The organism is Terrabacter sp. NPDC080008 (genome assembly GCF_040702505.1).
Lineage (GTDB): Bacteria > Actinomycetota > Actinomycetes > Actinomycetales > Dermatophilaceae > Terrabacter.
In genome coordinates, this window is record NZ_JBFBLC010000001.1 from 508410 (window position 1) to 735213 (window position 226804).

At 71.6% G+C, this 226804-nt stretch carries 209 protein-coding genes, 1 tRNA gene and 1 pseudogene (2 of these 211 only partly in view); 118 read left to right on the forward strand and 93 right to left on the reverse strand.

Annotation, left to right across the window (positions count from 1 at the left end):
- Positions 1-1077, forward strand: partial view of an MFS transporter gene (locus tag AB0316_RS02395; RefSeq protein ID WP_366270133.1) — the 3' portion only. It extends 231 nt beyond the left edge of the window; only the last 1077 of its 1308 coding nucleotides appear in the window; its start codon lies beyond the left edge, outside the window; it ends in the stop codon at positions 1075-1077.
- A 117-nt stretch (positions 1078-1194) separates the two neighbouring features.
- Here AB0316_RS02395 and AB0316_RS02400 read toward each other — a convergent pair whose 3' ends face one another.
- Positions 1195-2730 carry a S8 family serine peptidase gene (locus AB0316_RS02400; protein WP_366270134.1) on the reverse strand — a complete coding sequence of 512 codons (1536 nt, stop codon included), beginning with the start codon at positions 2728-2730 and terminating at the stop codon, positions 1195-1197.
- A 99-nt stretch (positions 2731-2829) separates the two neighbouring features.
- Positions 2830-3522 (reverse strand): hypothetical protein, encoded by a 693-nt coding sequence (locus AB0316_RS02405; protein WP_366270136.1) that lies wholly within the window; start codon positions 3520-3522, stop codon positions 2830-2832.
- Positions 3523-3766: 244 nt separating this feature from the next.
- On the opposite strand from AB0316_RS02405, the gene AB0316_RS02410 reads away from it, so the two are divergent.
- Both AB0316_RS02410 and AB0316_RS02415 read left to right on the forward strand, forming a co-directional pair.
- Positions 3767-4057, forward strand: coding sequence for a hypothetical protein (locus tag AB0316_RS02410; protein WP_366270137.1), 291 nt, complete (start codon positions 3767-3769; stop codon positions 4055-4057).
- 1 nt (position 4058) lies between these two features.
- A complete protein-coding gene (locus AB0316_RS02415) occupies positions 4059-5126 on the forward strand; it encodes a hypothetical protein (RefSeq protein ID WP_366270139.1) in 1068 nt (355 codons plus the stop codon).
- A gap of 12 nt (positions 5127-5138) precedes the next feature.
- On the opposite strand, the gene AB0316_RS02420 is transcribed toward AB0316_RS02415, so the two are convergent.
- Both AB0316_RS02420 and AB0316_RS02425 read right to left on the reverse strand, forming a co-directional pair.
- Positions 5139-5528 carry an SRPBCC family protein gene (locus tag AB0316_RS02420; RefSeq protein ID WP_366270140.1) on the reverse strand — a complete coding sequence of 130 codons (390 nt, stop codon included), beginning with the start codon at positions 5526-5528 and terminating at the stop codon, positions 5139-5141.
- Between the two features lie 24 nt (positions 5529-5552).
- Entirely contained in the window at positions 5553-5969 is a 417-nt protein-coding gene (locus AB0316_RS02425; RefSeq protein WP_366270142.1) for a cupin domain-containing protein, read from the reverse strand.
- A gap of 137 nt (positions 5970-6106) precedes the next feature.
- Between AB0316_RS02425 and AB0316_RS02430 the strand changes: the two genes are divergently transcribed.
- Entirely contained in the window at positions 6107-8443 is a 2337-nt protein-coding gene (locus AB0316_RS02430) for a TIM-barrel domain-containing protein (RefSeq protein ID WP_366270144.1), read from the forward strand.
- A 95-nt stretch (positions 8444-8538) separates the two neighbouring features.
- On the opposite strand, the gene AB0316_RS02435 is transcribed toward AB0316_RS02430, so the two are convergent.
- The gene (locus tag AB0316_RS02435; protein WP_366270146.1) at positions 8539-10731 is read right to left on the reverse strand and encodes a fibronectin type III domain-containing protein; all 2193 of its coding nucleotides are present in this window, start codon (positions 10729-10731) and stop codon (positions 8539-8541) included.
- Here AB0316_RS02435 and AB0316_RS02440 point away from each other — a divergent pair.
- From AB0316_RS02440 to AB0316_RS02450, 3 genes are all read left to right on the forward strand, one after another.
- Positions 10730-11047, forward strand: coding sequence for a hypothetical protein (locus AB0316_RS02440; protein ID WP_366270147.1), 318 nt, complete (start codon positions 10730-10732; stop codon positions 11045-11047). The two genes, AB0316_RS02435 and AB0316_RS02440, sit on opposite strands and share 2 nt — an antisense overlap.
- A 256-nt stretch (positions 11048-11303) precedes the next feature.
- Positions 11304-12305 carry a cation diffusion facilitator family transporter gene (locus AB0316_RS02445; protein ID WP_366270149.1) on the forward strand — a complete coding sequence of 334 codons (1002 nt, stop codon included), beginning with the start codon at positions 11304-11306 and terminating at the stop codon, positions 12303-12305.
- 318 nt (positions 12306-12623) lie between these two features.
- Positions 12624-13550, forward strand: a complete 927-nt coding sequence (locus AB0316_RS02450; RefSeq protein WP_366270151.1) for a hypothetical protein — start codon at positions 12624-12626, stop codon at positions 13548-13550.
- A gap of 108 nt (positions 13551-13658) precedes the next feature.
- Here the strand turns inward: AB0316_RS02450 and AB0316_RS02455 are convergent, their stop codons facing one another.
- Entirely contained in the window at positions 13659-14426 is a 768-nt protein-coding gene (locus AB0316_RS02455) for a glucose 1-dehydrogenase (protein WP_366270153.1), read from the reverse strand.
- Positions 14427-14428: 2 nt separating this feature from the next.
- A complete protein-coding gene (locus AB0316_RS02460; protein ID WP_366270155.1) occupies positions 14429-17293 on the reverse strand; it encodes a glucosidase in 2865 nt (954 codons plus the stop codon).
- 325 nt (positions 17294-17618) lie between these two features.
- Here AB0316_RS02460 and AB0316_RS02465 point away from each other — a divergent pair, with 325 nt between their 5' ends.
- On the forward strand, positions 17619-18770 hold the full coding sequence (locus AB0316_RS02465) for a glycosyl hydrolase family 32 (RefSeq protein ID WP_366270156.1): 1152 nt from the start codon (positions 17619-17621) through the stop codon (positions 18768-18770).
- A 59-nt stretch (positions 18771-18829) separates the two neighbouring features.
- On the opposite strand, the gene AB0316_RS02470 is transcribed toward AB0316_RS02465, so the two are convergent.
- Entirely contained in the window at positions 18830-20134 is a 1305-nt protein-coding gene (locus tag AB0316_RS02470; protein WP_366270157.1) for a DUF262 domain-containing protein, read from the reverse strand.
- Positions 20135-20444: 310 nt separating this feature from the next.
- Here AB0316_RS02470 and AB0316_RS02475 point away from each other — a divergent pair, with 310 nt between their 5' ends.
- Together AB0316_RS02475 and vsr are read left to right on the forward strand one after the other, a co-directional pair.
- Positions 20445-21053 carry a hypothetical protein gene (locus tag AB0316_RS02475; protein ID WP_366270159.1) on the forward strand — a complete coding sequence of 203 codons (609 nt, stop codon included), beginning with the start codon at positions 20445-20447 and terminating at the stop codon, positions 21051-21053.
- A 179-nt stretch (positions 21054-21232) separates the two neighbouring features.
- Positions 21233-21670, forward strand: a complete 438-nt coding sequence (vsr, locus tag AB0316_RS02480) for a DNA mismatch endonuclease Vsr (protein ID WP_366270161.1) — start codon at positions 21233-21235, stop codon at positions 21668-21670.
- 24 nt (positions 21671-21694) lie between these two features.
- Here vsr and AB0316_RS02485 read toward each other — a convergent pair whose 3' ends face one another.
- From AB0316_RS02485 to AB0316_RS02495, 3 genes are all read right to left on the reverse strand, one after another.
- Positions 21695-22528 carry a DUF3883 domain-containing protein gene (locus AB0316_RS02485; RefSeq protein ID WP_366270162.1) on the reverse strand — a complete coding sequence of 278 codons (834 nt, stop codon included), beginning with the start codon at positions 22526-22528 and terminating at the stop codon, positions 21695-21697.
- Positions 22512-24191, reverse strand: coding sequence for a DEAD/DEAH box helicase (locus AB0316_RS02490; RefSeq protein WP_366270164.1), 1680 nt, complete (start codon positions 24189-24191; stop codon positions 22512-22514). The genes AB0316_RS02485 and AB0316_RS02490 overlap by 17 nt, the downstream gene beginning before the upstream one ends.
- 149 nt (positions 24192-24340) lie before the next feature.
- Positions 24341-25747, reverse strand: coding sequence for a ParB N-terminal domain-containing protein (locus AB0316_RS02495; protein WP_366270165.1), 1407 nt, complete (start codon positions 25745-25747; stop codon positions 24341-24343).
- Between the two features lie 122 nt (positions 25748-25869).
- Here AB0316_RS02495 and AB0316_RS02500 point away from each other — a divergent pair, with 122 nt between their 5' ends.
- A complete protein-coding gene (locus AB0316_RS02500; protein ID WP_366270167.1) occupies positions 25870-26565 on the forward strand; it encodes a hypothetical protein in 696 nt (231 codons plus the stop codon).
- Positions 26566-26583: 18 nt separating this feature from the next.
- Here AB0316_RS02500 and dcm read toward each other — a convergent pair whose 3' ends face one another.
- Positions 26584-27609 (reverse strand): DNA (cytosine-5-)-methyltransferase, encoded by a 1026-nt coding sequence (gene dcm / locus AB0316_RS02505; protein WP_366270169.1) that lies wholly within the window; start codon positions 27607-27609, stop codon positions 26584-26586.
- A gap of 225 nt (positions 27610-27834) precedes the next feature.
- Here dcm and AB0316_RS02510 point away from each other — a divergent pair, with 225 nt between their 5' ends.
- The 3 genes from AB0316_RS02510 (at position 27835) to AB0316_RS02520 (ending at position 32000) form a co-directional block, all read left to right on the forward strand.
- Positions 27835-28710, forward strand: a complete 876-nt coding sequence (locus AB0316_RS02510) for a NaeI family type II restriction endonuclease (protein ID WP_366270171.1) — start codon at positions 27835-27837, stop codon at positions 28708-28710.
- A 171-nt stretch (positions 28711-28881) separates the two neighbouring features.
- Positions 28882-30804, forward strand: a complete 1923-nt coding sequence (locus AB0316_RS02515) for an ATP-binding protein (RefSeq protein ID WP_366270173.1) — start codon at positions 28882-28884, stop codon at positions 30802-30804.
- Entirely contained in the window at positions 30801-32000 is a 1200-nt protein-coding gene (locus AB0316_RS02520) for a hypothetical protein (protein WP_366270174.1), read from the forward strand. Before AB0316_RS02515 ends, AB0316_RS02520 begins: the two co-directional genes overlap by 4 nt.
- A 278-nt stretch (positions 32001-32278) precedes the next feature.
- On the opposite strand, the gene AB0316_RS02525 is transcribed toward AB0316_RS02520, so the two are convergent.
- The 6 genes from AB0316_RS02525 to AB0316_RS02550 all read right to left on the reverse strand — a co-directional run bounded on the left by AB0316_RS02525 (position 32279) and on the right by AB0316_RS02550 (position 38644).
- The gene (locus AB0316_RS02525) at positions 32279-34177 is read right to left on the reverse strand and encodes a glycoside hydrolase family 15 protein (RefSeq protein WP_366270175.1); all 1899 of its coding nucleotides are present in this window, start codon (positions 34175-34177) and stop codon (positions 32279-32281) included.
- Positions 34178-34490: 313 nt separating this feature from the next.
- Positions 34491-34868, reverse strand: a complete 378-nt coding sequence (locus AB0316_RS02530) for a hypothetical protein (protein ID WP_366270177.1) — start codon at positions 34866-34868, stop codon at positions 34491-34493.
- A gap of 81 nt (positions 34869-34949) precedes the next feature.
- Positions 34950-35468, reverse strand: a complete 519-nt coding sequence (locus AB0316_RS02535; RefSeq protein ID WP_366270178.1) for an ACT domain-containing protein — start codon at positions 35466-35468, stop codon at positions 34950-34952.
- Positions 35469-35576: 108 nt separating this feature from the next.
- A complete protein-coding gene (locus AB0316_RS02540; protein WP_366270179.1) occupies positions 35577-36890 on the reverse strand; it encodes a hypothetical protein in 1314 nt (437 codons plus the stop codon).
- A 270-nt stretch (positions 36891-37160) separates the two neighbouring features.
- Positions 37161-38132 (reverse strand): oxygenase MpaB family protein, encoded by a 972-nt coding sequence (locus AB0316_RS02545; protein WP_366270181.1) that lies wholly within the window; start codon positions 38130-38132, stop codon positions 37161-37163.
- 101 nt (positions 38133-38233) lie between these two features.
- Entirely contained in the window at positions 38234-38644 is a 411-nt protein-coding gene (locus AB0316_RS02550; RefSeq protein ID WP_366270183.1) for a PPOX class F420-dependent oxidoreductase, read from the reverse strand.
- A gap of 50 nt (positions 38645-38694) precedes the next feature.
- On the opposite strand from AB0316_RS02550, the gene AB0316_RS02555 reads away from it, so the two are divergent.
- Both AB0316_RS02555 and AB0316_RS02560 read left to right on the forward strand, forming a co-directional pair.
- Positions 38695-39219, forward strand: a complete 525-nt coding sequence (locus AB0316_RS02555) for a 2'-5' RNA ligase family protein (RefSeq protein ID WP_366270185.1) — start codon at positions 38695-38697, stop codon at positions 39217-39219.
- A gap of 308 nt (positions 39220-39527) precedes the next feature.
- On the forward strand, positions 39528-40202 hold the full coding sequence (locus AB0316_RS02560) for an SRPBCC family protein (protein ID WP_366270186.1): 675 nt from the start codon (positions 39528-39530) through the stop codon (positions 40200-40202).
- On the opposite strand, the gene AB0316_RS02565 is transcribed toward AB0316_RS02560, so the two are convergent.
- Both AB0316_RS02565 and rocD read right to left on the reverse strand, forming a co-directional pair.
- A complete protein-coding gene (locus tag AB0316_RS02565) occupies positions 40188-40472 on the reverse strand; it encodes a PLD nuclease N-terminal domain-containing protein (protein WP_366270188.1) in 285 nt (94 codons plus the stop codon). The two genes, AB0316_RS02560 and AB0316_RS02565, sit on opposite strands and share 15 nt — an antisense overlap.
- Before the next feature lie 391 nt (positions 40473-40863).
- A complete protein-coding gene (rocD, locus tag AB0316_RS02570) occupies positions 40864-42075 on the reverse strand; it encodes an ornithine--oxo-acid transaminase (protein ID WP_366271281.1) in 1212 nt (403 codons plus the stop codon).
- A gap of 234 nt (positions 42076-42309) precedes the next feature.
- Between rocD and AB0316_RS02575 the strand changes: the two genes are divergently transcribed.
- From AB0316_RS02575 to AB0316_RS02585, 3 genes are read left to right on the forward strand one after another with little or no spacing between them, the layout of a single operon-like run.
- Positions 42310-43737, forward strand: a complete 1428-nt coding sequence (locus tag AB0316_RS02575) for a cyclic 2,3-diphosphoglycerate synthase (RefSeq protein ID WP_366270190.1) — start codon at positions 42310-42312, stop codon at positions 43735-43737.
- The gene (locus AB0316_RS02580) at positions 43734-44213 is read left to right on the forward strand and encodes a hypothetical protein (protein WP_366270192.1); all 480 of its coding nucleotides are present in this window, start codon (positions 43734-43736) and stop codon (positions 44211-44213) included. Before AB0316_RS02575 ends, AB0316_RS02580 begins: the two co-directional genes overlap by 4 nt.
- 5 nt (positions 44214-44218) lie before the next feature.
- On the forward strand, positions 44219-45784 hold the full coding sequence (locus AB0316_RS02585; RefSeq protein ID WP_366270193.1) for a DUF4389 domain-containing protein: 1566 nt from the start codon (positions 44219-44221) through the stop codon (positions 45782-45784).
- Positions 45785-45981: 197 nt separating this feature from the next.
- Here the strand turns inward: AB0316_RS02585 and AB0316_RS02590 are convergent, their stop codons facing one another.
- A complete protein-coding gene (locus AB0316_RS02590) occupies positions 45982-46911 on the reverse strand; it encodes an alpha/beta hydrolase (RefSeq protein ID WP_366270195.1) in 930 nt (309 codons plus the stop codon).
- A gap of 197 nt (positions 46912-47108) precedes the next feature.
- Here AB0316_RS02590 and AB0316_RS02595 point away from each other — a divergent pair, with 197 nt between their 5' ends.
- The 7 genes from AB0316_RS02595 (at position 47109) to AB0316_RS02625 (ending at position 54879) form a co-directional block, all read left to right on the forward strand.
- Positions 47109-47870 (forward strand): DeoR/GlpR family DNA-binding transcription regulator, encoded by a 762-nt coding sequence (locus AB0316_RS02595; protein WP_366270197.1) that lies wholly within the window; start codon positions 47109-47111, stop codon positions 47868-47870.
- Positions 47867-48820, forward strand: a complete 954-nt coding sequence (gene pfkB, locus AB0316_RS02600) for a 1-phosphofructokinase (RefSeq protein ID WP_366270199.1) — start codon at positions 47867-47869, stop codon at positions 48818-48820. The genes AB0316_RS02595 and pfkB overlap by 4 nt, the downstream gene beginning before the upstream one ends.
- Positions 48821-48893: 73 nt before the next feature.
- A complete protein-coding gene (locus tag AB0316_RS02605) occupies positions 48894-51005 on the forward strand; it encodes a fructose-specific PTS transporter subunit EIIC (RefSeq protein WP_366270200.1) in 2112 nt (703 codons plus the stop codon).
- Between the two features lie 69 nt (positions 51006-51074).
- On the forward strand, positions 51075-51344 hold the full coding sequence (locus AB0316_RS02610; RefSeq protein WP_142180689.1) for an HPr family phosphocarrier protein: 270 nt from the start codon (positions 51075-51077) through the stop codon (positions 51342-51344).
- Positions 51345-51349: 5 nt separating this feature from the next.
- The gene (gene ptsP, locus AB0316_RS02615; RefSeq protein WP_366270201.1) at positions 51350-53125 is read left to right on the forward strand and encodes a phosphoenolpyruvate--protein phosphotransferase; all 1776 of its coding nucleotides are present in this window, start codon (positions 51350-51352) and stop codon (positions 53123-53125) included.
- Positions 53126-53177: 52 nt separating this feature from the next.
- A complete protein-coding gene (locus AB0316_RS02620) occupies positions 53178-54332 on the forward strand; it encodes a Vms1/Ankzf1 family peptidyl-tRNA hydrolase (protein ID WP_366270203.1) in 1155 nt (384 codons plus the stop codon).
- Between the two features lie 205 nt (positions 54333-54537).
- Positions 54538-54879 carry a hypothetical protein gene (locus AB0316_RS02625; protein WP_366270204.1) on the forward strand — a complete coding sequence of 114 codons (342 nt, stop codon included), beginning with the start codon at positions 54538-54540 and terminating at the stop codon, positions 54877-54879.
- Positions 54880-54909: 30 nt separating this feature from the next.
- Here the strand turns inward: AB0316_RS02625 and AB0316_RS02630 are convergent, their stop codons facing one another.
- Positions 54910-57111, reverse strand: coding sequence for an ATP-dependent DNA ligase (locus AB0316_RS02630; protein WP_366270206.1), 2202 nt, complete (start codon positions 57109-57111; stop codon positions 54910-54912).
- A 120-nt stretch (positions 57112-57231) separates the two neighbouring features.
- Here AB0316_RS02630 and AB0316_RS02635 point away from each other — a divergent pair, with 120 nt between their 5' ends.
- Entirely contained in the window at positions 57232-57633 is a 402-nt protein-coding gene (locus AB0316_RS02635) for a PPOX class F420-dependent oxidoreductase (RefSeq protein ID WP_366270208.1), read from the forward strand.
- 174 nt (positions 57634-57807) lie between these two features.
- On the opposite strand, the gene AB0316_RS02640 is transcribed toward AB0316_RS02635, so the two are convergent.
- Complete coding sequence (locus AB0316_RS02640) at positions 57808-58647, reverse strand: UbiA family prenyltransferase (RefSeq protein WP_366270210.1); 840 nt, start codon at positions 58645-58647, stop codon at positions 57808-57810.
- A gap of 36 nt (positions 58648-58683) precedes the next feature.
- Here AB0316_RS02640 and AB0316_RS02645 point away from each other — a divergent pair, with 36 nt between their 5' ends.
- The 5 genes from AB0316_RS02645 to AB0316_RS02665 all read left to right on the forward strand — a co-directional run bounded on the left by AB0316_RS02645 (position 58684) and on the right by AB0316_RS02665 (position 63006).
- Positions 58684-59754, forward strand: a complete 1071-nt coding sequence (locus tag AB0316_RS02645; protein WP_366270211.1) for a 3-oxoacyl-[acyl-carrier-protein] synthase III C-terminal domain-containing protein — start codon at positions 58684-58686, stop codon at positions 59752-59754.
- A 66-nt stretch (positions 59755-59820) separates the two neighbouring features.
- Positions 59821-60372, forward strand: a complete 552-nt coding sequence (locus AB0316_RS02650) for an isoprenylcysteine carboxyl methyltransferase family protein (RefSeq protein ID WP_366270213.1) — start codon at positions 59821-59823, stop codon at positions 60370-60372.
- Positions 60369-61502: an NAD(P)/FAD-dependent oxidoreductase gene (locus AB0316_RS02655; RefSeq protein WP_366270214.1), complete on the forward strand. Its 1134-nt coding sequence runs from the start codon at positions 60369-60371 to the stop codon at positions 61500-61502. Before AB0316_RS02650 ends, AB0316_RS02655 begins: the two co-directional genes overlap by 4 nt.
- The gene (gene idi, locus AB0316_RS02660) at positions 61499-62134 is read left to right on the forward strand and encodes an isopentenyl-diphosphate Delta-isomerase (RefSeq protein ID WP_366270216.1); all 636 of its coding nucleotides are present in this window, start codon (positions 61499-61501) and stop codon (positions 62132-62134) included. The genes AB0316_RS02655 and idi overlap by 4 nt, the downstream gene beginning before the upstream one ends.
- Positions 62135-62277: 143 nt before the next feature.
- A complete protein-coding gene (locus tag AB0316_RS02665) occupies positions 62278-63006 on the forward strand; it encodes a phosphodiesterase (protein ID WP_366270217.1) in 729 nt (242 codons plus the stop codon).
- 27 nt (positions 63007-63033) lie between these two features.
- Here the strand turns inward: AB0316_RS02665 and AB0316_RS02670 are convergent, their stop codons facing one another.
- From AB0316_RS02670 to AB0316_RS02690, 5 genes are all read right to left on the reverse strand, one after another.
- A complete protein-coding gene (locus AB0316_RS02670) occupies positions 63034-63474 on the reverse strand; it encodes a hypothetical protein (RefSeq protein WP_366270219.1) in 441 nt (146 codons plus the stop codon).
- 137 nt (positions 63475-63611) lie between these two features.
- Entirely contained in the window at positions 63612-64322 is a 711-nt protein-coding gene (locus AB0316_RS02675) for a dienelactone hydrolase family protein (protein ID WP_366270221.1), read from the reverse strand.
- 72 nt (positions 64323-64394) lie between these two features.
- Positions 64395-64853 carry a hypothetical protein gene (locus tag AB0316_RS02680; RefSeq protein ID WP_366270222.1) on the reverse strand — a complete coding sequence of 153 codons (459 nt, stop codon included), beginning with the start codon at positions 64851-64853 and terminating at the stop codon, positions 64395-64397.
- Between the two features lie 106 nt (positions 64854-64959).
- Positions 64960-65511 (reverse strand): DoxX family membrane protein, encoded by a 552-nt coding sequence (locus AB0316_RS02685; protein ID WP_366270224.1) that lies wholly within the window; start codon positions 65509-65511, stop codon positions 64960-64962.
- A gap of 143 nt (positions 65512-65654) precedes the next feature.
- Entirely contained in the window at positions 65655-66128 is a 474-nt protein-coding gene (locus AB0316_RS02690; protein WP_366270226.1) for an NINE protein, read from the reverse strand.
- Positions 66129-66305: 177 nt separating this feature from the next.
- On the opposite strand from AB0316_RS02690, the gene AB0316_RS02695 reads away from it, so the two are divergent.
- Complete coding sequence (locus AB0316_RS02695) at positions 66306-66791, forward strand: GNAT family N-acetyltransferase (RefSeq protein ID WP_366270228.1); 486 nt, start codon at positions 66306-66308, stop codon at positions 66789-66791.
- 74 nt (positions 66792-66865) lie between these two features.
- On the opposite strand, the gene AB0316_RS02700 is transcribed toward AB0316_RS02695, so the two are convergent.
- On the reverse strand, positions 66866-67222 hold the full coding sequence (locus AB0316_RS02700; protein ID WP_366270229.1) for an antitoxin: 357 nt from the start codon (positions 67220-67222) through the stop codon (positions 66866-66868).
- A gap of 245 nt (positions 67223-67467) precedes the next feature.
- On the opposite strand from AB0316_RS02700, the gene AB0316_RS02705 reads away from it, so the two are divergent.
- Entirely contained in the window at positions 67468-68220 is a 753-nt protein-coding gene (locus AB0316_RS02705; RefSeq protein ID WP_366270230.1) for an SDR family oxidoreductase, read from the forward strand.
- Between the two features lie 77 nt (positions 68221-68297).
- Here AB0316_RS02705 and AB0316_RS02710 read toward each other — a convergent pair whose 3' ends face one another.
- The 3 genes from AB0316_RS02710 to AB0316_RS02720 form a co-directional block, all read right to left on the reverse strand.
- Positions 68298-69386 carry an NAD(P)H-binding protein gene (locus tag AB0316_RS02710; RefSeq protein ID WP_366270232.1) on the reverse strand — a complete coding sequence of 363 codons (1089 nt, stop codon included), beginning with the start codon at positions 69384-69386 and terminating at the stop codon, positions 68298-68300.
- Positions 69383-69949 (reverse strand): SRPBCC domain-containing protein, encoded by a 567-nt coding sequence (locus AB0316_RS02715; protein WP_366270233.1) that lies wholly within the window; start codon positions 69947-69949, stop codon positions 69383-69385. The genes AB0316_RS02710 and AB0316_RS02715 overlap by 4 nt, the downstream gene beginning before the upstream one ends.
- 78 nt (positions 69950-70027) lie before the next feature.
- Positions 70028-71179 (reverse strand): GNAT family N-acetyltransferase, encoded by a 1152-nt coding sequence (locus AB0316_RS02720; RefSeq protein ID WP_366270235.1) that lies wholly within the window; start codon positions 71177-71179, stop codon positions 70028-70030.
- 190 nt (positions 71180-71369) lie between these two features.
- Here AB0316_RS02720 and AB0316_RS02725 point away from each other — a divergent pair, with 190 nt between their 5' ends.
- Positions 71370-72170: an inositol monophosphatase gene (locus tag AB0316_RS02725; RefSeq protein ID WP_366270237.1), complete on the forward strand. Its 801-nt coding sequence runs from the start codon at positions 71370-71372 to the stop codon at positions 72168-72170.
- Between the two features lie 150 nt (positions 72171-72320).
- On the opposite strand, the gene AB0316_RS02730 is transcribed toward AB0316_RS02725, so the two are convergent.
- On the reverse strand, positions 72321-72953 hold the full coding sequence (locus AB0316_RS02730; RefSeq protein ID WP_366270239.1) for a hemerythrin domain-containing protein: 633 nt from the start codon (positions 72951-72953) through the stop codon (positions 72321-72323).
- Between the two features lie 226 nt (positions 72954-73179).
- Here AB0316_RS02730 and AB0316_RS02735 point away from each other — a divergent pair, with 226 nt between their 5' ends.
- A complete protein-coding gene (locus AB0316_RS02735; RefSeq protein WP_366270242.1) occupies positions 73180-73590 on the forward strand; it encodes a VOC family protein in 411 nt (136 codons plus the stop codon).
- A gap of 108 nt (positions 73591-73698) precedes the next feature.
- Here AB0316_RS02735 and AB0316_RS02740 read toward each other — a convergent pair whose 3' ends face one another.
- Positions 73699-74700, reverse strand: coding sequence for a patatin-like phospholipase family protein (locus AB0316_RS02740; protein ID WP_366270243.1), 1002 nt, complete (start codon positions 74698-74700; stop codon positions 73699-73701).
- A gap of 20 nt (positions 74701-74720) precedes the next feature.
- Positions 74721-75671 carry a sigma-70 family RNA polymerase sigma factor gene (locus AB0316_RS02745; protein WP_366270245.1) on the reverse strand — a complete coding sequence of 317 codons (951 nt, stop codon included), beginning with the start codon at positions 75669-75671 and terminating at the stop codon, positions 74721-74723.
- Positions 75672-75778: 107 nt separating this feature from the next.
- On the opposite strand from AB0316_RS02745, the gene AB0316_RS02750 reads away from it, so the two are divergent.
- Entirely contained in the window at positions 75779-76117 is a 339-nt protein-coding gene (locus AB0316_RS02750; protein WP_366270247.1) for a VOC family protein, read from the forward strand.
- 119 nt (positions 76118-76236) lie between these two features.
- On the forward strand, positions 76237-77271 hold the full coding sequence (locus AB0316_RS02755; protein WP_366270249.1) for an FUSC family protein: 1035 nt from the start codon (positions 76237-76239) through the stop codon (positions 77269-77271).
- 159 nt (positions 77272-77430) lie between these two features.
- Here AB0316_RS02755 and AB0316_RS02760 read toward each other — a convergent pair whose 3' ends face one another.
- On the reverse strand, positions 77431-77685 hold the full coding sequence (locus AB0316_RS02760) for a hypothetical protein (RefSeq protein ID WP_366270251.1): 255 nt from the start codon (positions 77683-77685) through the stop codon (positions 77431-77433).
- Between the two features lie 397 nt (positions 77686-78082).
- Here AB0316_RS02760 and AB0316_RS02765 point away from each other — a divergent pair, with 397 nt between their 5' ends.
- From AB0316_RS02765 to AB0316_RS02790, 6 genes are all read left to right on the forward strand, one after another.
- Positions 78083-79135 (forward strand): LacI family DNA-binding transcriptional regulator, encoded by a 1053-nt coding sequence (locus AB0316_RS02765; protein WP_366270253.1) that lies wholly within the window; start codon positions 78083-78085, stop codon positions 79133-79135.
- A gap of 139 nt (positions 79136-79274) precedes the next feature.
- Entirely contained in the window at positions 79275-80528 is a 1254-nt protein-coding gene (locus AB0316_RS02770; RefSeq protein WP_366270254.1) for a sugar ABC transporter substrate-binding protein, read from the forward strand.
- A 4-nt stretch (positions 80529-80532) separates the two neighbouring features.
- Positions 80533-81465 (forward strand): sugar ABC transporter permease, encoded by a 933-nt coding sequence (locus tag AB0316_RS02775; protein ID WP_366270256.1) that lies wholly within the window; start codon positions 80533-80535, stop codon positions 81463-81465.
- A 100-nt stretch (positions 81466-81565) separates the two neighbouring features.
- On the forward strand, positions 81566-82393 hold the full coding sequence (locus AB0316_RS02780) for a carbohydrate ABC transporter permease (protein ID WP_366271283.1): 828 nt from the start codon (positions 81566-81568) through the stop codon (positions 82391-82393).
- Positions 82394-82423: 30 nt separating this feature from the next.
- Positions 82424-84055: a glucoamylase family protein gene (locus tag AB0316_RS02785; RefSeq protein WP_366270258.1), complete on the forward strand. Its 1632-nt coding sequence runs from the start codon at positions 82424-82426 to the stop codon at positions 84053-84055.
- 53 nt (positions 84056-84108) lie between these two features.
- A complete protein-coding gene (locus AB0316_RS02790; RefSeq protein ID WP_366270260.1) occupies positions 84109-85944 on the forward strand; it encodes a glycoside hydrolase family 3 N-terminal domain-containing protein in 1836 nt (611 codons plus the stop codon).
- 202 nt (positions 85945-86146) lie between these two features.
- Here AB0316_RS02790 and AB0316_RS02795 read toward each other — a convergent pair whose 3' ends face one another.
- Positions 86147-86665 carry a MarR family transcriptional regulator gene (locus AB0316_RS02795; protein ID WP_366270262.1) on the reverse strand — a complete coding sequence of 173 codons (519 nt, stop codon included), beginning with the start codon at positions 86663-86665 and terminating at the stop codon, positions 86147-86149.
- 161 nt (positions 86666-86826) lie between these two features.
- Here AB0316_RS02795 and AB0316_RS02800 point away from each other — a divergent pair, with 161 nt between their 5' ends.
- From AB0316_RS02800 to AB0316_RS02835, 8 genes are read left to right on the forward strand one after another with little or no spacing between them, the layout of a single operon-like run.
- Positions 86827-88623: a thiamine pyrophosphate-requiring protein gene (locus tag AB0316_RS02800; RefSeq protein ID WP_366270264.1), complete on the forward strand. Its 1797-nt coding sequence runs from the start codon at positions 86827-86829 to the stop codon at positions 88621-88623.
- Complete coding sequence (locus tag AB0316_RS02805; protein ID WP_366270266.1) at positions 88620-89126, forward strand: hypothetical protein; 507 nt, start codon at positions 88620-88622, stop codon at positions 89124-89126. The genes AB0316_RS02800 and AB0316_RS02805 overlap by 4 nt, the downstream gene beginning before the upstream one ends.
- Positions 89126-89851, forward strand: coding sequence for a gluconate 2-dehydrogenase subunit 3 family protein (locus AB0316_RS02810; protein WP_366270268.1), 726 nt, complete (start codon positions 89126-89128; stop codon positions 89849-89851). The genes AB0316_RS02805 and AB0316_RS02810 overlap by 1 nt, the downstream gene beginning before the upstream one ends.
- On the forward strand, positions 89848-91548 hold the full coding sequence (locus AB0316_RS02815) for a GMC family oxidoreductase (protein WP_366270269.1): 1701 nt from the start codon (positions 89848-89850) through the stop codon (positions 91546-91548). Before AB0316_RS02810 ends, AB0316_RS02815 begins: the two co-directional genes overlap by 4 nt.
- Positions 91545-92669, forward strand: a complete 1125-nt coding sequence (locus AB0316_RS02820) for an enolase C-terminal domain-like protein (RefSeq protein ID WP_366270270.1) — start codon at positions 91545-91547, stop codon at positions 92667-92669. The genes AB0316_RS02815 and AB0316_RS02820 overlap by 4 nt, the downstream gene beginning before the upstream one ends.
- On the forward strand, positions 92666-94432 hold the full coding sequence (locus tag AB0316_RS02825; protein WP_366270272.1) for a glycoside hydrolase family 15 protein: 1767 nt from the start codon (positions 92666-92668) through the stop codon (positions 94430-94432). The genes AB0316_RS02820 and AB0316_RS02825 overlap by 4 nt, the downstream gene beginning before the upstream one ends.
- Positions 94433-94460: 28 nt before the next feature.
- Positions 94461-95483 carry an SDR family oxidoreductase gene (locus AB0316_RS02830; RefSeq protein WP_366270273.1) on the forward strand — a complete coding sequence of 341 codons (1023 nt, stop codon included), beginning with the start codon at positions 94461-94463 and terminating at the stop codon, positions 95481-95483.
- Entirely contained in the window at positions 95480-95848 is a 369-nt protein-coding gene (locus AB0316_RS02835) for a hypothetical protein (protein ID WP_366270274.1), read from the forward strand. The genes AB0316_RS02830 and AB0316_RS02835 overlap by 4 nt, the downstream gene beginning before the upstream one ends.
- A gap of 105 nt (positions 95849-95953) precedes the next feature.
- Here AB0316_RS02835 and AB0316_RS02840 read toward each other — a convergent pair whose 3' ends face one another.
- On the reverse strand, positions 95954-96202 hold the full coding sequence (locus tag AB0316_RS02840; RefSeq protein WP_366270276.1) for a DUF2630 family protein: 249 nt from the start codon (positions 96200-96202) through the stop codon (positions 95954-95956).
- Positions 96203-96262: 60 nt separating this feature from the next.
- Entirely contained in the window at positions 96263-96589 is a 327-nt protein-coding gene (locus AB0316_RS02845; protein ID WP_366270277.1) for a hypothetical protein, read from the reverse strand.
- 94 nt (positions 96590-96683) lie between these two features.
- Between AB0316_RS02845 and AB0316_RS02850 the strand changes: the two genes are divergently transcribed.
- Positions 96684-96851: a hypothetical protein gene (locus tag AB0316_RS02850; RefSeq protein ID WP_366270279.1), complete on the forward strand. Its 168-nt coding sequence runs from the start codon at positions 96684-96686 to the stop codon at positions 96849-96851.
- Between the two features lie 28 nt (positions 96852-96879).
- On the opposite strand, the gene AB0316_RS02855 is transcribed toward AB0316_RS02850, so the two are convergent.
- Positions 96880-97884, reverse strand: coding sequence for a LacI family DNA-binding transcriptional regulator (locus AB0316_RS02855; protein ID WP_366270280.1), 1005 nt, complete (start codon positions 97882-97884; stop codon positions 96880-96882).
- A 229-nt stretch (positions 97885-98113) separates the two neighbouring features.
- Between AB0316_RS02855 and AB0316_RS02860 the strand changes: the two genes are divergently transcribed.
- The 6 genes from AB0316_RS02860 to AB0316_RS02885 are packed head-to-tail and all read left to right on the forward strand — an operon-like array spanning position 98114 to position 106172.
- Positions 98114-99640, forward strand: a complete 1527-nt coding sequence (locus AB0316_RS02860; protein WP_366270282.1) for an alpha-N-arabinofuranosidase — start codon at positions 98114-98116, stop codon at positions 99638-99640.
- Positions 99637-101004 carry an ABC transporter substrate-binding protein gene (locus AB0316_RS02865; protein WP_366270284.1) on the forward strand — a complete coding sequence of 456 codons (1368 nt, stop codon included), beginning with the start codon at positions 99637-99639 and terminating at the stop codon, positions 101002-101004. Before AB0316_RS02860 ends, AB0316_RS02865 begins: the two co-directional genes overlap by 4 nt.
- 4 nt (positions 101005-101008) lie before the next feature.
- Entirely contained in the window at positions 101009-101980 is a 972-nt protein-coding gene (locus AB0316_RS02870) for a sugar ABC transporter permease (protein WP_366270286.1), read from the forward strand.
- Complete coding sequence (locus AB0316_RS02875; RefSeq protein WP_366270288.1) at positions 101977-102804, forward strand: carbohydrate ABC transporter permease; 828 nt, start codon at positions 101977-101979, stop codon at positions 102802-102804. The genes AB0316_RS02870 and AB0316_RS02875 overlap by 4 nt, the downstream gene beginning before the upstream one ends.
- A gap of 9 nt (positions 102805-102813) precedes the next feature.
- Positions 102814-105141 carry a family 43 glycosylhydrolase gene (locus AB0316_RS02880; protein ID WP_366270290.1) on the forward strand — a complete coding sequence of 776 codons (2328 nt, stop codon included), beginning with the start codon at positions 102814-102816 and terminating at the stop codon, positions 105139-105141.
- Complete coding sequence (locus AB0316_RS02885) at positions 105138-106172, forward strand: glycoside hydrolase family 43 protein (RefSeq protein WP_366270292.1); 1035 nt, start codon at positions 105138-105140, stop codon at positions 106170-106172. The genes AB0316_RS02880 and AB0316_RS02885 overlap by 4 nt, the downstream gene beginning before the upstream one ends.
- Before the next feature lie 37 nt (positions 106173-106209).
- On the opposite strand, the gene AB0316_RS02890 is transcribed toward AB0316_RS02885, so the two are convergent.
- Positions 106210-107001: a zf-HC2 domain-containing protein gene (locus AB0316_RS02890; RefSeq protein ID WP_366270294.1), complete on the reverse strand. Its 792-nt coding sequence runs from the start codon at positions 106999-107001 to the stop codon at positions 106210-106212.
- Entirely contained in the window at positions 106998-107486 is a 489-nt protein-coding gene (locus tag AB0316_RS02895; protein WP_366270296.1) for a sigma-70 family RNA polymerase sigma factor, read from the reverse strand. Before AB0316_RS02895 ends, AB0316_RS02890 begins: the two co-directional genes overlap by 4 nt.
- Before the next feature lie 170 nt (positions 107487-107656).
- On the opposite strand from AB0316_RS02895, the gene AB0316_RS02900 reads away from it, so the two are divergent.
- The 3 genes from AB0316_RS02900 to AB0316_RS02910 all read left to right on the forward strand — a co-directional run bounded on the left by AB0316_RS02900 (position 107657) and on the right by AB0316_RS02910 (position 109622).
- Positions 107657-108241, forward strand: a complete 585-nt coding sequence (locus tag AB0316_RS02900) for a hypothetical protein (protein ID WP_366270298.1) — start codon at positions 107657-107659, stop codon at positions 108239-108241.
- Between the two features lie 77 nt (positions 108242-108318).
- Positions 108319-109161 carry a uracil-DNA glycosylase gene (locus tag AB0316_RS02905; RefSeq protein WP_366270300.1) on the forward strand — a complete coding sequence of 281 codons (843 nt, stop codon included), beginning with the start codon at positions 108319-108321 and terminating at the stop codon, positions 109159-109161.
- A gap of 26 nt (positions 109162-109187) precedes the next feature.
- On the forward strand, positions 109188-109622 hold the full coding sequence (locus tag AB0316_RS02910; protein WP_366270302.1) for a GNAT family N-acetyltransferase: 435 nt from the start codon (positions 109188-109190) through the stop codon (positions 109620-109622).
- Between the two features lie 21 nt (positions 109623-109643).
- Here AB0316_RS02910 and AB0316_RS02915 read toward each other — a convergent pair whose 3' ends face one another.
- Both AB0316_RS02915 and AB0316_RS02920 read right to left on the reverse strand, forming a co-directional pair.
- Positions 109644-109988 carry a hypothetical protein gene (locus AB0316_RS02915; protein ID WP_366270304.1) on the reverse strand — a complete coding sequence of 115 codons (345 nt, stop codon included), beginning with the start codon at positions 109986-109988 and terminating at the stop codon, positions 109644-109646.
- A gap of 159 nt (positions 109989-110147) precedes the next feature.
- Positions 110148-111689 carry a DUF222 domain-containing protein gene (locus AB0316_RS02920; protein WP_366270305.1) on the reverse strand — a complete coding sequence of 514 codons (1542 nt, stop codon included), beginning with the start codon at positions 111687-111689 and terminating at the stop codon, positions 110148-110150.
- Between the two features lie 166 nt (positions 111690-111855).
- Between AB0316_RS02920 and AB0316_RS02925 the strand changes: the two genes are divergently transcribed.
- Positions 111856-112359, forward strand: coding sequence for a DUF1992 domain-containing protein (locus AB0316_RS02925; RefSeq protein ID WP_366270307.1), 504 nt, complete (start codon positions 111856-111858; stop codon positions 112357-112359).
- 4 nt (positions 112360-112363) lie between these two features.
- Here the strand turns inward: AB0316_RS02925 and AB0316_RS02930 are convergent, their stop codons facing one another.
- Positions 112364-113164, reverse strand: a complete 801-nt coding sequence (locus tag AB0316_RS02930; RefSeq protein WP_366270309.1) for an HAD-IIA family hydrolase — start codon at positions 113162-113164, stop codon at positions 112364-112366.
- Between the two features lie 38 nt (positions 113165-113202).
- On the opposite strand from AB0316_RS02930, the gene AB0316_RS02935 reads away from it, so the two are divergent.
- The 3 genes from AB0316_RS02935 (at position 113203) to AB0316_RS02945 (ending at position 115091) form a co-directional block, all read left to right on the forward strand.
- Positions 113203-113616 (forward strand): VOC family protein, encoded by a 414-nt coding sequence (locus tag AB0316_RS02935; protein ID WP_366270311.1) that lies wholly within the window; start codon positions 113203-113205, stop codon positions 113614-113616.
- 113 nt (positions 113617-113729) lie between these two features.
- Positions 113730-114107: a YciI family protein gene (locus AB0316_RS02940; RefSeq protein WP_366270313.1), complete on the forward strand. Its 378-nt coding sequence runs from the start codon at positions 113730-113732 to the stop codon at positions 114105-114107.
- Between the two features lie 39 nt (positions 114108-114146).
- Positions 114147-115091 carry an alpha/beta hydrolase gene (locus AB0316_RS02945; protein ID WP_366270315.1) on the forward strand — a complete coding sequence of 315 codons (945 nt, stop codon included), beginning with the start codon at positions 114147-114149 and terminating at the stop codon, positions 115089-115091.
- A 16-nt stretch (positions 115092-115107) separates the two neighbouring features.
- Here the strand turns inward: AB0316_RS02945 and AB0316_RS02950 are convergent, their stop codons facing one another.
- The gene (locus tag AB0316_RS02950) at positions 115108-115623 is read right to left on the reverse strand and encodes a flavodoxin/nitric oxide synthase (protein ID WP_366270317.1); all 516 of its coding nucleotides are present in this window, start codon (positions 115621-115623) and stop codon (positions 115108-115110) included.
- A gap of 135 nt (positions 115624-115758) precedes the next feature.
- Between AB0316_RS02950 and AB0316_RS02955 the strand changes: the two genes are divergently transcribed.
- Positions 115759-116379, forward strand: coding sequence for a class I SAM-dependent methyltransferase (locus AB0316_RS02955; protein WP_366270319.1), 621 nt, complete (start codon positions 115759-115761; stop codon positions 116377-116379).
- Positions 116380-116405: 26 nt separating this feature from the next.
- On the opposite strand, the gene AB0316_RS02960 is transcribed toward AB0316_RS02955, so the two are convergent.
- The 4 genes and pseudogenes from AB0316_RS02960 to AB0316_RS02975 form a co-directional block, all read right to left on the reverse strand.
- Positions 116406-116783, reverse strand: a complete 378-nt coding sequence (locus AB0316_RS02960; protein WP_366270320.1) for a YciI family protein — start codon at positions 116781-116783, stop codon at positions 116406-116408.
- A 76-nt stretch (positions 116784-116859) separates the two neighbouring features.
- Positions 116860-117060, reverse strand: a complete 201-nt coding sequence (locus AB0316_RS02965; protein ID WP_366271284.1) for a hypothetical protein — start codon at positions 117058-117060, stop codon at positions 116860-116862.
- 216 nt (positions 117061-117276) lie between these two features.
- A complete protein-coding gene (locus AB0316_RS02970; RefSeq protein WP_366270322.1) occupies positions 117277-117447 on the reverse strand; it encodes a hypothetical protein in 171 nt (56 codons plus the stop codon).
- A gap of 22 nt (positions 117448-117469) precedes the next feature.
- Positions 117470-117781 (reverse strand): annotated as a pseudogene (locus AB0316_RS02975) (isocitrate lyase/phosphoenolpyruvate mutase family protein); the annotation flags it as partial.
- Here AB0316_RS02975 and AB0316_RS02980 point away from each other — a divergent pair.
- From AB0316_RS02980 to AB0316_RS03005, 6 genes are all read left to right on the forward strand, one after another.
- Entirely contained in the window at positions 117780-118178 is a 399-nt protein-coding gene (locus AB0316_RS02980) for a VOC family protein (protein ID WP_366270324.1), read from the forward strand. The pseudogene AB0316_RS02975 and the gene AB0316_RS02980 sit on opposite strands and share 2 nt — an antisense overlap.
- Before the next feature lie 77 nt (positions 118179-118255).
- Positions 118256-118591: a YnfA family protein gene (locus tag AB0316_RS02985; RefSeq protein WP_366270326.1), complete on the forward strand. Its 336-nt coding sequence runs from the start codon at positions 118256-118258 to the stop codon at positions 118589-118591.
- A 310-nt stretch (positions 118592-118901) separates the two neighbouring features.
- A complete protein-coding gene (locus AB0316_RS02990) occupies positions 118902-120212 on the forward strand; it encodes a substrate-binding domain-containing protein (protein WP_366270327.1) in 1311 nt (436 codons plus the stop codon).
- 27 nt (positions 120213-120239) lie between these two features.
- A complete protein-coding gene (locus AB0316_RS02995; protein WP_366270329.1) occupies positions 120240-122453 on the forward strand; it encodes an ATP-binding cassette domain-containing protein in 2214 nt (737 codons plus the stop codon).
- 52 nt (positions 122454-122505) lie between these two features.
- Entirely contained in the window at positions 122506-122766 is a 261-nt protein-coding gene (locus AB0316_RS03000) for a metal-sensitive transcriptional regulator (RefSeq protein WP_366270331.1), read from the forward strand.
- A gap of 71 nt (positions 122767-122837) precedes the next feature.
- Positions 122838-123341, forward strand: coding sequence for a hemerythrin domain-containing protein (locus AB0316_RS03005; protein ID WP_366270333.1), 504 nt, complete (start codon positions 122838-122840; stop codon positions 123339-123341).
- A gap of 36 nt (positions 123342-123377) precedes the next feature.
- Here AB0316_RS03005 and AB0316_RS03010 read toward each other — a convergent pair whose 3' ends face one another.
- From AB0316_RS03010 to AB0316_RS03020, 3 genes are read right to left on the reverse strand one after another with little or no spacing between them, the layout of a single operon-like run.
- On the reverse strand, positions 123378-124661 hold the full coding sequence (locus AB0316_RS03010) for a class I SAM-dependent methyltransferase (protein WP_366270335.1): 1284 nt from the start codon (positions 124659-124661) through the stop codon (positions 123378-123380).
- Positions 124658-126109, reverse strand: coding sequence for an FAD-binding oxidoreductase (locus AB0316_RS03015; protein WP_366270336.1), 1452 nt, complete (start codon positions 126107-126109; stop codon positions 124658-124660). The genes AB0316_RS03010 and AB0316_RS03015 overlap by 4 nt, the downstream gene beginning before the upstream one ends.
- Positions 126110-126153: 44 nt before the next feature.
- Positions 126154-126780, reverse strand: a complete 627-nt coding sequence (locus AB0316_RS03020; RefSeq protein ID WP_366270338.1) for a LysE family translocator — start codon at positions 126778-126780, stop codon at positions 126154-126156.
- Between the two features lie 70 nt (positions 126781-126850).
- Between AB0316_RS03020 and AB0316_RS03025 the strand changes: the two genes are divergently transcribed.
- A complete protein-coding gene (locus tag AB0316_RS03025) occupies positions 126851-127393 on the forward strand; it encodes a DinB family protein (protein WP_366270341.1) in 543 nt (180 codons plus the stop codon).
- On the opposite strand, the gene AB0316_RS03030 is transcribed toward AB0316_RS03025, so the two are convergent.
- From AB0316_RS03030 to AB0316_RS03055, 6 genes are all read right to left on the reverse strand, one after another.
- Complete coding sequence (locus AB0316_RS03030) at positions 127380-128663, reverse strand: DUF6596 domain-containing protein (protein ID WP_366270342.1); 1284 nt, start codon at positions 128661-128663, stop codon at positions 127380-127382. The genes AB0316_RS03025 and AB0316_RS03030 overlap by 14 nt on opposite strands.
- Entirely contained in the window at positions 128664-129092 is a 429-nt protein-coding gene (locus tag AB0316_RS03035) for a YciI family protein (RefSeq protein ID WP_366270344.1), read from the reverse strand.
- A gap of 93 nt (positions 129093-129185) precedes the next feature.
- On the reverse strand, positions 129186-130226 hold the full coding sequence (locus tag AB0316_RS03040) for a GTP pyrophosphokinase (RefSeq protein ID WP_366270346.1): 1041 nt from the start codon (positions 130224-130226) through the stop codon (positions 129186-129188).
- 83 nt (positions 130227-130309) lie between these two features.
- Positions 130310-131479: an MFS transporter gene (locus AB0316_RS03045; RefSeq protein WP_366270348.1), complete on the reverse strand. Its 1170-nt coding sequence runs from the start codon at positions 131477-131479 to the stop codon at positions 130310-130312.
- Positions 131476-132447: a cation diffusion facilitator family transporter gene (locus tag AB0316_RS03050; RefSeq protein WP_366270350.1), complete on the reverse strand. Its 972-nt coding sequence runs from the start codon at positions 132445-132447 to the stop codon at positions 131476-131478. The genes AB0316_RS03045 and AB0316_RS03050 overlap by 4 nt, the downstream gene beginning before the upstream one ends.
- Positions 132444-132827 (reverse strand): metalloregulator ArsR/SmtB family transcription factor, encoded by a 384-nt coding sequence (locus AB0316_RS03055; RefSeq protein ID WP_366270352.1) that lies wholly within the window; start codon positions 132825-132827, stop codon positions 132444-132446. Before AB0316_RS03055 ends, AB0316_RS03050 begins: the two co-directional genes overlap by 4 nt.
- A gap of 86 nt (positions 132828-132913) precedes the next feature.
- Here AB0316_RS03055 and AB0316_RS03060 point away from each other — a divergent pair, with 86 nt between their 5' ends.
- On the forward strand, positions 132914-133894 hold the full coding sequence (locus AB0316_RS03060; protein WP_366270354.1) for a DUF389 domain-containing protein: 981 nt from the start codon (positions 132914-132916) through the stop codon (positions 133892-133894).
- Between the two features lie 31 nt (positions 133895-133925).
- Here the strand turns inward: AB0316_RS03060 and AB0316_RS03065 are convergent, their stop codons facing one another.
- From AB0316_RS03065 to AB0316_RS03075, 3 genes are all read right to left on the reverse strand, one after another.
- Positions 133926-134600, reverse strand: a complete 675-nt coding sequence (locus AB0316_RS03065; protein WP_366270355.1) for a hypothetical protein — start codon at positions 134598-134600, stop codon at positions 133926-133928.
- Between the two features lie 102 nt (positions 134601-134702).
- Positions 134703-135482 carry a pentapeptide repeat-containing protein gene (locus AB0316_RS03070; protein ID WP_366270357.1) on the reverse strand — a complete coding sequence of 260 codons (780 nt, stop codon included), beginning with the start codon at positions 135480-135482 and terminating at the stop codon, positions 134703-134705.
- Positions 135479-135874: a DUF2237 domain-containing protein gene (locus AB0316_RS03075; RefSeq protein WP_366270359.1), complete on the reverse strand. Its 396-nt coding sequence runs from the start codon at positions 135872-135874 to the stop codon at positions 135479-135481. The genes AB0316_RS03070 and AB0316_RS03075 overlap by 4 nt, the downstream gene beginning before the upstream one ends.
- Positions 135875-135914: 40 nt before the next feature.
- Here AB0316_RS03075 and AB0316_RS03080 point away from each other — a divergent pair, with 40 nt between their 5' ends.
- The 5 genes from AB0316_RS03080 (at position 135915) to AB0316_RS03100 (ending at position 140186) form a co-directional block, all read left to right on the forward strand.
- A complete protein-coding gene (locus AB0316_RS03080) occupies positions 135915-136367 on the forward strand; it encodes a hypothetical protein (RefSeq protein ID WP_366270360.1) in 453 nt (150 codons plus the stop codon).
- 221 nt (positions 136368-136588) lie between these two features.
- Positions 136589-137590 (forward strand): hypothetical protein, encoded by a 1002-nt coding sequence (locus AB0316_RS03085; protein WP_366270362.1) that lies wholly within the window; start codon positions 136589-136591, stop codon positions 137588-137590.
- A gap of 78 nt (positions 137591-137668) precedes the next feature.
- Entirely contained in the window at positions 137669-138247 is a 579-nt protein-coding gene (locus tag AB0316_RS03090) for a hypothetical protein (protein WP_366270364.1), read from the forward strand.
- A 2-nt stretch (positions 138248-138249) separates the two neighbouring features.
- A complete protein-coding gene (locus AB0316_RS03095) occupies positions 138250-139344 on the forward strand; it encodes a DNA polymerase IV (protein WP_366270366.1) in 1095 nt (364 codons plus the stop codon).
- A gap of 92 nt (positions 139345-139436) precedes the next feature.
- Positions 139437-140186 carry a phosphatase PAP2 family protein gene (locus AB0316_RS03100; RefSeq protein WP_366270367.1) on the forward strand — a complete coding sequence of 250 codons (750 nt, stop codon included), beginning with the start codon at positions 139437-139439 and terminating at the stop codon, positions 140184-140186.
- Here the strand turns inward: AB0316_RS03100 and AB0316_RS03105 are convergent.
- Entirely contained in the window at positions 140183-140668 is a 486-nt protein-coding gene (locus AB0316_RS03105; protein ID WP_366270369.1) for a MarR family transcriptional regulator, read from the reverse strand. The genes AB0316_RS03100 and AB0316_RS03105 overlap by 4 nt on opposite strands.
- Before the next feature lie 142 nt (positions 140669-140810).
- Here AB0316_RS03105 and AB0316_RS03110 point away from each other — a divergent pair, with 142 nt between their 5' ends.
- Positions 140811-142043: an MFS transporter gene (locus AB0316_RS03110; protein ID WP_366270371.1), complete on the forward strand. Its 1233-nt coding sequence runs from the start codon at positions 140811-140813 to the stop codon at positions 142041-142043.
- Between the two features lie 101 nt (positions 142044-142144).
- On the opposite strand, the gene AB0316_RS03115 is transcribed toward AB0316_RS03110, so the two are convergent.
- From AB0316_RS03115 to AB0316_RS03135, 5 genes are all read right to left on the reverse strand, one after another.
- Entirely contained in the window at positions 142145-143470 is a 1326-nt protein-coding gene (locus AB0316_RS03115) for a sugar ABC transporter permease (protein ID WP_366270372.1), read from the reverse strand.
- The gene (locus tag AB0316_RS03120) at positions 143467-144282 is read right to left on the reverse strand and encodes an ATP-binding cassette domain-containing protein (protein WP_366270374.1); all 816 of its coding nucleotides are present in this window, start codon (positions 144280-144282) and stop codon (positions 143467-143469) included. Before AB0316_RS03120 ends, AB0316_RS03115 begins: the two co-directional genes overlap by 4 nt.
- A 38-nt stretch (positions 144283-144320) precedes the next feature.
- On the reverse strand, positions 144321-145415 hold the full coding sequence (locus tag AB0316_RS03125) for a sugar ABC transporter substrate-binding protein (RefSeq protein WP_366270376.1): 1095 nt from the start codon (positions 145413-145415) through the stop codon (positions 144321-144323).
- 98 nt (positions 145416-145513) lie between these two features.
- Complete coding sequence (locus AB0316_RS03130) at positions 145514-146710, reverse strand: ROK family transcriptional regulator (protein ID WP_366270378.1); 1197 nt, start codon at positions 146708-146710, stop codon at positions 145514-145516.
- Positions 146711-146783: 73 nt separating this feature from the next.
- Positions 146784-148430 carry an FAD-binding dehydrogenase gene (locus AB0316_RS03135; protein ID WP_366270380.1) on the reverse strand — a complete coding sequence of 549 codons (1647 nt, stop codon included), beginning with the start codon at positions 148428-148430 and terminating at the stop codon, positions 146784-146786.
- Positions 148431-148681: 251 nt separating this feature from the next.
- Here AB0316_RS03135 and AB0316_RS03140 point away from each other — a divergent pair, with 251 nt between their 5' ends.
- Positions 148682-150775, forward strand: coding sequence for a hypothetical protein (locus tag AB0316_RS03140; protein WP_366270381.1), 2094 nt, complete (start codon positions 148682-148684; stop codon positions 150773-150775).
- Positions 150776-151112: 337 nt separating this feature from the next.
- Here the strand turns inward: AB0316_RS03140 and AB0316_RS03145 are convergent, their stop codons facing one another.
- The gene (locus tag AB0316_RS03145) at positions 151113-151511 is read right to left on the reverse strand and encodes a helix-turn-helix transcriptional regulator (protein WP_366270383.1); all 399 of its coding nucleotides are present in this window, start codon (positions 151509-151511) and stop codon (positions 151113-151115) included.
- A gap of 243 nt (positions 151512-151754) precedes the next feature.
- Between AB0316_RS03145 and AB0316_RS03150 the strand changes: the two genes are divergently transcribed.
- Both AB0316_RS03150 and AB0316_RS03155 read left to right on the forward strand, forming a co-directional pair.
- On the forward strand, positions 151755-152771 hold the full coding sequence (locus AB0316_RS03150) for an ATP-binding cassette domain-containing protein (RefSeq protein ID WP_366270385.1): 1017 nt from the start codon (positions 151755-151757) through the stop codon (positions 152769-152771).
- Positions 152768-153628: an ABC transporter permease gene (locus AB0316_RS03155; protein ID WP_366270386.1), complete on the forward strand. Its 861-nt coding sequence runs from the start codon at positions 152768-152770 to the stop codon at positions 153626-153628. Before AB0316_RS03150 ends, AB0316_RS03155 begins: the two co-directional genes overlap by 4 nt.
- A gap of 115 nt (positions 153629-153743) precedes the next feature.
- Here AB0316_RS03155 and AB0316_RS03160 read toward each other — a convergent pair whose 3' ends face one another.
- From AB0316_RS03160 to AB0316_RS03180, 5 genes are all read right to left on the reverse strand, one after another.
- Positions 153744-154676: a carbohydrate ABC transporter permease gene (locus tag AB0316_RS03160; protein ID WP_366270387.1), complete on the reverse strand. Its 933-nt coding sequence runs from the start codon at positions 154674-154676 to the stop codon at positions 153744-153746.
- The gene (locus AB0316_RS03165; RefSeq protein ID WP_366270388.1) at positions 154673-155578 is read right to left on the reverse strand and encodes a sugar ABC transporter permease; all 906 of its coding nucleotides are present in this window, start codon (positions 155576-155578) and stop codon (positions 154673-154675) included. Before AB0316_RS03165 ends, AB0316_RS03160 begins: the two co-directional genes overlap by 4 nt.
- Positions 155579-155662: 84 nt before the next feature.
- Complete coding sequence (locus AB0316_RS03170) at positions 155663-156982, reverse strand: extracellular solute-binding protein (RefSeq protein ID WP_366270389.1); 1320 nt, start codon at positions 156980-156982, stop codon at positions 155663-155665.
- A gap of 133 nt (positions 156983-157115) precedes the next feature.
- Positions 157116-158195 carry a class I mannose-6-phosphate isomerase gene (locus AB0316_RS03175; protein WP_366270391.1) on the reverse strand — a complete coding sequence of 360 codons (1080 nt, stop codon included), beginning with the start codon at positions 158193-158195 and terminating at the stop codon, positions 157116-157118.
- Positions 158192-159223, reverse strand: coding sequence for a LacI family DNA-binding transcriptional regulator (locus AB0316_RS03180; protein ID WP_366270393.1), 1032 nt, complete (start codon positions 159221-159223; stop codon positions 158192-158194). Before AB0316_RS03180 ends, AB0316_RS03175 begins: the two co-directional genes overlap by 4 nt.
- A gap of 202 nt (positions 159224-159425) precedes the next feature.
- On the opposite strand from AB0316_RS03180, the gene AB0316_RS03185 reads away from it, so the two are divergent.
- Positions 159426-164513, forward strand: a complete 5088-nt coding sequence (locus tag AB0316_RS03185; RefSeq protein ID WP_366270395.1) for a GH92 family glycosyl hydrolase — start codon at positions 159426-159428, stop codon at positions 164511-164513.
- A 107-nt stretch (positions 164514-164620) separates the two neighbouring features.
- Here the strand turns inward: AB0316_RS03185 and AB0316_RS03190 are convergent, their stop codons facing one another.
- Positions 164621-165418: a deoxyribonuclease IV gene (locus AB0316_RS03190; protein ID WP_366270396.1), complete on the reverse strand. Its 798-nt coding sequence runs from the start codon at positions 165416-165418 to the stop codon at positions 164621-164623.
- Positions 165419-165501: 83 nt separating this feature from the next.
- Between AB0316_RS03190 and AB0316_RS03195 the strand changes: the two genes are divergently transcribed.
- Positions 165502-166035: a DUF4395 domain-containing protein gene (locus AB0316_RS03195; protein WP_366270398.1), complete on the forward strand. Its 534-nt coding sequence runs from the start codon at positions 165502-165504 to the stop codon at positions 166033-166035.
- 21 nt (positions 166036-166056) lie between these two features.
- Here AB0316_RS03195 and AB0316_RS03200 read toward each other — a convergent pair whose 3' ends face one another.
- Entirely contained in the window at positions 166057-167043 is a 987-nt protein-coding gene (locus AB0316_RS03200; protein ID WP_366270399.1) for an LLM class F420-dependent oxidoreductase, read from the reverse strand.
- Between the two features lie 74 nt (positions 167044-167117).
- Positions 167118-167837 carry an MBL fold metallo-hydrolase gene (locus AB0316_RS03205; protein ID WP_366270401.1) on the reverse strand — a complete coding sequence of 240 codons (720 nt, stop codon included), beginning with the start codon at positions 167835-167837 and terminating at the stop codon, positions 167118-167120.
- Between the two features lie 124 nt (positions 167838-167961).
- On the opposite strand from AB0316_RS03205, the gene AB0316_RS03210 reads away from it, so the two are divergent.
- From AB0316_RS03210 to AB0316_RS03220, 3 genes are all read left to right on the forward strand, one after another.
- Complete coding sequence (locus AB0316_RS03210) at positions 167962-168522, forward strand: type 1 glutamine amidotransferase domain-containing protein (protein WP_366270403.1); 561 nt, start codon at positions 167962-167964, stop codon at positions 168520-168522.
- A gap of 94 nt (positions 168523-168616) precedes the next feature.
- The gene (locus tag AB0316_RS03215; RefSeq protein ID WP_366270405.1) at positions 168617-169942 is read left to right on the forward strand and encodes a M20/M25/M40 family metallo-hydrolase; all 1326 of its coding nucleotides are present in this window, start codon (positions 168617-168619) and stop codon (positions 169940-169942) included.
- Positions 169943-169975: 33 nt separating this feature from the next.
- On the forward strand, positions 169976-171454 hold the full coding sequence (locus AB0316_RS03220; RefSeq protein ID WP_366270406.1) for an MFS transporter: 1479 nt from the start codon (positions 169976-169978) through the stop codon (positions 171452-171454).
- Here AB0316_RS03220 and AB0316_RS03225 read toward each other — a convergent pair.
- Both AB0316_RS03225 and AB0316_RS03230 read right to left on the reverse strand, forming a co-directional pair.
- The gene (locus AB0316_RS03225) at positions 171451-172872 is read right to left on the reverse strand and encodes a DUF2786 domain-containing protein (RefSeq protein WP_366270407.1); all 1422 of its coding nucleotides are present in this window, start codon (positions 172870-172872) and stop codon (positions 171451-171453) included. The genes AB0316_RS03220 and AB0316_RS03225 overlap by 4 nt on opposite strands.
- Before the next feature lie 710 nt (positions 172873-173582).
- The gene (locus tag AB0316_RS03230; protein ID WP_366270408.1) at positions 173583-175142 is read right to left on the reverse strand and encodes an HNH endonuclease; all 1560 of its coding nucleotides are present in this window, start codon (positions 175140-175142) and stop codon (positions 173583-173585) included.
- 199 nt (positions 175143-175341) lie between these two features.
- Between AB0316_RS03230 and AB0316_RS03235 the strand changes: the two genes are divergently transcribed.
- Entirely contained in the window at positions 175342-176049 is a 708-nt protein-coding gene (locus AB0316_RS03235) for an alpha/beta hydrolase-fold protein (protein WP_366270410.1), read from the forward strand.
- A 72-nt stretch (positions 176050-176121) separates the two neighbouring features.
- Positions 176122-177441: a hypothetical protein gene (locus tag AB0316_RS03240; RefSeq protein WP_366270412.1), complete on the forward strand. Its 1320-nt coding sequence runs from the start codon at positions 176122-176124 to the stop codon at positions 177439-177441.
- A gap of 23 nt (positions 177442-177464) precedes the next feature.
- On the opposite strand, the gene AB0316_RS03245 is transcribed toward AB0316_RS03240, so the two are convergent.
- Positions 177465-178118, reverse strand: coding sequence for a DUF1345 domain-containing protein (locus AB0316_RS03245; protein ID WP_366270414.1), 654 nt, complete (start codon positions 178116-178118; stop codon positions 177465-177467).
- A 148-nt stretch (positions 178119-178266) separates the two neighbouring features.
- Here AB0316_RS03245 and AB0316_RS03250 point away from each other — a divergent pair, with 148 nt between their 5' ends.
- From AB0316_RS03250 to AB0316_RS03260, 3 genes are read left to right on the forward strand one after another with little or no spacing between them, the layout of a single operon-like run.
- Entirely contained in the window at positions 178267-179265 is a 999-nt protein-coding gene (locus AB0316_RS03250; protein WP_366270415.1) for a diacylglycerol kinase family protein, read from the forward strand.
- Between the two features lie 13 nt (positions 179266-179278).
- Entirely contained in the window at positions 179279-180085 is an 807-nt protein-coding gene (locus tag AB0316_RS03255) for a phosphatase PAP2 family protein (RefSeq protein ID WP_366270416.1), read from the forward strand.
- Positions 180082-180813, forward strand: coding sequence for a phosphatase PAP2 family protein (locus AB0316_RS03260; protein ID WP_366270417.1), 732 nt, complete (start codon positions 180082-180084; stop codon positions 180811-180813). The genes AB0316_RS03255 and AB0316_RS03260 overlap by 4 nt, the downstream gene beginning before the upstream one ends.
- 10 nt (positions 180814-180823) lie before the next feature.
- Here AB0316_RS03260 and AB0316_RS03265 read toward each other — a convergent pair whose 3' ends face one another.
- Genes AB0316_RS03265 through AB0316_RS03275 form a run of 3 tightly spaced genes read right to left on the reverse strand, consistent with a single transcriptional unit; the run spans position 180824 to position 185063 of the window.
- Entirely contained in the window at positions 180824-181609 is a 786-nt protein-coding gene (locus tag AB0316_RS03265) for a DUF1206 domain-containing protein (RefSeq protein WP_366270418.1), read from the reverse strand.
- Positions 181610-181668: 59 nt separating this feature from the next.
- On the reverse strand, positions 181669-182511 hold the full coding sequence (locus AB0316_RS03270) for an acyl-CoA thioester hydrolase/BAAT C-terminal domain-containing protein (RefSeq protein WP_366270420.1): 843 nt from the start codon (positions 182509-182511) through the stop codon (positions 181669-181671).
- Between the two features lie 2 nt (positions 182512-182513).
- Positions 182514-185063, reverse strand: coding sequence for a DUF3516 domain-containing protein (locus AB0316_RS03275; protein WP_366270421.1), 2550 nt, complete (start codon positions 185061-185063; stop codon positions 182514-182516).
- Positions 185064-185272: 209 nt separating this feature from the next.
- On the opposite strand from AB0316_RS03275, the gene AB0316_RS03280 reads away from it, so the two are divergent.
- Positions 185273-186400 (forward strand): alpha/beta hydrolase-fold protein, encoded by a 1128-nt coding sequence (locus tag AB0316_RS03280; protein ID WP_366270423.1) that lies wholly within the window; start codon positions 185273-185275, stop codon positions 186398-186400.
- On the opposite strand, the gene AB0316_RS03285 is transcribed toward AB0316_RS03280, so the two are convergent.
- Complete coding sequence (locus AB0316_RS03285; RefSeq protein WP_366270424.1) at positions 186373-186816, reverse strand: FUSC family protein; 444 nt, start codon at positions 186814-186816, stop codon at positions 186373-186375. The two genes, AB0316_RS03280 and AB0316_RS03285, sit on opposite strands and share 28 nt — an antisense overlap.
- Before the next feature lie 774 nt (positions 186817-187590).
- Here AB0316_RS03285 and fdh point away from each other — a divergent pair.
- Genes fdh through AB0316_RS03305 form a run of 4 tightly spaced genes read left to right on the forward strand, consistent with a single transcriptional unit; the run spans position 187591 to position 194561 of the window.
- Positions 187591-190917 (forward strand): formate dehydrogenase, encoded by a 3327-nt coding sequence (gene fdh, locus AB0316_RS03290; RefSeq protein WP_366270426.1) that lies wholly within the window; start codon positions 187591-187593, stop codon positions 190915-190917.
- On the forward strand, positions 190917-192077 hold the full coding sequence (locus AB0316_RS03295) for a 4Fe-4S dicluster domain-containing protein (RefSeq protein ID WP_366270428.1): 1161 nt from the start codon (positions 190917-190919) through the stop codon (positions 192075-192077). The genes fdh and AB0316_RS03295 overlap by 1 nt, the downstream gene beginning before the upstream one ends.
- Positions 192074-193186: an NrfD/PsrC family molybdoenzyme membrane anchor subunit gene (nrfD, locus tag AB0316_RS03300; RefSeq protein WP_366270429.1), complete on the forward strand. Its 1113-nt coding sequence runs from the start codon at positions 192074-192076 to the stop codon at positions 193184-193186. Before AB0316_RS03295 ends, nrfD begins: the two co-directional genes overlap by 4 nt.
- Positions 193187-193232: 46 nt before the next feature.
- Complete coding sequence (locus tag AB0316_RS03305) at positions 193233-194561, forward strand: OFA family MFS transporter (protein ID WP_366270431.1); 1329 nt, start codon at positions 193233-193235, stop codon at positions 194559-194561.
- 36 nt (positions 194562-194597) lie between these two features.
- Here AB0316_RS03305 and AB0316_RS03310 read toward each other — a convergent pair whose 3' ends face one another.
- Positions 194598-195053, reverse strand: coding sequence for a rhodanese-like domain-containing protein (locus tag AB0316_RS03310; RefSeq protein WP_366270432.1), 456 nt, complete (start codon positions 195051-195053; stop codon positions 194598-194600).
- Complete coding sequence (gene selD, locus AB0316_RS03315; protein ID WP_366270434.1) at positions 195050-196045, reverse strand: selenide, water dikinase SelD; 996 nt, start codon at positions 196043-196045, stop codon at positions 195050-195052. The genes AB0316_RS03310 and selD overlap by 4 nt, the downstream gene beginning before the upstream one ends.
- 66 nt (positions 196046-196111) lie before the next feature.
- On the opposite strand from selD, the gene AB0316_RS03320 reads away from it, so the two are divergent.
- The 8 genes from AB0316_RS03320 (at position 196112) to AB0316_RS03355 (ending at position 207308) form a co-directional block, all read left to right on the forward strand.
- Positions 196112-196207, forward strand: a tRNA-Sec gene (locus AB0316_RS03320).
- A gap of 74 nt (positions 196208-196281) precedes the next feature.
- Positions 196282-197586 (forward strand): L-seryl-tRNA(Sec) selenium transferase, encoded by a 1305-nt coding sequence (gene selA, locus AB0316_RS03325; RefSeq protein WP_366270435.1) that lies wholly within the window; start codon positions 196282-196284, stop codon positions 197584-197586.
- 3 nt (positions 197587-197589) lie between these two features.
- A complete protein-coding gene (gene selB / locus AB0316_RS03330; RefSeq protein ID WP_366270437.1) occupies positions 197590-199377 on the forward strand; it encodes a selenocysteine-specific translation elongation factor in 1788 nt (595 codons plus the stop codon).
- Between the two features lie 90 nt (positions 199378-199467).
- Positions 199468-199908: a universal stress protein gene (locus tag AB0316_RS03335; protein ID WP_366270439.1), complete on the forward strand. Its 441-nt coding sequence runs from the start codon at positions 199468-199470 to the stop codon at positions 199906-199908.
- 87 nt (positions 199909-199995) lie between these two features.
- Complete coding sequence (locus AB0316_RS03340; RefSeq protein ID WP_366270441.1) at positions 199996-204969, forward strand: ATP-dependent helicase; 4974 nt, start codon at positions 199996-199998, stop codon at positions 204967-204969.
- Between the two features lie 83 nt (positions 204970-205052).
- Complete coding sequence (locus tag AB0316_RS03345; protein WP_366270444.1) at positions 205053-205826, forward strand: isocitrate lyase/phosphoenolpyruvate mutase family protein; 774 nt, start codon at positions 205053-205055, stop codon at positions 205824-205826.
- A gap of 70 nt (positions 205827-205896) precedes the next feature.
- Entirely contained in the window at positions 205897-206766 is an 870-nt protein-coding gene (locus tag AB0316_RS03350) for a DNA-formamidopyrimidine glycosylase family protein (RefSeq protein WP_366270446.1), read from the forward strand.
- A gap of 98 nt (positions 206767-206864) precedes the next feature.
- Positions 206865-207308, forward strand: a complete 444-nt coding sequence (locus AB0316_RS03355) for a VOC family protein (RefSeq protein ID WP_366270448.1) — start codon at positions 206865-206867, stop codon at positions 207306-207308.
- A gap of 15 nt (positions 207309-207323) precedes the next feature.
- Here the strand turns inward: AB0316_RS03355 and AB0316_RS03360 are convergent, their stop codons facing one another.
- A complete protein-coding gene (locus AB0316_RS03360; protein WP_366270450.1) occupies positions 207324-208310 on the reverse strand; it encodes a carbohydrate kinase family protein in 987 nt (328 codons plus the stop codon).
- Positions 208307-210043, reverse strand: a complete 1737-nt coding sequence (locus AB0316_RS03365) for a glycerol-3-phosphate dehydrogenase/oxidase (RefSeq protein WP_366270452.1) — start codon at positions 210041-210043, stop codon at positions 208307-208309. Before AB0316_RS03365 ends, AB0316_RS03360 begins: the two co-directional genes overlap by 4 nt.
- Before the next feature lie 157 nt (positions 210044-210200).
- Here AB0316_RS03365 and glpK point away from each other — a divergent pair, with 157 nt between their 5' ends.
- Entirely contained in the window at positions 210201-211727 is a 1527-nt protein-coding gene (gene glpK / locus AB0316_RS03370) for a glycerol kinase GlpK (protein ID WP_366270454.1), read from the forward strand.
- Positions 211728-211745: 18 nt separating this feature from the next.
- On the opposite strand, the gene tpx is transcribed toward glpK, so the two are convergent.
- A complete protein-coding gene (tpx, locus tag AB0316_RS03375) occupies positions 211746-212240 on the reverse strand; it encodes a thiol peroxidase (RefSeq protein WP_366270456.1) in 495 nt (164 codons plus the stop codon).
- A gap of 58 nt (positions 212241-212298) precedes the next feature.
- Between tpx and AB0316_RS03380 the strand changes: the two genes are divergently transcribed.
- From AB0316_RS03380 to AB0316_RS03395, 4 genes are all read left to right on the forward strand, one after another.
- Positions 212299-212547 carry a hypothetical protein gene (locus AB0316_RS03380; RefSeq protein ID WP_366270458.1) on the forward strand — a complete coding sequence of 83 codons (249 nt, stop codon included), beginning with the start codon at positions 212299-212301 and terminating at the stop codon, positions 212545-212547.
- Between the two features lie 62 nt (positions 212548-212609).
- On the forward strand, positions 212610-215450 hold the full coding sequence (locus AB0316_RS03385) for an alpha/beta fold hydrolase (RefSeq protein ID WP_366270460.1): 2841 nt from the start codon (positions 212610-212612) through the stop codon (positions 215448-215450).
- Positions 215447-216316 (forward strand): ABC transporter permease, encoded by an 870-nt coding sequence (locus tag AB0316_RS03390; protein WP_366270462.1) that lies wholly within the window; start codon positions 215447-215449, stop codon positions 216314-216316. The genes AB0316_RS03385 and AB0316_RS03390 overlap by 4 nt, the downstream gene beginning before the upstream one ends.
- 141 nt (positions 216317-216457) lie before the next feature.
- Positions 216458-216814, forward strand: coding sequence for a YciI family protein (locus AB0316_RS03395; RefSeq protein ID WP_366270464.1), 357 nt, complete (start codon positions 216458-216460; stop codon positions 216812-216814).
- A 48-nt stretch (positions 216815-216862) separates the two neighbouring features.
- Here the strand turns inward: AB0316_RS03395 and AB0316_RS03400 are convergent, their stop codons facing one another.
- Positions 216863-217735 (reverse strand): LLM class F420-dependent oxidoreductase, encoded by an 873-nt coding sequence (locus AB0316_RS03400; RefSeq protein ID WP_366270466.1) that lies wholly within the window; start codon positions 217733-217735, stop codon positions 216863-216865.
- Between the two features lie 132 nt (positions 217736-217867).
- Here AB0316_RS03400 and AB0316_RS03405 point away from each other — a divergent pair, with 132 nt between their 5' ends.
- The gene (locus AB0316_RS03405) at positions 217868-219013 is read left to right on the forward strand and encodes an aminotransferase class I/II-fold pyridoxal phosphate-dependent enzyme (RefSeq protein ID WP_366271286.1); all 1146 of its coding nucleotides are present in this window, start codon (positions 217868-217870) and stop codon (positions 219011-219013) included.
- Positions 219014-219073: 60 nt separating this feature from the next.
- On the opposite strand, the gene AB0316_RS03410 is transcribed toward AB0316_RS03405, so the two are convergent.
- Together AB0316_RS03410 and AB0316_RS03415 are read right to left on the reverse strand one after the other, a co-directional pair.
- Positions 219074-219424, reverse strand: coding sequence for a hypothetical protein (locus AB0316_RS03410; protein ID WP_366270469.1), 351 nt, complete (start codon positions 219422-219424; stop codon positions 219074-219076).
- Positions 219425-219588: 164 nt separating this feature from the next.
- On the reverse strand, positions 219589-220899 hold the full coding sequence (locus AB0316_RS03415; protein ID WP_366270471.1) for an MFS transporter: 1311 nt from the start codon (positions 220897-220899) through the stop codon (positions 219589-219591).
- A gap of 134 nt (positions 220900-221033) precedes the next feature.
- Between AB0316_RS03415 and AB0316_RS03420 the strand changes: the two genes are divergently transcribed.
- The 4 genes from AB0316_RS03420 (at position 221034) to AB0316_RS03435 (ending at position 225742) form a co-directional block, all read left to right on the forward strand.
- Complete coding sequence (locus AB0316_RS03420) at positions 221034-221546, forward strand: MarR family transcriptional regulator (RefSeq protein ID WP_366270473.1); 513 nt, start codon at positions 221034-221036, stop codon at positions 221544-221546.
- Between the two features lie 25 nt (positions 221547-221571).
- Positions 221572-222441: an SDR family oxidoreductase gene (locus AB0316_RS03425; protein ID WP_366270475.1), complete on the forward strand. Its 870-nt coding sequence runs from the start codon at positions 221572-221574 to the stop codon at positions 222439-222441.
- Positions 222442-222451: 10 nt separating this feature from the next.
- Positions 222452-224128 (forward strand): 5,6-dimethylbenzimidazole synthase, encoded by a 1677-nt coding sequence (bluB, locus tag AB0316_RS03430; RefSeq protein WP_366270477.1) that lies wholly within the window; start codon positions 222452-222454, stop codon positions 224126-224128.
- A gap of 84 nt (positions 224129-224212) precedes the next feature.
- Positions 224213-225742: a peptide MFS transporter gene (locus AB0316_RS03435; RefSeq protein WP_366270479.1), complete on the forward strand. Its 1530-nt coding sequence runs from the start codon at positions 224213-224215 to the stop codon at positions 225740-225742.
- Positions 225743-225770: 28 nt separating this feature from the next.
- Here AB0316_RS03435 and AB0316_RS03440 read toward each other — a convergent pair whose 3' ends face one another.
- Positions 225771-226469: a FadR/GntR family transcriptional regulator gene (locus AB0316_RS03440; protein WP_366270481.1), complete on the reverse strand. Its 699-nt coding sequence runs from the start codon at positions 226467-226469 to the stop codon at positions 225771-225773.
- A gap of 190 nt (positions 226470-226659) precedes the next feature.
- Between AB0316_RS03440 and AB0316_RS03445 the strand changes: the two genes are divergently transcribed.
- On the forward strand, positions 226660-226804 hold the 5' portion of the coding sequence (locus tag AB0316_RS03445; RefSeq protein WP_366270483.1) for a CoA transferase. It continues 1031 nt past the right edge of the window; the window shows 145 of its 1176 coding nt (coding positions 1-145); its start codon is at positions 226660-226662; its stop codon lies off the right edge, out of view.

Sequence of the window (226804 nt, forward strand, 5' to 3'; positions counted from 1 at the left end):
CTCGTCTTCGGGCCGCTCGCCGACCGGACCGGCCGCTACTGGGGCCTGACGATCGCCGGCTACGGGCTCACTGCGGTCTGCGTGCCGCTGCTGGCCGTCACGCCCTTCGTCGGCGGGGCCGGCCTCGTCCTCGCCGCCGTCCTCATCCTCCTCGAGCGCTCGGGCAAGGCGGTGCGCAGCCCGTCGAAGTCGGCGCTGCTCGCCCACGTCGCGACGGCGGTCGGGCGGGGCCGCGGCTTCGGGCTGCACAAGGCGCTCGACCAGGTCGGCGCGCTCAGTGGGCCGCTGCTGGTGGCAGCCGTCGTCGCCGCTGCGTCCGGGGTGATCTGGCCCGGCATGGCGGTCCTCGCGATCCCCGGGGCAGTGGCGATGCTGCTGCTCTTCGTCATCCGCTCGCGTGTGCCTGACCCGTCCGTCTACGACGGCACCTCCGCCGCTACGGCCGCCTCGGAGACCGTTGCGGCGCCGGGCGTTCCGGCGCGTCGCGGGCTGCGCGGCTGGTTCGCCGACGCGGTCGGGTCGGGCCTGCCGCGCGAGTTCTTCGGCTACGCGCTGGCGGCCGGGCTCACGACCGGTGGGCTCGTCACGTTCGGGATCCTCGGCTACCACCTGACCGTCGACCGCCTCGTCCCCGTCGCGGCCGTGCCCGTCGTGTATGCCGGCGCGATGGGTGTCGAGGCGCTCGCCGCCCTCGGGGTGGGCCTGGTCTACGACCGCCGCGGCGGCGCCGTGCTGTATGCCGTGCCGGTGCTCGTCGCGCTCGTGCCCCCGCTCGCCCTGTCGGGCACCGTGTGGGTTGCGCTCGTCGGGGTAGCGGTGTGGGGCCTGGCCTACGGCGTGCAGGACTCGACGGTGAAGGCGCTGGTCGCGGAGGTCGTGGAGGCACCGAGGCGCGCGACGGCATACGGCGTCTTCGCGGGGGTGCAGGGAGCGTTCGCGATCGTGGGTGGCGTCGTCGCCGGGTGGCTCTACGACCGGTCGCTGCCGGCGCTGGTCGTCGTCGTGGCGGTGAGCCAGGTCGTCGCGCTGGCGCTGCTCGTCCGGACCGTCCACACCCTGCACCACCGACCCGCCTGACACCCGAGAGCCCGCCTGACACGCGCGAACGCGGCGTTCGGTCTCGAAAACCGTGTTCTAACACTGAGTTCGAGACCGAACACCGCGTTCGGTGGGTGAAGCAGGGGTGGGGCCGGGTCAGCTCACGGCGTCGAGGGCGTCGACGACACCCTCACCGAAGTAGCTGTTGTCCTCGACCGGTCCGACGCAGGCCGGCCCGGCGGTGGTGGTGCCGCAGGCCTTGTCGTCGGCCTGCTCACGCAGCTTCTCGATCATCTGCGCGGGCGTCCACGTCGGGTGCACCGACTTCATCAGGGCGAGCACACCGGCGACGTGCGGCGAGGCCATCGAGGTGCCGCTCTTGGTGCCGTAGCCGTTGTTCGCGACCACCGTCGAGAGGATCGAGGAGCCGGGGGCGGCGACGTCGATCTTGCCGAGGCCGCGGTTGCTGAACGACGACAGGCGGCTGTCCATCGTGCCGGCCGGGAAGCGCTGCATCGACGACACGGTGACGACGCCGTCGAGCTCGGCCGGGATGTCCTCGCAGCCGCTGTTGAGCGTGCGGGTCACGAAGCCCGAGGACGGCTGGTCGTCGGGGCTCGTCGTGTCCTTGAACGACGACTTGTCAGCCAGGTCGTGCGCCGAGTTGCCGGCAGCGGCGGCGTGGACGACACCCTGCTTCGTCGACCACTCGACGGCGCGGCGGACGGCCTCCTTGGCGGCCAGCTGGTCGGGCTGGTCGTCGCACCAGAACTCGAACGGGTCGACGTAGTAGCTGTTGTTCGTCACGTCCATGTGCTTGAGGCCGGCCTCGACGAAGCCGCACACGGCGTACTCCGGGTAGATGAAGCCGGCGTCGTTGACGACCTTGACCGAGGCGAGGCGCACGTTCGGGGCGACGCCGACGATGCCGACGCCGTTGCGGGCCGCGGCGATCGTGCCGGCGACGTGGGTGCCGTGGTCGCTCGTCGTGGGCTCCCAGCCGGTTGTGGACGGGCGGCCCGCGTCGGTGCAGTTGACCGAGTTGGCGACGTCGAGGTTGGCCACGAGGTCGGGGTGGTCGGCGTCGATGCCGCTGTCGAGCACGCCGACGAGGACGTTGCGCGAGCCGTCGGTGATCTTGTGGGCCTGGTCGGCCTTGATCATCTTGAGGTCCCACTGCTCGCCCTCGCGGGGGTCGGTGGTCGCTGCAGGCGTGGGGTCGGACTCGACGTCGCCGTTGAAGGGCTTCTTGGCGCCCTGCTTGTAGCCGGACGCGCCGCGTCCCCAGGAGGCGCCGGCGGCCTCGGGCGTGCCCTCGGAGACGGCGACGGTGCGGCTCGCGCCGACGGACTGGACCGCGTTGCCGCCCTTGGTGACGACGTCGGTGCGGAAGGTCGAGACCTTCGAGTGGGCGATGACGACGCCGATTTGCGGCCACGACTGCACGACGACGCCGCCGGCGGCCTTGACGGCGTTCTCGACGAGGCGCGTCTGGCCGGGGCTGGCGATGCGCGCGTTGACGACGTAGCTCATGAGCTGGCCGTCGGGGGTGTTGATGGTGACCGGCGTGGAGGCCGGCTCGGCGAGCGGTGCAGCGTGCGCGGCGGTGGCGAATCCGCCGAAGGCGGCCGAGGAGGCCAGGGCGATCGACGCGACGGCGACCGCGCCGCGCCGGGTCAGGGGGTGTGGCATGTGTGAGCTCCCATGGAGTGAGGGATGATTCGCCGCCCTGGGTCGGGTGACAGGGCTCATCCTCGGGGGCTACCGGCGAGTTTCACAGGCCTCGGATGTTCAAGATTTGGCAAGTTCTGCGGACGGCTCCGGCGCGCGCGTCAGCGGGCCGAGGGCGATGAGCAGGAGCAGCGACCCCAGCGGAAGGAGTCCCCACGGCACGGCGAGGACGACTCCGGCGAGCCCGGCGAGCGCGAGCGACCCGACGGGCAGGCGACCCTCGACCGTCAGCGCGGTGAGCACGAGGCCGAGCCCGGCCGCGGTCAGCACCGGGCCACCCCAGGTCAGGGCCGGCGGCAGGGCCGACCCGAGCAGCCCGGAGACGTGGCCGAGCGAGACGGCCGCGGTCGCGCCGGCACCGAAGGACGCGAGCAGCGCGGCCGGCGTCGCCACCGGGAGGTGACGCAGCTGCCGGCCCAAAGCCATTGTCAGCCAGGCGAACCCGCCGACCGCCACGACGAGGAGTATGCCGGCCGCTACCGTCAGCGCCCCCTGCTCGCGAGCGTTGACGAGCCCTCCGAGAGGACCGAGGTCGTCGAGCGTGCCCGGTCGGCGCAGCTGGTCGAGCTGGTCCAGGCCGTCGACCCAGGCGACGATCCCGTGCCCGAAGAGCACGAGCGGGGTGAGCAGCGCCAGCAGCGGCACACGGTCGAGGACGTCCGTCGCGCCTGCCCGGCCGGTCCCGCTCGCTCGGGCGGCTGCGGCCGTCGCGGTGGTCGCGGCCCGGGGTGGAGACACGGTGCTCGTCGTCATGCCACCAGCGTGGCCGGGCGCGAGTGCGCTGCCCATCGGGGTCGACCCCCACCGGGCCCCGAACCGTCCCTGAGTGTCGGCCCGGTCGCGGCTCGGGCAGGCTGTCGTTTTTGTCCATTTGGAAGACTTCGACCCGATGTGGCCCTAGGTTGGGGAGGCATCAGCTGTGCTCTGGCCGGCTGCCGGCCTGCGGTCGATCGGGGTAGACATGGCGGTTCGCTTCAACACTCCTCCGGGATGGCCCGTGCCTCCTGACGCCTGGGCGCCGCACGACGACTGGATGCCGGACCCCGCCTGGCCCACGCCGCCGCGGGGCTGGGAGTTCTGGACCGTCGTCGAGCACGAGGCGACCGCTCCCGCGACGGGCGTGCACGCATACGGCACCGACCGGGGCAGCTGGCTGGCGAGCCTGCGAGCTCGCGGCGCGGCGGCGAAGGCCACGGTGGCCGCGCCGGCCGGCCCCGAGCGGGAAGCCGCGGGCGGCGAGTGGGAGCTGGACGGGCTGCTGACCTCGGCCGGCCGGGCGGAAGCCTGACATGGACCTCCCGCTGAGGGTCGCGCCCGAGGTGCGGCTCCGCTCCTCGGCGTCCGGCCTGCGCGCCGCCCTCGGCGAGGGAACAGACGGCGTGGATGCGCGAGCCGAGGAGGGCCGCCGCGCGCCGGCACGACTCGCAGACCTCGAGCACCGCGCTCGCACAGCCCAGGACGCCGGGGACGTGCAGGCGCTGCGTGACGTCGAGGAGGCGCTCACGTCGCTGCACCTGGAGAACCACCCGCTGCGCCGGCGGCCCGATCCGCCAGGCCAGACCGCGCTGCCCGCCAAGGAACGGGCCATGCTGCAGCGCAAGGCCCTTCGCTCGGCACAACCCAAGATCTCCGTGTTCAAGCGGGCGGCACGTGCCAAGACGCGGGCTGTCGCCGAGACCGAGGCGGACCACTTCGTGCGCACCCTGGACGTGGCGCACGCCGTCATCGCCCAGCACCGGGCCGCCGCGGTGGACGACCGGTGGAACGCGCTCTCCGGCCACGACCGGAGCGCGGTCATTGCCGAGCTCGAGGCGGTGTTCGCTGCCGAAGAGCCCTGCTGCACCTGCGTCGACGCCGGCTGGAACGGCGGCACGTCGCGCGCCTTCGTCACGGTCGTGGCGCGCTTCCCCGGACTCGACCTCGTCGCCGAGCGCGGTCCCGGCGCCTCGTCGAGCGGTCGCGGCATGCTGCACCCCCGCACGCAGGCAGAGCGGAATGCCTTGTACCTCAGCGCGATCGCCTCGTTCGGCCTTACCACGGTGCGCCGCGTCATCAGCGTCGCCGTCACGGCCGACGACGTCCACCTGCTCGTCGTCCGCGCCGCCGGGGACGGGAAAAGGCTCGAGCCGGTCTACGTCGGCACCATCACCCGCGAGGACGTCACCCTCCGGCCCGTCATGGCGGACCCGGTGCCGCTGCTGCTCGCCGCGGCGACGCGGCCCGTGCGCTTCGACGGTCCGGCGCACGACCTCGTGGCGCTCGATCCCGACCCGGTCGTCGACGCCGTCGTGCGGGCGTGCGCCGACGCGCTCGAGGACCACGAGCTCGACGGGCTGCTCGAGGGCGCCACGGACTGAGGGGCTGAGCCGCTAGAGGTCACGGCGCACGAGGCGCCCAAGCGCGAGCTGGGCCAGCGGCCGGTAGCCGAGCACCACCAGCGCCGGCCCGTCGATGACGAGCCCGGTCGCGCAGCCGCCGGGCGCCGATCGCACGGTGTGCTCGAGCGTGGCCTGCACCGGGCCGTACCGCACGTGCCAACGCCACTCCATCGCCTCGGCGTCGACGTCGAGCACCTCGAAGGGCACCCGCACCCCGAGCGGACCGACGACGAGCCCGGTCAGCCCGGTCGAGAGCGTCGGGGTGGCGGCGATGACGTCGGAGATCTGCGGCGACCACGTCGGCCACAGCGAGAGGTTCTCGTAGCGGCTCCACGCGATCGCCGGCTCGGCGTCCCCGGTGACCGTGATCGACGACCGCATGGTTGCCCAGCCCCGCCCGGCCGCTCAGGCCCCGTCGGCGGGCGCCGGCCCGTCGACGTTGACGGTCGCGGTGCCCGACCCGCAGCGCACGATGACCGCGCGTGACGTGTCGTCGCCCGGGTTCGACTCGCGGTGGACGGCCCCGGCCGGCACGCGGAGGAAGTCACCCGGCCCGGCCTCGGCGACAACCGACCCGCCGGGACCGGACTCGAGCCGCATCCGCCCCGAGACGACGTAGAGCGTCGTGTCGTGGTCGCCGTGGTGGTGCCACCCGGAGACGGCGCCGGCCTCGGTGTCGACGGTGCCCGACCACATCGTCTCGGTCTGCAGCGCCACCTGCCGGCTCATCCCCGGCGTCGGGTCGGCCGGGCTGAGCGCATCGCCCGGCACGACGGTGCACGGCTGCGCCGCGGTGGTGGGCTGGTCGGGCTGCGGGGTCATGACCCCATCCAATCCCCACCGACAGCCGTGCGGAAGTGGCCTCTCGATGTCGCAAAGTGCCCACTCGACGTGGAGGGGGGTGCTCGCCGGGTGGGGCGAGGGTCGTCAGGGGCGGTGCGCTTTGGCAGGGTGGGCGCATGAGGACCGACCACTTCATCCGTTTCGAGCACGTCGACTCCGTCGAGCAGACCGAGCGCGGTCTGCTCGCGCGCCTGCACGGCGAGCTGCTGCGGGTGGAGCCCGTGCGCCCCGACGTCGTGCGCCTCCAGCTGAGTCGCGGGGGAGCGTTCGAGGAGCAGCCGACGTATGCCGTGTGCGTCGACCCGCTCGGCGCCGACGGTGGCGAGGCGGTGGCGTGGCAGGCGGCCGAGTCCGACGGCGCGTGGAAGCTCAGCACGGACGAGCTGGTCGTGACGCTGTGGCTCGACCCGTTCCGCGTCGACGTGCACCGCACCGACGGGTCGGTCGTCCTCGAGTCCGCGCCCGACGCCGAGGGCCGCTACTGGACCTACGCCACCCTCAACGACGCCTGGACGACCCGCCGCCGGATCGGCCGCGACGACGCCGTCTACGGCCTCGGCGAGAAGGGCGGCCGGCACAACCGGCGCGGTCGCGACTTCACCCTGTGGAACACCGACGTCCTCAACGGCCACTCGACGGCCGAGTTCCGCGCCGGCCTCGACCCGGACGACCCGCGCGCCGACATGACGAGCACCGAGTTCGACCCGTACTACGTCTCCATCCCGTTCTTCTACCGCCGCGACGCCGAGACCGGGGCGGCGATGGGCTCGTTCGTCGACAACGGCTACCGCGGCTCCTACGAGTTCAGCGCCGACGACGAGTACCGCGTCTCCTTCCACGGCGGCCAGTGGACCGAGTACGTCTTCGCCGGGCCCTCGATGGCGACGATCCTCGAGCGCTACACCTGGCTGACCGGCCGAGCCTCGCTCCCGCCGATCTGGTCGCTCGGCTTCCACCACTGCCGCTGGCACGCGTACACGCAGAAGGACGTCGAGGTCATCGCCCAGCGCTACCGCGACGACGAGTTCCCCTGCGACGCGATCTGGCTCGACATCGACTACATGGACGGCTACCGCGTCTTCACGTGGGACTCCGAGCGCTACCCCGACCCGGCCGGCATGCTCAAGGGCCTGGCCAACCAGGGCTTCCGCACCATCTCGATCGTCGACCCGGGCGTCAAGCACGACCCCGGCTACGCGGTCTACGACGACGGCCTGGCCAAGGACGTCTTCTGCCGCACCGAGGGCGGCGACACCTACATCGGGCAGGTCTGGCCGGGCAACACCGCCTTCCCCGACTTCGCGACGCCCGAGGCCCGCGCCTGGTGGGGCGACCTCAACGCCAAGCACGTCGAGTCGGGCCTGGCCGGCATCTGGAACGACATGAACGAGCCGGCGACCGGCGAGATCCCACCGGAGCGGATGCTCTTCGACAAGGGCACCGCGTCGCACGAGCGCTACCACAACCAGTACGCGCTGCTCATGGCCATGGGCACGATCGAGGGCCTGCGCGCCGCCCGCCCGAACGACCGCACCTTCATCCTCTCCCGCGCCGGGTTCGCCGGGATCCAGCGCTACGCGGCGAACTGGATGGGCGACAACCAGGCCCGCTGGGACCACCTTTGGGTCAGCATGCCGATGGCGTGCGGCTTCGGCCTGTCGGGCCAGCCGTTCGTCGGCGCCGACATCGGCGGCTTCCAGGGCGACACGAACCCGGAGCTGTTCCTGCGCTGGTTCCAGATGGGGGTGCTGACCCCGTTCTGCCGCAACCACTCCGAGACCGGCAACATCGACCAGTACCCGTGGTCGTTCGGCCCCGAGATCCACGACCTGACCCGCGAGGCGGTCCGGCTGCGCTACCGGCTCATGCCCTACCTCTACTCCGCGTTCGTCCGGGCGGCCGAGACCGGTGAGCCAGTGCAGCGACCGCTCGTCCTCGACTACCAGGACGACCCGAACGTCGTCGACGTCGACGACCAGTACCTCTTCGGCCGCGACCTGCTCGTCGCGCCGGTCACCGAGGCCGGCATGACCTCGCGTTCGGTCTACCTCCCCGCCGGCGACTGGTACGACTGGTACACCGGCGAGCTGCACCCCGGCGGCCAGCGCATCACCGTCGAGACGCCACGCGAGCACATCCCGCTCTTCGCCCGCGCCGGCGCCGCGATCCCGATGTGGACCGAGGTGCCCGCCTCGACCGACGGCTACCGCCCCGAGGCCATCGAGCTGCACGTCTTCGACCCGGTCGTCGACGGCCGCTGGGAGTCGCGGCTCGTCGAGGACGACGGCCTCACCGCGGCGCACGAGCCCGCCGTCGAGCCCGAGCGCCTCACCACGACCGTCGTCGTCACCCGCGCGGACGGCGAGGTGTCCGTCGAGCACGAGACCACCGGGCCCGGGTATGCCGGCCACGCCCGCACCCGCTTCGACGTCGTCCGCCACCAGCCCGCCTGAGAGCGCGACCGCGCGGGCTGCCTTGGACGGTCAGGGCGCCCGGCGCGGCATGGGCTGGGAGGGGGCGGACGGCATACGACCCCCTCGTCTCCAGCTCAGCTCGAGCGGGAGACGGTGGTCGCTCCGCCGATGAAGCAGGTGCCCAGGGTGGGGCACTCGGGGGCGGAGGGCATGCCGTCCGGGGCGTAGCTGTCGCCGTCGGACCACTTCCCCCGGATCCAGGTGGGCGTGCTGTAGTCGTTGGAGTAGGCGTGCGTGGCCAGGCAGTACCCGGCCGTGAGGCACGAGATGTTGCCGATCCGGTACGCCGAGAAGTCCACGGGGTGGGCGGTCCAGGTGGAGCCGTTCCACTGCGCCCAGTTGCCGGCGTCGACGACGGCGATGCACATGGACGGGGCGCCGCAGGAGAGCAGGGCGCCGGCGGCGGGGAAGCCCGTCGGCAGGCGCTGGGTCGAGGTCAGGGAGCTGCCGACGTAGCGGCGGTAGGTGCCGTCGGAGGACAGGAGCATGCACGGCCCGCCCGGGGCGCAGGAGACGCGCGGGCCGGTGCCGTAGCTGTCGGGAAGGGCGGCCACGGGCGTCGCCCAGCCGGTGCCGGTGAAGCGAGACGCGCGGCCCTGGTCGTCGACGGCGAGGCACAGGGTGGGGCTCGCGCACGACACGTCCTGGGCCAGCAGCGGCATGCTCTTGAGGGCTCCCCACGAGCCGTTGGCCCAGACCCGGTAGTCCTTGTTGACGGTGTCGACGGCGAGGCAGAAACCGGCGCCGGAGCACTCCACGATGGCCGGCTGGCTGAAGTACTTCCCCCAGCGCCTCCACGCGGTGCCGTTCCACGCGAGGAGCCAGCCGTTGCGGTCCACGAAGTAGCACGCGGTGGCCGTGCGGCAACCGATGCGGCCGACGCCGCCGGTCGTCTGGTCGTAGGTCGTCACGAAGCGCCAGTGGCTGGTCGACGTCCATCTGTAGAACCGGCCGCGGTCGTCGACGGCGAAGCAGGCGCCACCCGTGCGCGGGCACGAGACGGCCCGCATCCGGCCGATGCCGGCGCTGAGGCGAGAGCGCTCGACGACCGCGCTGCCCGACCACCGCTGGACGTCGTTCCAGTTCACGGCCATGCACAACGTCGCCGAGCCGCACGAGACCTGGCTCGTGTCGTTGCCGACCGGGGTCGGGACCATCAAACGGGAGGACCACGTCGTCCCGGCGACCGTCACACGCGCGCCCCGTTCGCCCAGGGCGAGGCAGGTCGTCGTCGAGCACGAGATGCTGAACGGGTTGCCCTGCTGCATGTCACCGAGGTAGCCCGTGTGCCAGGCAGAGCCCAGCAGGGTGCCGCGCCAGTTGCTCTCGGTGGTGGTGCTGGTGGCGATGGCGAAGCAGCGTCCGGCCGCCTGGCACGCGACGTCGTTCCACTGCACCCCGCGCAGGCTCCCGATGCGCACCGGTGTGCTCCAGGTCGTGCCGACCCGAGTCGTCGACCAGCCGTCGCGGCGGATCGCGAGGCAGTACGTCGCCGAGGGGCAGTCGACCGAGGTCCACCCGGAGGAGGGTGCGCGAGCCGGCCGCCAGGCGCCGTTCACGAACTCGACGATGCTCGCACCGTGGATCGCGAGGCACCGGCCCGCGGTGGGGCACGTCAGCGACCAGACGACGGCTTCGGACTCCGGGTCCGGCGAGGCGGCGAACGCGTGCACCGCCTTGGACCAGGTCGATCCGGACATCACCTGGTAGGAGCCCATGTTGTCGACCGCCATGCACCACGTGCTCGTGGCGCAGGCCATCGCTCCGGGCCACCCGGCATACGGGCTGACGACGGTCGTCGTCCAGGTGCGGTGCGTGGTGACGCCGACGCCAGAGCTCACGGGGCCGCGCCGGCCCGACGCGTCCTGGGCGACGACGGTGTAGGAGTAGCCCTCGCCGGGGACGAGACCGGTGTCGGTGACGCTCGAGTCGGTGCCGGTGTAGATCGAGTGGGTGGCGCCTCTCGGGTCCGTGCGGGTGACGACGACCGCAGCGACGCCGGGATCGGTCGGGCTCTGCCAGCTGACCAGGGCGGTCGAGGAGCTGGTCGCCTTGACGGCCAGGCCCGCAACGACCTGGACCCCGGTGGTGGTGCGCAGCGACCGGGGCGGGAGGTAGCCGCCCGCGCCGTCGTCGCCCCAGAGGGTGTAGCGGTAGGTCGTCCACGGCGCCACGTCGGTGTCGACGGCGCGCAGGTCCGTGCCGGCGTAGACCAGCGTGCCGCCGGTCGGCGTCGGTGTGCCGCTGCCGTCGTCGCGTCGGACCATGAAGGTCGAGATGCCGGCGGCCTTCCAGGTCAAGGTGACCCAGACCGTGCTGGGACTGACGCCCGTCCAGGCGAGGTACCCGCTAATGGTCGGCGTACTCGTCGGCGAGCTGGTCGTCGGGTCCGGCGTGCTGGTCGTCGGGTCCGGCGTTGCGGTGTCGGTCGACGTCTCGGTCGGCGTCGACGTGTCGGTCGGCGTTCCCGTCACAGTGGCAGTGGCAGTCGGGTCGGACGTCGGTGTTGTCGCGGCGCTCGACGAGCCGGCACCGAGCAGCGCCAGGGCGGTGAGGGCGGCGGTGACCCCGGCGACGACGTGAGGGGTGAAACGGCGATGACGGGTCTGCGCAGCCACGAGATGCCCCTGTCGGACGGCTGCCGGCGCCATGCCGGCGGGGCTGAGCGTAGACCCGGGCGCCCATATGCATGCCGGTTTCGCCTTCGCTAGGTTTCATGTATTTCGACTGGGTGTGGGCTGGGAGGCCAGCGCACGGCATACGCCCTCTTCGGGTATGCCGTGGGGTGCCCCTCGAGCGTCTCTTGAGCGGGTGACCCCCGAGCGGAAGACTGGCGCGCATGGCTGACACGGCGAAGAACGAGCAGGGCGAGCAGGGTCAGCAGGGAGGCGAGAGCCTCGTCACCGTCATCGTCGCGCTGGTCGCCAACGCGCTCATCGCGCTCGCGAAGTCGATCGTCGCGGTCATCACGGGCTCGGCGTCGATGGTGGCGGAGGCCGCGCACTCGTGGGCGGACTCGGGCAACGAGATCTTCCTGCTCATCGCCGAGCGCCGCGCCGGCAAGCCGCGGGATGCCTCGCACCCGTTCGGCTACGGCCGCGAGGCGTACGTGTGGTCGATGTTCGCGGCGTTCGGGCTCTTCGGTGCGGGCGCCGTCGTCTCGGTGTGGCACGGCATCACGGCGCTCGGGCACGAGGAGCCGGAGACGTCGTACTTCTGGGCATATGCCGTGCTGGCCATCGCCTTCGTGCTCGAGGGCGCGTCGTTCTTCCAGGCGTCGCGGCAGACCCGGGCCGAGGCCCGCCGACGCGGGCTGCACCCGCTGCGCTTCGTCGCCAACACCTCGAACCCGACGCTGCGGGCCGTCTTCGCCGAGGACGCGGCCGCGCTCGTCGGCCTAGTCATCGCGGGGCTCGGCATCTTCCTGCACCAGGTGACGGGCAACGCGGTCTTCGACGCGATCGGGTCGATCCTCGTCGGGCTGCTGCTCGGGGTCGTCGCGATCTTCCTCATCGGCCGCAACCGTGACTTCCTCGTCGGGCAGAGCGTGCGACCGGAGCTGTGGCGGCAGGCGTACGACGACCTGCAGGGCAGCGGCGAGGTGGAGCGGGTGACGTTCCTGCACCTCGAGTTCGTCGGGCCGGGGCGCGTCTTCCTCGTCGCCGCAGTCGATCTGACCGGCGACGACTCGGAGACGACGGTCGCCAACCGGCTCGCCGCCCTCGGCCACCGCATCGAGCAGCACGAGCTCGTCGAGCTGGCGATGATCACCCTGTCGAAGACGGACGCGCCGACGCTCGAGCCGGACGGTCCGGCGCCGGCTCGCCTCGCGGGTCGCTGAGCTGCGCGGGCGGCTGCCGGTCCGGCCGGTCTCGGGAGGCTGCCCCTCCTCATCATCGTCTCGCCCGGCCGCTAGCCTGTGCTCGCTCGCCGAACAACTCACGCTTCCCCGGGGGTCTCCCACATGCGCCGTGCCGCTTTCGCCTGCGCCGTTTCAGTCTTAGCTCTGTCCGCCTGTGGAGGCGAATCAACGCCGACTTCGGGGCCTTCGAGCACCGCTGTCTCTGCCTCAACCCAGCCTTCTGCCACGTCGTCTGCCCCCAAGGAGCTCGGGACGATCAAGGCGAGCGGGTTCGGCCAGCGTGACCAGCACGTGTGGGTGGCCGCAGTGGTGCACAACAACAGCACGTACGTCGGGCAGGCCGTCACGGTCAGCTTCAACGTGCTGGACGCCAAGGGCGTGCTGCTGAAGACGGAATCGCAGGTCGAGTCGTTCTACCGGCCGGGTGCTGACCACGCGCTCGGCACCCAGGTGAGCCTGGAGCCGGGGCAGAAGGCTGCCAAGGTCGAGGCGTCGCTGGACGTGGAGGCGAACGGCACCTTCAGCGACAAGCCGTTCCCGGTCGCGCCTACGAGCCCCGTGAAGGTCGGCAAGGACGAGTATGGCCAGAGCGTCGCCTCCTTCGAGCTCACGAACCCGCTCACCGTGGCGCTGAAGTCGCCCCGAATCGAGATCGTGTGCACCAGCAAGGCAGGCGACATCGTCGGTGGCGGCATGTCCTACCCAGACCTCGTGCCCGCGTCCGGAAAGGTCAAGGTCGACGCCGGCATCCTCGTCTCGGGCAAGCCGGCGGCCTGCAGCGCCTACGTCGGGCCGGATCCGAGCTGGGACGGCGAGGGCGTGCCGGCCGCCGGTGCCACCACAGCGACCAGCACGGCGGACGCCAACGCGAGCGGGTCGGCCGAGGCCGCGTTCAAGACGTGGGTGCAGCAGTTCAACGCCAAGGACTGGGCCGGGCAGTACGAGACGCTCGTGAGCGCGCAGAAGGCGATCGTGTCCAAGCGCGCGTACGTCTCATGCCGATCCAAGACGGCGACGCCCACGTTCAAGTGGGTGAAGGTCCTGTCGGTCACCGACGGCGGCGCGGACGTCATCCCCGGAACCAAGGCGTCGCTGCCTTCGACGAAGGTCACCATCCAGGTGTCGCTGCAGGGCGCGAAGGTGCCGGTGACCGCGCACATGTACCAGGAGAACGGGCAGTGGCACTGGTCGATGACCCAGGAGAACATCGACGGCTGCGCCTGATGAGCCAGTGAAGCTGCGGTGCACGCGATGATCTTCGCCCTCGCACACAAGCCAAGCGGGCAGCTGGCCACCGCGCTCCTATAGCGGCGAACGAGGCGGATATTTCGCCTAGAGGCCGACGGAGCCCTGCATGATGCCGCCGTCGACGAAGACGGTCGTGGCCGTCGCGTAGCCGGAGCGGTCGGAGGCGAGGAAGACGACGGTGTTCGCGATCTCCTCGGGGGTGGCGAGCCGGGCCAGCGGGATCGCGGCGTCGAGGGCGCGCAGCTTCGTGGGGTCGGCGGTCGTCGTCGCGTTGATCGGGGTGTCGACCGCGCCCGGGCCGACGCCGACGACGCGGATGCCGTGCGGGCCGAGCTCGACGCCGGCGGTGCGGGTCAGCATCCGCATGCCGCCCTTGCTGACGCAGTAGGGGGTGTTGCCGGGCATCGGCCAGTCCTCGTGCACGGAGCTGACGTTGACGATGACCCCGCCGCTGCCTTGGGCGATGAACTGCTTCGCGGCGAGCTGGCTGCCGAAGAACGCGCTCTTGAGGTTGATCGCGAGCACCCGGTCGTAGGCGTCCTCGTCGGTGTCGAGCAGCGACGTGCGCGTCTCGATGCCGGCGTTGTTGATCCACACGTCGATGCGGCCGTATGCCGTGACCGCCGCCTCCACGAGGCGGTGCAGGTCCTCGACCTTGCTGACGTCGGCGTCGACGCTGATCGCCTCGGAGCCCTCGCGGGTGACCTCGTCGTCGACGGCCTGCGCGTCCTGGGGGTGCACGACGTAGTCGACGACGACCTTGGCGCCCTCGGCGCCGGCGACGTCGCAGATCGCGGCGCCGATGCCGCTGTTGCCGCCGGTGACGACGACGACCCTGTCCCTGAGCAGCATGGTCAGTTCTCCTTCGATGGGTGGGCTGGTGGGGGCGGCGGCGCGTGGAGCCGCCCGTCGGGTGAGCAGATGAGGTGGGCGACGAGCGCGGTCCAGCCGGTCTGGTGCGAGGCGCCGAGGCCGCGGCCGGTGTCGCCGTCGAAGTACTCGCTGAAGGTCGGGTGCTGTGTCCACAGCGGCCCGGTGCCCTGGTCGCGGGGGTGGCTCGGCGGCGGCCCGTCGGGAGTGCCCGGTGTTGGGCGGAAGAGCGTGACGAGGCGGCGCTGCAGCTCGTCGGCCACCTCGGCGAGGGTGGCTCGGCGCCCGGACCCGCGGGGCAGCTCGACGGTGACCGTGTCGCCGAGGCCGGCGGCGTGCCGGCGCAGGGCGCTGATGAGCAGCACGTTGACGGGCAGCCAGACGGGGCCGCGCCAGTTGGAGTTGCCGCCGAAGAGGCCGGTGCTCGACTCGCCGGGGTCGTAGCGGATGGTGAGCTCGCGGCCGCCGACCTGCTCGGTGAACCCGTCGCGGTAGGCCGCGGACAGCGACCGGATGCCGTGCGGCGAGAGCAGCTGCGACTCGTCGAGCATGACGTCGAGCAGGCGGGTCAGGCGCTGCGGGTCGACGAGCCGCAGCATCCGGTGCACGTCCGGATGCTTCGCGGTGCCGGCGATCGCGGCCATCAGCTCGGGCCGGTTGGCCTGCAGCCACGCCAGGTGCGTGTCGAGCTCGGGCAAGGCCTTGGTCGCCCACTTCGGCATGAGGTCGACGGCGAGCAGCGGCAGCAGCCCGACGAGCGAGCGCAGCCGCAGCGGGACGGTCTCGCCGGCGTCGCTGACGAGCACGTCGTAGAAGAAGCAGTCGGCGTCGTCCCACAGCGAGACGCCCATGCTGCCGAAGCTGCCCATCGCGTCGGCGATGCCGCAGAAGCGCTCGAGGAAGGTGGTGACGAGGTCGCCGTACGCGTCGTCGTGCCGTGCCAGCTCGAGCGCGATGCGCATCATCGAGAGGCTGTAGAACGCCATCCACGCGGTCGAGTCGGACTGCTCGAGCCGCCAGCCCGCCGGCACGTCGCGGGAGCGGTCGAAGAGGCCGATGTTGTCCATCCCGAGGAAGCCCCCGGCATACAGGTTGGTGCCGTCGGGGTCCTTGCGGTTCTGCCACCACGCGTAGTTGAGGAGCAGCTTGTCGAGGACGCGCACGAGGAAGGCGTGGTCGTGCGCGCCGTCGATGACGTAGACCTGCCACGCCGCCCACGCGTGGACGGGCGGGTTGACGTCGCCGAAGGCCCACTCGTATGCCGGGAGCGCGCCGTCGGGGCCCTGTGCCCATTCGCGGGTGAGCAGGAGCAGCTGCTCCTTGGCGAAGTCGGGGTCGACGTGGGCGAGCGTGACGCAGTGGAAGGCGAGGTCCCACGTGGCGAACCACGGGTACTCCCACTCGTCCGGCATCGAGATGACGTCGGCGAGGGCGAGGCTGCGCCAGGCGGTGTTGCGGGCGCCGGGTGCCGTGCGGCTCGGCGGCGGTGGGGGCTGGCCGGGGTCGCCCTCGAGCCACTCGCGGACCGAGTAGCGGTAGTGCTTGCGGCCCCAGAGCAGCCCGGCGAAGGCGCGGCGCGCGATGTGGTGGTCGGTGGCGTCGGCGCTCGCGGGGATGACGGCGGCGTAGAACTCGTCCGCCTCGGCCCGGCGAGTGGCAACGACGGCGTCGAAGCCGGTCGTGCTGGCGGCGCTCGTGTCGGCGCTCGCATCGGTGCTCGTGTCGGGGCTCGGGCGGGTGCTCGGGCGGGTGCTCGGGTCGTTGCTCTTGGCGGTGCTCGCGTCGGTGCCGAACGGGTCGTGGACGTGGGCCGCCCCGCGGAGCCGCAGGCGGAGCCGGACCGAGGCGCCCGGGGCGACGGCGTCCCAGGAGCGGACGATCGCGGCCTTGGTGCCCGTGTGGGCGGGGTTGAGGCCCGAGGTGTCGCCGTGGACGACGGCGCGGTCTATGCCGTCCTTGGGCCAAGGAGTGCGGCTCGCAGGGGAGCCGTAGAGCGCGACGTCGTCGGTCTCGTTGTCGCAGAAGAGGGCGCGCGCCTCGGGGTCGTCGACGTGGAGCCGGAGGGTGCCGAGGAAGGCATGGGCCGCCTCGAGGACCGGTCCGTGCGGTGCGGCGCCCGCGGCGTTGTCGCCGGGGCTGGTTGCCGCGTCGCCGAGGAGACGGATCGAGGGTGTGCGGTCGTCGCGGCCCCACGCCCAGGTGCTGCGGAACCACAGCTGCGGGACCAGGTGCAGGGGCGCCGGGTCGGGGCCGTGGTTGGTGGCGGTGATCTCGACGCAGATGTCGTCGGGGGCGGCCTTGGCGTGCGTCACGGTGATGTCGAAGAAGCGGTCGCAGTCGAGGACGCCGGTGTCGGCCAGCTCGTACTCCGGCTGGTCGCGGCCGCGGGCCGCGTTCTGCGCGACCAGGTCGGTGTAGGGGAAAGCGGCCTGCGGGTAGCGGTAGAGCGCCTGCGCGTAGGAGTGGGTGGGGGTGGCGTCGAGGTGCCACCAGTACTCCTTGGCATCCTCGCCGTGGTTGCCCTGCGGGTTCGTCAGGCCGAAGAGGCGCTCCTTGAGCCGCTTGTCCTTGCCGTTCCAGGCGGCGAGGGCGAGGTTCAGGAAACCGTGGCTGTCGCTGAGGCCGGCGATGCCGTCCTCGCCCCAGCGGTAGGCGCGCAGGTGGGCGTGGTCGAAGGGGAAGTAGGCCCAGGCGTCGCCGTCGGCGGAGTAGTCCTCGCGGACGGTGCCCCACTGCCGGGCGGGGAGGTAGGGGCCCCAGAGCCGCCAGTCGCCGTGGCCATCGCGCGCGGCGCGGAGGCGCTGGTGCTCCGCCGTGTCGGCCGCATCGTCACTGCCCCTGTGCACCATGGGGGCACCCTAGCCACGCAAACCCGTCAGAACCTGAGTCATTGCCCGAGCCGGGCGGGGGAATGGACAGCCGCAGGCTCGCCCGTGGCTGAGGACGACCCAGCGAGCTGCGCACTGCCTTTGGACATGCCCGTGACCCCGCCTGTGGTGGCGGGGTGTGGGGCGAGGTGGTCAGGTGTGCCAGGTGACGCCGAGGGCGGTGACGGTGGCGGTGAGGTCGCGTTCCTGGCACCGACCACGCATCGCTCCTCGGCGAGCGGTGGTTCTTCGGTCTGCTCAACATCCCGGTCGCCCGCGTTAGTACGAGGAGCGCAAGAAGCTGCTGGTGAGCAACCTGCTCCTCGCGCTGTGCGGCGACCAGCCGCCGTCGCCGGTGTTCAACGCGGGCTCCCTCACGGGTGAGCCGTTCCGTACGCTTGCCGCAGGCTTCCTCGACTGCCACGCCTCTCGGGGCGGGAAAGGCTCAACCGTGTTCCGTCTTCCCGAAGCGTGGGTGTGGGACTTCTGGACCGTCGACGACGGCGAGCAGTACCACCTGTTCTTCCTCTACGCGTCGCGGGCGCTGCACGACCCGCACGCCCGGCACTACCGGGCCTCGGTCGGGCACGCGGTGTCGCACGACCTGGTCAAGTGGGAGCGGGTCACGGACGCGCTCGTGCGCTCGGACGCGCCGGCGTTCGACGACCTCGCGACGTGGACCGGGTCGGTCGTGCGGCACCCCGACGGGCGGTGGTTCATGTTCTACACCGGCTCGACGCTCATCCCCGAGACGGGCGCGAACCGCCAGTCCATCGGGTATGCCGTCTCGGCCGACCTCTACGAGTGGCACAAGGCGCCCGGGCCGGTCCTGCACGCGGACGGGGAGCTCTACGAGACGTATGCGCCGCCGCCCGAGGGCAACTGGCACGACGAGGCGTTCCGCGACCCGTGGGTGCTGGCCGACCCGGACGGGGACGGGTGGCACATGTTGATCACGGCGCGGTCAGTGGCCGGCCCGGCGGGGGATCCGGCCGACCGGGTGGACCGCGGGGTCGTCGGGCACGCGTGGTCTGCTGACCTGGAGACGTGGGAGCTGCGGCCGCCGCTGTCCTCGCCGGGGCAGGGGTTCGGGCAGCTCGAGGTGATGCAGCCGTTCGTCGTGGATGGTCGGCAGGTGCTGCTCTTCAACTGCCTCGTCGGGGACATGCCGGAGGCGGCGCGCTCGGGTGGCGTGACGGGCGGGGTGTGGATCGCGGAGGCGGAAGGGCCGCTGGGGCCGTACGACATCGCCGGTGCCCAGGTGATCGAGGACCCGTCGCTCTACGTCGGGAAGTTCGTCACCGACCGCGACACCGGGGAGATGAAGTTCCTGGCGTTCGTCCATGACCGCGACGGCGCCTTCGTTGGAGAAATCACGGACCAGTATGCCGTGTCCTGGGAGGGTGACCGCCTCGCCCTCACGCCGGCGGTAACCCCGGTGCGACCCACAGGCAACTGAGGTCGCAAGAGTTACTTTTGTGATGCCAGGGGGACCGCTGTCTCAAGTGCTTCAGGCGGCTAAGCGAGGACCGGCGGATGCTCAGCGTTTCTTGCCCCGCGGTTGCAGCTCACGCAGAGCGCGCGGGCATTCTTTAAGGTCGTCGGCCCTCCCTGGTCCCACAGCACAATGTGATCGCCGTCCACGTCCTCTAGTGTCGGGAGGATTGCCTGGCAGTTCTCACAATGCTTGCCCGAACGATGCCAGAGTACCCATCGCTCTTCCAAGGTGAAAAGCCGGGTAGCGTCCTTGAGCTGCACATCCTGATTCTCCCTCAGGAATCGCTTGGTGAGTGTAGCGATCCTCGCCTCCATGCTCCCAGAGTCGTTCGTGCCCTGCTGCATCAGGCGGCCGAATTCGCTCAATTCAGCGTCGCGATCGTCCTCGTCCTTCAGCAGGTTATCGGAGCGCTCGTGGCGAAAAGAGACTAGGAATAGCTTGACTCTCGCCTTGAGGTCAGGGGCGCCGTACTGACGGAGTATCCAATTGCAGAATAGGTACATCAGCTGTGGGTAGGACTGTTTTGAAAGCTCAATATCGCCCTCATCGAACACCGGCGAGATTGCCTTAAGTCGATCTTCAAGCCGAGCGGCTAGCTTTCTCGCGTCAGCCTCGCTCAGTGACCTGTTGTCAAGGACAAATCTATCGAGGAACTTCTTCTTGAGGTCCACAACGACGAGGGATCGCGGCGCCTTGGCCGCCTCGTGCTCGAGGTACAGCAACTTGCACGCTACTTCGTAATGTGCGAAGCGAGTGTTCTTGAACTTCAGCTTCTTCGTAAAAAACTCATTCTTCGCCACTTCGCGAACGAGGCCGGACATAGTGCCTCCGAAAGCGTTGCGACTCTCGGCGGCATTCAACTTCTCGCCATTATTGAGACGCGAGAACAGCTCTTCAATGTCATCTAGTTCTTTGGTGTCGACTTCGACGACATCGAGCTTGCACTCCTTAAATATGTCTTTAGCATCTTGCGAGAACTCCGAGAACTTCTGGCCGCTTTTCGGAACATCGGATGCGCCGAGGCTTGCCGGGCCGGAATACGCAAAGTCTTCTGAAAGGCCGAACCCGTCCGCTAGGAATTCGAAAACCGTGCTGATCCGCTGCTTTCCATCTACTACTGCATGATCAAAGCCAGTCTCATCTCGGTCCAACTTATGCATGTAAATCTTCGGAATGTCGAAGTCGTTGAGCAGTGAATCGATGAAGAGTTGCTTTTTCGCGAGAGACCAGACGCCGCCCTCTCTCTGATACTCCGGGTTTAGATTGATCAGCTTCCGGTCACGGTTGAACCGGGAGACTGCGAACTCGGCACGGTTGGTCTTCACAAGTGACCAGGCTAGTCCCACTGGGGAGGTTGGCGCGCGCGGCCGGCTGGTACGACTCCCGCTTCCCGCCAGTACCAGCAAGTTCCAAGCGATGCCCAGCACCCAGGCCGATGATAAACGTTCTGAGGACCTGGTACGACGTCTCCCCCGCCGGTCTGGCCGGCGTCTCCGATTTGGGCTGGGCTGCTGAGGGACCCGAGCTGTGGAAGGGGCACGCACCGGGACATGCTGTGGCACGGAAAGTCAATGGCGAAGCGCTTGCCTGCAAAGCGAGGCCTGCCACGATAAGGCGGCTGGTCTAGCCTGAAGCATGCCGATCAACCACATTGCCTTCACCATTGGAAACGCCACCGCCGGAGCTGCGGCCGAGATTCGGCAGGTGGCGGCCATAGCGGAAGCGCTGCTCGCAGAACTTCGTCGCATCTCCGACGATATCGATCGCATCCATCGATGGAGAGCGAAGAGCGACGACATTCAAGCTACGTTCTTTGGATGGCTGGAGCAGTCCTACAAAGTAAGCATCGAAAAGACCGAAGGTTTCGAAGACACAACCACCCGTCACAACAGACCAGACGCCCAGATATGGCTCGACTCCTTGGGCACACGTCGAGTGCTCGTCGAAGTCGAGCGCGGAGGTACCGTTACCAACGGACATGATCTCAAGGACATGTGGAAGGCGCACTTGTCGCCGTTGGTTCAGCATTTGTTTCTTGTCGTTCCCAATACGATTGAGGCGGAGGACGGGACGCTGCGCAGCGATCAGGCCTTCTTGCGTTGCTCTGCCCGCCTGGGCAGTTTTTTCCAAAACTCCCGCACTGAGGTCGATGTGCTGAGCGTGCATCTTTTTGGTTATGGGGCAAACCCGGTGCCGCGAAGGACGTCGCCGCGTACCGGTGCTGCCGGCATAGCACAGGCGTGAATGCGGTCAACGGACCTAGAGAGATGCCTTCATAGGAGGCGCCGCGCTGATCTTGCCGGGACGGGAGCGAGATGCTGCCGGCCGTTCTCCGCTCCCGTCGCCGGACGGCCCCACGGGAGGCGCGATCATGAGATGGCCCGGGCTACCGTCTCTTAGAGTGGCTGCACCACAATGAAGGTATGGCTGACCACCTCAGCAAGGCGGGTCGATCGCGGAACATGGCCGCGATCAGATCCAAGGACACTAAGCCTGAACTGGCTCTGCGGGCGGCGCTGCGCGCTGCCGGAGCGACGGGGTACCGCCTGCACCGCAAGGACATCCCGGGCCGGCCCGATGTGACCTTTATTCGATGGAGGGTTGCCGTGTTCGTTGATGGCGTGTTCTGGCACGGCCACCCCGACTACTGGGATCCCGCGAAGGCTGCGTCGGACTACTGGCGGTTGAAGATCGCCGGCAACATTGAGCGAGACCGCGCTGCGGATGCGGCACTCGCTAACCTCGGCTGGCGCGTCGTCCGTGTTTGGGATATTGACGTCCGTGAGCACCTGGAGGAATGCGTGCAGGAGATAATGGGCGCTCTCCGCGACGCCGGTAAATCGCTCCCGCCAACTGAGTAGCCGCCAAAATATGTCAAGGAAGATCTACCAGAGTGGGAGCTGGTCCGAGACTTCGCTTCCCAGCACGGGTATCCCAGGGGATATGACCTCGGCTGGAATGTCCAGTTTGCACGACGCCCAGCTCCCGAAAAGGCTGGTATCGCGCGATACATTCTCTGCGATCCATTTGCTCGGCACAGAACCGATCCCGCGTACCTGCAAATCGGCGGTCAAGCTCACTGCAACGAGCACCCAACTCTCATCGCGCCGCATCACGCTGTATTCGTGACGTGAAAGGTAGGCCGTGAACCGGCCGAGTCGTGTTGTGCTCTTCACCTCGAGGTGGCCGGTCACCTCTCCCCAGGTGAAGGCGATGTCGTAGCCGAAGCCATCGGACCAAGTCGAGACGTGATCGACCTGCCCGTCGGTGCTGTTCCTGAGCAAAGTCACCAAGCCGGCCTCACCTGCTGCGCCCACTCGCTCACGGGCTGCGGCGTCGACCTTGCCCCAGCTGGCAACGAGTTGCTCGTATACCCCGTTCGGGTCTAGGCCTAGCGTCTCACCGGCACAGATGATGTCCGATGGCAGTTCGTCGGGCGACTGCACAAGTTCGTCGGCATCCTGGATCCAAGGTGGAGGGGCCTTCTCGAAGATCGCGCTCAGAATCTGGTTAGCCGGCGGGGCCGGTGAGCCATCATTTAGCAGCAGCCCGACGTCGCGCACCCAGGCCAGTGCGGTCGCATACTGTGTGGGAGTCAGGTCGCTGTAGCGCGCGTGGGTCGTAAGCAGGGCCTGGGCACGAGGGATCCCTCCACTCGACGGAAGGATGTCCAGCCAGCGCTTTGCGGCAAGCAGAATCGGTTCAGGCGGAAGGCGCACGCAAATGACCCATCAGTGCTTGCAGGTCGCCGGGGTCCAGGCCGCCGCCCACCGCAGGCTCCTCGTCAAGATCGGCAAGCTGCTGCACCGCAGGGTCATCCAGGATCCCGCCCATAAACGTCAGTTTGTCAGCGAGGCGTGACGCCACTATCTCGTCGATAGTTCCCTCTGAGACTAGGACCGTTATGCGAGTGGTGGTGTCGTGACTGAGGCCCAGGCGGTGAATGCGGTCGAGACTCTGAAGGAAGCGCCCGGCAGCAAAGTCCCTGTCCACGTAAACAGCGTCGTGGCACTCGTGATGCAGGCTGATGCCTTCGCCGAGCGTGGCGGGGTTCGACAGTAGGACCATGCAACCGGGATCGGTTTGGAAGCGCAGGATCTGTTCTTCGCGGTCCGGGGTGCCTCCGTGCACTATGGCAGGCTCGAACTGGGCAAGTATCCGCTGAAGCGTGTTGAGGCTACGAATGAACGTCGACCACACCAGCGTTTTTCGCCCTTCCGCCGCGTTGTTTCGTACTATCGCGAGTACCTCTTGGTACTTAGGGGACATCTCATATGCGGGAAGGTCTTGCATCAGCTGGTACAGGGAGGAGCGCTTCGGCACCGGAAGGGGAGGGACCTGGTAGGCAAGCGGTTCATACCTTGTGGTTCCGACCGCAAGTAGAGCGGGGCTGGTGGCCGCCATAAGCATGTATACCAAGATCCGCCCAAGCGCCTGGAAGTCGCCTTCAGACCCTGATGCCCTGGCGGAAAACTGGCCGACAAGCGCTTCGTAGATCTCGGCATGCAGGGGCGGGAGCGGTATCAGCCGTTGCGTCGTTTCCACGGGCGGCAAATCCAGTTCGCCCTTGGTTGTTCGTGTGAAGAGAGGCATGAGCGTCCGGCTGGCGGACGAGAGGTCGCCACCGTTGACCGCACTAAGGACGCTTTGCCGACCGGTGCCCGGCCAGACGAATCCAAATAGATTCTCAAGGTCCCTGACGCCGTTTGGGGCAGGGGTGCCCGTCAGGATAAGCCGTCGCCGGCTGCGGGGGCCGAGGGCAAGACATGCCGCCCCATACGCCCCGTTTGCGCCGAGTTTCATTCGGTGAGCCTCGTCAAGAATGATCATGGAGGGCCGGTCGGTAAGCCAGCGACCAAGAGTACCGACCATGTTCGGTAGGCGCTCATAGTTCACGATGACAGCGTCCGAGGTGCCTGCCGGAACGCCGTCGGCTATCTCCATGGCCAGAGGCTTCTCCAGGCACGCGGTGTTTTCGTACTGCCACGCGCTGTAGCTCGACTTCGGTCCTACGATCAGCAGCCGCTCAATCCCATCTCCACGGCGCAGTGCCTGGAACACGGCCAGGCCAACCCTCGTCTTCCCGGCGCCTGGCACGGAGAAATTGGCTCCATGCCGAAGAGACAGCAGCTTGGCGATGTCCCTTTTCTGGAACCAAGTGAGATCTCCGCTCCATCCGGCACCAAGGAGGCCGCGAACGGACCCTGGGCTCACCCGTCCTGGCGAGTGCGGGCTCTCCAGTTGGCTGGAGACAGCCTGGGCGTCATGCAGGGAGTCGACCACGAGCGCCTGCAGGTGGGGGTCCCACACGACGTCACCATCCGCAGTGTGCGGCCAACCGGCCAGAATCGCGAGATTGGTAAGGAGGTCGTCGAGTTCCACCTCGATGCTGCCCGGTGAGCGCTGGGTACTCGACTGGAAACTCACCGCCAGCCGACGAAGGTCACCCTCCAAACCCGGACGCGCGATTAGCCGCGCGCGCGTCACCTCCGAGGTGAGGCCGACGGTGAGGCTAGGGCCGTCGCTCGTCGTCACTTGGAGCGGACGGCCTCGAGGAGCCAGGCAACACCCTCGCCCGGCACTGGGAACGTCCGCCCGGCTTGTCGGGCGAGGCTTCCGAGGCTGTCACGGAGCACTATGAGCGCATCATCGAACGCCTCTTCGTCCAAGGCGCGCTTGGCCTTGGCCCCGGCAAATTCGGCCGAGCACTGGTTGATGTAGTCCGCGGCGTCGGTCAGGCGTTCGGGTACTGCGGTCTGCCGTTTGACCAGTTCCGCATTCTGCCCTGCAAGCTTCACTGCGACGTCGAAGGTGTCACGAGCCTGCTTCATCACCGTGGACGCTCTTGCTACCTCCTCGGGCGTCGAGGTCTTGCCGTCAGAGGCAACAGCTTTTGCGCGGAGCAACTGATTCGTCAGCGCCTCTACGGCGGCGGAGTCACTGCGCTGGCTCGGCAAAGTCACCCCCGGAATGCCTGGCACGGAGACCGGCGCCGTGGCGTGCGCCTGAGGTTTGAGATTCTCAGGGAGGCGGCTCTCGAGGTAGCGCGAATGAAAATCCGCCTCGGCGAGGCGCAAAGACGTTTTTGGATAGTCGAGGACCACCATCGCCAGTCGCGATTGCATGAGGCGCTTGGCTGCATCCGGGTCCGTTTTGGCGAGTTTGGCATAGTCCCGGTGGAGTTCGCGCAGCTTTTCCTGGTGCTGCTCGAAGTCGATCAGTCTCAGGGAGGCTCCATCTTCTGTTTGGCTGCGAGCGATCGCCTCCAGGATGAGGGAGTAGACCCACCGATCACGTTGCAGGGTCGCCAGCTTGATGTTGAAGTCTTTGGCAACGTCGGCCTCCGACCGTCCGCGCCCGAGCTCCTCATCGATCGCGATGAGACGGTTGATGTACGAGTAGTCGCGCCGTCGATCCTTGCGGAGCTGCAGAGTGAGCTCGACGTTGTTGATGTCCTGGCGTGACGTGTCATCGGGGAGGACACCGACCCTGATGTTCTGCTCGCCCAAGTCCATTAGCGCGGCAGCGCGGGTGTTGCCGTCTACGAGAATCCCATGCGGGCTCACGATGCCCGGTTCGCGCTGCCCCACGTCGTCAAGCTCGTCCATGAGCGCGGTGTAGTCCGGGTCAGTCTGGTCCGGGTTGGCAGGCCTCTGCCGGAGCAGATCATGTAGGTAGTTCTGAGCCGCCTCCCCCCACGGGTTCTCCTCTATCGCTTGATTCCGCTCCGGGTCGAGCGTGCGCTGAGCGCGGATGCGGTGAGTGTCCGGGTTGAAGTAGAGCATGTCGACTGGCATTGAGATCACGTACAAATGGCGCGGCTCGCCGCGCCAATCGATGGTGACCTTCGCTCCCTCCTCGGCCATCGCCTGCTTCAGGCGCTGGCTGATAACGGCCTTGATCTCGTCCCCCCTGGGAGGGATGCCGAAGCCAGACATGGGTGTGCTCCTTGGGCTCTGAAACAGCAAGCTGGGATGAATGCCTCAGCATCATCGCAAACTGGCCGGGCGCACGGCCGAACGTGACTAGGGTGAGTCGCCGACACATGGGAGTATCAAGCGTGAAGCAGCCAGCATGGGATGACCCAGCCTTGACAGCGGGAACGATGGTTCGCGGGGCATTGTGGCTCGTTGAGGTCGTGGGAGAAGGCGGCACGTTCACGAAGAACCAGCTTCGGGAAGCCTTCCCTGGCATCTCGCAAATAGACCGCCGCATTCGGGACTTGCGCGACTACGGCTGGGTCGTGCTTTCGAACACCGAGGACGCAAGCCTGCTCGCGGAGGACCAGCGCTTCGTCAAGGCAGGGGTCCCCGTTTGGGACCCAAAGGCACGGCGAGAGGCCGCGCCGCAGAAGGCTATCTCGAGCAAAGAGCGGCAGAGCGTGCTGGCCCGCGACGACTACATGTGTACTCTGTGCGGCATCGCGGGCGGCGAGGCGTATCCCGACGACTCCGTGATGACGGCCGTGCTAGCCGTATCTCGCCGCAGGGTGACAGGGCTTGAGGGGCGTGAGGTCGAGGCCCTCGTGACCGAGTGCAAGCGCTGTAGGGCCGGACGCGACGACCACCCCATCGATGCGACGGCCGCTGTCGACGCTGCAAGAGGACTGGGACCAGGAGAACTCCGTCGGCTTTTGCGATGGATTGAGCGGGGACGACGAGGAGCCACCGAACTCGATCGCGCTTGGGCCGCGTACCTCCGCGTCCCTCCAAACCATCGACACGAGGTCGCTAGCCGAGTCAAGAAGATGCTGTAGCCGAAATCCAGCGAGCGTTCAGGCGGCGTCCTCGGCGTCCAGGCGGTGCTGGTTTCTCGCCCAGCTGGGTTCAAGCGCATCACGTATCGCCATGCCGACAGCGCGCGCGACGGGCGGCGGAAACGCATTCCCCATAGTCTTGTACGCGTTGGTCTTTCTGAGGACTTCGTCGATCTTCCACGTGTCGGGGAAGCCCTGGATTCGGGCAGCCATCCGGACGGTGAGCTTGAACGGCTTGTCTTTGGGCCAGCCGGGGGCAGGCGCATCGCCGTGATTCGCGAGCCCCAGACCGTCAACTCCTAGACGGAGCCATTGGGCACGCGCCCGCGTCGGCCCAAGGTCAGCACCGCCATGCTTCTCGCTCCCACCGACAAGAGTTGGCGCAATGGTGGTTGCAACTGTCTTGGCCCAGTGCTCTGCGTGCTCCCACCCCTTGGCTCTCACTAAGTCTTCCAACGCGGCCCCGACCGTGACGCGCGAACCAGGAGGTGTTATCGGCTCTGGCCACTGGAACCGGTCGCGGTCCTCGGCGTCGCGGAAGGCAACAAGAATGGAACGTGGGCGCAGCTGCGGCACACCGAAATCGGCAGCATAGATGAGTTTCCAAACGGGATCTCGATACCCAAGCGACTCCAGCCGATCAATGGTCTCCTGCCGCCACCCAGCGAACTTGTCATCCATGAGGCCGCGTACATTCTCGAACATCGCCGCTCGAGGCCGCACCTCTTCGACCATCCGGAGAGCATCGGGCCAGAGGTTGCGGCTGTCCGACGCGCCCAGCTGCTTACCCGCCTTGGATGCGGGCGTGCACGGCACGCCGCCGGCCACGAGGTCGATGTCGTCATTGCTGAACTCAGTGAAGTCGACCGCGCGCACGTCGTTGCGCTCGATGCGCCAGCCTGGCTCGTTCGCCTCCAGGATCTGACACGCCGGTTCCCAATACTCGACAAGGAGCTTGTGCTCGTAGCCTGCCTGCTCGAGACCGAGCGCCTGCCCGCCAGCGCCAGCGCAGATCTCGATGGAGGTCAAAGGTCGGCCAGTCATGGGCGTAGCCTACGGGCCCCTAGGGACAATCCAGCGCGCCACACCGTCGAACGCTTGTTCTATGCGGTTCAGTGAGCGCTAGCTCACGCGGGGTCCGCGCGACGTCGCGAAGCCGGTGCGGAGGGCGCCTGTCATGTGCGCTAGCGTCTGCCGGTGCCACCGAGACAGCCTGCAGTAGCGCCGGGTTCCCTGTGTCAGCCGGACGCCCGGAGGGGGGTTCAGCCGGTGGCGCACGTGATCTCACATCCAGATGACGATGCGCAACTGCAAGCCGTCTATGCGTGGCTGGTGGCCCGGCCGCTCGAGGAGCTGCTCTGCACGGCCGCTGATGAAGCCATTAAGTATGTCTTGGACGGACCGCGCACGTGGCGATTCAACCTCTTGGATCCCAAAGTCGATTCAGACGAACGGTCGTCCGTAGGCACGAAACTGCAATATCACGTTATCGAGCGCTTGGGTCTCGAGAAGGTTCCTCCGCTCGACACAAGCATTGTCGGTGTGGCGGTTGAAATCAAGGGGACAGTCCGTAACTCTACGGCGCCCTGGATGATCCCGCGTGAGGGCCAGTGCCAGGTGACGCTGCTAATTCGCATCGATCCGAGGGGCAACAAGTTCGCTGCGTGGCTAATGCGGACACATCGTGCCTGGCTGACCGGGGGAAAGGGAAATCAGGACCTCAAGCGGGCACCCCTTGCGGCTGCCTTTCACGCTTACGCGCTACCACTAGTGACGTGGGCGGACCTGCCTCCTCAGCCTCTGACACTTCTAACGCGCGAACAAATCCAAGTTGTCTTTGGGCCGAGTGGATTGCGTAAGCGGGCGACAGCCCTCTTCACCTATCTGCCCGACGTGGTCATCCCACGGTCGTCATTAGCGACCGTCGGCGCGGGATTAGACGATCCGATGAAGCGCCTAAGGGAAGCGAAGTCGACTCTTCGGCAAGAGCATGACCTCATCGTCCTCGTAGGAAAGTGGGTAGAGGAACGCGAGATGGCCGGTGCCTTTGGGCACGTGCTCGGCCCTGGCGACTGGGTGGCAGTGCCAAGAGCCCGCTTCGCTCAACGCGGCCTCGATGTTCCGCCGGCCCGAAGCAACGACTGACGAAACGGCACTCGGCGGCGCGCGTGCCCAGCGATCCGAAGTGTGGACGTTGCGGCTCGCCCGTTTGGCCGCGCACGGCAGCCCAGGACCAAAGCACGGACGCAGAGTTGCGCTAATGTGTCGCCAGCCGTAAGCGCATGTGCCAGCCGTACCGACCCGAGCGGACCTACGATGCCCCCTGAAACTCGCCCGAAGAGGGATGACGAGCTGCGCGACCAGATTATCAAGAGCCGGTCGGGAGACGCCGTACATACGGCGCTTGAAACGGACGCCCAAGTCATCGCACGAGTAACAGACGGCATTTATAGCCAGCCGGCCTCTGCATTCCGCGAGCTAATTTCCAATGCCTTTGATGCTGATGCAACGGAAGTCGTCATACAGACTGATAGGCCTAGGTTTCAACGCATAACGATCAGTGACAACGGAAACGGGATGGGGCCCGAAGCCGTGGCGCATCTTGTGCGGCATATTGGCGGCAGTGCAAAAAGGTCTTCGGAGGGCGCCGAGCTTGGAATCACGCGCAGCAAGGAGGACCCCCTTTTCAGTCCTGGGGGCCGACGGCTTATCGGTAAGGTCGGTATCGGCCTATTCTCCGTAAGCCATCTAACGCAAAGCTTTCAGATCATCACCAAGGTGGCGGGCGTGCCATGGCGAACGGTCGCGTCCATTCGCTTACGCCAGTACTCCGAAAATACAAACCACGTGGAAGGTGATCCGTACGAGGCTGGTCTAGTTACCATATGGCAGGAGCCCGCCAGCGACGTAGCGGCCAAGGGCACGACTATCGTCCTCAATGGGCTGAAACCTGCGGCGCGAGAGACACTGCGAAGCGCGCCAACTTGGCTTGCCGTTTCCCGAGGGCATCGAGAACCTCCACGCTTCCACGTGGGTGCGGTGAACTCCGAGCGTGATTATGAGCTAGCTGGCGGTGCGGCCGGAAGGCCTCGGCTTCCGTGGGATGTCGGTGATACACCCGATCGGGCCTTCTCTCGCTTTGTTGACGCGATATCCGAGCCGAATGTGGGAGGCCAGCGCAACCCGCAGCTAAACGACTTGCTCGACTACTACTTACGCATGGTTTGGCAGCTCAGTTTGGCCGCGCCGCTTCCCTACGTCGCAGAGCACCCATTCGACAGCGTTATCGATGGTTCACGTCGTTATATTTTCTCGGGCGCCGGACCCGGGGCCGCCGAACTGCAGCTACAGGAGAGGCCAATCCGCCAGGTGGCGAATTGGCCTGAGGCAATCGGCGTATCCAACGACTTCAAAGTGATCTTCGATGACTTGGAACTCAGGCGGCCTTTGAAGTTTAGTGGCTTGGCGGAGACGTCTAATGCCGTCAAGACGCCCATGATATTCGCAGGGCACCTTCGGGACGAGTTCGCCCACATGCCTCTCGAAAGCAGCGGCGGTCCCCTGGAGTTCTATGCGTACCTCATGTGGATGCCGAAGGTGATTCCCGTGGATGATATTGGGAGTCTGATTCGTATCCACGGAGCGAGCGGGTCGGGGTTTGATGAGACCTTCCTCAAATACCAAGTTGCTGAAACTACCCGGCTGAAGCAGATAACCTGTGAGATTTTCGTTGTTCAAGGTCTCGAGGGTGCCCTTAACATTGACCGCGAGTCATTCAACTTCTCGCATACCCACGTAGTTCGGCTAACTAACTGGTTGCACACCGCGCTTAGCCGCGCCATTGGTACCCAAAAGAACGTGGCAAGCGTGCTGCGTCGGCAACAGCGCAGTCGTGATGCAGAGCGACAACTAGACGTGCTAGAGCAGGTCGTTGAAGACTTCTGGAACCAAGTCCTAGGCTCAGATGCTGATAGCCCCATTCCCCCGGTCGTCTGGAGTGACGGATCCTTGGGAGAGGAACACCAAAGCGGTTCATCAGCAGAGGCGGACGCCATACGCCTCTCGCGGCTAGAGGTTCTCAACGCACCAAGACACTCCAAAAAGGCCCAGCGCGCCGAGTCCCAGATGGGCGCTATTGCGCAAGTCCTCGCAGCAATGAACTTACTTGAGGATCTCGACGAGGAGCAAGTGAGCCTCCTGATGGCTTACCTCGCCAAGATCGTGATGGTGGGCGAATGACAGAGTTCGAGGGGGAAGAGGGCTTTCCGCTTCCAGATGAGGTCGCTTACCAAGAAGCTGAGTTTGTATACAGCCACCCTGATCGACCCATTCGCAACAAGTTTTTGCCTTGGCATCGGCCACGAAAGCAGTATGTGCGCGAGAAGCAATGGACGAACGCAGTTGCGGACGTGATGAAAGATCGAGACCAGGCCGACAAGCTGAAATACATCGGCCTTCCTGGAATCGACCTGCTCGACCTGCGTCAGATCTTACGAACGGTTTGCGAGCCGACTGGCCGAAAGTTGCAGTACATAGGCTTCGATCTTATCGCTGGAAGTGCTTCTCCTGACGCCACAGAATTGAATATCTCGCAGAGCGAACTGGATGCGCGTGCCTGTGTACATCAGCCGTCTGGAGTTCGCCCTGACGACCTGCGCTACGTCGGTAAGCGCTCCACGGGTGCATGGAAGGCGGTTCGAGAGTTCGGCCATGTCGACGTTGTCAATTTCGACTTGACTACTACGTTATTTGATGGCCCGCCGTACGAGGAAGTCTCATACCTGGCGGCCTTGAAGGAAGTGCTTGCCCTTCAGGCCGGTAACCCGAGACCGTGGGTCCTGCTTCTGACCACTAAGGTCGACCGTCAGGATATGAATGACCAGGCTGTAAATCCTCTACTCGCGCGCTTTCGCGACTCTCTTGCAGAATGTCCGGAGCTGGAGGCGATCATCGCTGAGTCAGGTGTGCGCCTCCCGGAAGATATGCACTTAGGAACCTGGGACGCCAAAGCCCTAAGGGTGAGCATTTTGTCGGCCATGCTTCAGTGGATTCATGGATTAGTTAACGGTGGCGCCATGGCGGCGAGGGTGCGCCTGTCCTCGTGTTTCTTCTACACCAGCTTCACCACTGGGGGTTCGATCGACATGGTGAGCATGGTGATCCGCTTCAATCCGCAGCCCACCGACCTCGACGACGCTGTTTTTGTGGACCGGGGGGAAGATGAATGCAATGACGTGTCTAGTCCGATGGACGACACGTGCAGTCAATTTGCTTCGCACTATCAACGCATTGCGAATGGTGCCGATATAGATAAGCGCATTCAGGAGGATGCGACGCTTCGTTCCGAAATGGTTAGGCTCGCTGCTGACCTCTTAGAAGAGGCTCGGTACTCACGTCCGGACTTCTTAGAGTGGGCGGAGACGCAATCATCCTAGTCTTCATGGTGCGTCTCGGACGTCTAGGTTTCACAAGGGGGTAGGCCGTCGTCGGTCCCGTGGACCCAATAGCTCAGCATCAGCCCGTTGGGCATCAGCACTGGTCCGACACTGTCCTGTTCAGCGACTGATCACCAAGCCGCGCATCAGAGGAGCGAACGTCACGAGCGGAAGAGCGGGAGCATCGGGCCTGGGACGACTCAGACACTGCTCCCCTCAGCGGAGCAGTGTCTGAGGGGCCGAGAGGGGACGGGTGGACCCGACCGCTCCGTCCCGCCTCACATGTCTTGGTCGGGCGTCTCCTCCGTCCCGATCACGTGCATGACCGCGTTGATCAGCGCCAGGTGCGTGAAGGCCTGCGGGAAGTTGCCGAGGTGCCGCCCGGTGTGGACGTCGATCTCCTCGCCGTAGAGCTCGAGCGGCCCGGCGAACGACAGCAGCTTCGCGCACAGCTCGTGCGCCCGCTTCGTCTCGCCGATCTCGCACAGCGCTGACACCAGCCAGAACGAGCAGATCGTGAACGTCCCCTCCTCGCCGGTGAAGCCGTCGTCGGTCTCGTCCACCCGGTACCGCAGCACCAGCCCGTCGACGGTCAGCTCGTCCGCGATCGCCAGCACAGTCGTGCGGATCCGCGGGTCGTTCCGCGGCAGGAACCGCACCAGCGGCGCCAGCAACAGTGACGCGTCCAGCGCGTCAGTGTCGTAGTGCTGCACGAGCACCCCACGCGAGTCGACGCCGTGGGCGAGGATGTCCTCCTTGATCTCGTCAGCGGCCAGCTGCCAGGTGGCCGCCTCCGCCGACTGCCCGATCATCGAGGCCAGCCGCGCGCCGCGGTCGACCGCGACCCAGCACATGATCTTCGACGACGTGAAGTGCTTGAGCTCGCCGCGCACCTCCCAGATGCCGGCGTCCGGCTCGCGCCACCGCTTCAGCGCGGCCTCGACCTGCTTGCCGAGGATCGGCCAGATCCGTCCGTCCAGGTGGTCGGCCACCTTCGAGTGCAGGTAGACCGAGTCCAGCAGCGCGCCCCACACGTCGTGTTGGACCTGCGCGTGCGCGGCGTTGCCGACGCGCACGGGGATGGACCCGGCATACCCAGGCAGGTGGTCCAGCGTCGTCTCGGTGAGGTCACGCTCCCCGCCGATCCCGTACATGATCTGCAGGTCGTCGTCCCGCTCGGCCACGTCGGCGATGAACGAGAAGAAGTCCACTGCCTCCCAGTCGAACCCGAGCGAGTACATCCCCCACAGCGCGAACGTCGCGTCCCGGATCCACGTGTAGCGGTAGTCGTAGTTGCGCGCCCCGCCGAGCGTCTCCGGCAGCGACATCGTCGCAGCCGCGGCGATCGCCCCGGTTGGCGAGTACGTCAGCCCCTTGAGGGTCAGGGCGCTGCGCTGCAGGTAGCTGCGCCACGGGTGGTCGGGGAAGCGGCCTCGCGCGAGCCAGTGCTGCCAGTGGTGCGCCGTCCACTCGAGCCGGTCGTGCGCCTCCTTGCTCGTCGTCGGCGGCGGCACCGCGCCCCACGACAGCGCCACGAACCGCTCGTCGCCCTCCTTGAGCAGCGTGCGCGCCGTCGCCTGCCCGCCCTCGAAGCCGAGCCGGAAGTCCGTCGTCAATGTCAGCCGCAGATCTACGCCCTCGGCCATCGCCTCGCCCTGGTGGTAGCCGCGGTCGGTGTAGTCCCACCGCACGTGCTTGCGCCCGTAGTCGAGCACCGGCTCGCACTCGAGCACCGTCTGCACCTCGCCCGACACGCACCGCACCGTCCGCAGCAGCGTGTGCTCCGCGTCGTAGTCCATCGGCGTGCGCCGGTGCTTGGCCGACACCCCTTCGTCGTGGTGCCACGGCCCGATGAGCAGCACGTCGCGCACGATGATCCAGCCCGTAGGCGTGCCCCAGCTCGTCTCGAGGATGTTCGTCCCCGGCAGGTAGCGCCGCGCCGTCGGCACGCTGATGTCCGACGGCCCGAGCTGGAAGCGTCCCGCGTGCCGCCCCAGCAGCGCGCCGAAGACGCTCGGCGAGTCCATCCGCGGCGCGCACATCCAGTCGATGTCGCCGCCCGGCGCGACGAGCGCCGTCACCTCGCCGTCCGCCAGGAACCCGTAGTCCGCGATCGGCACCGTCTTCACGTGCCCCATCGGCGCCGGCTGGGTCGGCGCCTCGACTGCTCCGTCCATGCCACAGCCTTACCCGCCGCGTCCCCACAGGCAAGAGTGAGTATGCCGTCCGCTGCCGTATGCCGTCCCGCGCGCTCACGCTCACGCCCGCCGCACGATGAGCGCACGTCCACTGCAAGAGTCCCGCAAGCGTCGGTGATTCCGCCCGTCCGGGCCGTGTCACGGGCGTGGACTGGGGGTAGACGTCAATCGACGGGGAGAACTTAGGCGGTTGGCCCGTTGCGGTACGTGAACCGTCACCCGGGGCCCGGGCTCGCATTCGCGGGGCGGGCCCCTTCACCACCCCGGACCTCGACCGGGGGCGCCGGCCGGGTCAGTCCCGGTTCTCGGACTGCGGGTCAGGCGACCGGAGAAGCGAGATGTTGCCGGGCAGCTCGAGGCTGTCGAGCCAGGCGTCCGAGCCCACGCCGTGCTGCTGAGCGCGCCGGAGCAGATGGCCGTTGGCCGCGCGCCGCGCGTAGCCGGGCTCGTGCACGGCGCCGCTGATGTGCTCGCCGGGCTCGAGTGGCTCACCGCTCGAACGCCGCCGCTCGATGGCCTTGACCTCCCGCTTCATGCGAGCGTTGAACTCCCGCTGGTTGTCGTAGGCGGCCACGAGGACGTGGCGGCGCTCGGACCGCTGCGGGTCGAAGCGGTAGTGGAACACCAGGAAGCGCTCGATCGTGTCGTCGTCAGGGTCGACCTCGGCCACGACGACAGACTAGGGATCGACCGCGCCTCAGCGGGCGAACTCAGCCGACCCGCAGGGCGGCCAGCGGCGTGCGGGCGGCGCTCAGGCGACGGCGATGTCGACGAGCAGCTCGTGCGCGAGCCGCTCGAGGTCCGCCCGCAGTGCGCTCGTGTCCGAGCCGACCGGCACCCGCACGACGACGTGCGCCTCGAAGAGCAGGCCGCCTGCCATCGGCGCCTCGCGGGTCCCCGTCGTCATCGTCTCGATCGACAGCTCGTGCCGGCTCAGCACCGACGACACCTCGCGGACGATGCCCGGGTTGTCGTTGCCGAGCAGGTCGAGGGTCAGCCGCTGCGCGCCCTCGCCGTCCGCGACCACGTCGACGTCGGCGCCCGGGTGGGTCGTCACCTCGAGCAGCCCCTCGAGCTCCTTGAGGGCCGTCGTCAGCTCGTCGGCGCGCTCGGCCGGCACGCCGACGACGACGATGCCGGCGAACTTCCCGGCCAGCTCGGCCAGCTGGCTGTCCTCCCAGTTGCCGTCGTGCGCGGTGACGACGTCCGCGAGAGCACTGACGAGGCCGGCGCGGTCGTCGCCGATGACGGTGAGCACGAGTCGAGGCACGCTCGCAGCCTACTGACCCGGCCCCGTCGCGTCCCGCGCGAACGCCCGGAACGCGACTCGGCGGCATACGCAATCTCGCGTATGCCGCCGAGCGGGGTCATCGAGTGATCAGCAGCCCGTGGCCGGTGCCCGGAAGCCCGGGAACGGGTTGAGGTCGCCCATCAGGGTGTAGCGCCCACCGGGGCTCTTCTGGTTGGCCTCGGAGCCGGTGTGGTTCGACGGCTGGCGCAGGAACCAGGGCAGCAGCGCCTCGTCCTCGGGGTGGTAGTAGCCGTCCGCGCTCTGCGAGCCGTCCGGGTTCGCACCCTGGCGGAAGGTGTTCGTGCCCATGGCGAAGCCGATCGAGACCACCGGGTCGCCGGTCTCGAGGTCGGTCGTGCAGCCGTACTGCGGCGCCGTCGGCGTCACCCACGGGTTCACCGTGTTGTTGACGAACGGGTCGTCAGCCCACTCCGCGATCTCGTGGCTCACCGCGTGGATGTCCTGCAGCGCCCAGTTGGCCCCGGTGTCCGAGTGGAAGTAGAAGCCGGGACGGACGTACGAGGCCCACGCGAACGTCTGCACGGCAGCGTTGCCCTGGGTGTGCGTGCTGCCGCCGCCGTTGCCCACGGCCCGGGTGCCGTGGTAGCCGATGATGCAGCAGTCGGTGAGCGACTTGCCGGTGTGCAGGAAGACGTCGTCGGTCAGGTAGAGCGGCAGGTGCGTCGGGTCGGCGCTCTGCTCGAGGTTGTTGATCTGCGAGGACCACCAGCCCACGTCGATGCTCGCCCCGATCACGCCGTGCCTCGTGATCAGCCCGCCCTGGTTCTGCGGGACGTTGATCGTGACCGACGGGTGGACGACGGGCTTGAGGCGCAGGTGGTAGCTGTTGCTCGCGCCGTTCTGGGCGAACTGCGCGCGCATCGTCGCGTCCTGCAGCTGGAGCGGCACCCCGGCGTCCTCCTGCGAGAGCGCGCCCCCGTCGCCCTTGGCGAACTTGTCGTTCGTCGCGGCAGTCGTGCTGCCGTAGTCGTTCTCGGTGAACTGCGGCGAGGCGAGCGTCGCCTTGACCACGTCGTTGCCGTTGTAGGTCTGGCCGCCGATGTTGACGATGATCGGCGTGATGTCGACCGGGATCGTGACGTCGCAGGCAGCACCGGTGCAGCCGTGCGGGTTGGCGCCGACCATGTTGTAGCCGTAGGTGACGCCGTTGGACGGGTCGGTCATGGACCCGTGCCAGTGCGGGATGGTCCGGGTCGTCGGCAGGACCGAGGCCCCGCCGATGGTGATCGACCGCGCCGTCAGCTGAGCGTCGCTGATCGGCGTGGGCGCGGTCGAGCCGGTGGAGGTGGTGTTGTGCGTGCTGGCGGTGGCAGCTCCGCCTGCCGCCAGGACCAAGGCGCCGGCGGCAAGGGCCGCCGTCGTCAGGGTGCGGATCGTCATGAATTTGGCTCCGTCCATGGGTGTGTGGAACTGGCCCCCGATGGCGGGAAATGTAGACCGATGGCTCTCATGACGAGTCTTGTCCGGCACAGGAACTTTGCGCGCGCGGAGCGTGCTGAGCACGGCTTGCAGGGAACTCACATGGCTTTGGCATCCGGCACTCAGCCGAGCCATGCCTGCCCTTGACCGTGAGGGAGAGCGTGAGGGAGGCCGGACCGGGTGTGCCCGCTTCTTGAGTCCACCCGGCCCGGCCGAAGGGATGGCCGCCGGTCAGCTGGCGGCCAGGTCCCCGACTCGCTGACCTCGCTCGTCGGGGTGCTCGGGGGAGGGGTTGTCCTCGTCGGGCCCCTCGGGGTCGTCCGGAAGGTCGGACGGGCGGCGCTCGGCCAGGCCCGCCATGCCCCAGCGCACGGCCGCCGTGCCGACGTGGCCGAGCGGGCGCGCGACGAGGGACGACACGAGGTCGGGCACCGGCAGGCCGAGCATCTCGCGTGCCCAGCCGGGCAGGAGGGAGACGCCGCCGGAGGCGAGGGTGCCGTAGCCGGGGCGAGCGTAGAAGGGCAGCGGCGGGTCGAGCAGCAGGAACCGTGCCGCCTCGCGGGCCGCCGGGGTGGTCTCGAGCTCGGGGCGGTAGGAGTCGAGGGTTTCGCGCAGCTCGGCGACCGACTGCGGCGGGTTGCGCACGCCGAGGAGCGCCGCCGGGATGCCGGCCTGGCTGACGTAGACGTCGGCCTCCGCATCGGTCAGCGGGGTGTCGCCGAAGGTCTGGTAGCCGCGCAGGAACGAGTCGATCTCCGCCGCGTGCACCCACATCAGCAGGTGCGGGTCGTCGGCACGGTAGGGCCGGCCGAGGTGGTCCTTGCCGCGCACCCGCCGGTGGATCGAGCGGACCATCGCGATGGCCTCCTCGGCGTGCTCGATCGTGCCGAAGGTCGTCGTCGCGAGGTAGTGGCTCGTGCGCTGCAGCCGCCCCCACGGGTCGCTCTTGTAGCCGCTGTGGCCCGCCACACCGGCCATCGCCATCGGGTGGAGCATCTGCAGCAGCAGCGAGGTGATGCCCGCCGGGAACATCGAGGCGTCGGCGTGCACGCGCCACACCGGGTCCTCCGGCGTGAACCACCGCTCGCCTTCGGCGCCCCAGATGCGCTGCGCGCGGGCCGGGGCGTCGTCTCCGGCGACCTTGCTACGCAGCATCAGCCCGAGCTGGCGTTGCACCAGCCGGGCTCCGACATGGGGGCTCATGCCGAAAACGGTAAAGCCAACGTTGGACATCCGGGAAACAATCTGTCCAACGTTTGAGCTGGATCGGCGGATCGGTGGGTCGGTGGCGCCGGTGGCTAGGGTCAGTCGAGCGTGATCCGGATGGCTGCCCGAGGGGTTCGCGGCCGTATGCGGTCGGTGACCGACGCGAGCACGTCACCCAGGCGGGCCAGCACGTACTTGCGGCCGATGGCGCGTTTGACCGCGGCGACGCCCGAGGAGGTGCGGTCGACAACGGCCGTGCCGGCATACGTCATCGCTCTCTCGGGCACCCGGCCACGCATGTCGCACGGACGCAGCTCGACGCGCGGGTCGTGCGCCAGCCGCTTGAGCTTGCCGCTCGGGTCCACAGTGATCACGACGAGCTCGTCCCCGTCCCGCGCGACCCACACCGGCGTCGCGACCGGGGCGCCCGAGCGGCGGAACGTCGTCAGCGAGACGTAGCGGGAGTCGGCGAGGGTATCGACGTCATCCGGGACGGCAGCAGGGGGCATGGGCGCCAGCGTAGGCCGGGCCCCGACGCGCGCCATGACCAGAATGGGACATGGCGCTCGCCCTCTGCCTCCTGCTCGACCGGAGCTCGGACCGCCTCGTGCGCTCGCTCTGGCAGCGGCTCGAGGCCGACGGCATACCGACCCTGCTCACCCACACCCATGGGCACCACGTCGCCCACCTGTCGTATGCCGTCCTGCTCACCTGGGAGGAGTGCGCGGTCCGTGACGCGGTCGCCGGGCTCGGCGACGGCGGGCCGGTCGAGGTCTCGGTGCAGGGCACCGTCGTCTTCCCGCGGGGGCGGGCGGCGCTCGCGGGCTCGGCCACCGTCGACCTGACCACCCGGCAGGCGCGCGCGGTCGGGGCGCTGCGAGCCACCGGCGCGACGATCCACCGGCACTACGAGCCGGGGCACTGGACGCCGCACGTCTCGGCCACGACCGGGGTGCCGGGGTCGCGGCTGCAGCCGGTCGTCGACGCCGTCTCGGACCGGCTGCCGCTGACGCTGCGCTTCGACCGGGCGGCGCTCGTCGACACGACCTACGGGACGACGTGGGTGCTGCCGGGCATCCCGTGACGTGGGGTGGGTGCGGTCCTAGGGTGCAGGACGAAACGGACTGGCTCGGATTCCGAGCGATTTTCCTTGAATTGCGAACAAACGCGACACCGGCGTGGCAACCTTTCGGAGGTGCTGAACCCGAGGACACTCGTTGTCGTCAGAGGTCAGGACACAAGCTTCGACGGTTGGCCCGTTGTGGTACGTGAACCGTCACTGGTAGCCCGGACTCGCTACGCGAGCCGGGCTCCATCATTTTCCCGGGCGGTTGGGTTGCCCGACGGCGGATTCGACTGTGGGGCAAACCCGCCCGGACTACCGTGGACGGCATGAGGCGCCTCGTCGCTCCCGCCGTGAGAGCAGCCGCGCTGTCCGCGGCGGCGATGGGCGTGGTGACCGCGCGGTGGTCGGCGCTGCACTGGGGAGCCACCACCGAGGAGACGCGCGACCCGCTGCCCGGTGACGACGTCATCCGCACCCCCGGGCTCGTCGCGACCCGCGCCATCACCGTCCAGGCCCCGCCCGAGCAGGTGTGGCCGTGGGTGGTCCAGCTCGGAGCCGGGCGCGGCGGCTTCTACAGCTACGACCGGCTCGAGAACCTCGTCGGCTGCCAGGTGCACAGCGCCGACACCGTCGTCGAGGCCTGGCAGCACCTCGAGGTCGGCGACCTCGTGCACCTGCACCCACAGGTCGCGCTCGCGGTCGCCGCTGTTGACCCGGGCCGCTCTTTGGTGCTGCACGCCGGGCCCGCCATGGGTGTCGCCGGCTCTGCAGGGGCGGGTCCGGGGGCGCCGGACGCCGCGCCCTACGACTTCACGTGGGCGTTCGTGCTGCGCCGGCACCCGCACCTCGCGACGCGGCTCATCGTGCGCGAGCGCTTCGCCTACCTGCACCCGTGGTCGTTCCTGCTCGTCGAGCCGGTCTCGGCCGTGAGCTCGGTGATGAGTCGCGAGATGCTGCGCGGCATACGTGCTCGTGCAGAGCGGGCCTCACGGCTCCAGTGAGTGCTCCGCGGGCGTCGAGTCGGCCACGGAGGCGCCGGAGCCGCTGCCCTTGCGGCCGCGTGCGAAGTAGGTCAGCGGCCCGACCCAGTTGATCGCGATGATCGCCGCCCACTTGGCCTTGCTGCCCTCGACCTGCTCGGCCGGCCGGCGGGCGAGGTCGATCCACGCGGCCGCCGCCAGCGACAGCTGCACCGTCCCGGTCACGAGGACGGCGGCCTGCTGGCCACGAGACAGGTCCGACCACTTCTGCCGACGACGCTTCGCTGCCATGACCCCTCCTCGGGTGCGGACGCTCCACTGCCACAACTAGCAGGTGAAGACCCCGCCGCGTGCCCCTTCCCCGAATCTTCTCCCCCAACGTCGAGTGGGCACTTTCCGACACCGCCCGGGGATGTGACGCAAAGTGCCCACTCGACGTCGAGGGCTTGGGGTCCACCACGTCGAGTGGGCACTTTCCGACGTGGACGGGCGGGATCACCACGTCGAGTGGGCACTTTCCTGCGAGTTGTCCACAGGTGGGTCGGCACCTTCCTGTGGACAAGTGTCGCAAAGTGCCCACTCGACGTGGAGGGGTGTCGGAAAGTGCCCACTCGACGTGGGAGGGGGCGTATGCGTCGGGCGGGCGGGCGGCATACGGCCTCGGCTTCGGCTTCGGGAACCGCTAGTGCAGGACGGCGCGGAGGGCGTCGAGGATGATGCCGATCTCGACCTCGGTGACGACGAGCGGGGGAGCGATGCGGATCGTCGAACCGTGCGTGTCCTTGACGAGGACGCCCTGCTCGAGCAGGCGGTGCGAGGCCTCGCGGCCCGTCATCAGCCCAGGCTCGATGTCGACGCCGGCCCACAGCCCGCGGCAACGGACCGCCTCGACGCCGCGCCCGACGAGCTCGCGGAGCCCGGCCTCGAGCACCGCGCCGAGCCGGCGCGCCCGCTCCTGGAACTCGCCGGTCGCAAGCAGGCCGACGACGGCCCGGCCGACCGCGGCCCCCAGCGGGTTGCCGCCGAAGGTCGAGCCGTGGCTGCCTGGGGTGAAGACGCCCAGCACCTCGCGGTCCGCCACGACCGCTGAGACCGGCACGATGCCGCCGCCCAGCGCCTTGCCGAGGACGTAGACGTCCGGCACGACTCCCTCGAGGTCGCAGGCGAACGTCGAGCCGGTGCGTCCGAGCCCCGACTGGATCTCGTCGGCGACCATGAGCACGCCTCTCCGGCGGGTCAGCTCGCGCACCTCTCGCAGCCACCCGTCCGGCGGGATGATGACCCCGCCCTCGCCCTGGATGGGCTCGAGCAGCACGGCCACCGTCTCGTCGGTGATCGCCGCCTCGAGCGCCTCGATGTCACCGAACGGCACGATGTCGAAGCCCGGCGTGTACGGGCCGTACTCGTCGTGCGCGATCGGGTCGTCCGAGAAGCTGACGATCGTCGTCGTGCGGCCGTGGAAGTTGCCGGCCATGACGACGATCCGGGCCCGGCCGTCCGGCACGCCCTTGCGCTCGTAGCCCCACTTGCGGCTCACCTTGATCGCCGTCTCCACGGCCTCGGCGCCGGTGTTCATCGGGAGCACGAGCTCCTTGCCGGCCAGCGTCGCGAGGTCGCGGCAGAACGGCCCAAGCTGGTCGCTGTGGAAGGCGCGGCTGGTCAGGGTCAGCCGGTCGAGCTGGCTGCGGGCGGCCGCGACGAGTGTCGGGTGCAGGTGCCCGAAGTTGAGCGCCGAGTAGCCGGCCAGAGCGTCGAGGTAGCGCCCGCCCTCCACGTCGGTGACCCACGCGCCCTCGGCGTGCGCGATGACGACCTCGAGCGGGCTGTAGTTGCTCGCCACCCACTGCTCGGCGAGGGAGACGTGCTCCGAGGTCGTGTGGGGCGTCGTCGGGATGGGGCCGGGGGTCGTCGTCGCGCCGGAGCGCGCAGCAGTGTCGCTCACCTTTTGATCGTGGCACCGCCTGGCAGGGCGGGCAGGCGAATGTGACGTGATCCCGGGGTGATCCCTCTCGCGAACCGCGGACGCCCGACAGGGCCGGTGGGAGACTCGAAGTGGCGGGTCCCGCAGCCAGGACTACCCGCAGTGGGGTGTGTCGGTCACGTCGGTGGCCCAGCCGCGGAGATGGCCATGAGCACTGTGCCCAGCACCGACCGCAGCCGGACAGACCGCCCGAACGGCGACCGCACCCGTGTCGTCGTCCTCGGTGCCGCCGGCCGCGACTTCCACGACTTCAACGTCGTATTCCGCGACGACCCGCGCGTCGAGGTCGTCGCCTTCACCGCTACGCAGATTCCCGACATCGCGGGCCGCCGCTACCCGCCCGAGCTGGCGGGTCCCTTTTATCCGCAGGGCATTCCGATCCTCGCCGAGTCGGAGCTGATCCCCCTCGTCGAGCGCGAGCACGTCGAGGCCGTCGTCTTCGCCTACTCTGACGTGCGCCACGAGCACGTCATGCACCTCGCCGAGCAGTGCATCGCCGCCGGCGCCGACTTCCGGCTGCACGCAGCCCGGCACACCATGCTCCGCAGCAGCAAGCCGGTCGTCGCCGTCACCGCCGTGCGCACCGGCGTCGGCAAGAGCCAGACCACCCGTTACCTCGCGAAGCTGCTCACCAACCTCGCACTTCGGGTCGTCGCAGTGCGCCACCCGATGCCCTACGGCGACCTCGTCGCGCAGGCCTGCCAGCGCTTCGCCACCTATGCCGACCTCGACCGCCACGACTGCACCATCGAGGAGCGCGAGGAGTACGAGCCGCACCTCGACGCGGGCGTCGTCGTCTACGCGGGCGTCGACTACGAGCGGATCCTGCGCGAGGCCGAGCAGGAGGCCGACGTCATCCTCTGGGACGGCGGCAACAACGACCTGCCGTTCTACGTCCCCGACCTGCACGTCGTGCTCGCCGACCCGCTGCGCCCGGGCGACGAGACGGCATACCACCCCGGCGAGGCCAACGTCCGGATGGCCGACGTCGTCATCGTGGCCAAGTGCGACTCCGCGCGCAGTGCCGACATCGAGGCCGTCGAGGCGTCGGTGCGCGCGCTCAACCCGCGCGCGACGGTGCTCCGCGCCGACAGCCCCGTCACCGTCGACGACTGGACGCTCGTGTCGGGCTGCCGCGTCATCGTCGTCGAGGACGGGCCCACCCTGACGCACGGTTCGATGACCTACGGCGCGGGCGTCGTTGGCGCCCGCATCGCGGGGGCGGCCGAGATCGTGGACCCGACGCCGTATGCCGTGGGGTCGCTCGCCGCGACCTACGCGAAGTACCCGAACGCGCGCGGCATCCTGCCCGCTATGGGCTACGGCGCCCAGCAGGTGCGCGACCTCGAGGCGACGATCCGCGCCGCGGTCGAGGCCGGCGCCTGCGACACCGTCGTCAGCGGGACGCCGATCGACCTGACGCGCGTCCTCACCGTGCCCGTACCGCTGGTGCGGGCCCGCTACGAGCTGAGCGAGCTCGTGCCCGGCGGGCTGGCCGCCGCGGTCCGGGCCGCCCTGCCCCTCGAGACCCTCGGCGCCGCCCGCGGCGCCACCCCTGCCGGGAGGACCCCATGACCACCCCCACCGAACACCGCCCACCGGGCACGGAAGCCCAGCCCTCGTCGGCCGCGCCGGGGCGCCCCGATGCGCCGACCCGGGGGCGACGAGCGGGCTACGCCGGGTCAGTCGTCGTCAACCTGATCATCCTCTGGTTGATCAACGGCTGGCCCGGCTGGCAGGTCGTGCCGTTCCTGACTGCGAGCACCGTGCTCGTCGTCGGCGCCGTCAACGCCTCGATCGTCGTCCGCATCGCGGCCGACGCCGTCAACCTCGTCCTGGACCTGCCCCGCGTGCGGGCCCTCGGCGACATCGTCTCCCTCGGCTTCGGGCTCTACGCCCTCGTCCGCATCTGGCAGGTCTTCCCGCTCGACGTCAGCAGCGGGTGGGAGGTCGTCGCACGGGTCGTCCTGGTGCTCGGCCTCGTCGGCAGCGGTCTCGGCATCCTCGAAGCCCTCACCCGGCTCGTCCGCGGCCGCTTCCCAAGGATGTGATCCCCGTGACCTCCACCACCCTCACCCCCGCCGACCGGCGCCACCCGGCCGGCCGCCATCTCGCGGCCCTCATCATCGGGTGCCTGCTCATCCTCCCCGGCGTCGGGATGCTCCTCGGCGGCGGCGCCCTCGGGATCGCGTATGCCGTGGGGCGCGACTCCGCGGGCTTCCTGTCCATGAGCCTGCCCGTCGTCTCGAGCAACACACCGGCCGTCACGGTCGGTGACGCCGTCGTCGAGACCGGCCCCAACGCCCCCTCCTGGGTGCTCGACCGGCTCGACCTCGAGGTGCGCGTCACCGCCCAGCCGCTCGAGACGGGCAAGGCGATCTTCCTCGGCATCGCCCCGACGAGCGCGCTCAACGCATACCTCGGCGGGGTCGCGCACGACCAGGTCGTCGGCATCACGGAGCCCCAGAACGGCAACCCCCGCACGCCCGTCATGCAGGCCGTTGACGGCGCCAACCAGGCGCCCGCGCCGACGGCGCAGCGGATCTGGACCGCCAAGGCCACCGGACCCGGGACGCAGCAGCTGACGTGGAAGGTGACCCAGGGCAGCTGGGGCGCCGTGCTCATGAACGCCGACGGCAGCCCGGGCGTCGCCGTCTCGGCCACCACGGGGGTGCGCGCCGGCTTCCTGCTGCCGCTCGCCTTCCTGATGCTCGGCATCGGGCTGGTCGTCACCGGCCTCGCGGTCACGCTCATCGTGCTCGGCGCCCGGGGCAGCCGGCCGGCGAGCTACCTCCGGCCGCCGGGAGCGCCGGTCCCCGCCGGCTACGTCGACACGACGGGAGCCGCCGCCGGGACGAACCAGGGTGCGGCGCCCGGGCCGCCTCCCTCGTGGCAGTCGCACCCGCGGGCGATGAGCCCCGTCGCGCTCGACGCCCGCCTCGACGAGCCGCTCTCGCGGTGGCTGTGGCTGGTCAAGTGGTTCCTCGCGATCCCGCACTTCATCGTGCTCGCGGTGCTGTGGGTGGCGTTCCTCGCCGTCAGCGTCGTGGCGTTCTTCGCGATCCTCTTCACCGGCCGCTACCCGCGCACGCTCTTCGACTTCAACCTCGGTGTGCTGCAGTGGAGCTGGCGCGTCAGCTACTACTGCGCCAACGGCGGTATCGGCACCGACCGCTACCCGCCGTTCAGCCTCGACGCGGAGCCGGACTACCCCGCGCGCCTCGACGTCGCCTACCCGCGGCAGCTCTCGCGCGGACTCGTCCTCGTCAAGTGGTGGCTGCTCGCCATCCCGCACTACATCATCCTGGGGCTGCTGCTCGGCGGTGGCGGCTGGGTGTGGGACGAGGCGACCGGGCAGGCCGTCCGGTACGACACCTGGGGCGTGCTCGGCCTGCTCGTCGCGATCGCCGGCTTCTCGCTGCTCTTCACCGGCCGCTACCCACGCGCCCTCTTCGATCTGGTCATCGGCCTGAACCGCTGGGTCTACCGCGTCATCGCGTATGCCGCCCTGATGACCGACGTCTACCCGCCGTTCCAGCTCGACGAGGGCGGTCCGGAGGTGCCGCTCGCGCCGCCCGTGGCGGCCCGGCGCCTCGAGCCCCCGGGCCCGCTCGAGCGCTGAGCGGGGGCTGGACAAACGTCGCAAAGTGCCCACTCGACTTTTGGATCACGTCGAGTGGGCACTTTGCGACGTCGACGTCGCACTTCCCCGCGTCGCCTGGGCACTTTGCTGCGAGTTGTCCACAGCCTCCCTGTGGAGAAACGTCGCAAAGTGCCCACTCGACTTTTGGATCACGTCGAGTGGGCACTTTGCGTCGGTCAGGCCTTGACGGCGGGGAGGTGGGCGTCGAGCCAGTTGACGAGCTCGGTCTCGACCTCGTCGCGGTTGGTCTCGTTGAGGATCTCGTGCCGTGCCTCGGGCCACAGCTTCACCGTGACGTCCTTGACCCCGAGCCGGGTCAGCTGGTTCGCCACCTTGCGCACGCCCTTGCCGTTCGCGCCGACCGGGTCCATGTCGCCGGATGCCAGGTGCACCGGCAGGTCCTTGGGGATGCGACCGGCGACGGCATCGCTGTTGACGCCCTCGAGCCCCCGGATGAGGTCGACGAACCCGCCCGCAGTGAAGACGAAGCCGCAGTCCGGGTCGTTGACGTACTTGTCGACCTCCGCGGGATCGCGTGAGAGCCAGTCGAACTGGGTCCGGGCCGGTTTGAAGGCGTTGTTGTACTGACCGAAGGTCAGCGTGTTCATCAGCCCGCTCGCGTGGGTGTGCCCGCGCAGCCGCGCCTGGGTCGAGGCGAGGAAGAGCCCGACCCGGCTGATCCCGCCGGCGCCGCCGGAGGTGCCCGAGAGCACGAGGCCGGCGAGCTCGGAACCGAACTGGGCGGCATACGCCCTCGCGAGGAACGAGCCCATGCTGTGGCCGAGGAGGAAGACGGGCAGGCCGGGCTGCTCCTCGCGGGCGCGCTCGGTGACGGCATGCAGGTCGTCGATGACCGTCTGCCAACCGTCCTGTGCCGCAAAGGAACCCCGCGTGCCGACCGTCTTGCCGTGCCCGCGGTGGTCCGAGCCGTAGACCGCATACCCGTGGTCGGTGAGGCGCTGCGCGAAGCGCGCGTAGCGGCTCGAGTGCTCGGCCATGCCGTGCGAGATCTGCACGACCGCCTTCGCCTGCCCGTCGGGGAGCCAGCGGTTGAGGAACACCTCCGTGCCGTCGGGGGTCGTCACCGTGAAGGTGCTGTTCTGCATGGCCGCACTGTATGCCGCAGCGTCCCTCCGCGTGCGCGACTCGCGTCCGTCTCGGGTGCCCGTTTCGCCCCGGCGCCCACTGGATCCCACAAAAACGGGTGCCCGAATCTCTTTACATGGGTCTGATCCGGTGCTTTCCTTGAAAGACACCAGCCCATCGAGGGGCGCGGGAGAGTCGAGCAGGACGAGGGAGTCCGATGTACGCAGCGGAGCGGCAGCAGCGCATCATCGCCGAGGCACGGCGTGCCGGCCGGGTCGAGGTCACGGCACTCGCCGACACCCTCGGGGTCGCCGCCGAGACCGTCCGCCGGGACCTGACCGCCCTGGAGCGCCGCGGGTCGCTGCGCCGGGTCCACGGCGGCGCCATCCCCGTCGAGCGCCTCGAGGTCGAGCCGACGCTCGCGACCCGCTCCGGCCGGCTCACCGACGTCAAGCGCCGCATCGCCGCCCGCGCCCTCGACGAGCTGCCCAGCGGCGGCAGCATCATCCTCGACGCCGGCTCGACCACCCTCGCCGTCGCCGAGCTGCTGCCGCCCGACCTCGACCTCACGGTCCTGACCAACAGCCTCGCGGCCGCCGCGGTGCTCTCGACGCACCCGGGCATCAACCTCTACCTCCTCGGTGGGCGCGTGCGCAGCGCGACCGGCGCCGCCGTCGGCGACTGGGCCACCGGCCCGCTCGCCGACGTCGTCGTGGACGTCGCGCTGCTCGGCACCAACGGCCTGTCCGTCGCCCGCGGCCTGACGACCCCCGACCAGTCCGAGTCGCTCGTCAAGCGCGCCATGGTCGCCGCCGCCCGCAAGAGCGTGGTCCTCACCGACTCGAGCAAGGCCGGCGACGACCACCTCCACCGATTCGCCCAGGTCGCCGACGTCGACGTCGTCATCACCGACACCGACCTCGACGACGACGTCGCCGCCGAGCTCCGCGCGGCCGGACCGGAAGTGGTGACCGCATGATCGTCACGCTCACCCCCAACCCGAGCATCGACCGCGCCGTGCTCGTCCCGTCGCTCCACCGCGGCGAGGTGCACCGGGCCGGCAGCAGCCGGATCGACCCGGGCGGCAAGGGAGTCAACGTCTCCCGCGCCCTCGCCGCCCAGGGCGACGCCACCCTCGCCGTGCTCCCGAGCGGTGGGCCCACCGGCCACCTGCTCGAGGAGCTGCTCGAGGCCGCGGACGTGCCCCACACCCCGGTCCCCGTCCACGGGTCGGTCCGGATGAACATCAGCGTCCTCGAGCCCGACGGCACCACGACCAAGCTCAACGAGCCCGGCCCGCAGCTGTCCGCCGACGAGGTCGACGCCCTCCTCGACGCGACCGTGGCCGCCGCCGACGACGCCTCCTGGGTGGTCGGCTGCGGCAGCCTCCCGCCGGGGGCCCCCACCGACCTGTATGCCGTCCTCACCGCCCGGGCGCGCGAGCGCGGTGCCCGGGTCGCCATCGACTCCTCCGGCGCCCCCTTCGCCGCGGCCGTCGCCGCGCGGCCGCACCTGATCAAGCCGAACCACGAGGAGCTCGCGGAGCTCGTCCGCCACGACCTGCCGACGCTGGCCGACGTGCGCGACGCCGCCCGCGACCTCGTCACCGGCGGCATCGAGCTCGTCGCCGTCAGCCTCGGCGGCGACGGCGCCCTGCTCGTGACCGCCGACGAGTGCGCCCACGCCCGGGCCACGATCACCGCGCCGCTGTCGACCGTCGGCGCCGGCGACTGCATGCTCGCCGGCCTGCTCCACGGCCTCTCCACCGGCGCCGCCCCGACCGAGGCGCTCGTCGCCGGAGTCGCGTGGGGCGCCGCCGCCGTCACCCTCCCGGGAAGCCGGGTGCCCGCACCCGCCGACCTGGACGGCATACGCCCCGAGCTCACCCACGACCCCGACTTCGACCGTGTCCTCGGCGTCCTCGCCTGACACGCCACCCCAAGACACCGAACCAACAGACGCCGAAAACCGCCTGACCGTCCCCTCCTCGAAAGGAACCGCCATGTCCCTCATCACCGAAGAGCAGGTCGTCCTCGACCTCGCCGGTGCCGATCGCCACGAGGCGACGCGCAGGCTCGGCGAACGCCTCGTCGCCTCCGGCCGCTGCACCGACCTCGACACCTTCCTCGCCGACGTGCGCAAGCGCGAGGAGACGATGGCGACCGGCCTGCCCGGCGGCATCGGCATCCCGCACGCCCGCAGCGCCGCCATCACCGAGCCCTCGCTGGTCTTCGGCCGCTCCGGTGACGGCATCGACTGGGGCGCCAAGGACGGGCCGGCGACGCTCGTCTTCCTCATCGCGGCCCCCGAGGGCGGCGGCGACGCGCACATGCAGATGCTGCCCAAGCTGGCCCGCGCCCTCATGAAGAAGGACTTCAAGGCCGCCCTCGCCTCCGCCACGACCGAGGCCGAGGTCGTGCGCATCGTCAGCGCCGAGGTCGAGCTCGACCAGCCGAAGCCGGCAACCGCCGGCGCCACGGCCTCGACGGCCGGCGCCACGGCGGCTGCCGGCGCCGACCACGCGGGCGGTGCCGCGGCCCCGACCGCCGTCGCGACGGCCGAGCCGCCCGCCAAGCGCGTGCTCAACCTCGTCGGCGTCACCTCGTGCCCGACGGGCATCGCCCACACCTACATGGCCGCCGAGGGCCTCGAGGCCGCCGCCAAGGCCGCGGGCCACACGATCCTCGTCGAGACCCAGGGCTCCGCCGGCTCCAAGCCGCTCAGCGCTGCCCAGATCGCCGCCGCCGACGCCGTCATCTTCGCCCACGACCTGCCCGTCAAGGACGCCGGCCGCTTCGCCGGCAAGCCGCTCGTCGACGTCGGCGTGAAGAAGGGCATCTCCGACGGCCCCGCCCTGGTCTCGCAGGCCGAGCAGCTCGTCGCCGAGTGGGACGCCGACCCGAGCAAGCGCGAGGCCGCGGCCGCAGCGGCGGCCACGGCAGGCGCCTCCGGCGGCCTCACCTCGAAGGTCGAGGAGGGCGCGAGCACCGGCACGAAGATCCGCCAGTGGCTGATGACCGGTGTCTCCTACATGATCCCGTTCGTCGCGGCCGGCGGCATCCTCATCGCCATCTCGTTCATGCTGGCGCAGGTGGCGATGGGCTCCAACGGCGCCATCGAGATCGTCAAGTACAACCTCAAGCCGGGCGACCCGCTCAACATCGCCGAGACCTTCAGCGTCGGCAGCCTGACCTCGTGGGCGGCGCTCTGCTTCGTCATCGGCAGCGCGGCCTTCAGCTTCCTCGTGCCGATCCTCTCCGGCTTCATCGCCTTCGCCATCGCCGACCGCCCCGGCCTCGTGCCCGGCATCGTCGGGGGCTTCGTCGCCGCGACGATGGGCGCCGGCTTCCTCGGCGGCATCGTGACCGGCCTACTCGGCGGCTTCGTCGCCCGCTGGGTCGCCGGCTGGAACGTGGCCAAGGGCGTCCGCGGTGTGATGCCGGTCGTCGTCATCCCGCTGCTGTCCTCGTTCATCACGATCGGCCTGTTCATCACGGTCCTCGGCCGCCCGATCACCGCCCTGACCAATGGGCTGAACAGCTGGCTGACGAGCATGAACGGCGCCAGCGCGGTCGTCCTGGGCCTGATCCTCGGCGCGATGATGGGCTTCGACCTCGGGGGCCCGGTCAACAAGGTCGCCTATGCCTTCGCCACCACGGGCCTCGCCGCGGCCGGCGCCGCCACCGACGCCCCGCAGCTGAAGATCATGGCCGCCGTCATGGCCGCGGGCATGGTCGCGCCACTCTCGATGGCCCTGGCCACCACACTGCGCCCCAAGCTCTTCTCCGAGCCCGAGCGCGAGAACGGCAAGGCCGCCTGGCTGCTCGGCGCCTCGTTCATCTCCGAGGGGGCCATCCCGTTCGCGGCCGCCGACCCCTTCCGCGTCATCGCCAGCTCGGTCGTCGGCTCCGCCGTCACCGGCGCCCTGGTCATGCTCTTCGGGGCGACGCTGCGCGCCCCGCACGGAGGCATCTGGGTGCTGCCGCTCATCGGCAACTTCGGCCTGTTCATCATCGCCCTCGTCGCCGGGATCGCGGTCATGACCACGATCTTCATCGCCCTGCGCTCCCGCGAAGCGAACCTTGCGCAGGTCGAGGCCACCGCTACCGTCTGATCAGGGCGTGACCGCCGTCTGATCCTCCCCGTCAGCACGACCACCCGCATCCAACGAAGGAGCACGTCCATGGCAACCCGCACCGTCACCATCGCCTCGTCGGTGGGCCTGCACGCCCGACCCGCCGCCCTCTTCGTCGAGGCCGCCAGCAGCTCCGGCCTCGACGTCGAGATCGCCAAGCCCGGCGAGGACCCGGTCGACGCGACGAGCATCCTCGGCGTCATGGCCCTCGGGGCCAAGCACGGCGAGGAGGTCGTCCTGACGGCCGAGGGCGACGGCGCCGACGCCACGCTCGACTCCCTCGTCGAGCTGCTCTCGCGCGACCTCGACGCGGAGTAACGAGCATGGCCGCGTCGGACACGACCCACACCTCGCCCGCCACCCCGCCCGCGACCTCGTCCGCGACCTCGTCCGAGACCTCGTCTGAGACCTCGTCCCAGACGACCCGGCACGGGATCGGCGTCAGCCCGGGCACGGCATACGGCCCGGTGGTGCTCGTCGCACCACCGGTCCGGCCGCCGGCCGACGAGCCGCCCGCCAGCGGCGAGGCCGAGCAGGAGGCGGCGCTCGCCGACGTGCGGGCCGCGTTCGAGTCGGTCGCCGTCTCGCTCGAGGAACGGGCGACCCGCGTGGACGACACGGCCCAGCAGATCCTCAAGGCGACGGCCCTCATCGCCCGCGACAAGGGCCTCGTCAAGGCGGCGGCCAAGGAGCTCGCGGCCGGCCACGGCCGGGCGCACGCGATCGAGAACGCCGTCGAGACGTATGCCGCCCAGTTCGAGGCGCTCGGCGGCTACTTCGCCGAGCGGGTGGCCGACCTGCGTGACGTCGGCTCGCGCGCGATCGCGGCGGTGCTGGGCGTGCCCGCCCCTGGCGTACCCGCCTTCGACGAGCCCAGCGTCATCGTCGCGGAGGACCTCGCGCCCGCCGAGACGGCGACGCTCGACCGGAGACTCGTCGTCGGCATCATCACCGAGACCGGCGGGCGGACCAGCCACACGGCGATCCTTGCCGCGCAGATGGGGATCCCCGCCGTCGTGCAGCTCGCCGACGCCATGCAGATCCCGGCCGGCACCCCTGTCGCGCTCGACGGCGACACCGGCGAGGTGACCGTCGACCCCGACCTCGCCCTCGTCACCGCCCAGCGGGAGCGGGCCGAGCGCCGGGCCGCGGCCGAGTCACGGACCTCCGGGCCCGGCCGCACCGCCGACGGCGACGAGGTGGCACTGCTCGCCAACATCGGCGGCGTCGAGGACGCCGTCGCGGCCGGCGCCCAGGACCTCGAAGGCGTTGGTCTCTTCCGCACCGAGTTCGTCTACCTCTCGGCCACCAAGGCGCCGACCGTGGAGGAGCAGACCGAGATCTACCGCGGCGTCTTCGCCCCGTTCGAGGGCCGCCGCGTCGTCGTGCGCACCCTCGACGCGGGCGCGGACAAGCCGCTGAAGTTCGCCGACCTCGGCCCCGAGGAGAACCCGGCCCTGGGTCGCCGCGGGCTGCGCCTATCGGCCGAGCGGCCCGACCTGCTCGACGCCCAGCTCGAGGCGCTCGGCATCGCCGCGCGCGAGACCGGAGCCGACGTACGCGTCATGGCGCCCATGGTGGCCACGGCCGAGGAGGCGGCGTGGTTCGCCCGCCGCGTCCACGAGAACGGCCTGCCCAAGGCGGGCGTCATGATCGAGGTGCCCGGCGCCGCGCTGCGCGCCCACGACGTGCTCGGCGAGGTCGAGTTCGGCTCACTCGGCACCAACGACCTCGCGCAGTACACGATGGCCGCCGACCGCATGGAAGGCGCCCTCTCCGACCTGCTCGACCCGTGGCAGCCCGGCGTGCTCGACGTCGTGGGCCTCGCCTGCGAGGGCGCCAGACGGGCCGAGCGGCCGATCGGCGTCTGCGGCGAGTCCGCCGGCGACCCGCTCCTCGCGCTCGTCCTCGTGGGCCTCGGTGTCACCTCGCTGTCGATGGCCCCGAGCAAGGTGCCGGTCGTGCGCCTGGCCCTCTCGCTGCACACCCTCGCCGAGTGCCAGCAGCTCGCGGAGGCCGCTCGCGCCGCCCGCACCGCCGTCGACGCCCTGACCGCCGTGCGGGAAGCGGCGCGGAACGAGCTCATCGACCTCCTGTGAGGCGTCGCTCCGGTGGGTAGGGGGAGTGTGTCCCCGACCCATGGAGGAGTCCATGAAGCTCGACCTGTTCCACGACCTCGCCGAGGAGAACGGTCCCTTCGCGAGCGTGACCTTCGACGAGACCAGGACCGACCCGGCCAACGCCGACCGCCTCGACGCGCGCTGGCGCGACGTCGCGGACCGGCTGCGGGACGCTGGCGCGCCCGAGGAGGTCGTCGCCTCGCTGGCTGAGGCCGCCCTCGAGCCGACAGGGCGAGGCGGCCAGTGGGGGCGCCTGCTCGTCGCCAACGCCGACGGCCTGCTGCTGCGCCACGACCTGCCGAGGCGCCCCGACCAGGACGTGTCGTGGGGCCCGGTGCCGTCGCTGCTGCACGCGATCCGGGCCCTCGCATCGTGCCTGCCGCACGTCGTCGTCCGCGTCGACCACATCGGCGCCGACATCGAGGTCAACGGCGGCATCTCCGGCTCAGAGGAGGAGCTCGAGGTGCAGGGCGACCACGACGTCCTGCACAGGTTCAAGGGCGGCGGCTGGTCCCATCGCCGCTTCCAGGAGCGCGTCCACGACTCGTGGGAGCACAACGCGGCCACGGTGGCCCAGCGGCTCGACGGCATCGTGCGCCACTACCGCCCGCAGGTCATCGTGCTCATGGGCGACGAGCGGGCGATGACCTTCCTCGAGCAGCACGTCGGCGAGGAGACCAAGGCACTCATCGTCCGCAGCGACACCGGCGGCCGGGCCGAGGGCACCGACGAGGAGAAGGAGCGGCTGGCCATCGAGGCCGTGCTCGCCGCCACGCGCGCCCAGGCCGAGGCCGACCTCGTCGCCCGCTTCGAGGAGCAGACCGGACGGGCCGAGGCCGCGACCGAGGGCCTGGCGCCCGTCGTCGAGGTGCTGCAGCGCGCCCAGGCCGAGGAGCTGATCCTCGTCGAGGGGCGGGAGCACGATGACCAGCTGTGGGTGGGTGAGGGGCGCCTGCAGCTCGGAACCAGCCGCGAGGACGCCGAGATGACCGGTGCCGAGCAGCCCGCGCAGGTCCCCGCGGACGCCGCCCTCGTCTGGGCGGCGGTGTGCTCCCGCGCCGCCGTGACCCTCGTCGACCGCGCCCAGCTCAACCCCGCCGACGGGGTCGGCGCCGTGCTCCGCTGGTCCGACGAGTCCACCCCGCGGGCGCGCGTGCCCAGCGTGCCCGGCCACGGCGGCACCTGACCGCCACCGAGGACGTATGCCGCCGGGCGGGGTCACGCGACCCCGCCCGGCGGCATACGCGCTCGGCTCGCCCGCCCTTGGTGTCCGGATTGCGCGGTGTGCCGGTGATCTCTCTCATAGGGATGAAAACGCCTGTCCCACATGCCCGCTCGATAGACTCCGAGTGAGCGCCGGCAGTGGGGTTCGGCGCGGTGAGGAGCTCCGCATGAGCACGACGAGCCCGTTCATGGACCGGGTCCGACTCGAGGACGGCTACCACGAGGACGACCTCCACTTCATCGAGCACACGCTGACCCAGCTGTTCTCGCAGCTCGAGCGCTTCGACGCCGAGCAGGTGCACATCGGCCTGCGGGTCAAGGATCGCGGCCGGCCCGGGATGCACACGTCGGTGGAGGTGCACGTGAACGGGCTGCCGACCGTCATCGGTGTCTCCGACCTGACCGACACGAAGGCCGCCCTGGGCGACGCCGAGGAGAAGGTGGTCGCGCAGCTGCGCGAGGCCGCCGACCGCCACCACGACCGGCGACCCCGGGTGCACCGGGCCTGACGGCGTCGGATCGGTTCCCCAGTCGGCTCTTCAGTCGGAGCCGGCGGAGAGGACGTCGGCGAGGTCGTAGCTCACCGGCTCCTCGAGCTGCTCGAACGTGCACGACTCGGGCGTGCGGTCCTCGCGCCACCGCACGAACTGGGCGGTGTGCCGGAAGCGCGTGCCCTCCATGTGGTCGTAGCGCACCTCGACGACCCGCTCGGGCCGCAGCGGCACGAAGCTGAGGTCCTTCTGGTTGTTCCAGCGGGAGAACTCCGACGAGCGCGGGGTGCGGACCCCGCCCTCCTCCTCGCTCGGGGCGCCCCAGTTCCACGGGTGCTCGTCCCACTCGGCGACGAGCGGCTGCAGCTCCTCGAACAGCTGGCGGCGGCGGGCCATCGGGAGGGCGCCGATGACGCCGACCGAGGCGAGCTGGCCGTCCTCGCCGTAGAGCCCGAGCAGCAGCGAGCCGATCGCCTCGGGGTCGTTCTTGTGCGGGCGGTAGCCGGCGACGACGCAGTCGGCGGTGCGCTCGTGCTTGATCTTGAACATCAGGCGCTTGTCCGGCTCGTAGGCGATGTCGACCGGCTTGGCGATGACGCCGTCGAGGCCGGCCCCTTCGAACTGCGTGAACCAGCCCTTCGCGACGTCGCGGTCGGGCGTGGCCGCGGTGAGGTGGATCGGTGCCTCGGCGCCGGCCAGCGCCTTCTCGAGGGCGGCGCGCCGCTCGGCGAAGGGCCGGTCCATGAACGACTCGTCACCGAGCGCGAGCAGGTCGAAGGCCACGAACGACGCCGGTGTCTCGGCCGCGAGCTTCTTGACGCGTGAGGCGGCGGGGTGGATGCGCTGCTGGAGCAGGTCGAAGTCGAGCCGGTCGTTCGACTCGGGGGAGACGAGGATGATCTCGCCGTCGATGACGGCCTTCTCGGGGAAGTTGGCCTTGACCGCCTCGACGACCTCGGGGAAGTAGCGGGTCATCGGCTTCTCGTTGCGCGAGCCGATCTCGACGAGGTCGCCCGAGCGGAAGATGACCGAGCGGAAACCGTCCCACTTCGGTTCGTAGAGCACCTCGCCCTTGACCGCCGCGAAATCCTTGACGGGCTTGGCGAGCATCGGCGACACCGGCGGCACGACCGGCATGCCCCACGTCGTGCGGTGCTCGGCGTCGCGCTCGGCCTTGGGTGCCATGTAGTCCCCGTCCGTCTTGTCCTGGCGTCGCTTGCTCGGCTGCACGCGGGGCGGCTCGCCCGGCATCTTCGGGTAGTCGGGCGGGAAGTTGAGCTCGCCGAGCCCCCGCTCCTCGACGTCGCGGTCCCAGAGGGCGATGGCCGCACCCACGTCACCGACGTGCTCGTCGATGCCCGCCCACGCGTCGCCGCGGTCGGCCACGAGGCCCGGCACCGTGCGTACGGTCAGCTCCTTGGGGTCCACGGTGCCGAGCTCGTCCCACGTCACCGGCGTCGACACCGGCGCGCCGGGCAGCGGGCGCGGGGAGTAGGCGGAGGCGATGGTGCGGTCGCGGCAGGCCTGGTTGAAGTCGACGAAGACCTTCTCGCCGCGCTCCTCCTTCCACCACGAGGTCGTGACGAGGTCGGGCAGGCGCCGCTCGAGCTCGCGGGCGATGCCGATGACGCCGTGGCGCACGTCGAGGAACTCGTGCGTGGGGGCGACGCGGGCGTAGACGTGCACGCCGCGGTTGCCCGACGTCTTGGCCCACGCGGTCAGGCCGATCTCGGCCATCACCTCACGGAGGGCGTATGCCGCCTCGACCGCGTCCGTGAACCCGCGCCCCGGCTGCGGGTCGAGGTCGATGCGCAGCTCGTCGGGCCGGTCGACGTCGGCCGTGCGCACCGGCCACGGGTGGAAGGTGACGGTGTTCATCTGCGCGGCCCACACGGCGTCGGCGACCTCGTCGACGACGAGCTGCGGGTGCCTGCGTCCCGACGGATAGGTGCACATGACCGTGCGGGTGTGGTCGGGGACGCCCTTGGGCGGGTTCTTCGAGAAGAACTCCTCGCCCTCGATCCCCTCGGGGAAGCGCTGGAGCGTCACCGGGCGGTCGCCGAGCGCGCGCAGCAGCGGGTCGGCGACGGCCACGAGGTACCCGGCGAGGTCGAGCTTGGTGACCGGCCGGCCGTCGGCCATCCCGGTCCCGGGCCACATGACGCGGTCGGGGCTCGAGACGCGCACCTCGCGCACCCCGGACGGGTCGGCGGGGCTCGGCGCTGCGACGACGGCGGGCTTGGCGCTCACCCGCCGATCGTAGCCACGAGGTGAGACACGCCCCCGCTGCACGCGCCCGGTGACCCACGGCACAGCACCCACCCGCCCACGAGGTGCCTGCCCGGGTGGGCGAACGGGTAACTCACCCCCATGACGATGGCCCCCACCCTCCACAACCTCGGCGGCGAACGGTTCGTGCTGCTGACGACCTATCGCCGCTCCGGCGAACCGGTCTCCACCCCGGTCTGGGTGCTGCCCGATGCCGGCGCCGCCCTGGTCAGCACCCCCGAGGGGACCGGGAAGCTCAAGCGGCTCGCCCACGACCCCCGCGCGACGATCCAGCCGTGCGACCGCCGCGGCAACGTCGAGCCCGACGCCCCGGTCGTCGAGGGTCGCGCCGAGATCATCCGCGACGACGCCGCGACCGAGGCCGTGGGCCGCCGGCTCGCCCGCAAGTACGGGCTTGAGTACCACGTGTTCATGGCCGCCGAGTGGCTGCTGCGCCGGGGGAACAGCAAGCGCGCCGTCGTCCGCATCGTCCCCACCCCCTGACACGCGCCACTCGAGAGCGCACTCCGTCCCACTCGAGAGCGCAGTCCGTCCCACTCGAGAGCGCAATCCGCACCACACCGATGCGCTTCGTTCCTGCGTCGTGTGACTGGGCGTGCTCTCGACTGCGACTGGGCGCGCTCTCGAGTGTGACTGGGCGCGCTCTCGAGGTGAGGGTCAGGTGTGGAGGATGAGGCTGACGACGTTGGCCAGCGCGATGAGCACGGCCGCGACGAACGGCACGCGCCCCCGCGCCACGACGGCGACGACCGCGAGCACGACGCACCCGAGCAGCAGTGCCAGCCTGGTCCCGTCGAGCGACCCACCGCCGGGGCCGTATGCCGCCACGACCGACCCCGCCAGCAGCACCGCGGGTGCCAGCCACCGCACGACCCGCGCCCCGAGCCGGTGCGGCAGCCCGCGCACGCCGGTCGCCTCGTCGTCGGCGAGGTCGGGCAGCACGTTGAGCAGGTGAGCACCGACCCCGAGCAGCGCCCCGGTCACGAGCACCCACGCGGGCGGCCACGCCGGTGACGGGAGCGCGAGCGTGACGACGGCGGGCAGCGCGGCGAAGGCGACGGCATACGGCAGCGGGGAGAGTGCGGTGCGCTTGAGCCAGAGGTTGTACGCCCAGCCGGACGTGACCCCGAGGAGCAGGTGGACGAGCGCCGAGCGCCAGCCGCACGCGAACGACAGCACGACGCACGCGACGACGGCTGCACCGCACGCCGCCCGGACGGTGGACTCGGACACCTCTCCGGCGGCCACCGGCTTGTCGGGACGCCCCACGGCACGGTCCCGGCGCACGTCGACGAGGTCGTTCGACCAGCCGATCGACAGCTGACCCGCCAGCACGGCCGCCGTCACGACCAGCCCGCTCGCGAGCGTGTGCCCGGCCGACCACGCGAGCAGCGCGGTGAACACGGTGACCGCCAGGGTCGGGCCCGGGTGGCAGGCGCGAGCGAGACCGCGCACCGGATGCCGCCCCTCCTGCCGACCCACCGGGTGCACCGTCACGGCCCGAGCCTAGGTGCGGATGGGTACGTGGGAGCCGTGAGCCACCTCGCGGCCGTGCGCGGCGCCCTTCCCGGCCACGCCTACGCCCAGGCCGACGTGACGGCGGCCTTCGCCGACGTGCTCGGCTCGACCGGCTCCGACCGCGCCCTGCTCGAGCGGTTCCACGCGAACGCCGGCGTCAGCCGGCGACACCTCGCCCTGCCGCTCGAGCGCTACTGGCAGCTCGCCGACTTCGGTGAGGCCAACGACGAGTTCATCCGGGTCGCCACCGAGCTCGGCTCGCACGCCACCACCAAGGCGCTGGCCGCCGCCGGTCTCACTCCCCGGGACGTCGATCTCGTCGTGTCGACGACCATCACCGGCCTCGCCGTCCCGTCGATCGAGGCCCGGGTCGCCGCCGAGATCGGCCTGCGCGACGACGTCAAGCGCGTCCCGCTCGTCGGCCTCGGCTGCGTCGCCGGTGCGGCCGGTGTCGCGCGGGCGCACGACTACCTCCTCGGCCATCCGGACGACATCGCGGTGCTCCTGTCGGTCGAGCTGTGCAGCCTCACCGTGCAGCGCGACGACCGGTCGGTGGCCAACCTCGTCGCGAGCGGCCTCTTCGGCGACGGCGCCGCGGCGGTCGTCATGGTGGGCGCGAACCGGGCTGCGGCTCTGGCCCCTGCATCGCCGACGGTCGTCGCGACACGCAGTCGGCTCTACGCGGGGACCGAGCGCGCCATGGGCTGGGACGTCGGCGCGACCGGCCTGCGCATCGTCCTCGGCGCCGAGGTGCCCGACCTCGTGCGCGAGAACGTCCGCGGCGACGTCGACCGCTTCCTCGCGGCGCACGGGCTCACCCGCCGCGACATCGGCTGGTGGGTGGCGCACCCGGGCGGCCCCAAGGTGCTCGAGGCGATGCAAGAGGCGCTCGAGGTCGACCGCGACGCGCTCGGCCTCACGTGGCGCTCACTCGACCGGATCGGCAACCTCAGCTCGGCCTCCGTGCTCCACGTGCTCGCCGACACCCTCGCCGACAGAACGCCCGAACCGGGCACCTGGGGCGTGTTGATGGCGATGGGTCCGGGTTTCTGCCTCGAGCTCGTGCTCCTGCGGACGGCCGACTGAGACAGACTGGGCACGGAGCGGCCCCACAGCCGCCGGCGCCCACCGAGAGAGGGAAGGAGTGGCGGTGTGACCTCGCAGTGGCTCTTCACCGCCCTCGTCCTGCTCGTCGGGCTCGAGCGGGTCGCCGAGCTCGTCGTCTCGAAGCGACACGCCGCGTGGGCGCTGGCCCACGGTGGCGTCGAGCGCGGACAGGGCCACTACCCCGTGATGGTGGGCCTGCACACCGGGCTGCTCGCCGGCGCCGTGGCCGAGGTGTGGCTCGCCGACCGCACGTTCGTCCCGGCCCTCGGCTGGGTGATGCTCGCGCTCGTGGTGCTGAGCCAGGCCCTGCGCTGGTGGTGCATCACGACCCTCGGCCAGCAGTGGAACACCCGGGTGATCGTCGTGCCGGGCCTCTCGCTCGTGCGCCGCGGCCCCTACCGGCTGGTCCCGCACCCCAACTACATCGCCGTCGTCGTCGAGGGCCTCGCCCTGCCCCTGGTGCACAGCGCCTGGGTGACCGCCATCGTCTTCACCGTGGTCAACGCCGCGCTGCTCACCGTCCGCATCCGCTGCGAGGACGCCGCGTTGCGCGAGCTCGCCACCCCGGACCCCCGGACCGCGGAGGTGGCCCGGTGAGCGCCGACGTCCTCGTCATCGGGGGAGGCCCCGTCGGCCTCGCCGCCGCGCTGTATGCCGTCCGCTCCGGTCTCGAGCCCGTCGTCCTCGAGCCGCGGGCCGGCACGATCGACAAGGCGTGCGGCGAGGGCCTGATGCCCGGTGGCCTGCAGAGCCTGCTCGAGCTCGGCGTCGACCCGCAGGGTTACGAGCTGCACGGCATCCGCTACCTCGCGCGGGGCCGCTTCGCCGAGGCCGACTTCACAGCCGGTCCCGGCCGCGGCGTGCGCCGCACCACGCTGCACGAAGCGCTCTCCCGGGCCGTCGCGGAGGCCGGCATCGAGGTGCTCCCGCTCGAGGCGGCCGAGGTGACGCAGGACGACGCGGTCGTGCAGGTCCGCACGCTCGACTCCGCAAGGCCCGGCCCCACCCTGACCGCCTCGTGGGTGGTCGCCGCCGACGGCCTGCACTCACCGACCCGGCGCTCGCTGGGCCTCGACCGGGATCGGCCTCCCCGCCCGCCCAACGGGTCCAGGGCGAGGAGCGCCGACGCTGCCGAGCAGGGGACGGCGGGGACGGCGGAGGCGCCCGAGCGGCGCTACGGGCTGCGCCAGCACTACGGCATACGGCCGTGGGGCCACCACGTCGAGGTGCACTGGGGTGTGCACGGCGAGGCCTACGTGACCCCGGTGGCCGACGACCTCGTCGGCGTGGCGGTCCTCAGCAAGCAGCGCCGCTCGCTCGACGACGGCCTGGCGGAGTTCCCGCAGCTGCGCGAGCGGCTGGACGGCGCCCCGGTCGTCACGTCGGTCCGCGGCGCCGGGCCCCTGCGGCAGCGCACGACCCGCCGTGTCGCCGGCCGGGTGCTGCTCGCCGGCGACGCCAGCGGCTACGTCGACGCGCTCACCGGTGAGGGCATCTCGCTCGGGCTAGCCCACGCCCGCGCGGTGGTCACGGCCATCGCCGCCGGCGACCCCGAGTCCTACGAACGGTCGTGGCGGGTCGCGACGCGCCGCTACTCGCTGCTCACCCACGCGCTCGTGCAGGTGACCCGGCCGGCGTGGGGCCGGCGCCTGCTCGTGCCGGCCGCAGCCAGCCTGCCGCCGATCTTCCGCGGCGCCGTCAACGAGCTCGCGAGGCCCGGCCGATGACCACGGGACAGCTGCCGACGCCGGGTCGGCTCGAGGCGACGGAAGAGCTCGTGGTCCTCCTCGACCCGCAGGGGCAGGCGATCGGCACGGCTCCGAAGGCGAGCGTCCACCACGCCGACACGCCGTTGCACCTCGCCTTCTCCGCCTACCTCTTCGACGACGCCGGCGCGCTGCTCATCACACGTCGGGCGCTGCACAAGGCCACCTTCCCCGGCGTCTGGACCAACTCGGCCTGCGGCCATCCCGCCCCGGGCGAGCCGGTCGAGGACGCCGTGCGCCGCCGCGGCCGGGACGAGCTCGGCATCGACGTGCACGACCTGCGGCTGGTGCTGCCCCGCTTCTCCTACCGGGCCGAGATGGACGGCATCGTCGAGTGGGAGCTGTGCCCGGTGCTCGTGGGACGGGTTCACGGCGTGGGGCCGCAGCTGCGCCCCGACCCGGACGAGGTCGGCGGTGCCGAGTGGGTGCCCTGGGACGTCTTCGCCGCCGACGTCACCGCCGGCCGGCGTGAGGTCTCGACGTGGTGCCGGGAGCAGGTCGCCGAGCTGACCCGGCTCGGCCCCGACCCGTCCGGCTGGCCGTCTGCCGACCCGGCCGATCTGCCTGACGCGATGACCACGCGGAGCCTGTGAGGCACGCGCCGCGGCTGTCGACACACCCGGCACCCGGCGACGCATGTCGGGGACGCGCACCCACCGCATACGGCGGGCTGACGGCCCCCCTCGGGAGCGCGCAGCCCCGCGATCAGCGCATCCCGGTTGGGTAAAGAAGAGGCGTGAGCTCGCCCGACCGCCGACCGCCGGCCACCGACCGGGTGCCGACGCCCCCGTCGCGCGCCGCCGGTGCCGCCCTGGCCACCGGGCTGGGCGTCGTCGCGTGGACCACCGGCCGCAAGCCCCTGCACGCCGTCGGCAGCACGTGGGCCGCCCAGCTGCGCGTCGACTCGCCGCTGCCCGGCCTGGGCGTGCCGCTGCTCGACCAGCGGGGTGTGCACCCGTGCACGGTGCGGGTCTCGCGGGCCGTGGGCACGCCGGAGGGCTGGTGGGACGTGGGCGGCCTGGCGCTGCGCATCCCCGGGGCCGGGATGCTCGGAGGCCCCGCCGACCTGCTCTTCGCCACGACGGGCACCGGACGGCTCAGCCGCTACCTGCTGCGCCCGGTCCGCCAGGCGGCGACACGGCCACTCACCACGCTGCTGCCGACACGTGCGGGTGCGCGCTCGGTCGCCCTGCTGGTGCGACCCGCCGGCGACCACGAGCAGCCCCGGGAGTACGAGCTGGCGGTCTCGCTCGACGGCGGGGCCTGGACAGGCATCGGCCTGATCCACCTGGAGGCGCAACAGCCCGACACCCGCTCACGCTTCGACCCGATCGTCGAGCAGCTCGAGGGCACGGCGACGCCGCCCTGGGTCGTGGCCCTGCGCGAGCCGGCCTACCGCTGGGCGCGACGACTCAGCCGCCGCCGCTCGACCGAGACGGGAGCGCTGCCGGCCGCCGGGGAGTGACCCGCTCAGCCGAAGGAGCCCGAGTCCTCAGAGCAGCTCGCTCGCGAGGTCCTCGAGGACGATGCGGTCGCAGCCGGCGGCCAGGGCCTCGCGGGTCGCCTCGCGGGCCGCGTCGAGGGCATCGGGCTTGAGCGCCGCGATGACGGCCGCCACCGCGCGGGCCTCGATGCACTCGTCGTGCAGCTGCAGCTCGGAGAGGTCGGCGGTGCGCGGGTCCTTGCCGACGTTCGCCTCGCACGCGGACTCGAGCCGGCGCTCGAGGTCCCACAGCTGCACGAGCTCGTCGATCTCGGGGTAGTGCTCGAGGCCGCCACGGGCCACCTCGAGCGCGGTGTTGTCGTGGACTCCGGCCACCGAGCAGGCGAGGCGCGCGACCCGGAACGCGAAGCGCCGGGCCTGGCCCCGCTCGGCGCCGGCGATGCGGGCGGCGAGGCCAGGAGCCACGACCTCGACCTGGTGCAGATCCACGGTGACTCCTCGTCGGTTCGGGCTCGGGCCGCCTCGGGGGCAACCCACGGAGCCATACCCGGTCACGTGGCCGCCCGGACCGGGCGTGTCCGCGCGACGGGATGGCGGACGGGACGCGGCGGGGCCGCCTCGAGGACTCAGGCCACCGGCAGCCGCTCGCGCAGGAACTCCATCGTGGTCGCCCAGGCCAGCGTCGAGGCGGCGGGGTCGTGCCACGGCATGTCGTCGTTGTCGAACGCGTGGTCGGCGCCGGCATACGTCTCGACGACCGTGTCGGGCTGCCGGCGCAGCGACGCCTCGAGCCGGCGAACGGTGTCGGTGTCGATGTAGGAGTCGGCGAGCCCGAAGTGGTGCAGGCTCGGGGCCGTCACCGTCAGGGTCTCGTGCAGCGCCGGCAGCGCCGAGCCGTAGTAGCTGACGAGCGCGTCGAGCGGGGTGCTGCCGTCGAACTCGAGGTGGGCGGCGACGTTGTAGCCGAGCCCACCGCCGAAGCAGAAACCGACGGCGCCGACGCCGCCGGTCACCTCGTCGCGGCCGCGGAGCCACTCGACCGCCGTGGCGGCATCCGACACCGCCATGTCCCAGTCGAGGCGCTGGACGAGCCCCATGCCGCGCTGCAGGGCGTCCTCACCCTCGACCGGCTCGGTCACCCCGAGCCGCCAGTAGATCTCGGGCGCCATGACGACGTAGCCGGCCTCGGCGAGCTGGGCGGCGCGCCGCTGGATGTAGTCGCTGACGCCGAAGATCTCCTGCAGCACCACGATGCCGGGCCCGTGGCCGGTGGGCGGGAGCCAGAGACGCGCGGGCATCTCGCCGGAGCCGGTCGGAATGGTGACGTTGTCGGTCATGGCGCACAGTATGGCGAGCCCGCCTGAACGGCATACGACCCGAGGGCGTATGCCGTGTGCCGGGCCGCCGCGTCAGCGTGCCGTCCGCAGCTGCTGGAGTCGCGCGTCGTACATCCGCACCCGGTGCGCGAGCGCGTCGTGCTCCCGCTCGTGGCGGCGCAGGACCGCGACGAGCGCTACGACGGTGACGACGAGGGCGGCGGCCACGGCGACCAGGACGCGGACGCCGGTGCCGGACTCGGCTCGGCCGGTGGCGAGGAGCACGAGCACGGCAGCGAAGAGTGCGGTCCCTGCGAGCGCGAGAGCGCTCACGCTGTGCGAGGTGGTGCGGTCCTCGGTTTCGAGCGCCTGCTGGGCGATCGCGCGCTCCTCGCGGGCGACCTTGCGGCACAGGTAGGTCGCGGCCGGGAAGCGGTGCGTCGCGCGGCGCCCGCCGTTGCCGGGGCAGCGCCGGTCCGAGGGTGCGTCCGCGAGGTGCTCGAGGTGGCCGGTCCTGCCGGTGCGGGCCGGGCTGGTGGTCAGGGCGGTCATCTGCCGCTCTCCCTTCGTGTGTGTGGGTGGTGCTGACGGGTGGTGACCGCTGGGTGCCCCGTGAGGATCGGGTGCACCCAGCGGTCCGGTGGTGGTGCGGGGCGGCTCAGTCGTCCGAGCCGGCGTGCAGCCGGGCGCCGAGCGCGTAGGCGGCGACGACGAGCGCGGAGGCCGCCAGGACGATGTCCTTGAGCACGTACTGGCCCATCAGCGTCGGGCCGTGCGGGAAGAGCTCGGCCGTGAAGAGCGCGAGCGGCGACATGATGCCGACGAGCGCGCCGGCGAGCACGACGAGCCCGACCCGCAGGAACCTGCCGGTGACGAGGGTGAGCCCGATGACGGTCTCGGTCACGGCGGTCACCAGCACCGCGGTGTGGCCCGAGACGAGGCCGAACGTGAGCCGGTCGAGCGTCGCAGACGCGATCGCCTCGGCCGGGCTGAGCCCGGGGAAGAACTTCAGGACCCCGAAGCCGAGGAAGACCAGCCCGAGGCTGACCCTCAGGACGACGAGGCTGTGCGCGACGAGGACGGCCAGCAGGCGGTCGACCGCGGAGGAGGCCAGCCGGGTGCCCTTCTCCACGAGCGGCGTGAGGCGGGTCGACGGGATGGCCAGGCGGGCGCCGGCACGGGTGGGCGGGTCGATGACGTACTGCGACATGGTGCTCTCTCCTTGAGGTGGAACTGTCGAGACCTCAGAAGGAGCAGGGCCGGTGAAGATACGCCTCCGGCCTTCGTTTGAGTCGACCTACCTAGACGAAAGGTCAACGTTCCCAGTCAAATCGGGCGGCGTGGGCCGCCGCGTCACCAGTTGAGGAGCAGCCGCTGCCGGGCGTCGCGGAAGCCGCCGACGAGGATGACGACGAGGTCGACCAGCCACCAGATCCCGAGTCCGCCGGCCGTGAAGAGCTGCAGCAGCCCGGTGCCCACCTTCCCGACGTAGAAGCGGTGCACGCCGAGGACGCCGAACACCAAGCAGAGGATGGCTGCCGCCAGCCGGGACCGGTCGCTCACCGGCCGCCCGAGGGAGTCCGTGACATACGGCCCGAAGCCGGAGGCGAACCCGGGGGCAGCGTGTGGCTGCTGGGCGGCCTGGACGGGCTTCACCGGCTGGTGCTGCGGGAGCAGCGGACCGAGCTGGTCGGTCCACTCACCGCCGTCCCAGTAGCGCGACTGCGGGCGACCCTCCGGGTCGGGGTACCAGCCCGGCGGGATCTCCTGCGGCACGGGGACGGTGGGCCTCGCCGGCGGGTCCGGCTGGGCGGCTGGCTGGGTCATCGGTCACCTTCCGTAGCACCGCCGGTGCCGGGTCAGGCACGGGATCGGGCGGCTCCCGACCAGCATCGTCGACCGCACCGCCGCACACAGGCGAATCCCGGACGTTCCCACCTCGCCGGGTGACGCCCGGCCGCTTCTCGGTTGCGTGCCCTCTCCTGCACCTGCTCTGCTGATCGCGTGACCGACCTGCGCACCGACCGGCTGACCCTGCGTCCGATCGGCGTCGAGGAGGCCGAGCGCATCGTCTCGCGCCGTCCCGCGCCGCACGACTCCTGGGCGCCGGACTTCCCGTTCGAGGGCGACGTCGTCGGAGCCACCATGTTCCTGCGGGCGACCGCCGCGGACGGCGAGCAGCACCCCTTCGGGCACTACCTGGTGGTCCGCTCCAGCGATGGTCTGGCGGTCGGGGGCATCGGCTTCAAGGGCCGGCCCTCGGACGGCACCGCAGAGATCGGCTACGGCCTCGCGCCGTCTGCGCGCGGCCACGGCTACGCGGCCGAGGCTGTCAGCGCACTCGTCGGGCTCGCCCGGGCCCACGGGTGCTCCCGTGTCATTGCCGACACGGCCCGGGCCAACGTCGCCTCGCAGCGCACCCTCGAGCACGCCGGCTTCACGCGCACGGGCGTCGAGGGCGACCTCCACCTCTACGCCCTCGAGCTCTGACGTCCCCGGTCCTGGCACGCCGAAGCCGTATGCCGCCCAGGGAGGACGTGCGGCATACGGCTTCGGGTGCCGGGCTACATCGGGTTGCCGGCGGGCGGGTCCTCGTCGAAGGCACTGTGCTTGTCGTCGGGCACGCCTGCGGAGGGAGGAGCCGCGTGGTCATGCTGCTCGACGAGCTTGTCGATGCCCTTGTCGACCGAGGCACGAACCTTGGTGACGGTGTCGGCGTGCTTGCCGCCGGTCTTCTCGCTGATCTTGGCCTCGGCCTTGTCGAGGGCGCCGTCGACCCGACCACGGTTCTCGTGGGCGTAGCCGGCCGCAGCCGACATCGCTGTCCTCGCCATCTCGACGAGGGCGTCGCCGAAGTCCTTGGCCTTCTCCTGGAAGTGGACCTCGTCCGCCTTGTGCTTCATCTGCTCACCGAACGACACGGTGTCTCCTCGTCTCGCACTGGTCCGGCCCACGCCGGACGTCCTGCTCCTACCGTCATACCCGCGGCATGGCCGCCGCAACCGGGGTCGACCCGGACTCGACCCTGAGAGACCCCCGACCGGCCGGGATGTCTGGTTCGTCACGACGGCCGGCGATCCGCGCCATCACGGCGTGCCGCGGGCCGCATCGGCGGACAATAGAGATGCAGGCGGGAAGCCTGTCCCACAAGAGAATCGGGTGCACCATGGAACGGCTCGAAGGTCGGGTGGCGCTGGTGACCGGCGCGGCGAGCGGCATCGGGAGGGCCACGGCCCGACGCCTCGCCGAGGAGGGCGCGGCAGTGCTGCTGACCGACGTCAACGACACGCTCGGGGCCGAGACGACGGAGAAGCTGCGGGCGACCGGGGCGGCCGTCGACTACCTGCACCACGACGTCGCGAGCGAGGCCGACTGGGAGGCCGCGGTCGCCAAGGCCGTCGAGGAGTTCGGCCGGCTCGACATCCTCGTCAACAACGCGGGGCTGGGGGACCTGGCCGCCATCGAGGACACCACCCTGGCCGACTGGCAGCGCACTATCTCGATCGACCAGACCGGTGTCTTCCTCGGCATGAAGACGGCGGCACCGCACCTCAAGGCCTCGGGGCGCGGCGCCGTGGTCAACATCAGCTCGATCTTCGGCACGAGCGGCGGGTTCGGCGGCTCACCCGCCTACCACGCTGCCAAGGGTGCGGTCCGCACCCTGACGAAGAACATCGCGCTGCACTGGGCGGCCGAGGGGGTGCGCGTCAACTCGATCCACCCCGGTTTCATCGACACGCCGATCCTCGACCAGGCCAAGGGCACCCCGATCGAGCAGGCCATGACCGACCTGACCCCGATGGGACGCCTCGGTCGCCCGGAAGAGATCGCGGCCGGCGTCGCCTACCTCGTCAGCGACGACGCCAGCTTCGTGACGGGCGCCGAGCTCTACATCGACGGGGGCTTCATCGCGAAGTGACCGCAGACCACATGACCAGCCCAGCGACCACCGAGACCGCCCCGGCGGTGTGACGGGGCACCGGCCGTCCACGGCTCTCAGCCGCGGGCGGCCGACCGCACTGCAGCCTGCACCGCCGCCTGTCCCGCGGCCTGCGCGGCCGACCACGCCCTCGACCCGGCCCACGACAGCACCGACCGGTGGCGGGCCCAGCGCGGGTCGCCCACCGACGGCGCCTGCGGGTCACCGTCGACCGACGCGCCGTCGGGTGCGCCGTCGCCGGCCCGGACCGTCACGAGCGACCGCGCGACGGCGTCGGCCACACCCAGCCGCCCGCCCGGTGGCTCGCCGAGCACGTCGGCCGCGTCGAGCCGGCCCACCATGTCGTGGCCGAGGCTCGGGATGAGCGAGTGCACCGTGCCGCTCGGCACGTCGACGAGCGCGCCCGCGACACGCGCCACGGCACCGACCGGTGCCAGCCACACGGGAAGCTGCAGGCGAAGCAGGCGGGCGCGGGCGGCATACGTCCTCAGCAGCTCGACGTAGCTGAGCCGGTCAGGCCCGACGACGTCGAGGTGCCCGGTCACGTCGGGTCGCTCGAGCGCCTCGGCGAGGAACCACACGGCATCCGCGACGGCGACCGGCTGGATCACCGAGCCGCCCATCCACGCCGGCACGGTCTGCACGAGCCCCAGCCGGTGGGACATCTGCCGCATCACCTCGAAGCTCGTCGAGCCGGCCCCGATGACCATCGAGGCGCGCAGCGTCAGCACCGAGCAGTCTGCCGTCGCGAGCACCTCCTCGACCTCGAGGCGTGAGAGCAGGTGGTCCGACAGCTCGCCGTCGGGCAGGTCGGGCACGATCCCCGAGAAGTAGACGAGGCGGGAGGCACCGGCGACGCCCGCGGCATACGCCACGTTGTCGGCGGCTTGGCGGTCCAGGCGCATGAAGTCGTCGTCGTCGAGGCCGTGCACGAGGTAGCAGACCGCGTCGACCCCCTCGAGGGCCGCGAGGACGCGCTGCTCGTCCTGCACGTCGACGCGCCGCCACTCGACGTCGCCGGACCACGGGTATGCCGTCGCCGGGCTCCGGTGGTGCGTGGCCACGACCTCGTGGCCGCGTCGGAGCAGCTCGGGCACCAGCCGCGAGCCGACGTAGCCGCTCGCCCCGACGACGGCGACCCTCATCGCCGCTTGCGCTCGCGCCGGTCGCGACGTAAGGAGCCGAGGAGGTCGGTGGCCGAGCGGACGAGGTCGAGACCGCCGTCGCCGGAGTCGTCGGAGCCGTCGACGGTCTCGTCGCTGCCACGCCCCTGCACGGACATGCAGGTCAGGAAGCGCTCGATGAGCGGGTCGGAGGCGCGCTGCACCAGGCCGGAGCCGAAGTCCATCGGGAAGCCGAGGAAGACGAGGTCGGTCGCGAGCCGGGCGCGGGTGCGGTTGCCGTCGCCGAGCGGATGCAGCTTCAGGGTGATGTCGATGGTCGCCCGACCGAGGCCGTGGCGCTCCTGCCCGGTAGCGGCGAGACGGGCGTGGCCCGCGTCCTCGTCGCGCTCGGTCATCGAGCCGGTGCCGTCGAAGTAGAGCGACAGCGGGCCCAGCTTGGCCCGGATCTCGCCGACGAAGTCGTCGCCGTGGACCTGCGTGACCCTGGCCCCGGGGAAGCAGCGCCCGATCCGGTGCAGGTCCATGAAGTGCGCCCACACCGCGTCGAGCGGTGCGTCGAGCTCCTGCTCGTGCCCGAGTCTCATCGCGCTCCTTCCGCCGGCACCAACGGTGGCATACCCGGCGCCTCCCCGACAGGGGCGGTCCGCGCTGCAGCGGGCGGGTCAGTGGGTGGCGGCTCCCGGCACCAGCTCCCAGTGGATGCCGTCGCCCCAGCCGTCGCCCGCGACCCGGTCGACGGCGTGCTCGCGGCCGAACTCGGTGAACCCGACCGAGCGCAGGACCGCGTTGCTCGCCTCGTTGTCGGCGGCCGTCTCGGCGACGAGCCGGCGCAGCCCGAGCCCGCCCTCGCTCGTGGGCGCCAGCGCGTGGGCCACCGCGAGCCGCGCCGCCTCCTTGGCGGCCCCACGGCCGCGGGCGCTGGGGAAGAACTGGTAGCCGAGCTCGGCCACGTCGGTGATCGGGCCGCTGCGGCTGAACACCGTGACGCTGCCGAGTGCCCGGTCGGTCTCGACGTCCGCGACGCACCAGTCGATGCCGCTGCCCTCGGCCATCCGCTCCTGCCGGTTGTGCACCCACGTGAGGAAGCTCTCGCGGCGGATGATCGACCGCGACGGCATCCAGTGCTCCGGGTCGTCGCGCACCTCGACGGCGTCGATGTCCTCGGCCCGCCACGGGCGCAGACGGACCCGCTGACCCTCGACGGGGGTCGCGGCCAGCCAGGGCGCCTGGGGCGAGAGGGGGTCGCCAGGGGCGATGCTCGCCATCCACGTGTCGAGCGCCTCCGCGCCGCCGTCGGGGTCCGGGTGGCTCGCCGGCAGGGTGCCGTGGAAGGTGAAGCCGGCCGCCCACGCCGTGCGGCGCGAGCCCCAGTTGCCGACGACGGCGCGCCAGTGGATCCGGCGCACCGGCACGCCCCAGACAGGGGTCTCGAACGCGTACTTCACGACCAGCCGGACGGCCCGCGACATCAGCCCGCGGCCGCGCGCGTCGGGGTGCAGGCCGAAGCCCAGCTCGCCGGCCGAGGCCGCGGCTCCGGGGCGCAGGTCGATCGTGCCGCCGAAGCGGGTCGCGCCACTGTCGTCGGTCCACTCGATCGCCCACGACCGGGTCGCGCGCGGCTCGCCCCAGGCGGCGAGGTTGCCCTCCACGAAGCCGACCGCGTGCTCCCGGGTGTAGGGCCGCGGCACGGTCGTCCACCGCAGGCTCTGCGGATCGCGGCTCTGCTCCACGATGGCGTCGGCGTCGTCGAGCGAGTGCGCTCGCAGGGTCACGACGCCGTCGGTCAGGGGCTGCACGGTCACGGTTGCGGTCACGCGCCCAGCCTGCCAGCCGGCACACGACCACGTCACCGGCATAAAAAGGGACCGGGAGCCAGCGTGCCGGCTCCCGGTCCTCGAGGTCCGCTTCCCCTCCACAGGCTGCGTTCCGGTGCTCCTTGTACCCAGCCCGGGCGCGCCGCTAACACCTGTCGGGACGCCGGCGAGGAGTCGCTAGGTTGGGGCGATGGAGACCGACGAGGTGCTGGCCCTGCTGGAGAGCGTCGCCGAGGAGGTCATCAACCCGCGGTTCCGCTCGCTGTCCGACGACGAGGTGCACGAGAAGAACCCCGGCGACCTCGTCACCGACGCCGACCGCGAGGCCGAGCAGCTCATCACGGCCGCCCTGGTCGCTGCCTACCCCGAGGCCGTCGTGCTCGGCGAGGAGACCTTCGCCGGCGACCCGGGGCTCATGGAGCGGTATGCCGCCGCCGACCACGCCTTCACCCTCGACCCCGTCGACGGCACGAAGAACTTCGTGCACGGCTCCAAGGACCACGCGGTCATGGTCGCCGAGACCCTCGGCGGGCAGGCGGTCCGCGCCTGGATCTGGCAGCCGCAGCACCGGCGCGGCTACGTCGCCGAGCGCGGCTCGGGCACGTGGCGCCACGACGCCGAGGGCACGCACCGCCTGACCGTGCCGAGCCGGGGCGACGACGAGCTGCGCGGGCGCACGTCGCGCCGCTCGTGGGTCGGCAAGGCGCTCGACGGGCTGCCGCCGATGGAGCTGACCTGGGTCTCGTGCGGCATCGACTACCCCAAGCTCGTCGAGGGCGAGGCCGACTACATCCTCTACCGGCACGCCTCCCCGTGGGACCACGTGCCGGGCTCCCTGCTGCTCGCCGAGGCCGGCGGTGTGCTGGGCACCACCGACGGCGAGGTCTACGGCCCCCGCGACACGCGCCCGCCGGGGCTCGTCGCGGCGGGCAGCCGGACGGCATACGACGCCGTATGCCGTGCGCTCGCCTCGGGCGACCACCCCTCCTGAGCACTGGGGCAGACCAGGGCGCAGGCCGTGACGCACCGTGCCCACTCGACGTGAGATCACATCGAGTGGGCACTGTGCGACGTCGAGTGGGCACTTCGCGACGTCGAGTGGGCACTTCGCGACGTCGAGTGGGCACTGTGCGACGGAGGATCAGTCCTCGTCGGCGTCCTCGGAGGCCTTGAGCGAGGGCTGCGAGCCGACCGCGTCGGTGGTCGCCGCCTCCTTCGCGTCGCGGGCAGCCTGCTGGGCGACGTCCGACGGCTCGTCCGTCTTCTGGTCCTCGACGTACTCCTCCGGGTCCTTGTCGCGGGGCGTGATGCCCTCGGCCCACCGCTGTGCCTCGTAGCGCAGGAACTTCACGGCGATCTCGTGGCGCAGCTCGAGGCTCGCCTGCTGGCGGAAGTCGGCGAGGTCCTGGCGCTCCTCCTCGCCCATGTGGTCGCTGTTGTGCACGTTGGCGTCGACGACGGCGGTCCACCACTCGTCGGAGCCGGTCTCGCTGTCGCCCACCCGGCGCACGGCGTCACGGATCTCGTTGTGGTCCTTGACGGCGTCCTCCACCTCCTCGTCGACAGAGTCGGCATCGGCGCCGCCCGTGCCGAGGCGCAGCAGCTCGGGGTAGAAGTAGCGCTCCTCGGCCTCGGCGTGCACCTCGAGCAGGATCTCGAGCCGCTTCCAGACGGCCGCGAGGCCCTCGAGGTCGTCGCGCGGCCACTCCTCGAGCTCGGCGAACATGCGTCGCTGCTCGTCGTGCTGGCGAAGGATGACGTCGGTGATGTCCACAGGTGTCCCTGCTCTCTCGTTCGGCGTTGTGCGTGCACCCTGTCCCATACCCGCCCCCGCGTTTCGGGGCTGCTCGCCCAGCGGTGCGCGCTCGGCCCGGAGATGCGCGTCCGCCACAGAGGTGCGCGGTGCAACGCGCACTCCTGCGCCGAAGCCGCACCCGTGCGGTGAACGCGGCCCGGGAAATGCCGGTGCCGGTGTCGGCTCCGCCTGCTTGGGTGGGGCCATGAGCACACCTGACCGCACTGACCCGAAGATCGGCTGGGACTGCGTCGCGCTCGACTGCGCCGACCCGGCCGGCGTCGCCACCTTCTACGCCGAGCTCCTCGGAGGGAGCGTCAAGGCCGACCCGGACGGCGACTGGTTCGACGTCGTCTGGGACGGCCCGCGCATCGCCACCCAGCTCGCGCCCGGACACACCTCGCCCGACTGGCCGCGGGGTCAGCAGCAGGCCCACCTCGACTTCGTCGTCGCCGACATCGCCGCCGCCCACGAGCGCGTGCTCGAGCTCGGTGGGAGCGCCCTCGACCCGGTCGAGCCGCCCCAGCCGAAGCCCGAGCGCGGCTTCCGGGTCTACGCCGACCCGGCCGGGCACCCCTTCTGCCTCTGCCGCCCGTCCAAGGACGCCTGGGACTGACAGCCTCAGCCGACCGCCCGGTCGTCTGCTCAGTGGTCTGCCGATCGGTGTGGTCACCGCCCCACCGCTCGACAGACCACCGGGCGAACCACCTGGAGTACGACGCGGTCAGTAGCCGGCGTGGTCCAGCGCCTCGCCGGTCAGCTCGCGGCCGAGCTCGATCATCTCGGCGGCGCGGTGGAAGTCGAGGGTGCGCACGGCGTTGGACGGGACCGAGACCAGCACGTCGGGCGGGTTGCTCGCCATCCGGTACCGCGAGATCAGCGTCGACATGGTGTCGAAGCTCATGTTGAGCAGGTCGACCAGTCCGACGTCGGCGCCCTTCGTCAACAGGGCCTCGGTCGGGGTCTGCGGCACGGCGTCCACCTCCGACGGTGGGAGCGTCGCCTCCGCGTCGAGGTCGCGGCCGTGCCCGCCGAAGCGGCTCGTGATCGCCCTGACCCGCTCCGACTCGAGCACCTCGGCGGCGCTGCGGCGCAGGCGTGAGGTCCACTCCTCGTGCGGCCGCTGCGCCGAGGACTCCTTGACCGGCGTGCTCGGTCCGGGGATGGACCGCATCCCCGAGAGCGACACCGCGATGGTGAGATCTGCCGACGCGGCCGCGGTCGGCTCGATCGGGACGGGGTTGATCAGGCCGCCGTCGACGAGCACCCGCCCGTTGATGACCGCCGGGGTGATGACACCGGGGATCGCGATCGAGGCCCGGATCGCGTGGTCGACCGGACCGTGCTGGAACCACACCTCCCGGCGGGCGTTGATGTCGGTCGCCACCGCCGTGTACGGGATCGGCAGCTCCTCGATCACCGCGCCGTCGAGGATCTCGCCGACCTTGGCGATGATCCGCTCGGCACGGATCGCGCCACCCTGCGCCGGCAGGCCGAGGTCGAGCAGCCGCCACACCTCGCGCTGGGTCAGCCGCCGCGCCCACTCGGTGTACGCCTCCAGCTTCCCCGCCGCGGCCACCCCGCCGACGAGCGCCCCCATCGAGGTGCCGGCGATGGACACGACCTCGAAGCCGCGCTCGGACAGCACCTCCAGGGCCCCGATGTGGGCGTATCCGCGGGCGCCCCCCGAGCCGAGGACGACCGCCGCGCGCATCCCGTCTGCCACGCCTCGACCATAACCGGGGCTCAGGACGTGAGGTACCAGATCTCCATCGCATCGAGCCGGGCCCGGTCCGAGACCATCTCGATCCCGGAGACCCGGTCGCCGTCGACGGTGAAGCGGAAGGCCACCTTGGGCTCACCGCGGAGCGTCCACACCGCGCCGACGCCGCCGTCGAAGGCCGCGAGCCGGGCCGAGCGAGCGCCGCCGTTGAACCGTCCGGCCACGGCCTCCGGCCCGCGCAGCACCTCCGGCGCCCCCATTGCCACGGCCGCGGCGTCGGCCGTCAGCACGACGTCCGGGTCGAGCAGCTCGAGCAGCCGCGCGAAGTCGCCACCGCGGGCCGCGGCGAGGAAGGCGGTCACGACCTCCCGCTCGCGGGTGCGGGTGGGCCCGACCGCCTCCGCGTCGGCCGCACGCACGCGCCGGCGCGCCCGGCTGGCCAGCTGGCGGGTGGCCGCGGGGGAGCGGTCGACGATGTCGGCGATCTGCTCGAACGGCATACCGAAGAGGTCGTGCAGCACGAACGCGAGCCGCTCGGCGGGGGCGAGGGTGTCGAGGACGACGAGCAGGGCCAGGCCGATGCTGTCGGCGAGCTCCGCCTCGCTCGCCGGGTCGGGAGCCGGCCGGACCGGGCCGTCAGGAGCGGCGCCCCCGGGCCGCCCGACGAGCTCGGCCAGGCCGTCGTCCCAGGCGTCCTCGCGCCGCGAGCTGCGCGAGCGCAGCAGGTCGAGGCTGATCCGGCCGACCACGGTCGTCAGCCAGCCGCCGAGGTTGGCGATGTCGTCCGGGTCGCTCCGGCTCAGGCGCAGCCACGCCTCCTGCACGGCATCGTCGGCATCGGCGGCCGAGCCCAGCACGCGGTAGGCGACTGCGCGCAGCCGCGGCCGGTGCTGCTCGAAGTCGCGGGCCAGCCACTGCTCGCGGCCGTCGTCACCCGTCCCGCTCGCCATCCCGCTTCCGGTCCCTGTTGCCATCGCCGTCACATCCTCGGTTCGTCGTCCGTCATAGCACTGACGAGCCGGAGGCACCCGATGTGACACCGGCCCGCCGACCACCGAACGCCAGAACCAGGAGGCTCCCGATGTCCACCGCCACGACGCTCATCTACCCCGTCACCGACCTGCCGGCCGCCAAGAGGGTCTTCACGACCCTGCTCGGCGCCGAGCCGCACACGGACGAGTCCTACTACGTCGGCTACAACGTCGACGGCCAGGAGATCGCCCTCGACCCGAACGGCCACCGCAAGGGCCTGACCGGCGGCACGCCCTACTGGCCGGTCGAGGACCTCGAGGCCACCGTCGCGTCCCTCGTCGGGGCCGGCGCGACCGTCAAGCAGGAGCCGACGGCCGTCGGCGGCGGCCGCAGGGTCGCCGTCCTCGCCGATCCGGACGGCAACATGATCGGCCTGATGCAGGGCTGAGCGCCGGCGAACGACGTCAAGGCCGTCCGGCTTCCTTCACCCGGCCCGAGTGACGCGCCGGCCCCGGGCGGCGCGCACCGTGGTGACGAGGCGGCGACGGTTCACTGGTCGGGAGGTTGATGATGCCCAGGTCACATCTGTTCACCTTCAACCGTGCGGGGCTGCACTGGGGCAGGGGCCTGCTTCTGCTGGGCGTCACGCTGGCGCCGTTGGTGGTTCTGTGGGTCCTCGGGAAGGAGCAGTACTTCCTCGCTGCCGCGTTCGGGGTGATCTTCGCCGCGGCCGCCGACCCGGGTGGCCGGTACGCCTACCGCACCTCCCATCTGACGGTCTTCGTGTTGGCCGGGGCCCTGGTCACTGCGATCGGGTTCGCGATGGGCGCCAGCGCCTGGGGCTGGAAGACCTTGGCAGCGTTCACAGTCACCTTGGCAGCCGGGCTGGCGGCCTTGTACGGCGCCCACCGGTACATCGCCGCGGACATGCTCAACGTCTGGTTCATCGTCGCCCTCGCGCTTGCGAGCGGCTATGTGGCCAGCAACACCGACAGTCCCACCTGGGCGCAGGCGGTGGCGTGGACGGCGGGTTCGGTCCTCTGGCTCGCGGTGGCGTTCCTCGGGTGGCTGGCGCATCGGCGCAAGGAACGGCCCCAGCCCATCGCCGAGCTCCCGGGCGACATCTCCCGGCGGAAGCTGACGGCGCCGTTGGCGACGTTCGCGGTGATCCGCGCGGTGGCCATCGCCATCACCGTGGCCATCGCGTTCGGCCTGGGTCTGGACCATGCCGACTGGATGCCGATCGCGGCCATCGTCGCGATGAAGCCGAGCCTCGAGGAGGCGAGGACGACCAGCGAGCAGCGGCTCGCCGGCGCGTTCATCGGGGCAGTCCTCGCGGCCGTGCTGCTGTCGACAGTCGCGAACCAGCGCGCACTGGAGATCCTCATCGTCGTGTGTCTGGCCCTCGGCTTCGCGGTCCGGTTCGCCAACTACGCGCTGTACTGCGCCGCCATCGCCACTGCCGTGCTGCTCGCCCTGGACCTGCCCAACCCCGGCGATCTCACCTCCGAGGTGCAACGGGTGCTCTTCACCTTCCTCGGCCTCGCCATAGCCCTGATCGTCTTGGTCCTCGCTGGCCTGCTCGCCAAACGGAAGGCCTAGCGCAGCAACCGACGCGACTCGTCCTGTCACGGCCAACTCTTGGGTCAACACCGTCAAGACGTGGTGAGGGCTGTCTCCCGCCTCGATCTCCTGACGATGGTGGCACCTCGGGGGCGGGGGTGGTCACGAGCGGTCGCGTCCGGCCCTGCCGAGGTGCAGTCAGTGCGTGCTCGCCTCCCGCACGGCGGGCGACCAGCTGCGCACCCGACCCCGTCGGGCGAAGCCACGCGCTGCCTCGGCATAGCTCGAGCCCTGCGGCAGGCCGAGCTGTGAGCAGTAGAGCCCCGGCAGGGTGTCCTCGCAGGTGAGCAGCTCCTCGATGGTGGACGACTCGTCCTTGGCGAGCCTGGTGGGGAACGACTCGGGCTGGTCGAGCCAGTCGAGGAAGGTCCTGCGGTCGGACTCGTGAGACATCTGGTTCTCCACTTCGTGGGATGTCGGACTGGTTCCGCTGTCACGACTGATCCGGCGGAAGGTCCCAGCCTCTCGAGCGACACTCCGGGGGCCTAGGGACGAAGGTCCCGAGATGGGCCCCTCCCGAGGGGCCGGGCTGTGGCAGCGGCCGTGTGCAGGGGGCTGAGGGCTGACGACGTATGCCGTCCCGCGAGGCGTGCGGGACGGCATACGTCTGCCCGGGGTCGGCGTCTGCAAACGGTCAGCGGCGCAACGGGATTCGCGGCCCTTCGCCCGGTGCGCATCCTGCCCTGCGACGGGGGGTCTTGCGCTGTTCGCGGCAAGTGGGCACTATGGACGGGCGCATGTAAGCGCTTACAACGCAGGCTCGACGATGAGACGCGAAAGGTGGTGCCCGATGGCGAGTGCACGAAAGCCGGCCGGCCAGGCCTCCGCGCACGTCTCCGCCGCAAGCCCCGCCGGCGCCACGATCTACTCCGTCGCCGAGCGCGCCGGCGTCTCCATCGCGACGGTCTCACGGGTGCTCCAAGGTGCCGGCACCGTCTCGCCCAAGACGACCCAGAAGGTCCTCGACGCGGTCGAGCAGCTCAACTACGTGCCGCTCGGAGCCGCCCGCAGCCTCGCCGTGCGCCACCACGAGGCCCACGGCCTCGTGCTGCCCGAGCTTTCCGGCCCCTACTACGCGGAGCTGCTCATCGGCTTCGAGTCGCGCGCCGCCGAGCTCGGCCAGAGCGTCACCCTGATGCTGACCGAGGGCAAGGCCGACATCGCCCGGGCCGTGCGCCAGCTCGCCACCCACGTCGACGCCATCGCCGTGCTCGGCTCGGCCGCGATGCCGCCCGCGGTGGCCCGTGCCCTCCACGGCCAGAAGCCCGTCGTCATCATCGCCGGCGCCCTGCAGGACGGCATCGAGAGCGTGCGGGCCGAGAACGCCCACAGCGCCGAGCAGCTCACCGAGCACGTGCTCGCCCACGGCCGCACCCGGCTGCTCTTCGTCGGCGACCCCGACGGCGCCCCGGACATCGCCGAGCGCCACGCCGGCTTCGTCGCCGCCCACCGGGCGCGCGGTGTCGAGCCCGCCGAGCCGCTGCGCGTCCCGTTCCGGGAGGGTGCGGGTGAGGCGGTCGCCGAGCGGATCCTCGCCGGCGAGCTCGAGGCCGACGGCCTGGTGTGCGCCAACGACGAGCTCGCGCTCGCGATCATGTCGCACCTGCAGGACGCCGGCCGTGACGTGCCCGGCGAGATCGCCGTCGTGGGCTGGGACGACGTGATGGCGGCCCGCTACGTCCGCCCCGGCCTCACCACCGTGCGCCAGCCCGTCCGCGACCTCGGCGTCCTCGCCGCCGACCGCCTCCACCAGCGGGTCGCCGGCGGCCAGCCCGAGCTCGAACCCAAGGTCCTGCCCACCGAGCTCGTGATCCGAGGCTCCTGCGGCTGCCCGCCGGGCTGAGCGCCCGTCGCTCTCCCCGAAGCCACCCCGAACCGACGCCCCTGCCCCGACCTCAACCCCGCCCACCCCGACACAGCCGTCGGGACCCCGAGAAAGTGAGAGACCGATGAGACGCACCACAGCCATCACGGTCGCGTGCATGACCGCCGCGGCCCTCACCGTGACCGCCTGCGGTCGCAACGCCGACGCCGGCGGCAGCACCGGCGGACAGACCGGCGCCGCCATCAGCACCGGAAAGGCCAGCGGCACGATCACCGTCTGGGCGATGGGCGCCGAGGGGGACAACCTGCCCAAGCTGACCAAGGACTTCGAGACCGCCAACCCCGGCGTCAAGGTCCAGGTCACCGCGATCCCGTGGGATGCCGCGCACGACAAGTTCACCGCCGCCATCGCCGCCGGCAAGACGCCGGACGTTGCCATGGTCGGCACCACGTGGATGGGCGAGTTCGCGAGCAGCAACGCCATCGACCCGACGCCGGCATCGATCGACAAGTCGTCCTTCTTCGAGGGCGCCCAGAAGACCACCGAGGTGGGCGGGACCTCCTACGGCATCCCGTGGTACGTCGAGACGCGCGTCGTCTACTACCGCAGCGACCTGGCCAAGAAGGCCGGCTTCGAGACGGTCCCGAACAACTGGCAGGGCCTCAAGGACATGGCCAAGGCCATGCAGACCAAGGCCGGTGCCAAGTGGGGCATCGGCCTGCAGGCCGGTGGCGAGGGCTCGTGGCAGACCGTGATGCCGTTCGCCTGGAGCGAGGGCGCCGACCTCACCAAGGACGGCGGCAAGGCATACAACTTCGACAGCCCCCAGCTGCTCAAGGCCACGAAGTACTACCAGTCGTTCTTCACCGACGGCATCTCCGACAAGAGCGCCCCGGCGACCCCGACCACCGAGCCGGACTTCGCCAGCGGCAAGGTGCCGATGTTCATCTCCGGCCCGTGGGAGATGTCGGCCGTCGAGAAGGTCGGTGGCGCCGGATTCAAGGACAAGTACAACGTCGCGCCGATCCCCGCCGGCTCGGCCGGGTCGTCCTCGTTCGTCGGCGGCTCCAACTTCGTCGTCTTCAAGAACACGAAGAACCGTGACACGGCGTGGAAGTTCGTCCAGTGGCTGGCCGACCCGAAGGTCCAGGCGAAGTGGTACTCGATCTCCACCGACCTGCCGTCGGTCAAGAGCGCCTGGCAGGACCCGTCCCTGGCCTCGGACAAGAAGCTCGCCGTCTTCGGCAAGCAGCTCGAGACCGCCAAGGCGCCCCCGTCGTTCCCCACGTGGGAGCAGGCCGTGAAGGGGCTCGACACCGAGATGGAGAAGATCACCAAGACCGGTGAGGACCCGGCCCAGGGCCTCAAGACGGCCCAGCAGCAGGCCGACTCCATCGGCACGGGAATGTGACCCGATGACCGCCCAGACCGCCCAGACCGGAGCGGCGACCTCCCGCCGGCGAGCCGACTCGGCCCGCCGGCGGGAGGGGCGGGCGGCCTGGATCCTCGCCGTCCCGTTCTGCCTGCTCTTCCTCGCCTTCACCGCGTGGCCGGTGATCCAGTCGCTCTTCATGAGCTTCACCGACACGAAGGCCCGTGACCTGCGGAACCCCTTCAACGTCAACGTCATCGGCTTCGACAACTTCGCCAAGGCGCTGTCGGACCCGCTCTTCCGCACGGCGGCCGGCAACACCGCCTACTTCGTGCTGGTCGGTATGCCGCTGACACTCGTCGTCGCGCTCGCCGCCGCGGTCGCCCTCGACAAGGGGATCACTCGTTTCCGTGCGATCTTCCGCCTCGGCTTCTACATGCCGGTCATCACCTCGATCGTCGCGGTGGCCGTCGTGTGGCGCTTCCTCCTGCAGAACCCCGGCGGGCTTCTCAACACGGTGCTCGGCTGGGTCGGCATCGACGGGCCCAACTGGCTCGGCGACCCGCACTGGTCGATGCCCTCCCTGATCCTCATGGCCTCGTGGCGCAACTTCGGCACCGCGATGATCATCTTCCTCGCCGGCCTGCAGGCGGTCCCGGCCGAGCTCCACGAGGCCGCCGCCATCGACGGTGCGAGCGCCTGGAAGCGGTTCCGGCACGTCACGATGCCGCTGCTGCGGCCGACCCTGCTCTTCGTCATGGTCACGACCGCCATCGGCTACCTGCAGTTCTTCGAGGAGCCGTTCGTCATGACCAAGGGCGGTCCCCTCAACAGCACCGTCTCGCTGTCGATGTACACCTACCAGCAGTTCGGCTTCGGCAACTACGGCCTGGCCTCGGCGATGAGCTACCTCATCTTCGTCGTCATCGCGATCGTCACGGCCATCCAGTTCCGGGTTCTGCGAGAGAGGAGCTGACATGTCCGTCGACACCACGACCCGCACACCGGAGGCCCAGCCAGAGCGTGGTGCGCGGGCAGCCCAGCCCCGCAGGCGCTCCCGGGCGCCACACACCGGGATGGTCGGCTCGACCCAGGGCGGCCGCTGGTGGCTCTACCTCATCCTCGTCGTCGCGCTCGTCGCCGTCGTCGCGCCGTTCGTGTGGATGGTGCTCGGCAGCTTCAAGGGCGAGGGCGAGCTGCGCCAGGTCCCGCCGACGTGGCTGCCCCAGCACGCCTCGCTCGACAACTACACGCAGCTGTTCAGCAAACTCAACTTCGGGCAGTACTTCACCAACTCGATCGTCGTCGCCGTCGTCGTCACGGCCGGCAACCTCGTCTTCTGCTCGATGCTCGGCTACGCCCTGGCGATGCTCGACTTCAAGGGCAAGCGGGTCATCTTCGTGGCCGTCATGACCACCCTGATGATCCCCGGCGTCGTCACCTTCGTGCCGCTCTTCGTCCTCGTGGCCAACGCCGGCCTCGTCGACACGATCCCCGGCCTGTTCCTGCCCTTCCTCGTCAGCCCGTTCGGCGTGTTCCTCATGCGCCAGTTCATCCTCGGCCTGCCCAGGGACCTGCTCGACGCCGGCCGCGTCGACGGCGCCGGCGAGCTGCGGATCTTCTTCCGCATCATCCTGCCGCTCTGCGGCCCCGCGCTCGCGACGCTCGGGATTCTCACCTTCCTCGGCAGCTGGAACAACTTCCTGTGGCCGCTCGTCGTCGCCCAGTCCGAGGACAGGTACACCCTCCCGGTGGCCCTGGCCCTCTACTCGACCGGCCAGAACAGCACGAACTACGGGCTGCTCCTCGCCGGCGCCACGGTTGTCATCATCCCGATCCTCGTCGTCTTCCTCATCTTCCAGAAGCGGTTCATCGAGGGCATCGCCACCACCGGCCTCAAGTAGCCCCACCCCCGGAAACAGGAGCACCGCACCATGTCCGAGAAGAAGCTCACCACCCCCACCCGTCGGTCCTTGCTCGTCGGCGGGGCGGCCTCCGTCGCCGCCTTCGCGCTCACCCCGTCGGCGTATGCCGGGTCGCGCCCCAGCGCTGCCGGGACCCGACCCAGCGCCGCCGGGACCCGACCTGCGTATGCCGTCCGCTCCCTCGAAAGCGCCACCGTGCGCACCTGGGCGGCCGACACGTGGCGCAGCCTCGTCGCCATGACCGACCCGAGGACGGGACTGCCGGCTGACAACATCCCCGAGTCGCTCGCGGCCGGCGACCGGTCGGGCTACACCTCGCCGACGAACATCGGCGGCTACCTCTGGTCGACGATCGCCGCGCGCGAGCTCGGCATCATCACTCGCGGTGAGGCCACGGCCCGCCTGGTCCGGACCCTCAAGACCGTCTACCGGATGGAGCACCACGCACCGAGCGGCATGTACTTCAACTGGTACGACGAGGCCACCGCCCAGACCCTGCACACCTGGCCCGGCTCCGGCGACAAGGTCGTCCCGTTCTGCTCGAGCGTCGACAACGGCTGGCTCGGCGCGGCCCTGCTCGTCGTCCAGAACGCCGACCACGGGGCAGCCCCGTGGGCCAAGCGGATCTTCGAGCGGATGCGCTGGGACGCGTTCTACAACGACAACAGCGACCCCGCCCACCAGGTGCGCCCCGGCGGCCTCATCCACGGCGGCTTCTACCCCTACGAGGACGGCCGCCCCGGCGGCACCTACCAAGGCACCCACATCGGCGGCGACCCCGTCTGGCTCACGACGCACCACTACGACACGACCGTGTCGGAGACCCGCATCACGAGCTACCTCGGCATCCTCACCGGCCAGATCCCGCCGAAGCAGTACTTCGCGATGTGGCGCACCTTCCCCGCCACCTGCGACTGGTCCTGGCACGAGATGCAGCCGGTCGGGCAGAACCGCACCTACTACGGCATCGACGTCTACGAGGGCGCCTACACCTACCGTGGCAAGCACATCGTGCCCGGCTGGGGCGGCTCGATGTTCGAGGAGCTCATGCCCGACGTCTTCGTCGACGAGGCCGCCTGGGCGCCGAACTCGTGGGGCCGCAACCACCCGCTGCACGTCCGGGCGCAGCGCGAGCACGGCCTGATCGAGGCGGGCTACGGCTACTGGGGCTTCAGCCCGTCGAGCAACCCGGCCGGCGGCTACCGCGAGTACGGCGTCGACGCCCTCGGCCTCAACCCCGACGGCTACTTCTCCGACCAGGAGATGACGAACTACGACCCCGGCTTCGGTGACTGCCGGCCTGCGACGAACCCCAACCCGACCTACGGCGACGGCGTCGTCACCCCGCACGCCTCGTTCCTGGCGATGATGCACGAGCCGGACGAGGCGTTCACGAACCTCGCGCGCATCCAGACCGAGCTCAAGGCATACGGCCGCGGTGGCTTCTTCGACGCCGTCGCGGTCCGGTCGGGCCAGGTCGCGCGGCGCTACCTCTCTCTCGACCAGGCGATGATCATGGGCGCGGTCGGCAACGTGCTCGGCCACGACGTGATCCGCCGCGCGTTCAGCACCCCGGCCGTCGAGCGGGCCCTGCGGCCCGTCATCGGCATCGAGGAGTTCGGCGCCAGCCCGGTCGTCTGACCGGTCGCCCGATCCCTCCTTCCTGACCCCCCGACCGACGAAAGGCACGACCAGTGCGCCCCGAGCTGAGCACGACCGAGGACGGCGTCGCCTACCGCGACCTCAACGGCAACGGCCGGATGGACCCCTACGAGGACCCCCGGCTGCCCGTCGAGGAGCGGGTCGACGACCTCCTCGGTCGGCTCTCGCTCGAGGAGAAGGTCGGGCTGATGTTCCAGACCGTCATCGAGGCCGGCGCCGACGGGACGGTGCTCGAGCACCCCGGCAACATCAGCAAGTCGCCGACCAGCACCGTGGTGCTCGAGAAGCACCTCAACCATTTCAACGTGCACGCGCTCGACGACCCGCGGATGGCGGCGCGGTGGAGCAACGCCCTGCAGGCGCTCGCCGAGCGCACGCCACACGGCATACCCGTGACCGTGTCCACTGACCCCCGGCACGCGTTCATCGAGAACGTCGGCGTCTCCTTCTCCGCCGGCGCGTTCTCGCAGTGGCCCGAGCCGCTCGGGCTGGCGGCGCTGCGGGACGCCGACGCGGTGCGGCGCTTCGCCGACATCGCCCGGCAGGAGTACGCCGCCGTCGGCATCCGCGCGGCGCTGCACCCGACGCTCGACCTCGCGACCGAGCCTCGCTGGGCGCGCCAGGCCGGCACCTTCGGCCAGGACCCCGACCTCGTCGCCGAGCTCGGCGTCGCGTATCTCAAGGGCTTCCAAGGGGACTCGCTCAGCCGGGGCAGCGTCGCGTGCACGAGCAAGCACTTCCCGGGCGGTGGCCCGCAGAAGGACGGCGAGGACGCGCACTTCCCCTACGGGCGCGAGCAGGTCTATCCCGGAGGGAGGTTCGCCGACCACCTCAAGCCGTTCCCGGCGATCATCGAGGCCGGCACGGCTGGGATCATGCCCTACTACGGCATGCCCGTGGCGCTCGAGATCGACGGCGAGCCGATCGAGCCGGTCGGCTTCGGCTACAACAAGCAGATCGTCACCGGGCTGCTGCGCGAGAAGCTCGGCTACGACGGCGTCGTCGTCACCGACTGGGAGCTCGTCAACGACAACCACGTCGGCGACCAGGTGCTCCCGGCCCGTGCGTGGGGCGTCGAGCACCTCGACCCGCACGGGCGCATGGAGCTCATCCTCGAGGCCGGCGCCGACCAGTTCGGCGGCGAGGAGTGCGTCGAGATCCTGCTCGACCTCGTCGCCCAGGGCCGGGTCACCGAGGCGCGCATCGACGAGTCGGCTCGGCGCATCCTGGCCGTCAAGTTCCGGCTCGGCCTCTTCGACGACCCCTACGTCGACGAGGACGAGGCCGCCGCCCTCGTGGGGCGGGACGACTTCCGCGAGGAGGGGTATGCCGCCCAGGCCCGTTCGGTGACCGTCCTGCACAACGAGGGTGGCCGGCTGCCGATCGAGTCGGGGCTGCGAATCTATGCCGAACGCGTCTCGCCCGAGGCGGTGGCGCGGCACGGCAAGCTCGTCGACCGGCCCGAGGACGCCGACGTGGCGGTCGTGCGGCTGACCGCGCCGTTCGACCCGCGCTCGGACCTCTTCCTCGAGTCGTGGTTCCACCAGGGCTCGCTCGACTTCCCGCCGGGACTCATCGCGCGGTTGGAGCGGATCGCCGCGGTGTGCCCGCTCGTCGTCGACGTCGTGCTCGACCGGCCGGCCGTCGTGACGCCGCTGCTGCGGTTCGCGTCGGCTGTGGTCGGCAGCTTCGGCAGCTGCGACGACGCGCTGCTCGACGCCCTCACCGGCACGATCGCGCCGGTCGGGCGCCTGCCCTTCGACCTGCCGCGCTCGATGGACCAGGTCCGGGCGCACGGCGAGGACGTCCCCGGCTACGACGACCCGCTCTTCCCCTTCGGCCACGGCCTGCGCCTCGACGCCGACTGAAGCCGCGGTTCGAGGTGAAACCGGCCGGCACACGACGCCGTTTTCACCTCGACCCGCCGGGAGGTCAGCGCGGTTCGAGGTGATGGCGGGCGGCATACGGCGGCGCTTTCACCTCGACCCGCCGGGAGGTCGGGCGAGTCGGGGTCATTCACGACGGCATACGGTCGCGAAATACCTCGACTCGCGCGAAGGGTGCGGCCCGCTAGCTGCGCCAGCCGAGGGCCCACAGGTCCGAGTCGGCGAGACCGTCGGCGGCACGGGCGAACGCCCCGAGCGACCGGACGAGGCTGCTGCGATCGGCTGAGCTCATCCGGGCCAGGATCGGGCGGACCTCCTCGGCCCGCTCGTGCATGACCTGCTCGACGACCTCGCGGCCGGCAGGCGTGAGCCGGAGCACCAGCTGGCGACGGTTGTCGGGGTCGTCGGCGCGGTCGACGAGTCCGTGGGTGACGAGCCGGTCGCAGAGGCGGCTCGCCCGCGTCAGGCCGATGCCGACGCCTTCGGCGAGCTCGCCCAGCGAGAGCGAGGGCCGGCTCCACAGCACGACGAGCGCGCGCAGGTGCAGCAGGTCGTTCACCTCGGAGGTCGCGGCCATCGAACGAGCCGTGATCGCCACGAGCACGCGACACGCGTCGAGGACCGCGTCGACCTCCTCGTCGCGGGTTAGGCGACGGTCAGCGGCAGTCTCGGGGCGGTCCTGCGGGGCGTCCTTGCTCGGCACCACCCCAGTCTGCCGTGCAACTCTTGCATCTCGCAACTGTTGCGCGTAGAAAGAAACGGGTGGTCTTCCGGCCAGGCGCCGCTGGTGGGGGACTTGCAGGAGGCGAGCCATGGGTCCGACCAAACCCGCACTCGCCCACGACGACGTCGAAGGAGATCGAGATGGCCCAGCAGGTAGCCGACGTGGTTCTCTCCCGACTGCGCGACTGGGGCGTGCGTCAGGTGTTCGGCTTCCCCGGTGACGGCATCAACGGCCTGCTCGCCGCGTGGGGACGGGCGGAGAACAACCCGCAGTTCGTCCAGGCCCGGCACGAGGAGATGGCCGCCTTCGAGGCGGTCGGCTACGCGAAGTTCTCCGGTGAGGTGGGCATCTGTGCCGCGACGAGCGGTCCGGGCGCGATCCACCTGCTCAACGGCCTCTACGACGCGAAGCTCGACCACGTGCCGGTCGTGGCCATCGTCGGCCAGACGGCTCGCAGCGCGATGGGCGGGTCGTACCAGCAGGAGGTCGACCTGATGACCCTCTTCAAGGACGTCTGCTCCGACTACGTGCAGATGTGCACCGTGCCCGAGCAGCTGCCCAACCTCATCGACCGGGCCATCCGCGTCGCCCAGTCGGCAAGCGCACCGACGTGCATCATCTTCCCGTCCGACGTGCTCGAGCTCGAGTACACCCCACCCGGCCACGCGTTCAAGATGGTGCCCTCGAGCGTCGGCACCGCCCGGGCCACGGTGTGCGCCGAGGACGAGGCCGTACGCCGGGCCGCCGACCTGCTCAACGCCGGCGAGAAGGTCGCCATGCTCGTCGGTCAGGGCGCGCGCGGCTGCGAGGCCGAGCTGACCGAGGTCGCCGACCTCCTTGGCGCCGGGGCGGCCAAGGCGCTGCTCGGCAAGGACGTGCTTCCCGACACCCTGCCGTGGGTCACCGGCTCCATCGGCCTGCTCGGCACCACGGCGTCCTACGACCTGATGATGGGCTGCGACACCCTCCTGACCGTCGGTTCGAACTTCCCCTACACGCAGTTCATGCCCCCGCTCGACCAGGCCCGGGCCGTGCAGATCGACCGCTCGGAGGCCTGGATCGGGATGCGCTACCCCTATGAGCTCAACCTCGTCGGCGATGCAAAAGCGACCCTGCAGGCGCTCATCCCGCTCCTGCACCGCAAGGAGGACCGCTCCTGGCGCGAGGAGATCGAGGGCAACGTCGCCGACTGGTGGCAGACCGTCGACACCTGGGCGATGAACGACGCCGAGCCGGTCAACCCGATGCGGATCTTCTCCGAGCTCTCGAGCCGCCTGCCCAGCGACGCCATGGTCGCAGCCGACTCCGGCAGCGCCGCCAACTGGTACGCCCGCAACCTGCGCTTCCACGGCGACATCCGCGGCTCGCTCTCCGGGACGTTGGCCACGATGGGCCCCGGCGTGCCCTACGTCATCGGCGCCAAGTGGGCCCACCCCGACCGGCCGGCGATCGCCCTCGTCGGCGACGGTGCCATGCAGATGAACGGCATGGCCGAGCTCATCACCGTCGCCCACTACTGGCAGCAGTGGGCCGACCCGCGGCTCGTCGTCGCGGTGCTGCACAACAACGACCTCAACCAGGTGACCTGGGAGATGCGGGCCATGGAGGGCGCGCCGAAGTTCGCCGAGTCGCAGACCCTCCCCGACGTCGACTACGCCGGCTTCGCCCGGAGCCTCGGCCTCGTCGGCGTCAACATCGACGACCCCGACCAGCTCGGGCCGGCCTGGGACGCCGCCCTCTCGGGCGACCGACCCACCGTGCTCGACGTGCGCTGCGACCCCGACATCCCGCCGATCCCGCCGCACGCCACGGCCGAGCAGGCCAAGGCGGCCGCCGCCGCGGTGCTGCACGGCGACGAGGACCGCTGGGGCTTCATCAAGAAGGGCGTCAAGATGAAGGCGCAGCAGGTCGTCCCCGGCCTGAAGGGCGGTGAGTGACCGTGGCCCCAGGCGCCACCGCCACCACCTGGCTCGGGCAGGCCGTCTCCGACGTGCGGACCGGCCGCTTCGAGCAGACCCTCGCAGGCCTGACCGCGGCGGGCGCCGCCGTCACGACGGCAGAGATCTACCTGTCCCACGACGGCGCCAGCTTCGGCAACAAGCTGATGTGGTGGCCCGTCGTCATCCTGCCGGCCGCCGTGCCGGCCGGCGTGGCCGGGATCTTCTCCAAGCGCGCTGCGCACACCGTCCTGCCGGTCGCCTCGGCGCTCATCGTCGCCAACGGCCTGCAGGGCACGTGGCTGCACTGGCGCGGCGTCAAGCAACGTCCGGGCGGCGTCACCCGCTACAACCTCGAGGCCGGCCCCCCGCTCTTCGCCCCGCTGCTGGCCACCGTCGTCGGTGGCATGGGCCTGCTGGCCGCCGTGCTCCGGCGTGAGGACGAGACCCCGCGCCACCGTGCGGTCCGAGCCGTCCGGTCGCTCCGGGGGAGGCGCCGCTGATGCCCTTCCGACCCCCGCACCGCCATGCCGTCACGCCGCAGGGTCGCGGTCGGTTCCCGGGCTTCGACGTGCTCGACTCGGTCGACCAGTGGGACGAGGTCACCGCCGGCGTGGTCATGAGCCGCCTGGCCCACCCGTCCGACCTCGCCTTCTTCACCCCGCACGAGGTCGCCGTCGCCGCGCCGCTGGTCGACCTGATCCTCGACCAGGACGAGGAGCCGCGCGTGCCGGTGCTCGAGCTGCTCGACGCCCGCCTGGCCGTGGGGGAGACCGACGGCTGGCACTACGACGACCTCCCCGAGGACGCCGAGGCCTGGCGCCGCACCCTGGCCTGGCTCGACGACGACGCGCACGAGCGCTTCGACGGCGCCCGCTTCGCGGAGCTGGCCCAAGGCCGGCAGGCAGCGCTCGTCCAGGACGTCCAGGACCGCTCGTCGAACGGCGAGCAGTGGCACGGCGTGTCCGCCGAGCGCGTCTGGAGCCTGTGGACGAGGTATGCGTGCACGGCCTTCTACTCCCACCCCTGGGCCTGGAACGAGATCGGCTTTCCCGGCCCCGCCTACCCGCGGGGCTACCTCAACCTCGGGGTCGACAGCCGCGAGCACTGGGAGGTCGCCGACGCGGTCGACCAGCGCCCCACCCCCTTCGCCGACTGGGTCGAGGCGGCCCGTCAGCGGCACAGCGACCTCGTCGAGGGTCGCAGCCCGCAGGGAGGGGCGCAGTGATCGGACTGCCGAACCCCCTCCAGGGCCCGCGCGCCGAGCGCGCAGTGCGCGCCCGCAACGACTCCGCCTGGCTCCTGCCGACGGACGGCAGCCGCACGAACCACCGCCTGCGCGACGACATGCGCCGCTTCGACGACGACGACGAGGTCGACCTCGTCGTGGTCGGAGCCGGCGCGGGCGGCAGCGTGCTCACCCAGCGCCTCGCCCGAGCCGGCTGGCGGGTCGTGTGCCTCGACGCGGGCCCGTTCTGGGACCCCGACGCCGACTGGGTCTCCGACGAGCGCGGCTCGCACACGCTCTACTGGACCGAACCGCGGCAGATCGGCGGCAGCGACCCGGTTCCGTTGGGATCCAACAACTCCGGCCGCGGCGTCGGGGGCTCGATGGTCCACTACGCCGGCTACACCCCGCGCTTCCACCCGAGCGACTTCTCGGTGCTGACCGACGACGGGGTCGGCGCCGACTGGCCCATCGCCTACCGCGACCTGCGCCCCTACTACGAGCAGATCGAGCAGGAGCTCCCCGTCGCCGGGCAGGACTGGCCGTGGGGCGACCCGCACTCCTACCCCCACTCGCCGCACCCGGTCGGCGGCAACGGCGAGATCTTCCTGCGGGGCGCGCTCGCCGCGGGCATCGAGGCGCGCGTGGGCCCGGTGGCGATCCCGAACGGCCGCTTCGGCCACCGGCTGCACTGCATCTACCGCGGCTTCTGCCTGCAGGGCTGCAAGGTCAACGCCAAGGCGAGCCCGCTCATCACGCACGTGCCCGACGCCCTCGCGCACGGCGCGGAGATCCGTCCCGACAGCATGGTGACGCGGGTCGTCGTCGACGACGAGGCGGGCCGGACCACGGGCGTGACCTACCTGCGCCGCGGCCGCGAGCACTTCCAGCGCGCCCGTGCCGTCGCCGTCGCCGGCTACTCCATCGAGACGCCTCGCCTGCTGTTGCTCTCGGCCACCGACCGGTATGCCGCCGGGCTGGGCAACGACGCCGACCAGCTCGGGCGCTACCTCATGGTCCAGGGCGCCCCGCAGACGTCCGGCCGGTTCGAGGAGGAGATCCGCGCCTACAAGGCGCCGCCGCCGGAGGTCTCCACCGAGCAGTTCTACGAGACCGACCCGACCAAGCCCTACCGTCGCGGCTGGTCGATCCAGAACGTCAGCCCGCTGCCCATCACGTGGGCCGAACACGTTGTGGCGCAGGGGCACTGGGGCGCGCCGCTGCGCGAGTACCTCCGTGACTTCGTGCACTGGGCCACGATCGGCGCGCTCTGTGAGTTCCTCCCGCAGCCGGAGAACCGGGTGACCCTGGCGGACGAGAAGGACCGGCACGGCCTGCCCATCGCGCACTTCTCCTACTCGCAGTGCGACAACGACCGCATGCTCACCAGGGCGGCCACCGAGACGATGGAGACGATCCTCAAGGCTGCCGGAGCCACCGAGGTGATGACGATCGACCGCTACGCCCACCTCGTCGGCGGTGCCCGGATGGCGGCCCGGGCCGAGGAGGGCGTCGTCGACGCCGACCACCGCGTCTTCGGCATCCCCAACCTCTACGTGGTCGACGGCAGCGTGCTGCCGACGCAAGGCTCCGCCAACCCGGCGCTGACGATCATGGCGCTCGCGGCCCGCGCCGCGGACCGCCTTGCGACACAGGCGCGGCGGGGGTTGACCGAGCAGCAGGCGGTGCGAGCATGAACGCGGGACTGAACGACACGGCATACGCCCGCGACGACAGCGCGATCACGGGCGTCGAGGTCGCCGTCTACCGCTTCCCGACCCCCGAGCCCGAGGCCGACGGCACCTTCGAGTGGCACGCCACGACCGCCGTCACCGTCACGCTCGAGGCCGGTGGCTGCACGGGCCTGGGCTGGACCTACTCCAGCCGCGCGGCAGCCGCGGTCGTCGAGGACGAGCTCACCCCGCACGTCCTCGGCCGCAGCGCCCTCGACGTGACCGACGGCTGGTCGGCGATGCGCCGGGCGGTGCGCAACCTCGGCAACAGCGGCCTCGCCATGCAGGCCGTCAGCGCCGTCGACGTGGCGTGGTGGGACCTCAAGGCGCGCGTGCTCGACCTGCCGCTGGCCGACCTGCTCGGCCGGTGCCGCGACGATGTGCCGGTCTACGGCTCAGGCGGATTCACGACTCTCGACGACGCCGAGCTCGCGCGACAGGTCGAGGGCTGGGCCGACGCCGGCTGCGCGGCCATGAAGATCAAGATCGGCGAGAGCTGGGGCACCGACCCCGAGCGGGACCTCCAGCGCACCCGGCAGCTGCGACGCCTGGCCCCCGAGGGCACGCAGCTCATGGTCGACGCCAACGGTGGCTACACCGTCGGCGAGGCGATCCGCGTCGGCGACCGGCTCGACGAGGTCGGCGTCGTGTGGTTCGAGGAGCCCGTCTCGAGCGACGACACCGCCGGGCTCGCCGCGGTCCGGGAGGCGCTCGCCTGCGACGTGGCCGCGGGGGAGTATGCCGCGACGCCCGACGACGTGACGGCGCTGCTGCCCGTCGTCGACTGCCTCCAGCTCGACGCCACCCGCTGCGGCGGCTACACCGGCTGGCTGCGCGGCGCGACCCAGGCCGAGGCGGCCCACCTGCAGGTGTCGGCGCACTGCGCCCCCAGCCTGCACGCGGTCGTCGCGGCGGCCGTGCCCAACCTGCGGCACGTCGAGTGGTTCGTCGACCACGTGCGCCTCGAGCCCCAGCTGCTCGACGGCATACCCGAAGTGAGCGGCGGCGCCCTCCACCCACGGGACGACGAGCCGGGGCACGGCATGACGGTGAGCGGGGGTGCACAGCAGTGGCGGGTCGCGTGAAGCTCCCGGCAGGCCTGCCGTTGCACGTCCTTCGCGAGTACGCCGTCCTCGCCGACGGCGAGCGGGCGGCCCTCGTCGGCCCACGCGGCGAGATCGCGTGGCTGTGCGCGCCGCAGTGGCACGACGACCCCGTCTTCGGCTCGCTCATCGGCGGCCACGGGACGTATGCCGTCACCCCGCTGGAGGAGCGCTACGTCTGGGGCGGCTACTACGAGCAGGGCAGCCTCGTCTGGCGCGGCCGCTGGACCGCCGAGGACCGCGTCATGGAGTGCCGGCAGGCGCTGGCCTTCCCCGGCGACAAGGACCACCTCGTGCTCCTGCACCGCCTGGAGGCCGTCGACGGCGACGCGCACTTCGCGGCCGTGCTGTCACTGGCCGCCGGCTTCGGCGCCGACCCCATGGTCGACGTGCACCGCGAGGGCGAGGTGTGGACCGCCCGGGCCGGCCAGCACGTCATGCGGTGGACCGGGGCGGGCGAGGCCCGATGGGTGGGCTCGGACAACCGCCTCGAGCTGGCCATCCACCTGCGCCACGGGGAGTGCCACGACCTCGTCCTCGAGATCGGCCGCGACCGGCTGCCCGACCACCCGCCGGAGCCCGACCCGACGTGGTCGGCGACGCTGGCGTCCTGGGCCGATGCCGTGCCCGACTTCGGGCAGACCATCGCGCCGACCGACGCCAAGCAGTCGTATGCCGTGTTGCGGGGTCTGACGAGCGCCACCGGGGGCATGGTGGCGGCGGCCACGATGTCACTGCCCGAGCACGGGGGCCGCAGCCGCAACTACGACTACCGCTACGCGTGGATCCGCGACCAGTGCTACGCCGGCCAGGCGGTCGCCGCCTGCGGCCCCCACCCGCTCCTCGGGTCCGCGGTCACCTTCGTGTCCAGCGCCCTCCTCGAGCACGGCAACGACCTGCGCCCGGCCTACACCGTCGACGGCGGGCTGGTGCCCGACGAGCGGCAGCTGGACCTGCCGGGCTATCCCGGCGGCAAGGACGTCGTCGGCAACTGGGTCAACCAGCAGTTCCAGCTCGACACCCTCGGCGAGTCGCTCCTGCTGTTCGCCGCGGCCGAGCGCCACGGGATGCTCGACCTCGACGGCTGGCGGGCGGTGGAGACGTGCATCGACGTCATGCGGGGGCGCTGGAAGAAGCCGGATGCCGGCATCTGGGAGCTCGACGACCGCCGCTGGGCGCACTCGCGGCTCATCTGCGCTGCCGGGCTGCGGGCGATCGCCGCGGTCGCGCCGACCGCCCAGGCGGCGGAGTGGGCCGGCTTCGCCGACACCATCGTGGCCGACGCGACCTCCGACTGCCTCCACCCGACCGGTCGCTGGATGCAGAGCCCGCAGGACGAGCGGGTCGACGCCGCGCTCCTGCTGGCCGCCGTGCGCGGTGCGGTGCCCCCGGAGGACCCGCGCAGCATCGCCACCCTCGATGCCGTCCGCGACGAGCTGTCCGACGAGGGCTACCTCTACCGGTTCCGGCACGACGAGCGACCCCTGGCCCAGGCTGAGGGCGTCTTCCTGCTCTGCGGCTTCCACATGGCCCTCGCCACGCACCAGCAGGGGCACCGCGCGGAGGCGCTGCGGTGGTTCGAGCGCGGCCGGGCGGCCTGCACGACGCCGGGCCTGTTCACCGAGGAGTTCGACGTCCGGCAGCGCCAGCTGCGCGGCAACCTCCCCCAGGCCTTCGTCCACGCCGGCCTGCTCGAGGCGAGCGCCCGACTCGCCGACGGGCCCGGCACCCACCTGCACACCTGACCTGTCCGGCACGACGAGAGGAACCCCCATGAACGACGCACGCAACCATCGCAGCCAGGTCGTCGCCGTCACCGGCGCGAGCGGCGGCATCGGCCGCGCGACCGCCGTCGCCTTCGGAGAACGTGGCGCCAAGGTGGCGCTGCTGGCGCGTGGATCGGCAGGCCTCGAGGCCGCCGCCGACGAGGTGCGAGCGGCCGGCGGGCACCCGCTGGTCGTCGAGGTGGACGTCGCCGACCCCGACGCCGTGAAGTCCGCGGTCGACACCGTTGAGAGGGAGCTCGGGCCCGTCGACGTGTGGGTCAACGTGGCCTTCACCTCGGTGTTCGCGCCGTTCGACGAGATCGAGCCCGAGGAGTACCGCCGCGTCACCGAGGTGTCCTACCTCGGCTACGTCTACGCGACGATGGCGATCCTGCCCCGGATGAAGAAGCGCGGCCGCGGCACCATCGTGCAGGTCGGCTCGGCCCTGGCCTACCGCGGCATCCCGCTGCAGACCGCCTACTGCGGTGCCAAGCACGCCATCCAGGGCTTCCACGAGGCGCTGCGGTGCGAGCTGCTCCACGAGAAGAGCCCGGTGCACGTGACGATGGTGCAGATGCCGGCCGTCAACACCCCGCAGTTCCAGTGGGTGCGCTCCCGGCTGCCCCACAAGCCCCAGCCCGTGCCGCCCATCTACGAGCCGCACGTGGCGGCCGGCGCCGTCGTGCACGCGGCGGACCACCCGAAGCGGCGCGAGTACTGGGTCGGCGGCAGCACCGTCGGCACGCTCGCCGCCAACGCGGTCGCCCCCGGACTGCTCGACCGCTACCTCGCCCGGACCGGCTTCACGTCCCAGCAGACCGACCAGCCGAGCAACCCCGACCGCGCGGACAACCTCGAGAGCCCTGCCGACGAGCACCGCGACTACGGCACCCGCGGCCCCTTCGCGAAGCGCTCCAGCGACCGGTCACCGCAGGTGTGGGCCTCACAGCACCACGGCCTGCTCGGGGCGGTCGGCGGCCTGGCGCTCGCTGGTGTCGCGGCCGGGATCGGCGCGAGGCGCTCGCGGTGACGGCTCGCCGCCCGGCGCTCACGGCGCCCGTCGTCCTCGAGGTCGGGAGGGCGGCATACGGCCTCGTCGGGCTCGTGGCCCCGCACCGGGTGGCCGCCTTCGCGCTGCGGCGCTCGCCCAGCCGAGGCGCCACCCGGGTGGCGCGGCTGCTCGGGGCCCGGCACCTGGCGCAGGGGGTCGCGCTGCTGCTGGCCGGCACCCCACGGGCGCACGCCCTCGGCGCGGGGGTGGACGCGCTGCACGCGGCGAGCATGGTCCCGTGGGCGGCGCTGACTCCCCGCGACCGCCGCTACTACGTCACGAGCGGCGCCCTGGCCGCCGCCCTCGCCCTGCTCGAGCTGGCGGCGGCGCGCCAGGAGGCGTAGCCGCACGATGGCCGTCGCAAAGTGCCCACTCGACGTCGGAAAGTGCCCACTCGACGTCGGAAAGTGCCCACTCGACGTGGATTCACGTCGAGTGGGCACTCTGCGTCAGCCGGTGTAGCCCTCGACGGTGCGCTCGGAGCGCACCTGCGCCTCGTCGGGGTCCTCGCCGAACTCGCGCTTCGCGCGCCGCTGGCGCAGCAGGTCCCAGCACTGGTCGAGCTCGACCTCGACGTCGCGCAGCCGTGACTGCTCCTCGTCGACGCCGATCTCACCGGACTGGAGGGACGAGCGCAGCGAGTGCTCCTCGTCGATGAGCGACTTGATGCGGTGCTGGATGGAGACGTCGTCAGCCATGCGGCCACCCTCGCACGGGGCCGCGCCCGCGTCGAGAGCCGCGTCGAGAGGCGGACAGGGTCACTCGGACCCGCCCCGCTCGGAGGCCCGGCGCCGGTCCGCCTCGACGTCCGCATCCCCGACCGGGACGCCGTCGTCGGTGGACCCGCCCGACCCGGCGGCGCCGCCGAAGCCCGCGTCCTCGAGCACGTCGCCGACGAGGCTGCCGTCGGAGCCGCTGTCGTCAGGGTCCTCGCCGGCGGCGCGCCGCTCGTCGGCGCGCGCGTCCGCCGCGCCCACGGGCACGCCGTCGTCGGTGTGCTGCTCCTCGTTCGCGTCGTCCGCGCCGAGGGCGGCGGCCGCGAGGCCCGCGGCGGGGTTGGCCGGGTTGCCGGGTTGGTTGCTCATGGGTGCTCCTTCGCCGTCGGGTCGTGTGCCGGTGAGATACCCGGAACGGGCGTCCTCACTCGCCGCACACAGCAGGGCGGAGTAGGAAGGGCACGTGGCCAGATCCTGGCTCGGAGTGCTCTACGGCGTGGTGATGGTGGCCGTCGTCGTGACGGTCGACGTCCTCTTCTTCCGCGACCACGGCTGGGAGCGGCTGATGGCCAACGTCGGGATCGTGCTCGTCTTCGGCGCCTTCTACCTGCGGTTCCTCTACCGGGGCTGACGTGTGCGGGCGCCCGGCCGACGCAGGGTCATGACGTATGCGTGGGGCGCGCACCCACACCCAGGGTGGTCTCGCGCGCCTCGAGGGTCCACGCCACCTCGACGTCCTCGGCGGGGCCGCCGTCGCCGCCGATGCGGCGTGACAGCAGCTCGAGCGCCGCGCGGGCCAGCCCCGTCAGGTCGGGCGAGATCGTGGTGATGGTGGGGTTGGAGTAGCGGGTCTCGGCGATGTCGTCGAAGCCGACGATGGCGACCTCCTCCGGCACCCGGACCCCTGCCTCGACGCACGCGCGCAGGGCCCCGATGGCCATCAGGTCGTTGAAGCAGAAGACGGCGTCGGGCCGCTCCGGAAGGGCGAGCAGCTGCTGCATGGCGGCCCGGCCGTCGGCCCGCTCGAAGTGCGGCACGCCGATCACGAGGTCGGGGTCGTAGGGCAGCCCGGCCGACCTGAGCGCCTGGCGGTAGCCGCGCAGGCGCGCCGAGGCGGTGCCGCGCACGGTCTCGCGGCCGATCGCCGCGATGCGCCGGCGCCCTTGTGCGACAAGGTGCTCCGTCGCCGCCCTGGCGGCCGCGACGGAGTCGACGGCGATGTGGTCGAGGCCCGTGGGCACGGGGCGCTCGCCGAGCAGCACCATGGGCAGGTTGTCGGCGCGCTGGGCGATCTCGTCGGCCGAGAGCGCGAGCGGCGAAAAGATGACGCCGTCGATGACGTGCGAGCGCATCCCCTCCAGGACGACGCGCTCGGCCTCGGGGTCGCCGCCCGTCACGTCGAGCAGCACGATGAAGCCGAGGGCGGCCGCCTCCTCGGTGATGCGCGCGGCGAGCTCGGCGAAGTAGGGGGAGTCCATGGCCGGGACGGCCAGGGCCAGGAACCCAGCCCGCCCGTGCTTGAGGCTGCGGGCCGAGAGGTTGGGGCGGTAGTGCAGCTCGGCCATCGCGGCCTCGACGCGCTCGCGGGTGCTCGCCTTGACGTGCGGGTGGTGGTTGAGCACGTTGGACGCCGTCTTGACCGACACTCCGGCCCGCTCCGCCACGTCCCTCAGCGTCGCCGCCAACCGTGCCTCCGTCCGTGGCTCCGTGGGTGCCCGGCACCCGCGTGCCGCCTCCGTGAGGACAGGCTAGCGCCCGCTGGAGCGGTTCTCACTCCGCCCGGCCCAGCTATGGACAGGTTTCGGTAACCGTTGTAATTTTCAGCGCAACGCAAAGTGGGTAACCGTTGCAACACAACGGTGCGACCCTTCGCCGACGGTCAAGGAGGACCGAATGGGACGTGCGACGGTGCGGCTGGACCCCGCCTTCACGGTGGGGCCGGTGCGACCCCGGATCTTCGGGTCCTTCGTCGAGCACATGGGCCGGTGCGTCTACACCGGCATCTACGAGCCCGGGCACCCGGCCGCCGACGAGCTGGGCTTCCGCACCGACGTGGCCGACCTCGTCCGCGAGCTCGGCGTGACGGTGGTGCGCTACCCGGGCGGCAACTTCGTCTCCAACTACCGTTGGGAGGACGGCGTCGGGCCCAAGGCCGACCGGCCCACCCAGCTCGACCTCGCGTGGCGCTCGGTGGAGACCAACCAGGTCGGCACCGACGACTTCGTCGACTGGGCCCGTGGTGTCGGCGTCGAGCCGATGATGGCGGTCAACCTCGGCACGCGTGGGGTCCAGGAGGCCGTCGAGCTGCTGCTCTACTGCAACGGCGAGACCGGCACGTCCTGGCCCGACCAGCGCGCCAAGAACGGTCACACCGAGCCGCACGACGTCCGCGTCTGGTGCCTCGGCAACGAGATGGACGGCCCGTGGCAGATGGGCCACAAGACCGCCGAGGAGTACGCCCGGGTCGCCGAGGAGACCGCGCGCGCCATGCGCCGGTTCGACGACACCCTCGAGCTGGTCGCCTGCGGCTCGTCCAACCGCGGCATGCCGACCTTCGGCACCTGGGAGCGGGTCGTCCTCGAGCGGTGCTTCGACCTCGTCGACCACATCTCCGCGCACGCCTACTACGAGCCGGTCGACGGCGACGTCGACTCCTTCCTCGCCAGCGGCGAGGACATGCACCGCTTCATCGAGTCGGTCGTCGCGACCGCCGACCACGTCGCGGCGGTCAAGGGCTCCGACAAGCGGATCACCGTCTCCTTCGACGAGTGGAACGTGTGGTTCCAGGAGCGCTTCCACGGCGAGAACTCGCTGGCGATCCGCGAGGCGCCCGAGCTCATCGAGGACGTCTACGACGTCACCGATGCCGTCGTCGTCGGCAGCCTCCTCATCACGCTGCTGCAGCACACCGACCGGGTCGCGATGGCCTGCCAGGCGCAGCTCGTCAACGTCATCGCCCCCATCGTCACCCGCCCCGGCGGCGCCGCCTGGAAGCAGACGATCTTCCACCCCTTCGCCCTCACGTCGAGGTATGCGCGAGGCACCGTCCTGCGCCCCGCCGTCGTCAGCGACGCGATGGAGACCAAGGCGTTCGGGCCTGTCGACGCCGTCGTGGTCACCGCGACGCACGACCCCGAGACCGGAGACCTCGCCGTCTTCGTCGTCAACCGCAGCCGCACCGAGAGCACCGAGCTGACGCTCGACGTCGCGGCCGCCGTGGGAGGCGAGCCCACGGCATACGCCCTCGTCGAGCACCTCGTGGTGCACGACGACGACCCCTCGGCCACCAACACCGAGGAGCACCCGGACCGGGTGGAACCGCGTTCGGGGGACGCGGCGATCAACGGCACCACCCTCACGGCAACCCTGCCACCCATCTCCTGGCACTGCATCCGCCTCACCGAAGGGACCGTTCAATGACGAACACCACCTCACCGCGACCGGCCTCACCTCTCTCCCCGCTCTCCCGCCGCACCGTGCTGTCCGGGGCGCTCGGCCTCGCCGGCATCGGCGCGCTCGCCGCGTGCGGCTCCGGCTCGAGCGGCGTCCCCGGCCAGGCCCCGGCCGTCTCCGCCGGCGGTGGCGCCACCGGCTACACCGGCCCCAAGGTCGCCCTGCAGTTCTGGAACGGTTTCACCGGTGGCGACGGCCCCTTCATGAAGCGCCTCGTCGACCAGTTCAACTCCGAGCACCAGAACATCTCGGTCAGCATGAACACGATGCAGTGGGCCGACTACTACGCCAAGCTGCCCGCCGCGGTCACTGCCGGCAAGGGCCCCGACATCGGCATCATGCACGTCGACTCCGTCGCCACCAACGCCGCCCGCAACGTCATCCAGCCCCTCGACGACGTCGCCTCCGCCCTCAAGCTGAGCGAGGCCGACTTCGCCCCGGTGCCGTGGAAGGCCGGCATCTACAACGGCAAGCGCTACTCGATCCCGCTCGACGTGCACCCGCTCGGCTTCTTCTACAACAAGGACGTCATGGAGAAGGGGGGCCTGGACCCCGAGAAGCCGCCGATGACGGCCGACGAGTACATGGCGGCCCTCGACAAGCTCAAGTCGAAGGGCATCCAGGGCCACTGGGCCACGCCCTTCCCGTTCACCGGCAGCATGAGCGTGCAGTCGCTCATCTGGCAGTTCGGCGGCAACCTCTTCTCCGACGACGCCAAGCAGGTGCTCTGGGCCGACGAGCCCGGGGTCAAGGCGCTCACCTGGTTCCAGGACCTCGTCACCAAGGGCTACTCCGCAGGCAAGATCGCCCAGGACGCCGACCTCGTGGCCCTGCAGAACGGCAAGACCGCCTTCAACTGGAACGGCATCTGGACGATCAACACCCTCAAGGAGAAGGCCGACCTCAAGTGGGGCGTCGCGCCGCTGCCCAACATCGGCGGCCAGAAGGCGGCCTGGGCCGGCTCGCACCAGTTCATCCTGCCGACCTCGCGCACGCCCGACCAGAACAAGCAGACCGCCGCGCGCGTCTTCCTCAACTGGATCAGCACCAAGAGCCTCGAGTGGGCCAAGGGCGGCCAGGTGCCGGCCCGCAACTCGGTGCGCGAGTCGCCGGAGTTCAAGGCCCTCAAGGACCAGGCGACCCTCGCCACGCAGATCGACTACCTGCACTTCCCGCCGCCCGTGGCCGGCATCGGCGACGCCATGCCGGAGTTCGAGAAGGCCCTCAACGCAGCCGTCCTCGGCGGCCAGGACCCCAAGACGGTCCTGTCCGACGCCGCCGGCCGCGCCACCAAGATCCTCGAGGCCAACGCGAAGAAGTACGGCGGCTGACGCCATGGCTGTGACCGTCACACAGCCGCAGAAGCCCTCCTCGGGAGCGGCGCCCGCGCCGGGCGGCCGCCGCTCCCGAGGGCGGACTGCGAGCGTCCACGGCTCGCGCTGGACGCCATACCTCTTCCTGGCGCCCTTCCTCGTCCTGTTTCTCACCTTCGTCGCCGTGCCGGGGGTCTTCGGCATCTGGATCTCCCTGCACGACTGGGACTTCCTGCTCCCGAAGAAGCCGTTCGTGGGCCTGCAGAACTACTCGGACCTGCTCGACAGCAGCTCGCCGCAGTTCGAGCCTTTCTGGAACGGCATGAAGGCGACCGGCATCTTCGTCGTCATCAGCGTGCCGTTCCTCGTGAGCCTGCCCCTGCTGCTCGCGATCCTGCTCAACCGCAGGTTCCCCGGGCGCACCTTCTTCCGGGCGGTCTTCTTCGCGCCGTTCGTGCTGGGCGTGGCGGTCGTCGGCCTGATGTGGCGCTACCTGCTCGACCCGTCCTTCGGCATGGTCAACGGCATGCTCGGGGCCCTCGGGCTGCCGAGTGACACCGCGTGGACCACCCAGCAGCCGTGGGCCTGGATCTCGCTCGCGTTCGTCACCGTGTGGTGGACGATCGGCTTCAACGCCGTCATCTACCTCGCCGGGCTCGCCGACATCCCGGTGGAGCAGTACGAAGCGGCCGACATCGACGGGGCGAGCGCGTGGCAGAAGCTGCGTTACGTCACCCTGCCCGGGCTCCGGCCGGTGCTGATCTTCGTCGTCATCACCACGGTCCTCGCCAGCGCCAACATGTTCGGGCAGAGCTACCTCATCACCAAGGGCGGGCCGGGCGACTCCACGCGCACCGCGATCATGGAGATCACCGACCTCGGCCTCTCGCAGTACCGGATGGGACAGGCCTCGGCGATGAGCTACGTGCTCGCCGTGTTCCTCGCCCTCATCGCGCTGTTCAACTTCTGGGCACTGAGGGAGAAGAAGTCGTGAAGCGTCGCAACGGACCCCTGTTCTGGGTCGGCATGACGATCCTCAGCCTCATCTTCATCGGGCCGCTGCTGCTCGTGCTGCTGACGGCGTTCAAGTCGCAGAGCGAGTCGCGCACCGTCCCGCCGACCTACTTCCCGTCGCAGCCGAGCCTGCGCGCCTTCGACGTCCTCTTCTTCCAGGACGCCGCGAGCCCGGTGATGCGGTGGTTCCTCAACTCGCTGCTGGCGGCGACGCTGCACGCCCTGCTCGTCCTCGTCGTGTGCTCGCTCGCCGGCTACGCGTTGGCGCGCATGGAGTTCCGCTTCAAGAACGCCATCTTCACCGCGATCATCCTGACCCTCTTCGTCCCCGGCTTCATCTTCCTGATGCCGAACTTCCTGCTGCTCGACAAGCTGGGCTGGCTCGACCAGATCTGGGCCCTCGTGGTGCCGGGCGCGGCCGGTGCCTTCGGCGTCTTCTTCATGCGCCAGTTCTTCCTCGGCCTGCCCAGGGAGTTCGAGGAGAGCGCCCGGCTCGACGGGGCCGGGCCCTTCCGCACGTGGTGGTCGATCGTCCTGCCGAACGCCAAGCCGGCCCTCGTCACCCTCGGCGTGCTCAGCTACCTCACCAACTGGAACGACTTCATCTGGCCGATCTACGTGCTCTTCTCCCCGGAGCGGCTGACGCTCCCCGCCGGCCTCAGCCGGCTGCAGGGCGCCTACACGATCGACTACCCCGTGGTGATGGCCGGCGCGATGCTCGCCGCCATCCCCGTCCTCGCGCTCTACGTCTTCGTGCAGCGCTACGTCATCGAGGGCGTCGCCAGCAGCGGCGTCAAGGGCTGAGGAGTCCGTATGCGTCCACCGACCTTCCTGAGAGCCCGTGCCGCCAGGCGCGGGGCCGCTTGCCTGACAACGCTCGTCGCGGCCGTCGGCCTCATGGCCGTCGCCCCCGCGTCCGGTGCCACCGGAGCCGGTACCGTGACGGCGGCGCCGCGCGACACGGCATACAAGAACGCGGTGTCCGACCCCTTCTCGGACACCTTCGCCGACCCGTCCGTGATCCGCGGACGCGACGGCTGGTGGTACGCGTACGCGACGTCCGATCCGCTCAGGGCCGGTGACCCGCCCGGGCTCATGCACATGGCACGCACCCGGGACTGGTCGCACTGGGAGTACCTCGGCACGGTGTTCAACAGCGGCAACCGGCCGTCGTGGGCGACACCGACTGCCGGCCTGTGGGCCCCCGACATCCGTTACGTCGCAGGGCGCTACGTCCTCTACTTCACCGTCACCGACACGACGCGGGGCCCGGGTGACGACTCGGCGATCGGCGTCGCCACGGCACCCTCACCTGGAGGGCCGTGGACGGCCACGTCGGCGCCCGCGATCCCACCGCGCCCGGCGCCGGGAGGCGGCTACCTCTGGACGTTCGACCCGGCGGGCTTCACCGACGTCAACGGCCAGCGCTTCCTCTACTACGGCAGCTACTTCGGCGGGCTGTGGGTCACGAAGATGTCGGCGGACGGCCTGACGCCCGTCGGCACGGCGACCCAGGTCGCCATCGACAACCGCTACGAGGGCTCCTACGTCGTGCGGCACGGCGACTGGTACTACCTCATGGGCTCGGCGGCCAACTGCTGCGCCGGGCCGACGACGGGCTACTCCGTCTTCGCGGGCCGCTCCCGCTCCCCGCTCGGGCCGTTCGTCGATGCCGAGGGCACCTCGCTCATGGCCTCTCGGGTCGGCGGCACCATCACCCTGACCCAGAACGGCAACCGCTTCGTCGGGGCCGGCCACCACGCGGTCGTCACCGACGCCGAGGGCCGTGACTACATCGCGTACCACGCCATCGACCGCACCAACCCGTGGCTGACGACGACCTTCGGCATCAACCGCCGCCCGATGCTGCTCGACCGCCTGGACTGGGTCGACGGCTGGCCGCGGACCCGCGCGGGCCGGGGGCCGTCGGACACGCCGCAGCCGGCGCCCACCCTGGCCTCGAGCATCGGCATCGACCCGACCGACCCCGCGGCTGGCGGCGGCTTCGTGCGCCTCGCCGAGGGCCCGACCGACCCCGTCACCGGCGCCACCGGCCTCGTGCACGGCACCGCGTCGTCCGCGTCTGCTGCGCCGGCCGGCCCGCTCCACGTGCGTCTGGACCACCGCGGCACCGAGCCGTTGCGCGTCATGGTCGGACGCAACCCGTCCGTCAAGGTCACCCTCGACCCCAAGGGCAGTCGTCTCACGGCACAGGTGGACGACGGCGGCAAGGTCCGCTCGTCGACGACCACCCTGCCGATGCTCCCGGCGAGCGCCTGGCGCACGCTCACGGTCGAGGCGACGGCCGACGGCCTCACCGCGGAGGTCACCGAGAGCGACCTCGCCGACGTCGCTGCGCGCGTCCACGTCGACGGGGACGCCCGCCCGGACGCCGCCCCGGTCCGCCTCAGCAGCAGCAGGGCCGTCGTCGACAACGTCGTGGTCAACCCGGCTGCAGCTGACGCGCCGGCCCTGGCCCCGGTGCCGCAGGCCGGTGCGCTGATCGAGTCCGAGGACTTCGACGACCCGAGCCTCGCCGGCTTCACCTGGGTGCGGCGCAACCCGGCCGTCACCGTGTCGGGCGGCAGCCTGCACTGGCCGGTGGAGGGGACCGACCTCGTCGGCGGCGGCAACACCGCCAGCGTGCTGCTGCACAGCACCCCCGGCGACGGTGACTGGATCGCGGAGGCGAAGACGACGCTGGACCTCGGCGTCGACACGGTCCGCAACTACCAGCAGGTGGGGCTCGTCGCCTACGAGAACGACGACGACTTCGCCCGGCTGTCGAAGGTGGCGATCTGGAACACGCGCCAGACCGAGTTCGGACGGGAGACGGCCGCCGACCCGAAGGACCCGAGTGGCCCGACGAGCTACGGGGGCGCGATCGTCGGCACGGCCGCCCCGACGCTGTGGCTGCGCCTGGCCCACCACACGTCAGCCTCCGGGGAGCAGCTCTACCGGGCCGGCACGAGCCGCGACGGCGTGCACTGGACGTGGGGGGCGACGTGGACCTTCCGCCCCGGCACGAACCCGCGCATCGGGCTCGTCGCCCACGGCGGCGCCTCACCGGCGGCCGTGGCCGAGTTCGACTACCTGCGGTTCTACGCCTCCACGTGGCCGAGCGACCCCGGAGCAGGATGAGACGCGCTCGCACCCTGACCCACGCCGCCACCGGCGCCGTCCTCGCAGCCGCCCTCCTCGGCGGCTGCGGGGGCGCCGGCCCCGCCCCCACCACCGGAGAGACCGTGACGACACCCGCCACTGCGGCCGAGCAGACCGCGACGAACCCCGTCTGGCCGAGCAACTTCCCCGACCCCCAGGTCATCCGCGACGGTGAGCGCTGGGTGGCCATCGCCACGAACGGCAACGGGATGAACGTCCAGACCCTGCACAGCGACGACCTCGCGACGTGGACCCAGGGCAGTGACGCCCTGCCGCAGCTGCCCGCGTGGAGCACCAAGGGCAAGGTCTGGGCGCCCGAGGCCCACCGCTTCGGCGACAAGTGGGTGCTCTACTACACGACCATGGCGCCCGACCCGGCGATCCAGTGCATCAGTCTCGCGGTCGCCGACAAGCCGGACGGGCCGTATCGCGACACGAGCACCAAGCCGCTCGTGTGCGAGCAGGACCAGGGCGGCTCGATCGACGCGTCACCCTTCGTCGCGGCCGACGGGACGGCATACCTCTACTGGAAGAACGACGGCAACGCCGTCGGCATGGACACGTGGATCTCGGTGCAGCGGCTCTCCGCCGACGGGCTGCACCTCGAGGGCACGCCGAAGCGCCTCATCCGGCAGGACCTGCCGTGGGAGGGCCAGCTCGTCGAGGCGCCCTTCGTGTGGGAGCGCGACGGCGTCTTCCACCTCTTCTACTCCGCCAACGACTACGGCAGCGACAAGTACGCCGTCGGGCACGCGACCGCGTCGTCGCCGACCGGGCCGTTCACCAAGGACCCTGATCCCGTGCTGACGAGCACCGCGGTCGCCGCCGGCCCCGGCCACTGCGCCCTCTTCGAGAAGGACGGGCGGGTCTTCATGGTCTACCACGCGTGGTCGCCCGACGCGATCGGCGACGAGGTGCCCGGCCGCACCATGTGGCTGAGCGAGGTCACCTTCGACGGCGCCAAGGTCTCGGTCACGCCGCCGAGCACCCAGCTGCCGAAGGGGCTCTGAGCGCCGGCCCGGAACTGCGGGCTTCAGCCCCAGGCCCTCAGGTCCGGGCCGACGCGAGCACCTTCCCGCTGCCGGTGCGCACCTCGATCGCCCGGATCTCGCCGGGGGACAGGGCGGTCGCCCCGGTGACCCGGGAGTAGCCGGCGGGCGTGCCTCGCCAGGACGCGGCGGTCGTGGCCCGGCCGTTGCGGTCGATGACCCAGAGCGCCACCTCACCGCTGGTCGGCATGTCCTCGCAGCGGATGTCGAGCTGGGTGCCCCAGCCGCGGGCGAGCAGCGCGACATCGACCTGGACGGCGCTGCCGGCCACGGGCCGCACAGCCACGTGCGCGACCGGGGCCGCGCTGCCGGGTGTGCCGCCCGGGGGAGTCGCTGTCGTGGTCGCCGACGAGGGCGCGGGGGGAGCGGCAGCGGGCGGGGCCAGCAGCTGCTGCCCCAGCGAGGCGCCGATGCCGAAGGTGGCGACGGCCGCCGCCGCGGCGATCCCCGAGAAGACCCCGCGCTGCCGTCTGCGCCGACGGCCGACCTCGTCGACCAGCATCGCGAGGTTCCGCTCGTCCGTCTCGGACGTGCCCGAGGCGCCGGACGCGCCGGCCTCGCCCGTGCCGTCCTCGGCGGCGCTGCCGTCGGCCCCCTCGTCGAGGTGCGGACCGCCTCGCGGCCCGGCCAGCTCGAGCAGCCGCGGCAGCCCCGACACCTGCCCGAGCTCGGCCTGGCAGCGGGCGCAGGTGCGCAGGTGCTCGCTGAACGCGCGGTGGTCCTCGTTGGACAGCCCGCCGAGCACGTAGGCGCCCAGCAGCACGTGCAGCTCGTCCGACCCGGTGGTCATCGCGTCACCCCCATCTCGTCGAGCACGGCACGCAGGTTGCGCACCGCGTAGTAGGCCCGCGACTTCACCGTGCCCTCCGGCACCCCGACGCGCTCGGCGGTCTCGGCGACACTGAGCCGTTCGTAGTAGAGGCAGCGCACGATCTCCCGGTGGTTCGGCTGCAGCCGCCCGAGCGCCTCCTCGACGAGCACCTGGTCGAGGGCCCGGTCGATGGCCGAGTCCGGCTCGGCCACCTCGACCAGCTGTGCCTGCTGGGGGCGCCTCGCGGACGCGCGGTACTGGTCGACGATGAGGTGGCGCGCCGTCGTGATGAGGTAGGCGCGCAGGTTGTCGGTCTCGGGTGCCTGCCGCCAGACCCGCAGGATGACCTCCTGGACGATGTCGTCCACCCGGTCGGGGTCGCTCGTCGCACGCCAGACGACGCGGCGCAGCATCGGGCCGTGCTCGCGGTAGATCGCCGCGACCGCATCCTCGTCGAGCGGCATGCCGCAGCCACCTCCTCACACGTCACTCGTAGCTTTCTCGTCCGAAGACGCCCGCGGGGCCGGATCGGTTCAGCCGCGGATGCACCTCACCGACCCTTGAACCGTCCCACGACCCGCAGCGTCATCGCAGGAGGACGTCGGTGCTCGGCGCCCACGACGAGGAGGTCATCATGCGTCCCACACTGCGTCCCACCACGGGTCCCTCGACGATGGTCACCGCGGCCGTCGCCACCGCCGTACTGCTCACCGCCGCAGCGTGCGGCTCGACCGCTCCGCAGCCCTCGACGTCCGCTGCCGCACCGGCGGCCGGAGGGGCCGCGACGAGCGCGGCCACTTCATCCTCCAGCCACGAGGTGTCGGCGCTCAAGGCGAGCTCGACATCCCTCGGCAACGTGGTCACCGACGGCCGGGGGATGACGCTCTACCTGTTCACCAAGGACACGAAGGGCACGACGAAGAGTGTCTGCACGGGCCAGTGCCTCGGCTACTGGCCGCCCGCCATGGTGGGCTCCACGGCCCCGAAGGCCACCGGCGTCAGCGGTACCGTCGGCTCCATCTCGGCCCCGGGCGGTGGCAAGCAGGTGACCCTCAACGGCTGGCCCCTCTACTACTACGCCCAGGACCAGGCGCCCGGCGACGTGCTCGGTCAGGGCGTCATGAACATCTGGTGGGTGGTCGACACGAGCGGCAACCCGATCAAGGGCTCCGGCAGCTCGAGCACCAGCACGAGCGGCGGATCGGTCGGCGGCTACTGACACCGCGCGAGAGCGCGGCCTCGTGTCGCCGAGGGGGCGTATGCCGTCAGGTCGCCGCGCGTCCTAGCGTGGGGGCCATGTGCCCTCCCGCCATGCCGAACCCGGCCCAGCACCCCGTCACCGGTGGCCTCTTCCTCTCGCCGGTGCCCGCGGGGTCGGGCTGGCCGGGTGACCCTGCGACGGCGGAGACGCCCGTGGCCACCACCCCGGCTCAGGTGCGGCGCCTCGCGAAGGGAGCGGACGGCATACCCGAGCTCGATGCACGGGTCAGCGTGTGCCGTGCGTGCCCGCGGCTCGTCGAGTGGCGCGAATCCGTTGCGACACAGGGGCGCCGGGCGGCCTTCGCCGACCAGCCCTACTGGGGACGGCCGGGCCCGTCGTTCGGCGACCCCGACGCCGAGGTGCTCATCGTGGGGCTCGCGCCGGCGGCCAACGGCACCAACCGCACCGGGCGGATGTTCACCGGCGACCGCTCCGGCGACTGGTTGTACGCCGCCCTGCACCGCGCGGGCTACGCGAGCCAGCCGACGTCGGTGGCCTCGGGCGACGGCCTCGTGCTGACCGGGCTGCGGATCGTCGCGACGGTCCGGTGCGCCCCGCCGGCGAACAAGCCGACCACGGAGGAGAAGGCGACGTGCGCGCCGTGGCTCGACCGGGACCTCGAGCTGGCCGAGCCGCAGCTGCGCTCGATGCTCGCGCTCGGGTCGATCGGCTGGGACGCCGCGCTCGGCGCCGCGCGCCGACGTGGGTGGCTGGTGCCGCGGCCCAAGCCGCGCTTCGGTCACGGAGCCGAGGCCGTGCTGCGGACGGCGGCCGGCCGACCGGTGCGGCTCGTCGGTAGCTACCACGTGAGCCAGCAGAACACGTTCACCGGCAAGCTCACCGAGGCGATGCTCGACGAGGTCATCGCCCGGCTGTGACTCCCGTCGTGGCAGGCTCCTGCGCCATGACGAACACCTCGGAGTACCGGTCGATCGTCGGCGAGGCCGACGCGACCCTCGACCAGCGACTGTCCGACGAGCTGGATGCGGTCAACGCCGCTGCCACCGCCGGCACCCCTGCGGCACGCGAGCTGACCGTCCGGATCCTCGACGACTCTGGCGAGCTGGCAGCGGGCGTCAGCGGCTGGACGTGGGGTGTGGCCGCCGGCATCGGGATGACCTGGGTGCGGGCCGATGCTCGAGGCCGGGGCCTCGGCGAGCGGCTGCTCGCTGACTTCGAGGCCGAGGCCCGCTCGCGGGGCTGCACGCACGTGTTCGTCACCTCGTTCACCTTCCAGGCGCCGGGCTTCTACGAGAAGCAGGGCTACCGCAAGATCTTCCGCTGGGAGGGTGTGCCGACTCCCGACGCCGCGGACGTGCACCTCCGCAAGGAGCTGTAGCGACCGACGGCCCGGGTCGGCTCAGTACCCCAACAGGCTCAAGGGGCTCACGCCCACGACGAGGAGCAGGGTGCTGGCGGCGACCACGCCGCCGACGGCAGCCGCCAGCAGGGCGCTGGCCCAGGCAGGCCAGCGTCGGTCCGTGCTGCGCAGCAGCAGCCTCAGCATCGCAGCCGTGCCTGCGACGTCGACGAGGCAGCCGACGACCAGCGCCCTAGCGTATCGGCCGGGTTCGGGGGCAGCCACGGAGCCGGGATCCATGACCTGGAACGTGCCGTAGAGCATGGCGTGCATCAGGAGCGCGGCCCAGGCCAGAGCGCCAAGTCCGACGAGCGTGAGCAGGACGAAGCCCGTCGCCCACCACACCGGTGCCGTCCGCCGGTGACTGAGTCCCGCACCTTCGGCCCCCGATTCGGAGATCCCTGTCCCTTCCACGGTGCCCACCATGCCGTCTTGCCGAACCAGCAAGGGTTGGAGTGTGCAATTCGGTGGCGGTTGCGGCCGTTTCTGCTCGGCCGGGCGGCCTCAAGCGGGAGTGAAGTCGACGAGGTGCAGGTGCAGCGGACCGCCGGGCGGAGCAGGGTAGCGGCGGCCGAGGCGCGAGGGTGGCCGCGGTCTGCCGTGCGTGACGGCCGTTCCGGTGTTGGTGTCGGTGTCGGCGATGACGGTGAGCTCAGGCTGGGCCGGCCGTCGCGGGGGTTGGGGTGGGCCGATGAGCAGGCCGGTGCGGGTCTCGAAGATCAGGCCGTCGGGTTGGGTGGGGTCGCCGGTGATCGTGAACTCGCCGCGGTGGTGCCCGTCGTGGTGAAACGGGCACAGTCCCAGCAGGTTGGTCAGGTCCGTGGGGCCGCCGTCGCGCCAGTGCACCAGGTGGTGGATCTCGAGGTTTCGGGTGGCCCCGCAGCCGGGGAAGCGGCAGCCGCGGTCGCGGTCGAGCACCAGAACGCGGGTACGGTGCGGCACGACGCGTTGGGCACGGCCGACGTTGACCGGGTGGCCCTCGCTTTCCCAGACCGGGGTGAGAGTGCCGTCGCAGGTCAGGCCGTTGACGATGTGCTGGGGGAGGCGGGGACGCCCGGTGAGCCAGCCGCCGTCGGTGTCCAGGTGCACCTGCACCCGGTAGCGGCTCCGCCGCGCACCTCCGGTCGCCGGGCTTCCGCTGCTTCCGCGGTTGCCGGTCGTGCTGCTGTCGGTGGTGCTGCTGCCGGTCGTTCCGGCGGCGTCCAGAGAACGGGCGGCTACCAGTGCCAAGGCGTCGGCCCAGGTGACGCGGGGCGGGCCACCGTCGGCGGGGCACCGGCGTGGGTCGAGGACGTCGCCGTTGAGGGACTGCCGGTCGGGCGCAGTCCCGGGCGGGGTGACGGCGTGGAAGAGGTGGTCCTTGGCCTCGACGAGCGCGGCCTCGATGAGGGCACCGACCTCGGCGGGGGCGTCGTAGCGCAGCCGGAACCGACCGTCGGCGTCGTAGCCCATGGACAGGTGCGCCGGCTCCACCGGCTCCTGCGCAGAGTTGCTGGACTTCGTGTTCGTCGCTTCGGTGTCGTCTGCCCCAGTGCCCTCCGGCTCGAAGTGCCCGGGTTCGGCGTCGTCCGGTTCCGCCTTGCCCGGCTCGCGGTCCTCGGGTGACTCGGGGACCAGCTCTCCCGCCGCGTTGAGGGTCGGGTCGGGGAGGGTGAAGTCGTAGCGGGTGACGGTGCGCTGCAGCTGGGTCACGGTCGCCTGCTGTGCGAACTCGGCCACCGTTGCGTCGAACTCGGCCGGCGTGTGCCGAGCGACGACTGCCGCCTGGTCGAGACTGATGCGCCCGTCGCGCAGCGCCGCCGTGGTCTCCGGCAGCTCACCGGCGCGACGCGCCACCAGCAGCACTGCTGCCGCCTGGCCGCGGGACAGTCCCGCGCGGAGCATCAGCCAGTGTTCCGGAGACCGTAGACCCGCGGCCTGCCAGGAGCCCTCGGCCAGGACCGTGGCGACGAAGTCGACGAGTCGAGCGTGCGCGTCGTGCAGATCGGCGGCCAGGGACGCGACGTGGTCCCAGTCCTCCTCGATCCGCTCTGCGCTCTGGCTCATGGGCCAATCGTACATCAGTTCGAATGATGGATCGAGGGTTTCTCGCACCAGTTCAATTGCGCTGCAAGCAAACTCGCCATCTCCGAGCCGCGCCGATGGCTGTGTCGGGTGTGCCTCCCGTGACGCCTATCGCCGCTTCGAGGGCAGTGTCGGTTAGCGTGGATGCATGGCCGGTCAGCCGTACTGGGAGAGCCCCGTGGAGAAGCAGATCCGCGAGGCGCAAGAGCGTGGCGACTTCGACAACCTGCCCGGCGCCGGCAAGCCGCTCGACCTCAGCGACTCCGGTGACCCCGACTGGTGGGTCAAGCGGTTCGCGGCCCGCGAGAACCTCGACCTCGGCGGTGCGCTCCCGGGTCCGCTCGCGCTGCGCAAGGAGGCCGCCGGCTACCCCGAGTCCCTCGTCGACGTGCGCACCGAGGCCCAGGTGCGCGAGATCATCGAGGACTACAACACGCGCGTCCTCGCCGACCGGATGCGGCCGGCCGTGGGCAACCTGCCGCCCCTCATCGCCAAGACGCTCGACGTCGACGAGATGGTCGAGCGGTGGCGGCCGTTGCGCGCCGAGCTCGAGGAGCAGCAGCGCCGAGCCCGGGAGGAGCGGGCCGCCGCCCGCGCCGCCGAGCTCGCTGCCCGGCCGTCGTGGTGGCAGCGCCTGCTCGGCCGCGGGTGAGCGCTCAGGTCGTCTCCGCATACGGCGTCAGGTCGGCGATCGAGTCGACGATGCGGCTCGGCCGGTAGGGGAAGTGCTCGACCTGCTCTCGGCTCGTCGAGCCGGTGAGGACGAGCACGGTGCGTAGGCCCGCCTCGAGACCGCTGATGATGTCGGTGTCCATGCGGTCGCCGACCATGACGGTGGTCTCCGAGTGCGCGTCGAGCCGGTTGAGGGCGCTGCGCATCATGAGCGGGTTGGGCTTGCCGATGTAGTAGGGCTGCCGACCGGTCGCCGTCGAGATGAGCGCCGCGACCGAACCGGTGGCGGGCAGCGTGCCGTAGGGGCTCGGTCCGCTCGGGTCGGGGTTGGTGGCGATGAAGCGGGCGCCCTTCTCGATGAGGCGGATCGCGCGCGTGATCGCCTCGAAGGAGTAGGTGCGCGTCTCGCCGAGCACGACGTAGTCCGGGTCGCGGTCGGTCATGACGTAGCCGACGTCGTGCATCGCCGTCGTCAGCCCCGACTCTCCGACGACGTATGCCGTCCCGCCGGGACGCTGCTCGGCGAGGAACTGCGCCGTGGCCAGGGCGGAGGTCCAGATCGACTGCTCGGGCACGTCGATCCCGCTCATGAGCAACCGCGCCCGCAGGTCGCGGGGCGTGAAGATCGAGTTGTTCGTCAGCACGAGGAAGGGCCGGCCGGACTCCTTGAGCGCCTTGACGAACTCGGCGGCCCCCGGGATCGCGTCCTCCTCGTGGACGAGGACACCGTCCATGTCGGTGAGCCAGGTCTCGACGTGTCGGTGATCGGGCCGGTGATCGGTCATGGGCCCATTGTGTCGGGTGGCGGCGCTACCGTCGCTGGATGGGACACGGGATGACATCAGGCACGTCACGGGGGCTCGTCCAGGTCGCCCAGCACGCCGACGACCTCGGCCGGGCGACCGACTTCTACCGCGACCTGCTCGGCGCCGAGCCGCTCGCCACCTACGACCCGCCGGGGCTCGTCTTCTTCGACGTGGGCGGGGTGCGGCTCCTGCTCGACCAGGGCGCACCGAGCGCGCTGCACTACCTGCGCGTCGACGATCTGCCCAGCACGGTGGAGCGGCTGCAGGCGGCCGGTGTCGAGGTCCGCGCCGACCCGCACGTGATCTTCGGCCACGACGACGACACGCTCGGGCCGGCCGGCACCGACGAGTGGATGGCGTTCGTCGTCGACTCCGAGGGCAACCTCGTGGGTCTCGTCGAGCAGCGTCCGCGCGGCGGCCCGCTCAGCTGACGCGGACTGTCGAAGCGGAGCCTGCCTGTTCGTGGAGTCAGTGAGGCCGCACACCCGGTGCGACCCGACACCGAGATGAGACGGCCGGCCGATGCCGGCCCGAGGAGGGCACCATGACGACCTACCTGATCAGCCTGTTCTCACCCGACGGCCCGCCGCCCGAGGAGGTCGACCTGCGCCAGGTCATGGCCGACCTCGAGGTCGTGAACGCCGAGATCCGCGCCGCGGGCGGCTGGGTCTTCGCCGGGGGCCTGGGTGAGCAGGCCGCAGCGACGACGATCCGCAGGCGCCGCGGCGGCGACGCGGTCGTCACCGACGGGCCCTTCGTCGAGGCGAAGGAGCACCTCGGCGGCCTGTCGATCGTGCGGTCCGACGACTACGACGTCGTGCTCGGCTGGGCCGAGCGGATCGCCGGGGCCACCGGGCTGCCCGTGGAGGTGCGCCCCTTCCAGGGGGAGGACGAGCCGGGCCAGGCACCCACCGACCGGTGACGCCCGGCGGCCGCAACTGACCGGCGGTAACCTGCGGTCATGAGCACCTCGCTGTCCCCGGCGCCCCCGGACCTCGCCTCCTCGTGGGGCGGAACCAGCCACACGATCGACCTCGACGGGCCGGTGCACTGGGTCGACTTCGGCGGCCCCGCCGGCACGCCGGGGCCCGAGACCGCAGGGCCGCCGGTCGTGCTGATCCACGGACTCGGCGGCTCCTGGCTCAACTGGGTCGGCATCGCGCCGGCCCTCGCCGAACGCCACCGGGTCGTCGCGATCGACCTCCCCGGTTTCGGGCTCACCCCCGCACACGGGCGCGACACGAGCGTCAACCACAACGCCGCGGTGCTCAGCCGCTTCGTCCACGAGGTGCTCGGCGAGCCCGTCGTGCTCGTCGGCAACTCGATGGGCGGCATGATCAGCCTGCTGCTGACCGACCGTCGCCCCGAGCAGGTGGTCGGCCTCGCGCTCGTCGACCCGGCGCTGCCCAACCCGGGCGCCCGGCCCGACCCCCAGGTCGCCGCGACGTTCGCCATGTATGCCGTCCCGCGGGTCGGGGAGCTCGTGCTCACGCGCTACAACAGCCGGTTCACCGACCGGCAGCGCGTGCACGGCACGCTGGCGCTGTGCTTCGCGGACACGACCCGGGCCGATCCGGCCGTCACCGAGGCCAACGTCGAGCTCGCGGCCTGGCGGCGCTCCCTCCCCAGCCCCGAGGCGGAGTTCCTGGGCGCCGCCCGGTCGCTCCTCCGCGTGCTGCGCGGACGGCGGGACTACGACCGGATCATCCGCGAGGTCGACCGGCCCGTCCTGCTCCTCCACGGCACGAAGGACCGGCTCGTGCCGATCTCGGCCGCGCGGCGGGCAGCGCGGCTCAACCCGGCCTGGCAGACGGCATACCTCGACGGCGTCGGGCACACGCCCCAGCTCGAGGTCCCCGACGAGGTGCTCGGGCACCTCAGGCCCTGGCTCGAGACGCTGACCTGAGCGGGCGCCCGCGGGGTCAGGAGACGCCGTGGGCGACGCGCCCGGCGAGCGTCGCGCCCCACGACCGGGCGCGTTCCAGCTCGCCGTCGACGACAGGACCGGCGGTGTCCTTCACCCAGAAGGTCTCGCCGCGCTCGGCCCGGTCGAAGCCGCGGTGCCGCAACGCCTTGGCGGCGGCGGCCGCCGCGGAGCCGGGCATCATCCGCACGTGGATGCGGGTGTCGAAGGTGACGACCGGCAGCCCCTTGCGGGGCGTGACCGCCTCGATCCACTCCCGGACGCCCTCGCGGGCCGGCGTCGCGCCCTTGGTCTGCGCGTCCTCCCGCGTGCCCGGTCGGGTCATCCCGAACACGTGCGTCGGGCCCCCGACGAGGAGCAGGCCGACGTCGTCGCCGATCGTGGTCGGCGCGTCGTCGACGTGCACCAGGCTGACGGATGCGGGCGCTCTGCCCTCGCGCACGCCCTCCGCGATGGCCTCCGCCACGTGGCGGGTGTTGCCGAACAGTGACTCGTGGACGATGAGGACGTTCATTGCTCTGCCTTTCCGCCATCCACGCTACGCACCGCGCCGGCGCCCGGTCCCGGATCGGTGACGAACGAGAGCGACACCACCACAATGGGACCGGGACCGCCGCAGGGCGTCTCCCGGGACGGCGAGGAGGGGCGCATGAAGGCGAGCGACTGGGACGAGCGGTATGCCGCCCGCGACCTCGTGTGGTCGGCCGAGCCCAACCGCTTCGTGGCCGAGATCGTCGCGCCGATGACCCCCGGCCACGCGCTCGACGTCGCGGCCGGCGAGGGCCGCAACGCGATCTGGATGGTCGAGCAGGGGTGGACCGTCGTGGCGGCCGACTACTCGACCGTGGCGGTCGACCGGATGCGGTCCCTGGCCGCCGACCGCCTCGGCGACCGCATCGGGCAGCTGACCCCCCTCGTCGCGGACGCGACGCAGCCCGCGCCCGGCGGCCCGGCGGCATACGACCTCGCCCTGCTCTGCTACCTGCAGCTGCCGGCCGACGAGTGGGCGCACGCGCTGCGCGAGGCGGTGGAGGCGACGCGGCCCGGTGGCCACGTCGTCGTGGTCGGACATGCGGGGCGCAACCTCGCCGAGGGCTGGGGCGGGCCCGGCGACCGGAGCGTGCTCTACGACCCGGACGAGGTGCTCGAGCGGGCCGAGGGGCTGCCCGTCACGGTCGAGACGTCAGGGATCCGCGAGCGTCCGGTCGAGACCGACGAGGGCGAGCGGGTCGCCCTGGACACCGTCGTCGTGCTGCGGCGCGAGGGCTGACTCCGTCGGGCTGGTCGGCCGGCCTGCTAGCCGGCGGCCGGCGACGAGCCCAGCTGCCCGGGGCCACGGAAGCGGTGCACCTCCTGGGGCCAGTCGAGGGCGGTCGCGAGCCGGCCGGCCCAGTAGCGGGCCGCCTCGTCGTCGGCCACGTCCACGACGCAGAAGCCGCCGAGGTGCTCCTTGGTCTCGACGTAGGGTCCGTCGCTGAAGACCGCCTCGCCGTCGCGGTTCACCGCGCTGAACAGGGCGGTGGACCGATCGAGCCCGCCGTTGCTGAAGACGAGGGCGTCGGCGGCGCGCATGTCGTCGAGCACCTCACGGGCGGCCGCGGCCTTGGCCGTGATCTGCTCCTCCGTGTGCTCGGGCACCCACTCGTCGTTGAAGGTGATGAGGTACTCGGTCATGGCTCTCCTCCGGGTCGCGGGCGAGTCGTCACCGCCCACCCTGTCAACGAACGGGCGCGCCCGGTTTCGACAGGGCTCAGCGGCGACCGTACTTCTTGTGCACCGCCTGTCGGCTCACGCCGAGCTGCTCGGCGATGTCGGCCCAGGCGAGCCCCTGGTTGCGGGCGCGGCGCACCACGGCCGCCTCGGTGCGGTCGGCCGCCCGCCGCAGCTCGCGTGCCGCCGCCAGGGCGGCGCGCGGGTCGTCGTCACCCGTCGCTCGGGCCAGTGTCAGCATGTCCTCGACCTCCGTCACCGGTGGCAGTCCTCCTGATGTCAACCTGGATTGACAGCGTATGCCGGGTCGCGCGCTGCGTCAACGGACGTTGACAGGCGCGACGGCCGGGCGCACGTCAGGCGAAGCGGCGCTGCACGTCGGCGTAGGAGACGGCCCCGTCGAGGAAGCCCAGCGTCCCGCTCTCGAGGAGCTCACGTCCGGCCCGTTCGACGACCGTCAGGGCGGCCCGCGCGATGCTGCCGGCGAGGCTGACCCGGACGACGCCGAGGAGATGAGCGTGCGTGCGTCGATGCGGTTGGCCAGCCCGGCGACGATGTTGAGGGGGCCGGGGACGGCCCGGGCCAGCCGCCGGATGGTGGCCTCCTCGACGACGCCCGGCACGAACACGCAGTCGGCGCCGGCCTCGAGGTAAGGCGATGCCGGCGCTCGTGGTGGCGACGGCCGGGAAGCCGACGTGCTGGAGGATCCGGGCGGACCCGGCGTCCCACGCGTTCGGCAGGACGAAACCCGGGCCGGCGTGCAGGGCCAGGAAGTCGGACGCCTTCTGCGCCAGAGGTGTTGCGCTCATGGGACCTCTCCTTCGTCTGCCTGCTCTTCTGCCTGCCGTGCGAGGCGGCGGGCGCCGATGACACCATCGCACGCCCCAGCGGTCGCGCGGAGGGCGCGCAGGTGCAGGGAAAGCAGGTGACCCGACGGGGCTGCGACTGGAGGATGTCGGCATGGCACTCGCGCTCTCGCACACGACCGTCAACGCCCTCGACGCGTACGCCCAGTCCGTCTGGTGGGCCGACCTGCTCGGCTACCACGAGGACCCGGCCGACCCCAACCTGCCCGACCACGAGGAGTGCATGATCTTCTCCCCGGACGGCTCGCACCGGCTGCTCTTCATCGACGTGCCGGACGCCAAGCAGGTGCGCAACCGGGTGCACCTGGACCTGCGCCCCACCGACCGGCCGCGGGACGAGGAGGTGGCCCGCGTCGAGGGCCTCGGTGCCACGGTCGTGCAGGACTGTCGCACCGAGGACGGCCGGGGCTGGGTCGTGATGGCCGACCCGGAGGGCAACGAGTTCTGCATCCTCCGCAGCGACGACGAGCGCCGCGCCGCCGGCGACCTCTGAGGCGGCGACCTACGAGCCGGCGATCTACGAGGCGAGGCCCGACCGGGCGTGGGCGCGACGGTGCGACGATGGCGCCCGTGACCGTCACCCGCTCGATCCTGCTGTTCGTGATCGCCGCCGCCTTCGAGATCGGCGGCGCGTGGCTCGTCTGGCAGGGCGTGCGCGAGCACCGCGGCTGGCTGTGGATCGGCGCCGGCGTCGTGGCCCTCGGCCTCTACGGGTTCGTGGCCACGCTCCAGCCGGACGCGAGCTTCGGGCGCATCCTCGCGGCATACGGCGGCGTGTTCATCGGCGGGTCGCTGCTCTGGGGCATGGTCGCCGACGGGTTCCGACCCGACCGCTGGGACGTCGCCGGCGCGCTCGTCTGCCTCGTCGGGGTCGCGCTCATCATGTACGCACCCCGCTCGGGCTGAGCGCGTTCCGGGATCGACCGGGACGGGTCGGACGGCTCTCGGCGAATCCCACATCAGGCCTCGACGGGCCGACCTAGCCTGAAGTCGTGGGTCGTCCAACACCCACGGGGACGTGGGCTGACGCTGGTCTGCCAACACGCGCACGGCACGTGGTGGTGGCAGACGGGGCTCGCCCCTCCCGCCACTGCCCCTGTGAGGCCGACGAGCCGACCCTGCACGCCGTTGCCGCTGCGCGCACCGTCCCGGCCCGGGCGCCGGAGCCACGGCCCGCCCCGCAGGGCGATCGCAGCAGGGCCAAGGAGGCTCGGAGATGAGAGTTCGCAAGACAGCCGGTCGCGCCCGCGTGGTGGGCGTCCTCGCCTCGATGTCCGTCGCAGCGCTCGCCATGGCGGCCTGCGGCAACAACACCACCCCGGCCTCGTCCGGAGGCGGCTCCAGCAGCTCGAGCAGCAGCATGGGCTCGACCAGCACCATGGGCTCGAGCAGCTCGTCGGGCTCCGCCCTCGGCGTCAGCTCGTTCGACCTCGGCTTCAGCGCGATGTCGCAGCTGAAGAGCATGACCGGCCAGGGCAAGGGGATGGTCGGGGTGATCCTGCCCGACACCACCTCGTCGACCCGCTACGTCGACTTCGACGCCCCGTTCTTCAAGAAGGCCTTCGAGGCCGCCGGCTACGACCCGTCGCAGTACAAGATCGACAACGCCCAAGGGGTCGACTCGACGGAGGTCGCACTCGCCCAGGCCGACATCGCCAAGGGCGCCACGGTGCTCATCTTCGACCCGCTCAACAGCACGGTCGGCTCGCAGGTGCAGTCGTATGCCGCCTCGCACGGCGTCGCGCTGATCAGCTACGACCGCGCCACCTTCGCCGGCAACAAGACCTACTACGTCAGCTTCGACAACACCAAGGTCGGCAAGCTGATCGGACAGGGCTTCGTCACCTGTGTGGGCGCGTGGGGAGTCAAGAGCCCCAAGGTCTTCGAGCTCTCCGGCGGTGAGGACGTCGACCCGAACGCGGTCTCGTTCGCCCAGGGCTACAACAGCGTCATCTGGAACAAGGCCACCACGCCGCTGCCGGCGGGCACCACCAACAGCAGGGGCTGGACGCTGGTCGGCGAGAAGATCACCCCCAACTGGGTCAACTCGACCGGTGCCACGATCTTCACCCAGCAGTTCACCGCCCACCCGGAGATCAACGCGACGGTGGAGGCCAACGACGGCCTCGCCAACGCCGTGGTCACGGTTCTCAAGAGCAAGGGCGTCGGGCCCAAGAAGGTCCCCACGACCGGACAGGACGCGACGATCCAGGGCATGGAGAACATCCTCACGGGCTACCAGTGCGGCTCGGTCTACAAGCCGATCTACCTGGAGACCCAGGACGCGGTCGCCATCGCGACCTACCTCCGCGCGAGCCAGACGCCACCCACGAGCCTGATCAACGCCGTGACGAACCCGCCTCCGGGCGTGTCCGGCTCCCCCCAGCCCGCGTCGCTGCTGACGCCGACGTGGGTGATCGGCTCCAACATGAACGCCACGGTGGTCAAGGACAAGTTCATCGACGCCGCGGCGCTGTGCAAGGCCGTCGGTGCGAGCACGTGCTCGGCCGCCGGCATCACTCCCTGACGACGACGGACGAGAGCGGAGAGCGCGATGAGCGGTGACGACAGGGCAGGTGGCGACGAGGTTCCCCTCCTGCGCGTCCGCGGGGTCTCCAAGAGCTTCGGGCCGGTCCAGGCACTGTCACACGTCGACCTCGACATCCCGGCAGGCCAGGTCACCGCGCTGTGCGGCGACAACGGCGCCGGCAAGTCGGTGCTGATCAAGTGCATCGCCGGCATCCACCAGCCCGACTCCGGGGAGATCCTCTGGGAGGGAAGGCCCGTCCCCCTCCACACCCCGCGTGACGCCTCCGCCCTCGGGATCGAGACCGTCTACCAGGACCTCGCCCTGGCCGACAACCTCGACATCGTCCAGAACATGTTCCTCGGCCGGGAGAAGCTGCGGCGCAGGGTCCTGGACGAGGACGACATGGAGCGGGACGCCGCCACCACGCTCGCCGGACTGGGTGTCACCACGGTGCGCTCGATCCGGCAGCCGGTGGCGTCCCTCTCCGGTGGGCAGCGCCAGTCGGTCGCCGTGGCTCGCGCCGTGATGTGGAACTCCCGCCTCGTCATCATGGACGAGCCCACGGCGGCGCTCGGCGTCACCCAGACCGCCATGGTGCTGGCCCTGATCCGCCGGCTGCGTGACCACGGCCTGGCCGTGCTCGTCGTCTCGCACAACCTCAACGACGTGTTCGAGGTCGCCGACCGGGTCGCCGTGCTCTACCTCGGGCACATGGCCGTCGAGCAGGACGCTGCCCAGCTCGACCGGCAGGGCGTGGTCGAGTACATGACCGCGGGGCACCGGTCCGGTCCGGCAATGCGCCCCGACGTCGACCGCGAGCTGGTCACGGCGGCTCCCGCGGCACGGACGGCGCCAGCGGCCCCCGCGGCACCCGCGGGACCGGGCGACACCGCCGGGCCCGAGGTGGCGCAGGCGCCGTCGCCGGCCGACTCGGACCTGGAGGTCGAGGACCTCACCGCGGCCGAGCAGGACACCGAGGCGCTCGTGCCGCCGGAGATCGTGGCGCAGTCGCTGCGCGAGTACCTGCGGGGGCAGGCCCTGCGCATCCGCGGCGGCGAGAGCGGCATGCTGCCGGTGATCCTGGGGCTGATCGCGATCGTCGTGGTCTTCCAGGCGATCAGCCCGGGCCACGTCTTCCTGTCCGCGGGCAACGTGGTCAACCTGATCCTGCAGAGCGCGGTCTTCATGGTGCTGGCGATGGGGGAGATCTTCGCCCTGCTCCTCGGCGAGATCGACCTGTCGATCGGCTACGTAGGACCGGTCGGAGCCGTGATCGCCGTCCAGCTCGTCCAGCCCGCCACCGTGGACTGGCCGTGGTGGGCGGCGATCCTCGCCGCGCTCGCCGTCACCGCCCTCATCGGCGCGATCCAGGGCACGCTCATCACCCGGCTGCGCCTGGCGTCGTTCATCGTCACGCTCGGTGGCCTGCTCGTCTTCAACGGCGTGCTGCTGATCGTCCTCGGCTTCGGGCCGTTCTCCGGCTACCCGAGCCTGAGCGGGGAGGGCGCCAACGTCCACGCGCTCTACGACCTGATGTGGGGCCAGGTGACCCCGTTCCAGGGCTGGGCCGCCCTGGTGGTCGTCGTGGGACTGCTGGGCCTCAGCCAGTTCCTGCGGGACGCGCGGCGCCGGCGCAGCGGCCTGGTCGCACCCCCGATGAGCGTGACGATCGCCAAGATCTGCCTGCTGGCCGTGGTCGGCGCGGTCGTCGTCGTGGTCTGCAACGTCAACCGGGCGGCACTGGGCACCCTGCAGGGCGTGCCGTGGGCGATCTTCGTCGTGCTCGTGGTGCTCGGCGCGTGGACGTTCCTGCTGCAGCGCACCCGCTTCGGTCGCTACGTCTACGCCATCGGCGGCAACGTCGAGGCCGCCCGCCGCGCGGGGGTGCGGGTCGACCGCATCCGCACCTGGTGCTTCGTGCTGTGCTCGATGACGGCCGGCATCGCGAGCCTGCTCTACGCCTCCTACCTCGGTGGCATGTCCAACAACGTCAACGGCGGCCAGCTCGTCCTCTACGCAGTCGCGGCGGCGGTCATCGGCGGCACCTCCCTCTTCGGCGGCCGGGGCAAGGCCGCGGCGGGCGTGCTCGGTGGCCTCGTCATCGGCGGCATCTACAACGGGATGTACCTGCAGGGCCTGGACGTGCAGTGGGAGTACATCGTCACCGGGCTGGTGCTCATCGCGGCGGTCGCCATCGATTCGCTGTCCCGCCGTGGGAGCAGCGTTCCCAAGACCTGAGACATACACGTGGGGGTATCATGGAATCCATTCGACCCCCAGGAGGTATGCCGTGGAGCTCGACCTCGACGAGATGCAGTCGGTCATCCGTCGCCTCAACCGCGCCCGCGGCCAGATCGGTGGCATCGTCAAGATGATCGAGGAGGGGCGCGACTGCAAGGACATCGTCACGCAGCTCGCCGCCGTCTCGAAGGCGCTCGACCGCGCCGGCTTCGCCGTCATCGCGACGGGGCTGCGCGAGTGCATCACCAACCCCGAGGGCGAGACGATGGACGTCGCCGAGATGGAGAAGCTCTTCCTCTCGCTGGCCTGACACCTGCGGTGGCTCTGGCACTGGACGAACCGGGCGCCGGAGAGCGACCATGGACGGCACGGGAGGTCCCCATGAACGTCCAGCCCAGTGCAGCCAGCCCGCCCCTTGCGCCAGCGGTCCAGACCGCCGCGGACCTCCTGCTCCATCTCGAGCGGATCCGGCTGCGCCGGTCCGAGCTGCGCGACTCCGTGAGCGCGGTCGGCCTCGCGCTCGACGCGCCGACCCGGGCCGGCGGCCGGTGGCGCGAACGCGTCCGCGCGGCGCTCGCCGAGCTCGCCCACGACTTCGAGGACCACGTCGCCCTCACCGAGGGGCCGGGCGGGCTCTACGAGCGGCTGCGCCTCGCCGACCCCCGCCTCTCGGGCCGCCTCGACCGCCTCACGGCCGAGCACCGCCCGCTGCGCGAGGCGATTCACGGCTTCCTGCTCGTCGTCGAGCACGGCGGCACCCTCGCCGACCTCCCGGTCTTCCGCGAGGAGCTCACCGTGCTCGTGGACCGCCTCGTACGGCACCGCCGCAAGGGCGGTGACCTCGTGCACGAGGCGTACGACGTCGACCTCGGCGGCTCGGACTAGCAGCCGGCAGCCGACCGACGTCCCTCAGCCGGCCCCTCAGCCGTCGGAGGGCTCGAACCGCGGCCGCAGCGTGAAGCCGGAGACGCCCTCGGTGCTGGTGCGCGAGGCCAGTACCTGGTGCAGCTGGATCTCGTTGCGCTCGAAGGCCAGCCGCGACCCGGCGAGGTAGAGGCCCCACACCCGGGCCCGGCCCAGGCCGGCGAGCTCGACGCACTCGTCCCAGTGCTTGGAGAGGTTCGCGTTCCAGGCGCCGCACGTGCGGGCGTAGTGCTCGCGGAGGTTCTCGTGGTGGCGCACCTCGAAGCCCTCGTCCTCCATGACGCGCACGATGTCGCCGCTGCCGGTCAGCTCGCCGTCGGGGAAGACGTAGCGGTTGATGAAGCCGCGCGAGGGCAGGCCGGCGTGCCTGTTGTCGGGCCGCGTGATGCAGTGGTTGAGCAGGCGCCCCTCGTCCCGCAGCCGCTCGCGCAGGAAGCGGAAGTACGCGGGGTAGTTCTTGACGCCGATGTGCTCGGTCAGTCCGATGGAGCTGATCGCGTCGAAGCCGTGCTCGGTGACGTCGCGGTAGTCGCCGTAGCGGACCTCCGCCTTGTCGGCGATGCCGTCGGCCTCGATCGCCCGCTGTGCCCACGAGGCCTGCTCGCGGGAGAGGGTGACGCCGAGGGCCGTCACGCCGTAGTGCTTGACGGCGTGGCGCACCATGCCGCCCCAGCCGCAGCCGACGTCGAGCAGGCGCATGCCGGGCTTCAGCCCCAGCTTCTTGGCGACGAGGTCGTACTTGTACGCCTGCGCCTCCTCCAGGGACGCCTCGTCCGTGGGGAAGCAGGCGCACGTGTAGGTCATCGACGGGCCGAGCACGTGCTCGTAGAACTCGTTGGACACGTCGTAGTGGTGCGAGATCGCCTCGGCGTCACGCGTACGCCCGTGGCGCAGCCCGTGCGCGAGGCGACGCAGCGGGCTCGGGGTCTCCTCCGGCGGCAGCGCCGGCGTGTGCGGGCGGTGGCTGGCGACGAAGCGCGCCAGCTCGGCGGCGTCGCGGCGGTCGGGCAGGCGCGGCGTGAGCCCGTCACGGACCACGCGCAGCACGTCGTAGGGATCGGCCTCGTTCATGCCGTCGATGACGAGGTCACCACTGAGGTACGCGCGGGCCAGGCCCAGGTCGCCGGGCGAGGCGAGGATGTGGTTGAGCGCGTCGGGGTTCGTCAGGCGAAGCACGAGCCCGTCGGCGCTGCCGCCCTCGGACCCGTCCCACGCGACGACCCGCACCGGGGCCTCGGAGCCGAACACCCGGTCGAATGCCTGTCCCACCGTCAGCGTCATCGAGCCTGCACCGCCTTCTCGTAGAGAGTGGGGAACCGTCCCCTCGGGTCGTACCTGTCCTTCACCGGGGCATACTCCGTGCCGCCGTAGAGGGCGGCGAAGGTCGCCTCGTCGTAGTACGCGTCGGAGTAGAGCGACTTGTGCCCCCCGAGCCGGGTCACCTCAGCCTCGATGCGACGGTTGACGTCGCCGTCGCTCGCCCCGGGCTCGATGGCAACCGTGGACCAGAAGCCGACGTTGACGTAGGGCTCGTCCCGGCGCATCGGGTAGAGCGGCCACGGCGTGTCGTCACCGGCTGCATACCCGTCGGGGCGCAGCTTGACCGGGCAGAGCCACACCGGCTCGATCGGGACCTCGCGCAGGAACCACTCGACGAACTCGGCGGTGCGCTCGAGCGGGATCTCGACGTCCTGGACGACGCGCTCGCGGTCGGGCAGGCCGCGCAGCCGGTCGATGCGGGCCATCACCCGGTGCCGGTTCTCGAAGGCGACGATCTTCCAGTAGACGTCGCTGCGCAGCAGGTCGCGCGGCCAGAGCCGGCGGACCGTCGGGTTCTGCGCGCCGAAGGCCCGGCTGCACCAGAACCAGTCGGTGTCCCACCGCCAGAGGTAGTCGTGGGCGGTCAGCACGTCGGTGCGCCGCGACTGGAGCGAGCGGTAGAAGATCTGCTCGCCGGTGTAGTCGCTCGGCCGGGCCTGCCCCTCGAGGGTGTCGGTCCAGCGCCCGAGCGTCAGGTAGGCCTCCCGGGCGCTGAACACGACGCCGTCGAGGAAGTCGACACGGTCGCCGTCCCAGGTCTGTGAGCTCATGACCTGGCCGACGGCGTCGGTCAGGGCGGTGAGGGAGTCGAAGCGCACGTGCCGCAGGGCGACGTAGGGGCGGGCCGGCTCGAGCTCGATGAGCAGGTCGAGGGCGTAGCCGAGGGAGCCGTAGGAGTTGGGGAAGGTGCGGAAGAGGTCGGCGTGCTCGCCGTCCGGCGTGGCCGTGACGACCTCACCGTCGCCCGTGAGGATCCGCATCTCGAGCACCGACTCGTGCGGCAGGCCGTTGCGGAACGAGGCGGCCTCGATCCCGAGCCCGGTCACCGCTCCGCCGATGGTGATGGTGCGCAGCTGCGGCACGACGAGCGGCACGTAGCCGTGCGGGAGCAGCTCGTCGACGAGCTGCTCGTAGGTAGTGAGGCCGCCGACGAGGGCCGTCGCCGGACGGCCGTCCTCTCCGGGACGGACCTCGACGACGCCGCGGAAGGCCGACAGGTCGAGCCCTGGGGCGTCGGTGGCGCTGCGGGTCCGGAAGAGGTTGGACGTGCGCTTGGCGAGTCGTACCGGCCGGTCGGGCGGGAGGGCGGCATACGCCCGCTTCGCCTCCTCGAGAGCGCGCTCGTGCGCGCGGACCCGGTCGGCGGATGCGTGTGGATCCGCCGCGGACGCGAGCTGAGGGGTTGTCACCATCGCAGTCAAACAGATCTCCTTGGAAGCCGCCGGTCGGGTCCCTACTCGCTCGCGAGCATGGTCGCGCCGAGGCCGACCATCATGACGCCGCCGGCCGCTCCGAGCGTGTCGAGCCGGGCGGGTTTGCGGGCGAACCACTCGCGCGCGCGGGCGGCGAGCATGGCCCACATGCTGTCGCTGCACACGGCCATCGCCCCGAAGACGGCGCCGAGGACGGCCATCTGGGCGTCGACGTGCCCCGCGCCGGTGTTGACGAACTGCGGCAGGAAGGCGACGAAGAAGAGCACGGTCTTGGGGTTGGTCAAGCCGACCACGATGCCGATGCGCAGGGCGTGGCCGCGCTTGGCCGCCACCTGCGCCTCGAGCGCCAGGCGGCCCTCGCGCCGGTGCCGGATCGCCTGGATGCCGAGCCAGATCACGTAGGCGGCGCCGGCGACCTTGATCACGGTGTAGGCGGTGACGCTCGCAGCGACGACCGCGCCGAGACCCACGGCGACGAGGAGGGCCTGGGTGGTGACGCCGATGGCGTTCCCGGCCACGGACAGCAGCGCCTCACGCCGCCCCACGGTCAGCGCCCGGCCGATCGTGAAGAGCAGGCTGGGGCCCGGGACCTGGATGAAGAGGATCGACGCGACGAGGAACGCGACCCACTGGCTCGATGTCGGCACGGGGCCAGTCTGCTCCCGCGTCCGGAAACCGGCAGGCGATTTCCGCGCCTCGGACACTAGCGTCGGCGGCATGACGCAGACCCCGCAGACGCACCGCACCGACCCGCCGCTCGCGGCCGACGAGGCGACGACGCTCGTCGCCTTCCTCGACTACCACCGCGACACCCTCCGCCAGAAGACCGAGGGCCTGACAGCGGAGCAGCTGGCGCAGCCGCTCGCCCCCTCGAGCCTGACCCTCGGCGGCCTGCTCAAGCACGTCGCCCTCAACGAGGCGAGCTGGTTCGGCGAGGTGCTGCACGGGCGTCCGCTGCCCGAGCCGTGGGCGAGCGCCGACTGGGACGCCGACCGGGACTGGGAGCTGACCTCGGCGAAGCACGACAGCCCGGAGGAGCTGCGCCGGCAGATGGACGAGTCGGTCGAGCAGGCCCGCCGTGACATCGACGCGGCCCTCGCGGAGGGCGGGCTCGAGTTCCGCTCGGCAGAGCTGTCGCGCAAGGAGAACCAGTCGTTCACGCTGCGGTGGATCCTGCTGCACATGATCGAGGAGTACGCGCGCCACAACGGTCACGCCGACTTCCTCCGCGAGGCGGTCGACGGCGTCACGGGGGAGTGAGCGCCCGCCGCAGGCAGAAGCGCCGCAGCGGCTCCACCTCGATCACCTCGGCGAGGCCGCGGTAGCGCTGGGCGGCGTGCTCCCGCCGTCCGGTGCGCCACTCGAGGTCGGCGAGGGCGAGGGCCGCGTCACGGCTGGCGTATGCCGGACCGTGCGTCTCGAGGGACGCGAGCTCCCGCTCGACCTCCGCGAGGGACGGTCCCGCCTGGGTCTGCTGGTCGGCGAGGAGGGAGTGGGCCGTGGCGACCAGGCGCGCGACCCGGACGGAGGGGGAGGGCCAGCGCTGCTCGAGGGCCCCGTACAGCTCCACGATGCGCGCCCAGTCGGTGCGGTCGAAGGACGGTGCGATGGAGTGCAGCCCGGCGATCGCCGCCTCGATGGCGAAGCGCCCGTCGCCCGACACGGCCATCGTCGCGTCGTCGAGGCCGGCGCCGAGCAGCTCGCGGTCCCAACGCGACCGGTCCACCTCGTCGAGCGCGAGCGCGGTGCCGGTGCCGTCGACCCGTCCGGGACGGCGGGCGAGGCCGAGCCGGACGACGGCGCGCAGCCCGCGGACCTCGGTGTCGCGCGGGAAGGCGGCGACGAGGGCGTCGGCGATCGACAGGGCCTGGCGGCCGGTGTCGGCGAGGGCGTCGGCCGGGTCGAGGACGGTCCGGTGGGCAACCGTGAACATGCCTGCGACACAGGCGAGCACGACGGGCAGTCGGCGTTCGCGCTCGGCGGCCTCGGGCACGTGGAAGGCGCCGCGCGCCTCGGCGAGCGCGCGCTTCGCGCGGGTGAGCCGGGCGGCCGCCGCGGTCTCCTGCACGCCGAGGTGCCCGGCGATCTCGGGGATCGTCAGGCCGCACACGACGCGCAGCGCGAGGACCATCCGGGAGGCGGGGGACAGCGCCTCGTCGCAGGCGACGAAGAGCAGAGCCAGGCGGTCGTCCAGGCCCTCCCGTGACAGTGCGTCGGCATCCATGGCGGCGTCGTCGCTCGTGTCGGACGGGTCGGGGGCGACAGCCACCTCGGGACGGGCGAGGTCCGGCGCGAGACGGCGCTCCACGGTCCGGCGCCGGGCGTCGTCGAGCCAGGCGCGCTTGGCCACGGAGGTGCACCAGGCGGCATACGACTCGATGGGGCGGCCACCGGAGCGCTCGTGGGCGGCTGCCCGCGCGACGGCCTCGGCGGCATACTCCTCGGCGTCGTCGAGGCTGCCGGTGAAGGAGGCGAGGGCGCGCACGATGCGCGGCCACGCCTCCTCGAACTCACCCGACCCGAGCGGCACTCACATCCCCGTCGGGAAGACCTTGCGCCACTCGGTGTGGCCGGTGGTCGGCACGAGGGCGGCGATCCGTCGGGCGGTGTCCTCGTCGTCGGTCTCGACGAGGTAGAAGCCGGTGATCACCTCGGAGGAGTCGGGGAAGGGCCCGTCGGTCCACACGGCGTCCTCGACCCGTCGCCCTGCGTCGCCGCGGGTGACGGTCCCGCCGTGCTTGGTGTGCTGCAGCGCGGCCCCGCCGACGATGCGCGCGCCGAGCTCGGCGACGGCCTTCTGGAAGGCCCGGTGCTCGGGGAACGAGCCGCCGTCCTCGGGCGCCCGGCCCGGGGCGGCGGGGTCCTTGCCGGCGGGACCCGCGCCACTGGTGCGGCCCTCCAGGAACGCGTCGGAGTCCCAGTCGGCCTCGTGGATCAGGTAGGCGTACGTGTCAGCCATGGTCGGCTCCTTCTCGGACACAGGTGGCGACCCTCGCCACACCATCCTGACGAACTCGCGGCCGCGGAATCGACACGAGCGGCCACGGACTTCTCAGCTGCCGCTCTCGAAGCGCTCGAGGCGTGCCTCGAGCGAGGAACGGCGGTGGGCGTTCCCCTCGAGCTCGAGGTAGCGCGTGCCGAAGGTCGCGAGGAGCGCGTCGTCGAGGCGGCGCACCGCTCCCGGCGGGTACTTGTAGCCCATCCGCTCGATGAGGTCGGTGCTGTCGACCGGGTCGATGACCTCCGCGAGCGCCTCCACCGAGGTGATGCCGAGCTCGAGCAGCAGCCCGGAGACCCACGTGTAGTGGTCGGTGCGGGCCCAGCCGGCACCGGCATACCGGGACGCGAGGAACTTCGCGAGGTCCTGGCTGCTGATCCTCGGGTCGTGCTCGGCGGGTGGGGCGAGCGTCGGCGGCGCCGCCATCTGCAGCCGGTCGCGGATGGCGGAGAACTCGCGGTCGGCGAGCTCGATGAGCCCGGCGGCGAGCGTGAACCGGCGGTCCAGCTCGTGGGCGTGCTCCTCGGGGATCGTGCCCTTGTAGCGGATGTCGTGCTCGAACTCGGCCCACGCGTGCTGCAGGACCGTGCGGATCTGCACGGAGGCGCTGAGCCGGCGCAGCGACTCCCAGGCGGCCGGCACGGTGCGGCTCGCGTCGACGGAGACGAGCAGGTGCCGGCTGGCGTAGCCGAAGCGGCCCGCGCGCGCCGTCTCGAGGCCGAGGTCGCGGTCGTCGAGGACGGCGAGCTCCTCGTCCAGCAGCTCGGCGACCGCAGCGACGTCGTCGTGGACGTAGGTGATGACCCGCACCCCGATCTGGTCGGTGATGTCGGCGAGCGGGTCGGGATAGAGCAGCTCGCCGTCGCGTCGCCGCTTCGCCTTCACGGCGAAGGAGGCCACGGTCTTGGTGCGGCCGGTGACGCTGAGGTAGTTGATGCCCGCGTCGTCGAGCAGGCCGGTGACCATCTCGACGAAGAGCCCGGTCGCCGCCTCGAGCCCGGGGCGCACTGCCGCGTAGGCCGTCGCCGCCTCGCTGGTCTCCGTCGACGACGTCGTCGCCTCGTCGGTCGCCCCTGCACCCTTGCTCTCGGCCATGTCGCCATCCTGCCGTGGTCGCGGGCCTGGCGGCGAACGGTGGCCGCCGAACTCAGCGGCTCCCGTGCGGAGCCTGCGGGTCCTCACCGACGGGAGAGCGGCACGCCCCGGCGGCGGATGATCGAGAACTGCGAGGCGAGCGGGATGATCCCGAGGACCAGGACCATCGGCACGGCGAAGCCCAGGCGCAGGTTGTCCGAGCCGACCGCGCCCGTCAGCACGGCCCCGAGCAGCGCCCCGATGTAGTTGAACTGGTTGAAGCGGGCGACGACCTGGTCGGTCCGGTCGATGCGCTCGCCGGCCGAGCCGGCGGCCTCGCCGCCGGCGATGGCGCCCGCGGCCGAGAAGCTGAGCGGGGCGATGGTCGCGACGGCGCCGCCGAGGACGGTGAAGCCGACGACGGCCACGACCCAGCTCGGCGCGAAGACCACGACCGCCAGCGAGAGGGCGGCGACGACACCGCTGACCCGCAGCAGCCACACGGCCCCGTGGCGGTCGACGAGTCCGTCGCCGACGGCCCGCGCCAGCAACGTGGCGACGAGGTAGGGGAGCGTCGCCAGGGCCGTGAGGCCGGTGGGGGCGCCCAGGGTGCCGCCGAGGTAGACCGGTCCCCAGGTCGTCGCAGCGGTGTCGACCATGTAGAAGAGGACCATCGCGACGCCGAGCAGGGCGATGCGCCGCCACGGCACCTCGACGGGCGCGGCGGGCTCCGCGAGGCGGTCGCGACGCGCGTACGGTGCGGCGATCGCGGCCAGCGGGAAGAGCAGCAGCGGCAGCAGTGCGGGGCCGAGCTGCACGTGGGCGGTCACCAGCGTGCCCAGGGTGCCGAGGATGCCGCCCGCGGTCCAGAACGCGTGGAACGACGGCAGGATCGGCCGGCCGTAGAGGTGCTCGACCGTCACCGCCTGCATGTTGGACGACGCGTCGACGAGCCCGAGCGCCAGGCCGTAGGCGGCCAGGCCCGCTATGAAGACACCGACGGCCGGCGCGGTGAGGAGCACGCCGAAGCCGGTCGCCGCGAGCAGCAGGCCCAGGCGGACCACCCCGGCGCTCGAGGAGCGGCCGGCGACCACCTCGGCGACGACGGACCCGACCCCGGCGAGGAGCACGACCATCAGCAGCAGCCCGCTGACGGCGAGCTCGTCCAGCGACCACTTCTGCTGCACCTGGGGCAGCCGGGTGGTGAGCGAGATGAAGAGCAGGCCCTGGACGAAGAAGGCCGTGCCGGCAGCCAGGCGCGTCCGCCGGTTCACCAGTCGGCTCCGTCGCACTGCGAGCGGTCCGTGGTCTCGACCTGCAGCGTGGCATGCGCCACGTGGAAGCGCTCGCGCAGCATCCGGCTGGCCTCCTCGAGGACGTCGGGCCCGGCATCCCCCGGCGCCACGACGAGGTGGGCCGTGGCGACGTCCATGCCGGAGGTCAGGGTCCACACGTGCAGGTCGTGGACCTCCGTCACGCCCGGGACCGTTGCCAGCGCCTGTTCGAGGGCGGCGGTGTCCATGCCTGTGGGGGCGTGCTGGCCGAGGACTGCGAGCACTTCGCGTCCGAGTCCGACGGCCCGGACGGCGACGAACACGGCGATGGCGAGCGCCACGACAGTGTCCCACCAGGCGCTGCCGGTGGTCCGCACCAGCAGGGCCGCGGCGATGACCCCGAGGGAGCCGACCGTGTCGGCGACGACCTCGAGGTAGGCGCCCTTGACGTTGAGGCTCTCGGCCGCGCCGCCACGCAGCATGAGGAGGGCGACGACGTTGACCACCAGGCCGACGACGCCGACGACGAGCATCGTCCCGGACGCGATGTCCGGGCTCGCGCCGATGCGCCCGAGTGCCTCGACCGCGATGTACACCGAGACGCCGAGCATGAGCAGCACCGCCAGTCCGGACGCGAAGACCTCCGCCCGGTAGGAGCCGAACGTGCGACGGCCCGTCGTGTCGGGTCGGGTCGCGATCCGCGTGGCCACCAGGGCCGCGCCCAGGGTCACGACGTCGGCCGCCATGTGACCGGCGTCGGACAGCAGGGCCAGCGAGCCGGAGAGCAGCCCGGCCACGAGCTCGACGACGAAGAACGCCCCGACGAGCCCGAACGCGACCGCGAGCCGCCACCGGTGGCGGGCACCGGCGTGTCCCGTGCCCGCCCCGTATGCGGCGCCGTGGCCGTGGCCGTGGCCGTGGCCGTGTCCGTGTCCGTGTCCGTGTCCGTGCGTGTGTCCACCGCTCATGTGCGCGACTCGTTGTCGTGGAGCGCGTGCTCCCGGGTGACGTCGAGCAGCAGCCGGACGTGTGCGTCGGAGAGCCGGTAGTAGATGTTGCGGCCCTCCCGTCGGCCCGTGACCACCGCCGACGCGCGCAGCAGTCGCAACGCCTGCGACACGGTGGTCTCGGCCGTGCCGGTCGCCGCGGCGAGGTCACAGACGCACAGCTCCCCGGCCTCGAGGAGCGCGTAGAGCAGCCGTGCGCGGGTCGGGTCGCCGAGCAGCTTGAAGACGCTGGTGACGCGGGCCAGCTCGTCGGCTGCCGGAGCGTGGGCGGTCACCATCGCGACCTTCTCCGGGTGGACCGCAGGGGACACGCAGCCGTCGAGGCCGCTGACGGAGCTCATGGACGCCCTCTCATCTGAATGACTGTTCAGATGTCACGATCGCGTCGGCGGCCGCTTCCTGTCAATCGGGCGGCACACTGGGCGACATGCTGAGACTCACGGTCACCGTCCCGAGCGCGCTGACCGACCAGGTCACCGAGCTGCTGGCCGACTCGACGGCGGTGAGCACCCTGTCGGTCCTGCGGGGAGCAGCCGTGCGCCCGGTCGGTGACGTGGTCCACGCCGACATCGCCCGGGAGGGCACGAACGACCTCGTCGACCGGCTGAGGGACCTCGGCGTGCACGAGCAGGGCTCCCTGCAGCTGGAGCCGGTGACCACATGGATCTCGCGCCCGGGTTTCGAGGCCGACGAGCTGACACCGGGCAGCAGCGCCGATGCGGTGGTGTGGGCCGAGGTCGCGCAGCGCTCCTACGACGACAGCGAGCTCAACTGGACCTTCCTGTCGTTCATGACGCTCGCCACCCTCATCGCCGCCGTCGCGATCGTGCTCGACTCCCAGATCCTCGTCATCGGGGCGATGGTGCTCGGGCCCGAGTTCGGCGCGATCGCGGCCCTCGGCGTCGCCCTCGTGCGACGCCGGCACCTGCTCCTGGCCGTCGCCGCCCGCGCGCTCGTAGTCGGCTTCGCCGTGGCCATCGCGATCACCTGCCTCGCGGGCCTGCTCGGACGGGCGCTCGGCTGGATCACCCTGCACGACATCACCGGACCGCGGCCGAGCACGGCCTTCATCTACGCGCCCGACAAGTGGACGTTCATCGTGGCCGTCCTCGCCGCAGCGGCGGGCGTGCTGTCGCTGACCTCGGCCAAGGTCGGCGGCCTCAGTGGTGTCTTCATCTCCGTCACCACGATCCCCGCGGCCGGCAACGTCGCGCTGGGGCTCGCCTTCGGCGCCTGGCACGAGGTCCGGGGCAGCGCCCTGCAGCTGGTCCTGAACCTCGTCGCCATGGCGCTCGCCGGCTGGCTCACCCTGGCCCTGCAGCAGGCGGTGTGGTCACGGGTGCCGGTGCGACGGTCGGCGTCGCGGCTGGCGCGGCGCGTCCACGCCGAGCAGCCGCCTGCTCGCTGAACCGGCGCAGCCCGGTCGGTGTGCGCCGGGCTCAGTGCGAGGGCGACGGCGCGGGGGCCGAGGGGGCCGGCGGGAGCGTGAAGCTCGTCGACAGCGCGCCGTTGACGAGCGACAGGAGCACGCCCGTCTCCTGCCGGATGACGGTGTAGCGGCTCGCCGCCACCGGTGAGCCGGCCTGGGCCTCGTCGGAGGCGGCGTGCGCGAAGAGCCCCAGGGAGTTGAGCCGCCCGTAGTAGCTCGGGGCATCGAGCCCGGGCGGCGGCCCGTTGGCGCCGAGCCGCGTCAGGTGCTGGTCGAGCAGGTCGAGCTGGAGGGCGGCGGCGTTGCCCGTCAGGCTCATCCGGTCCAGGACGGTCACGTCGCTGACGAGGTTCGCGTAGTCCGCGAGCGCGACGGGCCGGTTGAACACCGTGCTCGTGGTCAGGCTCGGGCGCGGGAGCGCCGTGACCGTCACCGTCGGGGTCGCCGTGACGGTGGCCGTCTGCACCCGCGTGGTCGTCGCGGTCACGGTCCTCGTCTGCACCTGCGTGACGGTCACCGTCTGCGTCGGCACCGGTGTGCCGGTCGACCCCGCGACCTGGCTCAGCTCGACCTGCGGGGTGCTCCCGGAGCAGCCGGTCAGCACGAGCGCGCCGAGACCCAGCACGGCGGCCGCCGCGGCCGTCGCGGCCGTGGTGCCGGCGGTGGTGATCCGGGCTGGGCGCACGGTCGACTCCAGTGCTCGGTGGGCAATGGGTCGATTGTGCGGGCAGATCCCGCGCCGCGGTGGACTATCGCGCAGATCGTCGGAGCCCGGGAGTGGGCGCGCTCAGGTGCGCGCCGCAGCCAGCTGCGGCCGGGTGAGGAAGAGCGCCCCCTCCAGCCGGGCTCCACGCAGGTCGGCGTCGCGCAGGTCCGCTCCGAGCAGGTCGGCCCAGCGCAGGTCTGCGTTTCGCAGGTCGGCGGCGATGAGCAGCGACCCGCGCAGGTCGGCAGTGCGCAGGTCACGCCCTCGCAGGTCGGCGCCGACGAGGTCGGCTCCCGGCCGGACACGTCGGGGTGGGACGGGTATGCCGTCCGCCCGGCGCCGCCGGTCGCGCTCCCTCGCGCTGACGTCACGGAGCAGCCCGCCGACAGCGGAGCGGAGCGCCCCGAGGTCCACGGCGAGCACCTGCTCGGCCGAGCCCGCCGTGGCGGCGTCCACGTCGGCCTGCGCTGCCTGCAGCTGCGCGCGGAGCGGCTCGCCGAGCGGCTCGCCGGCCCCGAGAGCCAGGGCCTCCTCGAGGTGGGCGAGCATCTCGTGCAGCTGGCGCATGACGGGCAGGACGGCATACATGCTCTCGGCGGTCTCGGGGGCCTCGCGCCATGAGATGCCCGCGAACGTCACCTGGGAGACCTGCTGGCCGGCGCCGAAGCAGTCGAAGGTGACGCAGCCGCGCCAGCCGTCCTGGGCGAGCCGGTCGTGGATGCCGCAGCGGTGGTCGGCGAGGAGGTTGCGACAGGGCTGCCCGGCGGGCTTGTCCTCGGGGAAGTCGGCCGAGCGGGCGAAGGGCAGTGCGACGCAGCACAGCCCGAAGCACCGCGCGCAGTCGGCCTCGAGACGGGTCACAGGAGCGAGCGGGGGTCGTCGGGGATGTCGGCGGCATACGCCTGCAGCAGCTGCAGGGGTACCACCTCGAGCGCGCGCTCGTGCGTGGCCGCCAGGACGACCGGTGCCGCCGCGCCGTCCTGGTGCGCCTGCAGCCAGCGCTGGGCGACGACGCACCAGCGATCGCCCGGCACGAGGCCGGGGAAGCGCCACTCGGGGCGGGGAGTGACCAGGTCGTTGCCCACACGGCGCTGGTGGGCGAGGAACTCGCGCGTGGCCACCACGCAGATGGTGTGGCTGCCGCGGTCCTCGGGTCCGGTCGTGCAGTAGCCGTCGCGGTAGAAGCCGGTGAGCGGGTCGGTGCCGCACGACTCGAGGTCGCCCCCGAGCACGTTGCGCTCACGACCTGCCATGGGCCAAACCTAGTGGGCGCGGCGTGGCTACGCTGAGGAGATGCTGGGCGTCGCGGAGTACGAGCAGGACTACATCGACGCGTGCCGCTCACGGGTCGAGTCGCAGGTGGCGACCTTCGCCGAGGTGGCCCGCGCGGCGCGCGACCACGGCGATGCCGACATGACCGGCCTCGACGGGGCGCTCGAGTCGCTCGAGTACGAGTACTTCAACAACATGCTGCTCGTGCTGGACGGCTACTTCGTGCACCGCCTCCCGCACGTCGAGGGCCGCGACGGCAACGCGCTCAACGAGGTCCGCGTCCTCGCCCGCTCCCTCATGGAGAACGGTGGCACGCTGGTGGCCGACCCACAGCTGCCACTCGACCCGGCCCGGTCGGTGCTGGGCCTGCGCGTCGGCGACCCGATCACGCTGACGTCGCAGCAGTACCGCCGGATCTCCGACGCCTTCCTGCGCGAGATCGAGAGCCGGTTCGCCCGTCACAACGACCGGTGACTTTGCCCGTTCTTTACCAATTATGGTACGAGGCTTGACTCTGGGGGTAATGTCCCCATGTGACGGCACCGGTAGGGCCCGGTGCCACGGCTGCGACGCAGGAGCTGGAAGTGCCCGTGATCCCCGATGCGAACCGCGACGACCGACGTCGCCACCCCCAGCACGGCCGTGACTGGCCGGAGTCGCGCTCCGGGCGCGTCATGCGTCACACTGGCCGAGTGATGTCCGAAATGTCCGGTCCGACGGCTCCGGACGACGCATCCTTCACCCTGCCCGCGCGGCCGGGCGTCCTGCTGCTCGACCACCACGAGCGGGTCGACCTGCTTGCGGGAGACCCGGCCCCCCGCCGGCTGCCCGAGGGCACGGCCTCGGGCTTCGCCGTGCTCGCCGCGCTGGTGCTCTTCAGCTGCCTCGTCGGTGGGGTCACGGCTGGGCTCGTCGTCATCGGCGTCTCGAGCCTGCTGGCTGTGAGCGCGGCCCTGGTCACCGGCAACCTCGCCCTGGTGCGCGTCGGTGGCCAGCGCGGGGCCAACCTGCTGCTCGGCGTCGGCGCCGCCGCTCTGATCCTCGGCTCGGTGATCTCGGAGCAGGACCGCCCCACACCCGAGGTCGCTGCCGGCACCCCCGTCCCCGTCAGCTCGCTGGGTGCCACGCACAGCCCGAGCACGTATGCCGCCCGCACCGCCGCGCCGGCGCGCCCGGCACGGCCCTCGGTCGCCGTCACGGCGCCCGTCGTCGCCGTGGCCCCCCCGGACGCCGGCCTGACCCTGTCGCCGGATGCCCTGGCCCCCCAGCCGTCGAAGCAGGTCCCCGTCGTCCCCGCCACGGTGGCGGATGACCAGCCGGTGGTCGCCGGTGCCGAGCGCGGAGCCGAGAAGGCCGCGGCCGACGCCGCCGCCACCGAGCGTCCGGGTGCCGCTGCGAGCGCGAGCAGGTCGGCCGCCCCGGGCCAGGCCAAGGGCAACGACAAGGGCAACGGCAAGGGCGCCGCGAACGGCACGGCCAAGGGCGCTGCCAACGGCAACGGCAACGGCAAGGCGAAGGGTGTCGGCAACGGCAAGGGCGCTGCCAGCGGTCCGGCCAAGGCCGGGAAGCCCGCCAAGGCGACCAAGCCCGGCAACGGCAAGGCCAACGGCAAGGCCAAGGGGAACGGCAAGGCGAAGGCGCCGGTCGTCCGGCACGGGTTCGCGGTCGTGGGCTCTGCCGTGCGAGACCTGCTCTGAGCCCGCGAGACGACGCGGGGCCGCCCCCGCACCCGCGTGCTGCCCGCGGCACGCCCGTGCGTGTGCGACAGTGACCTCGTGGGGAAATCGACGACCCGAGCCGCGATCATCTGGTTCGTCGGCGCTGCGGTCGTGGGAGCAGTGGCCGGCGGCCTCCACGTGCTCCGTTCCCAGATCGGCGGCGCGCACACGGGCCTGGCGCTCACGGTCAGTGCCTTCGGCCTGACGGTGCTTGCTGCCGCGATGCTCTTCCACGGCGTCATGGTCGCCGCGGGTGAGCAGGACGCCCAGGCCGGCCCGGAGCCGGTGGCCTGGGACGACGAGGACGACGAGTACGACGAGTACGACCAGGACGACCGACTCGCCCAGGACGACCAAGTGGTCCAGCGCGAGCGCGCCGGCGATGACGACGGCGTCGACGCGGTCGACGCGATGGATGCGCAGCCGCAGGAGGACGAGCCACAGCCCGCGCCCGTCGCGTCCCCGGTGGACGCGCAGCCCGAGCGGCAGGACGCCTCGGCACGGGACGGCGGGACGGCATACGACCTCTCGAGCGCCGACGAGGGTCAGGCCGTCTACACGTTCCGGCGCGGCAAGCCGGTCCGCGACGACGTGCGGCGGGCGCAGCGGCCGCCCCGGCGGGACCGCCCCGCGTAACGATGGACCCGCAGCCCGCCCCGGACGGTCGAGCCTGGGTGCTGCACGTCGACCTCGACCAGTTCATCGCCGCTGTCGAGGTGCTGCGTCGTCCCGAGCTGGCGGGACGGCCCGTGATCGTCGGCGGCCGCGGTGACCCCGCCGAGCGCGCGGTCGTCTCGACGGCCAGCTACGAGGCCCGGCAGTTCGGCGTCGGGTCGGGCATGCCGCTGCGCCTGGCTGCCCGCAAGGCGCCGGACGCGGTCATCCTGCCGGTCGACGCCCCGGCCTACACCGAGGCGTCGGAGCGCGTGATGGAGGCGCTGCGGGGCCTGGGCGTCGTCGTCGAGGTGCTCGGCTGGGACGAGGCCTTCCTCGGGGTGCGCACCGACGACCCCGAGGCCTTCGCCGAACGCGTCCGCGCGACCGTGCTCAATGCCACCAAGCTGCACTGCTCGGTGGGCATCGGCGACAACAAGGTGCGCGCCAAGATCGCCACCGGCTTCGGCAAGCCGCGCGGCGTCTTCCGGCTCACGGCGGACAACTGGTTCGACGTGATGGGCGATCGCGCCACCATCGACCTCTGGGGCGTCGGCGCCAAGGTCTCCAAGCGCCTCGCGGGCCACGGGATCGAGACGGTGCACCAGCTCGCGGAGGCGGACGAGGCGGTGCTCGTCGGTGAGTTCGGGCCGCGGATGGGGGTCTGGTACTCCCAGCTCGGACGCGGCATCGGCTCGGCCGTCGTCGACGACACCCCCTGGGTGGCGCGGGGGCACAGCCGCGAGACGACCTACCAGAGCAACCTCACGACGCCGGAGCAGGTGCGCGCGGCCGTCCGCGAGCTCGCCTCGCAGGTGTTCGACGACACCGTCGCGGAGGGCCGGCCGGTCTTCCGGGTCAGCCTCAAGGTGCGCTACGCACCCTTCTTCACCCAGACGCGGGCCCGCAAGCTGCCGGCGCCCACGCAGGAGCGCGACGCTGTCGTCGACGCGGCCGTGGCCCTCGCCGAGGCCCTCGACCCGGCCCGGGAGGTGCGCCTGCTCGGGGTGCGGGCCGAGATGGTGATGCCCGAGGAGGGCGACCCCGTCGAGCGCACGCCGGTGCGCGGGCGCCTCTGACCCTCCGGCACGAGCCGGCGTAGTGGCCGTGGTCGTGGTCGTGGTCGTGGCCGTGGTCGGGGCACCCATCGCGGTGTCCTACCGTCGTGCCCATGCCATCTCCTTCTGACGACGCGGTGAACGTGCGACGACGGTTCGCCGGCGGTCGGGCGACGGGTGCGGTGCCGACCGTCCTGGTCCTCGTGGTCGCGCTCGGGCTGCTCTACCTGGTGCGCGACGCGGCCTACCGCGCGACGGCGTCGGGTGCCGCGGCGCTGCCCTCCGTCTTCGGCGGGTTCTTCGAGGTGGTCGGCGAGCTCGGCCTCGTGGTGCTGGCGCTGGTGTTCGCCGGGCTGGCCTGGCGCGCGCGGTCGCGCGGCCTCGAGCACGTCACGGTGGCCGTGGTCGCCGCGGTGTCGACCGTTGCGGCCTACGTGCTGAGCGAGGTGGTCAAGAGCATGGTCCGCGAGGAGCGTCCCTGCCGCACCCTCGTGGTGCACACGGTGGCCGCGTGCCCCGCGCGCGGGGACTGGTCCTGGCCGAGCAACCACGCGGTGATCGCAGGCGGTTTGGCCACGGCGGTCATCGTGCTGGCGCCCCTCTGGTGGCGTCTCGTCGTCCCACTCGCCGTCGCGGTCTGCATCTCGCGGGTGCTGACCGGGGCGCACTACTGGCACGACGTGCTGGCGGGGGTGTCGGTCGGCGTGCTCGTCGTGTGGTTCGGCACCTGGGCGCTGGCACCTGCAGCCCACCGCCTGCTCGAGCGTTCGGTCGACGCCGGGCCCGATGGCTGGCGGCGCCTCCTCGGCCAGGACGAGCCCGCGCCGTATGCCGTCGGGGACGACTCCGAACGGCCCCGCTAGACCGTGGCCGGTCTGGTCGACGACGAGCGGCTGCGGCCGCCCCTCGGCACGTGGTGCAGGAAGTCGACGAGCGGCGCCAGCTCGGGCACCTCGCCTGCGCTGCGGAGCGACTCCTCCAGCACCTCGTCGTGCGTGGGTGCTGCCTCGCGGTAGAGGGCCCAGCCGCGCTCGGTGAGCTCGGTGTAGATGCCGCGACGGTCGTCCTCGCACAGGATGCGGGTCAACAGGCCACGGTCCTCGAGGCGGTTGACCAGTCGGGTCGTGGCCGACGAGGAGAGCGCGGCGGCGCGGGCGAGCTGGCTCATCCGCATGTGCCAGCCGTCCTGGCGAGAGAGGGCGTCGAGCACGGTGAACTCGACGACGGACACCTCGTGGCGGCGCAAGAGCTCACGCTCGAGCGCGGCCTCGATGCGCCCGTGCAGGGCGGCCAGGGTGCGCCACCCGGAGGCGCGCACCTCGACGGCGGAGTCGGCGATTCCCATGTCCCCAGCATAGCCCGCGTTTGCAATAGGCCGCGCGTGCAACTAACGTCGCCGCTCGTCAAATAGTTGCACACGCGGCATACCAGCGACGGCAATGAGGCTGCCCGGTCGTGCGCGTCCATTCGGAAGGAGTGTCACTCGCATGCCACTCGGTCTCATCGCCCTGGCCCTCGGGGGCTTCGGCATCGGGCTCACGGAGTTCGTCATCGCCGGCCTGCTCAGCACCGTCGCCACCGACATGGGGGTCACGATCCCGGTCGCCGGCTACCTCGTCAGCGGCTACGCGCTCGCCGTCGTCGTCGGCGCCCTCGCCCTGACGCCCGTGCTCTCGGCCTGGCGCCCCAAGCGGGCCCTGCTGGCGCTCATGGTGCTCTTCGTCGCCGGGAACGCGCTCTCCACGCTCGCCTCCGGCTATGGCCTGCTCCTCGCCGGCCGTGTGGTGGCAGCCCTGGCGCACGGCGCCTTCTTCGGCATCGGCTCCGTCGTGGCGGCGTCGCTCGTGCCCGTCGACCGCAAGGCCGGCGCCATCTCGATCATGTTCGGCGGGCTCACCCTCGCCAACGTCCTCGGCGTCCCGCTCGGGACCTTCGTCGGGCAGCAGTGGGGCTGGCGCGCCACCTTCGCGATCATCGCCGTCGTCGGCGTGGTCGCCTTCGCGGGCATCGCCGCGCTCGTCCCGGGCGAGGCGAGCCGGCCGGCGCCGGCGGCAGGACGGGCGCTCGGCCTGCGTGCCGAGCTCGCAGCCTTCCGCAACCGGCAGGTCTGGTTCTCCCTCACGATGACCGTCCTCGTCTTCGGCGGCATGTTCGGGGCCTTCATGTACGTCGAGCCGCTCCTGACCCGGGTCACCGGCTTCGGCGAGTCGGCGGTGCCGTGGCTGCTCGTGCTCTTCGGTGTCGGCCTCTTCGCCGGCAACCTGCTCGGCGGACGCTGGGCCGATCGTGCCCTGGCTCGCACCCTCACCTCGCTCACGCTGGCCCTGGCGATCTCGCTCGTCGCCTTCGCGCTGCTCGCGGGCAGCCGGCTCGGGGCCGCCGCGATGCTGCTCGCGATGGGCTTCTTCGGCTTCGCGACCGTGCCGGGCCTGCAGATGCGGGTCCTCGGCCACGCCTCCGGTGCCCCGACGATGGCCTCCTCGGCCAACATCGCCGCCTTCAACGTCGGCAACTTCCTCGGCGTCTGGGTCTCGGGCCTGACGATCGCGGCCGGCCTGGGCTGGACGTCGCCCCTGTGGGTCGGCGCGGGATTCGCAACACTGGGGCTCACGGTGCTGCTCTGGGCCGGGGCGGCCGGTCGTGGCGACCGGGCCGGTACCTCCGCGGGGGACCACGGACCGCTCGAGCCGGCCGCGGCCGTCGACGCGCCGGCAGCCTGAGCCCTCCCCACCCCCGGACTCACGCGACCCCGGCAGCCGAGTGGCTGCCGGGGTCGTGGTCTCGGTCGGGGGAGCGGCCCGGCCGGGTCTGGGGCTACGCCTCAGGCGCGACCGTGGGCGGCGCGGCTGCGGCGGCTCAGGGCGTCGACCGTGACGGCGAGCAGCAGCACGGCGCCGGTGATCATGTAGCGCTCGGGCGAGCCGAGGTTGATCAGGGCCAGCCCGTTGCTGATCGACTGGATGACGAGGATTCCGAGCAGCGCGGCATACGCCGAGCCGCGACCGCCGAAGAGGCTCGTCCCGCCGATGACGGCGGCCGCGATCGCGTTGAGGTTGGTGTCCGCGCCACCGCTGCTCTGGTTGGCGGCCGCGAGCCGGGCCGCCGCGAAGATGCCGCCGAGTGCAGCGAAGGTCGAGCACAGCGCGAACACGGAGAGGTAGACGCGCTTGACGTGGATGCCGGCGCGGCGGGCCGCCTCGACGTTGCCGCCGACGGCCATGACGGAGCGGCCCCACCGGGTGCGGCGGATCGCGAAGTCCATGACGACGACGAGCAGCAGGAAGACGAGGAACATCACGGAGACGCCGCGGTCCTGGTTGAGCACGACGATCGGCACGACGAGGAAGAGCGCGAGGAAGGCGGCCCGGGCGGCGAGCATCCCGACCGGGGTCGTCGAGAGCCCGGCGGCGTCACGGCGGGCGTTGGCCCGCAGACGGGTGGCCACGTAGACCGCGACGGCGACGAGCGCGAGGAGGTAGGCGACCACCGGCGGCAGGAAGGTCTGCTGCGCGAACTTCACGAGCCCGGACTCGAAGGGCAGGTTGATCGAGCCCTCGGCACCGAGGACCTTCAGCTGGAGGCCGAGGAAGCCGAGCAGGCCGGCGAGGGTGATGACGAAGCTCGGCACGCCGAAGCGGGTGTAGATCGCGCCGTAGGCCAGGCCGATGACCGCGGACACCACGAGGGCCGCCAGCAGGGCCAGCGGGACCGGCCAGCCCTGATTGACCGTGCCGACGGCGACGATGGCCGCCGCGAGGCCGCTGACCGAGCCGACCGACAGGTCGATCTCACCGAGCAGCAGCACGAGCACGATACCGATGGCGATGGTGCCGATGGCGGCGCTCTGCAGCGTCAGGTTGACGAGGTTGCGCGGCGAGAGGAACGCGTCGTTGAGGCCCTGGAAGACGGCCCAGATGATGACGAGGCCGATGACGACGGGCAGGGCGCCGAGGTCGCCGCTGCGCAGCCGGGCGAAGAAGGCCCGGACCGCGCCGCCGACACCGCCGGCGTCGGCGATGAGCCGCTCGTCCTGCAGGTCGGCGGGGAGCGCCGAGGTCGCTGCGGTCGGGTCTGTCGTCTCGCGCAGGGCGAGCGCCTCGTGCGGGGCCGGGGTCTCGCGGGTGGGTTCGGGCGTGGTGGTGCTCACTGCTGCTCCTCGCTGGGGGTCCGCCGCGAGGCGCGCTCGGACACGGCGTTGGTCGTGGCGCCGGTGATGGCGGCGATGATCTCCTGGGCGCTGGTCCGGCTGACGTCGAAGGTGCCGTTGTTGCGGCCCAGGCGCAGCACCGTGACGCGGTCGGCCACCGCCATGACGTCGCTCATGTTGTGGCTGATGAGGATGACGCCGTGGCCGTTCTCGCGCAGGCGCTCGACGAGGTTGAGCACCTCGGCCGTCTGGGCGACGCCGAGCGCGGCGGTGGGCTCGTCGAGCATGACGACCTTCGGGTCGCCGAGCAGCGAGCGCGCGATGGCGACGGTCTGGCGCTGGCCGCCCGAGAGGCTCGCGACCGGAATGCGCACCGAGGGGATGCGCGCGGACAGCTGACGGAGCAGGCGCCAGGACTCCCGCTCCATCGTCACCTCGTCGAGGGCACGCCCCCGGTGCAGCTCCCGGCCGAGGAAGAGGTTGCCGACGACGTCGAGGTTGTCGCACAGGGCGAGGTCCTGGAACACCGTCGCGATGCCGAGCCGTTGGGCCTCGGCCGGCGAGCTCACGCTCGCCGGCCGGCCGTCGAACTCGATGGTCCCCGCGTCGGGGGTGTAGACACCGGCGATCGTCTTGACCAGCGTCGACTTGCCCGCACCGTTGTCACCGACGAGGGCCACGACCTCGCCGGGTCGCACGTCGAAGTCGATGCTGGTCAGGGCCTGCACGGCACCGAAGCGCTTGGAGATGCCCCGCAGCGAGAGCACGGCCGTCTGCGTCGGTGCGGGTGGCGGTGAGGTGGTTGCGGTCATGTCCGTCCTTCGGGTGGTCGTGCGGTCGCCGGGACTCGTCAGCTGATGCCGGCGGAGGAGCAGGCCGCAGCGAATGAGCCGGAGCAGATGTCGGCGGTCTTGTAGATGCCGTCCTTGACGACCGTGTCCTTGATCTTGTCCTTGGTCACGGCGATCGGGTCGAGGATGGTCGCGGCGATGCCCTTGAAGTCCGAGGTCTTCTGCGGCGTCTGCTTGTTCGCCAGCGCGAGCGCTGCCTTGGCGGCCGCCTCGGCCTCGGGCTTGATCGGCTTGTAGATCGTCATGGCCTGGTCGCCGGCGAGGATCCGCTGGATGGCGGCGAGCTCGGAGTCCTGACCCGTGACGGGCGGGAGCGGGTTGACGCCGCCACCCTTGAGGGCTGCGATGGCGCCGCCGGCCGTGCCGTCGTTGGCGGCGTAGACGCCGACGAGGTTGCCCTTGACCGCGGAGATCTGGCCCTCCATCCACGACTGGGCCTTGTCCGGGCTCCAGTCGGGGGTGTCGTACTCCGCGGCGATCTTGAAGCCGCTGCCGTCGAGGACGCTGTGCGCGCCGGACTTGAAGTCGGCGGCGTTCGGGTCGGTGGGCGAGCCGTTGATCATGACGAGGTCACCGCTCGTCTTGCCGCCCTTCTTGACGAGGTCGACGAGCGTCTGGGCCTGGATCTTGCCGACGGTGGCGTTGTCGAAGGAGACGTAGTAGTCGGCGCCTTCGATGAAGCGGTCGTAGGCCACGACCGGGACGCCGCTGCCCTTGGCGCTCGCGACGACGGAGGCGGCGGCCTTGCCGTCGACCGGGTCGAGCACGAGGACGTTGGCGCCCTGCGTCAGTGCGGCTTCCGCCTGCTGCTGCTGCTTGCCGGCGTCCTGGTCGGCGTTGCTGTAGATGACCGTGCAGTCCGCGCAGGAGGCCTTGACGGCCGCCTCGAAGAGCGGGCGGTCGAAGGTCTCGTAGCGCGTGGTCTTCGACTCGGGCAGCAGCAGGGCGATCTTCTTGCCGCCGGACGCCGCGCCGCCCGTGGACCCTGAGCCCGACGAGGCGTCGGCGTTGTTGCTCCCGCAGGCGGCGAGCGAGGTGATGCCCAGGCCGGCCGCGAGGGCGATGCCGGCGAGGCGGGTGGAGCGAGCACGCATGGTCTGGAACTCCCTTGTTCAGGCGCCGGCAACCTCGGTGGTGCAGGCCGTATCACCGGAGTAAAGAGCGTGGAAAGCCTTGACGTCAAGCCTTGAATTCAAGAAGTGGACGTAATTGTGACCAAGAGCCCCTCGGCGGCCGCGTGCGCCGTCTCGGCGGCGACGATGGCGCCGACGACATCGGCATCGGTGTGCAGCTGCGACTGCTCGATGGTCAGGGACGCCACCGCGCTCGGGATCGCGCTGCGCTCGAGGGCGCGGCGCATCGGCTCGACGATGAGCTCACCCACCTCGGACAGCTGGCCGCCGAGCACGACCATCTCGGGGTTGAGCAGGTTGACGAGCCCCGCCAGGGCCACCCCGAGGTGGCGTCCCGCGTCGTCGAGCACGCGCCGGCAGCCCGCGTCGCCCTCGATGGCCCGGGCGATGATGTCGCGCAGGGTCAGACGACCGTGCGAGCCCGCCAGGGCCTCGCTCAGGGCCAACGAGCCGACGAAGGTCTCGAGGCACCCCCGGTTGCCGCAGCGGCAGATCGGGCCGTGCTCGTCGATGGTCAGGTGGCCGATCTCGCCGGCCGTGCCCGCACTGCCGCGGAAGACGTCGCCGGCCACGACGAGGCCGGCTCCGACGCCGTAGGACAGCTTGATGTAGGCGCCGACCTGCACGCCCTGCAGCGCCCCGCACCGGAGCTCGCCGAGGGCTCCGAGGTTCGCGGTGTTGTCCACCGAGACGGGAGCGCCGAGCCGGCCCCGGATCTCCTCGGCGACGTCGACGCCGCGCCATCCGGGCAGGATGCTCTCCGAGCCGACCTGGCCCGTGACGCTGTCGACCGGTGCGGGCACGCCGACGCCGACCGCCTTGACGTCGGACATCGCCTTGCCCGACTTCTCGACGAGGTCGTAGACGAGCCGGGTGGCCCGCTCGATGCCCTCGTCGGCGTTGTGGCTGGCGGGCAGCGGCATCCGCTGCCGACCGACGACGTCGCGGGGGCCGGTGGCAAGCGCGACGCGTACGTCCCTGTCGCCGAAGGCGATCCCCGCCAGCAGCGTGTTGCCGGTCGCGAGCGAGACGAGTACGGCGCGGCGGCCGTTGCGGATGCTCGGCGCAAGCTCGACCGCGCCGGCGCCGTCGAGGTCCTTGACCATGTTGGACACGGTGGCGGGGCTGAGGCCGGTGGACCCGGCGATCTCCACCTGGGTCATCGCGCCCTGCTCGCGCAGCGCCTCGAGCACGCGCAGCCGGTTGGCCTCGCGCAGGGAGGCCTGCGAGCCGGGAGCGGCGTGCACTGGGTTCACGGGGTAAAGATAAGGGTCGCGGTCGGGCGACGGGAAGCGCCGTCCGCCGACCGGCACCCGCGGGGCTGGCAGGTCACAGGGCCGCCGCCACCGCGCGCCCGGCAGTCCGGCCGCTGAAGAGGCACCCGCCGAGGAACGTGCCCTCGAGTGAGTTGTAGCCGTGCATGCCGCCGCCACCGAAGCCGCTCACCTCGCCGGCTGCGTAGACACCGGGCAGCGGCTCGCCGCCGGCTGTCAGCACGCGCCCTGCCAGGTCGGTCTCGAGGCCGCCGAGCGTCTTGCGCGTCAGGATGTTGAGGCGCACCGCGATGAGCGGACCCGCAGCCGGGTCGAGCAGCCGGTGCGGACGCGCGACACGGATCAGCTTGTCGCCCAGGTAGTTCCGGGCACCACGGATCGCCGTCACCTGGGCGTCCTTGCTGAACTCGTTGTCGACCTCGTTGTCACGGGCGACGACGGTGCCCCGCAGCGACTCGACGTCGATGAGGCCCTCGCCGGTCAGCTCGTTCATGCCGCGGACGAGCTCGTCCAGCGAGTCGGCGACGACGAAGTCCTCACCGTGGCGCTCGAACGCCTCGACCGGCGCGGGTGCGCCGCTGCGCGCGCGACCCAGCACCTGGCGTACGTCCTTGCCGGTGAGGTCGGGGTTCTGCTCCGAGCCCGAGAGGGCGAACTCCTTCTCGATGATCCGCTGCGTGAGCACGAACCACGAGTAGTCGTGCCCCGTCGAGAGGATGTGGCGCAGCGTGCCCAGGGTGTCGAAGCCCGGGAAGCACGGCGCCGGCAGGCGTCGTCCTCGGGCATCCAGCCACAGGGACGAGGGCCCGGGCAGGATCCGGATGCCGTGGTTGTCCCAGACGGGGTCCCAGTTGCGCAGCCCCTCGGTGTAGTGCCACATCCGGTCCGGGTTGATGACCCGCCCGCCGGCGGACTGCGTGATCTCGAGCATGCGGCCGTCGACGTGGGCGGGAACGCCCGCGACCATCCGCGCCGGTGGGGGTCCGAGCCGCTCCGGCCAGGCCCGGCGCACCAGGTCGTGGTTGCCGCCGATCCCACCGCTCGTCACGAGGACCGCCTGCGCGGTGATCTCGAAGTCCCCCACCTCCGTGCGGCTGCTCGGCCGGCCCCGGGCTGCGCCGTCGCGCTCGAGGACGCGACCGCGTACGCCCGTGACCGCCCCCGCGGTCACGATGAGCTCGTCGACGCGGTGCCGGAAGGCGAGCGTGACGCGGCCGCTCGCCACGGCCGCGCGGACCCGCCGCTCGAACGGCTCGACGACGCCGGGACCGGTGCCCCAGGTGATGTGGAAGCGCGGCACGGAGTTGCCGTGGCCGTCGGCGCGTCCGTCGCCGCGCTCGGCCCACCCGACGACGGGGAAGAGCCGCAGCCCCTGCTGGCGCAGCCACCACCGCTTCTCGCCGGCGGCGAAGTGGAGGTACGCCTCCGCCCACCGCCGGGGCCAGCGGTCCTCCTCGCGGTCGAACTGGGCGCTGCCCATCCAGTCCTGCGTCGCGAGCTCGAGGCTGTCGCGGATGCCGAGCCGGCGCTGCTCGGGGCTGTCGACGAGGAAGAGCCCGCCGAAGCTCCACCAGGCCTGGCCGCCCAGCGACTGCTCGCCCTCCTGCTCGACGAGCACCACCCGCTTGCCCCGGTCGGCCAGCTCAGCGGTGGCGACGAGCCCGGCCAGGCCGGCTCCCACGACGACGACGTCGGCTTCCATGGGCGAAGCATGCCAGTCCCCGCCCGATGTGCACGCTTGGGCGGTGAACGCGTGTGCGATTCCTGTGACAACGCCGTGACCACGGTGGGAGAGTGCCTGTGCAAGGCCGAGAGACCCGGCGCCGAGGGCCTCGACAACTGTGTTCGTCCATCTCTGCCCGCCCCCGGCCACCGACCCTGCGCCGACCGTCCCACGGATCCTCCCGGTGAGGGCCATGCCCCGGACGGGCTCCACCTCTCGAAGGGGAGCTCATGGCTGGTTCACGCAGGTCGCGCATCGTGCGCATCAGCACCATCTCCGTGCCGATCCTGGCCCTGGCAGCCCTCGGGCTGCCGGCCACGCAGGCACAGGCCGGGGCGGCCGCCTCGGCCCGCCTCATCGGCACGTCCGCCGCCGCGACCGGGGCCTTCACCCCGTCCGGCAGCAACGACGCCACCCAGGTCGAGTTCCCGGGGGAACCCGACGACGCCGAGGGAGGCCCCGCGCCCTACCCCGGCACCATCACCGACCGCAGCCTCTCCGGCGGCCACGGCAGCAGCCACAGCATCTCGGCCCGGAGCGGCCCCAAGGCGAAGTCGAACCCGCAGCTCGGGACGTCCTTCGAGGGGCTCAACCTCTTCCAGCAGCGGTATGCCCGCGGCGGGAACCAGTTCACGGTCGAGCCGCCCGACCAGGCCCTCTGCGTCGGCAACGGCTACGTCCTCGAGGCCGTCAACGACGTGCTCAACGTCTTCGACAAGCAGGGGAACTCGGTCCTGCCCGACAACACGGCCACGAACGTCGTCAGCGGCCACCCGACCGACGTCAACCACGCGGTCGACCTCAACTCCTTCTTCGGCTACGCCCCGGCGATCAACCGGGCGACCGGCGTGCGGGCCCAGAACATCACCGACCCGGTCTGCCTCTACGACGCGGCGACGCAGCGCTTCTTCGTCGCGGTGCTCACGCTGGAGAGCCGCCCGAACGGGTCCCTGACCCAGCAGAACCACATCGACATCGCAGTGAGCCGCACGGCCGACCCGCGGGGCTCGTGGAACATCTTCACGTTCGACGTCACCAACGACGGCACGAACACCGGTGGCGTCAACCCCGGCCCGTACCTCGGGGACTACCCCCACATCGGCGCCGACGCCAACGGCATCTACATCACGACGAACGCCTACCCCTGGAACGCCAACGGCTTCGCGGGCGCCCAGATCTACGCCCTGTCCAAGGCGCAGCTGGCGGCCGGGGCGCAGAACGTGACCATGGCCCACCTCGACACCTCGGGCAGGGTCCCGGTGCCGAGCGACGCCGGCAGCACGCAGCCCGGCTTCACGGTGTGGCCCGCGCAGTCGCCCGGCACCGGCTCGTTCGAGACGGCAGCGGGTGGCACGGAGTACTTCATGTCGTCCAACGCTGCCGACGAGGCCACGCACCCCGTCGCAGGCACGGGTGGGGACTACACGTCCAGCCAGGTCGTCGTCTGGGCGCTGACCAACACCTCGTCGCTCAACACGTCGTCGCCCGCCCTCTCGCTGAGCAACCGGGTGCTGGCGTCCGAGCTGTATGCCATCCCGCCGAGGGCGAAGCAGCCCGGTGCGGGGACGGCTCCGACCATCGCGACACCGCAGGGACACTGCATCAACGACACGACGACTCCGACGATCGCGGGCGTCGGCTGCTGGAGGCTGCTTTTCAACGGCGAGCCGGCTCATGACGAGGTGGTGTCGACGCCCGACTCCAACGACACCCGCATGCAGCAGGTCATGTACGCCAACGGCAAGCTGTGGGGTGCCCTCGACACGGCGATCAACCCCGACGGCGGCGCCCAGCGCGCCGGCATCGCGTGGTTCATCGTCAAGCCGTCGGTCTCGGGCGGGTCGCTCTCGGCGACGATGGCCATGAACGGCTACCTCGGCCACGCCGGGATGGACCTGACCTACCCGGCCATCGGCGTCACGCCCAGCGGCCGCGGAGTCATGGCGTTCAGCTACACCGGCGACACGGCATACCCGAGCTCCGGCTACACGGCGATCGACGCGCTGGTCGGCACCGGGCCCGTCTCGACGGCGGCGGCCGGCATGGCGGCGGACGACGGGTTCACCAGCTACAAGGCCCAGATCGGCAACCCCCCGCGCACCCGGTGGGGTGACTACAGCGCCGCAGCGGTCGACGGGAACTCGGTGTGGATCGCCAGCGAGTACGTCGCCCACGCGTGCGACTACGCCACCTGGGGCGGCCGGTTCTTCGGCGCGAGCACGGGCGACAACAAGCTCGGCACGTGCGCACCCTCGCCGGGGGCTGCCGGACCGCGCACCGCGCTCGGCAACTGGTCGACCCGCGTGAGCCAGGTGACTCCGTGACCCTGTGACTCGGTGACCCCTGAACAGGGTTCCCGTGGGGCTCCCTGTGAGATGACGCGCCTTCGTGGGTAGGGGCGCAGCAGCGCCACCGCCTGGCTTCAGCAAAGTGGCACAGGCGGTGGCGCGCTCATCCTCTCCCGCCCGAGGCGCAGGAGCAAGGCCGCGTCGACCCCACTCGCTCGCCGGGCTGCATGAGCGCGGCACTGCATGAGCGGGGCGCGGCCGGGTATTCGCACGGTGGCGTCCCGGCGACGGGCGAGGGGCTCGATCGCCGGGACGCCACTACCTGCTCGGACGTGCCCGGACGTCCCCGGACGTGCTCGGACCCGCCGGTGGCTCAGGCCGCGAGCAGCGCCGGCCCGTCGCCGGCACGCGGGGTCTCGACCGGGGCCGTGATGCTCGATCCGACCCGGGACGTGAGGTCGAGGACGCGGCCGCCCGCCGTGGCGGCACCCGCCGGAGCGGCCAGCTCGGTCAGCTCGCGGTGGGCGGCGCCGACCAGGCCGGTGATGCTGGAGCCCAGGGCTATGCAGACGGCCTCGAGCACCTCGGAGGACGGCTCCTTGAGGCCGCGCTCGACCTCGGACAGGTAGGCGATGGAGATGCCGGCGCGCCCGGCGACGTCGGCCAGGGTGCGGCCCCGGCGTGTGCGCAGTCGCCGGAGCAGGCGGCCGTAGACCTCGCGCAGCAGCGGGGCGGGGCCGGCCGGCTGCGGGCTGGTGGCGATCTGGGTCATGGCCGTCTCCGATCGGTCGCGGTGGGTCCGTCCAGCGTCGCACGCGGCCGTCGTCGTGGGGTGCGCGCGCGAGCCGAGGGCGTACGCCGTGAGCGAAGTCCCGTTGTCTGCCTGCATGGGCTGGTCGTTGAGAAGAAAAATGTTGACGGTGTGTACTTGTGACCCGCACGCTGTCGGTGGAGGCGCCTATCGTCGTCTCAATCGCAGCTCACACCCGCGACCCACCACACCGGGGGACCCCTCATGACCATCACCACCGAGGCGCGCAGCCGGCGCCACCACTTCACCGGACCGGCCATCGAGGCCGAGCACCTGGTCAAACGCTTCGACGACATGACGGCCGTCGACGACGTCAGCCTCTCCGTCCCGCAGGGCACCGTGCTCGGGCTGCTCGGGCCCAACGGCGCGGGCAAGACCACCACGGTCCGCATGATGACGACCCTCACCACCCCGACCAGCGGCACGGCTCGGGTGGCGGGGCACGACGTCATCACCGACCCGGAGGCGGTTCGGCTCAGCATGGGCCTGACCGGCCAGGCGGCCACCGTCGACGAGATGCTGACGGGCCGCGAGAACCTCCGGCTCATCGGCTCGCTCTACGGCCTCGGCCGCGCCGACGTGCGCCGGCTCTCCGACGAGCTGCTCGAGCGGTTCTCGCTCACCGAGTCGGGCAACAAGGTCGTCAAGGAGTACAGCGGCGGCATGCGGCGCCGGCTCGACCTCGCCGTCAGCCTCATCGCCGCACCGCCGGTCCTCTTCCTCGACGAACCCACGACGGGCCTCGACCCGCGCAGCCGCGTCGAGCTGTGGGAGGTGCTGCGAGGCCTCGTCACCGACGGCACGACGCTGCTGCTGACGACGCAGTACCTCGAGGAGGCCGACCATCTCGCCGACCGCATCGTCGTCATCGACCACGGCCGCGTCATCGCCGAGGGCACGGCGCTCGAGCTGAAGGACCAGTCGGGACAGGCCGCGATCGTGCTGACCGTCTCGCACGCCGAGCAGCTCGAGGAGGCCCGCGCGCTGCTCGCCTCGCACGTCTCGGAGGTGCACGTCGACCCCGCGGCCCGCCAGCTGACCGCCCCGGCCGACGGCCTGTCCGACATGACCCGCGTCGCCGCGGTCTTCGACCGCAGCGAGATCGTCCTCGACGATCTCGGCCTCAAGCGGCCGAGCCTCGACGACGTCTTCCTCAGCCTGACCGGCCACCGCGCCGAGCAGGAGTCCGACCCCACCGACCAGCAGGGGGAGCCCCGATGACCGAGGCATCCGTCACCGCCACGACCACCACCCGCGAGGTCGCCACCGCCGCGCCGACCTTCCAGCCGCCGGGGCTGCTGCGTCAGGTGCAGATGATGGTGTGGCGCAACCTCAAGCACACCCGCCGCCAGCCCGAGATGCTCACCGACGTCACCATCCAGCCGATCATGTTCGTGCTGCTCTTCGCGTTCGTCTTCGGCGGCTCGATCCGCACCGACAGCGGCTCCTACCGCGAGTGGCTGCTGCCCGGCATCATGGCCCAGACGATGGCCTTCGCCTCGTTCATCGTCGCGAGCGGCCTCAACATGGACCTCGACAAGGGCGTCATCGACCGGTTCCGGTCCCTGCCGATCTCGCGCGGTTCGGTGCTCATCGGCCGCAGCGTCTACGCGCTGATCCACTCGAGCATCGGCGTCTTCGTCATGTCGATGACGGGGTTGGCGATCGGCTGGCGCATCCGAAACGGCTTCGGCAACGCCGTGCTCGCCTTCGCGCTGCTGCTGCTCTTCGGCTTCGCGATGATCTGGTTCGGCATCCTCATCGGGTCCTCGATGCGCTCGGTCGAGGCCGTCAACGGGCTGATGTTCACCACGATCTTCCCGGTCACCTTCCTGGCCAACACGTTCGCGCCCACCGAGGCGATGACCCCGTGGCTGCGCTCCATCGCGGAGTGGAACCCGATCAGCGCCCTCGTGCAGGCGATGCGCGAGCTCTGGGGCAACGTGCCGCCGGCCCCGCCGAGCGCGTCGTGGCCGCTGCAGCACGCCGTCCTCGTCTCGGTCGGCTGGTCGCTGCTCATCACCGCCGTCGTCGCGCCCCTGGCCATCAGGGCCTACGTGCGGCGCACGGCCGGCTGACGGGCGGCGCGCACGCGCCGAGCCCCCACCGAGCCACCCGCATACGCGCGAACGGCGCGACCCCGTGCGGGGCCGCGCCGTTCGCGCTCGGTCTGACGAGAAGGGCGTCACCGACCTACTTGACGGAGCCGCTCATCAGGCCGCCGATGAAGTAGCGGCCGAGGAGGATGTAGACCAGCAGCGTCGGCAGGGACGCCAGCAGGACGCCTGCCATGATCGAGGGGTAGTCGGGGTTCTGGCCACCAGCGAGCTCGTTCAGCGCATACGTCACCGGGCCGTTGTTGCGGTTGGTGAGGAACAGCGCGAAGAGGAAGTCGTTCCAGGCCGAGGTGAACTGCCAGATCATCGTCACGACGAAGCCCGGGATCGAGATCGGCAGGACCACCGAGCGGAACGTCCGCATCAGCCCCGCACCGTCGACCTTGGCCGCCTCGAGGATCTCGGTGGGCAGCGCCGTCGCGTAGTAGTTGCGGAAGATCAGCGAGCAGATCGGGATGCCGAAGATGAGGTGGACGGCGATGAGCTTGACGATGCCGTCGAACCACGAGAAGCCCGGCGTCGCCTGGACGTCGAGGAGCATGCCCTGCAGCGGGATCATCACGGCCTGGTAGGGGATGAACATCCCGAAGAGGAAGAGGGTGAAGACGATCGTCGCCCCCGGGAAGCGCCACTTGCTGAAGACGAAGCCGTTGACCGAGCCGAGCAGCGCCGAGAGCACGGCCACCGACGTGGCCAGGATCAGCGACCGGAAGAGCGGCGGCGACAGCGAGGTCCACGCCGCCTTCCACCCCTCGACCGACAGCGAGGTCGGCAGCGTCCACGCCTGGCTCGCCGTGACGTCGGCGCTGCGCTTGAGGCTCGTCACGACGAGCACGTAGAGGGGCAGCAGGATCAGCAGCAGGAAGAGGATGAGCAGGGCGTAGCGCACGGTGCGCCCGACGGCGGTCCCCTCGGTGCCCGGCGCCTTGCCGGTGCTGACGCGCGTCGGGATCGGCTCGCCGCCCATGGCCGCACCGGTCGGCACGACCTCGTTCGTCGTGGCGGTCATCCGCGCGTCTCCTTCTCGGTCTTGTTCGTGTAGACGAGATACGGCACGACGACGATGGCGACGAGCACCAGCAGGATCGTGGCGTTGGCCGCGGCCGCCGTCGGGTTGTTCTGCTGGAACATCTGCGTCCACATCATCGTCGCGGGCACCGACGCCTTGTAGGAGTTCTGCCCGGCGATCGCGTAGATGAGGTCGAACATCTTCATCGACATGTGGCCCACGATGATCAGGGCCGACAGCGCGATCGGCGACAGCTGCGGGAAGAGCACGTGCCGGTAGATCTGGAACTCGCTCGCGCCGTCGATGCGGGCGGCCTCGCGCTGGTCCTCGCTGATCCCGCGGAAGCCGGCGAGGAACAGCGCCATGACGTAGCCGGAGAGCTGCCAGATCGCGGGCAGTGCCATCGCTGCCATCGAGAACGCGCTCGGCGACTGCCACCAGCCGCTCTGGAAGCGTTCGAGGCCGAGCATCGCGAGGAGCTGGTTGAGGCCGACGGCCTGGTCGCCCTTGCCGGGCGAGAGCAGCCAGCGCCACACGATGCCGGCTGCGATGAACGAGATCGCCATGGGCAGCAGGTAGACCGAGCGGAAGATGCCCTCGGCGTTGACACCCTTCTCGAGCAGCACCGCCCACAGCAGGCCGAAGACCATGGTGCCGGCGACGAAGACGACCGTCAGCACGAGCAGGTTGAAGAGGGCGTGCTGGTAGTCGTCACTGCCGAGCAGCTTGGTGTAGTTCTCCAGGCCTCCGGGGTTGGTGACCCGCTTGGAGGCACGGGTGACCGTCCGGTCGAGCGAGGTGGAGATGTTCCGGAAGATGAGCCAGTAGACGAAGATCCCGATCAGGATGATCGAGGGCAGCACGAGGAGGAACCCCGGGAGCCAGTCCTTGGCCTTGCGCATGGTGGTCCTGTTCGAGAGCGGGTGGAAGGTGCCGTATGCCGCCGGGCGGGCCCAGCGGCATACGGCACCGCGGTGCGGGTCGGGTCAGCCGAGGTTCTTCTTGGCGGCTGCCGCGAGGTCGGACACCAGCGTGGCGTCGTCCTTGCTGCTGTAGAACTTGCTGATCGCCGTGCTGATGTCGGCGTTCCAGGCGAGCGACACGGCCGCGCCGTGCGCGATCGAGGAGACGATCGTGTTGGACTTGAACGCGTCCATCGCGGCCTGCTGGTAGGGCGGGAAGTCGGTCTTCGGCACGTCGGTGCGGGCCGGGATCGATCCCTTGGCGAGGTTGAAGGCCTTCTGGCCCTCGGCCGAGCCGATCAGCATGAGCCAGTCCTTCGTGCCGCCGGGGTTCTTCGCGCCCTTGGGGAGCGTGAAGGAGTCGGCGAGGAAGTCGAAGACGCCGTCGGTGCCCGGGGTCGGGAACCACGTCCAGTCCTGGTCCTGCTTCTTGCCCTTGTCGGCGAACTCGGCCACGGCCCAGTCGCCCATGACGTTGTAGGCGGCCTTGCCGTCGATGACCATGTCGGTCGCGACGGGCCAGTCGTCACCGTCGGAGGCGGTGTTGGTGTAGCTGAGCAGCTTCTTGTAGTCGGCCGCCGCGGCCTTGACCTCGGCGGAGTCCCACGCGGTCTTGCCGTCGAAGAGGCCGTTGTACTTCTCGGCCCCGAGGTCGGCGATGAGGACGTTCTCGAAGAGCTGGACCTGGGTCCACGTGCCCGAGACGGACAGCGGCGTCGAGACGCCGGAGGCCTTGATCTTGTCCATGTCGGCGATCCAGGACTTGATGTCCTTCGGCGGCTGGTTGACGCCGGCCTTCTTGAGCACCGCCGTGTTGGCCCACACGACGTTGGCGCGGTGGATGTTCGACGGCACCGAGTAGATGTTGCCGTCGACGGTGAGGCGGTCGAGCAGGTTCTTCGGGAACGCCGACTGGCCACCGAGCGCCTGGATGACGTCGTTGACCGGCTCGATCTGGCCCGCGTCGATGTAGTCGGCGAGCTCGGCGCCGGCGTGCCCCTGGAAGGAGTCCGGCGGCTGGTTGTTCTGCAGGTCGGACGCGAGCTTGGCCTTCGCGTTGGACCCGGCGCCACCGGCCACGGCCAGGTTGACGAACTTGTCGTTGGGGTACTTCTCCTTGAACAGCGCCTCGAGCGCGTCGAGGCCCTTCTTCTCGGAGCCGGCGGCCCACCAGGTGAAGACGCCGACGTCACCGCCGGCGCCGCCCGCCTTGGTCTGCAGCGACGTCGACGCGCCGCCGCTGGGAGCAGCCCCCGTGGTGTTGTCCGACGTCGAGCCGCAGGCGGCGAGTGCGACGGACACGACCCCCGCCATCGCCAGGGTTGCAACAGCCCTGTTGCGCATTGATCCTCCTTGTTGGTTCCGCGGCCTTCCCCGTAGCGGGAGCTGATGACTCGCGGTCTGTTTGCCGGCCCCTCCGGACGGCAGGTCTGTGGTGTGTCGTGCGGTGTGTCGTGCTCGGCGTGGACGTGCCACGTCAGGCCACGGTCGCGCCGGCCGGCGGCATGCACCGGATGACGGTGACGTCGCCCGTGACGCAGACGCCTCCGGCGCCGTGGGGGACGAGAAGCACGTCCCCACGGGCGATGTCGATCGGCGTGTCGCGGGCGGCGCCGTGCTCCGTCGAGAGCGTGCCCCGCCCGTCGACGACGACAGTCACGGCGAAGTCTGCCGGGACGGTGACCGCAGCCGCCGGTGACTCGCCGGTCGGCCGGACGACCTGCGCCCGGAAGTACTCGTCGGTGCCCTCGGGCAGCGCGGGGCCGGCACCGCGCACGTCGGTCCACCGGCGTCGCAGCCCGGCGAGCGCGTCGGCGGTGAGCGGTCCGTGGTCGACGCTGCGCAGGGCGAGTGGGCGGTCGAGACCGAGGAACGCGTGGGCCTCCTCGAGTCCGAAGCGCTCGTGCTCGAGCATGACCGACAGGTCGGTCGGCTCCTGCAGCTCGAGGACCAGCACGCCCTCGCCGATGGCGTGGGGCTGGCCGCCGGGCACGAGCACGGCGTCGCCGCGCTGGACCTGGATGGGGTTGAGTGCGGCGAGCAGCCGCTCGTCCTGGGCCTCGACGAGCTCGGCGAGCGTGTCGGGGTCGACCTCCTCGCGGAAGCCCACCCACACGGTCGCACCGGGCTCGGCCTCGAGCACGATCCACGCCTCGGTCTTGCCGTTGTCGCAGTCCAGGTGCGCCTTGGCGAAGGACCGGTCCGGGTGCGCGTGCACAGGCAGCCGCTCGCCGCTGTCGAGCAGCTTGGTCAGCAGCCCGGGCACGACGCCGTATGCGGTCACGTGGTCCGCGCCCAGCCATGCGGTCGGGTCTGCGGCGAGGACCTCGGGCAGGTCGCTGCCGTCCGGGAGCTGCGTGACGCCGTCGCCGCCCTCGGCGAACAGCCGGGTGGTCGAGGCGAGCCAGTCCTCGGGGCGGTGGCCGTCGAAGTCGTCGGGCAGCGGCAGCCCGCGGAAGGCGAGGATCCGCTCACCGCCGCGGTAGAAGCGGTGTGGCGTGTTGAGGGCGAGCCGGGTGGGCTCGTGGGTCTGGTGGGTCGTGTCGAGTGACGTCATCGTGCGGGTCCTCCCCGTCGGGTTGCGGAGGCTCTGACGATGAGCCGGGTGGCCATGACCACGGTCTGGGGGGCGGACTCGTCTCCGAGCAGCCGGGCGAAGAGCTGCTGGGCGGCCTTCTGCCCCATGGCTGCCGGGTCCTGGTGGACGACCGTCACGGGCGGGTCGAGCAGGCCGGCGAGCTCGAAGTCGTCGTAGCCGACCATCGCGAGGGACACGTGCAGGTCGCGCATCGCGTGCAGGGCGGCGAGGGTGACGCGGTTGTTGCCGGTGATGAGTGCCGTCGTGGGGTCGGAGTCGTGCGCCCACACCGCGAGCAGGTCCCGGATCGAGGTCGTCGTGTGCGGGCCCATCGAGACGCGCGGGGAGCCGGGCAGGCCGAGGGCGCGGTGGGTCGACACGAACGACTCCCGGCGCTGCCGCGCCGTCCAGAAGCCGGGGTCGTCGCCGAGGAAGGCGATGTGGCGGTGCCCGTGGGCGACGAGGTGCTCGACGGCGCTGCGCACCCCGCCCTGGTTGTCGCTGAGGATGACGTCGTTGGTGGCGCCGCGCACCGGCCGGTCCATGTAGACGATGGGGGTGCCGCTCGCCTCGACCGTCGGGTCGGCCGACGGCGTCTCGCCGGCGGGCACGACGACGATGCCGTCGACGCGGCGGGCGATGAGCGCCTCGAGCACCGCCCGCTCCCGGGTGGGGGAGCCCTCGGCGCTCGCGGTGATGAGCTGGTGCTGGCGGATGCGGGCCTCGCGCTCGACGGCTGCACCGATCTGCGAGTAGAAGGGATTCGCGAGATCCTCGACGACGAGGCCGATGGTGAAGGTCCGGCCCTGGCGGACCATGCGCGCACCGTCGTTGCGGCGGAAGCCGAGTCGCTCGATGACGGCCTTGACGCGCTCGGCGGTGTCGGCCCGGACCCCGGGTTCGCGGTTGACGACGCGGGAGACGGTCTTGACGGAGACGTGCGCCTCCGCGGCCACGTCCGCCATCGTCGGACGCGTCCCTGTCCGGTGGTCAGACAACGCTGTCATGGCCGTCATGGCATCAGAGCCGCGCCTGGGGTGCAAGCGGATTCGCCAATCTCGGCGTGTCCTCAGCCGGTCCTGTCCGATTGGCTGTCCTGACCGGACAAGTTCGGGTCCGAACGTTGACTCGCTCCGATCGCCGCGTCCACTGTCGGCGGGACATGACCGCGCAACCCCGCTCGACGATGAGCACGGAGGAACGATGGGTGTGACCTCAGGAATCCAGAGAGGCGCCATGGCGATGGCGCTGCTGGTCACCTCGACGATGGGAGCGGTCGCAGGGCCGCCCGCGGCGGCCGCCGCGCCGCCCGACGCCTCGGGCGACTTCGCCACGTCCTTCGAGTCCGGGGAGCCCCAGCCGGCCTTCGGTGCCGTCGAGTCCGGCCCGGACGGGCCGCGGCAGAAGAACGTCACCGGGACCGTCAGCGTCGACGGGAGCCTGCTCGGGCAGGTGTCCGCCGTGACGGCCAGCGCCGAGAACTCACCGGGTGAGGTGGCGGCCAACCTCGCCGACGCCAACCCCGACACGAAGTGGCTCGCCTTCGCCTCGAGCGGCTGGGTGCGCTACCAGCTCGCCTCGCCCGCGAAGGTGGTCCGCTACTCGCTCACCTCCGCCAACGACTCGCCCGAGCGTGACCCGAAGGACTTCACGCTGCAGGGCTCGAGCGACGGCTCCACGTGGACCGACCTCGACACGCGCACCGGGATCGACTTCAGTGGCCGCTTCGCCAAGCAGGACTTCACGGTCAAGACCCCGGGGGCGTACGCGTACTACCGCCTGAACGTCACGGCCGTGCACTCCGGCGGCATCGTGCAGCTCGCCGACTGGGACATCTCCGACGGCTCGACGGGCACCGGCCCCGCGACCCCGATGGTGACGAAGGTCGGCTCCGGGCCGATCTCCGGCTTCAACATCAAGCCGCTCGTCGGCTGGACCGGCGTCAAGGCGCTGCGCTACTCCGGCGGCCACACCGCCGACGGCCGCGGCTACGCCTGGAACAGGCTCTTCGACGTCAACCTGCCGGTCAACCCGGCGACCCGCCTGTCCTACAAGGTCTTCCCCGACATGATCGCCGGCGACCTCACCTACCCCTCGACCTACAGCGCCCTCGACCTGCACTTCACCGACGGCACCTACCTGTCGGACCTGCAGGCCAAGGACGCCAACGGCGTCGCCGCCAGCCCGAACGGGCAGGGCAAGGGCAAGATCCTCTACGCCAACCAGTGGAACGCCGTCTCCGTCGACGTCGGCAAGGTCGCGGCCGGCAAGACCATCGACCGCATCCTCGTCGGCTACGACAACGACACCGCCAAGAAGGACACCCGCTTCGGCGGCTGGATCGACGACCTCGACGTGCAGGCGCACCCGGCCGCCGTCGACGCCGCCGACCTGACCAACTTCGTCGACACGCGTCGCGGCACCAACGCCTCGGGCAGCTTCTCGCGCGGCAACAACCTGCCGATCAGCGCGCTGCCCAACGGCTTCACGTTCTTCACGCCGGTGACCAACGCGAACTCCCAGTCGTGGGAGTACTACTACCAGTCGGGCAACAACGCGGCGAACCTGCCGGTGATGCAGGGCCTCGCCATCTCGCACGAGCCGAGCCCGTGGATGGGCGACCGCAACCAGCTCTCGGTCATGCCGTCGGCGACGACCGGCACCCCGACCGGCAGCGCCTCGGGGCGCGGGCTCACCTTCGACCACAAGACGGAGGTGGCGCGCCCCGACTACTACAAGGCCGTGCTCCAGGGCGGCCTCGTCGCTGAGATGACCCCCGCTGGCCACGGCGGCGTCTACCGCTTCACCTTCCCGTCCGGCACCGACAAGGGCAGCCTCGTCCTCGACACGATCGACAACAACGGCACGTTCACCGTCGATGCCGCCACCGGCACCGTGACCGGCTGGGTCGACAACGGCAGCGGCCTGTCCGCCGGCCGCAGCCGGATGTTCGTCTACGGCACCTTCGACCGGGCCGCGAGCGCGACCGGCACTGCGCCGGGCGGGCACACGGGCACGCGCTACGCGTCGTTCGACACGAGCAGCGACAAGACGGTCGTGCTGAAGCTCGCGACGTCGTTCATCTCGCTCGACCAGGCCAAGCGCAACCACGCGCTCGAGCTGGCCGGTCGTGACTTCGACGCCGTCCACGCCGCCGCCGGCGCGGCCTGGAACTCGCGCCTCGGTGTCGTCGGCGTCAAGACGAACGCCGACACCGACAGCGACACGCAGCGCACGATCCTCTACTCGAACCTCTACCGGCTCAACCTCTACCCCAACAGCCAGTTCGAGAACACCGGCACGGCCGCTGCTCCGCACTACCAGTACGCGAGCCCCGTTGCGGCCAAGTCGGGCTCGGCCACCGCGACGACGACCAACGCCGCCGTCAAGGACGGGAAGATCTACGTCAACAACGGTTTCTGGGACACCTACCGCACGGTGTGGCCGGCCTACAGCCTGCTCTACCCGGAGGTGGCGGCCGAGATCGCCGACGGCTTCGTGCAGCAGTACCGCGACGGCGGCTGGGTGGCGCGCTGGAGCTCGCCGGGCTACGCCGACCTCATGACCGGCACGAGCTCGGACGTGGCGTTCGCCGACGCGTACGTCAAGGGCGTCAAGCTGCCCGACCCGCTCGACGCGTACGACGCGGCCGTCAAGAACGCGACGGTGCTGCCGACGTCGAGCGCCGTGGGCCGCAAGGGCCTCGACACCTCGATCTTCCTCGGCTACACGAGCACGAGCACCGGCGAGTCGGTCTCGTGGGGGCTCGAGGGCCTGATCAACGACTTCGGCATCGGCAACATGGCCGCGAAGCTCGCCAAGGACCCGGCCACCCCCGACAGCAGGCGCGCGCAGCTCGAGGAGGAGTCGCAGTACTTCCTCGAGCGGGCCACCCACTACGTCAACGCCTTCAACCCGAAGGTCGGCTTCTTCCAGGGGCGGGGGCCCGACGGCAGCTTCCCCGACACCTTCGACCCGGAGGCGTGGGGCGGCGACTTCACCGAGACCGACGGCTGGAACTTCGCCTTCCACGCCCCGCAGGACGGCAACGGCCTCGCCAACCTCTACGGCGGGCGTGACGCCCTCGCGAAGAAGCTCGACACCTTCTTCGCGACGCCGGAGACGGCGACCAAGCCCGGTGGCTACGGCGGCACGATCCACGAGATGCTCGAGGCGCGTGACGTCCGGATGGGCCAGCTCGGCCAGTCCAACCAGGTCTCGCACCACATCGCGTACATGTACGACTGGACCGGCCAGCAGTACAAGACGGCCGAGAAGGTCCGCGAGATCCTGCGCCGCCTCTACGTCGGCACCGACACCGGCCAGGGCTACCCCGGCGACGAGGACAACGGCGAGATGTCGGCGTGGTACGTCCTGTCCTCGCTCGGCATCTACCCGCTGCAGGTCGGCTCGTCGCAGTGGGCGGTCGGCTCGCCGAAGTTCTCGCAGGTGACGGTGCACCGCACGCAGGGCGACCTCGTGGTCAACGCTCCGGGCAACTCCGAGAGCAACCTCTACGTGCAGGGCGTCAGCATCAACGGCAAGAAGCAGAAGTCGGTCTCGATCGACCAGTCGCAGATCGCCGGGCCGACCCAGCTCGACTTCGCGATGGGCTCCTCGCCGTCCGACTACGGCGCACGCGCCCAGGACGCGCCGCCGGCCCTCACGACGGGCACCGAGGCGCCGAAGCCGCTGCGCGACATGACCGGTCCCGGCCGGGGCACGGCCTCCGCCACCGGCCTCGCGGACGGCGCCGACGCCGCGAAGCTGTTCGACGACACGTCGCGCACCTCGTCCGCGTTCGCCTCGGCGACGCCCACGGTGACCTTCGACCTGTCCGGCGTCGGGCAGCGGGCCACCTGGTACACGATCACCTCCGGTCCTGCCGCCGGTGACCCGTCCGCGTGGCGGGTCGAGGGCAGCAAGGACGGCGGCAAGACGTGGCGCACGCTCGACACGCGCGCCGACCAGTCCTTCCCGTGGCGGGTGCAGACGCGCCCCTTCAAGCTGCGCGACACCGGCACGTACACCTCGTACCGCCTCGTCGTGACGGCCACGAAGGGCGCCGACGCCCCGAACCTGTCGGAGCTCGAGTTCCTCACCGACGGCTCGAAGGCGCAGAACACCGGTCTCAAGGTGGCCGCCGGCCCCGCGATCGAGACGTCCGAGGAGGCCGCGTGGACCGGGACCGTCGGCACCTTCTCCGGTGGCGTCGGCCAGGGCCAGGACCCGTCGGCGACGGCCAAGGCGACCATCGCCTGGGGTGACGGCTCGACCTCGGCGGGCACCATCACCGCCGGTGACCTCGGCTCCTACACGGTCCGCGGTTCGCACACGTGGGCCGAGCCCGGCTACTACCAGCCGACCGTCACCGTCACGACCGCGCACGACAGCGGGTCGGCCTCCGGTGGTGCCACCGTGCACCAGGCGTCCGTGCCGACGTATGCCGCCGGGTTCGACTCCGTCTGCTTCGGCAACGTGGGCGACTCCGTCCCCTGCGACGCCGACCGCGCCGGGCTGTCCCGGGAGGCGCTCGCGGCGGCCGGTGGTGTCCCGGGCAAGCTGCTCACGGTGCCGGGCACCGACCTGACCTTCTCGATGCCGGGCATCCCGGTCGGGCAGAAGGACAACGCCACGGGTGCGGGCCAGACGCTGAAGGTCTCGCTGGCCCCCGGTGCGACGAAGCTGTCGCTCATCGGCACGGCCACGCAGACGAGCCAGGACATCACCGCGACGGTCAACTTCACCGACGGCACGACGGCGCCCTACCGGGTGCAGTACGGCGACTGGTGCGGCTCGCCGCAGTTCGGCAACGTCGTGGCGATCGAGATGGCCTACCGGCTCAACGGGACCAGCACCGACAGCTGCCACGCGAAGCTGTTCGCCACGGCGCCGCTGGCGATCCCCTCGGGCAAGACGGTCGCGTCGATCACGATGCCGACGCAGGCCGGTGACCCGAGGACGGCCGGCCGCGTGCACGTCTTCGCCGTCGCCGACAACGGCTCGGCGATGACCGTCAAGGCGGGCGCCGACGCGTCGGCCCGCGCCGGCAGCGCCACCGACGTCGCGCTCGGCTCGGTCAGCGGTGGCGTGCCCGACGGCACCTACACCGCCCGCGTGCAGTACGGCGACGGGTCGGTCACCGAGGACGCCACCGTGTCGGCACGGGGCGCCGACGGTGTGGCGACGGTCAGTGGGACGCACACCTGGGCTGCGCCGGGCACCTACACGGTGCGCGTGCTCGTCTCGGACTCCCGCTCCGACGTGCTCTCCGAGCAGACGGTCACCGTGCGGTAGCCCAGCCAGCCAGGGTGCGGGGAACACGCCTCCCCGCACCCCTCCAACCAGAGGCCACGGACCGGCACCCCCACACCGGTTCGTGGCCTCTGTCGTGCGCGGGGAGGTCAGCCGACGCGCTCGCGGAGCCAGGCGATGTCGGCGGCCTGGCCCTCGAGGCCGCCGGGCGTCTCGCAGACCACCGGCGCACCGGCCGCCCGGATGACACCGACGAGCGCGTCGCCGTCGATGTGGCCGGAGCCGAAGTTCGTGTGCCGGTCGGCGCCCGAGTCGAACTCGTCGCGGGAGTCGTTGGCGTGCACGAGGTCGATGCGCCCCGTGATGGCCCGGACCTGGTCGACGACCGTGCCCAGGTCGTTGCCCCCGGCGTGGGCGTGGCAGGTGTCGAGGCAGAATCCGACGTTCTCGCTGCCCGACGCGGTGCCGATGGCGTCCCAGAGGCGGGCGATCGCCTCGAGTCGGCGGGCCATGGCGTTGTCGCCGCCCGCGGTGTTCTCGATGAGCAGCGGCACCGGCAGGTCGAGGCCGTCGATGCACTTGCGCCAGTTGTCGAAGCCCTTGGCGGCGTCCTCGTCGACGCCGAGGTGGCCGCCGTGGACGACGACTCCCTTGGCGCCGATCTCGGCCGCGGCCGTCAGGTGCTGCTGCAGCAGCTTGCGTCCCGGGATGCGGATGCGGTTGTTGAGGCTGGCCACGTTGATCGGGTAGGGCGCGTGGACGTAGAGGTCGATGCCCGCTGCCGCGGCGTCCGCCTTGAGCGCCTCCGCGCCACCGGCGTACCGGATGACCGGCCCCTTGTAGCTCTGGGGGTCGCCGAGGAAGAGCTGCGAGAGCGAGGCGCCGCGCGCCCTCGCCTCGGCGATCGGGTCCTCCTGGTCGACGTGTGCACCGATGTGTAGGGCCATGGCACGAGCGTAGGCGGCCACGACGACAGCTCGGATGGTGGACCGCTTGCATAAGCGGCGCTTATGCAAGCAATAATGCCGGCATGAGCATCTCCCGTTTCCCGTCCGTCGTCGACGACGTGACCGTGCGGCTCATCGCCGCGGTCGTCCTCGTCGTGGGGATCGTCGCGCTCGCGACGCAGCAGTGGTGGCTGTATGCCGTCCTCGCCGTCGACTTCAGCCTCCGGGCGGCCATCGGGCCCTCGGCCAGCCCGGTCGCCCGGCTCGTGCAGCGGTGGATCCGACCCGCCGTCTCCGCGCCGAAGCGCCCCACGGCCGGCCCGCCCAAGCGGTTCGCGGCGGCCATCGGTGCCGTCATGACCGTGGCCGCGACCGTGCTCTGGGTCGTCAGCCTCGTCACCGGGTCCTCGGCTGCCCTGACGGCCGTCGTCGCCATCGGCGTCGTCATGGTGCTCTTCCCGGCGCTCGAGTCGCTCTTCGGCGTCTGCGTCGGCTGCCTCCTCTTCGGGCTGCTCATGCGCGTGGGCCTGGTGCCCGAGGAGGTCTGCGTCGAGTGCGCCGACATCACGAAGCGTCGCGCGCGACTTCTCGCGGAGCGCGCGGGCAAGGCGGCCTGACCAGCAGGACCGCCGCCCGGATCAGCCCGCTGCGGCGCGCAGCTTCTCGAGCAGCGGCCCGGCCGCCTCGTCGAGGAAGCGCTCCTGGGCGTCGCCGCCGACCTGCACGAGGGCGATGTCGGTGAAGCCGGCCTCCCAGTAGGCGCTGACCGCCTCGACGATCTTGTCGAGGTCGGGCCCGCAGGGGATCGTCTCGGCGACGTCCTCCGGGCGAACGAACTGCGTCGCGCCGGAGAAGCCCATCGGCGTCGGCAGGTCGGAGTTGACCTTCCAGCCCCCGGCGAACCAGCGGAACTGCTCGTGGGCCCGCTCGACCGCAGCCTTCTCGTCGGGGTCCCAGCAGATCGGGATCTGGCCGATGGCCCGGGCCCCGGAGCCGATGCGCTCGGCGCCGTCGGTGTGGTTCCACGTGTCGACGAGGTCTGACTCCGGCTGCACGGCGATCATGTGGTCGGCCAGCGGCGCGAGGCGCTCGATGGACAGGTCGCCGCTGACGGCGACCGCGACGGGCACGAGGATGTCGGGCAGGTCCCAGACCCGCGCGGAGTCGACGTCGAAGTACTCGCCGTGGTGGGTGACGAGGTCGCCGGAGTGCAGCTTGCGGATGATCTCGATGGCCTCGGCCAGCATCTCCTGGCGCGTCACGACGCCGGGCCAGCCCTCGCCGACGACGTGCTCGTTGAGGCTCTCGCCGCTGCCGAGGCCGAGGGTGAAGCGGCCGTCGGCGAGCAGCTGCAGCGTCGCCGCCTTCTGGGCGATGACGGCCGGGTGGTAGCGCATCGTGGGGCAGGTCACGTAGGTCATGAGTTCGACCCGCTCGGTGGCGTGTGCCACGGCGCCGAGCACGCTCCACGCGTACGGCGCGTGACCCTGCTCGGTCAGCCACGGGGAGAAGTGGTCGCTCGAGACCTCGAAGTCGAAGCCGGCCTGCTCGGCACCGACGGCCCACCTCACGAGGTCCTTGGGGCCGCTCTGCTCGGTCATCAGGGTGTATCCGAAGTTCGTCACCCCTGGGGCGTACCCATTCGCGCCCCATCGCCTGTACAGGGTCTGTCCACAGTTGTGGACAGGGCTGTGGAGAGTCAGCCCACGGGGTGCTTGAGCAGGAACGAGCGGATCGCCTCGCGCGGTCTGCTGCGCAGCTCGGCGCCGTGCGTGAAGGCCGCTACGTCGTACTCGAGCTCGCCGAGCACGTGGGCCGTCTGCTGGGTCATCCGGAAGTCGGTGCAGAACGACCTGATCGGCCAGCGCAGCCCCAGCACGTTGAAGATCGCGTCGCCGGTGATGAGCGTGCCCGACGTCTCGTGGAGCAGCGACACGTGCCCCGGCGAGTGGCCGGGGGTGTGCACCACCCGCACGCCGCCCGCGATGGGCAGCACCTCGCCGTCGGTCATCTCGCGCTCGACGACGACGGGCGCGAAGTCCTTGCCGGGCCGCGACATCCGGTCGAAGAGCCGTCCCAGGAGGAAGCTGCGGTCGCGCGGTGGCGCCGTGCCCTCGCTGGCGTATGCCGCGTCGTCGTGGTGCACGGTGAAGCCGCGTCCCGTGGCCCGTGCCACGTACGCCGCACCGCCCGCGTGGTCGGGATGGGCGTGCGTCAGCACGAGGCGGGTGACGTCGGCGGGGGAGGAGCCGACGGCTGCCAGGGCTGCGAGCACCTTCGGCCCCGAGCGTGAGACGCCCATGTCGACGAGGGTCACCTGGCCGTCGTCGTCGCGCAGGATGAAGCCGTTGACGAGGTCGCGCACGAGGGGGATGCGCCACACGTTCGGCGCGAGCGGAACCACGAGGTCCTGGGCCATGGCCCGACCCTAGTCGGGGCGCGCCGGTGAGGCCACGGACGTCGGTGGGTAGGACCCGGGAGTGGCGCTCGACGCCACACCACAGACCGAGAGCCCCGGACCGGGGCGACCAGAGGAGGACCACGTGGCCAAGCGAGTCGCATTCGTCGTCGCGAGCGAGGGCATCGAGCAGGTCGAGCTGACGGAGCCGTGGAAGGCCGTCACCGACGCCGGCCACGAGGCCGTCCTCGTCAGCCCCGAGAGCGGCGAGGTGCAGATGTTCAACCACCTCGACAAGGGCGACACCAAGAAGGTCGACGTCACCGTCGCCGACGCCAAGGTCGAGGACTTCGACGCCCTGGTGCTGCCCGGCGGCGTCGCCAACCCGGACAACCTGCGCACCCAGAAGGACGCCGTGGCGCTCGTCCGCGACTTCCTCGCCTCCGGCCGGCCGGTCGCAGCGATCTGCCACGCGCCGTGGACCCTCGTCGAGGCCGACGTGCTCAAGGGCCGTCGCCTGACGTCGTGGCCGAGCCTGCAGACCGACATCCGCAACGCGGGCGGCGAGTGGGTCGACGAGTCGCTCGTCGTCGACGGCAACCTCATCACGAGCCGCAAGCCCGACGACCTGCCGGACTTCTGCGGCGCCGTCGTCGAGGCGCTCGAGCACGGCTCGGCGTCCGAGACCTCCGGCACCCAGGGCTGAGCAGGCCCCACCATCGACCGCCTCTCCCGGACCCCTGCCGGGAGGGGCGGTCTCCTGCGTCCCCCAGGCGGCCGGACCGCATACGCTCCGGTGCATGACCGGGGACGACGCTGCCGTCGAGACGCTGCGCGCGCTCATCCGCATCCCGACGGTGTCGGACTGGGAGCGCGAGCGCGAGGACCGGGCGGCGTTCGAGGCGCTGCTGGATGAGCTGCGGGCGCGGTTCCCGCGCCTGCACGCGACGTGCGAGGTGGAGCGCATCGCGGGCGACGCGCTGCTCGTGCGGTGGCCGGGGCGCACCCGCGAGGCGCCCGTCGTCCTCATGGCCCACCTCGACGTCGTGCCGGTCGACGACCCTGCGGCGTGGACGCACCCACCGTTCGCCGGCGAGCTCGCCGACGGATTCGTCTGGGGCCGTGGGGCGCTCGACTGCAAGGGATCGCTCGTCGCCACGTGCCAGGCCGTCGAGGATCTCATCACCGACGGGGTGACGCCGGGCCGCGACGTGTGGCTGTCGTTCGGCTGCAACGAGGAGGTGTCGGGCAGCGCGGCGCTCACCGCCGTGTCGCTCCTGCGCGAGCGGGGCGTCGAGCCGTGGTTCGTCCTCGACGAGGGCGGCGCGATCGTTCGCGGCGTGCTGCCGGGGGTCGATGCGCCGATCGCCGTGGTGGGTGTCTCGGAGAAGGGCACCGTCGACGTCGAGCTCGTCGCCCGCGGCGACGGCGGCCACGCCTCCGCACCGCGACGCATGGGGGCCACGAGCCGGCTCGCCCGCGCCATCCTGCGCCTGGAGCGCAGGCCCTTCCCCAGCCACCTGCCCGACGCGACGGTCGACATGCTCGAGCGCGCGGGCGCCCACGCGCGTGGGCCGTATGCCGCCGTCTTCGGCAACGCGAGCCGCCTCCGTCCGCTGCTCTCCCGGGTGCTGCCCCGACTCGGCCACGAGACCGCGGCCCTGACCCGCACGACCGTCGCCGTCACCCAGCTCTCCGGCTCGGCCGGCGCCAACGTCATCGCCGCGACCGCGCGGGCCCACGTCAACATGCGCGTCATGGTGGGGGAGACGGTCAACGGCGCGCTCGAGCGGATCCGCCGCACGATCCGCGACCCGCACGTCGAGGTGGTGCTCGTCAGCGGCGACGAGCCGAGCCCCGTCTCGCCGACGGACGACACGGCATACGCCCTCCTCGAGGCGACGCTCGAGCAGGTCTTCCCGGGGACGGTGGCCGTGCCCTACGTCATGCTCGCGGCGACCGACTCGCGGCACTTCCACCGCGTGTGGCCGCGGGTCTACCGGTTCACGCCGTTCCGCATGACCGACGAGCAGCGTGCCGCGATCCACGGCGTCGACGAGCGCATCGGCGTCGCCGACCTGCGCGACGGCGTCCGGTGGTACCGCCGGCTCATCGAACAGCTCTGACCCGCCGATCCGACTGCACGAGAACGGGATCCCATGACCGACAGCACGGCCCTGGCCGACGCCGCACGCGCGCTGGCTCGCACCCCGCTCGCGAAGGTGGTGGGCTTCCTCGTCTGCGTCGAGCTCGCCAGCGGGGTGCTCCAGGGCTACTACACGCCGCTCTTCAGCGACATCGCCCGGCACCTGTCGATCAAGGACGCCGACGTCAACTGGTTCGAGGCGGCGCAGCTCATCGTGTCGGCGCTCGTCGTGCCGCTGCTGGCCCGGCTCGGTGACCTCATCGGGCACCGCAGGGTGCTGCTGCTCTCGACGGTCGTCACGGCGGCGGCGTCGTGGGGTGTCGCCTTCGCGCCGAGCTTCGGCGTGTTCCTGGTCGCGTGGGCGGTGCAGGGCTTCTACGTCGTGTGGCTGCCGATGGAGGTGGCGATCATCCACCGCCGCACCGGTGGCGCGGAGCGCCGGGTGCGCGGCGCCGCCGGGCTGCTCGTCGCCGGGCTCGAACTCGGGGTCATCGCCGGTGCGCTGACCAGCGGCGCACTCGCCGAGACGCTCGGCATGACGGCGCTGCTCGCGCTGCCGGCCGTCGTGGTGACGCTGGCGCTGCTCGCCATCTGGTTCGGGGTCGAGGAGACGCCGGCGCTCGCCACGGGGACGGTCGACTGGCGCGGCTTCCAGCTCGTCACCCTCGCCCTCGGGCTGGTCATGGCCGGGCTCGTCATGCTGCGGGTGCAGGGGCCGGCCAGCCCTTGGCCGTGGGTGGTGCTCGTGGCGGGGGCGGTGGCGTTCGTGCCGTTCGCCCGCGTGGAACTGGCGCACCACGAGCCGCTCGTCGACCTGCGCGTGCTGAAGGCACGGGGGCAGTGGCCGGTGCAGGCGACGGCCTTCCTCTTCGGGGTCTCGGTGCTCGGCGCGCAGATCCCGCTGTCGACCTTCGCCCGGACCGACCCGACCGTGACGGGCTACGGCCTCGGGGCCTCGGCGGCCCGGGTGTCGTTCATCATCGGCGGCTACGTGCTGTCGCTCGCGGTCGGGGCACTGCTGCTCCACCTGCTCGCCGAACGGGTGGGGACGCGTCCGGCGATGGTGGTGGCCGCGCTGCTGGTCGCCGTCGGCTACCTGCTCTTCCTGCCCTTCCACGACACGCTCGTCCAGACGCTGACCAACATGGTGGTCGCCGGCCTCGGGTCGGGGGCGCTCGTCGCCGGGTTGCCGGCAGCCGCCGCGGCCCAGGCACCGCCGACGCACACCGGCCTGACGACCGGGATGACGAACACGACGAAGACGATCGGCGGCGCCTTCGCCTCGAGCGTCTTCGCGATCGCCCTCGCCTCGACCGGCACCGTCGACGCCGAGGCGACGGCGCACGCGTCCCTGTCGGGCTACCTGACGGTGTGGGCGATCTGCGGCCTCACCGCGCTGGTGGCGGCGGTCTTCCTCGCCGTCGTCCGTGGCGAGGGCACCTCGGTCGGCGCTGCGGCTTCGCTGGAGGTCGAGGGAGTCCAGGGGGCCTAGGCCCTCAACCGCGGGGACGCGCCGAGCTGGGCGCGGTCGGCGGCCGATCGGCCGTGGTGCCAGCCCTCGGCGTCCCGGGCCGCGGTCACCCGGGCCTGGCGCACCTCCGGGAACCAGGTGCCCAGCTGCTCGTCGACCTGCTCGGCGCGGGCGGCGAGGAGCGGCACCAGCTCACGTCCGGTCGTGCCGTCGGCCACGGCGGCCTCCTCCTCGTGGGTCGTCGCCTCGTGCAGCCGCTCCCCGATGCGGTCGGCGAAGGCCGAGAGGAACGACTGCCGGAACGACCGAGTGCGGCTTCCGCCGTGTCGGTCGGTGCGTGAACCGGCGGCCGCGAGGGTGCGGGTCGCCTGCACGAGGAGCGAGGTGAAGAGGAGGTCGACCGCCTCGAGGTCGGCCTCGAAACCGACCACCGTGGCGAAGCCGAGCTCACGTGACCAGACCATGCGGCACCGGTTGGCGGAGGCGACGGCCTGGAGCAGCACGGCCTTCGGGCCCTCGTAGGGGTTGTCGATGCCGATGCGACGGCCTTGGGGACCAGCGCCGCCGGAGCGGTCGGCGGAGTCGCGGGCGAGCAGGGCCGCGTCGATGCTGTGGCGTGCCATGAGGGACTGGGCGCCGGCCGTGAAGGTCTCCGCCTCGGCCTCGAAAGTCGTGGACTCGGCCTTGGCCAGCAGCATGCGGACGCGACTGAGGATGCGCTCGTCGGCAGGGGGTGCGGCGTGCTCGGGGCGGGCGTGGGCCGACCCGGAGTCAGGCAGTGCCTGACCCGGCAGCGGTGTCAGCACCTCGAGCCGGGGCAGCCGGGAGAGCAGGTGCAGCACGGTGACGGACCGCGAGACGAGGGTGAACCAGTCCGTGCCCGCGGCGCGAAGGGCGTCGAGCCAGGCGACCGAGCGTGGGGGCGGTGAGCCGCCGTCGAGCTCCTCCAGCTGGGCCAGCCAGCGGCGGTCGATGGTGGCACGCGCGTACTGTGCGAGCTCGTCGGCCATGACCCGGACGACGATCTCCTGCTCCGGCGCGCCGAGCCGGCGGCCGACCAGGCGGTGGACGTCGGCGGGCTGCCAGCCGGCCTCCCACGCCTCCGTCGCGGCACAGGTGAGGGAGTCGAGCAGCGACAGCACGACGATCCGGTGCGTGTCGGGTGCCGCACACATCGCGGCCACGGCTGCGACGACGTCGTCGAGCCGGTGCACGTCGGCCCGGTCGAGCGCGGCGTAGGCCTGGCCGAGCAGGTCCCTGAGGACGACGCGCGCCTGTCTGTCTGTGGACGGGTCGTACTGGGGCTGCGAATCGTGCCCGCGGTCGCCGGATGCCGCTGTGGAAGCGCTGCGAGGGGTGCCACCGAAGGCCGACCCGGCGGGTGCGCGACCTGCCCGCGCCTGCGCTCCGTGCCGCCGACTGCGACTCGCCTTGCCCATTCGGCCTCCTCATGATGTGAGTTGCCATGCTGTCATCCGCCCGGCATGCAGCGCGCGGCGCGGTGAGCCCCTGTGGACGGCCAGTGGTCGCGCCCGAGGGTGTGGACAGCCACAGGCCGCCGACCGACCACCAAGTCGAGTGGGCACTTTGCGTCAGACCCGTGACGCAAAGTGCCCACTGGACGTGGAAGGCGGGGGCGAGCTGGGACAGGAGGTGGGGCGGCGCTGCCCGACCCTGTGAGCGGGGTCCTGGTTGGGGCCCGAGGGTGTGGATGGCCGGAGGGCGCCGAACGACGACGTTGAGCGGGCACTTCGCATCAGTCGAGTGGGCACTTCGCGTCAAACTCCGTGACGCAAAGTGCCCACTCGACGTGGAAGGGCGGCGTCGGGACCTGTGACGCAAAGGGCCTACTCGATGTGGAGGGGCGGCGTCGGGGCTTGTGACGCAAGGGGCCTACTCGATGTGGAGGGGCGGCGTCGGGGCTTGTGACGCAAGGGGCCTACTCGATGTGGAGGGGCGGCGTCGGGGCTTGTGACGCAAGGTGCCCACTCGATGTGGAAGGGCGGCGTCGGGCCTCGTGACGCAAGGTGCCCACACGATGTGGAGGGGCGGCGTCGGGCCTCGTGACGCAAGGTGCCCACTCGACGTGGAGGGGCGGCGTTCGGGGCTCGTGACGCAAAGTGCCCACTCGACGTGGAGGGGGCGAGGGTCAGAAGGGGGGTGGGTCGTCGGGGGCCGGCCGGTCCGGCTGCGGTGGGGCTTCCTGGCGGGGGGTGGCCGGCTCGAGCGGCGGCGCCAGGCCTTCGCGCCAGTCCTTGGGGCGGGTGACGTAGGTGCGGCCGCCGAGGGTCGTCCATTCCAGCCCGTCGTCGTCGACGGGTCGGGACTTCCAGGTGCCGTTGGTCTTGAGGTTGTGGTGCATACGGTGCTTGGTGAAGAGGTTGCCCACTGCCGTCTCACCTGCCGGCCAGGGCGTCTCATGGTCGAGGTCGCAGCGGCTGGCGAGGACCTCGCAGCCGGGGCCGCGGCAGACACCGTCGACGGCCTGCACGTGCTCGACCATCGCTCGGGTCGGCCGGTAGGCCTTCGTCGGGCGGGAGAGTGCCTGCCCGGTGTCGGCGTCGACCGGCAGCATGCGCCAGGCCGATCCGGGCCGGGTCATGATCTCGCGGGCGTGCGCAGCGGTGATCCACCCGTGCCCGGGCAGCTCGCACGCGGCATCGGAGGCACCGGTCGCCACCTCGAACGGAACGATGAGCCACACCAGGCCGGCTGGCCGGCCCGTCACGGGGACAACATCCGTCGAAGGCTCAGGTTCCTCGCTGGGCTCCGGTCGTTGGTCAGCCCCGGCCGGCTCGGACGCGCCCGAGCTCGGTGCGTGGGCGTCGAGGTGTCTCTGGAGGAGCGCTTCGGTCGCGAGATCGCAACGGAGCTGATCGAAGGTGCGCGGGTCTCCCGCACCTCGCGCCGTGCGCGCCTGGGTGTCGAGGCGGTCCATGACGGCGGCGATGGCGTCGGCGTCGGTGACCAGCGTCAGGCAGCCCATGCCGTCGGCGGTCAGCCGGCCGAACACCCCTCGCCGCGACCGCGCCTGCGCGCGCCGTTCGTCCGAGCCCCGGGGGTCCACGGAGGCGACGGCTCGCCGAAGCCGCGTCACGAAGGCCCGCTGCGGCACCGCATCGCCATCATGGGGCGGGGTGAGCACGGACTCCTCCACGATCGCCACGTCGGCGTCGGAGAGTGCTGCGGTCTCGGACGCCACCAGCAGGGCCCGGTGCAGCGACGTCGCCCCGGCTCGCAGTGCGGTCAGGATCGTGCGGTGTCGACGCGGACTGGTGGCGAGTGAGAGCCGGCGAGCCACCTCTCCTACGCCCACACCGGTCGCCAGCGCGATCTCCTCACCGACGATTCGTCCGATCGCCACCTTCCCCGTCACGCGCGCCGCGGAGCTGGCAGGCAGCGCGGCGACCTGCTGCTCCTCGATGGTGTGCAGCGCCGCGTAGGCGCAGAGCAGGTCGGACTCGAGCCGGGCCTTGGCTGCCTCGAGCTCCTCGATGTCCGACAGCACCCGCTCCCCGGCCCTCGCGAGTCCCTCCAGCGCCTCGGCCGCCTCCGCCTTGGCTTGCTCCGTTTGCTCCGTTTGCTCCGTGACGAGGCGCACCGCGGCCTCGGCCGCCAGGCGGAGCTCCTCCGGGTCCGAGCTCCGCTCCAGCCGGATGGTCTCCGGGAGGGCAGCGGAGGACGTGAGTGGTGGGGCGGTGTACGGCACGGCGTCCTCCTCTCGCTGACATATCTATTAGAACATGTGTTCGAACAGAAAGGAAGGGGTTCGGCGGGATTGTGGACAATGAATCGTTTTGAGCCGCAATGGAAACCATGCGATGCGACCCCCCACGATCCCCTGGCTGGTGACGTCTCAGTTCCGAGGGTCGAGCGTCGTCGTCGGAGCCGCCACCTAGGGTCGGGCCATGGCTCGGACGAGGATGGCGGTCAGCGACACCCCGGTCGGCGACGTGCACCTTGCCGTCGACGCGCCCGTGGGCACGCGCCGCTCCGACCCGCTCCCGCTGCTCGTCGCACACGACGGCCCTGAGTACTCCCGGCGCGCCCACCTCGTCTCGACGCTGCGCACCGCAACCGGCGAGGCAGAGGTGCCGCCGACCCGGGTCGTCCTGCTCGAGCCCGGCCCCCGCAACGAGCGCTATGCCGCCAACCCCGACTGGGCCGAAGCGCTCACCCAGCACGTCCTCCCCAGGGTGCTCACGGCATACGCAATCGACGGGAAGCCGACCCTCATGGGAGCGAGCCTCGGAGCGCTCGCGTCCCTCCAGGCCGAGTGGCTGCACCCGGGGACCTTCGGGGCGCTGTTCCTGCAGTCGGGGTCGTTCTTCCGCAAGCGCGTCGACGACGAGGAGGACTTCGAGTTCTGGGACCGCGTGACGGCGTTCGTGTCCAGCGTCCGTCGGGTCCGTCGTCGTCGCACCGACGCCCGCATCGTCATGACGTGTGGCACCGGGGAGGGCAACCTCACGAACAACCGGCAGATGTCCCAGACCCTCCGGCGCAGTGGCCACGACGTCGCGCTCGCCGAGCTCCCCGGCGGCCACGACTGGCCCTCGTGGCACTCCGCCTTCGACCCGCACCTGTTCGACGCCCTCGACCGGCGCGAGCGCTGAGCCGCGACAGGGACCCCTCTTGCTGCAAGGATCGCTGTCGAGCACCCCACCCCCGACGGCAGGAGCAGCACGATGACCGACACCGCCTGGCAGCAGGAGCTGCCGGACTCGTCCGCCGCCACCACCTCGCCCGCGCCCACGACCTCGACGAGGACGCACCTGGTAGGGCTCCTGCTCGGCGCCGAGGAGGACTGGCCCACCGCGTTCGAGGCGCTGCTCGGGCTCGTCGGGCCCATCACCACGGACGACGGTGTCACCCACCACCTCACCAGCGAGCGCCTGACGATCGAGCCGTTCGACCTGCGCCAGCCGGTGCGCACCGAGCTCGTCATCGACCGCCTCGCCTACTGGTACTACCACCCGCGCGAGTGGCTCAAGAAGGCCGCGCTGATGAACGACACGTACCTGCTCAACAGTCCCTTCACCTTCCAGTCGATGGAGAAGCACAGCGCCTACGTCGCGCTGATGCGCCTCGGGCTCAAGGTCCCCGAGACCTGGCTCGTGCCCTACAAGAACCCCGTCGACAACGTGCGCTGGGCCTACACGAGCGCGAAGTACAACCGCCCCTTCGACCTCAAGGCCATCGCCAACGAGCTCGGCTACCCGATGTACATGAAGCCGTTCGACGGCGGCGGCTGGCGCGGCGTCTCGCGCATCGACGACGAGCGCGACCTCGTCAAGGCCTACGACGAATCCGGCGAGATGCTCATGCACCTGCAGGCCACCGTCGAGTACGACCACTTCGCCCGGGCCCTCTCGATCGGCCCCGAGACCATGGTCATGGACTTCCGCCCCGAGCAGCCCATGCACAACCGGTATGCCGTCAGCTACGACTTCCTGACACCGTCCGCCGGGCGCCAGGCCGCCGCGATCAGCCGCATCGTCAACGCGATGTTCGGCTGGGAGTTCAACTCCTGCGAGATGCTCGTCAAGGGCGACGACGTCTACCCGATCGACTACGCCAACGCGTGCCCCGACGTCGCGGTCACCTCGCTGCACTACTACTTCCCGTGGGCCATCAAGGCGCTCGTGCGCTGGTCCGCATACTGCCTCGTCACCGGCCGCAAGGGCCCGATGGACCTCGAGATGCGCCGCTACTTCGACGTCGCCGACCGCGACGACCTGACCGACGAGGAGAAGCTCGAGGCGTACCTCGCGATCGCCGACGAGTACTTCGAGACGGCCGACTACTGGCCGTGGTGCGAGCGGCACCTGCCCCACCTCGACGCGGCGGTGCTCGAGTGGGTGCAGTCCGACGCCTTCACCAACCTGCTGCGGTCGACGGTCGTCACCACGTACCCGGCGCACGAGCGCGACAAGTTCATGGCGCACTTCGGCGGCCTCATCGCCCTGTGGGTCAAGGACGAGAAGGCGCGGCTCGGGCTCGAGTAGGCGACGCGGATCGCCGCGACGGCTCAGCCGCCGCCCTTGCCGCCGATGCCGGCGACCAGGTTGATCGTCGACGCGATGACGATGGTGCCGTAGAGGTAGGCCAGCAGGCAGTGCTTGAGGATGACCTTGCGCACCTGGGGCGAGCGGACCGCGGTGTCGGACACCTGGTAGGCCATGCCGAGGTTGAACGAGAAGTAGGCGAAGTCGCTGAAGGCGGGGTCCTCGGCCATGTTGAAGTCGATGGGGGAAAGGCGGCCGCCCTCGACCTCGGCGTAGTAGAGCCGCGCGTAGCGTAGGACGTAGACGGTGTGGACGCAGACCCACCCGACGGCGACGACGAGGACCCCGACAAGGGCCTCCACGACCTGGGTCGTCCCCTTCGACTGGCTGCCGACCAGCAGGATGCCGACACCCGCCAGGCTCGCGAGCCCGACGACGATGATGACGATGTCGTACCACGCCGCGTCGCCGTCGCGTCCGCGCACACGCTCCTGCGTGGACGCCGCATCCTGCCGCCAGATGTGCACGAGCAGCGGCACGGCGAAGACGAGCCCACCGACGACGAAGCCGGCGAGGGCGTGGGTCAGCAGCGAGTGGGCCGCGCCCAGTGGCACGAAGAGACCTGCGAGGACCCCCAGGACGGCGGCGACGGCCAGGCGGCGGCGAATGAGGTGCACCAGCGCACGCTACAGCCGGCGAGGGCGCGCAGACTGGACTTGCGCCGGGGAAGCGCTGGGGTTCGGCTGACAGGCGTCTGCGGGTATGTCCGGGCATGGTCGAGCTCGACGGCCGCCTCCCTCACGCCACGAGCCCTAGGATCCGCACATGACCGACAGTCCTCGCGCTCGCCGATCGCTCGCGGTCGTCTACAACCCCCTGCGGGTGGACGACCTCGAGGCCACCAAGGCGATCGTCGCCAAGGCCTGCCAGGAGAACGGCTGGGACGATGCGAGGTGGATCGAGACCACCGCCGAGGAGACCGGTGAGAAGCAGGCCCGAGAGGCTGTCGAGGCCGGCGCCGACGTCGTCGCCTCGCTCGGCGGTGACGGCACCGTCCGCGCCGTCGCGTCGGCCCTCGTCGGCACGGACGTCGCCCTCGGGCTGCTGCCGGGCGGCACCGGCAACCTGCTCGCCCGCAACCTCGACCTGCCGGTCGGCCGACTCGACGACGCCGTGCGCACGGTGGTGCAGGGCAGCGACCGTCGCATCGACGTCGGCGTCGTCAAGCTCTGCGACGACCTCCCCGAGCCGGAGTCGAGCCACGCCACGAAGGAGAGCCCGCCGAGGGTCCACGACGACGAGGAGATCTTCCTCGTCATGACGGGGCTGGGCCTCGACGGCGAAATCATGGCCGACACCGACGAGAAGCTCAAGGAGAAGGTCGGCTGGGTCGCCTACATCGCGGCCGCGGCCAAGAAGCTGTCGGGCCGCGGCTTCCCTGTGGAGGTGAGGTCTGGCGGAGGCGAAGGCGTCATCGGCGCCCCGCACCAGTCCGTCACCCGTACCGCGCGGGGCGTCATCGTCGGCAACTGCGGCACGCTTCAGGGCGGTGTCGAGCTGATGCCCGAGGCGCGCGTCGACGACGGTCAGCTCGACGCGGTCGTCCTCGCGCCGCGCGGCGGCCTCGGCTGGCTCTCCGTCGCCGCCGACGTCGTCACGCGTCACCACGCCGGGCACCAGCGCCTCGACCGCCTCGTCGCACCTGACCTCACGATCCTCGCCCGCCACCCCGTCGAGGCCGAGATCGACGGCGACCCCGTGGGGCAGCACCGGGCGCTCGACATCCGGGTGCTGCCGGGGTCTCTGGTGGTCCGCGTTGGGTGAGAGGGGCGCTGCCGTGGGGCGCACCGGACAGCCGGCCGGCGGCGCCGGCAGCCCCGACCGCCCCGACAGCCCCGACCGCCCCGACAGCCCCGACCGGCAACCCGGCCGGCAACCCGGCCGGGCCCGCCGGCTCCTCAAGAGCGTCGGCTACGGCCTCGTCTTCGCGGTGCCCCTGACGGCGCTCGCCTTCGTGGTCCGCGAGAAGTTCTCGCCCGTCATCGACCTCGACCAGCGCATCATCGTCGCCGCGACCGACCTCACCCGCGCCAACCCCGGCTTGAAGTCCTTCCTGCTCTTCTGGCAGGAGCTGACCCAGCCGTGGCGGCTCTACATCGTCTCCTCGGTGGTCTGCCTCGTCGTGTGGCGCCGCCACCGCGAGCTCGCGACGCGCTGCCTCTGGGCGTTCGTCACGCTGATGGTCTCGTGGAACCTCCAGCTCGACATCAAGCAGATCGTCCAGCGGGCCAGGCCGATCGTCACCGACCCGGTCGACCGCGCCCCCGGCTACAGCTTCCCCTCCGGGCACGTCGCGTGCGCAGCTGCCATCGCGACCACCATGACGATCTTCCTCTGGCCGCTTCTGTCGACCACGTGGCGCCGCGTGCTCGTGGCCGTCATGGCCGTCTACGTCGTCGTGACGAGCCTCGACCGCGTCTACCTCGGCGTGCACTTCCCCTCGGACGTCGTCGGGGGGATCCTCTTCGGGACCGGCCTCGCCACCGCATCCTACCTCGGCTACCTCGGGTGGAACCCCGGCCCTGACGACTCCCCTCCGCCGGAGGGCAAGGTCGGGCCCGAGTCATCGAAAGGCACCACGTGAACCCCTCCTTCGTGCACCGTTACGAGATCGACTCCTCCCGGCCGGGGGTGGGCTCCGCCCTGCGTGACGCGGCCCTGCGGGCCATCGCGCCGGCGCTGGTGCTCTTCGCCGCCATCGTGGGGGTCGGCTTCCTCATCATGGGACCCTTCGGTGGCCTGCCCGCCGAGAACAACCTCAGCAAGTCGGTCGCCTCGGGCCGCACCGCCTTCATGGACTCGGTGACGATGGTGTGGTCGCACATCGGCAACACCGAGATCGTCATCGGCGTCTGCGTCGTGGTCGTGGCGCTCGTGTGGTGGCGCACGAAGGAGTGGTGGTATGCCGTCGTGCCGGCGATCGCGATCGCCATCCAGGCGAGCGTCTTCGTGGCCGCCACCGCCATCGCCGATCGTCCGCGCCCGACGGTCAAGCACCTCGACCCGGCGCCGCCCACCTCGAGCTACCCGAGTGGGCACATGGGCGCCTCGACGGCGCTCTACCTGACCTTCGCGCTGATGGCCCAGCGCATCGAGACGGTGTGGCTGCGCCGGCTCGTCACCACGGTCTGCGTGATCGTGCCGCTGCTCGTCGGCTACGCCCGCCTCTACCGCGGCATGCACCACCTGCTCGACATCCTTGTCGGCATGGTCAACGGCATCGTCTGTGCGGTGCTGGCGTGGAACTACCTGCGCCGCAAGGTCGGCCAGCAGCGAGCGACCGCCCCGGCGCCCCAGGCCGTCACCAGCTGACGGGGGGCCGTCACACGTCGGCGTGCCGGGCGCGGCCGAAGCTGTAGACGCCGAACGCGATCAGGCCGATCGCGACGAGCGCGAGCAGCACCTCGCCGCCCGGCGCGCCGAGGAGGTTGTGCAGAGCCCCATCGAGGCCGCGCGCCTCGCTCGGCTTGTGGCGCACGGCGGCCAGGACGAAGAGGCCGCCGACGATGACGAGGGCGATGCCCTTGGCGATGTAGCCCACCCGGCCGGCCTTGACGATCCACTTCCCCGGATAGCTCTCGAGGTCGGTGATGAACTTCTTCTTCCAGCCCTTGACGACGTGGTAGACGCCGACGCCCACGACGACGAGGCCGACGATCCCGACGAGCCACTGGCCGGCCGGCTGCTTCATCAGGGTGGCGGTGAAGTCGGTCGACTGGCTCTTGCTCGACGAGCCGTGGCCGCTCGCGAACTTGAACGCCGTCCACGACAGCACGAGGTAGACGACCGCCTTCGAGCCGGCCTTGACCCGGTCGCTGACCTCCCAGCCGCCGGAGATCGCCTCGGTCACCTGCCAGAGGGCCAGGCCGAGCCAGGCCACGACCGCGACCCAGAGCAGCAGCATGCCCAGACCGTTGTCGGCCATCGAGCCGAGGGCGCCGGACTGGTCGGCGCTCGTGCCCTTGGAGCCGAAGGCGAGCCGCAGGGCGATGATGCCGATGACGACGTGGAGCACGCCGTTGACGGCGTAGCCCACCCGGGCGGCGGTCTCGAGGGCCGGGTGGTCGCCGGCGCGGCGCGAGGCCGCCATCAGGTCGGTCGTGTTCATGGAGGCCATCCTGTCGGGTGAGGGGGTGCCGAAACGGCCATTGCGCAACATACCCGCGGCTACGGCAGCTCGAGCACCCGTCGGAGGTGCGGCCAGGCCAGCTCGCCGAGTGCCCGGTCCGCCGCCTCGGTGCCGCCGCGCGCCATCCGCTGCCCGCCCGCGGCGACCGTCTCGCCGGGCAGCACGACGCGGTGGCCGGCGGCCTCGTGCGTCACGACGGTCGTCGGCAGGTCGAGCGCCCGTCGCCGGGACTCGACGGCGCGCGCAAACTCAAGCGAGGGCCAGACCTGGTCGTCGCCGCCCGCGACGAGCAGCACGTCGCCGAAGAAGCGCTCCGCCGGAATCGTCGCCGCTGCGACCCGGTCGGCGTGCGTGCGCAGCGACTGCGCGTAGACGGGGGCGTATGCCGGTGGGTCCCCGACGGGCTCCGCGTCGTCGTCGTAGGGCACGAACGGCACCGGCTCGCCGCCGCGCGACCATGACGAGTGCTGCGGACGGAGCTGCCCGTCCGGGCCGGGACCGACGTTGGCCCACGCCACGTGACTGGGCGCGAGCGCGACGACGGCGTCGACGGACGGGTCGTCGGCGGCATACAGCAGGAACGCCTCGGCGGTCTTGGACACCCCTATGAGCACGACCCGGTCGCAGCGCTCGGCGAGCGACGCCACGGCCGGCGCGAAGGACTCGAGGGGGTACTCCCAGATGCCGGCCGGCTGGCCCGCACCGCCGAACCAGCGGTAGGTCAGCGCGGCCGTGACACCCGCGGACGCCAGCAGCCGGGCGCGCTCGCGCTCGACCCGCCCGCTCGACCCGGACAGGACGAGCACCCCGGTGCCGTTGCCGCCGCCCGTCGGCTCGACGAGGACGCCGTCGTGGTCGTATGCCGTCTCGCGCAGTCCCACGGTCAGCCGCCCAGCCGCTCGAAGCCGGTCACGGTGAGGACGGCCGCGCCGACCTCGTCGCTCGCCGGCAGGTCGACGACGGCCGTGATGCCCCAGTCGCGGTCGCCGTCGGGGTCGATCACGACCTGGCGCAGCCGCCACTCGGTCGGCGTGCGCTCGGCCTGCAGCAGCGCGGGGGAGCGGGCCTCCTGGTCGGTGGCGATGGAGTCGTGGTCGTCGTAGTAGGCGCCAAGCGCCTCGTTCCACGCGTCGGCGTCCATGAGCACCTTCTGCGGCGGGTCGGTGAGCTCGGCGACGCGGGCCTCGAGCTCGCCGAGCGCCTCCCACTGGTCGCGGGAGGCGAGCTCGACCCGGTGGAACATCGCGTTGCGGACCATGACGGTGAAGGCGCGCTCGTTGGCGGTGATGGGCCGAGCCGGGGGCGCGACGTCGGCCTGCGACGCCAGCGCCTCCGACGGGTTGACGAGGTCCTCCCACTCGTCGAGCAGGCTCGAGTCGGTCTGGCGCACGAGCTCGCCGAGCCACTCGATGACGTCCTCGAGCTCCTCGGTGCGGTGGCTCTCGGGGATGGTGTGGCGCAGGGCCCGGTAGGCGTCGGTGAGGTAGCGCAGCACGAGCCCCTCCGACCTGGACAGGCCGTAGTACGAGACGAACTCGTTGAACGTCATGCCGCGCTCGTACATCTCGCGCACCACCGACTTCGGCGAGAGCGCGTCCTGCGAGATCCACGGGTGGGTCTGCCGGTAGGCGGTGAGCGTCACCTCGAGCAGGTCGGCGAGCGGCTTGGGCCAGGTGACCTCCTCGAGCCGCTCCATCCGCTCCTCGTACTCGACGCCGTCGAGCTTCATCGCTGCGACGGCCTCGCCGCGGGCCTTGAACTCCTGGGCCCACAGCACCTGCCGCGGGTCCTCGAGGATCGCCTCGATGACCGAGACGAGGTCACGGGCGTAGGTGTCGGACTCGGGGTCGAGGGTGTCCATGACGGCGAGGGCGAAGGGGGCGAGCGGCTGGTTGAGGGCGAAGTCGCGCTGCAGGTCGATGGTCAGGGCGTGGCGGCGACCCGAGGCCTCCGCCGTGGGCAGCCGCTCCACGACGCCCGAGGTGAGCAGCTCCTTGGCGAGCACGAGGGCGTGCCGCTGCAGCCGCCGCTGGTCCTTGGCCTCGTGGTGGTTGTCGGACAGCAGCCGCATCGCGTGGGCGACCGGATTGCCCTCCCGCGCGAGCAGGTTGACGAGCATCGAGTGCGAGACGCGCAGGCGCGGCTGCAGCGGCTCGGGCTCGGCGGCGATGAGCCGCTCGAAGGTCTCCTCGGACCAGTTGACGAAGCCGTCGGGCGCCTTCTTGCGCTGGACCTTGCGCTGCTTCTTCGGGTCGTCGCCGGCCTTCTCGACGGCCCGGAGATTCTCGATGACGTGCTCGGGCGCCTGGGCCACGACCCAGCCGCGCGCGTCGTACCCCGCGCGACCGGCGCGGCCGACGATCTGGTGGAACTCGCGCGCCTTGAGCGTGCGCTGCTTCGTGCCGTCGAACTTCGTCAGGCCGGTGAGCAGCACCGTGCGGATCGGCACGTTGATGCCCACCCCGAGGGTGTCGGTGCCGCAGATGACCTTGAGCAGCCCGTCCTGGGCCAGCTGCTCGACGAGGCGGCGGTACTTCGGCAGCATCCCCGCGTGGTGCACGCCGATGCCGTGCCGCACGAGGCGCGAGAGGGTGCGCCCGAACCCGGCGCCGAAGCGGAAGCTGCCGATGCGCTCGGCGATCGCCTCGCGCTCCTCGCGGGTCGTGATCTTGACGCCCATGAGGCTCTGGGCGCGCTCGAGTGCGGCCGCCTGCGTGAAGTGGACGACGTAGACGGGGGCGCGGTCCTTCTCGAGCAGCTCCTCGATGGTCTCGTGGAGGGGGGTGACGGCATACGAGAACTCGAGGGGGACGGGGCGCTCGGTACCGGTGATGACGGCGGTGGATCGGCCGGTGCGCCGGGTCAGGTCGTCGCGGAACATCGTGACGTCCCCGAGCGTGGCCGACATGAGGACGAACTGCGCCTGCGGCAGCTCGAGGATCGGCACCTGCCACGCCCAGCCTCGGTCGGGCTCGGAGTAGAAGTGGAACTCGTCCATGACGACGAGACCCACGTCGGCCGAGCTGCCCTCGCGCAGTGCGAGGTTGGCGAGGATCTCGGCGGTGCAGCAGATGATCGGGGCGTCGGCGTTGACCGACGCGTCGCCCGTGACCATGCCGACGTTGTCGGCGCCGAACTGCTCGCAGAGGGCGAAGAACTTCTCGGAGACCAGGGCCTTGATGGGCGCCGTGTAGAAGCTGACGCGGTCGTCGGCGAGGGCGGTCAGGTGCGCAGCGGTTGCGACGAGGGACTTCCCCGACCCGGTCGGGGTCGACAGGATGAGGTTGCTGCCGCTCAGGATCTCGAGGAAGGCCTCCTCCTGGTGCGGGTAGAGCGTGAGCCCCCGCTCCGTGGTCCACTCGGTGAAGACCTCGAAGAGGCCGTCGGGATCAGGGTCCCGCGGGATGCGCTCGGTGAGGTTCTTCGTCACCACGCGAGTATGCCGTCGCGCCGGGCCGTTCGACGAACGCACGGCAAGCGTGCGGTCGGCTCCCAGCAAGTGACCAGCGATCCCACAGCGGGCGTGGCTACCGTCGGGAGGACGGGCGCGGGTGCGCCCGAGGTGGCCGGTGCGAGCCCGGCACCGCAGGACGGTGCAGCGGCACACAGGGCACACACGGCACACGGGGGCGAGGAGGGGCCATGGAGCTGACGAGCGGCTGGCTGCTGGTCGTGCTGGGAGTGGTGGCGGTGGTCGCCTTCGTCCTGCTCGTCCTCGGATACCCCCGAACCCGGCGCCGCTGGCTCGGGGGGGTGAGTCGGGGTTCCGAGGCGCTCGTCCTCACTCTCACCGTCCTGCTCTTCGCCGGTGCGGCGCTCAACGACCAGTACCTCTTCTACGTCAGCTGGAGCGATCTCCTCGGGTCCGGGGCGTCCGTGTCGGCCGCCCACGTCGGCGGCACCGCGCGCCAGGCGGTCGAGGCCAAGGTGAAGGGGCCGGGTCTGGGACCCGTGCAGGTGCCCCCGGTTCTGCCGCCGCTGCCGCAGCCGGGCCAGCGCATCCAGCGCTACATGGTGACGGGGGCGCGCAGCCACGTGACGGCGGAGGTGCTCGTCTACCTCCCGCCCGGCTACGACCCGAAGGCGGCGAAGAAGTACCCCGTGATCATGGCGCTGCACGGCCTGCCCGGGCACCCGGAGGGCTACTTCACCGGTCTGCACATCGACCAGACGCTCGACGCCCTCGTGGCCACGCACCAGATGGCGCCCTCCGTCGTGGTCATCCCGCAGATCAACAGCCCCAGCTCGCTCGACACCGAGTGCGTCGACGCGCCGACCGCTGCCGGCCCCAAGGACGAGACGTGGCTCGCCCACGACGTCCCGACCTGGACGGTGACCCACTTCGCCGTGCAGACGGCCCGCACCTCGTGGGCTGCGATGGGCTTCTCGTTCGGCGGCTGGTGCGCGGCGATGCTCGGCATCCGCCATCCCGACGTCTTCGCCGGGTCCATCGTGCTCGAGGGCTACTTCCGACCCGACTTCTCCCGCGCCTACGACCCGATCACCGCCGGGTCGGCGGCAGCCCGCGGCTACGACCTCGTCCGCATCGTCCGTGCCGACCCGCCGCCCATCGCGATGTGGGTGATGGCCAGCCGTTCAGACTCGCTCTCCTACCCGACGACGGCAGAGGTCCTGCGCTACGCGCGGCCGCCGATGTCGGTGACGTCGGTGCTGCTCAAGACGGGCGGTCACCGGGTGGCGATCTTCCTGCCCTTCATCCGGACGTCGCTCACCTGGCTCGGTCAGACGCTGCCGGGCTTCCGCCCGTAGGTCCTGAGGGGGACCAGCAGGACCACGGCTCCGACCACGGCGCCGAGCACGGTCTCGAGCAGGCGGTCGCGCAGCAGGGGGCCGATCGGCGAGGGGTGGGCGAGCTGACCCATGAGCAGCGCCAGCGGGGTGATGAAGAGCAGCGCGATCGCGTAGTTGCGCCCGACGAACAGCTCCGTGACGACCTGGAGCACGACGATGAGCAGGACCGCGGTGACGGGCTCGGGGTGCCAGGACAGGATCACCGCCGCCACCCCGAGGCCCAGGAGGGTGCCGACGACGCGCTGCACGCCGCGGGTCAGGCGTGAGAGCAGGTCGGGCCCGGAGAGCACGACGACGGCAGCCACCATCGCCCAGTAGGGGTGCTGCCAGCCCAGGGCGGTGGCGATCCCGCCGGCGACCGAGAGCGCGACCACGTGGCGCACGAGGTGGGCGACGGCGCCGTGCGGGGCGAGCGCATCGCGGAACCGGGGAGCCGGGCAGCACCGGCGGGGACCACGAGCCGGGCTCGAGCAGGACGCCGACGTGCGCGACGAGGAGCGAGAAGGCCGCGCTCAGGGCGGCGATCGCCGCCGCGAGCGGGACGGTCACCGGCGTGGCGGGCACCATGGCGCAGACCGCGAAGCCGAAGACGAGGAAGAGGGGACCGGGCGGATGCCAGCCGTACGCGTCCGAGGTCAGTGAGCCGGCCGCCGCGAGCAGCGCGCCGACCGGCACCACGACCCAGCGCGAGTCGGGGGCCAGTGACACCAGGACGCCGAGGACCACGGCGAGGGTGAGGAACCCGCCGGCGACCGCCTGCATGCCGGCCCGCTCGGCGCGCGAGTGGTTGCGGCCGTAGAGCGAGGTGAAGGCGCCGAACGCGGCGTACGCCGTCCACTCCACGCGGCCCATCAGGACGAGGACGAGCAGCGGGACGAGGACCGAGACCCCCGCCCGCAGGGCGACGCGGTGGGCGCCGCGGTGGGGACCGACGGCCACCATGCGGCGCGCCAGGGTGGTGGCCCGCGTCGCCGCGCGTCGCGGCCCGCTCAGGGGTGGTTCTGTGCTCATCTGGATGAGATTCTAGGTGTCCGCGGGGTTGGTGCCTTCCGGCGTGCAAGTGGGTATGCCGTGGGTGGCGCGCCTCGTGGCGTTCCCTGCAGTGACCGGCGGACAGATGTCGTCCGCAGAGCCGAGAGGTGCACACGGTGGATCCGAAGAAGACGTTCCTGTCCTGGCCGGTCGTCCGGCAGGTCCGCTCCGGCGACTTCCTGGGTCGCGGCCCGGCCGTCACGTCGGAGCGCACCCGTGGGCTCGCGCCGCGCACCAAGACGGCCGACAAGGTGGTGCAGAGCGTGTGCCCCTACTGCGCGGTCGGCTGCGGCCAGCGCGTCTTCGTCAAGGACGGCCACGTCGTCCAGATCGAGGGCGACCCCGACTCTCCGATCTCGCGCGGACGCCTCTGCCCCAAGGGCTCGGCGAGCGAGCAGCTCGTCAACAACCCCGGGCGCCAGCGCAAGGCGCTCTACCGGCGGCCCGGCGGCACCGAGTGGGAGCCCATCGAGCTCTCGGAGGCGGTCGAGATGGTCGCCCAGCGCTTCGTCGAGTCCCGCCGCCGCACCTGGCAGGACACCGACGACCAGGGGCGGCCGCTGCGCCGCACCATGGGCATCGCCTCGCTCGGCGGCGCGACGCTCGACAACGAGGAGAACTACCTCATCAAGAAGCTGTTCACCGCAGCCGGCGCCGTACAGATCGAGAACCAAGCCCGTATTTGACACAGCTCCACGGTCCCCAGTCTGGGGTCCTCGTTCGGGCGCGGTGGCGCGACCCAGTACCTGCAAGACCTGTCCAACTCGGACTGCATCGTCATCCAGGGCTCCAACATGGCCGAGTGCCACCCCGTGGGCTACCAGTGGGTGACGGAGGCTCGCCTCAAGGGCGCCCGGGTGATCCACGTCGACCCGCGCTTCACGCGTACGTCGGCGACCTCTGACAAGCACATCCCGATCCGTGCGGGCAGCGACGTCGTGCTGCTCGGCGCCCTCATCAAGTACATCCTCGACAACGAGCTGTACTTCAAGGAGTACGTCGTCGCCTACACCAACGCGGCGACGCTCGTCAGCAAGGACTTCAAGGACACCGAGGACCTCGACGGCCTCTTCTCGGGCTACGACGACGACAAGGGGAACTACTCCCAGGAGACGTGGGCCTACGCCAGCGCCGAGGGCGACGACGACTCGCTGACCATCGGCGGTCCTGCGGCCGGCCACGAGCACGGGCAGTCCGCCTCGGCCCGATCGGCCGGCGACGAGCACGGCTCAGGTGGTCCCGCCCTCGAGCACAGCAAGGTCGCGCGTGACGAGACCCTGCAGGACCCGCGCACCGTCTTCCAGGTGCTGAAGCGCCACTACTCGCGCTACACCCCCGAGATGGTCGCCGAGACCTGTGGCATCAGCGTCGACGACTTCCACTACCTCGCGAAGTCGGTGACCGAGAACAGCGGCCGCGACCGCACCACGGCGTTCGTCTACGCCGTGGGCTGGACCCAGCACACGCTCGGCGCCCAGTTCATCCGCACGGCGGCGATCGTGCAGCTGCTCCTGGGCAACATGGGCCGTCCCGGCGGCGGCATCATGGCGCTGCGCGGCCACGCCAGCATCCAGGGCTCCACCGACATCCCGACGCTCTACAACATCCTTCCCGGCTACCTCGCCATGCCGGTCGTCGGCCTGCACGACACGTGGGACGACTACCTCAGCGCGATCGCCAACAAGGAGCAGAAGGGCTTCTGGGCCAACGCCGACACGTATGCCGTCAGCCTCCTCAAGGCGTACTGGGGCAAGGCGGCGACCGCCGAGAACAACTGGTGCTTCGACTACATCCCGAAGCTGACCGGCGCCCACGGCACCTACCAGACCCTCATGGCGATGCTCGACGACCAGGTCGAGGGCTACTTCCTCCTCGGCCAGAACCCTGCCGTCGGCTCGGCCCACGGCCGCCTGCAGCGCCAGGCGATGGCCCACCTCAAGTGGCTGGTCGTGCGCGACTTCAACATGATCGAGTCGGCCACCTTCTGGAAGGACGGTCCCGAGATCGCCTCCGGCGAGCTCAAGACCGAGGACATCGAGACCGAGGTGTTCTTCCTCCCGGCGGCCGCGCACACCGAGAAGAGCGGGTCGTTCACGCAGACGCAGCGGATGCTGCAGTGGCACCACAAGGCGGTCGAGCCGCCGGGCGACTGCCAGAGCGAGCTGCAGTTCTTCTACGAGCTCGGTCTCCGCGTCCGTGAGCTGCTCGCCGACTCCACCGACGAGCGGGACCGCCCGCTGCTCGACCTCAACTGGAACTACCGCACGGACGAGCACGGCGAGATCGAGGCCGAGTCGGTGCTGGCCGAGATCAACGGCCGTCACCTCACCGGTGACAAGGCCGGCCAGCTGCTCTCGGCCTACACGGAGATGAAGGCCGACGGGTCGACCGACGGCGGGTGCTGGATCTACACCGGCGTCTACGCGGGCGGCACCAACCACGCGGCCGCCCGCAAGCCGGGACGCGAGCAGGACCTCACCGCCCTCGACTGGGGCTGGGCCTGGCCGGCCAACCGCCGCATCCTCTACAACCGCGCGTCCGCCGACCCCGACGGCAAGCCCTGGAGCGAGCGCAAGGCGTACATCTGGTGGGACGCCGACGAGGGCAAGTGGACCGGCAAGGACGTGCCCGACTTCGTCCCCGACAAGGCGCCGAACTACCGGCCCGAGCCCGGCACCGGCGGTCCCGAGGGCCTCGCCGGTGACGACCCGTTCGTCATGATGGCCGACGGCAAGGGCTGGCTCTTCACGCCGAAGGGCATGCTCGACGGGCCGCTGCCGACGCACTACGAGCCGCAGGAGTCGCCGGTCAGGAACCCGCTGTACACGCAGCAGTCCAACCCGGCTCGCAAGGTCTTCCCGCGCAAGGACAACCTGTGGGCGCCGTCCGGTGGCGCGCCGGGCTCCGACGTCTACCCGTACGTCTTCACCACCTACCGCCTCACCGAGCACCACACGGCCGGCGGGATGAGCCGGTGGCTTCCCTACCTGTCCGAGCTGCAGCCCGAGTTCTTCTGCGAGGTCTCCCCGGAGCTCGCGCAGGAGCGGGGTCTCGAGAACGGCGGGTGGGCCACGATCATCTCCGGACGTGCGGCCATCGAGGCGCGCGTCATGGTGACCGAGCGGATGACGCCGCTGACCATCCAGGGCCGCACCATCCACCAGGTCGGACTGCCCTACCACTGGGGCGTCGGCAGCGACGCGGTCGTCAGCGGCGATGCCGCCAACGACCTGCTCGGTGTCGCCCTCGACCCCAACGTCCAGATCCAGGAGAGCAAGGCCGGCTCGTGCGACATCGTCCCCGGACGACGACCCACGGGGGAGGCGCTGCTGCGGCTCGTCTCCGAGTACCAGTCGCGCGCCGGCACGACCGTCATGACGAGCAACGAGCTGCGCACCGGACACCCTGAGTCGGTCCCGGACACGAGAGGAGGGAAGAGCTGATGGGCTTCTGGCGCAACCAGCTCTCTGGACCCACCAATCCGGCGGCCGACGCCGCGTGGGACCGGCACGAGCCACGCAAGGGCTTCTTCACGGACACCTCCATCTGCATCGGCTGCAAGGCCTGTGAGGTGGCCTGCAAGGAGTGGAACGGCATCCCCGAGGACGGCCTCGACCTGCTGAACCAGTCGTACGACAACACCGGGGCGCTGGGTGCCAGCACCTGGCGTCACGTCGCCTTCGTCGAGCAGTCGAGCGAGCGCATCGAGCAGGCCCGCGAGTCCGGCCGCAAGCTCGTCTCCCTCGGTATGCCGTCGGTGCGCTCGGGCAACGAGCCCGCGCTCGCCGGCGGGGCCGGGGGAGCCGCCACCGCGACCCTGACGGCGCCCGGCGAGGTCCGCCAGGGTGCGGCCGCCGGCCCGGGTCCCTCCGACACCACGCTGCCCGACGTGCGGTGGCTGATGTCCTCCGACGTCTGCAAGCACTGCACCCACGCCGCCTGTCTCGACGTGTGCCCGACGGGGTCGCTCTTCCGCACCGAGTTCGGCACGGTCGTCGTGCAGGACGACGTCTGCAACGGCTGCGGCTACTGCGTGGCCGCCTGCCCCTTCGGGGTCATCGAGCGCCGTCGCGGTGACGAGGGCCACGAGAAGGGCCACCAGTCGCACGGCATCACCATCAAGGGTGCGGGCACCGAGACCGGTTCTCCGTCCAGGAACGGCGGCGACACGGGTCGGCACGCCAACCCGCCGTCGTACGCCTCGAGCAACGGCGAGGTCAAGAACGTCGGCATCGCCCAGAAGTGCACGCTCTGCTACGACCGGCTCGGCGCCGGGCAGACGCCGGCGTGCGCCCAGGCCTGCCCCACTACGTCCATCAAGTTCGGCGACCTCGACGAGCTGCACGACATCGCTCGCAAGCGGGTGGCCGAGCTGCACGAGCTCGGCTACACCGAGGCGCGGCTCTACGGCGTCGACGACCGCGACGGCGTCGGCGGCACCGGCTCGACCTTCCTGCTCCTCGACGAGCCGGAGGTCTACGGCCTGCCGCCGGACCCCAAGGTCACCACGGCCGACCTGCCCGACATGTTCAAGAAGGCCGGCTTCGCGGGCCTGACGATGCTCGCGGTGGCCGCCGCGTCGTTCATCGGGAGGCGCAAGTGACGACCAACCCCTTCGACGCCGACCGACCCCCCGAGTTCCCGCGTCGTCGCGGCCGCGGCGGCGAACCGTCCCAGAACGGCGGCAAGCGTCGCCGCCGGGACGAGTCGATGATGGTGCCCGACGTCACCTTCGACAGCTACTACGGTCGCCACATCGTCAAGCCGGCTCCGTGGGAGAAGGAGGTGGCGGCATACCTCTTCCTCGGCGGACTCGCCGGCGGCTCCGCGCTGCTGGCGGCCGGCGGCGCCGCCCTCGGGCTGCCGAAGCTGCGTCGCGCGGGGCGCATCACCGCCGTGGCCGCCGCCGCCCTCGGTGGCGGCGCGCTCGCGAAGGACCTCGGCCGTCCGAGCCGCGCACTCAACATGATGCGCACGGTCAAGCTGACCTCGCCCATGTCCGTCGGCTCGTGGATCCTCACCTTCTTCGGCACCTTCTCCGGGGCCGCCCTGGTCTCGGAGATCGCGCGCCCGATGCTCGACAAGCGCGGCGGCTCGAGCGGATCGGCCGGAACGGCGGTCACGCTCGCCAGCAAGGCGCTCAACGTCGTCGACCCGACCGTCACCGTCGGCTCGGCGTTCTTCGCGCCCCCGCTCGCCGCATACACGGCGGTGCTGCTGGCCGACACCGCCACGCCCACCTGGCACGAGTCCTACCGCGAGCTGCCGTTCGTCTTCGTCAGCTCGGCCAACCTCGCCGCGGCGGGGATGGCGCTCGTGACGGTGCCCGCCAGCCAGAACGGCCCGGCCCGCAAGCTCGCCGCGGCCAGCGCCGTGTCCGAGCTGGTGATGTTCGAGCGGATGCAGGAGAAGCTCGGGCCGCTGCTGTCCGAGCCGTTGAAGACCGGCAAGGCGGGCCGCCTGCTCAAGACCAGCCGTGCCCTGACCGTCGCCGGCGCGCTCGGTGCGGTCACGCTCGGGCACAACCGCGTCGCCGCTGCGCTCAGCGGGGCGGCCCTGATGGCTGCCTCGGTGTGCACCCGCTTCGGCGTCTTCGAGGCCGGCATGGTCTCGGCCATCGACCCGAAGTACACCGTCGAGCCGCAGCGCGAGCGCCTGGAGAAGAGGCGAGCCGCCGGCATCGTCGACGACTCGATCACGACGGCGCGATGACGCGCCGTCCCACCTCGGCGAGCGCCGGGACGACAAGGAGAGCCTCATGAGCACCAGTGCGGTTCGCAACGACAGCACCGCCTCCGCAGCCGGCAACCGCTGGCTGATCCTCGTGGCCGGCGTGCTCGTGCAGCTGGCCATCGGCGCCGTCTACGCGTGGAGCGTCTTCGCCAAGGCGCTGCAGAGCCACGACGCCTTCGGCTGGTCCAAGACACAGGCCTCGGTGCCCTTCGAGGTCGCCATCGGCATGATCTTCGTCGGCAGCTACATCGGCGGTCGCATCCAGGACCGCAGCGGCCCGCGCACCGTCGCCCTCACCGGCGGCATCATCTACAGCATCGGCGTCATTCTCGCCTCGTTCGCGGGCAAGGACCAGTTCTGGCTGCTCATCCTCGGCTACGGCGTCCTCGGCGGCTTCGGCCTCGGCATGGCCTACATCGTGCCGATCGCCATGCTGCAGAAGTGGTTCCCCGACAAGCCGGGCCTCATCACCGGCATCGCGGTGGCCGGCTTCGGCTTCGGTGCCGTCATCACCGCCCCACTCGGCCAGGCCCTGATCCGCAACGACCCGTCGATGCCGACCAAGGCGTTCCTGCCGCTCGGCATCGGCTACCTGGTCGCCGTGGTGATCGGCGCGAGCCTCTTCCGCAACCCGCCGGCCGGCTACCTCCCGCCGGGCATGGCGGCGCCGGCCGCGGGCCACGGCCCTGGGGCCCACACCAAGGACCCCGTGCCCGACGTGGACTTCACGGCCGAGGAGGCCCTGCGCACGCCACAGTGGTACCTCCTGACTGCGATCCTCACGCTCAGCGTCACAGCGGGCATCTCCCTGATCTCCGTCGCGGCCGGCAGCGCGAGCGACGTCGCGGGGTACTCCGCCGCGGCGGCCGCGACCCTCGTCGGCGTGCTCGGCCTCTTCAACGGCGGCGGTCGCATCTTCTGGGGCTGGATCTCCGACCGCATCGGCAAGATGCCGGCCTTCATGGGCATCCTCGGCATCCAGGGCGTGTGCCTGCTGCTCATCCCGCACGTCGGCTCGGCGGCCCTCTTCGCGATCCTCGCCGCGCTGGTCTACACCTGCTACGGCGGTGCGTTCGGCACGATGCCCTCGACGGCCGGCCGGTTCTTCGGCGTGCGCAACGCCGGCGCCATCTACGGCCTGATGCTGATCGGCTGGAGCCTCGGTGGCATCGTCGGCCCGCTGCTCATCTCCTCGCTCATCGGCGAGCAGAAGGCCTACACGCTCGGCTTCACCGTCGTGGGCATCATCGCCCTCGTCGGCATGGCCCTGCCGCTGCTGACGAAGAAGCCGGCCGCCACGGCGGCGAGCACCGACACCACCGCAGCCCCGAGCGCTCAGACGACGCGCCCCTGAGCCGTCCGAGCCGTCTGATCGGTCGGCCCGCTCGCCTCACTCCCGCACGTCGGCGGGACCCTGCGCGAGCGGCAGTCCCGCAGCCAGCCAGGCCTCGACCCCACCGATGACATCGGTGGCGTCGAGGCCGAGCTGTTGCAGCGACCGGGCGGCCAGCGAGCTGCTGTAGCCCTGGCGGCAGACGACGACGACCCGCAGGCCCGGGGCGTCGACCTCGGGGATGCGGTGCGGGCCCGCCGGGTCGAGCCGCCACTCGAGGACGGTCCGGTCGATGACAACCGCCCCCGGGAGGTCGCCCTGCCGGGCCCGCTGCGCAGCGGTCCGGGTGTCGACGAGCAGCGCGCCGCGCAGCTGCTCCTCGCGGGCCTGGGTGGGGGTCAGCCGCTGCAGCGAGGCCCGCGCCGCCTCGAGCATCTCTTCGAGCCGGCCCGGCGTCCCGGTGGCAGCGCCGCAGGCCGGAGCAGCCGCCGGCCGCGTCGACGGCCCGGTCATCGCACCCGCAGCACGTGCTCGTCGCGGGGGACGAGCTCGCCGATGACGGTGCCACCGGGCACCTCGCCGGCGACGAGCAGGCCGCCGCTCGTCTGGGCGTCGGCGAGCAGGAGCAGCTCGTCGAGGTCGACCGTCGCGTCGAGGTGCGGGCGCACCCAGTCGAGGTTGCGCCGGCTACCACCGGGCACGAATCCCTCGGCGAGCGAGCTGCGCGCCCCGTCCAGGTAGGGCACGGCGGCGGCGTCGACGACGGCCGTCACGTTCGAGGCCCGGGCCAGCTTGTAGAGGTGCCCGAGCAGGCCGAAACCGGTGACATCGGTGGCCGCCTGCACACCGGCCGCCAGCGCCTCGCGGCTCGCCACGTCGTTGAGCGCGACCATCGAGGCGACGGCCTCGGGGAAGGTCTCGCCGGTTGCCTTGTGGCGGTTGTTGAGCACGCCGACACCGAGCGGCTTCGTCAGGCTGAGCGGCAGCCCGGCGCGCCCGGCGTCGTTGCGCAGCAACCGATCCGGGTCGGCGACGCCGGTCACGGCCATGCCGTACTTCGGCTCGGGGTCGTCGATGCTGTGCCCTCCGGCGACCGGGCACGCGGCCAGGCGGGCGACGTCGAGCCCACCGCGCAGCACCTCCGCCGCGAGCTCGGGCGGGAGGACGTCGCGGGGCCAGCCGAGGAGGTTCACGGCGAGGACGGGACGGCCGCCCATCGCGTAGATGTCTGAGAGGGCGTTCGCCGCCGCGATGCGCCCCCAGTCGTACGCGTCGTCGACCACGGGCGTGAAGAAGTCAGCCGTCGCCAGCACCGCCAGACCGTCGGTGATGCGGACGGCCGCGGCGTCGTCGCCGTCGTCGAGCCCGACGAGCAGGTCGGCGTCCGGGATGCCCGTCAGCCCGCGGACCATGTCCTCGAGCTCGCCGGGAGGGATCTTGCACGCACAGCCGCCGCCGTGCGCGTACTGCGTCAGCCGGGGTGTCGGGTCGGAAGGCGAGTCCATGACGCGACTGTATGTCGCACCGGTGCCCTGACCGGGCTCGGGTGGCCGGTGGGTACGGTGGGGCGTGGAGGTGTCTGGGCACCTGGTGGTCCCCCCGGTCTTCAAAACCGGTGAGGCCGAGCATCTCGGCCTGGCGGGTTCGATTCCCGTCCACCTCCGCCATGCTTGCCGTGCCGACGTGGACCGGCGCAGCGCGTCCGGTGGAACCGGTGAAGGCCGGTGGAAGGAGTGGGCAGGTGTCGCAGGTCGACCCGCGGCGGCTCATCCCGCGCACCGACGCCGTGCTGGCGCTCCCCGAGTTCGCCGAGGCGGTGGCGCGGCACGGGTCCCCGGCGGTCAAGGCTGCGGTGACCGGCGCGCAGCAGCGCGCCCGTGCGGGCGACATCGGGCCGGACGAGGTGGTCGCGGCCGCGCTCGCGGACCTGCCCACGCGTACGACCAGCCTGCGGCCCGTCCTCAACGCGACGGGCGTCGTCGTGCACACGAACCTCGGACGAGCGCCCCTGTCGCCCGCGGCGGTCGAGGCCGTCACTGCGGCGGCCGGCTACGTCGACGTCGAGTTCGACCTCTCGACCGGCGCCCGGGCCCGGCGGGGCCGCGACACCCTCGCCGCCCTGCGCGAGGCGGTCCCCGCCGCCGGTGACGCCCTAGTCGTCAACAACGGCGCCGCCGCGCTCGTGCTGGCCACGACCGCCCTGGCCGCAGGCCGCGAGGTGGTCGTCAGCCGGGGGGAGCTCGTCGAGATCGGCGACGGCTTCCGGCTGCCGGATCTCATCGCCTCGACGGGGGCGCGGCTCCGCGAGGTCGGCACGACCAACCGCACGAGCCTCGCCGACTACGCCGACGCGATCGGTCCCGACACCGGCTGCATCCTCAAGGTGCACCCGAGCAACTTCCGCATCGAGGGCTTCACCTCGGCGGTGGAGGTGCGCGAGCTGGCGACCCTCGGCGTGCCCGTCGTCATGGACATCGGCAGCGGCCTGCTGCGGGCCGACCCGCTGCTGCCCGACGAGCCCGACGCCGCGTCGGCGCTGTCGTCGGGTGCGGCGGTCGTGACCGCCAGCGGCGACAAGCTGCTCGGCGGCCCCCAGGCCGGCCTCGTCCTCGGTGACGCCGAGGTCGTCGAGCGCCTCCGCCGCCACCCGCTCGCGCGCGCCCTGCGCGTCGACAAGCTGACGCTCGCCGCCCTCGAGGCCACCTTGCACGGGCCGGTGCCGCCCGTCACCGCGGCCCTCCACGCCGACGTCACGGTCCTGCGCGCCCGGACCGAGCGCCTCGCCGTCGCGCTCGGGCGCACGGTCGTCGAGGTCGCCGGAGCGGTCGGTGGGGGAGCAGCACCCGGTCTGCCGCTGGCCGGCTTCGCGGTCGAGCTTCCCGCCGTGTGCGCCGAGCCGCTCCGGCTCGGCGAGCCCCCTGTGGTCGCCCGGGTCGAGCGCGGGCGGTGCCTCGTCGACCTGCGCTGCGTGCCGGCCGAGGCGGACGACCTGCTCGAGTCGGCCCTGCGATCCGTGCTGCGCGCCATCCCGGCCGCCGAGGACTGAGCCATGCACGTGCTCGCGACGGCCGGCCACGTCGACCACGGCAAGTCCGCGCTGGTGCGCGCCCTCACCGGCATCGAGCCGGACCGCTGGGAGGAGGAGCACCGCCGCGGGCTGACCATCGACCTCGGGTATGCGTGGACGACGTTGCCGACGGGCGCCGAGGTCGCGTTCGTCGACGTCCCCGGCCACCAGCGCTTCATCGGCAACATGCTCGCAGGCCTCGGTCCGGCGCCCGCCGTGGTCTTCGTGGTCGCTGCCGACGAGGGCTGGCGCCAACAGTCCGAGGAGCACCTCGCTGCCGTGCGAGCGCTCGGCCTGCGCCACGGCGTGCTCGCGGTGACCCGCAGCGACCTCGCCGACCCGACCGCGACCCTCGCCGACGCCCGGCAGCGACTGGAGTCGGCCGGGCTCCAGTGCGAGGCCGTCGCCGTCTCCGCACGCACCGGTGAGGGGATCGGGGAGCTGAAGGACGCGCTCGGCCGTCTCGTCGCTGCCCTGCCCGCGCCCGACCCGGAGGCGCGGGTGCGGCTCTGGGTCGACCGCAGCTTCACCATCCGCGGCAGCGGCACGGTCGTGACCGGGACCCTCGGCCAGGGGCGCGTCGCGGTGGGCGACCACCTGCTCCTGTCGCGCGCCGGCGACTCAGACGTCGAGGTGACGGTGCGCGGGCTGCAGTCGCTCGAGCAGCCGCGGGAGGCGGTCGGCGCCGTGGCCCGCGTGGCGATCAACCTGCGTGGCCTGGGCGCCGAGCACGTGCGCCGCGGCGATGTGCTGCTCGCGGCGGGCCGATGGCACCGGACCTCCGTCGTCGACGTCACCCTCGACCCACCGGTCGCGCGTGAGGCTCCGGCCCGGGTCATGGCCCACGTCGGCACGCTGGCCCTCGAAACGAGGGTGCGGCCGCTGTCCGAGAGGCTTGCCCGGCTGACGTTCCCGCGCCCGCTGCCGCTGCAGGCCGGCGACCGGGTCATCCTGCGTGACCCCGGCGCGCAGACCGTGCTCGCCGGCGCCAGGGTGCTCGACGCCGACCCGCCCGAGCTGGCCCGCCGTGGTGCAGCCCAGCGACGCGCGACCGAGCTGGCGCCGCTGGCCGAGCGGGACGGCATACCCGACCTTGCGCACGAGGTGCACCGGCGCGGCGTGCTCGCCGTCGCGGACGCCGTGGCGCTCGGCCACGCCGTCGACGCGCTTCCCGCAGAGGTGTTGCGGCGGGGGCAGTGGCTCGTCGACGAGCAGACCTGGCAGGGGTGGTCGACGACGCTGAAGGCCGTCCTGGACGAGCACGTGAAGGCGCACCCGATGCAGCCGACCCTCAGCCTGGAGGCGGCCCGCGCCGCCACGGGACTGCCCGACCGGGAGCTGCTGCCCGAAGTCGCAGCCGCCGCAGGGCTCGAGGTCGCCGGCGGGCGCGTGGGCATCCCCGGGGTGCGCGCCAGCCTCGAGCCAGGGGTGGAGGCTGCCCTCGTGCAGATCGAGCAGCGGCTCGCCGCACACCCCTTCACCGCGCCCGAGCAGCACGAGCTCGACGCCGCCGGCCTCGGGCCCCGGCAGCTCGCGGCCGCCGAGAGCGCCGGACGGCTCCTGCGGCTCACCCCTGAGGTCGTGCTCCTGCCCACGGCACCCGCGCGGGCCATGCGGGTGCTGGCCGGGATGGCGCAGCCGTTCACCACGAGCGAGGCCCGCCTGGCGCTGGAGTCGACCCGCCGAACCGTCATCCCGCTGCTCGAGCACCTCGACGGGCGCGGCTGGACCCGCCGCCTCGACGGCTCGCACCGCGAGGTGCGCCGCTGAGACGAACCGCACCTCGACGGCCGGCGCAAGCGGCTGCGCCGATCCCCACAAGCCGGGACGATGGGGATGGAGCATGAGAGGGGTGGGCTCATGAGCGACCAGCAGGCGGGACCCGTGGTGGTGGGTGTCGACGGGTCGGCGTCCTCCAAGGAGGCGCTGCGCTGGGCGGCCCGGATGGCGGCCGTCGAGGGGGTGCCGATCCGGGCGGTGACCGCGTGGGACTACCCCCAGGCGTACAACTCCCCGGTCGACGTGAACTGGCGCCCCGACGTCGACGCCGAGACGGTCCTGCGCGAGACCCTCGACGAGGTCTTCGGTGACGACCGCCCGGCAGGGCTCGAGGCGCAGGTGGCGCACGGCCCCGCGCGCACGGTCCTGCTCGAGGCGAGCAAGGGCGCCACGCTGCTCGTCGTCGGCAGCCGCGGACACGGCGGTTTCGCGGGCCTGCTGCTCGGCTCGGTCAGCTCGGCCTGCGCCGAGCACGGGCACTGCCCGGTGCTCGTCGTCCACGAGCAGCGCGAGCACCACTGACAGCCGCCGAGCTGCGACCCCTGCCCGAAGACCGCGCGACAGTGCGCCACGGCGCGACTGTCGGTAGGGGATGGCAGGCTGGCCCCGATGACCAAGGGCAAGCCAGCCGACGTGCTCGAGCGTTTCTCCCCGGCGACCGCGGAATGGTTCCGGAGCAGCTTCCACGCGCCCACGAGCGCCCAGGCGGGCGCCTGGGACGCGATCAGCTCCGGCCACCACTGCGTCGTCGTCGCGCCGACCGGCTCGGGCAAGACGCTGTCGGCATTCCTCTGGGCGATCGACCGGATGGCGAGCGAGCCGGTGCCCGAGGAGCGGCTCGAGCGGTGCCGCGTCCTCTACGTCTCGCCGATGAAGGCGCTCGCAGTCGACGTCGAGCGCAACCTTCGCGCGCCGCTCGTCGGCATCGGCCACGCGGCCGCGCGGCTCGAGCTGCCGCCGCCCGACATCAGCGTCAGCGTGAGGTCTGGTGACACCCCGGCCAACGAGCGCCGGGCCTTCGCCCGCACGCCCACCGACATCCTCATCACCACGCCCGAGTCGCTCTTCCTCATGCTCACATCGTCGGTGCGCGAGGCGCTCAAGGGCGTCCACACGGTGATCATCGACGAGGTGCACGCCGTGGCCGGCACCAAGCGCGGCGCCCACCTGGCCCTGAGCCTCGAACGTCTGGATGCCCTGCTGCCCAAGCCCGCCCAGCGGGTCGGGCTCTCGGCGACGGTGCGTCCCGTCGAGGAGGTCGCGCGCTACCTCGCGGGCGGGCGACCGGTCGAGATCGTGCAGCCCGAGTCCACTAAGCAGTGGGACCTCGACGTCGTCGTGCCCGTCCCCGACATGGGCGAGCTCGGCGGCGCCCCGGCCGAGATCTCACCCGGCGTGCCCGACCTGTCGGGCCCTGCGGCCGGGAACGCCCCGCAGGCGAGCATCTGGCCGCACGTCGAGGAGCGCATCGTCGACCTCATCGCCGACCACCGCTCGACCCTCGTCTTCGCCAACTCGCGCCGGCTCGCCGAGCGGCTGACCTCCCGCCTCAACGAGATCTGGGAGGAGCGCCTCGCCGAGCAGGAGGGGCTGCCGGTGCCGAGCCTCGCCGCGCTGTCGACGAAGCCGCCGGCCGAGGTCATGGCGCAGGCGGGCACTGCCCGAGGGGCTCCTGCTGTGCTGGCCCGCGCCCACCACGGCTCGGTCAGCAAGGAGCACCGCGCCACCATCGAGGAGGACCTCAAGGCCGGGCGGCTCCCGGCCGTCGTGGCGACGAGCAGCCTCGAGCTCGGCATCGACATGGGCGCCGTCGACCTCGTCATCCAGGTCGAGAGCCCACCGTCGGTCGCGAGTGGGCTGCAGCGCGTCGGACGTGCCGGTCACCAGGTGGGCGCCGTGAGCCAGGGCGTGCTGTTCCCGAAGTTCCGCGGCGACCTCGTGCAGACGGCCGTCGTCGTCGAGCGCATGCGCGCCGGTGCCATCGAGTCGCTGCGCATCCCGGCCAACCCCGTCGACGTGCTCGCCCAGCAGGTCGTGGCGATGTGCGCCATGGACGACTGGACCGTCGCCGACGTGGAGGCGCTCGTGCACCGGGCGGCCAGCTTCGCCTCCCTCCCGCGCTCGGTCCTCGAGGCCACGCTCGACATGCTCGCCGGCCGCTACCCGTCCGACGAGTTCGCCGAGCTGCGCCCGCGCATCGTCTGGGATCGCGTCACCGACACGCTCTCGGGCCGCCGCGGCGCCCAGCGCCTCGCCGTCACGAGCGGCGGCACCATCCCCGACCGGGGGTTGTATGCCGTGTTCCTCGCGTCCGGCGAGGGGCCCGGTCGCCGGGTCGGCGAGCTCGACGAGGAGATGGTCTACGAGTCGCGCGTCGGCGACGTCTTCACCCTCGGCACGTCGACGTGGCGCATCGAGGACATCACCCACGACCGCGTGCTCGTCACCCCGGCGCCCGGCCAAGCCGGCAAGCTGCCCTTCTGGAAGGGCGACCAGCAGGGCCGCCCGGCCGAGCTCGGCCGCGCCCTCGGCGGTTTCGTCCGCGAGATCGTCGGGCTCACGCCGGAGCGGGCGCGGGCTCGCGTGACGGCTGCCGGCCTCGACGAGTGGGCCGCCGACAACCTCATCGCCTACCTCACCGAGCAGAAGGAGGCGACCCGCCACGTCCCCGATGACCGGACGATCGTCGTCGAGCGCTTCCGCGACGAGATCGGCGACTGGCGGGTCGCGGTGCTCTCGCCCTTCGGCGGCCAGGTGCACGCGCCGTGGGCCCTCTGCGTCGCCGCCCGCATGCGCGAGCGCTTCGGCATCGACGTGCAGGCCATGCACGGCGACGACGGCATCGTCTTCCGGCTGCCCGACCTCGAGTTCGAGGACGGCGCCGCCATCGGCCAGCAGCTCGTCGAGCTGGTCACCCTCGAGCCGGAGGAGGTCAGCGAGCTCGTCACCCAGGAGATCGGCGGGTCGGCCCTCTTCGCGGCCCGGTTCCGCGAGTGCGCGGCCCGCGCGCTGCTGCTGCCGCGCCGCCGACCGGACCGGCGCCAGCCGCTGTGGCAGCAGCGCCAGCGCGCGGCCCAGCTGCTCGAGGTGGCCAGCCAGTACCCCAGCTTTCCGATCGTGCTCGAGGCCGTGCGCGAATGCGTGCAGGACGTCTTCGACGTGCCGGGCCTGGTCGAGTTGATGGGCGACATCCGGTCGCGCGCCGTCACCGTCGTCGAGGTCGAGTCGCGCCAGCCCAGCCCCTTCGCCAAGTCCCTCGTCTTCGGCTACGTCGCCCAGTACCTCTACGAGGGCGACTCCCCGCTGGCCGAGCGGCGCGCCGCGGCGCTGGCGCTCGACCCGTCCCTTCTCTCCGAGCTGCTCGGGCAGGGCGAGGCGCTCGCGCTGCGCGACCTGCTCGACCCCGAGGCCGTCGCGCGCACCGAGGCCGAGCTGCAGCGCCTCACGCCCGAGCGCGGGGCGCGGGATGCCGAGGACGTCGCCGACCTGCTGCGCGTGCTCGGGCCGCTGTCGGTGCGCGACGTCGTGGCGCGGGCTGCGGAGGGCTTCAGCCCAGCGGCCGTCGAGGCGGCCCTGGCCGACCTCGAGACGGCGCGACGGGTCATCGCCGTGCGCGTCGGTGGCGACGACCGCTGGGCCGCCATCGAGGACGCCGCCCGACTGCGCGACGCCCTGGGCACCGCCCTCCCGGTCGGTGTCCCGCAGGCCTTCCTCGACCCGGTGCCCGACCCGCTCGCCGACCTCGTCGCGCGCTTCGCCCGCACCCACGGCCCCTTCGCCGTCCAGACCGTCGCCGCCTGGTGGGGCGTCGGTCCGGCGGTCGTGCACGACGCGCTGCGCCGGCTCGTCTCGGCCGGGCGTGTCGTCGAGGGCGAGCTGCTGCCCACCGAGAACGGCGGCGGCCACGGCCCCGAGTTCTGCGACGCCGAGGTGCTCCGGCTGCTGCGGCGCCGGTCGCTCGCGGCGCTGCGCCACGAGGTCGAGCCGGTCGACCAGGCCGACCTGGCCCGGTTCCTGCCGCAGTGGCAGGGCGTCGGTGGCGGCCTGCGCGGGCGCGAGGGGCTGCTGCGTGCCGTCGAGCAGCTCACCGGTGCCGTGCTGCCGGCCAGCGCCCTCGAGTCGCTCGTCCTGCCCGCCCGCGTCGCCGACTACCGTCCGTCCCTCCTCGACGAGGTGATGAGCGCGGGCGAGGTCGTGTGGCGCGGTCACGGCTCGCTGCCGGGCGATGACGGCTGGGTGAGCCTGCACCTCGCCGACGCCGCGCACCTGACCCTCACGCCGCCCGAGGCAGTGGACCTGACCGACGACGAGCGCACGGTGCTCGAGGCGCTCGAGGGCGGTGGTGCGTTCTTCTTCCGGGCGCTCGCCACGCGGGTCGGGCTCGGCGACACCGAGCTGGGCGACGCGCTGTGGTCGCTGCTGTGGTCGGGGCGCGTCACCAACGACACCATCGCGCCGCTGCGCGCCCTGCTCGCCGGCGGCCGCACCGCCCACAAACGCACCTCCTCGGCCCCGCGCTCGACGAGGTATGCCGGCCGGCGTGGTTCGCTCGGCCGCTTCGGCTCCCTGCGGGGCGCGCTCGCCGGCACCACCCCGGCCCAGGTCGAGGCCGCCGAGGACGCCGCGACGTCCAAGGCACTGGCGGCCGGACGGGCCGTCGGCTCCGGTCCGTCGACCGGCGTCGGTCGCTGGACGGCCCTGCCACCCGCAGAGACCGACCCCACCGTGCGCGCCGTCACCAACGCCGAGCTGCTCCTCGACCGCTACGGCGTGCTGACCCGCGGGTCAGTGGCGACGGAGGACGTGCCGGGCGGGTTCGCCGCCGTCTACCGCGTGCTCGCCGCGGCCGAGGAGGCGGGGCGGGTGCGGCGCGGCTACTTCGTCGAAGGGCTGGGCGCCTCGCAGTTCGCCTCGACCGGTGCGGTCGACCGGCTCCGGTCGATGTCGCGGCTGCCGGGCGGGGATGACGCTGCCGGTGCAGGGCATCGGGTCGACCCCGCCGAGGACGACGAGTGGCTCGCCCCGTCGCCGGCGGCCTCTGCGCAGCTGCGCGGCGGCCGGGGCCGGCAGCCCGGAGCAGGCCGGAGCCGTGAGCGCACCGGGCCGCCGGCCCTGGTGCTCGCCGCGAGTGACCCCGCCAACCCCTACGGTGCAGCGGTGCCGTGGCCCGAGCGGGGCGTCACGGATGCCGGCGACCCGACCGACGGCGACGACACCAAGGCCGGCAGCACGAAGGCTGGAGCTGACGCCGGCGACGGAACCGTCTCCGCGAAGGGCTCGGCCCGGCGCAAGGGCCACCAGCCGGGACGCAAGGCCGGGGCGCTGGTCGTGCTCGTCGACGGCGAGCTCGTGCTCTACGTCGAGCGGGGTGGCAAGACGATGCTCTGCTGGTCTGACGAGCCCGAGCACCTCCAGGCCGCCGCCGATGCGCTGGCGCTCGCGGTCCGGGAGGGTGCGCTGGGCCGGCTCACCGTCGAGAAGGCCGACGGGGCCTCGGTGCTCGGCTCAGACCACCCGCTCGTCCAGGCGCTCTCGCAGGCCGGCTTCCACATGACCCCGCGGGGCCTGCGCCTGAGACGCTGACCTGAGCCCAACCGCCGGCCGCGCGCCACGCCGAAGCGCGCGCCCGGCCGTCGGCACGACGCATTCGAGGAGAGGACCTGAGCATGGACATCACGGCACGCGCCGAGGAGCTCCAGCGCCTGCACCGCGACCCGGAGCTGCTGGTGCTCGTGAACGTCTGGGACGTCGTCACCGCCAAGGTCGTGGCCGGCACCCCCGGCACGCGGGCACTGGCCACCGCGAGCCACTCGATCGCCGCCGCCCACGGCTACCCCGACGGCGAGCAGATCCCGCGCGATCTGATGATCGAGGCGGTCGGGCGCATCGTCGCGGCGGTCGACCTCCCGGTCACGGCCGACCTGGAGGCGGGCTACGGCGATCCGGGTGACACGGTGGCGCGCGCGATCGACGTGGGGGTCGTCGGCGCCAATCTCGAGGACCAGCTGAGGCCGCTGCCCGACGCGATCCGCGCGGTGGAGGCCGCCGTCGCCGCGGGCGAGCGGGCCGGCATACCGTTCGTCCTCAATGCGCGCACCGACGCGTTCCTGCGGGCCGGCGACCGTGACCCGCAGGCGGTGCTGGCCGATGCCGTGGAGCGCGGCCGCGCCTATCTCGATGCCGGGGCATCCACCTTCTTCGTCCCGGGACTGCTCGACGAGCCGACGGTCGCGCGGCTCGTCGAGGAGCTCGGTCCGCAGAAGGTCAACGTCATCGCCGTGCCCGGCTCGCTCGACCTCGCCAGCCTGCAGCGGCTCGGGGTCGCCCGCGTGTCCTTCGGACCGTGGAGCCAGAACGTGGCGCTGACGGCGCTTGCGGCGCTCGCCGAAGACGTGTACGCCGGGGGTGCCCTTCCGGAGGGCACGCGCAGGCTCAACTGACCCGGCCCGGGGGAGTGCCTACGCTGGTGGCAGGCTCACCTGTGCGGGTGACCCCCGACCAGGAGGCGCTGTGCCCGAAGGAGACACCGTCTGGCGGACGGCCCACCGCCTCGACCAGGCGCTCGCCGGCCGCGAGGTCGTCGAGTCCGACCTGCGCTGGCCCGAGATCTCGACCGCCGACCTCACCGGCCGCACGACGCTCGAGGTGGTGAGCCGCGGCAAGCACGTGCTCCACCGCCTCGAGGGAGGCCTCACCCTGCACTCACACCTGCGGATGGAGGGCCAGTGGCGCATCGAGGCCACCCCCGGGTTCCCGGCGCGCTGGCGTCGCAACCCGCAGCTGCGGGCCCTCGTCGCCGCGGCGGACTGGACCGCGCTCGGGCTGCGGCTCGGCATGCTCGACCTCGTCCCCACCGCGCGCGAGCACGAGCTCGTGGGACACCTCGGGCCCGACGTGCTGGGGCCTGACTGGGACCTCGCCCGGGCCGTCGACAACGTCCTCGCGAGCGGGATGCCGATCGGCCAGGCGCTGCTCGACCAGCGCAACCTCGCCGGCGTCGGGACCATGTGGTGCGCCGAGACGCTCTTCCTCGAGCGCATCCCGCCGTGGACCCCGGCCGACGAGCTGGGCCGCGACACGGTGGAGCGCATCGTCGCGCGGGCGCACCGCCTCATCGACAACGGCCGACGTCACGCCGTCCAGTCGAGCACCGGCAGCCTCCGGAACGGAGAGACGCACTACGTCCACGCGCGAAGCGGCCGGCCGTGCCGGCGCTGCGGCACGACGGTGCGGGTGGCGATGATCGGCGAGCCGACGAAGGAGCGCACGATGTTCTACTGCCCCGGCTGCCAGGGCGGCCTGGGACCCACCGACGACGGTCGACGCCAGGTGCCCATGGGCTCCGACCGAGGGGCCGCGCGGTCGCGCTGGTCGTACTGACCTGCCGCTCGGCCGGTACCTGCCCCGAACGCCTGCGGCTCCCGGCGCGCGCGCCCTACCGTGGTCAGCGTCCAGTTGGCTCAAGGAGGAGCACGCAGATGGGAACCCGACTCAACCCCTACATCGGCTTCAAGGACACCGCCCGGTCGGCCATGGAGTTCTACCGCTCCGTCTTCGGCGGGGAGCTGAACGTCTCGACCTTCGGCGAGTTCGGCGACAGCGGCCCCAATGCCGACCATGTCATGCATGCTCAGCTCGAGACGCCGAGCGGCTTCACCCTGATGGCCTCAGACACCCCCGACGGCATGACGTATGAGCCGGGCAGCAGCATCACGGTCAGCCTGAGCGGGGACGACGCCGACGAGCTGCGCGGCTACTGGGACAAGCTCTGCGACGGCGGCACCGTCAGCACACCGCTCGAGAAGCAGATGTGGGGCGACGAGTTCGGCATGCTGACCGACCGCTTCGGCATCGGGTGGGTCGTCAACATCGCCGGCGACCACTCGCAGGACGGGCAGGCGGAGGGCGGCGGCGCCGGCTGACGTCGCAGCGGTTGCTCAGCTCGACGGGTCGCGGGGGCGGGCGCCCGCCTGGCTGTCGACGGGGGTGTCCACAGGGGTGTCGACACGGGGGCCGAAGTGCGCGTCGAGCTGTCGGGCCAGCTCGTCGGGGCCGATGAGGCTCGAGTGGGTGCCGGCGGTCCCGCACGCCCACGCGCCCGCGACCGCCCCTGCCTGGGACGCCGCCCGGGCGTCGCCGCCGGCGAGCCAGGCCTGCAGGAAGGCGGAGACGTACGCGTCGCCCGCTCCGTTGGAGTCCACGGCCGGCCGGCCCGCGAGGTCGACCGCGGGCACGGCGAACGACCCGCCGTCACGGACGGTGACACGGCTGCCCCGCGCCCCGTCCATGACGACGACGACCCGGGCCCGGCCCCGGTCGAGCACGTCGGCGACGACGGCATCTTGGATCCCCGCGAGGCGCGAGCCCGACACGAAGACGAGGTCGGCGGCATACGCGAACGGGCGGTGGTGCGGGTTGTGCCCGTCCCAGTCGTGCAGGTCGGTCGAGGTGGTCACCCCCGCGGCGGTGGCGTCCTCGAGGGCGTGCACCGTCCACGGCATGATCGAGGCGTGCACGTGCCGGGCACCTGCCAGCGGCTCTCGCCACAGGGCCGCGTCGGGCACCAGGTCGTAGGGGTGGCGTGCGTCGTAGAACGACATGCGGCGGCCGGTCGCGTCGACGAGGTTGACGGCTCGGCGCGTCCCGCTCGGGTGGACGACGGTCTCGAAGCGCAGCCCCTCCTCCGCGAAGCGGTCCTGCAGCATGCGTCCCTCGTGGTCGTCGCCGATGACGTCGACGAAGCAGGCGCGCAGCCCGAGGCGGTGGCAGCCGAGCGCCACGCCGCTGCCGGTGTGCCCGACGACCGTGTGGATCGGCGGCACGGCGTAGGAGTCGGCGAAGGGGACGGGCAGGCTCTCGACGCGCACGATGGTGTCGACGCCCGCGCCGCCGACGACGAGGACGTCGGTGCTCTCGGCCGTCATTCCACGCTCGCGGCGCCCTCGGGCGCCCTGGACACCGGGATGCGCCGGGCGTCGGGGGCGCTGGTCCGCTCGGCGTTGGCCTCGGAGTCGGCCAGCTCCTTCTGCGACTCGCGCTCGGCCTCGACGCGCGCGAGGTAGCGGGAGACCTCCGACTCGACCTGCTCGGCGTCCCAGCCGAGCACCGGCGCCACGATCTCGGCCACGGCCCGCGCGCTGTCGACGCCGCGGCTCGGCGTCTCGATCGAGATGCGGGTGCGACGGGCCAGCACGTCGTCGAGGTGCAGCGCGCCCTCGTGCGTGGCGGCATACAGCGCCTCGACCTTGAGGTACTCCTCGGCGCCGGGCAGCGGCTCGTAGAGGGAGCGGTCGTGCTCGGCCAGCGCGAAGAGCTCGTGCACGAGCGAACCGTAGCGCTCGAGCAGGTGGGTGATGCGCCAGACGGGGAGCCCCTGGTGGCGGGCGAGCCGGTCGATCTGGTTGACGAGCGCCACGTAGCCCTCGGCGCCCGAGAGCGGGATGAACTCGGTCACGCTGTCGGACACCTCGCCGCCGATGTCCTGGCTGGCCGCGTCGACGGCGTCGGCCGCCATGACGCGGTAGGTCGTGTACTTTCCGCCCGCGATGGAGACGAGCCCGGGCTGCGGGCGCGCCACGGCGTGCTCGCGCGAGAGCTGGCTGGTGTCCTCGCTCTCGCCCGAGAGCAGCGGGCGCAGCCCGGCGTAGACACCCTGGATGTCGTCGTGCGTCAGCGGCACCTTCAGCACCGAGTTGATGTGGTCGAGGATGTAGTCGATGTCGGCGCGGGTGGCGGCCGGGTGCGCGAGGTCGAGCTGCCAGTCGGTGTCGGTGGTGCCGACGATCCAGTGCGTGCCCCAGGGGATGACGAAGAGCACCGACTTCTCGGTGCGCAGGATCAGGCCGGTCTCGGAGTTGATGCGGTCGCGCGGGACGACGATGTGCACGCCCTTGCTCGCCCGCACGTTGAAGCGCCCGCGGCCGCCGGCCATCCGCTGGATGTCGTCGGTCCACACGCCCGTGCAGTTGATGACCACCGAGGAGCGCACCTCGACGCGCTCGCCGGTCTCGACGTCCTCGACGACCGCGCCGACGATCCGCTCGCCCGCCCGCAGCAGGTCGACGACGCGGGCCGAGCTGAGGACGGTGGCGCCGTATGCCGCCGCGGTGCGCACCGTGGTCAGCGTGTGCCGGGCGTCGTCCGCCTGGGCGTCGTAGTAGAGCAGGCCACCCGTCAGTGCCTCGCGCTTGAGGGCCGGGGCGAGCCGGAGTGCGCCGGTGCGGGTCAGCTGCTTGTGCCGGGGCACGGAGCGGGCGCCGCCCATCGTGTCGTAGAGCGTGAGCCCCGCACTGACGTAAGGGCGCTCCCAGCCGCGACCGGTGAGGGGGTAGAGGAACGAGACCGGCTTGACGAGATGCGGGGCGATGCGGCTGAGCATCAGCTCGCGCTCCTTGAGCGCCTCGCGCACCAGGTCGAAGTTCATCTGCTCGAGATATCGCAGGCCGCCGTGGAAGAGCTTCGACGAGCGGGAGGAGGTGCCGGCGCCGAAGTCGCGCTGCTCCACGAGGGCGGTCGACAGGCCGCGCGTGGCGGCATCGAGGGCGACCCCAGCACCCGTCACCCCGCCGCCGACGACCAGCACGTCGAAATGCTTGGTGGCGAGGCGCTTCCACGCCCGCGCCCGGTACTCCGTGTCCAGCCGCACTGGGCTCGTCATGGGGTGTCCCTTCACGTCGCTGCCGAGACAGCCACTCTAACGAGCGGACGGTGGCCCACCGCGGGGCTGTCCAGCCTCCAGCAGACGGTCAGGGCGGCGGTCAGGCAGAGGGTCAACGCCTCGTGACGGCCCTGATCGCCGACGGTACGGTCAGGGCATGCCGACGGAGCAGCGCAGCCATGTCGTGGCGATCGACCAGGGCACCACGAGCACCCGGGCCATGGTCTTCGACCGGAGGGGCCGGGTCGTCGCCGTCGACCAGCAGGAGCACCGGCAGATCTTCCCGCGGGCCGGCTGGGTCGAGCACGACCCGATGGAGATCTGGGAGAACACCCGGCTCGTCGTCGGCGGCGCCCTCGGCAAGGCGAACCTCAACGCCACGCACATCAGTGCGGTCGGGATCACGAACCAGCGCGAGACGACCGTCGTCTGGGACCGCGCCACCGGCCGCCCGGTCCACAACGCGATCGTGTGGCAGGACACCCGCACGCAGGCGATCTGCGACGAGCTGGCCCGTGACGGCGGCACCGACCGGTTCAAGGAGGTCGTGGGCCTCCCGCTCGCGACCTACTTCGCAGGCCCGAAGGCGCGGTGGATCCTCGACCACGTCGACGGCGCCCGCGAGCGGGCCGAGGCCGGCGAGCTGCTCTTCGGCACGATGGACAGCTGGCTGCTGTGGAACCTCACCGGCGGCGCGTCCGACGAGGGCGTGCACGTCACCGACGTCACGAACGCCTCGCGGACGCTGCTGATGGACCTGCGCACGCTGCAGTGGGACGCCGACGCGGCGGAGGCGATCGGCATACCGCTCGCGATGCTCCCGGAGATCCGGTCGTCCTCCGAGGTCTACGGCCGGTGCAAGCCCGGCATCCTCATCGACGTGCCGGTCGCCGGCATCCTCGGCGACCAGCAGGCGGCCACCTTCGGCCAGGCCTGCCTGGACGTCGGCACCGCGAAAAACACCTACGGCACCGGCAACTTCATGCTGCTCAACACCGGCGAGGAGATCGTCGCCTCCAAGAACGGGCTGCTCACCACGGTCTGCTACCAGCTCGGGGACGCCAAACCGGTCTACGCCCTCGAGGGCTCGATCGCCGTGACCGGCTCGCTCGTGCAGTGGCTGCGCGACAACCTCGGGCTGATCAAGGACGCCAAGGAGGTCGAGACGCTGGCGGCGACCGTCGAGGACAACGGCGGCGCGTACTTCGTCCCCGCCTTCTCGGGTCTCTTCGCGCCGCACTGGCGCCCTGACGCCCGCGGCGCCCTGGTGGGCCTGACGCGCTACGTCAACAAGGGACACATCGCGCGAGCGGCTCTGGAGGCCACGGCATTCCAGACCCGTGAGGTGCTCGAGGCGATGAACGCCGACTCCGGCGTGCCGCTCGCGGAGCTGCGTGTCGACGGCGGCATGGTCGTCAACGACACCCTCATGCAGTTCCAGGCCGACCTGCTCGGGGTGGACGTCGTGCGTCCGGTCGTCGCCGAGACGACGGCGCTCGGGGCCGCGTACGCCGCCGGGCTGGCCGTCGGCTACTGGGCGAGCACCGACGAGATCCGGGAGAACTGGGGTGAGGACCGGCGCTGGAGCCCGCAGATGGGGCAGGCCGAGCGCGAGCGGCTCTACCGCTCCTGGAAGAAGGCCGTGCAGCGCACCCTCGACTGGGTCGACGACGACACGGAGTGAGCCGCGGCGGGCGGCAGCTCAGCCGAGCGCGGCGACCGCGGCGTCGTAGTCCGGCTCCTGGCCGATGGCCGGCACCAGCTCCGTGTGCAGCACCGTGCCGTCGGTGTCGATGACGACGACCGCGCGCGCCATCAGGGCCGCGAACCCGCCGTTCTCCATGCGCACGCCGTAGTCGTAGCCGAAGCCCGACCGGAACGTCGAGGCGACGACGACGTTGTCGATGCCCTCGGCGCCGCAAAAGCGTCCGAGCGCGAAGGGCAGGTCGGCCGAGACACAGACGACCGTCGTGTTCTCGAGGCCGGCCGCCAGCTCGTTGAAGCGCCGCACGCTGGTCGCACACACCCCGGTGTCGACGCTCGGGAAGATGTTGAGCACCGCCCGGCGGCCGGCGGGGAGCACGACGTCGTCGCGCAGGTCGGTGCCGGTCAGCGTGAACGCCGGGGCGGGCGAGCCGACGGCGGGCAGGTCGCCGACGGTGTGGACGGTGGTGTCTCCGAGGGAGGTGGTGGCCATGCCTGATTTTCTACACCGTCGCGCGACCGGGTCCGCGCGCCCCCGTAGGTTGGAGCCCATGAACGAGTCGCGCGAGACCGGGGGCGGGATGCGCCTGGTGGTCAACCTCGTCGGTGTCGTCGGGATCGTCTTCGGCGTGCTGCCGATCGTGCGCTACCTGCTCGACCTGTCGATCTTCGGGCTGACCACCGCCCCCTACGACTGGCTCCGGCTCGAGGGCGCGGCCCGCTACCTCCCGCCCGCGATGGTCCTCGTCGTGTGCATCGTCGTCGCGTACGTGCTCGAGCAGCGGATGAACCGGGACTGACGCCGGCCCAACCCTGGACGGGCGGAAGCACCACGGTCGGGACCGCGTGATGTGATGTGGGCATGTCGGTCCGGGCCCCCCTCCTCGCCGCGCTGCTGCTCGGCTCGAGCCTGGCGGTCGTGCCGGCAGCCGGTGCCCAGGGTGCCGTTGCCCAGGCCGCTGCTGCGCAGGCAGCGGACCCCGTCGCGCCGCAGGCCACGACGGTCCCGGTCGGCGCCGAGCCCGACGGCACCCCGGTGCGGATCGACGCCTCGGTGTGGCCGCAGGCGAGCGGCCGGCACCCCGTCGTCCTGCTGGCCCACGGCTTCGGCGGCACGAAGGACTCGATGGCGGACGAGGCCCGCGACCTCCAGGCGCGTGGCTACGTCGTCATCACGTGGAGCGCGCGGGGGATGGGCGCGTCCGGCGGGCGCATCCACCTCAACGACCCGGCATACGAGATCGCCGACGCCAGAGCGCTGCTCGACCTCGCCGCCAAGCGCAGCGACGTCGAGCTCGACGCGCCGGGCGACCCTCGCGCGGGAGTCATGGGCGCCTCCTACGGCGGGGCGCTCGGACTGATGCTCGCCGGCGCCGACCGCCGTGTCGACGGCGTCGTCTCGGCGATCACGTGGAACGACCTCGCCACCGCCTTCTTCCCGCAGACCGCCCTCAACGCGCCCCCGACGACGGCCGCCGGCCGCGACCCGATCGATGCACCGGGGCCGTTCAAGCAGGTGTGGGCCACCAACTTCTTCCTCTCGGCGCTGCGCGGCGGCCAGGGCGGCGGCAGCAGCCAGTGCGGGCGCTTCGACCCGACCCTCTGCAGGCTGTTCGTCCAGGCCTCCCAGACCGGTGAGGCCTCCCCCCAGCTGACCGCGCTGCTGCGCGCCCACAGCCCGAAGCCGACGATGAACCAGGTCACGGCCCCGACCTTCCTCGTGCAGGGCATCGGCGACTCGCTCTTCGGCCTCGACCAGGCCGATGCCAACGCGTCGGCGCTCGCCGCGACGAGGACGCCGTATGCCGTCCGGTGGAGCGACGGGGGGCACGACGCCCCGAGCACCCACCAGGACGAGGAGCTCGAGGCGTCCTACACGTGGCTCGACCACTACGTCCGCGACAAGGCGCCGCGGGACTCGGCGCTGCCAACGGCGGCGTTCACCTATCCGACCCCCGCCCCGCGCCCGGGCCAGCCGACGACGCTGCACACGCTTCCGGCATACCCGGGCCTCTCCGGCTCGCCGCTGGTGACGCGCTCCCTGCCGCTGGTCACGAGCGACGGCTCGCTGCTGCACCCGCCCGGTGGGCAGCCCGCCTCGCTGATCGCCGTGCCCGGGCTCGCCTCGCTCGGCGTCAGCCTCTCCACCTACCAGGTCGCGGCGCTGCCCGGTCAGTCGACCGCCCTGGACACCCAGCCGATTGCTCAGTCGACGACGGTCGTCGGCTCGCCGACCCTGCGCCTCACCGTCACCTCCGACGCGCGTGAGGTGACGCTCTTCGCGTCGGTGTGGCGCGTCACGGGCGGCTCGACGACGCTGACCAACCCGCTCGTCGCGCCGATCCGCGTGCCGGTGACGCCCGGGCGGGCCACCCCGGTGACCATCTCGCTGCCCGCCGCCACCTACGACCTGCCGGCGGGCACCCGGTGGCGCGTGCTGCTGACGAGCACCGAGTCGACCTACGCCAACTCCCGCACGCCGAGCACCATCCGCATCTCCGACGCGTCCTCGCTCGTGCTGCCCGTCGCGGTCGGTGCCACGGCCGGCGGCTCGGGAGCGGGCGGGCTCGACACCGAGACGCTGCTCGCGTCGGGCGCCCTGGTCGTGCTCCTCGGCGCGGGCCTGGCCGGCTGGCTCGTGCGCCGGCGGCGTCGCAGGCACCTCCCGGAGCGGCCCGACCTCGCCGACGTGCCCCTCGTCGTCGAGGGGCTGGTCAAGACGTACTCCGACGGGCACCGAGCCGTCGACGACGTGACGTGGCGCGCCGAGAAAGGCCAGGTCGTGGGCCTGCTCGGACCCAACGGCGCCGGCAAGACGACGACCATGCGGATGGTCATGGGCCTGATCTCCTCCGACTCCGGCACGGTGCACGTCCTCGGGCAGCAGGTCACCGCCGGCTCGCCGGTGCTCGGCCGCGTCGGCGCGCTGATCGAGGGTCCCGGCTTCCTGCCGCACCTGACCGGCCGCCAGAACCTCGAGGCCTACTGGTCCGCCACCGGTCGGGCTCCCGAGGACGCCCACTTCGACGAGGCGCTCGACGTCGCGGCCCTCGGCGGTGCCGTCGACCGTCCGGTGAAGTCCTACAGCCAGGGCATGCGCCAGCGCCTCGGCATCGCCCAGGCCATGCTCGGCCTGCCGGAGCTGCTCATCCTCGACGAGCCGACCAACGGGCTCGACCCGCCCCAGATCGCCGCGATGCGCCCGATCCTGCGGCGCTACGCCGAGAGCGGGCGCACCGTCGTCGTCTCGAGCCACCTGCTCGCCGAGGTGGAGATGACCTGCACCCACGTCGTCGTCATGCACGCCGGCCGGGTCGTCACCGCTGGCCCGGTCGCCGAGCTCGTCGACAGCGACGACACGACGATCGTCGACCTGCCCGAGGGCGTGGACCGCGAGGTCGTACGCGCTGGCATCCGCGCGCTCGAGGCGTCCGACGGCGTCGTCGAGGTCCGCGTCGACACCCCGACGAGGCTCGTCGTCGTCGCCGAGCGCGGCCGCGCCGAGGTCGTGGCGGCTGCCGTCGCTGCCGGCCTCCCCGTCGTGGGGGTCAGCAGCCGCCGCCACCTCGAGGAGGTCTTCCTCGGCGTGATCTCCTCGGCCGGCGCCGGAGTGGGCACCACAGCCGGCGGCCGGGCGGCGGGCGAGCAGGACGGCGACGAGGACTCGCTCGTCGAACGACTGAGGCAGGTGAGGGTCCGATGAGCAGCACGGCCGTGACGGACGGGACCGCGACGGTCCGGCAGGTGCACGAACCGCTCTCCTGGCGGTCCGAGCTGCGCCGCCAGTGGGGGCGGCGACGCACGCTCTGGGCCTTCGGGCTGCTGCTCGCGCTGCCCCTGGTGCTCGTCGGGGCCTTCGCCTTCGGCCAGCGGTCGAGCAACAGCCGCGGCAGCGCCTCGAGCCGCATCTTCGACCTCGCCCAGAGCGGCGCGGCCAACTTCAGCCTGGTGCTCGTCTTCCTCGCCTCGGAGCTGCTCCTCGTCCTGCTGGCCGCGCTCTTCTGCGGTGACGCCGTCCCGGCCGAGGCGTCGTGGTCGTCGCTGCGCTACCTGCTGATCGCCCCGGTCCAGCGCGCACGGCTGCTGACGAGCAAGCTCGTCATCGGCGTCGCCTCCACGCTGCTCGCGACCGTGCTGCTGCCCGCGTGGGGGTTGCTCGTCGGCGGCATCGCCTACGGCTGGGCGCCGCTGACGAATCCGCTCGGCGAGAACCTGACGTGGGGCCAGTTCCTGCCGCGCCTGGCGCTCGCCATGGCCTACATCTTCGTCACGCTGCTGCCGATCGCGGCCATCGCCTTCTGGATCGGCACGCGCTCCGACGCCCCGCTCGCGGCCGTCGGTGGGGCCGTGCTCGTCAACATCCTCTTCAGCATCCTCGACCAGCTCGACGCGCTCGACCCCTACCGCAACGCCTTCCCGGGCCACTACTCCCGCTCCTGGCAGGACGCCCTCGCGGTCTCGCCCGACTGGACCGACATGCTGCACGGCACGCTCTGGTCGCTCGTCTGGGCGGTGGCCTTCACGCTGCTCGCCTACCGCCGGTTCCGTCGCTCCGACATCCTGAGCTGAGCTGAGATCGTCCCGGTCGGCTGGCCTCCACCGGGCCCGCGTCGGTGCTTACATCGTCCGTGCATGTTGTCGAAATCGGCCGTCGCCGTTCGTTGCAGAGGTGACAGCGGACACCGGGTCCGCCCAGCAGAAGGAGCAGCCGTGCCCGAGTACCTCGTCTACTTCAACCAGCAGTGGGTCGGCGACCACAGCGAGGAGTGGTTCCGCGGGCGCGTGGAGCCCTCGATGGCCGTCATCAGTGAGCTCAAGGAGGCCGGCGCCTACGTCTTCGCCGGGGGCCTGGAGGAGGGTGCGCCGGTCTACACCGCCGAGCCGGCCGACGGCACCCCGGTCGTCACCGACGGGCCCTACGTGGAGACCAAGGAGTTCCTCGGAGGGTTCACCGTCATCGACGTGCCCGACGACGAGGCCGCCAAGACGTGGGCCGGCAGGATCGCGGAGGGCTGCGGCTGGCCGCAGGAGGTCCGCCGCTTCGGAGGGCCTCCGCGGAACGGTTGAGCCTGCCGCACCGGCACGACCGTGCGTCGTCGTGCCGGTCGCCTCGACCTAGAGCTTCGCGGCCTCCGGGATGATCCGCTCACCGATGAGCTCGAGCCAGTCGGTGCGCGAGCCGTCGGCGACCCGCATCTGCACGTGGGTCACGCCGAGGTCGGCCAGCTCACGGAGGTGCTCGAGGGTCGTGTCGACGTTCTCGCCGTTCGGCCCCGGGTCGACCGGGCCCATGACGGTCTTCTCGATCTCGTCGTAGTCGCGCCCGATCGCCTCGCAGTGCCCGCGCAGCACGTCGAGCTTGTGCGCGAGCTCGGGGCTGTCGAAGAGGTTGCAGGCCTGGGCGTACTGCGCCACCATCCGCAGCGTCTTCTTCTCCCCGCCGCCGCCGATGAGGATCGGCGGGTGCGGCCGCTGGACGGACTGCGGCGAGTTCAGGGTGCTGCCCAGCTGGTAGTGCTTGCCGGCATACGGCTCCTCGCTGTCGCTCCACATCTGGAGGCAGATCTGCAGGGTCTCCTCGAGGCGCTCGAAGCGCTCGGCGGTGGGCGGGAACGGCAGGCCGAGGCCGACGCACTCCTCCTCGTTCCACGCGGCGCCGATGCCGAGCATCGCGCGCCCCTTGGAGAGGACGTCGAGCGTCGTCACCTCCTTGGCGAGCAGGCCGGGCTCGCGGTAGACCGCGGCGGTGACCCACGCGAGCAGCTGTACGCGTTCGGTGACCGCGGCGAGGAAGCCGAGCGCCGTGTACGCCTCGAGCATCTCGTGCTCCTTGGGACCCACGCCCCTGATCTGCCAGACGTGGTCCATGACCGAGAGCTTGGTGAAGCCGACGTCCTCCGCCGTCTTCGCGGTGCGGACGAGGTCGTCGACGAAGGTGGTGGAGCCGCCGCTCCACGTGAAGTCAGCCAGGTGCAGTCCGAGGTCCATGCTCTGCACACTACGTTCGTTGCCTGGGCCCGGGGGAGGCGCTGTCGAGCCTTCCGGCACACTGGCCGGGTGACCTCGCAGACCCGTCCGCTCCTGCCCTCCCGGCGCTCCCAGGTGCCGCCGTTCGAGGTCATGGACGTGCTCGACCGGGTGGCGGTGCTGCGCGCCGCAGGCCGCGACGTGGTGTCGCTCTGCGCCGGGGAGCCGTCGGGCGGTGCGCCGGCCCTCGTCTCGGAGGCGGCGGCGCGCATCCACTCCTCGGGCCGGGCCCTGACCTACACCTCGGCGCTCGGCATCCGCGAGCTGCGCTCGGAGGTCGCGATGCACTACAACCGCTGGTACGGCGTGGACGTCGACCCGGCGCGCGTGGCGATCACGACGGGCTCCTCCGGCGGGTTCGTCCTGGCGTTCCTTGCCGCGTTCGACGCCGGTGACCGTGTCGCCCTGGCGCGTCCCGGCTACCCCGCCTACCGCAACATCCTCTCCTCGCTCGGCTGCGAGGTCGTCGAGATCGACTGCGGCCCCGAGACGCGCTTCCAGCCGACGCCGGAGCTGCTCGACGCGGCCCAGGCCGACGGTCCGCTCGCCGGGCTCATCGTCGCGTCACCCGCCAACCCGACCGGCACGATGGTCGACCGCCTCGAGCTCGAGGCCATCACCGCATGGTGCGCCGACAACGGGGTGCGCCTGGTCAGCGACGAGATCTACCACGGCGTCACCTATCCGGAGGCCGGCGCCGCCGACCCGCGCGGTGTGTGTGCGTGGGAGTGCGCCGACACTCCGCTCGTCATCTCGTCCTTCAGCAAGTACTGGGGCATGACCGGCTGGCGCCTCGGCTGGATGCTGCTGCCCGAGGACCTCGTGCGCCCCGTCGACGCGCTCGCGGGCAACGTCGCGCTCTGCCCTCCGGCGCCCGCGCAGTATGCCGCCGTATCCGCCTTCGACGAGGAGTCCTACCGCGAGTGCGACGAGGCCGTCGCCGAGTTCGCGCGCACTCGGAAGCTCCTGCTCGACAACGCCGCCCGCCTCGGGTGGGGCGAGTCGGCGCCGCCCGACGGCGCGTTCTACTACTGGGCCGACCTCGGGCCGCAGCTCGAGCGCTGGGGAGGCTCGGCGGCATACGCCCGCGCCCTGCTCGACGAGGCCGGCGTGGCGATCACGCCCGGCGGCGACTTCGACGACCGTGCCGGCGGGCGCTCGGTGCGGCTCAGCTTCGCCGCGGGCACGACGGCCGTGGCCGAGGCGATCGACCGCATCGAGGCGTTCAACGCCCGCTGACGCATGCGAAGCCCCCGGTCTCCCGGGGGCTTCGGACCAGCATCACCTTCTCTCTGCCGGTCAGATGATGAGCAGCACCGCAGCGGTGACTGCTCCAGCGAGGCTCAGCGTGCCGAGCACGAAGCTCATCACGGCACCGGCCGTCCAGACGCCGGACCGGTCGCGGATGCTGGCGCCCAGCAGCCCGAACCCGATGGCGAGCAGTACGCCACCAGCGATCCAGGCGCCGAAGTACCAGCCGGCGGCGAGTCCTGCCCAGAGCCAGGTCGACGACACGAAGTACGTGTACGCGCCGAACCCGGCGACCAGGGCCCCGACGACGATGAGCGTGTAGTCGACCGTGCGGTTGCGGAACAACCGGGGCAGGCCTTGCTCAGTCTCGGTGGTTTGCTTCTCAAGGAGCTGCGACATCGTCTTCACCTCCTTTCATCTCACTTCCAGCCTCGTCCCTTTCCGGCCGGGCGCCAGAGTCCTTGGTCCCGAAGTCGACCGGAAGTCGAGCACGCAGAGGAGGCAGTGCCGGAGCCACCGTGTGGTGGTCCGGCACTGCCTCGGTGTCGTGCGGGGAGCGGCGCTCAGGCGGCAGTCGCCACGGCCTCGCTGGTCACCCCTGCCGCGAGCGGCTCGCCGGCTGTGGGCGTCGGAGCAGGCACCGGCTGGCCGGTGTGCTCCGTGGCCTGCCGGGCGCGCAGGGCGGAACGCAGGCGCCAGGCGGCGTACGTCGCCAGCACGCTGATCGCCAGGTGCAGGGCGAGGAAGCCGTCCGCGAGGCCGAGGCCGAGCAGGGCGCCGGCCACGAGCGGACCGAGAGCCGAGAAGGTCGTCTGGATCGCGGTGAACGTGCCGAGCGTCGTGCCGACCAGGCCCTTGGGGGCCAGGCTGGCGGTCAGCGGGTTGAGCACCGGCGCGTACATCGTCTCGCCGACGGCGAAGATGCCGAACGTCGTCACGAACAGGGCCGAGGCCACGCCCGGCGAGACGAACTGGGCGGTGGAGAGCACGACCCACGAGAGCGTCCAGATGCCGCCCACGACCATCAGCAGCGAGCCCGCCGGACGGTGCGCGGTGAGCCGCACGACGACCACCTGCAGCAGCACGATGACCACGCAGTTGACCGCGGCTGCGAGGCCGATGGCCGACGCCGGGGTCTCGAGCACGGTGAGGGCGTACGCCGGCAGCCCGGACTCGAACTGGGCGTAGAACCCGAGCGCGAGGGTCACCGTCACGACGGCAGCCCACCGCAGCGCGGGCACGGCGAAGATGCGGCGCAGGGCCTCGACGGTGCTGACGTGCGGCTCGGCATCGCCCGCGGCGACGTCCATCTCCGTCTCGGCCGGGGCTCCGATGCCGGCGAGCTGGATGATCGCCGCCGACAGCGCGAAGCCCACTCCTGCCGCGACGAACGCGAGCGTCATGCCGTCGGCGCGCGAGAGGTCGACGAGCTGGCCGGCGACGAAGGCGCCGACGGCCATGCCGATGGCCTCGGCCGTGAACTTGTAGGCGAAGACCTTGCGGCGGTCCTCGTGCCCGGCCCAGCGCAGCACCAGCACGGAGGCGGCGGGCGTGGACGCGGTCAGGCCGAAGCCGAAGACGAACATCCCGACCAGGAAGGTCGAGGCGTCGTTCGCCCAGACGAGGCTTGCGACTCCGGCCGCGGCGAGCAGCTTGGCGAGCACGGCGACGGTCACCGGGTTGAAGCGGTCGCTGAGCCGCCCGGCGAAGGGAGCGGCGACGAGCGCGCCGACCGAGAAGAGGGTGCTGGCGAGGGCCGCGGCGAGCGCGCCCCAGCCTCGGGTGTTGGCCGCATACGCGTACTGGTAGGGCAGGACGGTGCCCCAGCCGAGCATTCCGATGGACGACGCCAGGATGAGCAGCTTGGTGCGCATGGGTTTCACACCCTTTCTGAGGGTTGGTGGTGGGGACGGCGGAGTCAACACGCCTTCGACCTCGAATATTTCGGATTCGAAGTTCGGCTTCGAAAGAGTAGCACTCGCCCCGATAGGTGCCACAATGCGTTTCCATGTCAGCCAAGCGACGCCGGACCGCCCAGCAGCAGCACGCCGCGGACGTCGCCACCTACGTCGCCGCCGGTGGTGAGGAGTCGGTGCAGCGCGTCATCACCGGCCTCTTCTCCGTGACGAAGAAGCTCGACCAGTGGTACGTGCGGCAGTTTGCCGACCTCGACCTGACCCAGGGGGAGTGGGCGGTGCTCGCGGCCCTGGCTCGGGCCGGCGAGACGTGCCTGACGCCCAGCCAGCTCGCCGACCTGTCCAACGTGGCCCCCTCGTCGATGACCCACCGCCTCGACAAGATGGCGGGCCGCGGCCTGCTCGAGCGACGGCCCGACGAGTCCAACCGCACCCGCACCCTTGTCTCCCTCACCGCTGACGGCTGGGCCCTCTTCAGCGAGGCCGTGCGCGAGTCGAACGTGGTCGAGAGCGACACGCTGCGGGGCCTCACCGACGACGAGCGCCACGAGCTCGCCCGGCTGCTCGAGATCGTCATCGCCGGCCTGGACGACATCGACGCCTGAGCCGCCCGGGCGTAGCGTCCGGGACATGGACCTCCACCCCTCCACCAGCCCCGACCACCGCCCTGTCGCCCTCGTCACCGGCACCTCGTCCGGGATGGGCCTGCACGCCGCCGTCGAGCTCGCCCGGCGCGGCCACACCGTCGTCGCCACGATGCGCGACCCGAGCCGAGACGTGGCCCTGCGCAAGGCGGCGGCCGAGGCCGGCGTCGAGCTCGACGTGCGGCCTCTCGACGTCACCGACCACGACGCCGCCCGGGCGTGCGTCGACGGCATCCTCGCCGACCACGGCCACCTCGACGTCCTCGTCAACAACGCCGGTCGCGGTGCCGTCGCGACCGCCGAGCAGCTGAGCCTCGAGGAGGTGCGCGACCAGCTGGAGGTCAACTACCTCGGCCCCGTCGCACTGACCAAGCTCGTCCTGCCGCACATGCGCGCCGCCGGCTCGGGCCGGGTCCTCACCGTGACGAGCGTCGGCGGCGCCGTCGGCCAGCCCTTCGCCGACGCCTACTGCGGCGCGAAGTTCGCCGTCGAGGGCTTCATGCAGTCGCTCGCCGTCGTCATGCTCGCCCACGGCGTCCGGGTCTCGGTCATCGAGCCGGCGGCGGTCGCCAGCGACTTCGTCGGCAACGTCGCGCGCCCCGACGCCACGAATGGCGACGACCCGTATGCCGCCCAGCTCGACGCCTACCTCGCCCGCTCTGCGGGAGCCTTCGCCAACGCCCAGTCGTCGGAGGACGCGGCCCGGGCCATCGCCGACGCGGCGACCGCGGAGGACTACCGCTTCCGCTGGCAGACGTCCGAGGCCGCGTCGGCCTTCGTCGGCCTCTCCCTCGCCGACACCGACGGCAGCCGCGTGCTCGCAGCGACGCGCCCGTGGATCGAGGCCGCGAAGTAGGGTCTCGCGCGTGAGCTTCCGCAGGCCCGTCCCGACCATCGGCGATCCCACCTCGGCGGCCGAGCGGGCCGCGGCGCCCGATGCGTGGGCGCTGACGGACGACCTCGCCTCGCTCGAGCGGGTGATCGGCGCTCGTCGTGACATCCGCCGCTTCCGGCCCGACCCGGTGCCGGACGACGTGCTCGCCGCGGTGCTCACGGCCGGTCACCGCGGCCCGTCCGTCGGGCACAGCCAGCCGTGGCGCTTCGTCGTCGTCACCGAGGCCGCCACTCGCGACGCCGCTGCCCTGATGGCCGACCGCTGCCGGCTGCGGCAGGCCGCGGGGATGGCGGAGGAGTCGGCGCGTGGCCTGCTCGACCTGCGGCTCGAGGGGATCCGGGAGGCGCCGGTCGGGGTCGTCGTCGCCTGCGACCGTCGCACTCCGGCCGCCGGCGTGCTCGGGCGGGCCACCTTCCCCGACGCGGACCTGTGGTCGTGCGCCGCCGCCATCGAGAACATGTGGCTCACCGCCCGGGCGCACGGGCTGGGTCTGGGCTGGGTCACCCTCTTCGAGCCGGCCGAGCTCAAGGAGCTGCTCGGCCTGCCCGACGGCGTAGAGACGCTCGGCTGGCTGTGCCTCGGCTGGCCGGACGAGCGGCCGCCCGAGCCCGGTCTCGAGCGCGCCGGGTGGAGCCGCCGCCTGCCGCTCGAGCAGGTCGTCATGCACGAGCGCTGGACGGAGCGCGACGCCCCGACCTCGCACCTGCGCGCCCCGGCGCCGGACCGTTTCGTCGCCGCTCGCGATCGCTCCGACGAGCTGCTCACCGTGCCCGGCTCGCTCGGCGTCCTCGACGCCGTCCTCGACCGCGTCACCGCGCTGCCGGCCGTGGACGGTCCGGGCACCCTCCTGGTCGCGGCCGCGGACCACGCCGTGACGGCATACGGCATCTCCGCCTTCGACGCGTCGGTGACCGCCGATGTCGCCCGCGCGATGCGGGAGGGCACGTCGATGGGCGCCGTCGCGGCCCGCGCGGCCGGCCTCGACGTCGAGCTCGTGGACGCCGGGATCGACTGTGCCCGAGGCGATCTCGTCACGACCGACGGCCTCGACGAGATGACGTATGCCGCCCTGCTCGCTCTCGGGCGCGAGCGCGGTCAGGCGCTCGCGGCCGCCGGCCCGGTGGCCCTGGGGGAGGTGGGCGTCGGCAACACGACCGTCGCCGCCGCCGTCGCCGCCGCGCTGCTGGAGCTCCCCGCCGCGGAGGTCGTGGGGCGCGGGTCGTCGGCCGACGCGGCGATGGTCGAGCGCAAGCGCGACGTCGTGACCCGGGCGCTCGCCCGGGTCGCCCGGGCCGAGGCCGAGCTCTCCGCCTCGGAGGCGGTGCGGCGTCTCGGTGGGGCAGAGCTCGCCGTGCTCACCGGCGTCGTGCTGGGGGTGGCCGGCGCGGGCGGGGTCGTGGTGCTCGACGGGCTCGCCACGTCGGTGTGCGCCCTCGCCGCGACCCGGCTGGAGCCGGCGGTGGCGGCCCACCTCGTCGCGGGCCAGCGCTCACGTGAGAAGGCCCACGCCCTCGTGCTGCGCGAGCTCGGCCTCGAGCCGCTGCTCGACCTGCGCATCCGTGCAGGTGAGGGGGTCGGAGCCGCCCTCGCGACCGGTCTGCTCAAGGACGGACTGGCCCTGCGGGACGGGGTCGCGCGGACCTCGTGATTTTGGATCTCCCCGAGGACTTCCCTAGTTTGGGACGGTTGTCTGTCACCTGACACTGCCCTCACGAGGGGCTGGGAGAACCACATGTCCACACAGACCCAGGACCGTCCGCCGACCCCGTCGACGGGCTCGAGCGCCGACGACCGCGCCTTCCTCGGGCACCCCCGAGGCCTGTCGACCCTCTTCTTCGTCGAGCTGTGGGAGCGCTTCTCCTACTACGGGATGCGCGCCATCCTGCTCTACTTCCTCATCGACACGGTCGCCAACGGCGGCCTCGGGATCGACGAGACGACCGGCACGGCCGTCGTCGCGATCTACGGTGCGTCGGTCTACCTGCTCTCGATCATCGGCGGTTTCACGGCCGACCGCGTCTTCGGAGCGCGGCGCTCGACGCTCTACGGCGCGGTCGTCATCATGGCCGGCCACGTGTGCCTGGCCATCCCGTCGTCCGGGACGGCGTGGCTCGGCATCGCGCTCGTCGCCCTCGGCACCGGCCTGCTCAAGCCGAACGTCTCGGCCATGGTCGGCACGCTCTACAAGCCCGAGGACGCCCGCCGCGACGGCGGCTTCTCGATCTTCTACATGTCGATCAACATCGGGTCGTTCTTCTCGCCGCTCGTCGTCGGCTGGCTCCGGGAGCACTACGGCTACCACGCCGGCTTCTCCGCCGCCGCGGTCGGCATGGCGATCGCCATCGTGTGGTTCATCGTCGGTCGCAAGAACCTCAACCCGGTCGTCGACGATGTGCCCAACCCGATCTCGCCGAAGGAGCGCGGTCGGGTTGCGGGCCTCGCGGTCGGTGCGGTGGCCGCCTTCGTCGTGGTGGTGCTGCTCGCCGGCCTGTGGCGCGACACCCTCCTCGACCAGGTCATCGACGCGATCTCGATCGTGGCCGTGCTCACCCCGATCGCCTACTTCACGATGATGTTCCGCAGCCCCAAGGTCGACCGCCAGGAGAAGTCACACCTGGCCGCCTACCTGCCGCTGTGGATCGGCGCGATGCTCTTCTGGATGATCTTCGAGCAGGCCGCGGGCAAGATGGCCCTCTTCGCCGCCGACAACACCGTCAAGGAGACCGCGGGCATCACGGTCAACCCGGAGTGGTTCCAGTCGATCAACCCGCTCGCCATCGTCCTGCTCGCGCCGATCTTCGGCTGGATCTGGACCAGGCGCGCCGGTCGTTTCCCGTCCACGCCGATGAAGTTCGTGCTCGGTGTGACGCTCATCGGGCTGTCGGCGCTGGCCATGGCCTGGGCCTTCGCCAACTACTCCGGCAACACCGCCCCGGTCTACGTCCTCGGGTCCATCTTCGTGCTCCAGACCGTCGCGGAGCTGTGCCTGTCGCCGGTGGGGCTCTCGGCCACGACGCGGCTCGCGCCCCGGGCCTTCGCGAGCCAGGCCATGGCCCTGTGGTTCCTCGGCAGCGCCGCCGGCCAGGCCATCGCGGCGCAGCTCATCCAGGCGATGGGTGGCCTCGGCAACGCCGCCTACTACGTCGTCAACGGCGTTCTCACGCTGGTCGTCGCGGGCGTGCTCTTCGCCCTCGTGCCGTGGATCCGCCGCCGGATGGCCACCGCAGAGGTGCACACGGGCGACAAGGTGCTGGTGGGCTGACTCCGTCCGTCGCCCTGCCCGCGTCCGCTCAGGTGGCCTCGCGCAGCACGGCCACGTCGCTGACCATGACGACGTGCGCGTGCATGGCGGCTGCGGCCGCCTCGGGGTCACCGGCGCGGATCGCGTCGGCGATGGCGCGGTGCCCGGCCAGCGAGTCGGCGGGGCGCCCGGGCTGCGAGAGCGACTCGATGCGCGTCTCGCGCACGAGGTCGCGGATCTCCTCCATCAGCCGGGCCAGCAGCAGCGAGTGCGCCGCGACGGTGACGGCGCCGTGGAAGCGCTCGTCGCCGTCCACGCCGCGACCACCGGCCTCGACCTCGCGGCGCATCAGCTCGAGGGCCTCGTCGATACGGGCGAGGTCCTCGGGCGAGCGCCGCTCGGCCGCGAGCGCGGCGATCTTCGTCTCGAGCGCGTCGCGGGTGTCGATGATCTCGGGCAGGCGGTGCGCGTGCGCCCGGATGGCCTCGACGATGCGTCGCGGCCCGGGGCCCTCGGCCAGCAGGGTGCCGTCGCCGTGGCGGACGGTGACGACGCCGATCACCTCGAGGGCCACGAGAGCCTGGCTCAGCGTCGCGCGGCTGACGCCGAGCCGCTGGGCGAGCTCGCGCTCCGGCGGCAGGCGGTCGCCGGCCTGCAGGCCGTTGGCCTCGATCCAGCCCGTGATCTGCTCGGCGACCTGCTCGTAGAGGCGGGTCCGCGTGATGCGGGGCAGCCCGGATGCCGTCATGCCGTCATGCTATTGACAGCCGTCCCGATTGACCTATTGGCTAGGCCACTGAGCCGTCCGTCTTCCTGTCACGCCGACGAGGTCGCCCGCGTGCCGGCTCGCTGCCCAGCTGATCCCCGACGCGTCACCGCGGTCGTCGCCGGCCCGTTGCCCGTGCGGGTCCCCTCGATCCTCCCGGATGGTGACTGAAATGACCGTGTCTGGACCCCTCGCCGACATCCTCGTCGTGGACCTCTCACGCGCCCTGGCCGGGCCGCACGCGACGATGATGCTGGCCGACCAGGGCGCCCGCGTCATCAAGGTGGAGGCGCCGGGTCGGGGCGACGACACCCGGG

Bases quoted from the DNA above. Each gene is read 5' to 3' on its own strand.
- AB0316_RS02940 (WP_366270313.1), top strand. From the start codon at position 113,730: ATGACGACCTACCTGATCAGCCTGTTCTCACCCGACGGCCCGCCGCCC.
- AB0316_RS02960 (WP_366270320.1), bottom strand. From the start codon at position 116,783: ATGACCGAGTACCTCATCACCTTCAACGACGAGTGGGTGCCCGAGCAC.
- AB0316_RS03170 (WP_366270389.1), bottom strand. From the start codon at position 156,982: ATGCGCAACAGGGCTGTTGCAACCCTGGCGATGGCGGGGGTCGTGTCC.
- AB0316_RS03340 (WP_366270441.1), top strand. From the start codon at position 199,996: ATGACCAAGGGCAAGCCAGCCGACGTGCTCGAGCGTTTCTCCCCGGCG.
- AB0316_RS02820 (WP_366270270.1), top strand. From the start codon at position 91,545: ATGAACGCGGGACTGAACGACACGGCATACGCCCGCGACGACAGCGCG.
- AB0316_RS02520 (WP_366270174.1), top strand. From the start codon at position 30,801: ATGACAGAGTTCGAGGGGGAAGAGGGCTTTCCGCTTCCAGATGAGGTC.
- AB0316_RS02780 (WP_366271283.1), top strand. From the start codon at position 81,566: ATGGTCGGCTCGACCCAGGGCGGCCGCTGGTGGCTCTACCTCATCCTC.
- AB0316_RS02420 (WP_366270140.1), bottom strand. From the start codon at position 5,528: ATGCGGTCGTCGATCACGGTCACCGGGGACGCCGAGCCGGCGATCGCG.
- AB0316_RS03265 (WP_366270418.1), bottom strand. From the start codon at position 181,609: ATGAACACGACCGACCTGATGGCGGCCTCGCGCCGCGCCGGCGACCAC.
- AB0316_RS02445 (WP_366270149.1), top strand. From the start codon at position 11,304: ATGGCTGACACGGCGAAGAACGAGCAGGGCGAGCAGGGTCAGCAGGGA.
- AB0316_RS03040 (WP_366270346.1), bottom strand. From the start codon at position 130,226: ATGGCCGAGAGCAAGGGTGCAGGGGCGACCGACGAGGCGACGACGTCG.
- AB0316_RS02945 (WP_366270315.1), top strand. From the start codon at position 114,147: ATGAGCACCTCGCTGTCCCCGGCGCCCCCGGACCTCGCCTCCTCGTGG.
- AB0316_RS03100 (WP_366270367.1), top strand. From the start codon at position 139,437: ATGCCATCTCCTTCTGACGACGCGGTGAACGTGCGACGACGGTTCGCC.
- AB0316_RS02475 (WP_366270159.1), top strand. From the start codon at position 20,445: ATGCCGATCAACCACATTGCCTTCACCATTGGAAACGCCACCGCCGGA.
- AB0316_RS02515 (WP_366270173.1), top strand. From the start codon at position 28,882: ATGCCCCCTGAAACTCGCCCGAAGAGGGATGACGAGCTGCGCGACCAG.
- AB0316_RS02495 (WP_366270165.1), bottom strand. From the start codon at position 25,747: ATGTCTGGCTTCGGCATCCCTCCCAGGGGGGACGAGATCAAGGCCGTT.
- AB0316_RS03280 (WP_366270423.1), top strand. From the start codon at position 185,273: ATGGAGCTGACGAGCGGCTGGCTGCTGGTCGTGCTGGGAGTGGTGGCG.
- AB0316_RS02580 (WP_366270192.1), top strand. From the start codon at position 43,734: ATGACCACCCCCACCGAACACCGCCCACCGGGCACGGAAGCCCAGCCC.
- AB0316_RS02955 (WP_366270319.1), top strand. From the start codon at position 115,759: ATGAAGGCGAGCGACTGGGACGAGCGGTATGCCGCCCGCGACCTCGTG.
- AB0316_RS02560 (WP_366270186.1), top strand. From the start codon at position 39,528: ATGAGGCGCCTCGTCGCTCCCGCCGTGAGAGCAGCCGCGCTGTCCGCG.
- AB0316_RS03180 (WP_366270393.1), bottom strand. From the start codon at position 159,223: ATGACAGCGTTGTCTGACCACCGGACAGGGACGCGTCCGACGATGGCG.
- AB0316_RS03390 (WP_366270462.1), top strand. From the start codon at position 215,447: ATGAGCAGCACGGCCGTGACGGACGGGACCGCGACGGTCCGGCAGGTG.
- dcm (WP_366270169.1), bottom strand. From the start codon at position 27,609: ATGACTGGCCGACCTTTGACCTCCATCGAGATCTGCGCTGGCGCTGGC.
- AB0316_RS03360 (WP_366270450.1), bottom strand. From the start codon at position 208,310: ATGACGGCCGAGAGCACCGACGTCCTCGTCGTCGGCGGCGCGGGCGTC.
- AB0316_RS03380 (WP_366270458.1), top strand. From the start codon at position 212,299: ATGAACGAGTCGCGCGAGACCGGGGGCGGGATGCGCCTGGTGGTCAAC.
- AB0316_RS03075 (WP_366270359.1), bottom strand. From the start codon at position 135,874: ATGGCAGGTCGTGAGCGCAACGTGCTCGGGGGCGACCTCGAGTCGTGC.
- AB0316_RS02750 (WP_366270247.1), top strand. From the start codon at position 75,779: ATGTCCACCGCCACGACGCTCATCTACCCCGTCACCGACCTGCCGGCC.
- AB0316_RS03440 (WP_366270481.1), bottom strand. From the start codon at position 226,469: ATGACGGCATCCGGGCTGCCCCGCATCACGCGGACCCGCCTCTACGAG.
- AB0316_RS02980 (WP_366270324.1), top strand. From the start codon at position 117,780: ATGGCACTCGCGCTCTCGCACACGACCGTCAACGCCCTCGACGCGTAC.
- AB0316_RS02785 (WP_366270258.1), top strand. From the start codon at position 82,424: ATGTCCGAGAAGAAGCTCACCACCCCCACCCGTCGGTCCTTGCTCGTC.
- AB0316_RS03415 (WP_366270471.1), bottom strand. From the start codon at position 220,899: ATGCGCACCAAGCTGCTCATCCTGGCGTCGTCCATCGGAATGCTCGGC.
- tpx (WP_366270456.1), bottom strand. From the start codon at position 212,240: ATGGCCACCACCTCCCTCGGAGACACCACCGTCCACACCGTCGGCGAC.
- AB0316_RS02455 (WP_366270153.1), bottom strand. From the start codon at position 14,426: ATGCTGCTCAGGGACAGGGTCGTCGTCGTCACCGGCGGCAACAGCGGC.
- AB0316_RS03140 (WP_366270381.1), top strand. From the start codon at position 148,682: ATGGCTGGTTCACGCAGGTCGCGCATCGTGCGCATCAGCACCATCTCC.
- AB0316_RS02800 (WP_366270264.1), top strand. From the start codon at position 86,827: ATGGCCCAGCAGGTAGCCGACGTGGTTCTCTCCCGACTGCGCGACTGG.
- AB0316_RS02950 (WP_366270317.1), bottom strand. From the start codon at position 115,623: ATGAACGTCCTCATCGTCCACGAGTCACTGTTCGGCAACACCCGCCAC.
- AB0316_RS02725 (WP_366270237.1), top strand. From the start codon at position 71,370: ATGGAGACCGACGAGGTGCTGGCCCTGCTGGAGAGCGTCGCCGAGGAG.
- AB0316_RS03425 (WP_366270475.1), top strand. From the start codon at position 221,572: ATGGACCTCCACCCCTCCACCAGCCCCGACCACCGCCCTGTCGCCCTC.
- AB0316_RS03035 (WP_366270344.1), bottom strand. From the start codon at position 129,092: ATGGCTGACACGTACGCCTACCTGATCCACGAGGCCGACTGGGACTCC.
- AB0316_RS02405 (WP_366270136.1), bottom strand. From the start codon at position 3,522: ATGACGACGAGCACCGTGTCTCCACCCCGGGCCGCGACCACCGCGACG.
- AB0316_RS02810 (WP_366270268.1), top strand. From the start codon at position 89,126: ATGCCCTTCCGACCCCCGCACCGCCATGCCGTCACGCCGCAGGGTCGC.
- AB0316_RS02440 (WP_366270147.1), top strand. From the start codon at position 10,730: ATGAAGGTCGAGATGCCGGCGGCCTTCCAGGTCAAGGTGACCCAGACC.
- AB0316_RS02865 (WP_366270284.1), top strand. From the start codon at position 99,637: ATGACGAACACCACCTCACCGCGACCGGCCTCACCTCTCTCCCCGCTC.
- AB0316_RS02625 (WP_366270204.1), top strand. From the start codon at position 54,538: ATGAGCACGACGAGCCCGTTCATGGACCGGGTCCGACTCGAGGACGGC.
- AB0316_RS02775 (WP_366270256.1), top strand. From the start codon at position 80,533: ATGACCGCCCAGACCGCCCAGACCGGAGCGGCGACCTCCCGCCGGCGA.
- AB0316_RS02905 (WP_366270300.1), top strand. From the start codon at position 108,319: ATGTGCCCTCCCGCCATGCCGAACCCGGCCCAGCACCCCGTCACCGGT.
- AB0316_RS02925 (WP_366270307.1), top strand. From the start codon at position 111,856: ATGGCCGGTCAGCCGTACTGGGAGAGCCCCGTGGAGAAGCAGATCCGC.
- AB0316_RS03050 (WP_366270350.1), bottom strand. From the start codon at position 132,447: ATGAGCGGTGGACACACGCACGGACACGGACACGGACACGGACACGGC.
- AB0316_RS03080 (WP_366270360.1), top strand. From the start codon at position 135,915: ATGCTGGGCGTCGCGGAGTACGAGCAGGACTACATCGACGCGTGCCGC.
- AB0316_RS02525 (WP_366270175.1), bottom strand. From the start codon at position 34,177: ATGGACGGAGCAGTCGAGGCGCCGACCCAGCCGGCGCCGATGGGGCAC.
- AB0316_RS02765 (WP_366270253.1), top strand. From the start codon at position 78,083: ATGGCGAGTGCACGAAAGCCGGCCGGCCAGGCCTCCGCGCACGTCTCC.
- AB0316_RS02900 (WP_366270298.1), top strand. From the start codon at position 107,657: ATGCGTCCCACACTGCGTCCCACCACGGGTCCCTCGACGATGGTCACC.
- AB0316_RS02545 (WP_366270181.1), bottom strand. From the start codon at position 38,132: ATGAGCCCCCATGTCGGAGCCCGGCTGGTGCAACGCCAGCTCGGGCTG.
- AB0316_RS02690 (WP_366270226.1), bottom strand. From the start codon at position 66,128: ATGACCCAGCCAGCCGCCCAGCCGGACCCGCCGGCGAGGCCCACCGTC.
- AB0316_RS02840 (WP_366270276.1), bottom strand. From the start codon at position 96,202: ATGGCTGACGACGTCTCCATCCAGCACCGCATCAAGTCGCTCATCGAC.
- AB0316_RS02675 (WP_366270221.1), bottom strand. From the start codon at position 64,322: ATGACCGACAACGTCACCATTCCGACCGGCTCCGGCGAGATGCCCGCG.
- AB0316_RS02435 (WP_366270146.1), bottom strand. From the start codon at position 10,731: ATGGTCCGACGCGACGACGGCAGCGGCACACCGACGCCGACCGGCGGC.
- AB0316_RS03235 (WP_366270410.1), top strand. From the start codon at position 175,342: ATGGCTCGGACGAGGATGGCGGTCAGCGACACCCCGGTCGGCGACGTG.
- AB0316_RS03345 (WP_366270444.1), top strand. From the start codon at position 205,053: ATGGACATCACGGCACGCGCCGAGGAGCTCCAGCGCCTGCACCGCGAC.
- AB0316_RS02430 (WP_366270144.1), top strand. From the start codon at position 6,107: ATGAGGACCGACCACTTCATCCGTTTCGAGCACGTCGACTCCGTCGAG.
- AB0316_RS02595 (WP_366270197.1), top strand. From the start codon at position 47,109: ATGTACGCAGCGGAGCGGCAGCAGCGCATCATCGCCGAGGCACGGCGT.
- AB0316_RS02715 (WP_366270233.1), bottom strand. From the start codon at position 69,949: ATGAGACTCGGGCACGAGCAGGAGCTCGACGCACCGCTCGACGCGGTG.
- AB0316_RS03135 (WP_366270380.1), bottom strand. From the start codon at position 148,430: ATGGAAGCCGACGTCGTCGTCGTGGGAGCCGGCCTGGCCGGGCTCGTC.
- AB0316_RS03195 (WP_366270398.1), top strand. From the start codon at position 165,502: ATGAGCATCTCCCGTTTCCCGTCCGTCGTCGACGACGTGACCGTGCGG.
- AB0316_RS03105 (WP_366270369.1), bottom strand. From the start codon at position 140,668: ATGGGAATCGCCGACTCCGCCGTCGAGGTGCGCGCCTCCGGGTGGCGC.
- AB0316_RS02860 (WP_366270282.1), top strand. From the start codon at position 98,114: ATGGGACGTGCGACGGTGCGGCTGGACCCCGCCTTCACGGTGGGGCCG.
- glpK (WP_366270454.1), top strand. From the start codon at position 210,201: ATGCCGACGGAGCAGCGCAGCCATGTCGTGGCGATCGACCAGGGCACC.
- AB0316_RS03310 (WP_366270432.1), bottom strand. From the start codon at position 195,053: ATGACCGGGCCGTCGACGCGGCCGGCGGCTGCTCCGGCCTGCGGCGCT.
- AB0316_RS03225 (WP_366270407.1), bottom strand. From the start codon at position 172,872: ATGGGCAAGGCGAGTCGCAGTCGGCGGCACGGAGCGCAGGCGCGGGCA.
- AB0316_RS02885 (WP_366270292.1), top strand. From the start codon at position 105,138: ATGAGACGCGCTCGCACCCTGACCCACGCCGCCACCGGCGCCGTCCTC.
- AB0316_RS03240 (WP_366270412.1), top strand. From the start codon at position 176,122: ATGACCGACACCGCCTGGCAGCAGGAGCTGCCGGACTCGTCCGCCGCC.
- AB0316_RS02830 (WP_366270273.1), top strand. From the start codon at position 94,461: ATGAACGACGCACGCAACCATCGCAGCCAGGTCGTCGCCGTCACCGGC.
- AB0316_RS02910 (WP_366270302.1), top strand. From the start codon at position 109,188: ATGACGAACACCTCGGAGTACCGGTCGATCGTCGGCGAGGCCGACGCG.
- AB0316_RS02880 (WP_366270290.1), top strand. From the start codon at position 102,814: ATGCGTCCACCGACCTTCCTGAGAGCCCGTGCCGCCAGGCGCGGGGCC.
- AB0316_RS02990 (WP_366270327.1), top strand. From the start codon at position 118,902: ATGAGAGTTCGCAAGACAGCCGGTCGCGCCCGCGTGGTGGGCGTCCTC.
- AB0316_RS02540 (WP_366270179.1), bottom strand. From the start codon at position 36,890: ATGACGATCCGCACCCTGACGACGGCGGCCCTTGCCGCCGGCGCCTTG.
- AB0316_RS03085 (WP_366270362.1), top strand. From the start codon at position 136,589: ATGTCCGAAATGTCCGGTCCGACGGCTCCGGACGACGCATCCTTCACC.
- AB0316_RS03250 (WP_366270415.1), top strand. From the start codon at position 178,267: ATGACCGACAGTCCTCGCGCTCGCCGATCGCTCGCGGTCGTCTACAAC.
- AB0316_RS02680 (WP_366270222.1), bottom strand. From the start codon at position 64,853: ATGACCGCCCTGACCACCAGCCCGGCCCGCACCGGCAGGACCGGCCAC.
- AB0316_RS02620 (WP_366270203.1), top strand. From the start codon at position 53,178: ATGAAGCTCGACCTGTTCCACGACCTCGCCGAGGAGAACGGTCCCTTC.
- AB0316_RS03220 (WP_366270406.1), top strand. From the start codon at position 169,976: ATGACCGACAGCACGGCCCTGGCCGACGCCGCACGCGCGCTGGCTCGC.
- AB0316_RS03110 (WP_366270371.1), top strand. From the start codon at position 140,811: ATGCCACTCGGTCTCATCGCCCTGGCCCTCGGGGGCTTCGGCATCGGG.
- AB0316_RS02920 (WP_366270305.1), bottom strand. From the start codon at position 111,689: ATGAGCCAGAGCGCAGAGCGGATCGAGGAGGACTGGGACCACGTCGCG.
- AB0316_RS03205 (WP_366270401.1), bottom strand. From the start codon at position 167,837: ATGGCCCAGGACCTCGTGGTTCCGCTCGCGCCGAACGTGTGGCGCATC.
- AB0316_RS02705 (WP_366270230.1), top strand. From the start codon at position 67,468: ATGGAACGGCTCGAAGGTCGGGTGGCGCTGGTGACCGGCGCGGCGAGC.
- AB0316_RS03410 (WP_366270469.1), bottom strand. From the start codon at position 219,424: ATGTCGCAGCTCCTTGAGAAGCAAACCACCGAGACTGAGCAAGGCCTG.
- AB0316_RS03335 (WP_366270439.1), top strand. From the start codon at position 199,468: ATGAGCGACCAGCAGGCGGGACCCGTGGTGGTGGGTGTCGACGGGTCG.
- AB0316_RS03405 (WP_366271286.1), top strand. From the start codon at position 217,868: ATGGACGTGCTCGACCGGGTGGCGGTGCTGCGCGCCGCAGGCCGCGAC.
- AB0316_RS02845 (WP_366270277.1), bottom strand. From the start codon at position 96,589: ATGAGCAACCAACCCGGCAACCCGGCCAACCCCGCCGCGGGCCTCGCG.
- AB0316_RS03010 (WP_366270335.1), bottom strand. From the start codon at position 124,661: ATGACGCTGACGGTGGGACAGGCATTCGACCGGGTGTTCGGCTCCGAG.
- AB0316_RS03060 (WP_366270354.1), top strand. From the start codon at position 132,914: ATGCTGAGACTCACGGTCACCGTCCCGAGCGCGCTGACCGACCAGGTC.
- selD (WP_366270434.1), bottom strand. From the start codon at position 196,045: ATGGACTCGCCTTCCGACCCGACACCCCGGCTGACGCAGTACGCGCAC.
- AB0316_RS02610 (WP_142180689.1), top strand. From the start codon at position 51,075: ATGGCAACCCGCACCGTCACCATCGCCTCGTCGGTGGGCCTGCACGCC.
- AB0316_RS03025 (WP_366270341.1), top strand. From the start codon at position 126,851: ATGACGCAGACCCCGCAGACGCACCGCACCGACCCGCCGCTCGCGGCC.
- AB0316_RS02460 (WP_366270155.1), bottom strand. From the start codon at position 17,293: ATGGTGCACAGGGGCAGTGACGATGCGGCCGACACGGCGGAGCACCAG.
- AB0316_RS02760 (WP_366270251.1), bottom strand. From the start codon at position 77,685: ATGTCTCACGAGTCCGACCGCAGGACCTTCCTCGACTGGCTCGACCAG.
- AB0316_RS02890 (WP_366270294.1), bottom strand. From the start codon at position 107,001: ATGACCACCGGGTCGGACGAGCTGCACGTGCTGCTGGGCGCCTACGTG.
- AB0316_RS02415 (WP_366270139.1), top strand. From the start codon at position 4,059: ATGGACCTCCCGCTGAGGGTCGCGCCCGAGGTGCGGCTCCGCTCCTCG.
- AB0316_RS03120 (WP_366270374.1), bottom strand. From the start codon at position 144,282: ATGACCGCAACCACCTCACCGCCACCCGCACCGACGCAGACGGCCGTG.
- pfkB (WP_366270199.1), top strand. From the start codon at position 47,867: ATGATCGTCACGCTCACCCCCAACCCGAGCATCGACCGCGCCGTGCTC.
- AB0316_RS02605 (WP_366270200.1), top strand. From the start codon at position 48,894: ATGTCCCTCATCACCGAAGAGCAGGTCGTCCTCGACCTCGCCGGTGCC.
- AB0316_RS03400 (WP_366270466.1), bottom strand. From the start codon at position 217,735: ATGGACCTCGGACTGCACCTGGCTGACTTCACGTGGAGCGGCGGCTCC.
- ptsP (WP_366270201.1), top strand. From the start codon at position 51,350: ATGGCCGCGTCGGACACGACCCACACCTCGCCCGCCACCCCGCCCGCG.
- AB0316_RS03365 (WP_366270452.1), bottom strand. From the start codon at position 210,043: ATGACGAGCCCAGTGCGGCTGGACACGGAGTACCGGGCGCGGGCGTGG.
- AB0316_RS02550 (WP_366270183.1), bottom strand. From the start codon at position 38,644: ATGCCCCCTGCTGCCGTCCCGGATGACGTCGATACCCTCGCCGACTCC.
- AB0316_RS03005 (WP_366270333.1), top strand. From the start codon at position 122,838: ATGAACGTCCAGCCCAGTGCAGCCAGCCCGCCCCTTGCGCCAGCGGTC.
- AB0316_RS02755 (WP_366270249.1), top strand. From the start codon at position 76,237: ATGATGCCCAGGTCACATCTGTTCACCTTCAACCGTGCGGGGCTGCAC.
- AB0316_RS02425 (WP_366270142.1), bottom strand. From the start codon at position 5,969: ATGACCCCGCAGCCCGACCAGCCCACCACCGCGGCGCAGCCGTGCACC.
- AB0316_RS03190 (WP_366270396.1), bottom strand. From the start codon at position 165,418: ATGGCCCTACACATCGGTGCACACGTCGACCAGGAGGACCCGATCGCC.
- AB0316_RS02555 (WP_366270185.1), top strand. From the start codon at position 38,695: ATGGCGCTCGCCCTCTGCCTCCTGCTCGACCGGAGCTCGGACCGCCTC.
- AB0316_RS02965 (WP_366271284.1), bottom strand. From the start codon at position 117,060: ATGCTGACACTGGCCCGAGCGACGGGTGACGACGACCCGCGCGCCGCC.
- AB0316_RS02710 (WP_366270232.1), bottom strand. From the start codon at position 69,386: ATGAGGGTCGCCGTCGTCGGGGCGAGCGGCTACGTCGGCTCGCGGCTG.
- AB0316_RS03420 (WP_366270473.1), top strand. From the start codon at position 221,034: ATGTCAGCCAAGCGACGCCGGACCGCCCAGCAGCAGCACGCCGCGGAC.
- AB0316_RS03355 (WP_366270448.1), top strand. From the start codon at position 206,865: ATGGGAACCCGACTCAACCCCTACATCGGCTTCAAGGACACCGCCCGG.
- AB0316_RS03150 (WP_366270385.1), top strand. From the start codon at position 151,755: ATGACCATCACCACCGAGGCGCGCAGCCGGCGCCACCACTTCACCGGA.
- AB0316_RS03385 (WP_366270460.1), top strand. From the start codon at position 212,610: ATGTCGGTCCGGGCCCCCCTCCTCGCCGCGCTGCTGCTCGGCTCGAGC.
- AB0316_RS02895 (WP_366270296.1), bottom strand. From the start codon at position 107,486: ATGCCGCTCGACGAGGATGCGGTCGCGGCGATCTACCGCGAGCACGGC.
- AB0316_RS03095 (WP_366270366.1), top strand. From the start codon at position 138,250: ATGGACCCGCAGCCCGCCCCGGACGGTCGAGCCTGGGTGCTGCACGTC.
- AB0316_RS03145 (WP_366270383.1), bottom strand. From the start codon at position 151,511: ATGACCCAGATCGCCACCAGCCCGCAGCCGGCCGGCCCCGCCCCGCTG.
- AB0316_RS02735 (WP_366270242.1), top strand. From the start codon at position 73,180: ATGAGCACACCTGACCGCACTGACCCGAAGATCGGCTGGGACTGCGTC.
- AB0316_RS02935 (WP_366270311.1), top strand. From the start codon at position 113,203: ATGGGACACGGGATGACATCAGGCACGTCACGGGGGCTCGTCCAGGTC.
- AB0316_RS02575 (WP_366270190.1), top strand. From the start codon at position 42,310: ATGAGCACTGTGCCCAGCACCGACCGCAGCCGGACAGACCGCCCGAAC.
- vsr (WP_366270161.1), top strand. From the start codon at position 21,233: ATGGCTGACCACCTCAGCAAGGCGGGTCGATCGCGGAACATGGCCGCG.
- AB0316_RS03055 (WP_366270352.1), bottom strand. From the start codon at position 132,827: ATGAGCTCCGTCAGCGGCCTCGACGGCTGCGTGTCCCCTGCGGTCCAC.
- AB0316_RS02930 (WP_366270309.1), bottom strand. From the start codon at position 113,164: ATGACCGATCACCGGCCCGATCACCGACACGTCGAGACCTGGCTCACC.
- AB0316_RS02745 (WP_366270245.1), bottom strand. From the start codon at position 75,671: ATGGCAACAGGGACCGGAAGCGGGATGGCGAGCGGGACGGGTGACGAC.
- AB0316_RS03435 (WP_366270479.1), top strand. From the start codon at position 224,213: ATGTCCACACAGACCCAGGACCGTCCGCCGACCCCGTCGACGGGCTCG.
- AB0316_RS02400 (WP_366270134.1), bottom strand. From the start codon at position 2,730: ATGCCACACCCCCTGACCCGGCGCGGCGCGGTCGCCGTCGCGTCGATC.
- AB0316_RS02565 (WP_366270188.1), bottom strand. From the start codon at position 40,472: ATGGCAGCGAAGCGTCGTCGGCAGAAGTGGTCGGACCTGTCTCGTGGC.
- AB0316_RS02590 (WP_366270195.1), bottom strand. From the start codon at position 46,911: ATGCAGAACAGCACCTTCACGGTGACGACCCCCGACGGCACGGAGGTG.
- AB0316_RS02685 (WP_366270224.1), bottom strand. From the start codon at position 65,511: ATGTCGCAGTACGTCATCGACCCGCCCACCCGTGCCGGCGCCCGCCTG.
- AB0316_RS03165 (WP_366270388.1), bottom strand. From the start codon at position 155,578: ATGCGCAAGGCCAAGGACTGGCTCCCGGGGTTCCTCCTCGTGCTGCCC.
- idi (WP_366270216.1), top strand. From the start codon at position 61,499: ATGACCACGGGACAGCTGCCGACGCCGGGTCGGCTCGAGGCGACGGAA.
- AB0316_RS02995 (WP_366270329.1), top strand. From the start codon at position 120,240: ATGAGCGGTGACGACAGGGCAGGTGGCGACGAGGTTCCCCTCCTGCGC.
- AB0316_RS03160 (WP_366270387.1), bottom strand. From the start codon at position 154,676: ATGACCGCCACGACGAACGAGGTCGTGCCGACCGGTGCGGCCATGGGC.
- AB0316_RS03305 (WP_366270431.1), top strand. From the start codon at position 193,233: ATGAGCACCAGTGCGGTTCGCAACGACAGCACCGCCTCCGCAGCCGGC.
- selB (WP_366270437.1), top strand. From the start codon at position 197,590: ATGCACGTGCTCGCGACGGCCGGCCACGTCGACCACGGCAAGTCCGCG.
- AB0316_RS03175 (WP_366270391.1), bottom strand. From the start codon at position 158,195: ATGACGTCACTCGACACGACCCACCAGACCCACGAGCCCACCCGGCTC.
- AB0316_RS03125 (WP_366270376.1), bottom strand. From the start codon at position 145,415: ATGCGTGCTCGCTCCACCCGCCTCGCCGGCATCGCCCTCGCGGCCGGC.
- AB0316_RS02635 (WP_366270208.1), top strand. From the start codon at position 57,232: ATGACGATGGCCCCCACCCTCCACAACCTCGGCGGCGAACGGTTCGTG.
- AB0316_RS02870 (WP_366270286.1), top strand. From the start codon at position 101,009: ATGGCTGTGACCGTCACACAGCCGCAGAAGCCCTCCTCGGGAGCGGCG.
- AB0316_RS02770 (WP_366270254.1), top strand. From the start codon at position 79,275: ATGACCGCCGCGGCCCTCACCGTGACCGCCTGCGGTCGCAACGCCGAC.
- AB0316_RS03295 (WP_366270428.1), top strand. From the start codon at position 190,917: ATGGGCTTCTGGCGCAACCAGCTCTCTGGACCCACCAATCCGGCGGCC.
- AB0316_RS03215 (WP_366270405.1), top strand. From the start codon at position 168,617: ATGACCGGGGACGACGCTGCCGTCGAGACGCTGCGCGCGCTCATCCGC.
- AB0316_RS03155 (WP_366270386.1), top strand. From the start codon at position 152,768: ATGACCGAGGCATCCGTCACCGCCACGACCACCACCCGCGAGGTCGCC.